General features: G+C 63.6%; 200 protein-coding genes, 1 tRNA gene, 1 rRNA gene, 1 other RNA gene and 2 pseudogenes. 135 read left to right on the top strand and 70 right to left on the bottom strand.

Annotated features, from left to right (window positions below; genetic code table 11):
• Positions 1-95 precede the first annotated feature (95 nt).
• On the top strand, positions 96-791 hold the full coding sequence (locus ACQ4WR_RS07565) for a Crp/Fnr family transcriptional regulator (protein WP_092798371.1): 696 nt from the start codon (positions 96-98) through the stop codon (positions 789-791).
• A 28-nt stretch (positions 792-819) separates the two neighbouring features.
• Here the strand turns inward: ACQ4WR_RS07565 and ACQ4WR_RS07560 are convergent, their stop codons facing one another.
• Positions 820-2,016 (bottom strand): MFS transporter, encoded by a 1,197-nt coding sequence (locus ACQ4WR_RS07560; protein ID WP_436486376.1) that lies wholly within the window; start codon positions 2,014-2,016, stop codon positions 820-822.
• Positions 2,017-2,106: 90 nt separating this feature from the next.
• Between ACQ4WR_RS07560 and ACQ4WR_RS07555 the strand changes: the two genes are divergently transcribed.
• Both ACQ4WR_RS07555 and ACQ4WR_RS07550 read left to right on the top strand, forming a co-directional pair.
• The gene (locus tag ACQ4WR_RS07555) at positions 2,107-2,559 is read left to right on the top strand and encodes a winged helix-turn-helix transcriptional regulator (protein WP_102292880.1); all 453 of its coding nucleotides are present in this window, start codon (positions 2,107-2,109) and stop codon (positions 2,557-2,559) included.
• Complete coding sequence (locus tag ACQ4WR_RS07550; RefSeq protein WP_436486374.1) at positions 2,556-3,764, top strand: D-amino acid dehydrogenase; 1,209 nt, start codon at positions 2,556-2,558, stop codon at positions 3,762-3,764. Before ACQ4WR_RS07555 ends, ACQ4WR_RS07550 begins: the two co-directional genes overlap by 4 nt.
• On the opposite strand, the gene ACQ4WR_RS07545 is transcribed toward ACQ4WR_RS07550, so the two are convergent.
• From ACQ4WR_RS07545 to ACQ4WR_RS07535, 3 genes are all read right to left on the bottom strand, one after another.
• Entirely contained in the window at positions 3,761-4,840 is a 1,080-nt protein-coding gene (locus ACQ4WR_RS07545; protein ID WP_436486372.1) for a hypothetical protein, read from the bottom strand. The two genes, ACQ4WR_RS07550 and ACQ4WR_RS07545, sit on opposite strands and share 4 nt — an antisense overlap.
• A gap of 66 nt (positions 4,841-4,906) precedes the next feature.
• Positions 4,907-5,941, bottom strand: a complete 1,035-nt coding sequence (locus tag ACQ4WR_RS07540) for a MerR family transcriptional regulator (RefSeq protein WP_436486370.1) — start codon at positions 5,939-5,941, stop codon at positions 4,907-4,909.
• Between the two features lie 69 nt (positions 5,942-6,010).
• Positions 6,011-6,925: a LysR family transcriptional regulator gene (locus tag ACQ4WR_RS07535; protein ID WP_436486368.1), complete on the bottom strand. Its 915-nt coding sequence runs from the start codon at positions 6,923-6,925 to the stop codon at positions 6,011-6,013.
• Between the two features lie 96 nt (positions 6,926-7,021).
• Between ACQ4WR_RS07535 and ACQ4WR_RS07530 the strand changes: the two genes are divergently transcribed.
• Positions 7,022-8,089, top strand: coding sequence for an SDR family oxidoreductase (locus ACQ4WR_RS07530; RefSeq protein WP_436486366.1), 1,068 nt, complete (start codon positions 7,022-7,024; stop codon positions 8,087-8,089).
• A 122-nt stretch (positions 8,090-8,211) separates the two neighbouring features.
• Here ACQ4WR_RS07530 and ACQ4WR_RS07525 read toward each other — a convergent pair whose 3' ends face one another.
• The 3 genes from ACQ4WR_RS07525 to ACQ4WR_RS07515 all read right to left on the bottom strand — a co-directional run bounded on the left by ACQ4WR_RS07525 (position 8,212) and on the right by ACQ4WR_RS07515 (position 10,231).
• Positions 8,212-9,156: an SMP-30/gluconolactonase/LRE family protein gene (locus tag ACQ4WR_RS07525; protein ID WP_436486364.1), complete on the bottom strand. Its 945-nt coding sequence runs from the start codon at positions 9,154-9,156 to the stop codon at positions 8,212-8,214.
• Positions 9,157-9,233: 77 nt separating this feature from the next.
• On the bottom strand, positions 9,234-9,476 hold the full coding sequence (locus ACQ4WR_RS07520; RefSeq protein ID WP_436486362.1) for an Imm32 family immunity protein: 243 nt from the start codon (positions 9,474-9,476) through the stop codon (positions 9,234-9,236).
• A gap of 5 nt (positions 9,477-9,481) precedes the next feature.
• Positions 9,482-10,231, bottom strand: a complete 750-nt coding sequence (locus ACQ4WR_RS07515; protein WP_436486360.1) for a hypothetical protein — start codon at positions 10,229-10,231, stop codon at positions 9,482-9,484.
• A 105-nt stretch (positions 10,232-10,336) separates the two neighbouring features.
• Between ACQ4WR_RS07515 and ACQ4WR_RS07510 the strand changes: the two genes are divergently transcribed.
• The 4 genes from ACQ4WR_RS07510 (at position 10,337) to ACQ4WR_RS07495 (ending at position 13,162) form a co-directional block, all read left to right on the top strand.
• On the top strand, positions 10,337-10,996 hold the full coding sequence (locus ACQ4WR_RS07510; protein ID WP_436486358.1) for a DUF8608 domain-containing protein: 660 nt from the start codon (positions 10,337-10,339) through the stop codon (positions 10,994-10,996).
• Between the two features lie 56 nt (positions 10,997-11,052).
• Positions 11,053-11,295: a hypothetical protein gene (locus ACQ4WR_RS07505; protein ID WP_102292889.1), complete on the top strand. Its 243-nt coding sequence runs from the start codon at positions 11,053-11,055 to the stop codon at positions 11,293-11,295.
• A 255-nt stretch (positions 11,296-11,550) separates the two neighbouring features.
• Positions 11,551-12,060 carry a PDC sensor domain-containing protein gene (locus ACQ4WR_RS07500; RefSeq protein ID WP_436486356.1) on the top strand — a complete coding sequence of 170 codons (510 nt, stop codon included), beginning with the start codon at positions 11,551-11,553 and terminating at the stop codon, positions 12,058-12,060.
• A complete protein-coding gene (locus ACQ4WR_RS07495; protein WP_436486355.1) occupies positions 12,017-13,162 on the top strand; it encodes a sensor domain-containing diguanylate cyclase in 1,146 nt (381 codons plus the stop codon). Before ACQ4WR_RS07500 ends, ACQ4WR_RS07495 begins: the two co-directional genes overlap by 44 nt.
• Positions 13,163-13,517: 355 nt before the next feature.
• On the opposite strand, the gene ACQ4WR_RS07490 is transcribed toward ACQ4WR_RS07495, so the two are convergent.
• The 4 genes from ACQ4WR_RS07490 to ACQ4WR_RS07475 form a co-directional block, all read right to left on the bottom strand.
• Positions 13,518-13,712, bottom strand: a complete 195-nt coding sequence (locus ACQ4WR_RS07490; protein ID WP_436486353.1) for a hypothetical protein — start codon at positions 13,710-13,712, stop codon at positions 13,518-13,520.
• The gene (locus tag ACQ4WR_RS07485; RefSeq protein WP_436486351.1) at positions 13,702-14,733 is read right to left on the bottom strand and encodes a hypothetical protein; all 1,032 of its coding nucleotides are present in this window, start codon (positions 14,731-14,733) and stop codon (positions 13,702-13,704) included. Before ACQ4WR_RS07485 ends, ACQ4WR_RS07490 begins: the two co-directional genes overlap by 11 nt.
• A 577-nt stretch (positions 14,734-15,310) precedes the next feature.
• On the bottom strand, positions 15,311-15,439 hold the full coding sequence (locus tag ACQ4WR_RS07480; protein WP_436486350.1) for a hypothetical protein: 129 nt from the start codon (positions 15,437-15,439) through the stop codon (positions 15,311-15,313).
• Positions 15,440-15,466: 27 nt separating this feature from the next.
• Positions 15,467-15,580, bottom strand: coding sequence for a GpE family phage tail protein (locus ACQ4WR_RS07475; RefSeq protein WP_071650284.1), 114 nt, complete (start codon positions 15,578-15,580; stop codon positions 15,467-15,469).
• Positions 15,581-15,814: 234 nt separating this feature from the next.
• Here ACQ4WR_RS07475 and ACQ4WR_RS07470 point away from each other — a divergent pair.
• From ACQ4WR_RS07470 to ACQ4WR_RS07460, 3 genes and pseudogenes are all read left to right on the top strand, one after another.
• Positions 15,815-16,390: pseudogene (locus tag ACQ4WR_RS07470) on the top strand (phage portal protein); the annotation flags it as partial.
• The gene (locus tag ACQ4WR_RS07465; RefSeq protein WP_436486348.1) at positions 16,387-16,602 is read left to right on the top strand and encodes a hypothetical protein; all 216 of its coding nucleotides are present in this window, start codon (positions 16,387-16,389) and stop codon (positions 16,600-16,602) included. The pseudogene ACQ4WR_RS07470 and the gene ACQ4WR_RS07465, both read left to right, overlap by 4 nt.
• Positions 16,603-17,211: 609 nt before the next feature.
• Entirely contained in the window at positions 17,212-17,559 is a 348-nt protein-coding gene (locus ACQ4WR_RS07460; protein WP_436486346.1) for a response regulator, read from the top strand.
• Positions 17,560-17,693: 134 nt separating this feature from the next.
• Here the strand turns inward: ACQ4WR_RS07460 and ssrA are convergent.
• The 5 genes from ssrA to ACQ4WR_RS07435 all read right to left on the bottom strand — a co-directional run bounded on the left by ssrA (position 17,694) and on the right by ACQ4WR_RS07435 (position 21,045).
• Positions 17,694-18,054: a transfer-messenger RNA gene (gene ssrA, locus ACQ4WR_RS07455) on the bottom strand.
• A gap of 119 nt (positions 18,055-18,173) precedes the next feature.
• Positions 18,174-18,878: an HAD family hydrolase gene (locus ACQ4WR_RS07450; protein ID WP_436486344.1), complete on the bottom strand. Its 705-nt coding sequence runs from the start codon at positions 18,876-18,878 to the stop codon at positions 18,174-18,176.
• Positions 18,879-18,944: 66 nt separating this feature from the next.
• Positions 18,945-19,640 (bottom strand): bifunctional 2-polyprenyl-6-hydroxyphenol methylase/3-demethylubiquinol 3-O-methyltransferase UbiG, encoded by a 696-nt coding sequence (ubiG, locus tag ACQ4WR_RS07445; RefSeq protein ID WP_102292892.1) that lies wholly within the window; start codon positions 19,638-19,640, stop codon positions 18,945-18,947.
• A 134-nt stretch (positions 19,641-19,774) separates the two neighbouring features.
• Complete coding sequence (gene ompA, locus ACQ4WR_RS07440) at positions 19,775-20,485, bottom strand: outer membrane protein OmpA (RefSeq protein WP_436486342.1); 711 nt, start codon at positions 20,483-20,485, stop codon at positions 19,775-19,777.
• Between the two features lie 164 nt (positions 20,486-20,649).
• Positions 20,650-21,045, bottom strand: coding sequence for a hypothetical protein (locus ACQ4WR_RS07435; RefSeq protein ID WP_436486340.1), 396 nt, complete (start codon positions 21,043-21,045; stop codon positions 20,650-20,652).
• 51 nt (positions 21,046-21,096) lie between these two features.
• Between ACQ4WR_RS07435 and gyrA the strand changes: the two genes are divergently transcribed.
• The 15 genes from gyrA (at position 21,097) to ACQ4WR_RS07360 (ending at position 38,421) form a co-directional block, all read left to right on the top strand.
• Entirely contained in the window at positions 21,097-23,775 is a 2,679-nt protein-coding gene (gene gyrA / locus ACQ4WR_RS07430; protein WP_102292894.1) for a DNA gyrase subunit A, read from the top strand.
• A gap of 152 nt (positions 23,776-23,927) precedes the next feature.
• Positions 23,928-24,512 carry a DUF2059 domain-containing protein gene (locus ACQ4WR_RS07425; RefSeq protein ID WP_436486338.1) on the top strand — a complete coding sequence of 195 codons (585 nt, stop codon included), beginning with the start codon at positions 23,928-23,930 and terminating at the stop codon, positions 24,510-24,512.
• 26 nt (positions 24,513-24,538) lie between these two features.
• Positions 24,539-25,630, top strand: coding sequence for a 3-phosphoserine/phosphohydroxythreonine transaminase (gene serC / locus ACQ4WR_RS07420; protein ID WP_436486336.1), 1,092 nt, complete (start codon positions 24,539-24,541; stop codon positions 25,628-25,630).
• A 180-nt stretch (positions 25,631-25,810) separates the two neighbouring features.
• Positions 25,811-26,881, top strand: coding sequence for a prephenate dehydratase (gene pheA / locus ACQ4WR_RS07415; RefSeq protein WP_436486334.1), 1,071 nt, complete (start codon positions 25,811-25,813; stop codon positions 26,879-26,881).
• Between the two features lie 143 nt (positions 26,882-27,024).
• On the top strand, positions 27,025-28,131 hold the full coding sequence (hisC, locus tag ACQ4WR_RS07410; RefSeq protein WP_436486333.1) for a histidinol-phosphate transaminase: 1,107 nt from the start codon (positions 27,025-27,027) through the stop codon (positions 28,129-28,131).
• 4 nt (positions 28,132-28,135) lie between these two features.
• The gene (locus ACQ4WR_RS07405; RefSeq protein ID WP_436486331.1) at positions 28,136-29,044 is read left to right on the top strand and encodes a prephenate dehydrogenase; all 909 of its coding nucleotides are present in this window, start codon (positions 28,136-28,138) and stop codon (positions 29,042-29,044) included.
• Positions 29,045-29,062: 18 nt separating this feature from the next.
• Entirely contained in the window at positions 29,063-30,418 is a 1,356-nt protein-coding gene (gene aroA / locus ACQ4WR_RS07400) for a 3-phosphoshikimate 1-carboxyvinyltransferase (protein WP_102292901.1), read from the top strand.
• A gap of 111 nt (positions 30,419-30,529) precedes the next feature.
• Entirely contained in the window at positions 30,530-31,198 is a 669-nt protein-coding gene (gene cmk, locus ACQ4WR_RS07395) for a (d)CMP kinase (RefSeq protein WP_102292902.1), read from the top strand.
• A gap of 119 nt (positions 31,199-31,317) precedes the next feature.
• Positions 31,318-33,030: a 30S ribosomal protein S1 gene (rpsA, locus tag ACQ4WR_RS07390; protein ID WP_071650172.1), complete on the top strand. Its 1,713-nt coding sequence runs from the start codon at positions 31,318-31,320 to the stop codon at positions 33,028-33,030.
• Between the two features lie 17 nt (positions 33,031-33,047).
• Positions 33,048-33,353 carry an integration host factor subunit beta gene (locus tag ACQ4WR_RS07385; RefSeq protein ID WP_008446215.1) on the top strand — a complete coding sequence of 102 codons (306 nt, stop codon included), beginning with the start codon at positions 33,048-33,050 and terminating at the stop codon, positions 33,351-33,353.
• A 234-nt stretch (positions 33,354-33,587) separates the two neighbouring features.
• The gene (locus ACQ4WR_RS07380) at positions 33,588-33,890 is read left to right on the top strand and encodes a LapA family protein (RefSeq protein WP_077400759.1); all 303 of its coding nucleotides are present in this window, start codon (positions 33,588-33,590) and stop codon (positions 33,888-33,890) included.
• 46 nt (positions 33,891-33,936) lie between these two features.
• Complete coding sequence (gene lapB / locus ACQ4WR_RS07375) at positions 33,937-35,112, top strand: lipopolysaccharide assembly protein LapB (RefSeq protein ID WP_436486328.1); 1,176 nt, start codon at positions 33,937-33,939, stop codon at positions 35,110-35,112.
• 78 nt (positions 35,113-35,190) lie between these two features.
• Entirely contained in the window at positions 35,191-36,558 is a 1,368-nt protein-coding gene (locus ACQ4WR_RS07370; RefSeq protein ID WP_102292904.1) for a UDP-glucose dehydrogenase family protein, read from the top strand.
• Entirely contained in the window at positions 36,555-37,508 is a 954-nt protein-coding gene (rfaE1, locus tag ACQ4WR_RS07365) for a D-glycero-beta-D-manno-heptose-7-phosphate kinase (RefSeq protein ID WP_102292905.1), read from the top strand. Before ACQ4WR_RS07370 ends, rfaE1 begins: the two co-directional genes overlap by 4 nt.
• Before the next feature lie 205 nt (positions 37,509-37,713).
• Complete coding sequence (locus tag ACQ4WR_RS07360; protein ID WP_102292906.1) at positions 37,714-38,421, top strand: ComEA family DNA-binding protein; 708 nt, start codon at positions 37,714-37,716, stop codon at positions 38,419-38,421.
• Between the two features lie 105 nt (positions 38,422-38,526).
• Here ACQ4WR_RS07360 and ACQ4WR_RS07355 read toward each other — a convergent pair whose 3' ends face one another.
• The 3 genes from ACQ4WR_RS07355 to ACQ4WR_RS07345 all read right to left on the bottom strand — a co-directional run bounded on the left by ACQ4WR_RS07355 (position 38,527) and on the right by ACQ4WR_RS07345 (position 42,156).
• Positions 38,527-39,399 carry a sterol desaturase family protein gene (locus tag ACQ4WR_RS07355; protein ID WP_436486325.1) on the bottom strand — a complete coding sequence of 291 codons (873 nt, stop codon included), beginning with the start codon at positions 39,397-39,399 and terminating at the stop codon, positions 38,527-38,529.
• Between the two features lie 173 nt (positions 39,400-39,572).
• On the bottom strand, positions 39,573-40,319 hold the full coding sequence (locus ACQ4WR_RS07350) for a PEPxxWA-CTERM sorting domain-containing protein (protein ID WP_258003161.1): 747 nt from the start codon (positions 40,317-40,319) through the stop codon (positions 39,573-39,575).
• A 244-nt stretch (positions 40,320-40,563) separates the two neighbouring features.
• On the bottom strand, positions 40,564-42,156 hold the full coding sequence (locus ACQ4WR_RS07345) for a phospholipase D-like domain-containing protein (protein ID WP_219726877.1): 1,593 nt from the start codon (positions 42,154-42,156) through the stop codon (positions 40,564-40,566).
• A 178-nt stretch (positions 42,157-42,334) separates the two neighbouring features.
• Between ACQ4WR_RS07345 and ACQ4WR_RS07340 the strand changes: the two genes are divergently transcribed.
• Entirely contained in the window at positions 42,335-43,690 is a 1,356-nt protein-coding gene (locus tag ACQ4WR_RS07340) for a M20/M25/M40 family metallo-hydrolase (RefSeq protein ID WP_102298469.1), read from the top strand.
• Here the strand turns inward: ACQ4WR_RS07340 and ACQ4WR_RS07335 are convergent.
• Positions 43,687-45,456 carry an FAD-dependent oxidoreductase gene (locus tag ACQ4WR_RS07335; protein WP_436486323.1) on the bottom strand — a complete coding sequence of 590 codons (1,770 nt, stop codon included), beginning with the start codon at positions 45,454-45,456 and terminating at the stop codon, positions 43,687-43,689. The two genes, ACQ4WR_RS07340 and ACQ4WR_RS07335, sit on opposite strands and share 4 nt — an antisense overlap.
• Positions 45,457-45,705: 249 nt before the next feature.
• Between ACQ4WR_RS07335 and cysM the strand changes: the two genes are divergently transcribed.
• The gene (gene cysM, locus ACQ4WR_RS07330) at positions 45,706-46,608 is read left to right on the top strand and encodes a cysteine synthase CysM (protein WP_099400966.1); all 903 of its coding nucleotides are present in this window, start codon (positions 45,706-45,708) and stop codon (positions 46,606-46,608) included.
• A 252-nt stretch (positions 46,609-46,860) separates the two neighbouring features.
• Here cysM and ACQ4WR_RS07325 read toward each other — a convergent pair whose 3' ends face one another.
• The 5 genes from ACQ4WR_RS07325 to ACQ4WR_RS07305 form a co-directional block, all read right to left on the bottom strand.
• Entirely contained in the window at positions 46,861-47,193 is a 333-nt protein-coding gene (locus ACQ4WR_RS07325) for a hypothetical protein (RefSeq protein WP_034751784.1), read from the bottom strand.
• A 440-nt stretch (positions 47,194-47,633) separates the two neighbouring features.
• Entirely contained in the window at positions 47,634-48,794 is a 1,161-nt protein-coding gene (mltB, locus tag ACQ4WR_RS07320) for a lytic murein transglycosylase B (RefSeq protein WP_436486321.1), read from the bottom strand.
• An 8-nt stretch (positions 48,795-48,802) separates the two neighbouring features.
• On the bottom strand, positions 48,803-50,851 hold the full coding sequence (locus ACQ4WR_RS07315) for a transglutaminase TgpA family protein (RefSeq protein ID WP_436486320.1): 2,049 nt from the start codon (positions 50,849-50,851) through the stop codon (positions 48,803-48,805).
• Positions 50,848-52,200 (bottom strand): DUF58 domain-containing protein, encoded by a 1,353-nt coding sequence (locus tag ACQ4WR_RS07310; protein ID WP_436486318.1) that lies wholly within the window; start codon positions 52,198-52,200, stop codon positions 50,848-50,850. The genes ACQ4WR_RS07315 and ACQ4WR_RS07310 overlap by 4 nt, the downstream gene beginning before the upstream one ends.
• A 65-nt stretch (positions 52,201-52,265) precedes the next feature.
• Positions 52,266-53,174: an AAA family ATPase gene (locus tag ACQ4WR_RS07305; protein WP_436486316.1), complete on the bottom strand. Its 909-nt coding sequence runs from the start codon at positions 53,172-53,174 to the stop codon at positions 52,266-52,268.
• 236 nt (positions 53,175-53,410) lie between these two features.
• Here ACQ4WR_RS07305 and ACQ4WR_RS07300 point away from each other — a divergent pair, with 236 nt between their 5' ends.
• Positions 53,411-54,337, top strand: a complete 927-nt coding sequence (locus ACQ4WR_RS07300) for a histone deacetylase family protein (protein WP_436486314.1) — start codon at positions 53,411-53,413, stop codon at positions 54,335-54,337.
• 14 nt (positions 54,338-54,351) lie between these two features.
• Here the strand turns inward: ACQ4WR_RS07300 and ACQ4WR_RS07295 are convergent, their stop codons facing one another.
• Both ACQ4WR_RS07295 and ACQ4WR_RS07290 read right to left on the bottom strand, forming a co-directional pair.
• The gene (locus ACQ4WR_RS07295) at positions 54,352-54,747 is read right to left on the bottom strand and encodes a hypothetical protein (protein WP_102298539.1); all 396 of its coding nucleotides are present in this window, start codon (positions 54,745-54,747) and stop codon (positions 54,352-54,354) included.
• A gap of 183 nt (positions 54,748-54,930) precedes the next feature.
• Complete coding sequence (locus ACQ4WR_RS07290; RefSeq protein ID WP_436486312.1) at positions 54,931-55,797, bottom strand: hypothetical protein; 867 nt, start codon at positions 55,795-55,797, stop codon at positions 54,931-54,933.
• A gap of 155 nt (positions 55,798-55,952) precedes the next feature.
• Here ACQ4WR_RS07290 and ylqF point away from each other — a divergent pair, with 155 nt between their 5' ends.
• Entirely contained in the window at positions 55,953-56,873 is a 921-nt protein-coding gene (gene ylqF / locus ACQ4WR_RS07285) for a ribosome biogenesis GTPase YlqF (RefSeq protein ID WP_374755278.1), read from the top strand.
• Positions 56,874-56,996: 123 nt separating this feature from the next.
• Here ylqF and ACQ4WR_RS07280 read toward each other — a convergent pair whose 3' ends face one another.
• Positions 56,997-57,800, bottom strand: a complete 804-nt coding sequence (locus ACQ4WR_RS07280) for a DODA-type extradiol aromatic ring-opening family dioxygenase (RefSeq protein WP_436486310.1) — start codon at positions 57,798-57,800, stop codon at positions 56,997-56,999.
• A 114-nt stretch (positions 57,801-57,914) separates the two neighbouring features.
• Between ACQ4WR_RS07280 and ACQ4WR_RS07275 the strand changes: the two genes are divergently transcribed.
• From ACQ4WR_RS07275 to ACQ4WR_RS07255, 5 genes are all read left to right on the top strand, one after another.
• Complete coding sequence (locus tag ACQ4WR_RS07275; RefSeq protein WP_436486308.1) at positions 57,915-58,805, top strand: LysR family transcriptional regulator; 891 nt, start codon at positions 57,915-57,917, stop codon at positions 58,803-58,805.
• Between the two features lie 200 nt (positions 58,806-59,005).
• Complete coding sequence (locus ACQ4WR_RS07270) at positions 59,006-60,610, top strand: TonB-dependent receptor (protein WP_436486307.1); 1,605 nt, start codon at positions 59,006-59,008, stop codon at positions 60,608-60,610.
• A 158-nt stretch (positions 60,611-60,768) separates the two neighbouring features.
• Positions 60,769-61,440, top strand: a complete 672-nt coding sequence (locus ACQ4WR_RS07265) for a thiol:disulfide interchange protein DsbA/DsbL (protein WP_102298529.1) — start codon at positions 60,769-60,771, stop codon at positions 61,438-61,440.
• A gap of 12 nt (positions 61,441-61,452) precedes the next feature.
• Positions 61,453-61,677: a hypothetical protein gene (locus tag ACQ4WR_RS07260; protein ID WP_436486305.1), complete on the top strand. Its 225-nt coding sequence runs from the start codon at positions 61,453-61,455 to the stop codon at positions 61,675-61,677.
• Positions 61,678-61,931: 254 nt separating this feature from the next.
• Positions 61,932-62,678, top strand: coding sequence for an SDR family oxidoreductase (locus tag ACQ4WR_RS07255; protein WP_102298526.1), 747 nt, complete (start codon positions 61,932-61,934; stop codon positions 62,676-62,678).
• Positions 62,679-62,710: 32 nt separating this feature from the next.
• On the opposite strand, the gene ACQ4WR_RS07250 is transcribed toward ACQ4WR_RS07255, so the two are convergent.
• The 6 genes from ACQ4WR_RS07250 to ACQ4WR_RS07225 form a co-directional block, all read right to left on the bottom strand.
• On the bottom strand, positions 62,711-63,601 hold the full coding sequence (locus tag ACQ4WR_RS07250) for an efflux RND transporter periplasmic adaptor subunit (RefSeq protein WP_436486303.1): 891 nt from the start codon (positions 63,599-63,601) through the stop codon (positions 62,711-62,713).
• Between the two features lie 49 nt (positions 63,602-63,650).
• Complete coding sequence (locus ACQ4WR_RS07245) at positions 63,651-63,851, bottom strand: DUF1656 domain-containing protein (protein WP_070224633.1); 201 nt, start codon at positions 63,849-63,851, stop codon at positions 63,651-63,653.
• Positions 63,841-65,985: an FUSC family protein gene (locus ACQ4WR_RS07240; protein ID WP_436486302.1), complete on the bottom strand. Its 2,145-nt coding sequence runs from the start codon at positions 65,983-65,985 to the stop codon at positions 63,841-63,843. The genes ACQ4WR_RS07245 and ACQ4WR_RS07240 overlap by 11 nt, the downstream gene beginning before the upstream one ends.
• A 10-nt stretch (positions 65,986-65,995) precedes the next feature.
• A complete protein-coding gene (locus tag ACQ4WR_RS07235) occupies positions 65,996-66,502 on the bottom strand; it encodes a MarR family winged helix-turn-helix transcriptional regulator (protein ID WP_102299149.1) in 507 nt (168 codons plus the stop codon).
• A gap of 73 nt (positions 66,503-66,575) precedes the next feature.
• Positions 66,576-67,988, bottom strand: coding sequence for an efflux transporter outer membrane subunit (locus tag ACQ4WR_RS07230; protein WP_436486299.1), 1,413 nt, complete (start codon positions 67,986-67,988; stop codon positions 66,576-66,578).
• 146 nt (positions 67,989-68,134) lie between these two features.
• Entirely contained in the window at positions 68,135-68,452 is a 318-nt protein-coding gene (locus tag ACQ4WR_RS07225) for a DUF4148 domain-containing protein (protein ID WP_436486298.1), read from the bottom strand.
• Positions 68,453-68,744: 292 nt separating this feature from the next.
• Here ACQ4WR_RS07225 and ACQ4WR_RS07220 point away from each other — a divergent pair, with 292 nt between their 5' ends.
• The 3 genes from ACQ4WR_RS07220 to ACQ4WR_RS07210 all read left to right on the top strand — a co-directional run bounded on the left by ACQ4WR_RS07220 (position 68,745) and on the right by ACQ4WR_RS07210 (position 70,101).
• On the top strand, positions 68,745-69,071 hold the full coding sequence (locus tag ACQ4WR_RS07220) for a hypothetical protein (RefSeq protein ID WP_436486296.1): 327 nt from the start codon (positions 68,745-68,747) through the stop codon (positions 69,069-69,071).
• 159 nt (positions 69,072-69,230) lie between these two features.
• Positions 69,231-69,536, top strand: coding sequence for a hypothetical protein (locus ACQ4WR_RS07215; protein WP_258003242.1), 306 nt, complete (start codon positions 69,231-69,233; stop codon positions 69,534-69,536).
• A gap of 73 nt (positions 69,537-69,609) precedes the next feature.
• Positions 69,610-70,101 (top strand): DUF2244 domain-containing protein, encoded by a 492-nt coding sequence (locus ACQ4WR_RS07210; protein ID WP_436486294.1) that lies wholly within the window; start codon positions 69,610-69,612, stop codon positions 70,099-70,101.
• On the opposite strand, the gene ACQ4WR_RS07205 is transcribed toward ACQ4WR_RS07210, so the two are convergent.
• The gene (locus ACQ4WR_RS07205; protein ID WP_436486292.1) at positions 70,086-70,574 is read right to left on the bottom strand and encodes a hypothetical protein; all 489 of its coding nucleotides are present in this window, start codon (positions 70,572-70,574) and stop codon (positions 70,086-70,088) included. The two genes, ACQ4WR_RS07210 and ACQ4WR_RS07205, sit on opposite strands and share 16 nt — an antisense overlap.
• Positions 70,575-70,656: 82 nt before the next feature.
• Positions 70,657-71,697 (bottom strand): L-glyceraldehyde 3-phosphate reductase, encoded by a 1,041-nt coding sequence (gene mgrA / locus ACQ4WR_RS07200; RefSeq protein WP_436486290.1) that lies wholly within the window; start codon positions 71,695-71,697, stop codon positions 70,657-70,659.
• A 139-nt stretch (positions 71,698-71,836) separates the two neighbouring features.
• On the opposite strand from mgrA, the gene ACQ4WR_RS07195 reads away from it, so the two are divergent.
• Positions 71,837-73,426, top strand: coding sequence for a CYTH and CHAD domain-containing protein (locus ACQ4WR_RS07195; RefSeq protein ID WP_436486288.1), 1,590 nt, complete (start codon positions 71,837-71,839; stop codon positions 73,424-73,426).
• Positions 73,427-73,740: 314 nt separating this feature from the next.
• On the opposite strand, the gene kdoO is transcribed toward ACQ4WR_RS07195, so the two are convergent.
• The 5 genes from kdoO to ACQ4WR_RS07170 all read right to left on the bottom strand — a co-directional run bounded on the left by kdoO (position 73,741) and on the right by ACQ4WR_RS07170 (position 80,290).
• Entirely contained in the window at positions 73,741-74,607 is an 867-nt protein-coding gene (kdoO, locus tag ACQ4WR_RS07190; protein ID WP_436486286.1) for a Kdo hydroxylase KdoO, read from the bottom strand.
• Positions 74,608-74,856: 249 nt separating this feature from the next.
• On the bottom strand, positions 74,857-75,228 hold the full coding sequence (locus tag ACQ4WR_RS07185) for a lysozyme inhibitor LprI family protein (protein WP_102299570.1): 372 nt from the start codon (positions 75,226-75,228) through the stop codon (positions 74,857-74,859).
• 138 nt (positions 75,229-75,366) lie between these two features.
• On the bottom strand, positions 75,367-78,258 hold the full coding sequence (locus ACQ4WR_RS07180; protein ID WP_436486284.1) for a sensor histidine kinase: 2,892 nt from the start codon (positions 78,256-78,258) through the stop codon (positions 75,367-75,369).
• 248 nt (positions 78,259-78,506) lie between these two features.
• Positions 78,507-79,085, bottom strand: coding sequence for a superoxide dismutase (locus tag ACQ4WR_RS07175; protein WP_070224622.1), 579 nt, complete (start codon positions 79,083-79,085; stop codon positions 78,507-78,509).
• A gap of 185 nt (positions 79,086-79,270) precedes the next feature.
• Positions 79,271-80,290: a LacI family DNA-binding transcriptional regulator gene (locus ACQ4WR_RS07170; RefSeq protein WP_436486281.1), complete on the bottom strand. Its 1,020-nt coding sequence runs from the start codon at positions 80,288-80,290 to the stop codon at positions 79,271-79,273.
• 619 nt (positions 80,291-80,909) lie between these two features.
• Between ACQ4WR_RS07170 and ACQ4WR_RS07165 the strand changes: the two genes are divergently transcribed.
• The 6 genes from ACQ4WR_RS07165 (at position 80,910) to ACQ4WR_RS07140 (ending at position 89,091) form a co-directional block, all read left to right on the top strand.
• Positions 80,910-82,253, top strand: a complete 1,344-nt coding sequence (locus ACQ4WR_RS07165; protein ID WP_436486279.1) for an extracellular solute-binding protein — start codon at positions 80,910-80,912, stop codon at positions 82,251-82,253.
• Positions 82,254-82,260: 7 nt separating this feature from the next.
• Positions 82,261-83,259: a carbohydrate ABC transporter permease gene (locus ACQ4WR_RS07160; RefSeq protein ID WP_258002938.1), complete on the top strand. Its 999-nt coding sequence runs from the start codon at positions 82,261-82,263 to the stop codon at positions 83,257-83,259.
• Positions 83,256-84,074 (top strand): carbohydrate ABC transporter permease, encoded by an 819-nt coding sequence (locus tag ACQ4WR_RS07155; RefSeq protein ID WP_102294302.1) that lies wholly within the window; start codon positions 83,256-83,258, stop codon positions 84,072-84,074. The genes ACQ4WR_RS07160 and ACQ4WR_RS07155 overlap by 4 nt, the downstream gene beginning before the upstream one ends.
• Before the next feature lie 41 nt (positions 84,075-84,115).
• On the top strand, positions 84,116-85,480 hold the full coding sequence (locus tag ACQ4WR_RS07150) for a GH1 family beta-glucosidase (RefSeq protein WP_436486277.1): 1,365 nt from the start codon (positions 84,116-84,118) through the stop codon (positions 85,478-85,480).
• A gap of 1 nt (position 85,481) precedes the next feature.
• A complete protein-coding gene (locus tag ACQ4WR_RS07145) occupies positions 85,482-86,522 on the top strand; it encodes an ABC transporter ATP-binding protein (protein ID WP_102294304.1) in 1,041 nt (346 codons plus the stop codon).
• A 106-nt stretch (positions 86,523-86,628) separates the two neighbouring features.
• Positions 86,629-89,091, top strand: coding sequence for a TonB-dependent receptor (locus tag ACQ4WR_RS07140; protein WP_436486275.1), 2,463 nt, complete (start codon positions 86,629-86,631; stop codon positions 89,089-89,091).
• Positions 89,092-89,206: 115 nt separating this feature from the next.
• Here ACQ4WR_RS07140 and xseA read toward each other — a convergent pair whose 3' ends face one another.
• Entirely contained in the window at positions 89,207-90,568 is a 1,362-nt protein-coding gene (gene xseA, locus ACQ4WR_RS07135) for an exodeoxyribonuclease VII large subunit (protein ID WP_436486274.1), read from the bottom strand.
• Positions 90,569-91,909: 1,341 nt separating this feature from the next.
• On the opposite strand from xseA, the gene ACQ4WR_RS07130 reads away from it, so the two are divergent.
• From ACQ4WR_RS07130 to ACQ4WR_RS07090, 9 genes are all read left to right on the top strand, one after another.
• Positions 91,910-92,515: a MotA/TolQ/ExbB proton channel family protein gene (locus ACQ4WR_RS07130; RefSeq protein ID WP_092798442.1), complete on the top strand. Its 606-nt coding sequence runs from the start codon at positions 91,910-91,912 to the stop codon at positions 92,513-92,515.
• Positions 92,512-92,955, top strand: coding sequence for an ExbD/TolR family protein (locus tag ACQ4WR_RS07125; protein WP_102298973.1), 444 nt, complete (start codon positions 92,512-92,514; stop codon positions 92,953-92,955). The genes ACQ4WR_RS07130 and ACQ4WR_RS07125 overlap by 4 nt, the downstream gene beginning before the upstream one ends.
• 74 nt (positions 92,956-93,029) lie before the next feature.
• Positions 93,030-94,085: a tetraacyldisaccharide 4'-kinase gene (lpxK, locus tag ACQ4WR_RS07120; RefSeq protein WP_436486272.1), complete on the top strand. Its 1,056-nt coding sequence runs from the start codon at positions 93,030-93,032 to the stop codon at positions 94,083-94,085.
• The gene (locus tag ACQ4WR_RS07115; RefSeq protein WP_010395789.1) at positions 94,066-94,242 is read left to right on the top strand and encodes a Trm112 family protein; all 177 of its coding nucleotides are present in this window, start codon (positions 94,066-94,068) and stop codon (positions 94,240-94,242) included. The genes lpxK and ACQ4WR_RS07115 overlap by 20 nt, the downstream gene beginning before the upstream one ends.
• A 2-nt stretch (positions 94,243-94,244) precedes the next feature.
• Positions 94,245-95,003, top strand: coding sequence for a 3-deoxy-manno-octulosonate cytidylyltransferase (gene kdsB / locus ACQ4WR_RS07110; protein ID WP_436486270.1), 759 nt, complete (start codon positions 94,245-94,247; stop codon positions 95,001-95,003).
• Positions 95,004-95,402: 399 nt separating this feature from the next.
• Positions 95,403-96,059: an adenylate kinase gene (gene adk / locus ACQ4WR_RS07105; RefSeq protein WP_102298947.1), complete on the top strand. Its 657-nt coding sequence runs from the start codon at positions 95,403-95,405 to the stop codon at positions 96,057-96,059.
• Positions 96,060-96,237: 178 nt separating this feature from the next.
• Positions 96,238-98,361, top strand: a complete 2,124-nt coding sequence (locus tag ACQ4WR_RS07100) for a sodium-translocating pyrophosphatase (RefSeq protein ID WP_436486268.1) — start codon at positions 96,238-96,240, stop codon at positions 98,359-98,361.
• Positions 98,362-98,552: 191 nt separating this feature from the next.
• Complete coding sequence (locus tag ACQ4WR_RS07095; RefSeq protein WP_436486267.1) at positions 98,553-98,987, top strand: hypothetical protein; 435 nt, start codon at positions 98,553-98,555, stop codon at positions 98,985-98,987.
• Positions 98,988-99,002: 15 nt separating this feature from the next.
• Positions 99,003-99,503, top strand: coding sequence for a glycine zipper family protein (locus ACQ4WR_RS07090; protein WP_436486265.1), 501 nt, complete (start codon positions 99,003-99,005; stop codon positions 99,501-99,503).
• 10 nt (positions 99,504-99,513) lie between these two features.
• Here the strand turns inward: ACQ4WR_RS07090 and ACQ4WR_RS07085 are convergent, their stop codons facing one another.
• Positions 99,514-101,574 (bottom strand): TonB-dependent receptor domain-containing protein, encoded by a 2,061-nt coding sequence (locus ACQ4WR_RS07085; protein ID WP_436486263.1) that lies wholly within the window; start codon positions 101,572-101,574, stop codon positions 99,514-99,516.
• Between the two features lie 308 nt (positions 101,575-101,882).
• Between ACQ4WR_RS07085 and ACQ4WR_RS07080 the strand changes: the two genes are divergently transcribed.
• The 46 genes from ACQ4WR_RS07080 to ACQ4WR_RS06855 all read left to right on the top strand — a co-directional run bounded on the left by ACQ4WR_RS07080 (position 101,883) and on the right by ACQ4WR_RS06855 (position 159,263).
• Positions 101,883-102,329 carry a hypothetical protein gene (locus tag ACQ4WR_RS07080; RefSeq protein WP_436486262.1) on the top strand — a complete coding sequence of 149 codons (447 nt, stop codon included), beginning with the start codon at positions 101,883-101,885 and terminating at the stop codon, positions 102,327-102,329.
• Positions 102,330-102,543: 214 nt separating this feature from the next.
• Positions 102,544-103,791, top strand: coding sequence for a hypothetical protein (locus ACQ4WR_RS07075; RefSeq protein WP_436486260.1), 1,248 nt, complete (start codon positions 102,544-102,546; stop codon positions 103,789-103,791).
• A gap of 2 nt (positions 103,792-103,793) precedes the next feature.
• Positions 103,794-105,227, top strand: a complete 1,434-nt coding sequence (locus tag ACQ4WR_RS07070; RefSeq protein WP_102295818.1) for a UbiA family prenyltransferase — start codon at positions 103,794-103,796, stop codon at positions 105,225-105,227.
• A 33-nt stretch (positions 105,228-105,260) separates the two neighbouring features.
• Positions 105,261-105,608: an SMR family transporter gene (locus ACQ4WR_RS07065; RefSeq protein WP_436486257.1), complete on the top strand. Its 348-nt coding sequence runs from the start codon at positions 105,261-105,263 to the stop codon at positions 105,606-105,608.
• 154 nt (positions 105,609-105,762) lie between these two features.
• On the top strand, positions 105,763-106,521 hold the full coding sequence (locus tag ACQ4WR_RS07060) for a 3-hydroxyacyl-CoA dehydrogenase (RefSeq protein ID WP_436486256.1): 759 nt from the start codon (positions 105,763-105,765) through the stop codon (positions 106,519-106,521).
• 248 nt (positions 106,522-106,769) lie between these two features.
• Positions 106,770-108,554: a gamma-glutamyltransferase gene (ggt, locus tag ACQ4WR_RS07055; RefSeq protein WP_436486254.1), complete on the top strand. Its 1,785-nt coding sequence runs from the start codon at positions 106,770-106,772 to the stop codon at positions 108,552-108,554.
• A gap of 365 nt (positions 108,555-108,919) precedes the next feature.
• The gene (locus ACQ4WR_RS07050) at positions 108,920-110,089 is read left to right on the top strand and encodes a patatin-like phospholipase family protein (RefSeq protein ID WP_092798452.1); all 1,170 of its coding nucleotides are present in this window, start codon (positions 108,920-108,922) and stop codon (positions 110,087-110,089) included.
• An 84-nt stretch (positions 110,090-110,173) separates the two neighbouring features.
• A complete protein-coding gene (locus ACQ4WR_RS07045) occupies positions 110,174-114,391 on the top strand; it encodes a hybrid sensor histidine kinase/response regulator (RefSeq protein ID WP_436486252.1) in 4,218 nt (1,405 codons plus the stop codon).
• Positions 114,392-114,476: 85 nt separating this feature from the next.
• Entirely contained in the window at positions 114,477-115,190 is a 714-nt protein-coding gene (locus ACQ4WR_RS07040) for a response regulator (RefSeq protein WP_102295810.1), read from the top strand.
• A 98-nt stretch (positions 115,191-115,288) separates the two neighbouring features.
• The gene (locus ACQ4WR_RS07035; RefSeq protein ID WP_436486250.1) at positions 115,289-116,908 is read left to right on the top strand and encodes an AMP-binding protein; all 1,620 of its coding nucleotides are present in this window, start codon (positions 115,289-115,291) and stop codon (positions 116,906-116,908) included.
• On the top strand, positions 116,905-119,280 hold the full coding sequence (locus tag ACQ4WR_RS07030) for a bifunctional salicylyl-CoA 5-hydroxylase/oxidoreductase (RefSeq protein WP_436486248.1): 2,376 nt from the start codon (positions 116,905-116,907) through the stop codon (positions 119,278-119,280). The genes ACQ4WR_RS07035 and ACQ4WR_RS07030 overlap by 4 nt, the downstream gene beginning before the upstream one ends.
• 1 nt (position 119,281) lies before the next feature.
• Positions 119,282-120,070: an SDR family NAD(P)-dependent oxidoreductase gene (locus ACQ4WR_RS07025; RefSeq protein WP_436486247.1), complete on the top strand. Its 789-nt coding sequence runs from the start codon at positions 119,282-119,284 to the stop codon at positions 120,068-120,070.
• A 29-nt stretch (positions 120,071-120,099) separates the two neighbouring features.
• The gene (locus ACQ4WR_RS07020) at positions 120,100-120,621 is read left to right on the top strand and encodes a MarR family winged helix-turn-helix transcriptional regulator (protein WP_436486245.1); all 522 of its coding nucleotides are present in this window, start codon (positions 120,100-120,102) and stop codon (positions 120,619-120,621) included.
• A gap of 10 nt (positions 120,622-120,631) precedes the next feature.
• Positions 120,632-121,486 (top strand): enoyl-CoA hydratase family protein, encoded by an 855-nt coding sequence (locus ACQ4WR_RS07015; protein WP_436486243.1) that lies wholly within the window; start codon positions 120,632-120,634, stop codon positions 121,484-121,486.
• A gap of 1 nt (position 121,487) precedes the next feature.
• Positions 121,488-122,639: an acyl-CoA dehydrogenase family protein gene (locus ACQ4WR_RS07010; protein ID WP_436486241.1), complete on the top strand. Its 1,152-nt coding sequence runs from the start codon at positions 121,488-121,490 to the stop codon at positions 122,637-122,639.
• A gap of 26 nt (positions 122,640-122,665) precedes the next feature.
• Entirely contained in the window at positions 122,666-123,058 is a 393-nt protein-coding gene (locus ACQ4WR_RS07005) for a RidA family protein (protein ID WP_436486782.1), read from the top strand.
• A 123-nt stretch (positions 123,059-123,181) separates the two neighbouring features.
• A complete protein-coding gene (locus ACQ4WR_RS07000; RefSeq protein ID WP_436486239.1) occupies positions 123,182-123,910 on the top strand; it encodes a PEP_CTERM-anchored TLD domain-containing protein in 729 nt (242 codons plus the stop codon).
• Positions 123,911-123,987: 77 nt separating this feature from the next.
• A tRNA-Arg gene (locus tag ACQ4WR_RS06995) sits at positions 123,988-124,062 on the top strand.
• A gap of 161 nt (positions 124,063-124,223) precedes the next feature.
• Positions 124,224-126,116, top strand: a complete 1,893-nt coding sequence (locus ACQ4WR_RS06990) for an ATP-binding cassette domain-containing protein (protein WP_102295799.1) — start codon at positions 124,224-124,226, stop codon at positions 126,114-126,116.
• Between the two features lie 176 nt (positions 126,117-126,292).
• On the top strand, positions 126,293-126,955 hold the full coding sequence (locus tag ACQ4WR_RS06985) for a CAAX prenyl protease-related protein (protein WP_102295798.1): 663 nt from the start codon (positions 126,293-126,295) through the stop codon (positions 126,953-126,955).
• Between the two features lie 40 nt (positions 126,956-126,995).
• A complete protein-coding gene (gene epsL / locus ACQ4WR_RS06980) occupies positions 126,996-128,258 on the top strand; it encodes an XrtB/PEP-CTERM-associated polysaccharide biosynthesis outer membrane protein EpsL (RefSeq protein WP_102295796.1) in 1,263 nt (420 codons plus the stop codon).
• 8 nt (positions 128,259-128,266) lie between these two features.
• Positions 128,267-129,649 (top strand): undecaprenyl-phosphate glucose phosphotransferase, encoded by a 1,383-nt coding sequence (locus tag ACQ4WR_RS06975; RefSeq protein ID WP_102295795.1) that lies wholly within the window; start codon positions 128,267-128,269, stop codon positions 129,647-129,649.
• A gap of 674 nt (positions 129,650-130,323) precedes the next feature.
• Entirely contained in the window at positions 130,324-131,337 is a 1,014-nt protein-coding gene (locus tag ACQ4WR_RS06970) for an EpsD family peptidyl-prolyl cis-trans isomerase (RefSeq protein ID WP_436486236.1), read from the top strand.
• 54 nt (positions 131,338-131,391) lie between these two features.
• Positions 131,392-132,180 (top strand): polysaccharide export protein EpsE, encoded by a 789-nt coding sequence (gene epsE, locus ACQ4WR_RS06965; RefSeq protein ID WP_436486234.1) that lies wholly within the window; start codon positions 131,392-131,394, stop codon positions 132,178-132,180.
• Positions 132,181-132,246: 66 nt separating this feature from the next.
• Entirely contained in the window at positions 132,247-133,656 is a 1,410-nt protein-coding gene (gene epsF, locus ACQ4WR_RS06960) for a chain length determinant protein EpsF (protein WP_436486232.1), read from the top strand.
• 15 nt (positions 133,657-133,671) lie between these two features.
• On the top strand, positions 133,672-134,547 hold the full coding sequence (gene epsG / locus ACQ4WR_RS06955; RefSeq protein ID WP_436486230.1) for a chain length determinant protein tyrosine kinase EpsG: 876 nt from the start codon (positions 133,672-133,674) through the stop codon (positions 134,545-134,547).
• A complete protein-coding gene (xrtB, locus tag ACQ4WR_RS06950; protein WP_436486228.1) occupies positions 134,547-135,440 on the top strand; it encodes an exosortase B in 894 nt (297 codons plus the stop codon). Before epsG ends, xrtB begins: the two co-directional genes overlap by 1 nt.
• Positions 135,437-136,123 carry an exosortase-associated protein EpsI, B-type gene (epsI, locus tag ACQ4WR_RS06945; RefSeq protein WP_436486226.1) on the top strand — a complete coding sequence of 229 codons (687 nt, stop codon included), beginning with the start codon at positions 135,437-135,439 and terminating at the stop codon, positions 136,121-136,123. Before xrtB ends, epsI begins: the two co-directional genes overlap by 4 nt.
• Positions 136,124-136,275: 152 nt before the next feature.
• Positions 136,276-136,998, top strand: a complete 723-nt coding sequence (locus ACQ4WR_RS06940; RefSeq protein ID WP_436486224.1) for a glycosyltransferase family 2 protein — start codon at positions 136,276-136,278, stop codon at positions 136,996-136,998.
• Between the two features lie 31 nt (positions 136,999-137,029).
• Positions 137,030-138,142: a DegT/DnrJ/EryC1/StrS family aminotransferase gene (locus ACQ4WR_RS06935; protein WP_436486223.1), complete on the top strand. Its 1,113-nt coding sequence runs from the start codon at positions 137,030-137,032 to the stop codon at positions 138,140-138,142.
• A gap of 84 nt (positions 138,143-138,226) precedes the next feature.
• Positions 138,227-139,291: an acyltransferase family protein gene (locus ACQ4WR_RS06930; protein WP_436486222.1), complete on the top strand. Its 1,065-nt coding sequence runs from the start codon at positions 138,227-138,229 to the stop codon at positions 139,289-139,291.
• Positions 139,288-140,553 carry a lipopolysaccharide biosynthesis protein gene (locus tag ACQ4WR_RS06925; protein WP_436486220.1) on the top strand — a complete coding sequence of 422 codons (1,266 nt, stop codon included), beginning with the start codon at positions 139,288-139,290 and terminating at the stop codon, positions 140,551-140,553. Before ACQ4WR_RS06930 ends, ACQ4WR_RS06925 begins: the two co-directional genes overlap by 4 nt.
• Complete coding sequence (locus ACQ4WR_RS06920; RefSeq protein ID WP_436486218.1) at positions 140,550-142,121, top strand: O-antigen ligase family protein; 1,572 nt, start codon at positions 140,550-140,552, stop codon at positions 142,119-142,121. Before ACQ4WR_RS06925 ends, ACQ4WR_RS06920 begins: the two co-directional genes overlap by 4 nt.
• Positions 142,118-143,140, top strand: a complete 1,023-nt coding sequence (locus ACQ4WR_RS06915; RefSeq protein WP_436486217.1) for a glycosyltransferase family 2 protein — start codon at positions 142,118-142,120, stop codon at positions 143,138-143,140. The genes ACQ4WR_RS06920 and ACQ4WR_RS06915 overlap by 4 nt, the downstream gene beginning before the upstream one ends.
• Positions 143,141-143,147: 7 nt before the next feature.
• Positions 143,148-144,188, top strand: coding sequence for a glycosyltransferase family 2 protein (locus ACQ4WR_RS06910; protein ID WP_436486215.1), 1,041 nt, complete (start codon positions 143,148-143,150; stop codon positions 144,186-144,188).
• A gap of 297 nt (positions 144,189-144,485) precedes the next feature.
• On the top strand, positions 144,486-146,717 hold the full coding sequence (locus ACQ4WR_RS06905) for a heparinase II/III domain-containing protein (protein WP_436486213.1): 2,232 nt from the start codon (positions 144,486-144,488) through the stop codon (positions 146,715-146,717).
• Between the two features lie 247 nt (positions 146,718-146,964).
• Positions 146,965-148,326 (top strand): phenylacetate--CoA ligase family protein, encoded by a 1,362-nt coding sequence (locus ACQ4WR_RS06900; protein ID WP_436486211.1) that lies wholly within the window; start codon positions 146,965-146,967, stop codon positions 148,324-148,326.
• A 10-nt stretch (positions 148,327-148,336) separates the two neighbouring features.
• Positions 148,337-149,407, top strand: a complete 1,071-nt coding sequence (locus ACQ4WR_RS06895) for a glycosyltransferase family 4 protein (RefSeq protein WP_436486209.1) — start codon at positions 148,337-148,339, stop codon at positions 149,405-149,407.
• Positions 149,404-151,437 carry a heparinase II/III family protein gene (locus tag ACQ4WR_RS06890; RefSeq protein ID WP_436486207.1) on the top strand — a complete coding sequence of 678 codons (2,034 nt, stop codon included), beginning with the start codon at positions 149,404-149,406 and terminating at the stop codon, positions 151,435-151,437. Before ACQ4WR_RS06895 ends, ACQ4WR_RS06890 begins: the two co-directional genes overlap by 4 nt.
• Positions 151,438-151,455: 18 nt before the next feature.
• Positions 151,456-152,766 carry a nucleotide sugar dehydrogenase gene (locus ACQ4WR_RS06885; protein ID WP_436486206.1) on the top strand — a complete coding sequence of 437 codons (1,311 nt, stop codon included), beginning with the start codon at positions 151,456-151,458 and terminating at the stop codon, positions 152,764-152,766.
• Complete coding sequence (locus tag ACQ4WR_RS06880; protein ID WP_436486204.1) at positions 152,747-154,033, top strand: glycosyltransferase family 4 protein; 1,287 nt, start codon at positions 152,747-152,749, stop codon at positions 154,031-154,033. Before ACQ4WR_RS06885 ends, ACQ4WR_RS06880 begins: the two co-directional genes overlap by 20 nt.
• A 39-nt stretch (positions 154,034-154,072) precedes the next feature.
• On the top strand, positions 154,073-155,251 hold the full coding sequence (locus ACQ4WR_RS06875; protein ID WP_436486203.1) for a nucleotidyltransferase family protein: 1,179 nt from the start codon (positions 154,073-154,075) through the stop codon (positions 155,249-155,251).
• A complete protein-coding gene (locus tag ACQ4WR_RS06870) occupies positions 155,248-156,702 on the top strand; it encodes a mannose-1-phosphate guanylyltransferase/mannose-6-phosphate isomerase (protein WP_436486201.1) in 1,455 nt (484 codons plus the stop codon). Before ACQ4WR_RS06875 ends, ACQ4WR_RS06870 begins: the two co-directional genes overlap by 4 nt.
• A gap of 181 nt (positions 156,703-156,883) precedes the next feature.
• Positions 156,884-157,441, top strand: coding sequence for an FxDxF family PEP-CTERM protein (locus tag ACQ4WR_RS06865; RefSeq protein WP_436486199.1), 558 nt, complete (start codon positions 156,884-156,886; stop codon positions 157,439-157,441).
• An 81-nt stretch (positions 157,442-157,522) separates the two neighbouring features.
• Positions 157,523-158,101, top strand: a complete 579-nt coding sequence (locus ACQ4WR_RS06860) for an FxDxF family PEP-CTERM protein (RefSeq protein ID WP_102295176.1) — start codon at positions 157,523-157,525, stop codon at positions 158,099-158,101.
• Between the two features lie 139 nt (positions 158,102-158,240).
• Complete coding sequence (locus ACQ4WR_RS06855) at positions 158,241-159,263, top strand: TIGR03790 family protein (protein WP_436486197.1); 1,023 nt, start codon at positions 158,241-158,243, stop codon at positions 159,261-159,263.
• Positions 159,264-159,333: 70 nt separating this feature from the next.
• On the opposite strand, the pseudogene ACQ4WR_RS06850 reads toward ACQ4WR_RS06855, so the two are convergent.
• Positions 159,334-159,426: pseudogene (locus ACQ4WR_RS06850) on the bottom strand (PEP-CTERM sorting domain-containing protein); the annotation flags it as partial.
• A gap of 1,177 nt (positions 159,427-160,603) precedes the next feature.
• Between ACQ4WR_RS06850 and ACQ4WR_RS06845 the strand changes: the two are divergent.
• The 5 genes from ACQ4WR_RS06845 to ACQ4WR_RS06825 all read left to right on the top strand — a co-directional run bounded on the left by ACQ4WR_RS06845 (position 160,604) and on the right by ACQ4WR_RS06825 (position 166,888).
• The gene (locus tag ACQ4WR_RS06845) at positions 160,604-163,600 is read left to right on the top strand and encodes an ExeM/NucH family extracellular endonuclease (RefSeq protein WP_436486196.1); all 2,997 of its coding nucleotides are present in this window, start codon (positions 160,604-160,606) and stop codon (positions 163,598-163,600) included.
• A 10-nt stretch (positions 163,601-163,610) separates the two neighbouring features.
• On the top strand, positions 163,611-164,249 hold the full coding sequence (locus tag ACQ4WR_RS06840; RefSeq protein WP_436486194.1) for an NF038129 family PEP-CTERM protein: 639 nt from the start codon (positions 163,611-163,613) through the stop codon (positions 164,247-164,249).
• Between the two features lie 141 nt (positions 164,250-164,390).
• The gene (locus ACQ4WR_RS06835) at positions 164,391-165,359 is read left to right on the top strand and encodes an IS1595 family transposase (protein ID WP_436486193.1); all 969 of its coding nucleotides are present in this window, start codon (positions 164,391-164,393) and stop codon (positions 165,357-165,359) included.
• Between the two features lie 150 nt (positions 165,360-165,509).
• Positions 165,510-166,214: a winged helix-turn-helix domain-containing protein gene (locus tag ACQ4WR_RS06830; RefSeq protein ID WP_436486191.1), complete on the top strand. Its 705-nt coding sequence runs from the start codon at positions 165,510-165,512 to the stop codon at positions 166,212-166,214.
• Positions 166,211-166,888, top strand: a complete 678-nt coding sequence (locus ACQ4WR_RS06825; protein WP_436486189.1) for a LuxR C-terminal-related transcriptional regulator — start codon at positions 166,211-166,213, stop codon at positions 166,886-166,888. The genes ACQ4WR_RS06830 and ACQ4WR_RS06825 overlap by 4 nt, the downstream gene beginning before the upstream one ends.
• Here the strand turns inward: ACQ4WR_RS06825 and ACQ4WR_RS06820 are convergent.
• The 3 genes from ACQ4WR_RS06820 to ACQ4WR_RS06810 form a co-directional block, all read right to left on the bottom strand.
• Positions 166,879-167,340, bottom strand: coding sequence for a protease inhibitor I9 family protein (locus ACQ4WR_RS06820; protein WP_436486187.1), 462 nt, complete (start codon positions 167,338-167,340; stop codon positions 166,879-166,881). The genes ACQ4WR_RS06825 and ACQ4WR_RS06820 overlap by 10 nt on opposite strands.
• Before the next feature lie 121 nt (positions 167,341-167,461).
• On the bottom strand, positions 167,462-170,614 hold the full coding sequence (locus ACQ4WR_RS06815; protein WP_436486186.1) for a S8 family serine peptidase: 3,153 nt from the start codon (positions 170,612-170,614) through the stop codon (positions 167,462-167,464).
• A 52-nt stretch (positions 170,615-170,666) separates the two neighbouring features.
• The gene (locus ACQ4WR_RS06810) at positions 170,667-171,425 is read right to left on the bottom strand and encodes an NF038120 family PEP-CTERM protein (RefSeq protein WP_102296517.1); all 759 of its coding nucleotides are present in this window, start codon (positions 171,423-171,425) and stop codon (positions 170,667-170,669) included.
• A 463-nt stretch (positions 171,426-171,888) separates the two neighbouring features.
• Here ACQ4WR_RS06810 and gspG point away from each other — a divergent pair, with 463 nt between their 5' ends.
• From gspG to ACQ4WR_RS06750, 12 genes are all read left to right on the top strand, one after another.
• Complete coding sequence (gene gspG, locus ACQ4WR_RS06805; RefSeq protein ID WP_102296519.1) at positions 171,889-172,332, top strand: type II secretion system major pseudopilin GspG; 444 nt, start codon at positions 171,889-171,891, stop codon at positions 172,330-172,332.
• Positions 172,333-172,368: 36 nt separating this feature from the next.
• On the top strand, positions 172,369-173,574 hold the full coding sequence (locus tag ACQ4WR_RS06800) for a type II secretion system F family protein (RefSeq protein WP_102296520.1): 1,206 nt from the start codon (positions 172,369-172,371) through the stop codon (positions 173,572-173,574).
• Positions 173,571-175,265: a GspE/PulE family protein gene (locus ACQ4WR_RS06795; RefSeq protein WP_436486183.1), complete on the top strand. Its 1,695-nt coding sequence runs from the start codon at positions 173,571-173,573 to the stop codon at positions 175,263-175,265. Before ACQ4WR_RS06800 ends, ACQ4WR_RS06795 begins: the two co-directional genes overlap by 4 nt.
• Positions 175,258-176,100, top strand: coding sequence for a hypothetical protein (locus ACQ4WR_RS06790; protein WP_436486181.1), 843 nt, complete (start codon positions 175,258-175,260; stop codon positions 176,098-176,100). Before ACQ4WR_RS06795 ends, ACQ4WR_RS06790 begins: the two co-directional genes overlap by 8 nt.
• Complete coding sequence (locus ACQ4WR_RS06785; RefSeq protein WP_436486179.1) at positions 176,097-176,645, top strand: hypothetical protein; 549 nt, start codon at positions 176,097-176,099, stop codon at positions 176,643-176,645. Before ACQ4WR_RS06790 ends, ACQ4WR_RS06785 begins: the two co-directional genes overlap by 4 nt.
• Complete coding sequence (locus tag ACQ4WR_RS06780; protein ID WP_436486178.1) at positions 176,642-177,205, top strand: hypothetical protein; 564 nt, start codon at positions 176,642-176,644, stop codon at positions 177,203-177,205. The genes ACQ4WR_RS06785 and ACQ4WR_RS06780 overlap by 4 nt, the downstream gene beginning before the upstream one ends.
• Positions 177,202-177,723: a hypothetical protein gene (locus ACQ4WR_RS06775; protein ID WP_436486177.1), complete on the top strand. Its 522-nt coding sequence runs from the start codon at positions 177,202-177,204 to the stop codon at positions 177,721-177,723. The genes ACQ4WR_RS06780 and ACQ4WR_RS06775 overlap by 4 nt, the downstream gene beginning before the upstream one ends.
• Positions 177,723-179,771 (top strand): secretin GspD/PilQ domain-containing protein, encoded by a 2,049-nt coding sequence (locus tag ACQ4WR_RS06770; RefSeq protein WP_436486175.1) that lies wholly within the window; start codon positions 177,723-177,725, stop codon positions 179,769-179,771. The genes ACQ4WR_RS06775 and ACQ4WR_RS06770 overlap by 1 nt, the downstream gene beginning before the upstream one ends.
• Positions 179,768-180,259 (top strand): type II secretion system protein, encoded by a 492-nt coding sequence (locus tag ACQ4WR_RS06765; protein ID WP_436486174.1) that lies wholly within the window; start codon positions 179,768-179,770, stop codon positions 180,257-180,259. The genes ACQ4WR_RS06770 and ACQ4WR_RS06765 overlap by 4 nt, the downstream gene beginning before the upstream one ends.
• 3 nt (positions 180,260-180,262) lie before the next feature.
• Complete coding sequence (locus ACQ4WR_RS06760; protein ID WP_102296743.1) at positions 180,263-180,655, top strand: type II secretion system protein; 393 nt, start codon at positions 180,263-180,265, stop codon at positions 180,653-180,655.
• Positions 180,656-180,659: 4 nt separating this feature from the next.
• The gene (locus tag ACQ4WR_RS06755) at positions 180,660-181,328 is read left to right on the top strand and encodes a type II secretion system protein (RefSeq protein ID WP_436486172.1); all 669 of its coding nucleotides are present in this window, start codon (positions 180,660-180,662) and stop codon (positions 181,326-181,328) included.
• A 241-nt stretch (positions 181,329-181,569) separates the two neighbouring features.
• Complete coding sequence (locus ACQ4WR_RS06750; protein WP_102296748.1) at positions 181,570-182,052, top strand: FxDxF family PEP-CTERM protein; 483 nt, start codon at positions 181,570-181,572, stop codon at positions 182,050-182,052.
• Between the two features lie 470 nt (positions 182,053-182,522).
• On the opposite strand, the gene murJ is transcribed toward ACQ4WR_RS06750, so the two are convergent.
• Positions 182,523-184,070: a murein biosynthesis integral membrane protein MurJ gene (murJ, locus tag ACQ4WR_RS06745; RefSeq protein WP_102296751.1), complete on the bottom strand. Its 1,548-nt coding sequence runs from the start codon at positions 184,068-184,070 to the stop codon at positions 182,523-182,525.
• 297 nt (positions 184,071-184,367) lie between these two features.
• Between murJ and rpsT the strand changes: the two genes are divergently transcribed.
• Complete coding sequence (gene rpsT, locus ACQ4WR_RS06740; RefSeq protein WP_010395935.1) at positions 184,368-184,634, top strand: 30S ribosomal protein S20; 267 nt, start codon at positions 184,368-184,370, stop codon at positions 184,632-184,634.
• A 168-nt stretch (positions 184,635-184,802) separates the two neighbouring features.
• On the opposite strand, the gene ACQ4WR_RS06735 is transcribed toward rpsT, so the two are convergent.
• The 3 genes from ACQ4WR_RS06735 to ACQ4WR_RS06725 all read right to left on the bottom strand — a co-directional run bounded on the left by ACQ4WR_RS06735 (position 184,803) and on the right by ACQ4WR_RS06725 (position 186,410).
• A complete protein-coding gene (locus ACQ4WR_RS06735) occupies positions 184,803-185,261 on the bottom strand; it encodes a DUF192 domain-containing protein (RefSeq protein WP_436486170.1) in 459 nt (152 codons plus the stop codon).
• A gap of 134 nt (positions 185,262-185,395) precedes the next feature.
• Positions 185,396-185,731, bottom strand: coding sequence for a hypothetical protein (locus tag ACQ4WR_RS06730; protein WP_436486168.1), 336 nt, complete (start codon positions 185,729-185,731; stop codon positions 185,396-185,398).
• 115 nt (positions 185,732-185,846) lie between these two features.
• Positions 185,847-186,410, bottom strand: coding sequence for a pseudouridine synthase (locus ACQ4WR_RS06725; RefSeq protein WP_436486166.1), 564 nt, complete (start codon positions 186,408-186,410; stop codon positions 185,847-185,849).
• 334 nt (positions 186,411-186,744) lie between these two features.
• On the opposite strand from ACQ4WR_RS06725, the gene icd reads away from it, so the two are divergent.
• A complete protein-coding gene (gene icd / locus ACQ4WR_RS06720; protein WP_102297669.1) occupies positions 186,745-187,998 on the top strand; it encodes an NADP-dependent isocitrate dehydrogenase in 1,254 nt (417 codons plus the stop codon).
• A gap of 89 nt (positions 187,999-188,087) precedes the next feature.
• Here the strand turns inward: icd and cspE are convergent, their stop codons facing one another.
• On the bottom strand, positions 188,088-188,291 hold the full coding sequence (gene cspE, locus ACQ4WR_RS06715; protein ID WP_010395943.1) for a transcription antiterminator/RNA stability regulator CspE: 204 nt from the start codon (positions 188,289-188,291) through the stop codon (positions 188,088-188,090).
• Positions 188,292-188,612: 321 nt separating this feature from the next.
• Between cspE and clpS the strand changes: the two genes are divergently transcribed.
• The 3 genes from clpS to ACQ4WR_RS06700 all read left to right on the top strand — a co-directional run bounded on the left by clpS (position 188,613) and on the right by ACQ4WR_RS06700 (position 194,811).
• Positions 188,613-188,915: an ATP-dependent Clp protease adapter ClpS gene (gene clpS, locus ACQ4WR_RS06710; RefSeq protein WP_034751577.1), complete on the top strand. Its 303-nt coding sequence runs from the start codon at positions 188,613-188,615 to the stop codon at positions 188,913-188,915.
• Positions 188,912-191,212, top strand: coding sequence for an ATP-dependent Clp protease ATP-binding subunit ClpA (gene clpA / locus ACQ4WR_RS06705; protein ID WP_436486165.1), 2,301 nt, complete (start codon positions 188,912-188,914; stop codon positions 191,210-191,212). The genes clpS and clpA overlap by 4 nt, the downstream gene beginning before the upstream one ends.
• 212 nt (positions 191,213-191,424) lie before the next feature.
• Positions 191,425-194,811, top strand: coding sequence for a S41 family peptidase (locus ACQ4WR_RS06700; RefSeq protein ID WP_436486163.1), 3,387 nt, complete (start codon positions 191,425-191,427; stop codon positions 194,809-194,811).
• An 18-nt stretch (positions 194,812-194,829) separates the two neighbouring features.
• Here the strand turns inward: ACQ4WR_RS06700 and ACQ4WR_RS06695 are convergent, their stop codons facing one another.
• The 5 genes from ACQ4WR_RS06695 to prpR all read right to left on the bottom strand — a co-directional run bounded on the left by ACQ4WR_RS06695 (position 194,830) and on the right by prpR (position 200,149).
• Positions 194,830-195,540: a LytR/AlgR family response regulator transcription factor gene (locus ACQ4WR_RS06695; RefSeq protein WP_436486161.1), complete on the bottom strand. Its 711-nt coding sequence runs from the start codon at positions 195,538-195,540 to the stop codon at positions 194,830-194,832.
• Entirely contained in the window at positions 195,537-196,598 is a 1,062-nt protein-coding gene (locus ACQ4WR_RS06690; RefSeq protein ID WP_436486160.1) for a sensor histidine kinase, read from the bottom strand. The genes ACQ4WR_RS06695 and ACQ4WR_RS06690 overlap by 4 nt, the downstream gene beginning before the upstream one ends.
• A gap of 9 nt (positions 196,599-196,607) precedes the next feature.
• A complete protein-coding gene (locus tag ACQ4WR_RS06685) occupies positions 196,608-197,480 on the bottom strand; it encodes an alpha/beta fold hydrolase (RefSeq protein WP_102299513.1) in 873 nt (290 codons plus the stop codon).
• Between the two features lie 90 nt (positions 197,481-197,570).
• A complete protein-coding gene (locus ACQ4WR_RS06680) occupies positions 197,571-198,491 on the bottom strand; it encodes a phytanoyl-CoA dioxygenase family protein (RefSeq protein ID WP_436486158.1) in 921 nt (306 codons plus the stop codon).
• A gap of 26 nt (positions 198,492-198,517) precedes the next feature.
• Positions 198,518-200,149 carry a propionate catabolism operon regulatory protein PrpR gene (gene prpR, locus ACQ4WR_RS06675; protein ID WP_436486156.1) on the bottom strand — a complete coding sequence of 544 codons (1,632 nt, stop codon included), beginning with the start codon at positions 200,147-200,149 and terminating at the stop codon, positions 198,518-198,520.
• A 214-nt stretch (positions 200,150-200,363) separates the two neighbouring features.
• Between prpR and ACQ4WR_RS06670 the strand changes: the two genes are divergently transcribed.
• Positions 200,364-204,020 (top strand): sensor domain-containing protein, encoded by a 3,657-nt coding sequence (locus ACQ4WR_RS06670; protein ID WP_436486154.1) that lies wholly within the window; start codon positions 200,364-200,366, stop codon positions 204,018-204,020.
• 115 nt (positions 204,021-204,135) lie between these two features.
• Here the strand turns inward: ACQ4WR_RS06670 and xth are convergent, their stop codons facing one another.
• A complete protein-coding gene (gene xth, locus ACQ4WR_RS06665; protein ID WP_102292341.1) occupies positions 204,136-204,900 on the bottom strand; it encodes an exodeoxyribonuclease III in 765 nt (254 codons plus the stop codon).
• A gap of 617 nt (positions 204,901-205,517) precedes the next feature.
• Between xth and ACQ4WR_RS06660 the strand changes: the two genes are divergently transcribed.
• Genes ACQ4WR_RS06660 through ACQ4WR_RS06645 form a run of 4 tightly spaced genes read left to right on the top strand, consistent with a single transcriptional unit; the run spans position 205,518 to position 207,148 of the window.
• Entirely contained in the window at positions 205,518-205,889 is a 372-nt protein-coding gene (locus ACQ4WR_RS06660) for a phiTE_015 family protein (protein WP_102292342.1), read from the top strand.
• Positions 205,890-205,899: 10 nt separating this feature from the next.
• Positions 205,900-206,088, top strand: a complete 189-nt coding sequence (locus tag ACQ4WR_RS06655) for a DUF1653 domain-containing protein (protein WP_034782199.1) — start codon at positions 205,900-205,902, stop codon at positions 206,086-206,088.
• Between the two features lie 35 nt (positions 206,089-206,123).
• A complete protein-coding gene (locus ACQ4WR_RS06650; protein ID WP_436486151.1) occupies positions 206,124-206,594 on the top strand; it encodes a CreA family protein in 471 nt (156 codons plus the stop codon).
• A gap of 11 nt (positions 206,595-206,605) precedes the next feature.
• Positions 206,606-207,148 (top strand): hypothetical protein, encoded by a 543-nt coding sequence (locus ACQ4WR_RS06645; RefSeq protein WP_180979238.1) that lies wholly within the window; start codon positions 206,606-206,608, stop codon positions 207,146-207,148.
• A 101-nt stretch (positions 207,149-207,249) separates the two neighbouring features.
• Here ACQ4WR_RS06645 and ACQ4WR_RS06640 read toward each other — a convergent pair whose 3' ends face one another.
• Positions 207,250-208,743 (bottom strand): leucyl aminopeptidase, encoded by a 1,494-nt coding sequence (locus ACQ4WR_RS06640; protein ID WP_102292343.1) that lies wholly within the window; start codon positions 208,741-208,743, stop codon positions 207,250-207,252.
• 67 nt (positions 208,744-208,810) lie between these two features.
• On the opposite strand from ACQ4WR_RS06640, the gene lptF reads away from it, so the two are divergent.
• Genes lptF through ACQ4WR_RS06620 form a run of 4 tightly spaced genes read left to right on the top strand, consistent with a single transcriptional unit; the run spans position 208,811 to position 212,494 of the window.
• Positions 208,811-209,956 (top strand): LPS export ABC transporter permease LptF, encoded by a 1,146-nt coding sequence (gene lptF / locus ACQ4WR_RS06635; RefSeq protein ID WP_436486149.1) that lies wholly within the window; start codon positions 208,811-208,813, stop codon positions 209,954-209,956.
• A complete protein-coding gene (lptG, locus tag ACQ4WR_RS06630; RefSeq protein ID WP_436486148.1) occupies positions 209,953-211,122 on the top strand; it encodes an LPS export ABC transporter permease LptG in 1,170 nt (389 codons plus the stop codon). Before lptF ends, lptG begins: the two co-directional genes overlap by 4 nt.
• Positions 211,122-211,529 (top strand): sirohydrochlorin chelatase, encoded by a 408-nt coding sequence (locus ACQ4WR_RS06625; RefSeq protein WP_436486147.1) that lies wholly within the window; start codon positions 211,122-211,124, stop codon positions 211,527-211,529. The genes lptG and ACQ4WR_RS06625 overlap by 1 nt, the downstream gene beginning before the upstream one ends.
• A complete protein-coding gene (locus ACQ4WR_RS06620; RefSeq protein ID WP_436486145.1) occupies positions 211,526-212,494 on the top strand; it encodes a Stealth CR1 domain-containing protein in 969 nt (322 codons plus the stop codon). The genes ACQ4WR_RS06625 and ACQ4WR_RS06620 overlap by 4 nt, the downstream gene beginning before the upstream one ends.
• Here the strand turns inward: ACQ4WR_RS06620 and ACQ4WR_RS06615 are convergent.
• From ACQ4WR_RS06615 to ACQ4WR_RS06580, 8 genes are all read right to left on the bottom strand, one after another.
• On the bottom strand, positions 212,491-213,138 hold the full coding sequence (locus ACQ4WR_RS06615; RefSeq protein WP_436486144.1) for a hypothetical protein: 648 nt from the start codon (positions 213,136-213,138) through the stop codon (positions 212,491-212,493). The genes ACQ4WR_RS06620 and ACQ4WR_RS06615 overlap by 4 nt on opposite strands.
• A gap of 246 nt (positions 213,139-213,384) precedes the next feature.
• Positions 213,385-214,149 (bottom strand): uroporphyrinogen-III C-methyltransferase, encoded by a 765-nt coding sequence (gene cobA / locus ACQ4WR_RS06610; protein WP_436486142.1) that lies wholly within the window; start codon positions 214,147-214,149, stop codon positions 213,385-213,387.
• A 14-nt stretch (positions 214,150-214,163) separates the two neighbouring features.
• On the bottom strand, positions 214,164-215,483 hold the full coding sequence (locus tag ACQ4WR_RS06605; protein ID WP_436486141.1) for a sulfate adenylyltransferase subunit 1: 1,320 nt from the start codon (positions 215,481-215,483) through the stop codon (positions 214,164-214,166).
• Entirely contained in the window at positions 215,483-216,394 is a 912-nt protein-coding gene (cysD, locus tag ACQ4WR_RS06600; protein WP_436486139.1) for a sulfate adenylyltransferase subunit CysD, read from the bottom strand. The genes ACQ4WR_RS06605 and cysD overlap by 1 nt, the downstream gene beginning before the upstream one ends.
• Positions 216,395-216,434: 40 nt before the next feature.
• A complete protein-coding gene (locus tag ACQ4WR_RS06595) occupies positions 216,435-217,151 on the bottom strand; it encodes a phosphoadenylyl-sulfate reductase (RefSeq protein ID WP_436486137.1) in 717 nt (238 codons plus the stop codon).
• An 11-nt stretch (positions 217,152-217,162) separates the two neighbouring features.
• Entirely contained in the window at positions 217,163-217,723 is a 561-nt protein-coding gene (locus ACQ4WR_RS06590; protein ID WP_436486135.1) for a DUF934 domain-containing protein, read from the bottom strand.
• Complete coding sequence (locus tag ACQ4WR_RS06585; RefSeq protein WP_102292353.1) at positions 217,716-219,404, bottom strand: nitrite/sulfite reductase; 1,689 nt, start codon at positions 219,402-219,404, stop codon at positions 217,716-217,718. Before ACQ4WR_RS06585 ends, ACQ4WR_RS06590 begins: the two co-directional genes overlap by 8 nt.
• Positions 219,405-219,484: 80 nt before the next feature.
• On the bottom strand, positions 219,485-220,258 hold the full coding sequence (locus tag ACQ4WR_RS06580) for a sulfite exporter TauE/SafE family protein (protein ID WP_102292354.1): 774 nt from the start codon (positions 220,256-220,258) through the stop codon (positions 219,485-219,487).
• A gap of 162 nt (positions 220,259-220,420) precedes the next feature.
• Between ACQ4WR_RS06580 and ACQ4WR_RS06575 the strand changes: the two genes are divergently transcribed.
• The 3 genes from ACQ4WR_RS06575 to ACQ4WR_RS06565 all read left to right on the top strand — a co-directional run bounded on the left by ACQ4WR_RS06575 (position 220,421) and on the right by ACQ4WR_RS06565 (position 223,348).
• Positions 220,421-221,362 (top strand): CysB family HTH-type transcriptional regulator, encoded by a 942-nt coding sequence (locus ACQ4WR_RS06575; protein ID WP_102292355.1) that lies wholly within the window; start codon positions 220,421-220,423, stop codon positions 221,360-221,362.
• Positions 221,363-221,423: 61 nt separating this feature from the next.
• Positions 221,424-222,074 carry a class I SAM-dependent methyltransferase gene (locus ACQ4WR_RS06570; RefSeq protein WP_436486132.1) on the top strand — a complete coding sequence of 217 codons (651 nt, stop codon included), beginning with the start codon at positions 221,424-221,426 and terminating at the stop codon, positions 222,072-222,074.
• 326 nt (positions 222,075-222,400) lie between these two features.
• Positions 222,401-223,348, top strand: coding sequence for a porin (locus tag ACQ4WR_RS06565; protein WP_436486130.1), 948 nt, complete (start codon positions 222,401-222,403; stop codon positions 223,346-223,348).
• A gap of 46 nt (positions 223,349-223,394) precedes the next feature.
• Here the strand turns inward: ACQ4WR_RS06565 and ACQ4WR_RS06560 are convergent, their stop codons facing one another.
• The 3 genes from ACQ4WR_RS06560 to ACQ4WR_RS06550 form a co-directional block, all read right to left on the bottom strand.
• Positions 223,395-224,576: a PAS domain-containing sensor histidine kinase gene (locus ACQ4WR_RS06560; RefSeq protein WP_436486128.1), complete on the bottom strand. Its 1,182-nt coding sequence runs from the start codon at positions 224,574-224,576 to the stop codon at positions 223,395-223,397.
• A 174-nt stretch (positions 224,577-224,750) separates the two neighbouring features.
• Positions 224,751-225,509: a LytR/AlgR family response regulator transcription factor gene (locus ACQ4WR_RS06555; RefSeq protein WP_102292359.1), complete on the bottom strand. Its 759-nt coding sequence runs from the start codon at positions 225,507-225,509 to the stop codon at positions 224,751-224,753.
• A gap of 76 nt (positions 225,510-225,585) precedes the next feature.
• On the bottom strand, positions 225,586-226,878 hold the full coding sequence (locus ACQ4WR_RS06550; protein WP_436486126.1) for a sensor histidine kinase: 1,293 nt from the start codon (positions 226,876-226,878) through the stop codon (positions 225,586-225,588).
• Positions 226,879-227,476: 598 nt separating this feature from the next.
• Here ACQ4WR_RS06550 and ACQ4WR_RS06545 point away from each other — a divergent pair.
• Positions 227,477-228,477: ribosomal RNA gene (locus tag ACQ4WR_RS06545) — 16S ribosomal RNA — on the top strand; the annotation flags it as partial.

Below are 228,477 nucleotides of genomic sequence, written 5' to 3'. Positions count from 1 at the left end.
TCCGGCCTAGACAACCCTAGTTCCTTTGACGTATGGCCTTGACCGTGCGTGCGCATTACACTCTTAGTCATTCGCTAATCTAATAAGAGAGTGTCATGCATAAGGTCAACGTCGATGGCTTGCTATCGAGCCAGGCTCTGTTCCGCCATATTTCCCCTTCGCAATTAGAGCAATTGCGCCAGGATGTGGTGCGCGTCGAAGTGGAAAAAGGCAAAGTGCTGTTCCGCAAGGGTGAAGTGGCGGAAGGCGCCTATGTGGTGGTCTTCGGCCTCGTCAAGCTCAGCGTGTTTTCCATGGAAGGCACGGACAAGGTGCTGGAACTGATCCGTCCGGGTCAGAGTTTCGGCGAAGCCATGATTTTCCTCGATGAACCGTATCCGTTCTGCGCCGAAGCGCTCGAGCACTGTTTGCTGCTGCGCATCCCGCCGCACGCACTGCTGCGCCTGCTTGACCAGTCGCCGCGCATTGCGCGCCAGATGATGAACAGCCTGTCGCACCATCTGATGGGTTTCATCCGCAACGTGGAGCGCTGCTCCGTGCAGAATGCCACCCAGCGCGTGGTCGAGTACCTGTTGCAGGCATCGGACCAGCAGCGTTCGAACGAGGTCAAGCTGGACCTGAAGAAAAGTTTATTGGCATCGTTCCTGAACCTGGCGCCCGCCACCCTGTCGCGCGTGCTGCACCAGCTGACGGACTTGCACCTGATTAAAGTCAGCGGTTCATTGATCCAGATCCAGCCCGATGCCTTGAAGACGTATCGCCATGGCTCCGCCACGGCGCTGTTGAATTAAGCGTTGAATTAAGCGTTGAATTAAGCGTCTAACGTTCAGCTTTTTCAGCCGGCAGGGTCAGCCGCCAGAACAGCAGGGCGAGCAAGCTGACCGCCGCGCCCAGCGCGCACACCCCATGCCAGCCCGCCAGCGCATACACGCTGGTGGCGGCAATCGCACCGAGTCCGCTTCCCACCGCATAAAACAGCATGTAGCACGCCACCAGGCGGCTGTGCGCATCGCTGTCGTCCTTGAAGATCAGGCTCTGGTTCGTCACGTGGATGGCCTGGCCCGCCAGGTCCAGCGCAATAATGCCGACGATTAATGGCCACAGGGCCGTACCGGCAAATCCCAGCGGCAGCCAGGCGGCCAGCAACAGCAGCAGGGCCGCGCCCGTCGTCCACTGCGCGCGGCCCTGGTCGGCCATGGCGCCCGCGCGCGCCGCGCCCAACGCACCGATCACCCCTACCAGGCCGAAGGCGCCGATGGCCGTGTGCGTATAGCCTTGCGCCGTCAGCGGCAGCACCAGCGCGCTCCAGAAAATATTGAAGACGGCAAACATCAGCAGGGCCAGCATGCCGCGTACGCGCAAGACCTTGTTGTGCTTCAGCATGGCCAGCATGGACAGCAGCAGGGCGCCGTACGCGAGCTTTTTTTGCGGCAAAGCCGGGGGCGGCAGCATGCGCCACAGCAGCAACAGCAGGGCGCCAGCGATGCTTGCCGAAACGATATACACGGCGCGCCAGTCGGCCACGTCGGCCACCACGCCGGACAGGGTGCGCGCCAGCAGCAAGCCGATCACCACGCCACCCTGCGCCATGCCGACGACACGCCCCCGCTCATGGCTGGCCGCGGCGCTGGCCGCATAGGCGATCAAGCCCTGCGTCATGGCCGTGCCCAGCAAGCCCACCAGCAGCATGCCGGCCAGCAAGGCAGACGTGGAGCGGGCACCGGCCAGCGCCGCCAGGGCGAGCGCCAGCATGCCCAGCTGGAACAGGGTCAGGCGGCGCCGGTTCAGCATGTCGCCCAGGGGCACCAGCAGCAGCAGGGCCAGTGCGCAGCCGATCTGCGTGGCCGTGATGACCATGCCGCTGGCCGCCTCCGTCATGCCGAACTCGTGTGCGAGAGTGGCGAGCAAAGGCTGGGCGTAATACACATTGGCCACGCTGAGGCCGGCCGCCGTGGCAAACAGCCAGACGAGGGTGGGGGGAAGGGCTGTCGTGATGGCGGGATTTGTATCGCGCATGGATGTGGGTTAAGTGGTTTCAAATTAAAACTAGTTGGAGTCTACGGCGAAGAGTTTTAAAATGCAACCACTTAATCCTGGAGCACGACGATGGCCAAGCGCAAGAGCCTGAAAACCGACCCCTGTCCCGTGGCGCGCGCGCTCGACGTGATCGGCGAGCGCTGGTCGCTGCTGATCGTGCGCGATGCCTTCGACGGCATGCGCCGCTTTGGCGAATTCCAGAAAAGCCTGGGCGTGGCGAAGAACATCCTGGCCGACCGCCTGCATACCCTGGTGGAAGAGGGCATCTTTTCGGTTGCCCCCGCCTCCGATGGCACGGCCTACCAGGAATACGTGCTGACGCCGAAGGGACTGGCGCTGTTCCCCGTCGTGGTCGGCTTGCGCCAGTGGAGCGAGGCGCAGCTGTTCGACGCGGGCGAGGCGCATTCGACCTTGCTGCAACGCGGCTCGAACCTGCCCGTGCGCCGCATGGAGGTGCTGGCGCCCGATGGCCGCGTGCTGCAGGCGGACGACACGGTCGTGCACAAGGTGTTGCCGCAATGAGGCGCGTGGCCGTGCTGGGTGGGGGGATTACGGGCGTGACGACGGCGTATGCGCTGGCCAAGCGGGGCGTGGACGTGACCCTGATCGAGCGCCACCGCTACGCGGCCATGGAAACCTCGTTCGCGAATGGCGGGCAACTGTCGGCTTGCCATGCGGAAGTGTGGAACCACAAGGCAACCATACTGAACGCCCTGAAATGGATGGCGCGGCACGATGCGCCCCTGCTGCTGCATCCATGGCCCAGCTGGCACAAGCTGAGCTGGTTTGCGCAATTTCTCGCCGCCATGCCGCATTACGAACGCAACACCGTCGCCACGGCGCGCATGGCGCTCGCCGCGCGCGAGCATCTGTTTGCCTGGGCGGCAGAAGAGAACATCGCTTTCGACCACCGCCGCGCCGGCATCCTGCATGTGTACCGCGACAAGGCCGGCTTCGAGCGGGCGGCTGGCGTCTCGCGCCTGCTGGCGCAGGGCGGCTTGCAGCGGCGCGCCGTGAACCTGGAGGAAATGCGCGCCATCGAACCGGCCCTGCAAGGGAATTTTTACGGCGGCTACTACACGGACAGCGATTCCACGGGCGACATTCACAAGTTCACCAGCGGCCTGGCCGATGCCTGCGCGCGCCTGGGCGTGGCCTGCCGCTATGGCGCCCAGGTCACGGCACTGGCGCGCGAGCACGGCAAGGTGCGTGTCGCCACGGGCGAGGGCAGCGACCTGTTCGACGCTGTCGTCGTCTGCGCGGGCACGGCCAGCCGCGCCATGGCGGCAAGCCTGGGCGACCATGTCAATGTGTATCCGGTGAAAGGCTATTCGATTACCGTGCAGCTCGATGACGCAGGCAGCCGCGCGGCGGCGCCGGCCGTGAGCCTGCTCGACGATGCGACCAAGCTGGTCAGCAGCCGCCTGGGCGAGGACCGGTTAAGAGTGGCGGGCACGGCCGAATTCAACGGCATCAACCACGACATCCGCGCCGACCGCATCCGCCCGCTGCTGCAGTGGGTGGAACAGTGTTTTCCCGGCGTGCAGACGCGCAAGGTGGTTCCCTGGGCCGGCTTGCGCCCCATGCTGCCAGACATGCTGCCGAAGGTGGGACGCGGCAAGGCGCCGGGCGTGTACTACAACACGGGCCACGGCCACCTGGGCTGGACCCTGGCGGCCGCCACGGCGCAGATGGTGGCTGAGGCGGTGGACAAGGCGGGTGGCTAGTTCTTCGGCAATAAATCGCTGAGCGCGGCGCGCCCCTTGACGGTGAGGAAAGGGCCGACCTTGTTGTAGGGCAGTAAAAAGTCGTTTTCGCAGCCGCTGCCGTTCGGGTCTTCCCAGAAAGACACGCCTTCCGGCTTCAAGGACAGGTGGAAGCGGCCACGGCCGTCGTAATCCGTGCCCTTGCATTCGGCGTCGATGGTCACATTTTTAAAAAGGGCCTGGCGCAGGCGGTCCGGCAATTCGGCCTTGTCGTCGCCATCGCTGGCGCTGGCGCCGAACCAGTTCCACACATCCGTTTCCTGGCCCGTCTTCACGTCCCAGGTGCGGAACTTGATGGAAATGCCGCTGGCGCCATAGCCGGCCGCCCAGCGGTAGAACTTCATCGTCACCCAGCGCGGCGACCAGTAGGTGGGCTCCGCATACACTTCGTCCTCCGTCGCGAAACCGTTGCGGCCCAGGTATTCGCGCCGCGTGGCATAGTAGTCTTCCAGGTCTTTTTTATTCTTCGCCAGCACGCCGCGCAGCTGCGCATTGATTTTCGCGATGCCGTCGCCCTGCGCCAGCAATTCCACGGTGATGGTGTCGCCCACTTGCAGGTTGCGGTATTGCTTGCCTTCAAAGGCAACGGGTTTGCTTACCTTGGTGGCGGGAAAATCTTCCAGTGCCAGGTTGTAGGCATCGCTGGCGCAGGACGGGTGTTCGCGGTCGCCCGCCGCTTCCAACAGGGTCAGGGCCAGCGGCAGGGTCTTGCCGCTTTTCGGCTCCGTCCACGTACCGGCCAGCTTGCCGCCCTGCGGCGCGCCCAGGCTCCATGTGCCCGTCGTATTGCCCTTGGCGTCGAGTTCCTGCCACAGGGTCTTGCCGTTCGGCTTGGCCAGCATGATGGGCGTCTTGTAGCGCGTGTAGTAATAGCTGCCGCTGCGGTCCGACCCTTGCGTGGGACTGGGCTGGTTGAAGCATGCCACGATATTGGCCTTGCCCACGGTGCCCTGCCAGACGCCTTGTACGGGCATGTCGCCGGCCAGGGCGGTATGCAAGGCGGGCAGGGTCAGGCAAGCAAGTAGAAAGCGGCGCATCGGGTTTTCCTGTGGTGGGCGATGGCCGATTCTACATGGCCACGCCCGGGAAATGCCACACGCCAATTATTTCGCTGGCTTTTCCAGCGCCACGATGGCCATCGCCGCGCCCAGGTACCGCAGCATGGCGGCATCGACGAAACTGCCTTCCATCAAACGCGGTTCCTGCTGGTGCGCCTGGCGAAATTTCAGCTGCGTGGCCGGATTCGTGCCCGCGTAGGAGCGGAACAGTTCCAGCCACTGCCGCGCCAGCGCCAGCACGGCTGCATCGGCGGGCGCCGTGCGCGCATCCATGGCGGCGCGCACGGCGGCGATCAGGGCCGGCCATTCGCCCGCACGCTTGCCATAGTTGGCCACCAGGTGCGCGTATTCGTGCTCATCGAGGAAGGGGTGGTACAGCGCCATGCGCGAGGCATTGAAGGCGGCGAGGATGAACTCCATCACGTGAGCATCGATGCTGGTCGTCGCCTGCATGGATGGCTCCTGCGCATGCATGGCGTTCAGGCGCGCGAACAGTCCCGGGTGGGCGCCCGTGTCGCGCACCAGCTTGACCATCCATTCCGTGCCCAGCGCCTGCGCCCGCGCGTCGCCGGGAGCGGCGCCCGTCGCCTGCAGCGCGCGCACCCTGGCGACGAGCGCCTGCCATTCCTGTTCCACGGCCGCATCGGACAGCAGCGGCAATTGCTTCAGTTCTTCGGGGGTAAAGTATTTGTCGTACATGCTCATCAACTCCATGGTGGTGAGCCACTCGGCCAGCGCCGGTTGCTGTCCCTGTGCCAGTTGCGCCTGCAAGGTGCGCAGGCGATCGCGCAAGGTGGATGCCTGCGCGATCTGCTGCTCCAGCATGGCGATCTGCCGCGCCACGATGGATGCCAGGGGCAGCTCGGGGCCGGCGAGGGCGGTGGCGATATCGGCCAGCGACAGCCCGAACCTGCGCAGCGCCATGATCCGGTGCAGCCGGTCCATGTCGCCGTGCTGGTACAGGCGGTAGCCAGCCTGCGTGCGCGCCGAAGGCGAGAGCAGGCCGATGCTGTCGTAGTGGTGCAGGGTGCGGATGGTCAGGCCCGTGAGCCTGGCCAAATCACCGATTTTCAACAGCATCGCATGCTCCTTTTCTGGTACGTGCAAGCAGGATCACGCCTGACGCAACGTCAGGGTCAACAAGTATTTTCATTGTATCGTCAGCCGCTGCCGCAGTTCCTGCAGCAGGGTGCCCGTTTTCGGCGTCAGCTGGCGCGCCAGCGGCCACGCCAGATACAAAGGCAAGCCTGGCGTGGCCAGCTGCGGCAGCACGGCCACGATGGCGCCCGTGGCCAGGTGCTCTTCCACCAGCCAGGTGGCCAGCTGCGCCACGCCCAGTCCCGCCAGCACGGCGGCCGTGCGCGCCTCGGCGTCGCCCACCGTCATGCGCGGCGACGCCAGCCGGTATTCCTGCTGGCCGCCCTTGTCCACGTCCGGGAACAGCCAGGGCATGGGCGAGCCGTCGCCACGGCCGTAGGCGATGCAGTCGTGCTGCTCCAGTTCCCCCAGCGATGTGGGCGTGCCGCGCCGCGCCAGATAGGCGGGCGCCGCGCACAGGATCAGGCGTTCCTGTCCCAGCTGCATCTGCCCCAGCGCGGCGGGCCAGTGCGATGGAGCGCCGATGCGCACGGCGATATCGATGCGCTCCTCGAACAGGTCGACAAAGCGGTCGCTGAAGGCGATCGACGGCTGCAGCTTGGGATACTGCGCGCACAATTCCAGCAGCGCCGGCATCACGCACAGGCGGCCATACGAGGCGGGCACGCCGATGCGCACCTTGCCGGCCAGTTCCGCCGCGTGCTCGCCCAGCACGTCTTCCGCATCCGCCAGCTCCTGCAGCACGCGCTTGCAGGTGGCGTAATAGGCGCGGCCCGCCTCGCTCAGCTTCAGGCGGCGCGTGCTGCGCTCGAACAGCAGCACGCCCAGCCGCTCTTCCAGCCGCGCCACGCTCTTGCTGACGGCCGAGCTGCTCAGGTGCAGGCGCTCGGCCGCGCGGGTAAAACTGCCCGCGTCCGCCGTGGCGAGAAATGGCGTGATGCCCTTTAAATGTTCCGATGAAAACATGATTCGGGAATTTTATTCATGAATAAGGTGAAATAGTATCGCGGATAAGAATTTTGGTCGCGGATATGATGGGGTTTTCTTTGGAGGTACGCTCTCATGCAACGACACGCCCTCATCATCGGCGCCAGCGGCGTCATCGGCAGCAATCTGGCCAGCCATTTGCTGGCGCAAGGCTGGACCGTCACGGGCGTCTCGCGCGGGCGCACGCCCGTGCCTGCCGGCTGCGCCTCCCTGCAGCTCGATGCGACGGATGGCGCGGCCGTCAGCGCCGCCCTGGCGGGCCTCGATGCCAGCCACGTCTTCTTCACGGCCTGGGCGCGCCAGGCAAATGAACAGGAAAACATCCGCGTCAATGGCGCCATGGTGGCCAACGTGCTGGCCGCGCTGGGCCCGGCCGGCCACCTGCGCCACGCGGCGCTGGTGACTGGCCTCAAGCATTACCTGGGGCCGTTCGATGCCTACGGCAAGGGTAGCGTGCCCGTCACGCCATTCCGTGAAGAGCAGGGCCGCCAGGACGTGGAGAATTTTTATTATGAACAGGAAGACCGGCTGTTCGCGGCGGCCGCGCAATATGGTTTTACGTGGAGCGTGCACCGCCCGCACACCATCATCGGCTACGCGCTGGGCAACGCCATGAACATGGGCTTGACCCTGGCCGTGTACGCGAGCCTGTGCAAGGCCAGCGGCCAGCCTTTCGTTTTCCCCGGTTCCTCCGCGCAGTGGCATGGCATCTCCGACGTGACGGACGCAGGCCAGATCGCCCGCCACCTGGCATGGGCGGCGGACAGCCCCGCCGCGCGCAACGAGGACTTCAATATCGTCAACGGCGATGTCTTCCGCTGGAAGTGGCTTTGGCCGCGCCTGGCCGCGTATTTCGGCGTCGAAGCGGCAGACTTGCCCGCGACGATGGCGCCCCTGGCTGGCCGCATGCAGGACGCGCCGGCGCAGTGGCGCGCCATCGCGCAGCAGCACCAGCTGGTGGAAGCGGACATCAGCCGCCTCGCCTCATGGTGGCACACGGATGCCGACCTGGGACGGCCGATGGAAGTCATGACAGACATGGGCAAGAGCCGCAAGGCGGGTTTTCTCGATTACCAGGAGACGCCGGAAGCGTTCTTCAACCTGTTCGAGAAGCTGAAGGCGCAGCGCATCATTCCACGCTGATCCGGTTGTCGGCCAACCATGTTGTCGGCTTACGCCGTTCCGGCTAAGCCGACCTACGCGGCAATCGTCGCAGTTGCGCAGGTCGGCTTGGCGCGCAAGCGCGTAAGCCGACATCCCCACTGCTATTCGGGCTTGCGCCGTTCCTGCGCCCGCTGCCACTCCAGCCCCGGCCGGTCGACGCGAAATTGCAGCAGCCGCCCTTGCACCACTTCCGTCACGTAGGCCGTGCGGCCATCGGGACCGCCGAAGGCGATGTTGCTGGGCTTGGCGCCGGGCACGCTGATCTCGCGCAGGATGCGTCCCTGCGGCGACAGTTTCACCACCGTGCCCTTGCCGTAGCGCGTTACGTACAGGTTGCCGTCGACGTCCACGCGCATGCCGTCCATGCCGAAATCATCGAACCTGATCAGCAGGCGCTTGCCGCTCAGGCTGCCGTCCGCGGCGATGTCATACATCCAGATATTGCGCTGCACGCTTTCATTCACATACAGGATCTTGCCATCGGGGCTCACCTCGATGCCGTTCGCCGTGCCCATGGTGTCGAGCGCCAGCGTGACCGTGCCATCCTGCGCGATGCGCCACACGCGGCCCGTGTTTTCCTTCCAGTTCGGGTCGCTCGCATACAGCACGTCGTCCCGCGTGATGGCGATATCGTTGGGCTGCGTCATGCGCGGTTCGCGCGCGTGGACGGTCAGCGCCCGCGTGGCCGGATCCACCAGATAGATCGTGTGCTCCATGTAGTCGGCCAGGTACATCTGGCCACGGCTGCCGAAGCGGATGCCGTTGGCGATGCTGGTGCCGGGCAAGGTCAGCCACACTTCGCCGCTGCCGTCCGGACGCACCTTGCCGATGGTTTGCTGGCGCGCAAAGTTCACGGCATAGATATTGCCATCCGCATCCACGGCCGGGCCCTCGATGCCCTTGGTGAAGGAATGCGGGGCCGTCAAGGTGGTGGTGAGAAACAGCGCTTCGTGCGCGGGCGGACTGGCGCAGGCTGACAAGGTGGCCAGCGGCATGGCCAGCAAGGCCGCGCGCAGCCACGGCAGGGCGGTTCGGGAATCGGGCATCAAGAGTTCTCTGTAAATCAGCGGTGGCGTATGTTACCCGAGGCGCGCCGGCCGGGGCGCCAGTCTATGCCGCCACCCTAGGCCGCCACGACGACGAGGTCGGGGAAATCGTCCTGCCAGCCATCCCACTCGTCTTGCAGATGCGCGTGCATGCCGGCACGTTCCTGCGCCTGATCAAACGTGTCCGCGCTGGCCAGCAGAAAATGGGCGATGGCGCGCAGGGTGGCCGGATCGGCGTGGATGGTCACGTCGGAGCAGGGCAGCGCCTGCTCGGACCGCGTATCTTGCAAGTAGCAATGCAGGGAAAGGTGTGGGTTCATGGGGATCAATTGTTGATGTACGCGCCGAGCATGGCGTGCGCGTTCAGGGCTGCGCGGGCCGCTTCCAGTTCTTCGGGCGGCACGTGCCAGAAGGTCAGGCCGGCGTGCGCTTCGCAGCGGCCATAGGCGTGCATCGCGTCGCGCAGCGCTTGGCGGCGCCCGTGCGGCAGCGCATCCAGTCTGGCTTGCGTGAAACCATTGATGGGATAGACATCGCGCAGGTGCGCATCTAGCAGACCGCGCCGCTTGATGGCGGCCCAGTTATTTGCGGGGCAAGGAATGCCAAAGGTCATCGGATGGGCGTCATCGAGCTGCCTGTAGCCGAGTGCGTAGCCAGTGCCATAGCCCTGCGTTTCAGCGTAGCAGTACACATACTCGCAATGCTCGAACAGGCCGGGTATGTCCCGCGCAGCGTCGAACAACGGCGCCAGCGCAAGCTTGCTGGCGCGTATGGCCAGTACGAACAACGAGCCCGATGAATACACGACAAGCGCGTCGCAGTTGGTGGTTTCGTCGGCTTCGTCGGGCGGCACGATGCGCGGTGAAAACAGCTCGATGCTGTCGGTCTCTGGCGCAAACAGCATCTTCTCGTAATTTCGCTGTGAGAACTTGACGACCTTGCCGCGCTTGTTGCCGTAGCGCTCGACGGGTTCGCCGATCTGCGCGAACCAGGCGAACAGCTGGACGCTGGCGGCCGCGGGATCAAAGGCGGTATTTTTCTTGAATTCGCCTACCAGGAAGTGATATTGGTCCATGTGCTCAAGATTAAATGTGCAACGCGCATGATGCCACGCGCCTGGCCATACGGCTAGCGTGCGCGTGCGCTGAGGGATAATGCGGTTTTGATGAAAGGTGGATGCATGACGGCCCAGGCCATGGATATTGTGTTTCGCGAAGATGTCGCCCTCGATAGCGCGCCCGCCTGGCCTTGTCCGAACTGCGGTGCGGCGGCGCTGGCGCTGCTGCGCGCATCGTTCCATTGCATGGAAACGGCCCACAGCCTGGCGCAAAGGCGGATGGACGGCTGGACACCCGACTGCGTGCAATACCGTTGCAGCGGCCTGCTGCGCTGCGGCGCCTGCGGCGACGTGGTGGCCATGGGTGGCGATGGCGGGGCGGAAGCCGAGGGCGATGGTGTCACGTATGCCGATTTTTTCAGCCCCCGTTATTTTCATCCCGCACTGCCTTTGACGACGGCCCAGTTCCGTCACGCCGTGCCCGCCGCCGTTCAGCAAGCGCTGCAGCGCGCCTTTGCGCCATTCTGGAGCGATCCGCGCGCCTGCCATGCCGCCATGCAAGCCGCGCTGCAAGCGATGCTGGACGGACAGGGTGCGCGGGATGCACGATTGGCCGGCGCAATGGACGAGTTCAAGCGTATGATGGAAACACAGATGTGGCTGCCGTCAGACGGCGCACCCGGCACGGGTATTGCGCGCCGCAGCGACATCCTGCGCGGCTTCGCGTGGCTCGACGGCTGGCTGAGCGAGCTGTATCCGCCGCTGCATGCGCCGGCGGAGTGACTGATTGTTTTCGTGGTTTTGGCATTCATTGGCAGTAACGACAACGAGGAGACATCATGGAAAAGCCCGAATTCATCTTGGCCGCCAAGGCCATGGAAACCCTGGAGATGTACCAGACCTTCTACGGTCACTCCGCCGAATACCAGGCGCATCAGCAGGAACTGCTGAAGCTGCTGCGCCACAAGGGCGCGTCCCTGCTGGTTTCCGAGCATGGTCCGGCGAAGTTCCTGCTGGCGTTTGCCGATGCGCTGGAGGTGGCGGGGCAGCCGGGGGAATATGTGCCGCTGAGCAGGCGCTAGAGGGTACGCTTCCCATCGCGCAGCGCGGATGGGCCCGGCCCATTTCCTTCGCTGCGATGCCCGTGCCGGAACGGCCCGCGACCTGCGCCGCCGCCAGGCCGGCACTGCGCGTATCTCAGGCATTGCCCGAGATTGCCTTCGTCCTGAAACCGCGTCAAGCCGGCGTGGGCGTTTGCAGCCTCTTGTGACGATGTGTGAGTTTCTGGCTGCGAATTTGGTGCACACTTTGCCGGTCATCCAACCGGGAGCTGCACCATGACCAGGTCACATCGCCTGCCGCAACGCCTGCCAGGCAGCGGCTCCCGGGGTTTTTCGCTGCAGACCCTGGCTATCTCTTTTGTCGTCTTGGTGTGCCTGTCGCTGCTGGCGATCCAGTTATGGATGACCTGGCGCGCACGCGAAGTACAGCTGGACGAAGCCGCCCGGGGAAGTTCCAATCTGGCGCAATCCGTTGCTCAGCATGCTTATGACACCATCAAGGAGGCCGATACCGTATTGGTGGGGTTGGTGGAGCGCATGGAACATGACAGCGTCGACAGCGTTGGCAACGCCGAGCTTGAGCGTCTGCATGACTTACTGGTGCTGCGGGTAGCGGAGTTGCCGCAGCTGCATGGGATTTTTATCTATGACAAAGACGGCAACTGGCTGGCGAACTCCCAGAAGACGCTGCTGAAGAACCTGAATAATGCCGATCGGGAGTATTTCAAATTTCATCAACTGCATGCTGACTGCGGCCCCCCATGTCGGCCCGCCCGTGCGCAGTAAATCCACCGGCGACTGGATCGTGACGGTGTCGCGCCGTATCAATCTGTCCGATGGCAGTTTCGGCGGCGTCGTCCTGGCAACGATCAATATGCAGTATTTCAGGGAGTTTTATGAGCGTTTTGCCATAGGCGAACACGGCGCGATTTTTATTGCCAGCGGTAATGGCATTCTTTTGTTGAGAAGGCCATTCGACGAGAGTTATCTGGGAAGGGATATTTCAAAGCTTCCCGTATTCCATGATTATTTGCCCAAGAGCCCGGTTGGAACCGCCGTCATCAAGTCGGGGGTGGACGGCGTGACCCGTATCAACAGCTATCGCAGAATCAGCGGCTACCCCCTGGTGGTGTCTGCCGCATTTTCGCAGGATGAAGTGCTGGCCGAGTGGCGCCTTGACGCGGTGCTGCAAAATGCGGTGGGCGGGGTTCTGGTATTGCTGATTGCCTTCATCGGCTATCGCGTCGTGCGGCAAATCGATTTGCGGGAAAAGAGCGAAGCGGGACTGCTGGAGGCGCGTAACGAACTGGAATTGATTAATGAAACCCTGGCGCGTCTTGCCAACCAGGATGGATTGACCGGACTGGCGAACCGGCGCCATTTCGACCAGTCGCTCAGCGCCGAATTTAGCCGTGCACAGCGTGAAGATAGCGCGCTTGGACTGGTATTGCTCGATGTCGATTTCTTCAAGCAATACAACGACATCTATGGCCATGTGGCCGGGGATGAATGCCTGAGAAAAATTGGCAAGGTGGTGGCCTACAGCATGCGCCGGCCGGGTGACCTGGCAGCGCGTTATGGCGGCGAGGAAATGGTGGTGTTATTGCCGGGTACGGATCTGGCGGGCGCGCTGGCGGTGGCCGAAGGCGTCCGCCAGGCCGTGCAATCGCTGGGCATCGCGCATAGTGGCAATCTCCTCGGTGTCGTCACCGTGAGCATAGGCGTGGCCTCGTTGACGCCGGTGCATCTGAAAAATGAAGCAGTTGAACTGGTTGAACTTGCCGACAAGGCCTTGTATAAGGCGAAGGATGCAGGACGCAATCAGGTCTGTTCCCAGGCGCCGTCCTGGAGTACAGGACAGGCGGAAAACATGTTTGCTTTTCGATAGGCATTGCTGACGGAGCGGCATCGCCCTAACGGTGATTCTTGAATAATGAAGCGTCCCCCCGAGGGCAGACCTGAGTCCGGGGGAAGGAGCAGGGCGAGGGTCAGGTCCGTTATTCATACACGGCCTGAGCTATTGATATCGTCGTTAGGAAACCGCCTGCGGCGCAAGAGCCAGTCAGAGGAATCGGAGGAGGTTGCGCTTGCAGGCGCAACCCGGTTTTGCGGCGCCGAGCTGCGCTCGCCGAAGGCCCGCAAAACCCCCGCGCCCGTCCCGGACGCGGATGCGACGCCCGCGTTCTGCATGCACTGAATAAATAAAAAGGGCCTCCCCGCCAAAACGGGGAAGCCCTTTTTATTTATTCAGTGGTGGAGACGGCGGGAATCGAACCTACCGTAAACCTATATTTCTTGAGCATTTTGAGGCTTTTGCTGTCAAAATGCAGGCAATCGCCGAAGGTGGTGTCAATGTGATGGAGGAAACCACTTAGCTGATTGATACTCTCCTGCGATACCGAAATTTCATTGCTCAAGCTGTGAAAATCAATCGTCACGCATCTTTTCGTACACATGAAGATGGTAGCCGCAAAGGCCGCCATTCATTTGATCATCTTGATTCAGGGGTTCCTCGCAGACTTTACACTGAGAATAATCAAGAGTCGCATGACACCAACTGCATTCTTGCTCTTGAATTATAAAGGTGGATCGGCCGCATTCGTAACAATCCTCAACGCCAGGCTCACCGCCATCGCGCGGATCGTAGTCATAAGCGTCGTTCAATGCGTCGATCATGAGTGGCGCTATCAGGTCAACGTGACTGCATGCCATGCATTGGTATCTAAATATGTCATCCTGTCGGTCGACACCGTAACCTTCTTCTAAGTCTTCTGGATGAGGACTCAACAACGATGATCCACATTCTTCGCATCGGCACGCGTAAAGCCATGGCTGCATCTGTTCTGGAATATCAGCATTTGCCCAAGCAGCGGCGCATTCAGCGCTAATTTTCACGTAGAAATTGTGGCTCTCTAGCATGGTGGGCCAAGCTGCGCCCAAGAGTTCAGCTGGCTGCTTGTTAAGCTGTATTTGAACGAAATCTCGCAACACGGGAAAAAGTTCAGCAACGAATCCGGCAACTTCGCCCAGCGTATTGGCTGGGTGTAAATGTTCCAGATGGTTTCGACAATCCTGTAATTTATTGATTATTTTCCAATCCACATCGATATTGAAGCCTTTGAAGCGCTTTTGTATTGTGGCGACATCGATCGTTGTTCTCTTAAAATTGCCTGAGGGTTTCCATTCAACGCCTCCATTTCCATCCGAGTGTGGAAGAACTTCTGGTGGATTGAAGATGAGTGAAGATGCATCACTTGGCTCATCAACTGAGATAGCGATTTTGTATTTGAATAATAGTAGTACGCCAGCAAAAAGGTTGCGTACGGCTGACAATGCCCTTGCCGGATCACCTCCTTGATCCAGTGCCACCTGGCTACGTTGAAAGTCCTCTATTCCCAGACGTATAGACGTAAGAGCATTTTCTTGCAGTTTATCGGCATCTAAGTCCAGCGTCGCCATCTTCTACTCCCCTAGTTTTATTTGTAATTAATCAAGTGTTTTCATTGCAATATAGCAGAGCTTTTGCAAAGCAAAGGCAATCTGCCTTAGGGGCTTGAGTTGTCCGTCAGTGCTTCCAAAATCATCCTTTTTTCTCCTGTTGCCGCCGATGCAACTGAAGACGCTCCAGCGCTGCGATGGGGGTTCGAGGCTGAGCGGTAGGGAGAGGGGGCGGAAAGAGTAGGGAAAATGCACTTAATCGTTTAGATCCGCTAATTGACTCAAAAGTCAGAATTATTCTTATAAATATAGCAATTGAATCGCACTCATTCAGCTCGAACCGTTTGTAAGTTCGCAATGGAATATCACAATATTCAGCAAACTTTCGTTGGCTTAGTGATAATTTTTTTCGTTCAAGTCGTACAAGATCCGCAAGGCGGCCCCTCACTACATGGCTCTCAACACCGTTTGGAAAATTGAATCTGTCTTCCATTATTGAATAGTGCCAGATTTGGCACCAAAATTAGCGGGAAGTTTGAATTATCCACAGTTCGTTGTTTCAGGTGCATATAATTCGCCAACCCCTGGCAAATTGTTTTTAGAAAACAACGGCCGAAATGGCTTTAAGGATTTGTATGGTCGCCTTCAAGGCCTTGGCCGTCTCGCTGGACCCGCCCATGATTTTTTTCAGCGGGCCGGTCAGCTTGTCCAGCGCTGCAAACGTCACCTGTAACTTCAAATCCCGACCAGCCATCTATTCCGCTCCGCTTCGCTGCCTGGCGCGTTCGCGCCAGGCCATCAGTTCATCAATCGTAAAGCCGTCCATTGCTGCCGGCGTCCAGTGGAAGACGCCGGCAATGTCGGCCATGGCGTCTTCTACTTCGCCGGGGATACCGAAAGACGATCGGCTTTGCTCGCCAAAAAACCGGCAACCTCGGCGCCCACGGCCAAGCGCCCGCGCTGGCGCGGGCAGGGTGGTGATGGTGATTACGCCGCGATGCGCGAGGCGAAGTCGGCCAGGTAGCGGTCGGTAATGCGCTGCTGGAATTTCAGGTTTTCCAGCGGCGGCACGGGCGTGTACCAGGCCGTGCACGAATTCGACAAGGGCCGCGTGTTTCACCTCATGGAACCGGACGTCAACCAGGAGCTGTACGGCGTGCCGCAGTACTTGAGCGCGCTGCAATCGGCCTGGCTCAACGAGGCGGCCACCCTGTTTCGCCGCAAGTACTACAAGAACGGCTCGCACGCCGGTTTCGTGTTCTACATGACGGACGCCGCGGCCAACACGCAGGACGTGGACAACCTGCGCCAGGCCATGCGCGACAGCAAGGGGCCGGGCAACTTCCGCAACCTGTTCATGTACGCGCCGAACGGCAAGAAGGACGGTATCCAGATTTTGCCGGTGTCGGACGTGGCCGCGAAAGACGAGTTTTTCAACATCAAGAGCGTCACGCGCGACGACCAGCTGGCCGCGCACCGCGTGCCGCCGCAGCTGATGGGCATCTTGCCAAACAATGCCGGCGGCTTCGGCGCCGTCGAACCGGCCGCGCGCGTATTCGCTCGCAATGAGCTGGTGCCCCTGCAGGCGCAGTTCGAAGCGATCAACGAGTGGGCCGGCGTGGAAGTGGTGCGTTTCGCCCCGTATGACCTGGCCACAGGCGGGGAGGGCGCGGCATGAGCGATCATATCGACAACACGGACAAGATCATCTTCGCGGAGGTGGCGCGGGGCCTGGCTGCCGTGCGCCGCCGGCCCGCCCTGGTGGCGCACGGCTGCTGCCACTACTGCGACGAGGCACTGGCGCCCGCGCTACTGTTCTGCGATGTGGACTGCCGCGATGACTACGAGAAGGAACAGGCGGCCAAGGCGCGCGCCGGCCGCGCGGGGTGACCGCCACGCCTCGATAGCTGGCAGGGCAGGGCAGCGACAGTTCCACCGCGCCAGAGCACCCCAGCCACCGCGCAAGCCGCCCATGAGGCGGCTTTTTCACGACCTGACGATTGATGTTGCTATGGATGCAAGAAAAAGCCCCATTTCGGCCCGGCGCGCGCAGTTGTCCCCCCTCCACACCTGCCCGCTATATAGGGCTCTTTTGACTCAAATTTGCGCCATGGCCGAAGGCGCATGAGGACTGGCGCGGCGGGGCGAAGAGGGGGCATGCGATTTGACGCATTTTGACGCACTTTGAGCGACTTTTCGTGCGGGTAGTGCTGCCGCGTAGAAACGGCGTTATTTTTTGCTCTGAGAGCGTGTATGCGCCTGTCGTTCGCCTTCAACTGGAGTGGTCTGTTTGGCGATGTGTCCAGGACATCGTGCTGATGATGCCCCTTAATTGTATGTATAATTGGTATTGAAATACTACAATTGCTCTAGCTACCGCCACCGATGAGCTAAAGTATTGTCCATTAGAGTATGTTTGCCATAGGCATTCTCGTTGTAACTAGTCAATTAAATTCAAGACAGATGGCCATGGTAACCCAACGCTCCCCGCAACGAGTCATGATCGTTGACGATAATCGTGATGCCGCTGATCTGATATCTGAATTCCTTATGATGTTAGGGTATGAAGCGATACCCGTTTATAGTGGAATTGATGCCCTTGAGAGGGCAGAGACATTCGACCCCAATGTTATATTTCTTGATTTGGGTATGCCCAAGATGAATGGTTTGCAAGTGGCCTTCGCTCTAAAGCAGACTTCAAAATTTCGGGATGTCCGGCTCATTGCACTTACGGCATGGGGGGATGAGTCGACGAGGGCTCAAACATTAGCTATCGGATTCGACCATCATCTAGTGAAACCAGCCGACCTGAATGAAATTCTGAAGCTATTGGATTCGTGCGCTTAAAGTAAGCATGGAGACAATCGTTAGGTGAAAAAAAGGCTGTCATTTTGTTGTCATTCCTAGGCTAATACAGCCCAAAAACAACCCAAATAATGACAGCCTTGTTCTTGCTAACTACTTGATTTTAAACAATTCAGTGGTGGAGACGGCGGGAATCGAACCCGCGTCCGCAAGCACTCCACAGACAGTTCTACATACTTAGCACTATCATTTAATTTAACTCAGCCAGCACGGATGTGCACGTTATGGGCAAGCGAGTTACCTATTATTTAGTCGGACGCTAAGTAACCCAGCATACGACGAGTCCCTGTAAATGACTCTAGAGCTTTTGACGGCCCACCCCAGGGACGAGGTGTTCTAGAGCTAACAGCGATTAAGCTGCCAGTGCGTACGAGTTATCGTTTGCAGTTAAGTTTTTTCTGGGTGTATTTACGAGGTAACCAGCCCTCGGTATGCCCTGCGCTGCTTTGCAACCCACGTCGAAACCAGGTCGTCCCCACAGAACCTTCATTGTAGCGCAATCTTCATACTCTTGCATGATGCATTCGCGCCATCGACGTGAGGGGGCTGAACCGACGGATCAGGCTCCGGCTTTCCGCCGTGAAAAGGCATGCGCCTCAAGCTGCCAGTTGCCGCTCCTGCGCCGCCTTCACCACCACGCTCACCAGTTCCAGCAAGGCTTGCGGCGTGTCCAGCAGGTGGTCGGCGTTCCAGTGCTGCGGCTCGACGGGGCCGCAGTAGCCCCAGGCGCAGGCCACCGTGCGCATGCCGGCGGCGCGGCCGGCCTGGATGTCGCGCAGGTCGTCGCCCACGTACCAGCAATCCTGCGGCGCCAGGTCCAGACGGCGGGCCGCTTCCAGCAGGGGGGCGGGGTGGGGTTTCGGGTGCGCCATGGTGTCGCCCGAGATCACGCAGCCGGCCGCGCCCAGGCCGATCTGGCCGACCAGCGGATCGGTGAAGCGGGCCGCCTTGTTGGTGACCACGCCCCAGGCCAGGCCCAAGGCTTGCAGCCCTTCCAGCAGGGCGGGGATGCCGTCGAACAAACGGCTTTCCACCGCCAGGGCCGCTTCGTAGTTGGAAAGAAAAGCGTCTTTCAGGGCTTCGTAGCCGATTTCGCCGGGCGCGATGCCATACGACGCGCCTATCATGCCGCGCGCGCCGGCCGAGGCGGTGGGGCGCAGGATGTCGTACGGGGTCGGCGCCAGGCCGGCGCGCGAACGCAGCAGGTTGATGGCGGCCGCCAGGTCGGGCGCGGTGTCGGCCAGGGTGCCGTCAAGGTCGAACAGGATGGCGCGCGGGGCTGGCAGGAGGTCTGTGGTCATGGCGGCAATTGTGTCAAGTAGGAATGAAAAATGGCGGCCGCAGCCGCCTTGTTTTGTGCGTGATGGTTACACGGGCCGGGTGCAGGCCACCAAATAATTGACGCTGGTGTCGTTATTAAGTGAGTAAATCTTGGTCAAGGGATTGTAGCCCATGCCGCGCATGCTGTTGACGTCCAGGCCGGCGCTGCGCACGTACTGCGACAGTTCCGCCGGGGTGATGAATTTGTCGTAGTCGTGCGTGCCCTTGGGCAGCAGGCGCAGGATATATTCCGCCCCCAGGATGGCGAACAGATAGGCTTTCGGGTTGCGGTTCAGGGTCGACAGGAAGACGTGGCCGCCCGGCTTCACCAGCGTCGCGCAGGCCTTGACGATGGCGGCCGGGTCCGGCACGTGCTCGAGCATTTCCATGCAGGTGACGACGTCGTACTGGCCCGGCTCTTCCTCGGCCATGGCTTCGGCGGCGATCAGCTTGTAGCGCACCTTGGCGCCCGATTCCAGGCTGTGCAGGTCGGCCACTTTCAGGGCCTTGTCGGACAGGTCGATGCCCGTCACGTCGGCACCCTTGCGGGCCATCGATTCGGCCAGGATGCCGCCGCCGCAGCCGATGTCGATCACGCGCTTGCCGGCCAGCGGCACTTTCGCGTTGATCCATTCCAGGCGCAGGGGGTTAATTTCGTGCAGGGGACGAAACTCGGAAGTGGGGTCCCACCAGCGGTGGGCCAGCTCACTGAATTTTTGGATTTCAAGAGGGTCGGCGTTCATAGGTCGAATAATAGCGGCAATTTTACAATTGGGCAGCCACGGACGAAAAAAAACCCCGCCGTAGCGGGGTTTTTTCATGCAGTCCTTGACTTGCGCGGTAACTTGCGGCAAGCGTCCGGTTAGCGGCTCAGCTATTACTTGTTGCGGGTACCGACAACTTCGATTTCCACGCGACGGTTTTTAGCACGGCCTTCAGCGTTAGCGTTGCTAGCGACTGGTTGTTTTTCGCCTTTGCCTTCGGTGTACACGCGGTTGCTTTCAACGCCTTTGGAAACCAGGTAGGCTTTGACAGCATCAGCACGACGTACCGACAGTTTTTGGTTGTAAGCATCGGTGCCGACGGAGTCGGTGTGACCCACAGCGATGATGACTTCCAGGTTGATGCCGCCCAGTTGTGCGGTCAGCTCGTCCAGCTTGGCTTTGCCTTCTGGCTTCAGCGTCGCTTTGTCGAAATCGAAGAATGCATCAGCAGCGAAGCTGACTTTTTCCGAGGTAGGAGCAACGACGACTGGTGCTGGTACCACGACGGCTGGTGCTGGAGCAACGACTGGTGGCGGAGGTGGAGCCACGCATTTGCCGTCTTGCAGAGTTTCTGGCTCTACGCACAGGGGTACGTCGCAACCTGGCACCGCGTCAGCAGGTGTCCAGTAACCGGTACGCCAGCACAGGCCGAATGGGTCACGCACGATAACGCCGCGAGCATCTTGCACGTAAGCGCTTTTTGGGCTTGGTGCTTTGATGTCAGTAGTAACTGGCGCGAACGGTGGGGAGGTTGGGGTTTGGGCCGAAGCCGAGCCAGCAATCACTGCGGATGCAGCGAAAAACAGCGTTACAAATTTATTCATTCTTTTTTCCTTTCGGGGGGTGATATCCGCAGAACAACACTGCGCTACTGGTGCTACGTGCCAAGATTTTATCATGTAGACCATATGCGCTCGTTTCAGATTGCGAAACTAGCAATTAACTTCCCAGTCATTTTGCCACACGCATCAGGGGCACACGACCGTGGTTAAATCAAAGCTTGCCCGATTTTAGACCGCACGTTGTTTTTGCGCAACGGAAATGCCCATTTGTAACGCGTCTGTAACAATTGATCGCTTTTTTTGCCACTTTTAAGGGCAGAAGTGTTGAACTGATATTGCCATTGTGCATTATCGACAAGCAGCCACGCACACTGACGGTGCAAACTGACAATATTGCTGGTCTGGCCAATTTGTACAGTGAGCGGGGCGCGCATGCTAAAATCGTGCGCTTGACTGTTACGATTACCAAACAAAAAGTGCACGGCGGCGCGGCATGGCCTGGACGTACCGACGGTACGGCTGGCGGCTTTGTCCCTGTCCTGTCCATTTTTTGCTTGGCACTCCGCCATAACAGCCACCCAGGATATGCAGTATTGCGTCATACATTGCGTAGCAGATAAGTTAACCACAGCCTGAGAGCAGTCGAACCGCCAATGGATCAATTCGCAAAAGAAACAATTCCAATTTCCCTCGAAGAAGAGATGCGCAAGAGTTACCTCGATTACGCCATGAGCGTGATCGTCGGGCGCGCCTTGCCGGATGCGCGCGATGGCTTGAAGCCAGTGCACCGCCGCGTCTTGTTCGCGATGCATGAAATGAACAACGTGTGGAACCGCCCTTACGTCAAGTGCGCCCGCGTGGTCGGCGAAACCATGGGTAAGTATCACCCCCACGGCGACGCCTCGATCTACGACACCTTGGTGCGCATGGCGCAAGATTTTTCGCTGCGTTACACCCTCGTCGATGGCCAGGGCAACTTCGGTTCCGTTGACGGCGACGCCGCCGCCGCGATGCGCTACACCGAGTGCCGCCTGGACAAGATCGCCGCCGAGCTGCTGGCCGATATCGACAAGGACACCGTCGACTTCCAGCCCAACTATGACGGCAAGGAAAAGGAACCGACGGTCTTGCCGACGAAGATCCCGAACCTGCTGATCAATGGCTCGTCCGGTATCGCGGTCGGCATGGCGACGAACATTCCGCCGCACAACATCACCGAAGTGATCGATGGCGCGCTGCACGTGCTGCGCAATCCGGAATGCACGATCGATGAACTGATCGAGCTCATTCCCGCGCCCGATTTTCCGACCGCCGGCATCATCTACGGCGTGTCCGGCGTGCGCGACGGCTACCGCACGGGCCGTGGCCGCGTGGTCATGCGCGCCAAGACGCACTTTGAAGAATACGGCAAGGATGGCGGCCGCATCGCCATCATCGTTGACGAGCTGCCATTCCAGGTCAACAAGAAATCCTTGCTCGAACGCATCGCCGAAAACGTGCGCGACAAGAAGCTGGACGGCATTTCCGACATCCGCGACGAGTCCGACAAGTCGGGCATGCGCGTAGTGATCGAGCTGAAACGCGGCGAAGTGCCGGAAGTGGTGCTCAACAATCTGTACAAGCAGACCCAGTTGCAAGACACCTTCGGCATGAACATGGTGGCGCTGGTCGATGGCCAGCCGAAGCTGCTGAACCTCAAGCAGATGCTGCAATGCTTCCTGTCGCACCGCCGCGAAGTCGTCACGCGCCGCACCGTGTTCGAACTGCGCAAGGCGCGCGAACGCGGCCACGTGCTCGAAGGCCTGGCCGTTGCCCTGGCCAACATCGATGACTTCATCGCCATCATCAAGGCCGCGCCGACGCCGCCGATCGCCAAGGTCGAGCTGATGGCGCGTCCATGGGATTCGTCCGTCGTGCGCGAAATGCTGGCCCGCACGGGCGACGGCAATACGCCAGGCGGCGTGGATGCCTATCGTCCGGAAAACCTGCCGAAGCACTACGGCATGCAGGCCGATGGCCTGTACAAGCTGTCGGACGACCAGGCGCAGGAAATCCTGCAGATGCGTCTGCAACGCCTGACCGGTCTGGAGCAGGACAAGATCGTCAACGAGTACAAGGACGTGATGGCGCACATCGCCGACTTGCTCGACATCCTGGCCAAGCCGGAGCGCGTCACCGTCATCATCACCGATGAAATGACCCTGGCGAAAAACGAATACGGCGTCGGCAACAAGGACGTGCGCCGCTCGCAGATCGAACTGAACGCGACCGACCTGGAAACGGAAGACCTGATTACGCCGCAGGACATGGTCGTGACCCTGTCGCACACCGGCTACATGAAGGCGCAGCCGATTTCCGAATACCGCGCGCAAAAACGCGGTGGCCGCGGCAAGCAGGCGATGGCGACGAAAGAGGAAGACTGGATCGACCAGCTGTTCATCGCCAATACGCACGACTACATCCTGTGCTTCTCGGATCGTGGCCGCATGTACTGGCTGAAGGTATGGGAAGTGCCGCAAGGCTCGCGCAACTCGCGCGGCAAGCCGATCGTCAACATGTTCCCGCTGCAGGACAACGAAAAGATCACCGTGATCCTGCCGCTGTCGGGCGAGAATCGCACCTTCCCGGAAGACCATTACGTCTTCATGTCGACCAGCCTGGGTACCGTGAAAAAGACGCCGCTGAAGGACTTCAGCAATCCACGCAAGGCCGGCATCATCGCGGTCGACCTGGACGACGGCGACTTCCTGATTGGCGCCGCGCTGACCGATGGCCAGCACGACGTGATGCTGTTCTCCGATTCGGGCAAGGCAGTGCGCTTCGACGAAAACGATGTGCGTCCGATGGGCCGTACGGCGCGCGGCGTGCGCGGCATGAACCTGGAAGAAGGGCAGCACGTGATCGCCCTGCTGGTGGCCGAGAACGAGCAGCAGTCGGTGCTGACGGCCACGGAAAACGGCTACGGCAAGCGTACGCCGATCACCGAGTACACGCGCCATGGCCGTGGCACGAAAGGCATGATCGCCATCCAGACCAGCGAGCGTAACGGTAAAGTGGTTGCCGCGACCCTGGTCGACACCAGCGATGAAATCATGCTGATCACCACCGGTGGCGTGCTGATCCGCACCCGCGTGTCGGAAATCCGCGAGATGGGCCGCGCGACGCAGGGCGTGACCCTGATCGCCGTGGAAGACGGCACCAAGCTGTCCGGCCTGCAGCGCGTGGTGGAGACGGATATCGACGAAGTCGAGCTGACGACGGAGGCGGGCACGGATGCCGCGCCGGCGCCGGCTGAACCAGCCGAACCTGTCGACCCGGCCCAGCCGGAGTAAGATGATTGGGGCTCTTTCGGGAGCCCCAATTGCTATTGGCGCGCCATGTGCGCCGCCAGCAGCGTTTCGTAGGTCGGGTTAGCCCGTCGGGCGTAACCCGACATGCATCGCCGGCACTGTCTATTTACAAGTCACTCAACATCCCGCAAGCCATGAGAAAAATCGTCGCCACCTTCTTCGCCGCGTTTTCGCTGGCCTTCCTTGCGACCCTGCCGGCCCTGGCCCAGAGCGCGCAAGCCACGCCGGCCCGCCAGGCAGCGCCCAGCCCCGCCATGAAAGTGGCCGTGCGGCGCATGCTCGACGCGATGCAGTTCCCGCAACTGACGCGCAATATCTTCGACCAGATGCTGCAATCGGTGCCGGCCATGATCCGCCAGTCGGCGCAGCAGCAAATCAGCATGGATCCGAAGCTCGATGCGCAGCGCAAGGCGCGCGCGCTGGCCAACGCCGAGGAAGAGATCCCCCTGGCCATCGCCACCCTGACGCAGGTGCTGGCCGACCCGACCCTGATCGAGGAACTGGGCGACGAGATGGTGCCGCTGTACGCGCGCTTTTACACGGTGCAGGAAGTCGAGCAGCTGACAGCGTTCTACCAGACACCGCTGGGACGCAAGATGCTCTCCACCATGCCGCAGCTGTCGGCCGAATCGATGGCCATCAGCCAGCGCGTGCTGATTCCGCGCGTGAACGCCGTGCTGGACCAGGTCATGCGGGCGGCCACGCAGTCGCCTCAATAATTCCCATTTTTGCCAAGGACCGTATCGTGAGCCACATCTATAATTTTTCCGCCGGCCCTGCCGTGCTGCCCAAGGAAGTGCTGGCGCAAGCGGCAGCCGAGATGCAGGACTGGCATGGCAGCGGCATGTCGGTGATGGAAATGAGCCACCGTGGTCCCGAGTTCATCTCCATCTACCAACAGGCCGTGGCCGACCTGCGCGAGCTGCTGGCCGTGCCGCAGAACTACAAGATCCTGTTCCTGCAGGGCGGTGGCCTGGGCGAGAACGCCATCATTCCCATGAACCTGGTGGGCCATGGCGCCACCCAGCCGGTGACCGTCGACTTCGTGCACACGGGTTCGTGGTCGGGCAAGTCGATCCAGGAAGCGGCCAAGTATGCCAACGTGAACGTGGCGGCATCGTCCAAGGCCGCCCATTTCACGGGCGTGCCGCCCGTCTCCGAATGGCAGCTGACGCCAGGCGCCGCCTACCTGCACATCTGCACCAATGAGACCATCGATGGCGTGGAATTCCAGCAGGCGCCAGCCGTGCCGGCAGGCACCACCATCGTGGCCGACATGTCTTCGCACATCCTGTCGCGCGTGATCGACGTGTCGCAGTACGGCGTCATCTTCGGCGGCGCGCAAAAAAATATCGGACCGGCCGGCCTGACGGTGGTCATCGTGCGCGAAGACTTGCTGGGCAAGGCGCTGCCGATCTGCCCGTCCGCTTTCGACTGGACCATCGTGGCCGAACATGAGTCGATGTACAACACGCCGCCCACCTACGGCATCTATATCGCCGGCCTGGTTTTCCAGTGGCTCAAACGCCAGGGTGGCGTTGCAGCCATGGAACAGCGTAATATTGAGAAAGCGGCTCTGCTGTACGCGGCGCTCGACGCGGACGACTTCTACCAGAACCGGGTCGCCCCTGAATACCGCTCGCGCATGACCATCCCGTTCTACCTGCGCGATGAAAGTCTGAACGACGCATTCCTGGCCGGCGCCAAGCAGCGCGGCCTGCTGCAACTGAAGGGCCACAAGTCCGTCGGCGGCATGCGTGCATCGATCTATAACGCGATGCCGATCGAGGGCGTGCAAGCCTTAGTGAATTATCTGAACGAGTTTGCCGGACGCTAGAACGCCTGCCAAAAAGTCCAGGGCGCTGTTGCATTGCCTTGCCGTACCTTCGTACTGCCAGCGGCAACGCGCCTAGCCCTGATCATTTTGTCCGGCATTCTCATGAATATGCGCGCCGGCCCGCCGCCGGCGCAGGCCGCGCGGCAATGATTGAAGTACAGCTGACCAAACAAACCAACCATGACCGATAAATTGAAACCGCTGCGCGAACAGATCGATGTGATCGACGCGCAAATCCTCGAGCTGCTGAACCGCCGCGCGCAAATCGCCCAGGAAGTGGGCCATGTGAAGGCCGAGACCCAGGCGCCCGTGTTCCGTCCCGAGCGCGAGGCGCAAGTGCTGCGCGGCGTGGCCGAGCGCAACCCCGGTCCCATGGGCGACCGCGAAGTGCAAACCATCTTCCGCGAAATCATGTCGTCCTGCCGCTCGCTGGAGAAACGGGTTACCGTGGCCTATCTTGGCCCGGCCGGCACCTTCAGCGAGCAGGCCGTGTATCAGCAGTTCGGCAGCGCCGTCGAAGGCTTGCCGTGCGCGTCCATCGATGAAGTATTCCGTTCCGCCGAAGCGGGGACGGCGGACTTCGGCGTCGTGCCGATCGAGAACTCCTCGGAAGGCGCCGTCAACCGCACCCTCGACATGATGCTGCAGACGAGTCTCATCATCAGCGGCGAGGTGGCGATCGCCGTGCACCACAGCCTGATGACGAAGAGCGGCAACATGGATGGCGTCACGTCCATCTGCGCCCATTCGCAGGCGCTGGCGCAGTGCCAGGTGTGGCTGAACCAGAATTACCCGCACATCGAGCGCCGCGCCGTGGCCTCGAACGCCGAGGCGGCGCGCATGGCCGGCGAAGATGGCACGGTGGCCGCCATCGCCAGCGAACTGGCCGGCGCGCAGTACAAGCTGGGCGTGGTGAAAGGGCATATCCAGGACGACCCGCACAACCGCACGCGCTTTGCCGTCGTCGGCACCTTGCAGACGGCGCCGTCCGGCAAGGACCAGACCTCGCTGGTACTGGCCGTGCCGAACAAGGCGGGCGCCGTGTACCAGCTGCTGGCGCCCCTGGCCAGGCACGGCGTGTCGATGACGCGCTTCGAGTCGCGCCCGGCGCGCATGGGCAGCTGGGAGTATTATTTCTATGTCGACGTGGAAGGCCACGTGCACGACGCCGCCGTCGCCCAGGCGCTGGGCGAGCTGCAGAGCAATGCGGCATTTTTCAAGGTGCTGGGGTCGTATCCGGTCAGTCTGTGACTTCGATTGATGCCGGTGGTGGTGTCGGATTACGCTCCGCTAATCCGACCTACCCGACATACGGTAAGCTGTAGGTTGGGTTAGCGCAGCGTAACCCAATAAAAACCACCAGCCTGATCATTCACCAACTTTTAAAGAACACCATGTCTAAAAATATCGGTCCAGAATACGTCCGCGCCATCGCCCCTTACCAGAGCGGCAAGCCGATCGCGGAAGTCGCGCGTGAATTTGGCCTCGACGAGGCAGCCATCGTCAAGCTGGCGTCGAATGAAAACCCGTACGGCATGCCGGCATCGGCCAAGCAGGCGATGATCGCCGCCATCGATGACCTGGGCCGCTACCCGGACGCCAACGGCTTTGACCTGAAGGCCGTGCTGTCGAAGCGCTATGACGTGCCGGCCGACTGGATCACCCTCGGCAACGGCAGCAACGATATCCTGGAAATCGCCGCGCACGCGTTCGTGCAGCATGGCCAGTCCGTCGTGTATTCGCAGTATTCGTTCGCCGTGTATGCGCTGGCCACGCAAGGCCTGGGCGCGCGCCACATCGTCGTGCCGGCGCAAGCCTACGGCCATGACCTCGACGCCATGGCGGCGGCGATTGCCGACGACACGCGCCTGGTCTTCATCGCCAACCCGAACAACCCGACCGGCACCTTCCTGACGGCCGCGCAGCTGGAAGCGTTCCTCAAAAAAGTGCCGACGCACGTCGTCGTCGTGCTGGACGAGGCCTACAACGAATTCCTGTCCGCCGACGACCAGTACGAGTCGACGGCGTGGGTGCGCCAGTATCCGAACCTGGTGGTGTCGCGCACCCTGTCGAAGGCGTACGGCCTGGCCGGTTTGCGCATCGGTTTCGCCATCGCCCAGCCGGCGCTGACGGACCTGATGAACCGCATCCGCCAGCCGTTCAACGTCAACTCGCTGGCGCAGGCGGCCGCGATTGCCGCCCTGAACGACAAGGCCTTCCTGGAGCAGAGCGCGCGCAACAACGCTGCCGGCTACCAGCAGTTCACGGAGGCGTTTGCGCAACTGGGCCTGGAATTCGTGCCGTCGCACGGCAATTTCGTGCTGGTGAAAGTGGGCGACGACGATGAAGCGGGCGCGCGCGTCAACCTCGCGCTGCTCAAGCAGGGCGTGATCGTGCGTCCCGTGGGCAGCTATGGTTTGCCGCAATGGCTGCGCATTTCCATCGGCCTGCCGCAGGAAAACGCCATCTTCATCGCCGCGCTGACGAAAGCGCTGGCCTGACGATATGACGACGCCTGCACTGAACAAGGTAGTTATCTTTGGCGTAGGCCTGATCGGCGGCTCGTTCGCGCGCGCCCTCAAGCACGCGGGCGCGGTCGGCACGGTAGTTGGCATGGGCCGCTCGCCGGCGTCGATGGCGCGCGCGCTCGAACTGGGCATCATCGACGCGATCGGCGGCGACATGGCGCAAGCTTTGCATGGCGCCGACCTGGTGCTGCTGGCTGCGCCCGTGGCGCAGACGGGCGCCATCCTGGCATCCATCGCGCCGCACCTGCAGCCGGGCACCATCGTCACCGATGCGGGCAGCACGAAGAGCGACGTGGTGGCGGCCGCGCGCGCGGCCCTCGGTGGCAAGGTCGGGCAATTCGTGCCCGGCCACCCCATCGCGGGCCGCGAGACGAACGGTCCCGATGCCGCCATCATCGACCTGTATCAAGGCAAGAAAGTGGTGCTCACGCCGCTGGCGGAAAACGCCGCGCTTGATGTGGAGCGGGTGGCGGCCGCATGGCGCGCCTGCGGCGCCATCCTGCACATCTTGAGCCCCGAAGAACATGACAAGGTGTTTGCCGCCGTCAGCCACCTGCCGCATCTGCTGGCCTTTGCGCTGGTCGACGACATCGCCAACAAACCGCACGCGGGCCTGCTGTTTCAATACGCGGCCAGCGGCTTTCGCGACTTTACGCGCATCGCCGGCTCATCGCCGGAAATGTGGCGCGACATCAGCCTGGCCAACCAGCCGGCGCTGCTGCACGAACTGGACGCCTACCTGGCGCAGTTGACGACCTTGCGCGCCCATCTGGCCGCCAACGACGGCGCCGCCATCGAGGGTGTGTACGCGAACGCCCAGCACGCGCGGCAGCAATGGATCGAGGCGATTGAAACGGCGGAAGTTCCAGCCGCGCCCACACGATAAATACTCAAGGATTCCAGCATGACCCAGACCAAGCACTACCCCCACCACATCGATCTGAAACCGGTAATGCACGTCGAAGGCACGGTGCGTCTGCCCGGCTCGAAAAGCATTTCCAACCGCGTGCTGCTGCTGGCCGCGCTGGCCAAGGGCAAGACGAAGATCGTCGACCTGCTGGCATCCGACGACACCTTCGTCATGCTCACGGCACTGACGTCGCTGGGCGTGAAATGGACGCAGGACGAGCTGCAGGGCGACCCGGCCACCGCGCACCAGATCCACCACGTGGAAGGCTGCGGCGGCGTCTTCCCGCACCACGAGGCGGACCTGTTCATGGGCAATGCCGGCACGGCCATCCGTCCGCTGACGGCGGCCCTGGCCGTGATCGGCGGCGACTACACCCTGCACGGCGTGTCGCGCATGCACGAGCGCCCCATCGGCGACCTGGTCGACGCGCTGAACGCCGTCGGCACGCAGATCGAATACACGGGTGAGCAGGGTTTCCCGCCGCTGCGCATCCGCCGCGGCCACATTCATGCGCAGCGCATCGCCGTGCGCGGCAATGTGTCGAGCCAGTTCCTGACGGCCCTCTTGATGGTGGCGCCGCTGATGGCGCGCGACCATGCGGTGACTATCGACGTGACGGGCGAGCTGATCTCGAAGCCCTACATTGAAATCACCCTGAACCTGATGCGCCGTTTCGGTGTGACGGTCGAGCATGACGGCTGGCAGTCGTTCACCGTGCAGCCGGGCCAGCAATACCAGAGCCCTGGCACCATCCACGTCGAAGGCGACGCCTCGTCGGCATCGTACTTCCTGGCGGCCGGCGCCATCGGCGGCGGTCCCGTGCGCGTGGAAGGCGTGGGGCGCGACAGCATCCAGGGCGACGTGCGTTTCGTCGAAGCCTTGCAGCAGATGGGCGCGACCATCACCATGGGCGAGAACTGGATCGAGGCGCGCTCGAACGGCCCCTTGAAAGCCGTCGACATGGATTTCAACCACATTCCCGATGCGGCCATGACGATCGCCGTGGCCGCCCTGTATGCGGACGGCACCTCGACCTTGCGCAACATCGCCAGCTGGCGGGTGAAGGAAACGGACCGCCTGGCCGCCATGGCGACGGAATTGCGCAAGCTGGGCGCGGAAGTGGAAGAGGGCGCCGACTACCTGCGCGTGACGCCGCCGGCTGAAATCCAGGCTGCCACCATCGACACGTATGACGACCACCGCATGGCCATGTGCTTTTCGCTCGCTTCGCTGGACGGTGCCGCCCGCCGCGGCAACGAGATGCGCATCAACGACCCGAAATGCGTGGCCAAGACCTTCCCCGAGTATTTCGCCGCGTTCGCGGGGATTGCCAAGGATAGTCTTATTTAACCGAAATCCGGGGTCAGACCCTCTCCACCAGTAACGCCAGTTCAGGCGTTGACTCGAGTGGGGGTCTGACCCCAGCCCTAACGGGTTTAGTTTTTTTAAAGTGACAAAATAATGCCGACCTCTCACATCCCAGTCATCGCCATCGACGGCCCCACCGCTTCCGGCAAGGGCACGGTGGCGCACCGCGTGGCCGACAAGCTGGGCTTTCATTATCTGGACTCGGGCGCGCTGTACCGCCTGACGGCCCTGTCGGCCCTGCGCCGCGGCACGGACTTGCGCGATGAGCACGCGCTGGCCAAGCTGGCCGAGCACCTGCCATGCCACTTCGCCGGTGGCGAAATCCTGCTGGCCAACGAAAACGTCACCGAGCAGATCCGTGCCGAAGAGGTGGGCAATACGGCGTCGAAAATTGCCGTGTTGCCAACGGTGCGCCATGCGCTCGTCGGTTTGCAGCTGGGCTTTCGCAAGACGCCGGGCCTGGTGGCCGACGGGCGCGACATGGGCACGGTGATCTTTCCGCACGCCCCGCTGAAGGTGTTTCTCACGGCCAGCGTTGAGGCGCGCGCGCAACGGCGCTACAAGCAATTGATAGACAAGGGTTTTTCTGCTAATATGGAAGACCTTCTGATGGATTTGCAGGCGCGGGACGAACGTGATACTCACCGTGCGATTGCGCCGCTGGTTCCCGCGGAAGGGGCGCATGTCCTCGATACCTCGGCAATGACGGCTGATGAAGCCGTTGAAACCGTGTTGAAATGGTATGCGTCAGTTGCAAAATAGTGTGATTACTATGCTATGTGGTGCCCGTTGACGGCTCCTGGCCTGTCCGGGTGTGTCAAAAACCTAACCCAGTTTAAGTCGCATCGTGCGATCTCTGCTGGATAACCTGTGTGAACCCTATGTCTACTGTTACAACTAACGAATCTACCGGTATGGAAAGTTTTGCTGCGCTCTTCGAGGAATCGTTGTCGCGTCAAGATATGCGCTCCGGCGAAGTTATTTCCGCTGAAGTCGTGCGCCTCGACCACAATTTCGTGATCGTGAACGCTGGCCTCAAATCCGAAGCATTCATCCCTGTCGAAGAATTCAAGAACGACCACGGCGAACTGGAAGTCAAAGTTGGTGACTTCGTTTCCGTGGCGATCGAATCGCTGGAAAACGGTTTCGGCGATACCATCCTGTCGCGCGATAAAGCCAAGCGTCTGGCTTCGTGGCTGGCTCTGGAAAAAGCGATGGAATCGGGCGAAATCGTCGTCGGTACCGTCAATGGTAAAGTCAAAGGCGGTCTGACCGTGTTGACCAACGGCATCCGCGCATTCCTGCCGGGCTCGCTGGTTGATACCCGTCCTGTCAAAGACACCACCCCATTCGAAGGCAAAACCCTCGAATTCAAAGTGATCAAGCTGGATCGCAAGCGTAACAACGTGGTTCTGTCCCGCCGCGCCGTCATCGAAGCTTCGATGGGCGAAGAGCGTCAGAAACTGATGGAAACGCTGAAAGAAGGCACGGTCGTGACCGGCGTCGTCAAAAATATCACCGACTACGGCGCGTTCGTGGATCTGGGCGGTATCGATGGCCTGCTGCACATCACCGACCTGGCATGGCGCCGTGTACGTCACCCGTCGGAAGTTCTGACGGTTGGCCAGGAAATTACCGCCAAGGTCCTGAAGTACGATCAAGAGAAAAACCGTGTTTCGCTGGGCGTGAAACAACTGGGCGACGATCCTTGGACCGGTCTGTCCCGTCGTTACCCACAAAGCACCCGTCTGTTCGGTAAAGTAACGAACCTGACCGACTACGGCGCGTTCGTTGAAGTGGAACAGGGTATCGAAGGTCTGGTACACGTTTCCGAAATGGACTGGACGAACAAAAACGTTGCTCCTAACAAAGTTGTCCAACTGGGCGACGAAGTAGAAGTGATGGTTCTGGAAATCGACGAAGAGCGTCGTCGTATTTCGCTGGGCATGAAACAGTGCAAAGCCAATCCATGGGACGACTTCGGTGTTACCCATAAGAAAGGTGACAAAGTCCGCGGCGCGATCAAATCGATCACCGACTTCGGCGTGTTCATCGGCCTGGCCGGCAACATCGACGGTCTGGTGCACCTGTCCGACCTGTCCTGGACCGAAACCGGCGAAGAAGCCGTGCGTCGCTTCAAGAAAGGTGACGAACTGGAAGCCATCGTTCTGGCCATCGACGTTGAGCGCGAGCGCGTTTCCCTGGGCGTCAAGCAACTGGAAGGTGACCCATTCAACAACTTCGCAGCCATGAACGACAAAGGTTCGCTGGTTACCGGTACCGTTAAATCGGTTGAGCCTAAAGGCGCCGTGATCCAACTGTCCGAAGAAGTTGAAGGCTACCTGCGCGCTTCCGAAATCTCGCGCGACCGCGTTGAAGATGCTGGTACGCACCTGAAAGTCGGCGACACCGTTGAAGCAATGGTCCTGAACATCGACCGCAAAGCCCGTGGTATCCAACTGTCGATCAAAGCGAAAGACAACGTTGAAACCCAGGAAGCCATGCAGAAGATGGCAGCTACCGACAACAACGCAGCTTCGGGCACCACCAGCCTGGGCGCCTTGTTGAAAGCTAAGTTCGATAACAAGAACTAAGACTGCGGATACGGCAGATGACAAAGTCCGAGCTGATCAACCGCCTCGCTGAGCGTTATTCTCAGCTGGTGGCGAAAGATGCGGAGTATGCCGTCAAGACCATTCTCGATGCGATGACCAACGCCCTGGCGACTGGTCAGCGCATCGAGATCCGCGGTTTTGGCAGTTTTGCCCTGAACAGCAGGCCCCCGCGCATTGGCCGCAACCCGAAATCCGGCGACAAAGTGATGGTTCCTGAAAAACGGGTGCCCCACTTCAAACCGGGCAAACAGTTGCGCGAGCGGGTGGACGCGATGGTCGGACAACCGATCATCGAGGATTAATCGTCTGCTGGAAGGCGACATAGAAAGCGGCGTCCTTGGATGCCGCTTTTTTTTGTTAATATGCTGAGAATACCTGACATAAGCTACTGCGCGTCGCGCTTTGCGGCCTGCGATGCTCACCGTACTAAAGTACGGTTGCGCTTCTTGGCCACAAATCACTGACGCTCGCTACGCTTCTGCCAGGCATTCCAAGGTTGTGCCGTACGGCATTTTTTGTACTTTCTGGGCGTATCGATGAAAATCATCTCCACCATCGTTGGCTGTGTTCTTTTCGTCCTGTTCTTCAGTTTTGCGCTGAAGAATGCGCAGGTTGTCGACCTGCATGTTTTCCTCAATTATGAAATTCGCGGTCCCCTGGTGCTGATGCTGCTGGGCTTTTTTGTCGCTGGCGCCAGCCTGGGCGTTCTGGCGCTGACGCCGACCGTGTTCCGTCACCGCCGCGAAGCGAGCAAGCAAAAAACCACCATCGCCGCGCTGCAGACCGTGGGCGTGGCCAGCAATGTCCAGCCGCAACCGGACAGCGTGAGCGCGCAGTAAGCGGCGCCGTCGCTCCTATCTCTCTTACACGAATAAAAACAATCGCATGGAATTTGAACTCTGGTGGCTCTTGGGTATCCCCGTGTTTTTCGCGCTGGGCTGGATTGCCGCGCGTGTTGACATTCATCAACTGGTGTCCGAATCGCGCAGCCTGCCGCGCAATTATTTCAAGGGCTTGAACTTCCTGCTCAACGAGCAGCACGACAAGGCCATCGACGCCTTCATCGAAGTGGTCAAGCTGGACCCGGAGTCGGCCGACATGCACTTCGCGCTGGGCAACCTGTTCCGCCGCCGCGGCGAGACGGAGCGCGCCATTCGCGTGCACCAGAACTTGCTGGCGCGTCCCGACCTGCCGCTGGAGCAGCAGGGCCATGCCGCCTACGAGCTGGGCATGGATTACCTGAAGGCCGGCTTGCTGGACCGCGCCGAGGAAACCTTCAACAGCCTGGTCGACACGCAATATGCGGCCCAGGCGCGCCGCGCACTGCTGGAAATCTACCAGCGCGAAAAGGAATGGCCGCGCGCCATCGAAGCGGCCGTCGGTCTGCAGGAATCGGGCGCCGGTGCGCGCCAGAAGGAAATCGCCCAGTTCTATTGCGAACTGGCGCATGACGCGCTGGTGCACATGAAGCCGGACGACGCCATGCCGCTGCTGGAAAAAGCCCTGCAGACGGACCGCAAGAGCGTGCGCGCCACCATCCTCACGGGCGACGTGCTGCTGGCGCGCGGCGACGTGGAAGGCGCGCTGACCACCTGGCGCCGCGTGGAGCAGCAAAGCGTGCCGCACGTGGCCCTGGTGGCGCAGCGCCTGATGGATGGCTACACGAAAGTGGGCCGTGCACAGGAAGGCGTCAACCTGCTGCGCTCTTACCTGGAAGAAGCCTCGTCGATCGACCTGATCGAAGTCGTCTTCAAGGCCGTCATCGAACTCGACGGCGTGGAAGCGGCCAAGCAGCTGGTCAGCGCCGAACTGCGCCGCACGCCGACCTTGCTGGGCCTGGACAAGTTGCTGGAAGCGCGCATGATGGATGCCCCGGCAGCCATCTGGTCGGAGCTGTCGATGGTGAAAAACCTGGTGCACGGCTACACGCAGAAGCTGGCCCGCTACCAGTGCAGCCATTGCGGCTTCAAGGCACGCCAGTTCTACTGGCACTGCCCGGGCTGCAACAAGTGGGAAACGTATCCACCGCGCCGCACCGAAGAACTCAACGTCATGAATTAACCGTACACGCCACCTTGCCCCGCGCAACGTGGCGTGTACTCGTTTGCAACATCTATATTTCAGAAATACGGCACAACCATGAAAATCACCATTATCGGCACGGGCTATGTTGGCCTCGTGACCGGCGCCTGCCTGGCGGAGCTGGGCAATGACGTTTTTTGCCTCGACCTGGATGCACAAAAGGTGGCCCTGCTCAACAGCGGCGGCATCCCCATCCATGAGCCGGGCCTGGAAGAAGTCGTGGCGCGCAACCGCGCCGCCGGCCGCATGACCTTTTCCACGGACGTGGAAGCGGCGGCCGCGCATGGCGTGATGCAATTCATCGCCGTCGGCACGCCGCCCGACGAAGACGGCTCGGCCGACCTGCAATACGTGCTGGCCGCCGCGCGCGGCATCGGCAAATACATGACAGACTTCAAGGTCATCGTCGACAAGTCCACCGTCCCCGTCGGCACGGCTGAAAAAGTGCGCGCCGCCATACAGGGCGAACTTGACGCGCGCGGCGTGGCCGCCACGTTCTCGGTGGCCTCGAACCCGGAATTTCTCAAGGAAGGCGCGGCCGTCGAAGACTTCATGCGCCCGGACCGCATCGTCATCGGCGTCGATGCCACGCCCGAGGGCGAGCGCGCGCGCGACTTGCTGAAAAGCCTGTACGCGCCGTTCAACCGCAACCATGAGCGTACCTACTGGATGGATGTGCGCTCGGCCGAGTTCACGAAATATGCGGCCAATGCCATGCTGGCCACGCGCATCTCGTTCATGAATGAACTGGCCAACCTGGCCGACAAGGTGGGCGTCGACATCGAAGCCGTGCGCCACGGCATCGGTTCCGACCCGCGCATCGGCCACAGCTTCCTGTATGCGGGCTGCGGCTATGGCGGTTCGTGCTTCCCGAAAGACGTGCAGGCGCTCGAGCGCACGGCACGCGGCCACGGCCAGGAATTGCTGATCCTGCGCGCCGTCGAAGCCGTCAACGACAAGCAGAAACACATCCTGGGCGGCAAGGTCGTCAAGCGCTTCGGCGCCGACCTGACGGGCCGGCATTTCGCCGTCTGGGGCCTGGCCTTCAAGCCGAATACGGACGACATGCGCGAAGCGTCGGCGCGCGTGCTGCTGGGCGACTTGCTGGCGCGCGGCGCCACGGTGGCCGTGTATGACCCCGTTGCCATGGCCGAGGCGCGCCGCGTGCTGCAGCTGGACCTGGCGCCGGAACAGTTGGCCCGTGTGCGCTTTGCCGACAGCCCGCAGGATGCGCTGCTGGACGCCGATGCGCTGGCCATCGTGACCGAGTGGAAAGCCTTCCGCAGCCCCGATTTCGAGCAGATCAAGGCACGCCTGAAGGAGGCCGTGATTTTTGACGGCCGCAACCTCTTCGAGCCGGCCGTCATGGCCGAGAATGGCATCGAATACCACGGGATCGGTCGCTCGATCCTGACACGCGCATGAGCGCCCGTGAGGTGGCAGCCTTGACGGCGCCGGCCGCACTGGCCCAGGTGCGCCTGCTGGTGGTGGGCGACGTGATGCTGGACCGCTACTGGTTTGGCGACGTCAGCCGTATCTCGCCGGAAGCGCCCGTCCCCATCGTGCGTATCGAGAAGCGCGAAGAGCGCCTCGGCGGCGCGGCCAACGTGGCGCGCAATGCGGCCGCGCTGGGCGCGAAGACAAGCTTGCTGGGCGTGGTCGGCGACGACGAGGCCGGCAGCCAGGTCGAGCGCCTGCTCGAAGGCGGCGGCATCCACAGCTATCTGCAGCGCGATGCGGCCATTTCCACCATCATCAAGCTGCGCGTGATCGGCCGCCAGCAGCAGATGCTGCGCATCGATTTCGAGGATGCCCCCAGCGATACGGTGCTGCGCGACAAGCTCAAGCAATTCAATGCCCTGTTGCCGCAATACGATGTGGTGATCCTGTCCGACTATGCCAAGGGCAGCCTGGTGAACGTGGCCGAGATGATCAAGGCGGCGCGCGCCGCCGGCAAGATCGTCATGGTCGACCCGAAAGGCGATGATTTCAGCCGCTACACGGGAGCGTCAGTGCTCACTCCGAATAAATCGGAATTGCGCCGCGTAATCGGCAACTGGAGCACGGAAGAGCAGCTCACGGAACGGGCGCAGCAGATGCGCGCGCAGCTGGGCCTGGAAGCCTTGCTGCTGACCCGCTCGGAAGAAGGCATGAGCTTGTATACGGCCAATGAGGTGCTGCACATGCCCACCGACGCGCGCGAAGTGTTCGATGTCTCGGGCGCCGGCGACACGGTGATCGCCACCATGGCGGCCATGCTGGGCGCCGGCATGAGCCTGAGCGACGCCGTGCGTACGGCCAACCGCGCCGGCGGCATCGTCGTCGGCAAGCTGGGCACGGCCACCGTCACGCGCGACGAGCTGTTCCCGCAGTAAGAGCCACACCTTTGAAGCGGTGGCTCTCAGCCGCCGCCTTTTTCGCATTGCGCCTGCGCCCCTTCGTTTGATCTGGCGCAGGCTTTCCCCTCCTGCTGTGCTCCCGTCTTGTCAACCGTATCACGTCCCAGCCGTTAAAGCCGTTAAGGCGCTGTTCCTCCATTGCGTTCGAGTCACCTTGAAACCACATCACGGAGAGATACCCATGTTTAAAAAAATACTGCTGGCCATTGCCACCCTGATAGCGACGATGGGCTTTGCCTTTGCCCAGGTCGACGTCAACAAGGCGGACCAGGCGGCACTCGACAGCGTCAAGGGCATCGGCCCCGTTACCTCGAAAGCCATCATCGACGAGCGTGCCAAGGGCGGCGCCTTCAAGGATTGGGCCGACTTTGAAAGCCGCGTGAAGGGCATCGGCCCGAAAAGCTCCGTGAAGCTGTCGGAAGCGGGCCTGCAGGTGAATGGCCAGGCCAAGTCCGGCGCGCCGGCCGCCCCGGCACCGGTGGCGAAAGCGGCCCCGGCAAAAAAGGACGCTGCTGTGAAGGAAGTTGCAGCGAAAGAAGCCGCACCGAAGCCAGCTGCTGTGACCGACACCGCTGCGGCGCCAGCCAAGACGGCCGCTGAAACGAAGAAGGAAGCTGCTGCTGCGAAGAAAGAAGCCAAGGCCGCCGCTGCCGCCGCGAAGAAAGAAGCGGCCGCCGCCAAGGTGGTTCCTGCCGCCGCTACCGTGCCGGCAGCCGCGGCTGACGCCGCAACCGTGAAACCGGCTGCCGAAACGAAGAAGGAAGCGGCGGCCGCGAAAAAGGCGGCAACGGCGGCGAAAAAAGAAGCCAAGGCTGCGGAAGCGGCCGCGAAGAAGGAAGCCAAGCTGGCTGCGGCCGATGCGAAGAAGGCGGAAGCCGAGAAAAAGTAAGCGTGTTGTTGTGAAGCGTGCCGCGTGGTGGTGCCGCGCAGCATTGCAAGAAAACCCCGCGCGGTACCGGCCGCGCGGGGTTTTTTTATGCCGGAGAGTAAGTGCTCAGTCTGCCGATGCGGGCGGGGCTGCGGGTGCCGCTGCCGGCGTCACGGCGGCAGGCGCGCGGCGCCATGGCGCCAGCAGCTGGCCGCCCAGGCCGACAGGCATGGGCGCTTCGATGCCGCAGCTGGCCGGCCACTCCGGCGGCAGATGGTGGGTGCCGAACAGGCGGTCCAGCACGGGCAAGGTCGAGGCGTAGTTGCGGTTGATGTGCTCGAATTTGCTGTGGTGCCAGTGGTGGAAGGCAGGCGTGGCCACCAGCCATTCGAGCGGGCCGAAGCGCCAGCGCAGGTTGGCGTGGATGAAGAAGCCCCAAACAGTGCCGATCAACAGCAGCAGCACGGGCGCTGCGCTGCCGGCAGCGTTGGGACCGGCCAGGCCCAGCAGGTATAAAGGCGTGAGGCCGAACAGGCGCGTGACCACCATGTCGACGGGATGGGTGCGTGTATTGGCCAGGAAATACAGCTGTTCCGTGCTGTGGTGCACGGCATGGTAGCGCCACAGCCAGGGCACCTCATGGCTGAGCCGATGGCCCCAGTAAGTGCCGACTTCGCCGATCAGCAAGCCCAGCAGCAGCTTGGCCCACAGGGGCAGGGCCGTCATGGCGGCGGGAAGGGCATCGGGCAGCAGGCGCTGTCCCGCAATGGCCACCAGGGCCAGCGGCGCGGCCAGCAGCACGGCCGGCAGCAGGCTGCTGATGAAGTAAAAGCCCAGGTCGCTTCCCAGTTCCGTGCGCGAGCGGCCAGCATGGCGTTCGCCAAAGTAGCGCTCCAGCGGCACGAAGATGATGGCCAGCAGCACTAGCCACAGGCTCAGGCGCAGAACGTCGACGGCCAGTCCGGGCAAGTGTGTCTGCAGGGTTTGTAGCAGGCTCATGAGAGGGGCGTGATTGGGCGTTGAAAAATCCGCTCAGGAAATGCTTGTCCGGATCCGTTCGCACAAAGGCGTAATAAAACCATAGCGAGCGGGTGCGCGGCGTGGCTGAGAAGCGCAGCTGTACTAAAGTACAGCGGGCATCGCAGGGCGCGCCCCGCGCCGCGCAGCAGGTTCTATGAGACTTTGCGGCGGCGCGCCATGAAGCCCAGCAGGCCCAGGCCGCCGAGCAGCATGCCCCAGGTCGACGGTTCCGGCACGGCCGACACCAGCGACACGCCGTCGAGCAGCATGAACGGCGGTGCGCCCGACGGGCTGCCCTTGGCCATGAACGACAGCAATTCGCTGCTGTTCGTGGCGGTGAAGGTCATGCTGGTCTGGTGCCAGCCCGTGAAGCCCTGGCTGACGTTGGCGAGCGAGGCCGTTTGCTGCTTGCTGTTGCCCAGCGCAACGTCCCAGTAGTTGACCAGGTTATCGCCGCGAAAGCCCACTTGCTGGCCGGCGCCATACGAGAAGCTCAGGGTATAGGCCTGGCCGGCCACCAGGCCGCTGACCAGTTGCGTCACGGGACCCGGGAAATAATCCCAGTCGGCCGCCAGCACATTGCCGCCCGTCGGGCTCACGCCCAGGCCATTTTGCGGACCGCGGCCGCTGTAGGAATTTGGACCCCACAAGGCCAGCGCCGTCTTGGCGTTGGTGTCGTCGATGTTGTTGCCGTTCAAGACGAAGTTATAGCCCTTGCTCGACCAGTCCGTCAGGTAGGTGCGGTCGTCGCGGGCATAGTTGCCTTCGTTCAGCTGTTTCGAGGTGCCATTGCTGGTCAGTTCGAAGTCGCCATTCTTGACCAGGTTGGTCGATGCCTGGGCACCGGCGGCGCACAGGGAAGCGGCGGCCAGCGCCAGCATTGCCAATGATTTATGCATGATAAAGCTCCAAAAAGTGACAGGGTATGTTGCAAGTCTGTCGGCGAACTTTTTGGCCAACGGCGGTGGATTTTTCGCGGAAGAGGCAAAAAATATATTTCTATGGCAACGATCACGTATGCCTGCAGCGATTATAGCAGCGTTTGGCAAAAAGCCATCTAACATGTTCTGGAAACAACAAATATTTTTAAATGGTAATCTTGTCACGGTTAAAGTTTTTACATGGCAACGACGCCGCGTGCCGCTACAGTTGCGATTCGATCGGCAGCCAGCGCATCACGGACACCAGCGCGCGGCGCCAGAATCCCGCTTCCGGATCATGCGTCCACACTTTGGCTGGTTCTTCGGTGGCATCGGACCAGCGCAGCGCGCCGTCGGCCAGGAACAATCGGTAGCTGGTATCGCTGGCTGTCGAATGCAGAAACAGCGCGCGCATGTCGGCCGCCAGCGCCGGATCGCTGAACAGCACGCCCATTTCCGTGTTCAGCTGGGCCGAGCGGGGATCGAGGTTGAATGAACCGACAAAGCCCCGTTCGCCATCGACCACGACGGCCTTGGTATGCAGGCTGGCGCGGCTGGAACCCGTCAGGCTCATGCGCTTGCGGTGCAGGGTCTTCAATTCGAACAGCTGCACGCCGCCGTCCAGCAGCACTTGCCGGTAGCGCGCATAGCCCGCATGCACGAGGGCCACGTCGGTGGCGGCCAGCGAGTTGGTCAGCACGCTGACCCGGACGCCGGCGGCCACTTTCTCGCCCAGGGTGGCGCTGAGGGCCGCGCCAGGCACGAAGTAGGGCGAGGTCAGCAGGGCTTCCTGGCGCGCCTGCGTCAGCAGGGGCAGCAGGCTGTGCATCAGCCAGTGCTCGCTGCGCTGCAGGCTGGCCAAGGGCGCGGCTTTTTCCGGCGGGTCCGACAGCACCTGCACCTGCTCGCTCCAGTGCAGGCGCAGGCGGCCATCCAGGTGCGCCTGCAATTGCTGCGTATCGGTCAGCTGCCGCAGATAGGGAGAGGCGGCATAGTCGCCGGCCATGGCGTCGAGGCTGGCACGCACGGCCTGCAGTTCCGGCGCGCCTGCATCCTTGCCCACGTGCAGGGCGCGGATGGGAATGACGGCGCGGCTGTTCCAGAAGCGGTCGAAGATGTCGCTCGTCTGCTGCACGGCAGGTCCCACCAGCAGCAGGTCGGCATCCTGGAAATTGACTTGTTCGGCCGCATCGAAATATTCATCGCCGATATTGCGCCCGCCGACGAGGGCGACCCTGCCATCGACGATCCAGGCCTTGTTGTGCATGCGCCGGTTCAGGCTGACCGCGCGCAATGCCATTTCCACGCCGCGCCGCCAGACGCCATCGCGGTTGCGGCCCGGATTGAAAATGCGCACTTCGATCAGAGGATGGCTGTCGAGCGCCAGGATGGCAGCGTCCTGGCCCCGTGCGTTGATGTCGTCGAGCAGTACGCGTACGCGCACGCCGCGGTCGGCCGCGCGCAGCAATTCGCGCACCAGCAAGCGGCCCGTCACGTCGTTATGCCAGATGTAGTACTGCACATCGATGCTGCGGCCCGCTTCGCGCGCGCTCAGGGCACGCAGGGCGAACGCTTCCAGGTTCTCGTCGATCAGCGCCGTGCCGCTCTGGTTTGGGCGCTGTGCCAGCTGCGGCGCCATGACGCGGTCGAGCATGGTGGCGCCGGCCGCCACGGGCAAGGCCGTGCTTGGCGCGCCCAGCGAACGCTCGGCAAAGCGTCCATAGCTGTACAGGGCCGCGATGCTGAGCAGGGTGAACAGCGTGGCGAACAGCAGCAGTTTGACGAGCATGCGGCGCACCGTCAGCGGATCGCGCACGCGCGGCGGCGGGCGGCAAGGGAAAAAGTCGGGCGCATGCGGAAGTCTTTCGTGATCGGTGCCGGGAGTGGCCGATTGTAGCAGTTTCTATAATGCACGATTTTCATCCTGGAACATCCTTGCCTGCGGTCAAAAATGCGAGAATGCACCTCTACTTATATTCTCGGGAGACGGCGGCATGGTACGGATATTGACGGGAGTGACGGCAGCCTTGCTGTCGGCGGGCGTGGTGGCGGCACCGGCGACGCAGCAGCAAAGCCAGCAGATCCAGCAGATCGTGGCGGACATCTCGCCGCAGCGCATCGAAGCGCATGTGCGCAAGCTGGTCAGCTTCCAGACGCGCCATACCATGTCCGATACCGTCTCCGACACGCAAGGCATCGGCGCGGCGCGGCGCTGGATCAAGGCCGAGCTGGAGCGCTGCGGCGCGCAGGCGGGCGGGCGCCTGCAGGTGGCGTTCGACAGCCACATCGCGCCCGTGTCGAAACGCATTTCGCGGCCGACGGAAATCGTCAACGTGGTGGCCACCTTGCCGGGCAGCCAGCCGCAATCTGCCGAGCGCATTTATGTCGTCAGCGGCCATTATGATTCGCGCGCCACCGACGTGATGGATGCGAAGGGCGACGCGCCGGGCGCCAACGACGATGCCTCGGGCACGGCGGCCGTGATCGAAATGGCCTGCGTGATGGCGCGCCAGCAGTTCGACGCCACCCTGGTCTTCATGACGGTGGCGGCCGAGGAGCAGGGCTTGCTGGGTTCCGGCCACTGGGCGCAGCAGGCGAAACTGAAAAAGCTCAATATCGCCGGCATGCTCAATAACGACATCATCGGCAGCTCGCGCGCCGACGACGGCACGGTCGATGGCGGCCAGGTGCGTTTGTTTGCCGAAGGCATTCCCGCCGTCAAGGAAATGAGCGATGGCGTGCGCGCCCTGGTGGCGACGGGCGGCGAAAATGATTCCATTTCGCGCCAGCTGGCGCGCCACGTGAAGCAGGTGGGCGAGCGCTACGTGCCCGGCTTCCAGGTCAACGTCATCCAGCGCGCCGACCGCTATCTGCGCGGCGGCGACCACATGCCTTTCCTGGCGCAAGGCTATGCGGCCCTGCGCTTCACGGAACCGCATGAGGATTTTGCTCACCAGCACCAGGATGTGCGCGTGGAAAACGGTGTGCAATATGGCGATTTGCCGCAATTCGTCGATTACGGCTACGTGGCGAAAGTGGCGCGCGTGAATGCGGCTGCGCTCGCTTCGCTGGCCCTGGCGCCGGCCGCGCCGTCGCAGGTCCAGGTGCGCACGGCGCAGCTGGAAAACGCCACCACCTTGCAGTGGCAGCCGAACACGGAGCCGGACCTGGCCGGCTACCGCGTCGTCTGGCGCGCCACCACCGCCGATCAATGGCAGGGCGCGCAAGACGTGGGCAATGTCACGGAAGCCCGTTTGAACCTGTCGAAAGACAACTATTTCTTCGGCGTCCAGGCCATCGACAAGGATGGCAACGTCAGCGTGGCAACGTACCCGATGCCGCTGCGCTAGGCGCTGCCGACAGGCAATCTGGCCAGGAAGCCGTGGATCTGCGAGACCACGGCCGCGCCTTCGCCCACGGCGGCGGCCACGCGCTTGGTCGAGCCGGCGCGCACGTCGCCGATGGCGAACACGCCCGGCACGCTCGTTTCCAGCGCGGCCCGCTCCGGCAAGCCGGGCGGCGGGTAAGGTAACTGCGCAGTGTGGCCATGCGCGCGGCATTCGGCGCGCGTGACGTCGAAGCCCGTGCGGATGAAGCCCTGTTCGTCGACGGCGACGGCGCAGTCGCGCAGCCAGTCCGTGTTCGGATCGGCGCCGACAAACAGGAAGACGCGGCGCACCTTGCAATCGCATTTCTCGCCGGTGCGGTTGTTGCGCCAGCGCGCGCCCGTCAAGCCATCTTCGTCGCCTTCGAGGGCGATGATTTCCGTGTGCGTGTGCAAGGTGATGTTGGGCGTGGCCGCGATGCGGTCGATCAGATAGCTCGACATGCTGGCCGCCAGCCCCTCGCCGCGGATCACCATGTGGACCTTGGCTGCGTGGCCGGAGAGAAATACGGCCGCCTGGCCGGCCGAATTGCCGCCGCCCACCAGGATGATCTCTTCTTGCTTGCACAGCTTGGCCTCGATCGGCGAAGCCCAGTAATACACGCCCCGTCCTTCATAGGTTTTCAGGTTCGCCAGCGACGGGCGGCGGTAGCGCGCACCGCACGACAGCACCACCGTGCGGGCGCGCACCTGCGTGCCGTCGCACAAGTTGACGCGCAGCGGCCAGCTGTCGCACAGCAAGTTGGCGGCGCTGGCCGGCGTGGCGATCTCGACGCCGAATTTTTGCGCCTGCACATAGGCGCGTCCCGCCAGCGCGCGGCCGGATATCCCCGTTGGAAATCCCAGGTAGTTTTCGATGCGCGCGCTGGCGCCGGCCTGGCCGCCGTAGGCGCGCTGTTCCAGCGCCAGCACGGATAGCCCTTCCGACGCCGCATACACGGCCGTGGCCAGCCCGGCCGGACCGGCGCCCACCACCAGCACGTCGAAAATCTTGTCGCCGGACAGGTCGGGCAGCATGCCCAGGCAGCGCCCCAGTTCCGCATTGCCGGGATTTTTCATGACCTTGCCATCGGGGCATACCACCAGCGGCCATTCCTGCGGCGCGGGCTGGTAGGTTGCGGCCAGCGCGGCGGCGGCCGCATCCGTAGCCGGGTCGAGCACCGTGTGCGGGTGGCCATTGCTGGCCAAGAAACTTTGCAGCTGGAACAAATTGCCATTGCCGCGTGGCCCCACCAGCACGGGACCGCCCGAGTTGACATTGATCAGTCCGACTCTGCGCAGGATCAGCGCGCGCACGATGCGTTCGCCCAGCTCCGCTTCGGCCACGATCAGCGCGCGCAAGGATTCGGGGCTGATCACCAGCACTTCCACTTCGCCTACGGCCGCGCCGTTCACGAGGGCGGGACGGCCCGACAGCTGCGCCACTTCGGCGATGAACTGGCCCGCCACCAGTTCGCTCATCGGCGACGTCTTGCCCAGGCCTTCGTGGCGGCTGATGGCGACCTTGCCTGAAAGAATGACCAGCATGCCGAAATCGCTGCTGCCGGCCTGGAACATGCTTGCCCCGTCCGCATGCCGGGCGTGGTGGCCGAAGCGCTCCAGGCGGCGCAGTTCGGCCGCGCTGAAGACGGGCCAGATCTGGTGGCGCCGGTTCGCCAGATCCATGGCGGGCGCTTGCACGGCGTCGTCGGTGGTGCTTTCGGGAATGAATTCAGGGGGAGTGCTGGCCATGGGCTAGTCCATTGAATGAATAAGCAAATTACTAAAATAACTAATGTCACGAGTCTAGCGCATGCGCGCGCAGGGCGTGGAAAAAACCCAGGCGCACGCCCTTGCAAGGGTGGAAATCGTGCTGTCATGCGGCATTGCGCCGGGCCGGCCTGCGCGCCTTCCGGCCCTGGCGGGCGCGGGTTTTAGCCATACGCCTGCGGGCATCTCATATTAGAATGGGTCTTTCTTGAAAACACTCAAACAGACACGATGGCTTACAAGACACTGGAAGATACGATAGGCAATACCCCGCTGGTGCAGCTGACGCGCTTGCCGGGCGCCGATGCGCTGGCGCGCAACAATGTCATCCTCGGCAAGCTGGAAGGCAACAACCCGGCCGGTTCCGTGAAAGACCGTGCCGCCATGTCCATGCTCAAGCGCGCGGAAGAGCGCGGCGTCATCAAGCCAGGCGATACCCTGATCGAAGCGACCAGCGGCAACACGGGCATCGCCCTGGCGATGGCCGCCGCCTTGCGCGGCTACAAGATGCTGCTGCTGATGCCCGATAACCTCAGCGTGGAGCGGCGCCAGAGCATGGCCGCCTACGGCGCCGACATCTTGCTCACACCCAAGACGGGCGGCATGGAATATGCGCGCGACCTGGCCGAGCAGATGCAGAAGGATGGCCGCGGCATCATCCTCGACCAGTTCGCCAACGAAGACAATGCGCGCGCCCACTATGAAAGCACGGGGCCGGAAATCTGGCGCGATACGAATGGCCAGGTCACGCATTTTGTCAGCGCCATGGGCACGACGGGCACCATCATGGGCGTGTCGCGCTATCTGAAGGAGCAGAATCCCGCCATCCAGATCATCGGCGCACAGCCCGAGGAAGGCTCGCAGATTCCCGGCATCCGCAAATGGCCGGAAGCGTATCTGCCGAAAATCTATGACAAGAGCCGCGTCGACCAGGTGGAATACGTGAGCCAGGGCGTGGCCGAGCGCATGGCGCGCAGCCTGGCGGCGGAAGAAGGCTTGTTCTGCGGCATCTCGGCGGCCGGCGCCTGCGAGATCGCGCTGCGCATCTCGCAAACGGTGGAAAACGCGACCATCGTGTTTGTCGTGTGCGACCGCGGCGACCGCTATCTGTCCACCGGCGTGTTTCCTGCCTGATAGAGGACGTCCAGCGACACCTGCGGCGCGGCGCGCTGTGCGGCCTGCGATGCGCACCGGCTCGGCGTCCCCGTGCAGAGCTAGGGTGCGCTTCCTGACCACAAATGAATGCCGCTCGCTACGGTTTTGCCGGGCGTCGATACAGCTTGGAGAATAAGGCCTGGTGGAAAATATATCGGCCAGGACGGCCTGAGAACTACTGAAATACCCCCTCCCCGCGGCGGGGAGGGAAAACCTGCGCAACTGGCAGGATCAGCCTTGTGGCGTTTCGCCTTCTTTTGGCTTGAATTGCTTGTCGCTGATGCGGAATTTGTTGCGACGGTCACCCATCAGGTAACGCAGGTCGCGGATGCTCAGGTCGCTGACTTCGTGCATGCGGATCAACAGCGATGCGCCGACCGGCAGGCGGTGGTGACGGATTTTGCTGATGACGGGTGGCGCCACTTCCAGTGCGCGGGACAATGCTGCGTCGTTTTTCAGGCGCAGGTTTTCGATCAGAGTATCGAGCAATCTGTTTGGGTTGTACTGCAGCAGATCGTCGGAGTCCGAATCGCTGTTCATATCAATGCCGACTTGGTTTGTCATGATGTTATTGTTCCTTCTGTAGTTGCACTGCAAAGTAAAAAACACTCGGAGCTCGCTCTTGCTGCGTTCATGTTCATTCTTTACTAAAAGGAACGAATTCACACACGGTACGATCCGGGATACAGTTTTTCATAATATATACACAATTGTACAGCAGGATTCAATTTCAGGCTGGAAAGCACTGCAATCTTGCCTGGCACAGAATACGTGTTGTCTTGTTGCAACACCTATTTATTCTTTAATATGCTCTATGATAGAACAAAAATTGTACTTTGACAAAAGTTAAGTATAAAACCATTTTTGTATCCCGTGCCGCACAACAGGCTGGCGAACGAGGCTGGCGCGATGTTAGCGACTCCACCATAGACCTCTTTGCAGGCCGCTTCAACATCGCTTACGCTTTCTTACAAGTAATATTATAACTTTACACTGACTTTCGGTTAGCGTGCGCGCACTTGCCGGATAGCCTTGCCCAAGTCGATCACCGACATGGCATAAAAATAACTTCTGTTGTACTGAGTTATAGCAAAGAAGTTATTGGTTGCCAAGCTATACTCAGTTGCTTCCGAACCATTTTGTAAATCGATCAAGCCGAACAACATGTTTTGTGGCGGCGGCGAGACGGGGCTGACGCCGGCCGCCTGCAACTCGTCCAGCCGGTACTTGGCCTGCAAGCCCTGGCCGATGAATTTTTCCCATGCGTGGCTGGATGAAACGTTGACCGGGTAGACACTGATGGCCGGATCGTCGCGGCGCCAGCCGTGTTCGACGAGGAAATGCGCCACGCTGCCGATGGCATCCGTGGTCGAATTGCGCAGGTCGATGTGACTATCGCCATCGAAGTCCACCGCATATTTCATGATGCTGCTCGGCATGAACTGGGGCAGGCCGATGGCGCCCGCGTAGGAGCCGAGCAAGGTCAGCGGATCGATGCCATCCTTGCGCGCGAACAGCAGCGCGTTTTCCAGTTCGCCCTTGAAAAATTCCATGCGTGCCGCGCGCGTCGGGCTTTCCGGATAGGAAAATGCCAAGGTGGTCAGCGCGTCGAGCACGCGGAAGCGCCCTGTGTTGCGGCCATACACGGTTTCCACGCCGATGATGCCGACGATAATCTCGGCCGGCACGCCATACTCGCGTTCGGCGCGCTCCAGCGCTTGCGCATTTTCTTCCCAGAATTTCACGCCCGCATTGATGCGCACCGGCTCGATGAAGCGGGCGCTGTAGGCTTGCCAGTTCTTCGGCTTGCCGGGCGGCGCCGGTTTCATCAGCTGCACCGTCGATTCCACATAGCGCACCTTGCCGATCAGCGTGTCGAGCTCGGCACGGTCAAAGCCATGCTTGGCGGACATGTCGTCGAGGAAGGCGCGGACCTCTTTCCAGTTGGCATAGTCGACAAACTCGCCTTCGAAGTCGAACTTCGCCGGCGCTTTCTTTGTGGCAGGTTTGCCGGCAGCGTTCTTCACGGGCTGGGCCTTGGCCGCGCGCACGGCCTTGGCACGGTCGGCGGCCGAAATATTGCTGTTTTCGCCGGCATGCACGTTGGCAAGGCACAGGGGAAGGGAGAGCAGCAGGGACAGGGCGGGGTATTTGATCGGTAACAAGGAGCGTCTCATCGGCATTGGGTTAACAGGCGGCGCAAGCTGCGCCGCGCGCGGAGGTGGTCGTCTGGGCTGGCATTACCATACTTCATCGCGGCATAGATTGCCAGAAAGCGTGCGATGGCGGCGTGCGCCTCGGGCGTGGCCGTGCCCGCCGCCAGCCGGGCAGCATAACCGTGCGGGCCTTCGTGTGGCGCACGGCTGTAGCCGCGCCGTGCCTGCAGGCGGCAAAAGCGGGCATACAGGCGGTCGAGCGGATCGCCGGGCCGGTGCCGGGTCCGGTACACGAGGCCGCCAGCCAGCGCGGCGGCCAGGGCCAGCACGGCACAGGCCAGCGCGATGCTGTTCGCCGGCAGGCTGCGCAAGCCATCGAGCATGGCGCGCTGGCGCTGCGGCGTGGCATCGAGCACCCAGTTGTTCCACGCGTGCTGGGCCTGCTGCCACTGCTGCTGCCAGGCAGCGATGGCGCCGCCGCTGCCGCCGTCGAGTCCCACCAGCGCGCGCCAGGCGGTCAATGGCGACGGCACGGGCGCGGGCGGCAGGGCGGAATCGAGGTTGCGCTGCGTGCGCAAGGGCGCCACGGCGCTGGTGGGGTCGATGCGCACCCAGCCCTGGCCGGCCAGCCACACTTCGCTCCAGGCGTGGGCATCGGACTGGCGCACCGTCAGGCTGGCGCCGTCGCCCGCTGCTGCGGCGCCGCGCGTGCCGCCCTGGTAGCCGGTGACGACGCGCGCGGGAATGCCCATGGCGCGCATCAGCACGACGAAGCTGCCCGCGTAATGCTCGCAAAAGCCCGCCTGCGTGCCAAACAGGAAGGCATCGACGTTATTCTCCTTGTCCAGCAGCGGCGGCTGCAAGGTGTAGCGGAACGGCGCGCGGCGGAAGTGGTCGAGCACGGCGGCGATGGCCGCCTGCGGTGCCAGCGCCTGCGCGCCGCTGCCGCGCAGGGCGCGGGCCCAGGCCACGCTGCGCGGGTTACTGTCGGCGGGCAAGGACAGCCATGGCTGCCGTTGCGCCGGCGACAGACCCGCCTGCAAGCGGTAGCGCGGCATGGAACTGGCGCGGTAACGCACGGTCGAAGTAATAGGCTGCACTGTCAGCACTTCCAGGGCGGGCGAGACGACATACGGGTTGCCGGGCAGGCGTTCGATGCTGCGCGGCACGTCGAGCACGAAGATGCGGCGCTGGCCGCTGGGCTGCAAGGTCACTTCATAATTGCTGGGGCTGCCGTCGAGCGCGATGTCGATCTTGCCGTTGATGGCCCGCTGGCGCTGGCCGGGGGCGGCGCCGCTGCGCGTCCAGGTGCTGCCGTCGTAGTCGCCCAGCACCACGCCGCGCCAATACAGCTGGTCTTGCGGCGGGATCGGCGTGCTGAAGCGGGCTGTAAAGACGGGTTCGCCCGACAGGGCCAGCGAGGCGATGGCGCCCGGCTGCATGCTGTCCGACAAACCCGTGCGCGCCTGCGTGCCATCCTGCGCCTTGCCCCACAAGGGCGCGTCGAGGCGTGGCACGAAGATGAACATCAGGGCGGCCAGAGGCATGGCCAGCGCCAGCATGCGGCCCAGCAAGCGCAGTCTTTGCGCCAGGCGCGGCTGCATGGCGCCGTACTGGGCCGACAGCAGGGCGGCCAGCAGGACGATGACGGTCGCCAGCATCCAGGCGGCGCTGAGGATGCCTTGCGTATGGAAAAAATTGGCCAGCAGGAGGAAAAAACTCAGGAAAACAAATACGAAGACGTCGCGCCGGCCGTGCATTTCCAGCGATTTCAAGGCCAGCAGCAAGACCAGCATGGCGACGCCGGGATCGCGCCCTAACAGGGTGCCGTAGCTGGCGTAAACGCCGGCAATACCCAGCAGCGCCAGCGGCAGGAGCAGGACGAGTCGCGGCTGGCGCTGGCCGCGCACGGTGATGCTGGCGCGCCACAGCAAGGGGGCGGCAGCGGCCATGGACAGCCACCACGGCAGGTGCAGCGCGTGCGGCGCCAGCACCATGGCGGCCGCCAACAGGAGCAGCAGGATGTCGGCCTTGTCACGTGGCAAGTTGCGCAGCCGGCCCATCATGGCGCCGCCTGCGTGGTCTGCGTGGCCTGCGCGGCATGAGTTGTCCGGTTTGTCTGCGCCGCTGGGCTTGGCTGTGCCGCTTGCGCTGGCTCTGCCGACTCTGCCGGCTGAGCTGCCTGGGCTGTTGCCTGCGCCGTTGCCAGTGCTGTTGCCAGTGCTGTTGCCAGTGCAGTTGTCTGCGCTGTTGCCTGCGCCGTTGCCAGTGCCGGTGTCTGCGCTGTTGCCTGCGCCGTTGCCAGTGCCGGTGTCTGCGCTGTTGCCAGTGCTGTTGTCAGTGCAGTTGCCAATGCGGTCCCCATTGCAGTTGTCTGCATGGTGGCTGCTGCCGTCTGCCGTGCCGTCTCATGCGCGCTTGCCTGCGTGCCTGCCTGCTCCTGCGGCAAGCCATGCAGGGCCAGCGCCCGCAGGCAGGCGTCGCGGTGGCTGGCGCCCAGGCCAGGGGCGATGGTCAGCGGGCCCAGGCGCAAGCCATATGGCACGCTGCCGCGTTCCGCTGCCAGCACCCAGGCGGCCAGGCGCGACAAGCGCGCTTCCGGCGCCAGGGCGTGCAGGGTGGCATGGTCGAGCATGACCTGGCCAGGGGTGGCGCCCGTGCGCGCATCGGCGGCAGGCTGGAAATGTTTGCTGAACACGTGTTCGCCGTCATGGCGGGCGATCTGGCGCCAGGCCAGCCGCTGCAGCGGATCGCCGGGCTGGTAGGCGCGCACGCCGGCCAGTTCCAGCGCGCCATCGGCCGCGGCAGGCTGCCGGGCCGGGTGTGCCATGCCGGCGTGTACGTGTACGGGCAGGGGCGGCGCGTCCTGTTCCGGGGGCGGATACACGAGCACGCGCGCTTCCGGTTGCCAATGGCACCAGTCATAAAACAGGCCCAGTGGAAAGCTGCTGGACAGGCGCACGGCTGGCGCGTGCAGCCAGCCCCGCTGCCGCGCCGTCAGGCCGATGGCGACGGTGGTTTCCCCGTGGGCGACGATGTCGGCCAGCTTCGGTGCCGCAGGCGCGCTGGCGGCGGCCGTCGCGCCCAGGTGGATAGCATGGCGCGGGCGGGCGCTGCGGTTAATCAGGCGCAAGTGGAAGAACGCCTGGCTGCCCGCAAACACGGGCTGGCCCGGCGTGGCCGCCAGGGCCAGTCCGGCCAGGTTGCGACTGGCAAACAGCATGTCGGCGATGGCGCAGGCCGCGGCCAAATACGTCAGCGCGTAGCCCAGGCCCAGGTGGTAATTGACGGCGGCGATCCACAGCGCCAGCAGCAGCGCGGCAAAAGCCAGTCCCGCGCGCGAAGGACGGATGTGCACGCGCTGCGCGCCCAGCCACGGGCGCGCCGGCAGCCATGGGCGGCTGCGCGCACGCATGCCGCCGGCATGCTTGCCGCCTGGGTCTTTACCGCCGTGAAGTTTGCCGCCAGGATGCATGCCGTTCACACGGGGATGGTCAGCAGCAGTTGCCGCAGCAGCGTGCGGCTGTCCGTGCTGCCTTGCGCCGCATGCAGGCGGTGGGCGCAGACAGGCAAGAGCACGGCTTGCACATCGTCGGGCGTGACATGGTCGCGGCCTTCGAGGGCGGCCCAGGCGCGCGCCGCCTGCAGCAGGGCCAGCGCGGCGCGGGGGCTGAGGCCGTCGGCAAACACGCCCGGCGCGCGCGTGGCGTGCACCAGCGCCAGTACGTAATCGACCACGGCGGCCGATGCATGGATGCTGCGCAAGCCCGCCTGCGCCCGCAGCAGTTCATCGCCATCCATCACGGCCGGCAAGGTATCGAGCATGGCGCGGCGCTCGGCGCCCAGCAGCAGCGCCCGTTCGGCGGCCGGGTCCGGGTAGCCGAGGGTGACGCACATGAGAAAGCGGTCGAGCTGCGATTCGGGCAGGGGAAAGGTGCCCAGCTGGTGCGCGCAGTTTTGCGTGGCGATGACGAAAAACGGCTGCGGCAGGGCGCGCGTGACGCCGTCGAGCGTCACTTGCCGCTCTTCCATCGCTTCGAGCAAGCCCGATTGCGTCTTCGGCGTGGCGCGGTTGATCTCGTCGGCCAGCAGCACTTGCGTAAACAGGGGGCCGGGGTGGAAGATGAAACTGCCGCTGCCCCGGTCATACACGCTCATGCCGGCCACGTCGGCGGGCAGCAGGTCGCTGGTAAATTGCTGGCGTTTCCATTGCAGGCCCAGCGAGATGGCCAGCGCGTGGGCCAGGGTGGTCTTGCCGACGCCGGGCACATCCTCGATCAGCAGGTGGCCGCCGGCCAGTACGCAGGCCAGGGTCTGGCGGATCTGCAAGTCTTTGCCGACGAGAACTTCGCCGATCTGGTGTGCGGCCTGGTGTATTTTCGAAAACATGCTATTTCTATCACAGTAAGTCGGATTATTTAATTTACAATCGCTTTGGCCAGGTCAAACCGCGCCGCCCGCCCGCATGGCGCACGTGGTAGATTAGGGTGGAAGCAAGGGCGGCACAGACCAGCCAATGATTTTATGCGAGAACGCGCCAGGCAGGCGGGAATGCGATGCGGCATTCCCGTCTGCACACCGTGCGGACAGAGAATGGACAGAGACAGAGGTAACCAGTACAGCGCATGAGCACAGCCATTTATACCCATCCCGATTGCCAGCGCCACGAAATGGGCGACTGGCATCCCGAATCGCCGGCCCGCCTGCAGGCCATCAATGATCAGCTGATCCTCGCGCACATCAGCGACCTGGTCGAGCACCGCGACGGCGTGCGCGCGCAATTGTCCGATATCGAGCGCAACCACAGCGCCACGGCCATCGGCCTGGTGCGCGACAATGTGCCGCCGGTGGGCGACTATTACCCGCTCGACGGCGACACCCTGCTCAACGCGCACAGCTACAACGCGGCGCTGGCGGCGGCCGGCTCGGCCGTGGCCGCCACGGACGCCGTCATCGATGGCGAGATCAGCAACGCCTTCTGCTCGATCCGCCCGCCCGGCCACCATGCGCGGCCCAGCGAACCGATGGGATTCTGCCTGTTCAATAACGTCGCCATCGCCGCCAAGCATGCGCTCGACGTGCGCGGGCTCGAGCGCGTAGCCATCGTCGATTTCGATGTGCATCACGGCAATGGCACGGCCGAATCCGTGGCGCACGATCCGCGCATCCTGATGGTCAGCTTTTTCCAGCACCCGTTTTATCCGTACAGCGATGTGGAATCGTATACGGACACGCGCGTCAACGTGCCCGTGCCGGCCCGCTCGAAAGGCGATGCCGTGCGCCAGCTCGTGCTCGACCACTGGCTGCCCGCGCTGCACCGCCAGCGGCCGCAGATGATCTTCATTTCCGCCGGCTTCGATGCCCACCGTGAAGACGACGTGGGCGGCATGGGCCTGGTGGAGTCCGACTATGCGTGGCTGACGCAGCAGATGATGGCGGTGGCCAATCAGTATGGCAAGGGGCGTATCGTCAGCTGCCTGGAGGGGGGCTACAACCTGTCGTCGCTGGGCCGCAGCGTGGCTGCGCACGTGAAGGCGCTGGCGGAGCTGTAGTCATGGAACGCTGATTACAGCAGGCTCGGGCGGCTGCGCGAATTGGTGTGGCGATGGGTCTGGTAATCGAGCGCGTTGCCGGCCATGAAGCGGCGCCAGGCTTGCGTGTAGACGGCGGCGGATTTTTCCGCGTCGAAACTTTCGAGCTGCAGCATGTCGCGGTGGTGCTTGATTTCATTGACCAGCTGGTCGTACAGCATCTGCAAGCCGTAGCTGTCGGCGCTCTGGCGTTTCAGGCGCTCTTCCAGTTGCGTGATGTGCAGCTGCAATTGCCGGCATTCCTTCTTCAACTGCGGCACGCTGCCACTGCGCGGCGCGCGCTTGGGCCGGGCGCCCTTGCAGCCGCTAGGCCGCAGGCCGGCAGGCTCCGGCCGCACCGCTGGTGCCATGCCAGTCTGTTCCGTCGTCATATCGCACTTTCCCTTGCCTATCTTCCCGGCAAGGCGCTGCCTGCCTGGAAAATAATTGCTTTTCATTTAAGAGGCGATATTAAAGCACATAAAGCACAGCTTTTATTGCTTTAAGTAAATTAAAGAATCCACGCGGAAAGATTTTGTGGTTTTTCCGCGCCACCATGGCGCGGTATTCCTGACTTACTGGGCGTGGGCGGGGGCGGGCGCCGGTGGCGCGGCGTTGGCGAGGGTGCTGCCGTCGGCATAGGTGAGGGTCAGCAGCGTGTCGTTGTCCCAGCTGCCGTCATGCAGGGGCGGCACATAGCGCAGGCGGTCGTCGGTGATGCGGATGTCCGCCGTGCGCCCGCCCGAAGTGGCGCGCACGGCAGCGAGCGCGCGGAAGGTGGGGAAGGGCACGTGGATCAGCGACGAATGGCACGGCCCGCCCGCCATGCGGAACAGGTTGCGGCGGACAAACGACAGCCGGTCCTGTTCCACCGCCCAGCGGATTTCGCATTCCAGGCGCAAATCGCCCAGCCGGCGCACATTGGCTGGCAAGCCCGGCGTATGGATGTCGGCGCGCCAGCGCAGGGTATCGCGCTTCTTGTTGCTGACCAGGTCGGCATTCGCATCGTAGGCCGTTTTGTCGCGCGCCAGCTGGAAGCTGCCGTTCGCCGCCAGCGGGATCGGAATCGACAGATTGTCCGCTTCCAGGTGCAAGGTCACGCCATCGAGCCTGCCCGATGGCGTGGCCGGGATCAGCATGAAGCGCAGCGGCGCGTCGGGCGCCAGGCGCAGGTGGTCGGCATACGCGTCGACGCCCTTGAGCATGGTGCGGTAGGAGCGCAGTTCGGGATCGCGCGTGCTTTGCACATCGACCACCTGGGCAATCTCGTCTTGTGCCGGCTCGCCTGGCGGCGCGGGCTGCTCCTGTGCCAGGGCAGGCGTCAGGCAGGCGGCGAGGGCGGCGGCAAGGGCGATGCGGGACAAATGCATGGGAAGGGCCAGGTAAGCGTTGCAGGGGAAGCGTGCCGTGCAGGAAAACGGATGCCGGATATTATCATTCATGTAACTGCCAAATTATCACCAATTGTCTCGTTCGTGTCGCACGCCAGCCATTGCAGCTAGTAAACGGGACGCTGTGGCGGCAACCACGTAAAATAGCGGATTGACTGAACGATTTTGAAGGCAAGAGCATGGCGATACAATGGTACCCGGGACACATGAACGCGGCCCGCAAGAAAGCGGCCGAGACCATGGAAAACACCGATCTGGTGATTGAAGTGGTGGACGCGCGCCTGCCGGCAGCCAGCTGCAATCCCATGGTGGACGAGCTGCGCCTGTTCCGCCAGCGCCCCTGCCTGAAAATCCTCAACAAGACCGACCTGGCCGACCCGGCCGCCACGGCCGCCTGGGTGGCGTATTTCAATGCCCAGGAAGGCGTGACCGCGTACGCGATGACGACCAAGAAACCGGGCGACGTGGCGCGCATTCCGGAACTGGCCAAGTCGCTGGCGCCGCACCGCGGCGTGCCGACGAAGCCGCTGCGCATCATGATCATGGGCATCCCCAACGTGGGCAAGTCGACCCTGATGAATGCGCTGCTGAAAAAGCGCGTGGCGAAAGTGGGCGACGAGCCGGCCGTGACAAAAATGCAGCAAAAGCTGTACCTGGACAAGAACACCATCCTGGTCGATACGCCCGGCATGCTGTGGCCGAAGATCGCCATCCCCAGCGACGGCCTGATGCTGGCGGCCAGCCACGCCATCGGCTCGAACGCGCTGATCGAAGAAGAAGTGGCCGTGTTCCTGGCCGAGGAATTGCTCAAGCGCTACCCGGACTTGCTGGCTGCCCGCTACGGCACCAAGGTCGATGAAGTCGACGCCATCGGCGTGGTCGAAGGCATCGCCGCCAAGCGCGGTTTCCGCATCAAGGGCGGCGATTACGATTTCGAGAAAGCCTCGCACACCCTGCTGCTCGACTACCGCAGCGGCATCCTGGGACGCATCTCGCTGGAAACGCCGGACACGCGCGCCGCCCTGCTGGCCCAGCACGCGGCCGAGATGGCGGAAAAAGCGGCGAAGGCGGCGGAGATCGCAGCCGAGAAGGCGAAAAATGCGGCGCGCGGCAAGCGCGGCACGTAACTAAAAAAGCCGCTAGTTAGCGGCTTTTTTTAACCCAACAGCGACGACCGGGGTCGGATCCTCAGGGACTCGGTGTCCCCGTCCGACCCCGGCATTTTCGCCGTGGAGGTTTATGTTGCCGCCTTAGCCAAACCTGAAACTCGTCACCGCCAGCGCCCCAAAGAAATCCTCCTCGTGGTACACCACCTGCGCCGCTTCCTGTTCGGCGGCGCCCAGCGCCACCATCAGCGGCAGCAAGTGGTCTTCCTGCGGATGGGCCTGGCGCGCGCCCGGCGCCTGGTCCCAGGCCAGCAATTGCGCCAGCCGTTGCGCCGGCGGCAGGGCCATGGTCTGGCGCAGCCAGGCGTCGAAATGGTGCGAGGCGGCGGCGCCCGCCTGGCCGAACTGGCGCAGATTATGGTACGACAGGCCGCTGCCCAGTATCAGCACGCCCTGGCGGCGCAGGCTGGCCAGCGCGCGGCCCACCTCGACGTGGGCGAGCGGATCGTAGCCGTGTTTCAGCGACAATTGCACCAGCGGCACGTCCGCCTGCGGGTAGATGGGGAACAGGGCGCTGAAGGTGCCGTGGTCGAAGCCCCGCTCATGGTCCAGGCGCGCCGGGTGGCCGGCAGCATCCAGCAACTGTTTCACTTGCGTCGCCAGGTCCGGCGCGCCAGGCGCCGGGTACTGGATTTGATAGGTGTGCGGCGGAAAGCCCGAATAATCGTAGATCATGCCCGGGCGCGGGCTGGCCGAAACGAGAAACTGCGGCCCTTCCCAGTGCGCCGTCACCACCAGCACGGCTTTCGGGCGCGCGCCGATCTGGCGCGGGATATCCTGCAAGGACGCTTCGAGCACGTCGTAGCGGCCGCCGAACTGTTCTTTCATGAACGGCCACGGGCCGCCGCCGTGCGACAGGAAGTAAGTGGGGAAGGTGTGCTCTTGCATGGCGGCTCCTGATGGAATGGCTGTGGATGGAAGCCATGATAGTCATGCGCGATGAGTTGATCAAGATCGCTATTATTGATATATCATTTCCGTTTTGTTGATGATCGGGATGCCATGGATACCTTGCGCAGCATGCGCGTGTTTCGCGCTGTCGTGGAGCTGGACAGTTTCGTGCGCGCCAGCGAGCGCCTGGATCTGTCGCCGGCCATGGTCAGCAAGCATGTGATGCACCTGGAGCGCCACCTGGGCGCGCGTCTGCTGAACCGCAGCAGCCGCCACCTGAGCCTGACGGAAATCGGCAAGGTGTACTTTGAACAGTGCCGCGAGATGCTCGACAATCTCGACGAGGTGGAAGCGACGGTCGGACGCACGACGGTGGTGCCGCGCGGCATGCTGCGCCTGAGTGCGCCCGTCTGGTTCGCCAACGCCATTTTTACGCGCGCCCTGGCGGCCTACCGCGAACGCTTTCCGGAAGTGACGTTTGATATCGACCTCAGCGGGCGGGTCGTCAACCTGGTGGAAGAGGGCTTTGACCTGGCCCTGCGCGTGAGCCAGGCGCCATCGCCGAGCCTGATCGCCCGCCCCATCGGCAGCATCGCTTTTCATCTGGTGGCCGCGCCCGCCTACCTGGCACGCGCCGGGACACCGCAAATGCCGCAGGAACTGGCGCAGCACGCCATGATCAGCTATTCGCTGTTGCTTAATGGCAACGAATTGGTCTTCGACGGCGCGCAGGGGCGCGACACCGTGAAATTCTCGCCAGTGCTGCAATGTAATAACGAAAGCCTGCTGCACGCGGCCGCGCTCGACGGCATGGGCATCGCCCTGCTGCCGTCGTGGCAGACGGATGCGGACCTGGCGGCGGGGCGGCTGGTGCGCCTCTTCGACAGCTTCAAGCTGGCGGGCGGCAGCGTGTACGCCGTGTATACCAGCCGCCGCTACCTGTCGTCGAAAGTGCGCACCTTCATCGACTTCCTGGCCGACGAGGCGCGCCTGGGAAGCTGAGCCGCCAGGCGCCGGGCCAGGCCGGCTGCGCTGGCCCGGCTGCGCGCGTACCAAATGCATAACAATGGTTTTATTTCGATAAGCCCTGTCTTTCCGGCGCTTGCGGCGCGCTGCGCCGTGCGTATAATGATTCGCTTTTGCCATCCTTTCGCCACCCACTCCGCGCACATGCGACGCGGTACCGCACGCCAGCCTTCCCCATGATGCCAGCCCCCCTTGCCCTGACTGTTGCCACGCGCGCCTTGCTGCTGTGCGCGCTGGCCATGCCGGCTTGCGCGCAAGAAAGTTTGCCTGACGCGCTGCCAGAAGCCGGGCTCAGCGCGGGGGCGGACGCCGTGCCGGCTGATGCCGGCGCGGCCGGCGCCACGCATGGCGACCTGTCCGCCGAGCTGGCGCAGGGCGGACAGCACAGCGTGCGCAGTGCCTTGTCATACGCCAAGGACGGCATGTCGCTCGATGCGGCGCTCGACGAGCACCGCAATGGCAATTACCGCGATGGCAGCGTGTTCCGCCAGCGGGGCTTCAGCGGCGGCGCGGAATGGAAGATCCGCCAGGGACGTTTCGGCTTCAGCGCCGACCAGCTGCACCAGGACACGCGCTATCCCGCGCCCGAGGCGCCCTACCTGGCTTTGCTGGCTGCGCGGCCGGAAGACCTGTACCGTTATGAAGTGCGGCGCGGCAGCGCCTTCGTACAGCGCTATGTGGGCAATTTCGAGCTGGGCGTGGAACTGTCGCAGCGCACCAAGCGCGCCCACGCGCTGTATGCGGGCGAAGCGGGCAGCACGCAGTCCGTGTACCGCAGCAATCGCCTGCAGCTGTCGCCGCGCGTGCGCCATTACGGCAAGCTGGGCAGCGTCGGCACGGATACGGAAGTGGGCCTGGACCTGATGCAGTGGGAGCGGCGCTCGGGCAATGCGGTGCGGGGCGGCGACGGCGCCGCGCAGCGCCGCCAGCATTCGCGCGCGCTGCTGCTGCGCGAGGAACTGGCCTTTGGCGGCGTATATGCGCCACGCCTGCTGCTGGGCTTCCGGCATGAGCAGTTCCAGCTCGATCCTGCCGACATGCCGGCCGGTGGCAGCGACTGGGAAAACCAGAATGCCTGGGATGTGCAGGGCAGTTTTTTGCTGCGCTCTCAGCTGAGCGTGTACGCCAAGGCGGCGCGCAGCTACCGCATCGATGACGATGGCTATACCAGCGCCGGCTACCGCCCGCTGGCGGGCCAGCTGCGGCGCGAGACGGAGCTGGGCGCCACCTATGGCGATCACCTGCGCAGCGCCTCCGTGCGCGTGTTCAGCGAGCAGCTGAGCAACCAGATCGTCTTCGACCAGAGCCTGGGCCAGCTGGGTTTTGCGGGCAACCTCGAACCGTCGCGCCGCGACGGCATCGCCATCGAGACGAGCGTGCTCCTGGCGCCCGACTGGCGCCTCGACGCACAGCTGCGGCAAGTGCATGCGCGCTATGACGACTACGCCTACGACGGCCCGGATATCGCGCTGGTACCGAAAACCCTGGCCGCCTTGCGCCTGTACTGGACGGGCCGGCACGGCGCCAGTGCCGACGTCGGCGTGCAGTGGCTGCGGGCGCTGCGCTATGGCCAGGATTTCAGCGGCAGCTGCCTGGCGCAGGTGCCGGCCTTCGCCACTATCGATGGGCGCTATGCGCGCAAGCTGGGCGCCTGGGAGCTGGAACTGTCGGGCAGCAACCTGGCCAACCGCCGCCACTACGGCGATGCGCCGGGCTGCCGTTCCAGCATTTACCAGCATGACAGGCGCCAGCTGCGCCTCTCCGCGCGCTACCATTTCTGAGGCGCGGGCGCGGCGGCGCGCGGGCGGGGCTTAAGCGCGGCTTAATCGGTCGCAAGAAGGACAGGCAAACGCGTTTTTTTTCCGCCAGGGCTGCATGGCCGGGCGCAAAAAGTGGTAATCTCGCCCCGTTCACGACCACTTTATGATGAAGGATTAATATGCGTTTTCTGCGTTTCTTGCGTCCCCTGCTCGCCGCTGTCACCCTGGTAGCCGCCACCGGCGGCGCCATGGCGGCCGATACCGGCTTTACCACGCTTCCTACGCCAGTGCGCACGGACACGGGCAAGAAGGTGGAAGTGGTGGAGTACTTCATGTATTCCTGCCCGCACTGCTACGCGCTCGATCCGCTGATGCACGACTGGGTCAAGAAGCAGGGCGACAAGATCGCCTTCCGCCGCATCCACCTGGCCTTCTCCGGGCCGAAAGATCCGCAGGCGCACGCCTACGCCACCCTGGAAGCGATGGGCCAGCTGGAGCAGTTCCACGACAAGATCTTCCGCGCCATCCACGTTGAACGCAACCGCCTGAACCGCGATGACGCCATTCTCGACCTGCTGGTCAAGAACGGCATCGACAAGGCGAAATACCTGGAGATGTTCAACTCGTTCGGCGTGCAGACCAAGCTCAAACGCAATGAACAGCTGATCACGGCCAGCAAGATCGACAGCGCGCCGACCATCGTCATCGATGGCCGCTTCGTGACGTCGCCGGCGCAGCTGTCGCGTCCCGGCCAGTCCGAGCCGCAAACCCAGGCTGCGACCCTGCGCGTGATGGATGAGCTGGTGGCCCGCGTCCTGAAAGAGCGCGCACCGGCGCCGGCGAAGAAGTAAGCGTAGCTGCTCATGAAACAGCTGCCCTGGACCTTGTGCGCGCTGGCCGTGGCCCTCGTGGCCTGGCTGGCGATTGCCATCGTCAGCGTGGAAAACCAGCGCAATGCGCTGGCCAGCAAGGCGTGCGTCGACCCCGCGTTCAAGAACCAGGTCGACGCGACATGCCTGGCATCCGTGCAGTCGCGCGAGCACTGGTGGCAGCATCTGACTTACGCCATGACGCATTTCAGGTCGTAGAACGCCGGATTAAATCTACTGCGCGCCGCGCTTCTCGGCCACGCATCACTGCCGCCCGCCACGATTTTCTCCGGCGTCGTGACGCTGACGGATGGCTAGGTCAACTGCCCGCTTTGTGCGGGCTTTTTTACGTCTGCGGCTTGCGGGTATCATGAAGCTACAACTATTCAGCGATGGCATGCGGATATTGCTGCCGAACCCCGCAAGCAAAGAGCCGGGCCATCACATCAATTAAATGAAGCGAGGGCGTTACGATGAAGGAAGTAATCCTGATTACCGGCAGCAGCCGCGGCATCGGCGCGGCGACGGCACTGCTGGCCGCGCGCCAGGGCTATGCCGTGTGTGTCAATTATGTGCGCGATGCGCAGGCGGCCGGGGCGCTGTGCGCGCGCATCGTGGCCGACGGGGGCGAGGCCATCGCCGTGCAGGCCGACGCCAGCGATGAAGCGGACGTGGCGCGCCTGTTCGGCGAAATCGACGCGCGCCTGGGGACGCTCACGGCGCTGGTCAACAATGTGGGCGTGCTGGAGCAGAAATGCCGGCTCGTCGACATGTCCGTGCAGCGCTTAGAGCGCGTGCTGCGCACCAACGTGATCAGTTATTTCCTGTGCTGCCAGCAGGCCGTGCGGCGCATGTCGACGGCCCATGGCGGGCAGGGCGGGCGCATCGTGAATGTCTCGTCGGCGGCCGCGCGCATCGGTTCCCCGGACGAATACATCGATTACGCGGCCTCGAAAGGCGCCGTCGACACCCTGACCCTCGGCCTGGCCAAGGAAGTGGCGGCCGAGGGCATCCGCGTCAATGGCGTGCGGCCCGGCATCATCTACACGGAAATCCACGCCTCGGGCGGCGAACCGGGCCGGGTGGCGCGCCTGGCCTCCGGCGTGCCCATGCAGCGCGGCGGCCAGCCCGAGGAAATCGCCGACGCCATCCTGTACCTGCTGGGCCCGGGCGCCAGCTACATCACGGGCAGCATTTTAGATGTGGCGGGCGGGCGCTAGGCGCTTGCAAGGCTTGAAAGGCTAGGCTAGGCTCAGGCTTTGGCGGCCACCGCCTTTGCCGGCGCCGAATGCGGCGTCACCACCACGGTGCAGGTGGTGCCGGCCACCAGCAGCTGGCCCTTCGGCTGCTCGTCGATATGGATGCGCACAGGCACGCGCTGGGCCAGGCGCACCCAGTTGAAGGTGGGATTGACGTCGGCCAGCAGTTCGCGGCCCGTGGCGGCGTCGCGGTCGGTGATGCCGCGCGCGATGCTCTCGATGTGGCCGTGCAGGGTGCCGCCGCTCATCAGGTTCATTTCCGCCTTGTCGTCCTGCGCCAGCATGCCCAGCTTGGTCTCCTCGAAGTAGCCGACCACATAGTACGAGGCGCTGTCGATGACGGCCAGCTTGGCCGCGCCGACGGCGGCAAAATCGCCCTTGTGCACATTCAGATTGGTCACGTAGCCGCTGACGGGCGCGCGCACGGTGGTGCGTTCCAGATTCAGTTGCGCCAGGGCGCGGGCGGCCACGGCGGCCTGCACTTGCGAGGTGGCCGAGGTGGCGGCGAACGCCGCGCTTTCGCGGCTTTCCGTGGAGATGATGCTGGCGTCCAGGTTGGCGCGGCGCTGCGCTTCCTTGCCGCGGCGGCCCTGTTCCGTTTTTTGCGCGGCCAGCACGGCGTCGGCCTGGGCCAGCGCGCTGGCGTAGCGTTCCCTGTCGACGACGAACAGGATATCGCCCTTTTGCACCACCTGGTTGTCGCGCACCAGCACGTCCGTGACGGTGCCGGCCACGTCGGCGCTGATGTTGACGATGTCGGCCTTGATGCGCCCATCACGCGTCCATGGCGATTCCATGTAGCGGTCCCAGACGGTCTTGCCGATCCACAGGGCTGCGGCCAGGAGCAGCAGGGTGATTGCATAGCGGGTCAGTTTGCTTACCATGGCGGCAGCCTTTCCTTGATTGGTTGAACAGTTTTTTTTATTTGCAGCGCTATTTGTAAAGCGATAAAGCCAGCGCGCCGAAGATGGCGATGAAGATGCACAGCCGCGCCAGCGACGGGTGCCACACCATGCGGTACACGCCCAGCCAGCCCAGCACGCGGTCGAGCAGGGTTTGCAGGCCGATGCTGAGGATGAACAGGGGCAGCAGGGTAGGAATCAGAATTCCGAACAGGGCGAATTCACGCGGCATGGTGGTCTCCGGCGCCAGGCGCCATATGGTCGAGCAATGAGGTATAGATCGAGTGCAGGTCGGCCAGCGCCGTCTGCAGGCGCGCGCCGCGTTCCGGCGTCATGCCAGCTTCGGCTTGCGCGGTGCGCACCACGGCGCCTGCCTGCAGGGTGGCCGCCAGGGCCGCCTGCAGTTGCGGGTCGGCGCGCGTGCGCAGCCAGCCGGCGATGTGGTCCACGCACTGCTGCAGCGCGTGGCGCGTGGCGCCCGGCCGGGCGGTGGCGATCAGTTCGCGCAGTTCGATCACCGAGTGGCCGATTTCCAGCAGGGTCAAGGCCTGGCGCACGACGGCGCGCGTGGCCTCGCCCGGCGCCGGTCCCGCCGCCGCGTTGAGCTGGCTGAGCAGGTCGCGCACGCGGTTGTCGAAACGGTGCTTCACCCGCCGCGCTGGCGCCGTGCACGCATGCAGGGCTTCGCGCCACAGGGCCCGGCCGATATGGTCCTTGTGGCCCATGGTGTGCTCGGGCAGCAGCACGGCAAACACCAGGGCGGCCAGCATCAGTCCCACGATCAGCGCCATGCCCGTGTTCAAAAAGGCCGCGCCATCGACATGCATCACATTTGTCGGCGCCATCTGCGTAATGAAGGTCGACACGCCCAGGCCCACGCCCAGCTTGGCCGGGTTGGTCATCAGGTACAGGCCGACGGCGAGGAAGGGCGCAAAGCTGAGCACCAGCATGGGGAAGCCGTCGCCATGCACCAGCACGAAATACACGCAGACGAGCGAGAGCGGCATGGCGATCAGGAAGCCTGCCAGTACCTGGCGGATCATCAGGATGGGACGTGGCGAGGACGAAGCCAGCGCGCAGAACACGGCCGCCATCAGCATGGCCGTGCTGGCGTAGGGCCAGGCGAGGAAATACGCGCCCAGGGCCAGCAGGGCCAGGCTGATGCCGGCGCGCGCGCCGCTGGCGATGACCAGCGCGGGCGGCGTCTTCGGCGCGTAGGCCTGCGGCGTGCTCACTTCCAGCGGCGTATCGTGGGCCAGGCTGAAATACACTTCGTGAAAGCGGCTGATATCGCGCGCGAAGCGCTCCAGCAGTTCGCACACGGTGTCGAAATCGATGCGCTGCGCATGCGTGATGGCGGCGCCATCGATCTGCGCGCGGGCCTGCGCCAGCGCCGTTTGCAGATGCTGCTGCATGGTGTCGAGCGAGTCTTGCGATGGCGTCGTCTGCAGCGCTTCGGCAACGATGGCGTACAGGGGCGCGCACGCTTGCATGACCTGCGTTTCGCCGTCGCGCTGCAAACGGTCGAACAGGCGGTGGAAGGTATAGAAGGTGGTCAGCGCCGTCATGAAGGTGGCGTTGAAGGCGTGCAGCTTGCGGTTTTGCGCGCGCACGTGGCCCACTTTGCTGGTGACTTCAAACAGGGCGGCCGAGCGGCCCAGTTCCAGCGCCGCCACGTCGGCGGCGAACTGCAGGTGCGTCAGTTCGACCTGCGCCGGCGTGAGCTTTTGCTGCAGCACGTCCTGGCAGAAAGTGAGGAACTTGCCGTAGCGCGCCTGCACCGTGCGCATCACCTGCGTGCCCTGGTGGCGCGGCAGCAGCACGCTGGAGACGGCCGCCGAGCAGATGATGCCCAGGCTGACCTCGGCCACGCGCGTGACGGCCAGCGAAAACACCTGCATCGGCTGCTCGATGGCGGGCAGCACGATCATGCAGGCCGTGTAGCCGGCCAGCACGTACACATACGACTGCGCGTTGCGGTGCAGGGCCGAGCCGCTGGTGCACAGGCCGACCCACAGGGCCAGGCCGCCGAACAGCAGCACCGGCTGCTGCGGGAACAGGCCGATCAGGGTCAGCGCGGCCGTGCATCCCAGCAGGGTGCCGCACAGGCGGTAAAAACTTTTTTCCAGCACCATGCCGCTGCTGGGCAGGGCCAGGATGATGGTGGTGGTCATGGCCGTGCTGGGCGAATCGAGTCCCAGGCGGTAGGCCAGCCACAGCGCGCAGAAGGACGCGATGAGGGTCTTGCCGACGTAGATCCAGCGTTCGCCTTCCGTCGTGCGCCAGTCCTGCAGCGCCAGCGCCAGCCAGTGGGCCGCCCGCGACAGGGGGCCGTGTGTATATGTTGTTGCTGTGGCTGGCGTCATCGATAGGCTATCAGTTCTGGTTGTTGAGATTGTTCAGGTTGCGCAGCTGGCGCGCATACAGCTTGTCGAGCACTTGCAGTTCTTCTTCCGTGAAACCTTCGTACAGGGCCGAGGTTTCCTGGTACACGTCGGGCAACGCCGTTTCGATCAGCTTGCGGCCCTTGTCGGTCAGCGAAATCATCACGGAGCGGCGGTCGCCGGGGCGCGTGCCGCGGTGGATCAGCTCACGCGCTTCCAGGTCGTTGCACACGCGCGTCAGGTTGGCCGGTTTTTCATGGCAAGCCATGCCCAGGGTGCAGGCATTCGAGGTTTCATCGTCCGTGCCGTACAGCACGGCCAGCACCATGTAGCTGGCATCGACCAGGTCGTGCTTTTTCAGCGCGGCATTGGTCAGATCCTTCATGCCTTTCTGGATGTGGTACGTCATGCGCAACAAGCGCATCAGTTCCATGGGGAAGCCTGGCATGCGCGTGCGGATGTTTTGCAGCCGCTTGGCGGTAGCGTCAAAAGCGGTCATGTCGTATTCCTTCATGTGTGAATAAAGCTCCGATTGTATCTTGTTGGACTAGCGCCATACCAGGATTGCAAGCTCAGATGCCGCCTCCCAGTGCATTCATCAAGGAAACGTACAGATCCAGTTCGCGTGCCCCGTTTTGCGCCTGCTGCTGTTCTTCCGCCAGCAGCGCCACTTGCGTGTTGAGCATGTTGATGGCGTCGCTCATGCCGGCCTTGTAGGCTTGTTCCACCAGGTCGCGCGCGCGCTGTGCCGTGGCCAGCGCCTGTGCCGTCAGCCGGTGCTGCTTTTCCAGCGACTGCGCCCTGGTGACGGCATTGGCCACGTCCGACATGGCGTTGATGACGGTGGCGTTGTACTGCTCCACGGCGCCGTCGTAGATGGCCGTCTGGCTGCCCAGCTGGGCGCGCAGGCGGGCGCCGGCAAAGATGGGCAGGCTAAGCGCGGGCGAAACGCCGCGGATGTCCGAGTTGGCATCGAGAAAATGGCTGAAGCCAAAGGCCTGGAAGCCGGCGAACGCCACCAGATTCACGTTCGGGTAGAACTCGGCCTTGGCGGCGTCGATGCGCTGCGCCGCCGCTTCCACTCGCCAGCGCTGGGCGGCGATGTCGGGACGGCGGCCGATCAGGTCGGCCGGCAGGGCGGCGGGAATGGCCAGCGGCTGGTCCAGGCGCAGCACGGGACGCGTGAGCGCCGCGCCAGCCGCCGGACCCTTGCCCGCCAGGGCCGCAAGCTGGTTGCGCAGCAGGGCCAGCGATTCGGCCGACTGCTCCAGCTGGCGCCGTCCGGCCGGCAGGGTGGTTTCAATTTGCGCCACGTCGATGTCCGTGCCGATGCCGGCCGCCTTGCGCTGGCGCGTGATGTCGAGGATGCGGGCGCGCTGCGCCAGGCTGCGTTCGATCACGTCCTGCAGCTGGAATTCATACGACAGCTGGATGTAGGTGCGCACCAGCGCCGTTTCCAGCGCCAGGCGGGCCATCTGCGATTCGGCCGACGCCAGCTGCACGTCGCCCAGCGCGGCGGAGAGGGCGGCGCGGTTGCGGCCCCACAGGTCCAGGTCGTACGAAGCCGTGACGGTGGCCTGGTTGCGCCAGGCGTAGTTTCCGGCCAGCGGCGCCGGCGTGCTGCCGTGCAGCGAATACAGTTCGCGGTTGATGGAAACGCTGGCCTCGGCCTGCGGGCGGGTCTTGTCTTCCGCCGCGCCGGCCAGCGCCTCGGCCTGGCGCACGCGCGCCTGGGCGCCGCGCAGGGTGGGGCTGTCGGCCAGCGCCTGCTCCATCAGGCGGTTCAATTGCGGGTCTTGCAGCGCCTGCCACCATTGCGCGCGCGGCCATTGGATGGCGGCGCTGGCGGCGGCATCCATGGCCTTGCTCGCCTGCAGCTTGTTGGCGTCGAGCATGGCCGATTGCGGCGCGATGTGGCCCATGTCGGCGCACGCGCTCAAGGCAAGGATCAGGCTGGCGGCAAGCAGACGGCGGTGCAGGGACATGCAAGACTCCGGAAATCGATGGTGTTGGGGGGGCAGGGAAAAATCACAGCTCGCCGCGGTGAGCGCCGGGAGTGGCCCGGGGTGCTGCGCCGCAACTGAGGTGTATTACAGACATACTGACTTGCTGAAACCGGCTGACTGGTTTCTTATTTCGCGATGTGCTTGGCCGTTTGCGCGACGTCAAAGTCCGCTTCCGTTTGCGGGATCTGGCCAGCCTTGCGGGCGGCGTAGAACTCGGCCATGACTTGCTCGCGCGTCACGTTGCTGGCGGCGATGGCAGGCGTTTTCGGATAGTCCACTTCGCTGGTGGCGATTTCGCCGGCATTGCGGGCACGGATGTATTCGGCCGTGACGTCGGCGCGCGTCAACTGCTGGCTGGCGGCGGCTGGCGCGGTGCTTTGCGCGAAGGCAGCGCTGGCGGTGGTGATGGCGAACAATGCTGCGATCAGTGATTTGGCTTGCATGATAAGACTCCAATATAGACATGATGGCTGGGTGGATGGGCCGGATCGCCACGTACCGGTCGGTTCGCTCCTGCGGCGCGGGTGGGCGCCGCAGGAGCGATCAAGCATTTCTGGATGAGAACTTGCTTACTTGGATTAACTATAGCAATGAATAGTACATTTGTGAAGTAAATTCTGAAAATATTTGTGCGGTGCGACATTTTCTTGACGGAAATGCATTGCAGCCGTGCGCCGTTGGCATGGCGAGGCGGGTACGATGGTTGTTCGAGATTTTTTGTGAAGGGAGTCAGCCATGAGCAGCAGCAGCCTTGATCCGGACAATTTGCCCGTCACCCCCGACCGCGTACTGGGCAGCGGCCACGGCAAGGGGGCGCTCGGCCCCAGCGACAGTTCCGACAGCGGCAGCGACATGCAGGGCGTGCCGGGCCAGGACGCCGAAGCGCTCGACAGCGACAGCGATGCGGCCGGTACTGGCGACCGGGCCGGCGTGGAGCCGCTCAACACGGCGCCCGACGGCGGCGACATCGACGTCGACCACGTGGAAAGCGTGGCGCCTGCGCAGCCGCCAGCCGGTGCCGACAGCGAATCGCCCGCGCCGGCGCCGGCACGGCGTCCCTGAGCCAGCTCAGCCAGCTGAGCCGCCTTCCTGTCCGCGCACGGGCGCCGGAATTACTGCCGCTCTGGCGCCATCAGCGTAAAATGCGGGCAGGGCGGCGCCGGCGCCGCCAAGGCCGACCGGCCCGCACAGGATAGGATGTCACCAGGGATGCACACGCAGATGTCGGAAGACAAAGAAAAAGACTTGATGTCGATGTACCGCGAGACGCGGCCACGTGAATTTTTTGGCGAAAAAAGCACGACCAATCACCTGGCCTGGAGCTTGCTGGTGATCTTGCTGGCGCTGGTCTTCTGGCTGGTCGTGGCCCTGGCGGCGGCGGAAAACCAGCGCTATGCCCTGCAGACCGGGGTCTGCCAGGATCACGTGTTCCCGGCGGAAATCGACATGTCCTGCCTGAAACAGGTCAAGTCGCGCGAACACTGGTGGCAGCATGTGGGCCATGCGCTGCTGAAGATGGGCGCCTGAGCGGCGCAAGCCAATCCTGAAGGGCGCGCCGCGGCAGCGAGCACGCGGCGCCCTTCCTGTTGCGGGAGGCGAGATGCCACGCGATACTGCACGGGAACAGCCGCAATGGCTGTTTACGCGCCACAGTGCCTTGACGGTGCGCCAGCTGCTGCGCGCCTATGCCGTGCTGTGCCTGTTTTCCACCGCCATCGCCCTGGCCTTTGCGCTGCGTGGCTACTGGTATATCCCCGTCTTTTCATTTGCCGAGCTGGCCCTGGTGGCCATCGCCCTGCTGTACTACCTGCGCCATGCCCGCGATTACGAGCATCTGGCCTTGCGCGACGGCGTACTGGTCGTCGAGCAGGTGAGCGCCGGGCGGCGCCAGCGCAGCAGCTTTCGTCCCTGGTGCACGCGCATCGTCGTGCCCGAGGGACCGCGCCAGCTGATACGCATCAGCTGCGGCGGCACGCGCGTCGAGGTGGGCGCCTTTGCCACGCCGGAACGGCGTCGCCAGGTGGCGCAGGAGCTGCTGGCCTGGCTGCCGCCGCTGGACCGTGAAGGATGCGGGGCTTACTTCGGCCCGTAAAACTGGAACGTCTGTACCACCAGCAGGGAGACGGGGAAGCCGGTGAAGGTCTTGAATTCCTTCACGCCCGTGATCTTGTAGGCGCCGGCCTGGAACGGTTCGCCTTCCTCCCAGCTGTGATCCTTCATGGCGAACTGCAGCAGGCGCTTGTCGTTGTAGCGGTAGGTGAAGATGGTGTAGGCGCCGACGCGGCTGGTGACGACGAAGCGTTCATCGCGCTCGTCGGCAATGAGCAGGATGCCAGGATAGCGGCTGATGCCCGCTTCCTCGTTCTGTATCCTGAGGATCACATCCGTAAAGCTGCATTCGGCGTCGCGGATCTTGTCGCGCTTTTGCGCGATCTTCATCACCTCGTCGTAGCTCTTGTTATGGGTGATTGACCATGACGGCGCGTCGCAATAATTGGCGGCGCCGGCTCCGGCGCTGGGCGCGCACAGCAGCAGGCAGACAGTGGCAGCAGGGAAGAACTTCATGGGTCGGGTGGCCGGTGGCGTGTTGTGAAGGCGGCAGTCTAGCGCCAGATTGCCGCTTTCACAAGTACCGGCAAGCGGTCGCTCAGACGGCGCGCGACGGCCCTGCCCACAGATTGATGTTGCCTTCGCGCGCCTGCACGTCGATGGCGGCCAGCTCGTCGGCCGTGAATGCCAGCTGCTGCAGCGCCGCCACGTTTTCGCGGATTTGCGCGCTGCTGCTCGCGCCGATCAGGGTCGAGGTGACGCGCGGGTCGCGCAGCACCCAGGCCAGCGCCATCTGCGCCAGGGTTTGTCCGCGCTGCGCGGCGATCTGGTTCAGGGCGCGCACGCGGGCCAGGTTTTCCGCGCTCAGGTGCTGTTGCATCAGCGAACCGCCGCCGGGGCGGTTGACGCGCGCATCCTGCGGCACGCCGTCCAGGTATTTATCGCTGAGCAAACCCTGCGCCAGCGCCGTGAAGGTGATGCAGCCGATGCCATCTGCCTGCAAGGTATCGAGCAAGCCATCTTCCTCGATCCAGCGGTTGAGCATGTTGTAGGACGGCTGATGGATCAGGCATGGCACTTTCCAGTCTTTCAGCAGGGCTGCCGCTTCTGCCGTTTTCTGCGGCGAATACGAGGACAGGCCCACATACAGCGCCTTGCCCTGCTGTACGGCGGTGGCCAGCGCGCCCATGGTTTCTTCCAGCGGCGTGTCGGCGTCGTAGCGGTGCGAATAGAAGATGTCGACGTAGTCGAGACCCAGGCGCCGCAGGCTCTGGTCGAGGCTGGCCAGCACGTATTTGCGCGAACCGCCGCCCTGGCCGTACGGGCCGGGCCACATGTCCCAGCCTGCCTTGGTGGAAATGATCAGCTCATCGCGGTAGGCCAGGAAATCGTCGCGCAGCAGCTTGCCGAAATTGCTTTCCGCACTGCCGTACGGCGGGCCGTAGTTGTTCGCCAGGTCGAAATGCGTGATGCCCAGGTCAAACGCGGTGCGCAGCATGTCGCGCTGGGATGCCAGGCTGTTGCTGTCGCCAAAGTTGTGCCACAGGCCCAGGGACAGCAGCGGCAGTTTCAGGCCGCTGCGTCCGCACGTGCGGTACTGCATGGTGTCATAGCGGTTCTCGGCGGCGTGGTAGGTCATGGCATCTCCAGAATGTTTTAAGCGCCTATTTTCGCGCAAAATCAAGCGGTGCGTGCATGGCCGCATGCGTGCCGCTTGCGCCAGGCGCGGCGCGTCTTACAATAACTGTTCACGAAAAGGCGACGAGCGAGGAGCGGTCATGGAAATCGAATTGAAATTGCTGGTGGCGCCGCAAGACGTGCCGCGCCTGCGCGCCCATCCGCTGCTGGCGCAATATGCACAGCCTGCGCACGACACGCCGACTGCGCAAAGCGCGCCGGGCGAACCGCAGGTGCTGAACATGCACGATATCTATGTCGATACGCCCGACCTGCAGCTGTGCCGCCACCAGGCGGGCTTGCGCGTGCGCCATGTGGACGGGCACTGGGTGCAGACCCTGAAGGCGGGCGGCAGCGGCAGCGGCGGTTTGCATAGCCGCCACGAATGGGAGGGCGAGGTGGCCGGCCCCGCGCCCGAGCTTGACGCACTCGATGCGGCCATCGGCCGCAAGCAGCCGATCCGCGCGCTGCTGCGCAAGGATGCCATCCGCGATGGCTTGCAGCCCGTGTTCAGCACGCGCATGGAGCGCACGGCATGGCAGCTGCGCACGCCGCAGGGCGACCATATCGAGTGCGTGCTGGACCAGGGCGTGATCGAGCACGGCGTGGACGGCGCCGCGCGCAGCGTGCCCGTCAGCGAAATCGAACTGGAGCTGAAGCAGGGGCAGGCAGCCAGCCTGTTCGAGGTGGCGCTGGCCCTGCTGCAGGACGTGCCGCTGCGCCTGGGCCACATGAGCAAGGCGGAGCGCGGCTACCGTCTCGCGGCATCACAGCCTTTGCGCGCCGTCAAGGCGCAGCCCTTGCGGCTCGATGAGGGCATGACGGTGGAGCAAAGCTTCCAGGCCATCCTCGGCAATTGCCTGGAGCAGGTGAGCGGCAACCAGGATGGCGTGGCGGCGGGCGAGGACGTGGAAAGCCTGCACCAGATGCGCGTGGGACTGCGCCGCCTGCGCTCGGCGCTGGGCATGTTCAACTCCCTGCTGGCGCTGCCGGACGCGCTGAAGACGGAACTCGACTGGCTGGGCGGTTCACTGGGCGAGGCGCGCGACTGGGATGTGCTGGCCGGCCATACCCTCGCGCAGCTCGATGGCCAGGCAAAGGCCGATGCGGCGGCACTGGTGCAGGCGGCGCAGGAGCAGGCGCGCATCAGGCATGCGCAGGCGGCGCAGGCCGTCAACGCCACGCGCTATACGGCCTGGATGCTGGGCCTGCAGCGCTGGCTGCAGGCGCGCGGCTGGCGCGACATGGCCACGGCGCGCCAGCTGCGCCAGCTGGACGCGGGCGTGTCGCCGTTTGCCCGCCGTACCTTGCGCAAGGACCAGCGCCGCCTGATGAAGCGCGGCAAGCGCCTGCTGCACGCCACGCCGCAGCAGCGGCACCGCGTGCGCATCGCCGCCAAGAAGACGCGCTATGCGACGGAATTCTTTGCCTCGCTGTTTGCCGCGCGCGCCGTGAAGCCGTATGTGGGACGCTTGTCGGCGCTGCAGGATGAACTGGGCTGGCTTAACGATGCGCAGGTGGCGGACCGCCTGCTGCAGGCGCTGCCAGATGGCCAGCCGGATCACGCCGAGTTGCGCCTGCACGCAGCCTTCCTGCGCGGCTACCTGGCGGCACGCGCACAGTCGCAGGTGGCCGATGGCAGCATGCGCAAGGCCTGGCGGCGCTTCAAGGCGGCGCGCTTGCCGGCATAGCACGCTCGCCACTACTGGCTGCGCGTCGGCAGCCGTGCACGGTGCTGCGCGCCGCTTGCTGTTGCTGTTGCTGTTGCTGTTGCTTGTGGTTTTGCTGCTGCTGTTGCTGTTGCCGTTGCCGTTGCCGTTGCTGTTGCGGTGTGCCTGGTGCCGGGTGCCTCGTGCCATGGCTACGCCAGGCAGCCGGTCGGCAAGCCAGCGGCGCGGCTTCCTTGCGCGCCACGCCGGCTATTGCCAGGCCCTCCCATGCCTGCCCATGCATTCCCGGGCATCGCCAGGCTTGTGCTGGGCTGACGCAGGTTGGCGTCGTTGCGCTACGCCAGCGCGCGGCCCAGCTGGCGTTCGAGGATGGCCAGCGGCGATTTTTCGGGTGCGGCCATGGCAGTGACGGGCAGCAGCCAGGTTTGCTCCAGTGCATGCTGTCCGCGCAGGGCCGCATGCGAGACGGCATCCGAAAACACGATCCACGTCTGGCCCGGCGCGAATGCGTGGGTGACTTGCTCCGCCTGCGCCTGATAGGCGGGATCGGCCTTCATGGCGTCGTGCAGCTGCAGCATGTAGTGATCGTAGGGCGTGCGCCGGGACTTGGTGACGCGCAGCCACCGCAGCAGGGCCGCCGTGGCGGGCAGGGGACGGGCGGCGCGCGGCAGGAAGCGCTGCGCCACCTGTTCGAATGGCGCACCCAGTTTCCACACGCGCGGCGCGCCTTGCGGGTGGATGTTGCTAAACACGCGCAGGATGCGTTTCCCCTGCGTGGGCGAGGCGGGGAAGCTGTCGACATGCAGGCGCGTGTCGTCCTTGCGCCAGGACGTGACGCGCCCGGCGATTTCTACCGGTCGAAAGCTGGTCTTGCCTTGCTGAAAATGAGGCTGGTAGGCGGGCAGCAGGCTGGCCAGCAAGCGCCGCGTCTGGCCCGCATAGCGCCGCATCAGCGCGGCCAGCAGGGCCGCGTCGCGGGCGTCGCCATGGCCGCGCACGCCGCGCGCCGGGTCCCAGCTGATATTCTTGGCGCCGCCGGCCGCGCCTTGCAGGAGCGGCAATTCGGCAGGCTGCAAGCCAAAGGCCAGCGCCGGCAGGACGACCACCTGGCCATCTTCCAGCGCCTGCCGCGCCGCCACCTGCCAGGCGGGATGACAGGGAGCGTCCCACTGGAGGACGGGAAGATCGATGAGCTTGCTCATGGGCGCCACGCAGGGACGGCATCGGGTCCACCAGTATGCGCGGGCGCCGCCAGTCATCGTTTGCGCCAGCGCAGGCTTGGCGTCTGTCTCGGTAGCGGAATGCATGCGCCGCCCGCGCCCCAGGCAGCGGGCACTGGCCGTCGCGGTATTTACTTCGCCGTCGCGCGGCCCGCCATGTGCATTCCCCCTTGTGCGCGCTGCTGGTGGGCTGCCGGTGGAAGATGCTCGCCAGCGGGACGGGCTCCTGGCTTACAGTTTGCTGTTCTGGCAGCCGGCACTCACGCATTCGCGCACGCGGTCCTGCAGGAATTGCGCGCGTTCGATGGTGGTCTGGGTGGCGCAATCGAGGTTCACGTAGAAGCCCGAGGATTCGCGTTTGGAGCAGTTCTGGTTGCGCGCGGCGATCCACGCCAGCTGGCCCGCCTTGAGTTTTTGCTTGCCGCCGGCATCGAGCTTGGCGGCGAGCGTCTTGTAGTTGGCGTTGAGTTCCTTGTCCGCTTCCTGGTAGACCTTGTTCAGGCAGTACAGGCCGTCGAAGTCGTTGCGCGGCGTGTCGCAGGCCGAGTTGGCGAAGGCGGAACCGGAAGCGAGGACGAGCAAGGCGAGCAGGAATTTTTTCATGGTTTTCTTTCCGAAGGTAAATGAGGAGAACGTTCCGGCGCCGGCCGGCGGCCAGGCAGACGCGGCGCCTCGGCGCTTGCCCATCTTACAACATCCGCTTATCGCCGCGCGTCCTGCTTGCCAGCTGGCGCCATCATGCTAGTAGGCCAGCTTGCCGGGCAGCGTGACCTCGATCGTCGTGCCCTGGCCCGGTTCGCTGGCGATGCGCAGGCTGGCGCCGATGGCGGCGGCGCGTTCGCGCATGCCCGGCAAGCCCCAGTGGCCGGGCCGCTGGCCCGTGCTGGCCAGCGCCTCGTCGAAGCCGCGGCCGTTGTCGCGCACGCGCAGGGTGAATGCCTGCGGCGCGTAGTCGAGTTCCAGTTCGATCAGCGCCGCCTCCGCGTAGCGCGAGGCATTGAACAGCGCTTCGCGGGCGATCGCATAGATTTCATCGTGCACGCGCGGCTGCAGGCGCCGGCAGTTGCCGGTGGTGGTGGCCTGGAACGCATGCGCGCGGTGCTCGGACAAGCCCTTGCCGAACTGCTGCAGTGCCAGTCCCAGTTCATCGGGCGAGGCCACCGTGCGCAGGTCGAGGATCTGGTCGCGGCCTTCGACCAGCAGCTGCTCGGCCAGGTTCAAGGTGCCGTCCAGGCGCGCCCGTTCACGCGTGCCTTTCGGCAGCATGCCCGTGTGCGCGTGGAACGACAGGATCAGCGCCTGCACGCTTTGCAGCAGCGTGTCGTGCAGCGCGCGGGCGATGCGCGAGCGTTCGGCCAGGCGTTCCTGCAGGCGCTCGTGCATGCGCCGCGTCAGGTGGCGGATGCGCAGCACATAGGCGGCATACAGCAGCAGCGCGCCGCCCAGCACCAGCAGCGCCGTGAACCAGCGGCTCTGCACGAAGGTGGGGGCGATATGGATTTCGAGCGCCGCGCCTTCGCGGTTCCACACCTGGTCTTCGTTGGCCGCCATGACTTCGAAGCGGTAGTCGCCGGGCGCCAGGTTGGTGTAATAGGCTTCGCGCCGGCCGGGGGCTTCCTGCCAGTGCTCGTCGACGCCGACAAGGCGGTAGCGCAGGCGCACGCGCTCGGGCATCGACAGGCTCAGCGCCGTGAAGTCGAGCTGCAGGCGCTTGCTGCCCTCGGGCAGGCGCAGCGGCTTGCCCGCAGCGATGGCGTGCGGCGCGCCGTCGGCCAGTACGGCGGTGATCTGCACGGGCGGCGGCAGCGCGTTGCGGGCGATGTGCGCCGGATCGAGCATGGCGATGGTGGCCGAGGTGGCGAACCACAGCTGGCCGTCGGGCGCGTGGATCAGCGACGGCACGGGACGCAGCTGCGAGGCGTGGCCCTGCAGGCCGTCGAGCGCATCGAAGCGTTCGTACTCGAGCGGCGCCGCGCCGCCGTCTTTCAGCCAAGCGGCGATGGCGGCCGCACCCAGGTGGTAGATGCCGTCGGCGCCATGCAGCCACAGGTCGCCGCCGGGCAGGCGCACGATGCCCGACACGCCGCGGAAGGTTTCGCCGCGCGCGCCGCGCAGGGCAATGAAGCGGCCCGCGCGCCAGACGGCCACGCCGCCTTCGCCGCCGGCCCACATCAGGTCCGCGTCGCGGTACAGCTGCAATACCGTGCCCAGCTGCAAGCCGTCGGCCGCGCCCAGCTGCCGCACGGCGCCGCTGCGCTGGCCGTTGGCCACCAGGCTGACGCGGTTGTTGGCGTGGCCCAGCCACACGGTGTCCTGGCCATCGATGGCCATCGCCGTGGTCAGCGCGTCGGGCAAGCCGGCCAGGCCGCCATCACGCGTCCAGCTGGCGCCGTCCAGGCGGAACAGGCCGCCGCCCGAGAACGAGGCCCACAGGGCGCCAGAGCGTTCCTGCTGCAGCGCCTGCGGATCGAGTCCCAGCACGGGCGGCACCACGCGCGTCATGGCGCCGTTGCGCGCGCGGTGGTGCAGCTCCTGCTCGTTGCCCAGCCACAGGGTGCCGTCCGGCGCCCAGTGGCTGGCCGCCAGTGCGCCTTTCAAGACCACTTTTTTCACCCCACCGGCGGTAAAGCTGCGCACGTCGCTGACGTAGTCGCCGATCCACACGTCGCCATCGGGGCCCGGCAGCATGCCGGGATGGTCGAAGGGCGCGGCAACGGCCAGGGTCTTCAGGCGGTTCGGGCGCAGCCGGTCCAGGCCAGTCGAGGTACCGAACCACAGATTGCCCTCGCGGTCCTGGAACGACGTTTGCGGCAGCGGGCCGCTGATGCCGTTCTGGCGCGTCAGGCGCTGGGCCGGCAGGCTGGGGCCGGACGGGTCGAACTTGCGCTCGATGCCATCGGCCTGCATCAGCCACATGGTGCCGGCGCGGTCGAAGCGGATGCTGTTGCCTCTGGCGTCGGGCCGGATGGGCGCATCGCCGCGCGGCGCGCTGGTGCGCACGCGATAGTAATTGCTTTGCGTGTCGACGGCCCAGATGGCGCCATCGGGCGCTTCATCCATGCTGGTGAGCATGGTGCGCGGCCAGGCATGGGAAAAGCGCGTTTCTCCCGGCCTGCGGAAAAATACGCCATGCATGGTGCCCATCCACTGCGTGCCATCGCGGCCGAACAGGATCTGGTACACGCGCTTGTCGGGCAGTCCCACATCGGCGGCCTGCGTCACGAAGCGGTCCGCGCCGGGCGCCAGGCGGGCCGCGCCATCGCGCGTGCCGACCCAGATGGCGCCGTCCGGTGCCGCCTCGATGTGGAACACGGCGCCCGTGGGCAGGCCATCGGCCGGCGTATAAGTGCGCGCGCCGCCGGGGCGGAAGACGCTGACGCCGCCCAGGCGGTAGCCGACCCAGACGGCGCCGTCCGGCGGTGTGGCCAGTCCCAGCACATTGCTCGATGGCAGCCGATGGCCGTAGACCGTGTCCGTGCGCTCGAAGCGCACGCCGTCGTAGCGGTACAAGCCGGTGGCCGTGGCGATCCACAGCCAGCCGTCGCGGCCCTGGGCAAATTTCAGTACATCGACGGGCGCGCCTTGCAGGGCGCCCCAGGCATTGTGCGTGTAATCGGACAGCAGCGGCGCCACGGGCGCGGCTGTGGCTGTGGCTGCGGACGCATGCAGGTGGAGCGCCGCCAGGAGGAGGGCGGGCAGGTGACGCAGCGGGCGAGCGGACATCGGGGAGGGGCGAGGTGGAGAAGTGCTGATTGTAGCGCAGGGGAGCGGCCTTTCGCGGACAAAAAAAAGCCCGCGCAGGCGAGCGCGGGCTTCTTCTTGCGGGGCGTCAGCGCGGCGCGTGCCGCGCGAGCGTCCGTTTCACGTTGACAGGAACGCGCTTACGCGAAGTTCTTGGCAACGAAGTCCCAGTTGACCAGGCCCCAGAACGTTTCCACGTACTTGGCGCGCAGGTTGCGGTAGTCGATGTAGTAGGCGTGTTCCCACACGTCGCAGGTCAGCAGCGGCTTGTCGCCGGTGGTCAGCGGGCAGCCGGCGTTCGAGGTGTTGACGATGTCGACGGAACCGTCGGCTTTTTGCACCAGCCAGGTCCAGCCCGAACCGAAGTTGCCCACACACGACTTGGTGAATTCTTCCTTGAACTTGTCGAACGACGACCATTTCGCGTTGATCGCGTCAGCCACGGCACCGGTAGGTGCGCCGCCGCCGGCCGGCTTCATGCCGTTCCAGTAGAAGGTGTGGTTCCATACTTGCGCCGCGTTGTTGAAGATGCCGCCCGACGATTTCTTGATGATTTCTTCCAGCGACAGGTTCTCGAACTCGGTACCCTTGATCAGGTTGTTCAAGTTGGTCACATACGCCTGGTGATGCTTGGCATAGTGGTATTCCAGGGTTTCTTTCGAAATATGCGGCGCCAGAGCGTCCATTTCATACGGCAGTGGTGGCAGAGTATGTTCCATGTGATGTCCCTTTGTGGTGAGTGTTCGGAGTCTTCCAGCCTGCGGCCGGAGGTTGAGCCATGCGTGCTTGAACCAAGCATTCTTGCTGAACGAGCCACTATTGTAAAGCGGATGCGCCATTGCTGCAGATTCCGCCACGCGTGTTCCGCGCTGTTGCGCGTAGTGATTCTCGTTCAGCGCCAGCCCTAGCGGAAACGCCGCGTGGTCTCGCGCACGATCAGTTCCAGCGGCGGGATCGCCGCCTGCACGGCTTCGCCATTGATCAGTCCCAGCAGCGCTTGCGTGGCGATGCGGCCGATGTCGTACAGGGGTTGGTGGATGGTGGTCAGCGGCGGCGTCGTGTAGGACGAGCCGGGCAAGTCATCGAAGCCCACCAGCGAGATATCGTCGGGCACGCGGATGCCCTTGCGGTACAGGCACAGGCGCACGCCATAGGCGGACAGGTCGTTGGCGGCGAAGACGGCGCTGAACTGCTGATGCGTATCAAACAAATGGTTCATGGCCAGCATCCCGCTTGCTTCATGGAAATCACCTTCCACCATCAGCTTCGGATCGATGGCGATGTCCGCTTCGCGCAGCGCCCGCTGGTAGCCCGTCAGGCGTTCGGCCGCATCCGTGTTGTTGGCGGGACCGGAAACAAAGGCGATGCGCCGGTGCCCCAGTTCCACCAGGTGGCGCACGGCCAGGTAAGCGCCGTATTCGTTGTCGAGCTTGAAGCCGATGGCGCTTTTCGTCGCCAGCAGGCGGCCCGTCGAGACGATGGGCCGCTGCTGCGAAAAGTCGAGCACGCTTTCGTCCGAGATGCGCCCCGACAGCAGGATGATGCCGTCGACTTTCCTCGCCAGCAACAGGCGGATGCGGTCCGCCTCTTCCTGCGCATTCCAGTGGCCGCTGACGATGACGGAGGCGTAGCCCGTATCCTTCAAGCCATCGTCCACGCCGCGCAGGCTTTCGTCGAAGAAGGGGCTGGAAATATCCTGCACCACGATGCCGATGGTCATCGAGCGGCCCTTTTTCAGGCCCTGCGCCATCTGGTTGGGCGCGAACTTCATTTGCGTGATCGCCGCCAGCACGGCGTCGCGCTTGTCGTCCGACACCTTGGCCGTGCCATTCAGGATGCGTGAAACGGTGCTGGGCGACACGCCGGCCTGGCGGGCGACGTCAAGCAGGGTGGAGGGAGGGGGGGCGTGGGCGCTATCGGTCAAGGTGATTTCCGTGTATCAAGATGGCAAGTTTCCAGTGCTCTGAAAACCTTTTCAGTGAAAGATTACCATAAATGGGGTCCGGCGCCGCAGGTGGGCGCAGGTTGGCACAGGTTGTCGTAGGTCGGCTTAGCCCGCAGGGCGTAAGCCGACACAGCACAACCTACGATGCCTGGGAATGCTGCGTGCGCCGCCAACACCGTGTCGGCTTACGCGCTGGCGCGCGAAGCCGACCTACATTCTGCGTCTGAAACGCTTTCACGAAAAACAACAGCTTGCGTAGGTCGGCTTAGCCCGCAGGGCGTAAGCCGACACAGCACAGCCTACGATGCCTGGGAATGCTGCGTGCGCCGCCAACCGCGTGTCGGCTTGCGCGCTGGCGCGCTAAGCCGACCTACGTTCTACGTCTGAAAACGTTTTCACGAAAAACAACAGCGCGTCAACTGGCCGATTTGCGGGGATTTTCATAGGAGAGCACGCGCCGTGGCGTGCGTCTTGTCGTGACTGCATCCATAAAAATGACAACATTTCTGATTGACTTCATTTTCGATGCGGTGTTAAATGAACACATGTTGTGAAAACGTTTTCAAGATAGAAGACGCTAATAATCGGAGATGAATCAATGAAGTCAAGCACCCCTGGCGCAGCCTTGCCTGCCGCGTCCCTGCTGTCCGCGCTAAGCCTGGCCGCTGTGGCCACCTGCCTTGCCAGCGGCATGGCCAGCGCCGCCACCCCTGCCGCCGTGGCCCCTGCCGTTGCGCCTGCCGTGGCCCTGCCCGTGCTGGCCCCCGCCACCATCACGGTGGCCTCGTTTCCCGACCTGGACCGTGCCGTGAAAACGGCCCTGCCGCTGTGGGAAAAGCTGTATCCGCAGGTGAAGGTCAAGCTGGTCAGCCTGCAGATCGACGACCACCATAATTCGATGACGACGGCGCTGGCGGCCGGCGCGCGCCTGCCTGACGTGATGGCCATCGACTTCCGCTATGTCGGCAGCTTCGCCGAATCGAAGGGCATGGACGACTTGCTGCAGGCGCCGTACGGGGCAGGGCAGTACCGCGCCCAGTTCGTGCCCTTCACCTTCGTGCAGGCCACCAGCTCGCGCGGCACCCTGGGCGCCATGCCGGCCGACCTGGGGCCGGGCACCCTGTTCTACCGCAAGGACCTGATGGACAAGGCGGGCATCAAGGAGGCCGACCTGACGCAATCGTGGGAGTCGTATATCGCCGCCGGCAAGAAGCTCAAGGCCGCCACCGGCACCTATCTGCTGGCCGGCGCCAGCGACCTGGCCGACATTGTTATCCGCGCCAATCTGAAAGACGGCGAAGGCATTTATTTTGGCGACAAGGGGCAGGTGCTGGTCGACTCGCCCCGCTTCGTGAAAGCGTTTGAGCTGGCCAAGGCGGCCAGGGTCGCTGGCATCGATGCGCGCACCGTGGCCTGGACGGGCGAATGGGCCGAAGGCTTCAAACGCGACAAGGTGGCCAGCCAGATGATGGGTTCATGGCTCAGCGGCCACCTGGCCAAGTGGCTGGCGCCGGCGTCTGCCGGCCAGTGGCGCGCGGCGAATTTGCCGGCCGGCGCGCTGGCGTCCTACGGCGGCTCCTTTTACGGCATCCCGAAGAAAGCCGCCAACAAGGCGCAGGCGTGGGAATTCATCAAGTTCATGACCGTCAACAAGGATATCCAGCTGCATTCCTTGAAAGAGATCGGCGCCTTCCCGGCCCTCAAGGCCGCGTATGCCGACCCCATGATGGACGAGCCGCAAGCGTATTTCGGCGGCCAGAAGACGCGCGCGCTGGCACGCGACACGGCGGCGAAAATCCCCGTCATCCGCGTTGACAAGTTCGACGCCGTGGCGCGCGATATCGTCAACATGGAACTGGAAAGCGTGCTGGCGCAAAACAAGGATGTCAAGACGGCGCTGGCCGACGCCAAGGCCCTGATCACCCACCGCGCGCGGCGCTAGGAGCAGCATGACTACCTCCATGCCTTGTACCGAGGGCGCGTCCGCCGCCGCTGCAATGCGGCCGGCCAGGAAGCGCTTCAACATGAAGAAGTGGGCGCCGTATATATTCATCAGTCCCTTCTTCATCCTGTTCGCCGTCTTCAGTCTGTTTCCGCTGCTGTTTTCCATCTATCTGTCGTTCAACCAGTGGGAAGCGGCCAGCGGCGTGGAAGCCATGCAGTGGGTGGGACTGGACAACTACAAGTACGCGCTGAGCGACCCGTGGTTCCTGCGTTCGCTGGGCAATACCGTGTGGCTGGCGCTGGCCTCGGGCGTGCCGCAGCACCTGGTGGCCATTCCGCTGGCAGCGTTCATCCACAACAGCTTCAAGCGCTCGCGCAACCTGGTGATCGGCATTTACTTTTTGCCGTTCATCACCTCCAGCGTGGCCATCGCCATGGTCTTCAATACCCTGTTCTCGCGCGACTACGGGCAGATCAATGTGCTGATCGAGTGGTGCGCCAGCCTGCCGCTCGTCGGCGGCCTGTTTCCGGCGGAATCGATCGACTGGCTGGGCAGCTCGCTGTTCATCAAGCCGGCCGTCGCCTTCGTGATTTTCTGGCGCTATCTTGGCTGGAACCTGGTGCTGTACCTGTCCGCGCTGCAGGTGATACCGAAGGATTTGTACGAGGCGGCCACCATCGACGGCGCGTCGACGCGCCAGCAGTTCTGGTACATCACCCTGCCGCAGCTGCGCCCGATGATCTACCTGGCCGTGACCCTCACCATCATGGGCAACCTGCAGCTGTTCGAGGAGCCGTTCGTGCTGGTGGCCGAATCGAGCGGCGTGAGCCAGTCCGTGATGACGACGGCCATCTTCGTCTACAAGACGGCGTTTTCCTCGGGCGACTTCGGCACGGCGTCGGCCATTTCCTGGCTGCTGTTCCTCATCATCGCCAGCACCACCTGGGTGAACAACCGCATCTTCAGCCGCAACGAACGCACAGAACGCAAGGAGGCCAAATGAACACGACCCGCTGGACGGCCTACGCCATGGTGGCCATCGGCGCCCTGATCATGGTCGCGCCGTTCTACTTCATGTTCGTCTTCGCCACGCACACGAGCGCCGAGATCTACAGCATGCCGCCGCCGCGCTGGTTCGGCACGGCCCTGCTGAACAACCTGGCACTGCTGCAGGAGCGCCTGCCGTTCTGGCGCAATATCGGCATCAGCCTGTACGTGGCCCTGATGACGACGGCGCTGACCCTGTTCTTTTGCTCGCTGGGCGGCTATGCCTTCGCCATGTACGAGTTCCGCTTCAAGCGGCCCTTGTTTACCCTGGTGATGGCGTCGATGATCATCCCGTCCTTCATGAACATGATTCCGACGTTCATGCTGATGGATTTTCTCGGATGGCTGGACCAGCCACGCGCCCTGTACGTGCCGGGAGCGGCTGGCGCGCTGGGCATCTTCCTGATGCGCCAGTACATCGGCACGGCCATTCCGAAGGACCTGATCGAGGCGGCGCGCATCGACGGCTGCGGCGAATTCGCCATCTACTGGCGAGTCGTGCTGCCGCTGATCGGTCCCGCCATGGGTACCCTGGGCCTGATCACCTTCATCAACTCGTGGAACAATTTCATTACGCCACTGGTGGTCATGCGCTCGGTCGAGAACTACACGATCCCTCTGGCGCTGCGCAGCATGCAGGCGCCGAACAACACGGAGTGGGGCGCGCTGATGACGGGCGCCGCCATCGCCGTGCTGCCGCTCCTGCTGATGTTTTTTGTCGCCTCCAAGCGCTTAATTGAAGGCTTGACCCAGGGCGCCGTCAAAGGCTGATGCACGCATTTATTTCAACCCCTCACACTGATACCACCACCATGCATAACGACGATACCGACAACAACTTTCCCGCCACCTTCACCTGGGGCGTGGCCACCAGCGCCTACCAGATCGAGGGCGCCGCGGCCATCGATGGCCGCGGCCCATCCATCTGGGATACCTTCAGCCACACGGAAGGCAAGATCATCGATGGCAGCAATGGCGACGTGGCCTGCGACCACTACCACCGCTATGCCGAGGACGTGGAACTGATCGCCAGCCTGGGCGTCAATGCCTACCGCTTTTCCATGTCCTGGTCGCGCGTGCAGCCCACCGGTTCCGGCGCCTGGAACGAGGCGGGCTTCGATTTCTATGCGCGCCTGCTCGACGCCCTGGCCGCCAGGGGCCTCGACGCGCACCTGACCCTGTACCACTGGGATTTGCCGCAAGCCTTGCAGGACGAGGGCGGCTGGCTCAACCGCGCCACCTGCTATCACTTCGCCGCCTACGCTGCCGAGGTGGCACGCCGCTTCGGCCAGCGTGTCGCCAGCATCGCCACGCACAATGAACCGTGGTGCACGGCCGTGCTGGGCCACGGCACGGGCCAGTTCGCGCCCGGCATGGCCGACCCTGCCGCCGCCGTGCAGGTGTCGCACCACCTGCTGCTGTCGCACGGCCTGGCCATGCAAGCCATGCGCACGGTGAACGCACCGGCGAAGCTGGGCATCGTGCTCAATCAGTGGACGGCCACCCCGGCCACCGACAGCGCCCAGGACAAGGCGCTGGCCGAACTCGAATATGCGCGCTCGGTGCAGTGGTATATGGACGCCATCTTCAAGGGCCGCTACCCGGCGCTGGCCCTGAAACACATCGACGCTTCCGCTTTATGCATATTTGAAAACGATTTCATGGATATCAGGCAGCCCATCGATTTCCTCGGCGTGAACTACTACACGCGCGCTTTCATGAGCGCCGAGACGCCGCCGCGCAAGCCCGAATGCAAGCTCGGCGTCAACGACATGGGCTGGGAAACCTATCCGCAGGGCTTGACGGAACTGCTGGTGGGCCTGCACCGCGAATACCGGCTGCCGCCCGTCTACATCACGGAAAACGGCATGGCCGTGGCCGACAAGCCCGTCGACGGCAGGATCCACGACGCGCCGCGCATCGAGTACGTGCAGCTGCACCTGGACGCCTTGCGCGCCGTGATCGCCCAGGGCATCGACGTGCGCGGCTATTTCTACTGGAGCCTGATGGACAACTTCGAGTGGAACTCCGGCTACGCCAAGCGCTTCGGCATGCTGTACGTCGACTACGCCACGCAGCAGCGCAGCTTCAAGGACAGCGCGCTGTGGTACCGCGATTTCATTGCCGCGCAGCGGGCCGCGCATGCGGATGCGCCGGTGTTGGCAGGGGAGCACTGACATGGCCGCCATCTCCCTGCGCGGCATCCGCAAGACTTACGGCGACGGCCCGGAAATCGTCAAGGGCCTGGACCTCGATATTCATGATGGCGAGTTCATGGTCTTTGTCGGACCGTCAGGCTGCGGCAAGTCGACCCTGCTGCGCATGATCGCGGGCCTGGAAGACATCAGCGCGGGCCAGCTGCGCATCGGCGACCTGCTGGCCAACGACGTGGCGCCGGCCGAGCGGGGCATCGCCATGGTCTTCCAGAGCTATGCGCTGTACCCGCACATGACGGCGCGCGAGAACATGGGTTTTGCCCTCAAATTGGCCGGCAAGGGGGAAGCCGAGGTGCGCGCCGCCGTGGGCAAGGTGGCCGAGATCTTGCAGATCACGCACCTGCTCGAACGCAAGCCCAAGGCCCTGTCGGGCGGCGAGCGCCAGCGCGTGGCGATCGGCCGCTCCATCGTGCGCCAGCCCAAGGTGTTTTTGTTCGATGAACCCTTGTCCAACCTCGACGCCTCGCTGCGCGTGCAGACGCGCATCGAGCTGGCCAAGCTGCACCAGGAACTGGGCACGACGATGATCTACGTCACGCACGACCAGGTCGAGGCCATGACGCTCGGTGACAGGGTCGCCGTCTTCCACGGCGGCCACCTGGAGCAGGTTGGCGCGCCCCTGGACCTGTACCGCCATCCTGCCAGCCAGTTCGTGGCCGGCTTCATCGGCGCCCTGCGCATGAATTTTTTGCCGTGCGCCGCCGTGCCGGCGCTGGCCAGCCAGCTCGGTGGCGAGGCGGGCATGCTGGTTGGCATCCGTCCCGAACACCTGCGCCTGGTGCCGCGCGGGGAGGGGTACGCCGCCACCGTCAGCCTGATCGAGCAGCTGGGCGACGCGCAGATCATCCATGCCACGCTCGATGGCAGCGCGCATGCGGTGGCCATCAAGCTGCATGGCGAAGCGCGCCATGCGCTGGCGCAGGGCAGCAGCATCGGCTTCGCGCCGGAAGAAGGCCATGCCTTTTTGTTCGACACGGGCGGGCGCGCCGTGGCCACCCATTGACCCGCACGGAGGCCCCATGAACCGAGCTTGACACCCAAAAAATGTGCAGCAGTAGCCATAGAGCTATGTGATCATCATTCAACCAGTGGTAGAGGAGACAATAACAATGAAGCCGTTCAAGAGAAACACCATTGCATTCAGCCTGGCGCATGCGACGTTCGCCCAATTCATCCTGCTGGGCAGCGGCGCCGCCCTGGCGCAAGATGCCGACAAGGCCACGGCGGCCGCCAATACGGCGCAGCCGGCGGCCGAGCAAATGGACCGCATCGTCGTCACGGCCACGCGCCGCAATACTTTCGTGCAGGAGACGCCGCTGGCCGTCACCGCCTTCAACCAGGACACGCTGCAAAACAACCAGGTCAAGGACCTGGCCTCGCTGGCCACCATGGTGCCCAGCCTGGTCGTCGAACAGCATGGCGACTCGGGCGGCGTGCACGTCTACATGCGCGGCGTCGGTTCGGCCAACCACACGGAGCTGGGCGACCCGGCCGTCGCCTTTTATGTCGACGGCGTGTATTCGCCGCGTCCGCAGGGCGCCACGGCGCTGATGTACGACCTGTCCCACGTCGAGGTGGCGCGCGGACCGCAGGGTACCTTAAATGGTCGCAATTCGACGGCCGGCGCCGTCAACCTGGTGTCGGCCGCGCCGAACACGTCGAAGTTCATGGGTTCGGCCGGCATCACGGTGGGCGACTACCGCCACCTGCAGACGCAGGGCATGCTCAACATCCCGTTCTCCGACGATGTGGCGCTGCGCATCGCCGCCATCAAGGATAGCCACGACGGCACGGTGGACTTCCGCCGCGGCTCGAACGTCATGCCCGGCACGGCCAAGTATGGCGCCGGCGACCAGATGGGCGTGCGCGCCTCGCTGCTGTGGAAATTCACGCCGCAGCTGCGCGGCACCTTCATCGCCGACTACTTCCTCGACCAGGGCGCCGGCAATGTCTTCCTGGCGGCCGAACCGGCACCGGGAACGAAGCTGCGCTCGGCCCTGATCGATACGCCAGGCACCCTGGACCAGTCTATTTTGACCTACAAGGGCAAGCTCAATTACAAGCCGACGGATGCGCTTGACTTCACTTACCTGGGCAGCTGGAGCCGCTACAAGCGCCAGAACAGCAACGACGCGGACGCCGGCCTGTTCCCCGGCTTCAAGTCGGAAAACCGCACGGACTGGGCGCAGTTCGACAGCTATTCGCACGAGCTGCAGGCGCGCTCGGACGACGATGCGCCATTCCAGTGGGTGGCCGGCCTGTTCCTCTTCAATGAAAAGAACAAGGTGCGCTTCGATATCGACCGCAGCCAGATTTCGCAGGCGGCCGTGCAGCAGGATATCGCCAACGGCGCCGTGATCTTCGTGCAGCCGACCGTGGGCCAGTATGCGTCGTCGATGTCCTTCATCCAGGGCGACCGCCAGCTGAAATCGAAAGCCGTGTTCGGCCAGGTCAGCCAGCAAGTCACCGATCAGATCAAGCTGACGGCCGGCGCGCGCTATACGAAAGACCATAAATTCGATATCGGCGGCCAGAACTGGGCATGCCCGAACTGGCCCGCCAACACGCCGCTGGGCACCACCGTGCTCACGCCAGAGCAGATGGCGCAGCTGGTCACGCCGGGCACGGGCCTGGCCAATACGCACAATATCGGACCGGGCGGCGCCATCACGGCCGCCACCTGCGGCAACACGCCGGGCGACAACACGGCGGACCTGAAATATGGCCAGGCCACCTGGCTGGGCCGCATCGAGTACAAGCTGCGCCCGGACATTTTGCTATTTGGCTCCGTGACGACGGGTTTCCACTCGCCCGCCATGGGTGACGGCGGCGCCACCACCAAGCCGGAAAAGCTGACCAGCTATGAAATCGGTTTCAAATCCGACTTGCTGAACCGCGAACTGACCCTGAACCTCGACGCCTTCCTGATGAAGTACAAGGACAAGCTCGAATCGCAGGTGGTCAACAGCGTGCTGGCCAACTTCAACGCGGCCGGCGCCACCGTCAAGGGACTGGAAGCGGAATGGGTCTGGCGTCCGACCAAATCGGACCGGCTGACCGGCAACGCCACCTGGTTGAAAGCCGTGTACGACGATTTCATGTCGTGCGACGTGGATGCGGCGCGCGCGAATGGCCAGGCTTGCGGCTCGACGGCGCCGCTGGTGAACGTGGGCGGCAGCACCATGAAGCATGCGCCGAAGTTTTCCACGACCGTGCAGTACGAGCATGACTTCGCGGTCGGCGGCGGGCAGCTGACGCCGCGCGCCTCCGTGCACTACGAAACCATGTCGTACGTCGGCGCGGGCGCGTTCAACGGCGACGTACCGGGCCATGCCGGCGTCAAGCGCCAGGAAGCCTACACTACCCTGGACTTGAGCCTGCGCTTCCAGCCGGCGAACAAGGCGTACACGGTGGAGGCGTTCGTGCAGAACGCCACCGACAAGGCCGTGAAGCTCGACGTGCTGGAACTGTGCACGGACGTGGGCATGCCATGCCAGCCGACGCAGCAGATCTACGGCGCCTTCTACAACGCGCCGCGCACCTTTGGCGCGCGCGTGTCGATGAAGTTCTGATGGCGTAGGGGGAAAGAGCAGTCGCAGTTGCAGTCCACTCAGTAGGGCAGGTGTTGGGCCGGGGAGCTTTCCCCGGCCTTTTTTATTCCGCTTGTTCCAGCGCTTATTCCAGCGCTTATTCCAGGCTCGCCTGCACGCTGGCGATGCCGACTTGCGCGCTGCCTTTGGCCAGGCGCACGTTGACGTTCTGGCGCGCCTGCAGCTGCGCCGGCGAGCGCACGATGGCCCCTTTCTCGTCGCGCAGGATCGCGTAGCCGCGCTCCAGGGTGCGCTGGGGATTCAACAGTTCCAGCTGCGCCGCCAGGCCGTCGAGGCGGTGGCGCCGCTGCGTCAGCAGCTGCGCCATGGCCGCGCCGCCGCGGCGCTGGGCTTCGGCCAGGCGCGCGCGCGGCACCGTGGCGTCGGGCCGCAAGGCCGCCCAGCGCGAACGCAGGCGTTCCAGCGCATGCTGCGACTGGATCACGGGCGCGCGCGCCGCATGCGTCATGGCCGTCGACAGGGCCAGCAGCTGCAGGCGCTGCTGCTGCAACTGGGCTGTCGGGTTGAGCAGGCGGCGGTTGTGGCGGTCCAGCGTTTGCGCCGCGTCGTCGAGGCGGCGGCGCATGGCGCGGCGCAGGTCCGTGGCGTCCGCGCGCAGGGAGGCCAGCCAGTCGGCGCGCGGCGTGGCCGCCAGTTCGGCCGCCGCCGTCGGCGTGGCTGCGCGCAAGTCGGCCGCGAAGTCGGCGATGGTGAAATCCGTCTCGTGGCCCACGCCGCTGATCACCGGCATCGAACAGTCGGCGATCGCATGCGCGACGGCTTCATCGTTGAATGACCACAGGTCCTCGATGCTGCCGCCGCCACGGCACACCAGCAGCACGTCGCACTCGGCCCTTGCTGATGCCGTGCGGATGGCGTGGGCGATCTTCTCCGGCGCCTGCTGGCCCTGCACGGGTGTCGGATACAGGATGATGGCCACGTGCGGCGCGCGGCGCTGCAAGGCGGTCAGCACGTCGCGCAGGGCGGCCGCCTGCGGGCTGGTGACGATGCCGATGCTGCGCGCGAACATGGGGATGGCGCGCTTGCGCTCCTGGTCGAACAGGCCCTGCGCGGCCAGCTTTTCCTTCAGGCGCTGGAACGCTTCATACAGGGCGCCCACGCCGGCGCGGCGGATGGCTTCCACATTGATCTGGTAATCGCCGCGCGCGCCGTACAGCGTGACGAGGGCGCGCACTTCCACCTTGTCGCCTTCGCGCGGCGTGAAGCCCGCATACTGGGCGCGGCCGCGGAACATCACGGCGCGCACCTGGGCGCCATCGTCCTTCAAGGTGAAATACCAGTGACCGGAAGCGGCGCGCGTGAAGTTGGAAATCTCGCCGGCGATCCAGGTCAGGGGGAACGAGCGTTCGAGCAGGCGCGCGACGGCCTGGTTCAGGGCGCTGACGGTCAGCACGGGCGGGGCGGCAAAGCCGCTGTCAGTTGGAGTATCGGTCATCATCTGGTGCTATGGGGGAGGGAACTGTCCACATATTATCGGCGAGGTCATGCTTATGTCATATATCGTGCAAAACAACAAGTTCTATTTCTAAGTATTTGATTTCATGATGAATTTCTCTGTGCCTGATTTGCATGCACGAGGAAAAAGTCCTTTAATATCAAGCACATCAGTGACGGCGCCGCCACTTACGCACAAAGTTATCCACAGAAAGTGTGCGGAACTTTTTGTCCTGCACAAGGCCGCTGGATTTCCCCGCCGTGGTGGCCAAAAAATGCCCTGCTACATTTTTACGCATGGAAATAAACCCAATTGAAATCAAGGGCTTAGTATCGCATGGCTGGCCTTGCGCACAATCTTATCCACAAAAAATGTGCAGAACTCCGCTCTGCCCGCGCATTTATCTACCGCCAGGTCCATTGAGCGGCTTGCCTTGTTTTTGCGCAGTGAAAAAAGTACTATATAAATCAATGGCATAGCGTAGGATCTGGCGCCTTGCTCACAATCTTATCCACAGAATGTGTGTAAAACCGCATAAATCGTTTCGCCAATTTCCCGGGTTTTTCACCGACGCGCGATGCCATGCGGCTGCCTCATTTTTCAGCATCAAAAAAAAGGCCTTTAAAATCAAGGGTCTTGCACGGAGTCAATCCGCTTGCTCACAATCTTATCCACACTTTATGTGCGGAACTGCCGGCATGCGGGAAAAGCGCCGCTTACGCGGCCAATCCGGCCTGAAAAATACCGTTTTGTCGCGTCTGCCACATTTTTGTGCGGAGCGATAAAAACGATATAAATCAATGTACTTAGCGCTTACCTTTGCGCTTGCGCACAATCTTGTCCACAGATTGTGTGCAGAACTTTGCGCACCCGTTTGGCCATGCTGCGCGGCACACTGCCACTTTTTTGCTCAGCGAACTATTGTCCTTATAAATCAAGGACTTGACTGTTTTTTGCCACCTTGCGCACAATCTTGTCCACAGTAAATGTGCAGAACTTTTATTTTGTTGATTTTCTATCATTGACTACCTGCGATTAGCTGCTATGCCTGTATTTTGCGCAGTCCCGTATTCTTCATGTAAATCAATGACTTGCATGTTGGACTTCATGCTTGCTCACAATCTTATCCACATAAAATGTGCAAAACCCGCCGCTTGCCAGCCACTGCCGCTGCACCATGTGGACAAGCGCGCGGCGCATTGGCCACGCAGGCGCCACTTGCCGCCGGCGTGGCAACGCGCTACATTGCGCCATTCCGCCGCCGATGCGCAATCGCTTGCCGGCGCTCGGTACAATACGGCTTGTCCGGGCGGACCACCGCCTTCCCTTTACCAGGAGTTTCTTTTGCTCGCTATTTTCCAGGCCGCTGGCTGGCCCATCTGGCTGTTACTGATCGCTTCCATCGTGGCCCTGGCCCTGATCATCGAGCGCCTGCTGTATTTGCGCCGCGCCAAGATCCTGCCGCGCAAACTGTTCGATGAGGTGGTGCAGGTGTATCGCAACGGCAAGATCACGCCGGACACGGTGGCCAAGCTGGAAGACAATTCGCCGCTGGGCGTAGTGCTGGCCGCCGCGCTGCGCAATGTCGACGCGCCGCGCGAGGTGATGAAGGAATCGATCGAAGAGGCGGGCAGCGGCGTAGCCCACGTGCTGGAGCGCTACCTGACCACCCTGGGCACCATCGCCACCCTGGCTCCATTGATGGGCCTGTTTGGCACGGTGGTGGGCATGATCGAGATCTTCGGTTCGCAAAACGCCAGCGGCTCCAATCCCGCCCAATTGGCGCATGGCATTTCCGTGGCCCTGTACAACACGGGCTTCGGCCTGGCCATCGCCATGCCGACCCTGGTTTTCTACCGCCACTTCCGCGCCCTCGTCGACAGCTTCGTCATTGACATGGAGCAGCAAGCGGTCAAGTTCGTCGACATCGTCCACAGTGGCCGCAAATGAATTTCCGCAAAGGCAAGGGTCGTGAAGACCCCGAAATCAACCTGATCCCGTTCATTGACGTGCTGCTGGTGATCCTGATCTTCCTGATGGTCAGCACCACTTACAGCAAGTTTACGGAACTGCAGATCACCTTGCCGACGGCCGACGCCGAGCAGGCCAAGGACAAGCCGCAGCAGATCGACGTCACCATCGACGCCAAGGGCAATTACACGGTGAACCGCGAGCCGGTGTCGTTCCGCGACGTGGCCGGCCTGGCCGATGCACTGCAGGCGGCGGCGAAAGCGGCCAACGGCGGCAAGGCGCCCGCGCAGACGCCGGTAGTGGTGGTCAACGCCGACCAGTTCGCCATGCACCAGATGGTCATCCACGTCATGGAAGCGGCCCGCGTGGCCGGCTATGAAAAGCTGACGTTCGCGGCGCAGGCGGGCGGCAGCAAGTAGCGTTCGCAGCACGGGGTCAGACCCGCCGGGTCTGACCCCAGCCTTCCTTTGCGCTCCCCTTTCATGAATACCCCATGCCCACATCCTCCCCCGCCAAGCTTGAAACCACTCTTACCCGCGCCTGGCTGTCGCGCGGGCCGCTGGCGTGCGCGCTGTGGCCCGTTTCCCTGCTGTTCGGCGGCTTGAGCGCCGTGCGGCGCGGCCTGTACCGCGCCAATCTGCTGAAATCTCAGCGCCTGCCCGTGCCCGTCGTCGTCGTCGGCAACATCTTTATTGGCGGCACCGGCAAGACGCCGCTGACGATCTGGCTGGTGCAAGCCTTGCGCGACGCCGGCATGCGCCCGGGCGTGATTTCGCGCGGCCACGGCAGCGCCGACCGCGCGCCGCGCGCCGTCAGCGCCAGCTCCACGCCGCAGCAGGTGGGCGACGAGCCGCTGCTGATCTTCCAGCGCGGCGGCTGCCCCGTGATGGTGGGGCGCGACCGCGCGCAAGCGGGCAGGGCGCTGCTGGCCGCGCATCCCGACGTCGACGTGCTGGTGACGGACGACGGCTTGCAGCATTACGCCCTGCGGCGCGACGTGGAAATCGTGCTGTTCGACGGCCGCGGTGCCGGCAACGGCTGGCTGCTGCCGGCGGGGCCGCTGCGCGAATCGCCGCGCCGCCGCCGCGACGTGACGGTGATCAATGCGCCCGAACTGGCGCCGGCGCTGGTGGCGCAGGTGGCGCCGGCAGGTTCGCTTGTCGTGCAGATGACGCTCGATGGCGGCGTGGCCGAACGGATGGTGGCGCGCGGCGAACGCCTGCCGTTGGCAACCCTGGCGGCCAGCGGCCAGCGCATCGTGGCGGCGGCCGGCATCGGCAATCCGCAGCGTTTCTTTGCCATGCTGCGCGGCGCGGGATTGGATTTCACGGAACTGCCCTTGCCCGACCATCACGACTTCCTCGACCAGCCATTTGCCGCGCTCGACACGGATGTGATCTTGATCACCGAGAAGGATGCAGTAAAATGTGCGCAAATTGAACATCTCAAAGATGACCCGAGACTGTGGGTCGTCCCGGTCAGTGCGCGCATCGATAGCGCGCTGGCCCAACAAATTGTGGAGAAATGTCGTGGACGCTCGACTGCTTGATATCCTGGTCTGCCCTGTTTGCAAGGGCCCGCTTGAACACGATAAGAAGGCGCAGGAACTGATTTGCCGCGCCGACCGCCTGGCCTACCCGATCCGCGATGGCATCCCCATCATGTGGGCGGACGAGGCGCGCACCCTGCAAGACGCAGTGGAATAACGATGGCGTTTATCGTCATCATCCCGGCCCGCCTGGCGTCGACGCGCCTGCCCAACAAGCCGCTGGCTGACCTGGGCGGCAAGCCCATGGTGGTGCGCGTGGCCGAGCAGGCTGTCCTGTCGGGCGCCGCGCGCGTCATCGTCGCCACCGACCACGAAGATATCCGCGCCGCCTGCGCCGCGCATGGCGTGGAGGTGTGCATGACGCGCGCCGACCACCCGTCGGGCACGGACCGCATCGCCGAAGTGGCGCGCACCCTGGATTTGCCGCCGGACGCCGTCGTCGTCAACCTGCAGGGCGACGAACCGCTGATCGACCCGGCCTTGCTGGCCGCCTGCGCCGCGCAGATCAGCAGCACCGTGCCCATGGCCACGTGCGCCCACCCGCTGCACGCGGTGGCTGACGCTTTCAATCCGAACGTCGTCAAGGTCGTGCTGGACAAGAACAGCCGCGCCCTGTACTTCTCGCGCGCCACCATCCCGTGGCACCGCGACGGCTTCGCGCAGTCGAAAGACAGCCTGCCGGCAGATTATGTGCCGCTGCGGCATATCGGCCTGTATGCGTACAGCAATGCCTTCCTGCAAACGTATCCTGGCCTTTCCGCGTCGCCGCTGGAAGCCATCGAGGCGCTGGAGCAGTTGCGCGTGCTGTGGCATGGCTATGCCATCGCCGTGCATGTCACGGACTCGGCCCCGGCCGCCGGCGTGGACACGCCGGAAGATCTGGCAAGAGTGCAGGCGCACTACCGTCACGCCACCTGAGAAAACGTCCATGGCTGCGTTGTCCCGCCTTGCCGTACATTTAGTACTGCCTGTGGCGTGGCACCGTGTCCTGAACGTTGAAAAACGTCCATGGCTGCGTTGTCCCGCCTTGCCGTACATTCGTACTGCCTGCGGCGGGGCGCCTTGCCCTGAACGTTTTTCAGGCGCCGTGCGTGCGCAAGAAAACTTTATGCGGGGCCTGCCACAAAAAACCACATTTTGAAACGTCCGCTTCGCTAATTGCTGGCTTTGATCAATCAGGGCATGGCAAATCGACAGCAAACTGGCGTTTCGGGGATTTTTTGTGGTAAGTTTCGTAGGGAAAGATAGCCATAGCAACATCATCTAAAAAAAATTACACATACCACCATCCAAAATCTGTTTTTTAGGAACTTTTCAATGCGTCTGATACTTTTAGGAGCACCCGGTGCCGGCAAGGGCACCCAAGCTAACTTCATCAAAGAAAAATACAATATTCCGCAAATCTCCACGGGCGACATGCTGCGCGCGGCGATCAAGGAAGGCACGGAACTGGGCCTGGCAGCGAAAAAAGTCATGGATGCGGGCGGCCTCGTGTCGGACGACATCATGATCGGCCTGGTCAAGAATCGCCTGCAGGAAGCCGATTGCGCCAATGGCTACCTGTTTGACGGTTTCCCGCGCACCATCGCGCAAGCGGACGCCATGAAAGACGCCGGCATCAATGTCGACTACGTGCTGGAAATCGACGTGCCCGATGAGTCGATCATCGAGCGCATGGATGGCCGCCGCAGCCACCCGGGTTCGGGCCGCGTCTACCACGTCAAATTCAATCCGCCCAAGGTCGAAGGCGTCGATGACATCACCGGCGAGCCGCTGATCCAGCGCGACGACGACAAGGCCGAAACGGTGAAAAAACGCCTGGACGTGTACCACAACCAGACCAAGGTCTTGCTCGGCTACTACAATGACTGGGCCAAGTCCGGCCTGCCAGGCGCGCCGAAATACCGCCGCATCGCCGGCGTCGGTCCGGTCGAGCAAATCCGCGACAGCGCATTTGCCGCCCTGGCGGAATAAGCAGTATTGAAAAGCGGACCTGAGTGTCCGCTTTTTTTGTGCCCGCGTTTGAGCCGGGTGCCGTAGCGTTTTCGTGGTTCAGTTTTTTTGCAGGTCGTGTTTTCCTGGCTGCGCGTGCCTACCCGGTGCGGTCTGCAGCTGTTGGCAATGACGTCGGATAAAAACAGAAGGGGACGATATGGCAGCCAGTCTGTGGTTTGCGGTAGCCTGCGGCGTGGTCGCCGTGGTGTATGGTTTGGTGTCGCGTAGCTGGATCCTGCGCCAGGATCCCGGCAACGCGCGCATGCAGGAAATCGCCCTGGCCATCCAGCAGGGCGCGGCCGCCTACCTGGCGCGCCAGTACCGCACCATCGCCATCGTCGGCGTGGTGCTCTTGATCGCCATCTACGTGCTGCTTGGCCTGCACACGGCGCTGGGCTTCCTGATCGGCGCCGTGCTGTCCGGCGCCTGCGGCTTCATCGGCATGAATGTCTCCGTGCGCGCCAATGTGCGCACGGCGCAGGCGGCCACGCACGGCATCAACCAGGCGCTGAACGTGGCCTTTAAGGGCGGGGCGATCACCGGCATGCTGGTGGTCGGACTGGGCCTGCTGGGCGTGACCCTGTTCTACTGGCTGCTGGTGACGACGGGCGCGCCCGGCCTGACGCAGCATGATTTGATCAAGCCGCTCATCGGCCTGGCCTTCGGCGCCTCGCTCATTTCCATCTTCGCGCGGCTCGGCGGCGGCATCTTCACCAAGGGCGCCGACGTGGGCGCGGACCTGGTCGGCAAGGTCGAGGCGGGCATTCCCGAAGACGACCCGCGCAACCCGGCCGTCATCGCCGACAACGTGGGCGACAACGTGGGCGACTGCGCCGGCATGGCGGCCGACCTGTTTGAAACCTATGTGGTGACCCTGATCGCCACCATGCTGCTGGGCGCCTTGCTGATGGCTGAAGCGAGCAGCGTGGCCATCATCTACCCGCTGCTGCTGGGCGCCGTCTCCATTCTCGCCTCCATCGTCGGCTGCTCGATGGTGAAGACCAAGCCGGGCGCGAAAATCATGTCGGCCCTGTACACGGGCCTGTGGTGGGCCGCCGGCCTGTCGCTGGTCGGCTTCGCCGTGGTGACGTGGCTGCTGTGGCCCGACGACGCCATGCGCTACAAGATGCTGGGCGCCACCGTCGTCGGCATCGTCCTCACGGGCCTGATGGTCTACATCACGGAATACTACACGGGCACGGATTTCAAGCCCGTGCGCCACATCGCCGAAGCATCGACGACGGGCCACGGCACCAACATCATCGCCGGCCTGGGCGTGTCGATGAAGTCCACGGCCTACCCGGTGCTGGCCGTCTGCGTCGCCATTCTCGTCTCGTATCAATTGGCGGGCCTGTACGGCATCGCCATCGCGGCCACTGCCATGCTGTCGATGGCCGGCATCATCGTCGCGCTCGACGCGTATGGCCCCATCACGGACAACGCGGGCGGCATCGCCGAGATGTCGGGCCTGCCCGACTCCGTGCGCGCCATCACGGATCCGCTGGACGCCGTCGGCAATACCACCAAGGCCGTCACCAAGGGCTATGCCATCGGCTCGGCGGGCCTGGCCGCGCTGGTGCTGTTCGCCGACTACACGCACGCGCTTGAATCCGTGGGCCAGCACATCACGTTCGACCTGTCGAACCCGATGGTCATTGTCGGCCTGTTCATCGGCGGCCTGATTCCCTACCTGTTCGGCGCCATGGCGATGGAAGCCGTGGGCCGCGCGGCCGGCGCCGTGGTGGTCGAGGTGCGGCGCCAGTTCCGCGACATCAAGGGCATCATGGAAGGCACGGCGCGGCCCGAATACGACAAGGCCGTCGACATGCTGACGGCGTCGGCGATCCGCGAAATGATCGTGCCTTCGCTGCTGCCGGTGGTGGTGCCCATCGTTGTCGGCATGCTGCTGGGGCCTGCGGCCCTGGGCGGCCTGTTGATGGGGACCATCGTGACGGGCCTGTTCGTGGCCATTTCCATGACCACGGGCGGCGGCGCCTGGGACAATGCCAAGAAATACATCGAGGACGGGCATTTCGGTGGCAAGGGTTCCGAGGCGCACAAGGCGGCCGTCACGGGCGACACGGTGGGCGACCCGTACAAGGACACGGCCGGCCCGGCCGTCAATCCCTTGATCAAGATCATCAATATCGTCGCCCTGCTGCTGGTGCCGCTGCTGCCGGCCACGGGCTGGCTGGCCGTGGCCGCCCCGGCGCCCATCCACGCGCCGCTGCCGCCCATCCTGGCGCCGGCCGCGCCGCCGCAGGTCTTGCCGGCCCAGTAAGGCAGCGCACCGGCCCACGCCACAGCCCCGCAGCCAGCGGGGCTGTTTTTGTTTGCACACGCGAAAATTTCCTGGAGTCCATATCCCGCGCGTATCAACGGTGAGTAATTGTTACCGCACCTTTGACTTCCGCGCGCAGCGGCCAATAATGGGTAATCGGCACCGTTGACGGTGGATGGCGGGAGAATGGCATGGACAGCAAATACACGAGACGTGGCGTGGGGCTGGTGGTGCTGCTGGCGGGACTGGCGCTCAGCGGCGCCGCGGCGGCCGCGCCGGGCGGGCATGGCGGCCACCATGGCCACGGCGGCTTTCATCGGGGGCATGGCGGTTTTCACGGCGGCCACGGCCACTTTCACGGCCGCCCGCACGTGGGCGTCTGGGTGGGATCGGCCTGGCGCTACGGTGATGGGCCGGGCTGGCATGGCGACCCGTGGTATGGCACTCCCTACGGCTACCCGTACGGGCGCACGGTCATCGTGCAGCAGCCTCCCGTGTATATCGAACAGGGCGGCGAGCCGACGGCGCAGATGTGGTACTACTGCGCGCGGCCGCAGGGCTATTACCCGTACGTGAAAAACTGCGGCACGGCCTGGCGTGCCGTGCTGCCTGACAGCGTGCGTTGAAGCCGGGGAGGAGACATGAACACGACAGTGTTGTTCAGGCGCGCCGGCGTACTGGCGCCTTTGCTGCTGGCCGCCTGCACGGTGATGCCGGACGGGCCGTCGGCCATGGTCTTGCCTGGCACGGGCAAGAGTTTCGCGCAGTTCCGCAGCGACGACCTGCAATGCCGCGGCTATGCGCAAGGCCAGCTCGGTGGCAGTTCGCCGCAGCAGGCCGGTATCGACAGCGGCGTGCGCAGCGCGGCCCTGGGTACGGTCCTCGGTGCGGCAGCGGGCGCCGCCATCGATGGCGGCCATGGCGCCGGCGTGGGTGCCGGCACGGGCTTGCTGTTTGGCGCGCTGGCGGGCACGGGCGCGGCGGACAGTTCCGCGTACGGCATGCAGCGCCGCTACGACTATGCCTACCAGCAATGCATGTATGCGAGCGGCCACAAGGTGCCCGTGGCGGGGCAGATGCTGAGTGGCGTGCCGGCGAACGCCGCCACGCCGCCGCCGAATACGCCGCCGCCCCGCGACTAGGCTTTACGCTTTAAAAGCGCGACGTCACACCGACAAACATGCGGCGTCCCGGCACGTAATAGTCGACCAGGCCATCGTTCCTGGGACCCTTCTTGAACAGGTTTTCCAGGCCGCCGCGCACGGTCCAGTTTGGCGTGATCTTGTATGACACGATGGCATCGACGATGGTGTAGGCCTTGTTGGCCAGCTTGCCGGCATCGAGTTCCTTGCCCGTGTACTGGGCCGACACTTCTCCGAACAGCTGGTCGCTGACTTGCCAGCCCAGCGCCGAGTACCACGACAGCTTGGGCGTGGACAGCAGGTTGGCGCCCGTCGTCAGGTTTTTCGCCTCGCGCATATACGTCATGTTGTTGCGCCAGTTCAGGTTTTTTGTCAGGGGGATGGTCGCCGTCGCTTCCAGGCCGCTGGTGCGCGCCTTCTGGATATTCGTCATCCTGGTCCACCAGATGCCCTGGAACTTGCCCAGCGGCGCGTAGTCGATCTTGTTCTTGAAATCCGTGTGGAACCAGGTCACGCCGACATCCCAGCCATTTTGCTCCCAGGCTACGCCGATCTCGCCGGCCGTGCTGGTTTCCGGTTTCAAGTCCGCATTGCCTGCCATGTAGCAGGTGCCGCTCACATAGCCCAGGGGCCGCAGGCTGGTGCAGCCGCGGCCGCCCGAATTGGTGGCCGCCGACGGCGAGTTTTCCTTCAGGCTAGGCGCGCGGAAGCCTTGCGAGACGCCGCCCTTGATGGTCCAGGCAGGGGCCGGGTGGTACACCAGGTACAGGCGCGGGCTGTAGTGGTTGCCGAACTTGCTGTGGTGATCGAGGCGCAGGCCGGCCGTGGCCGTCAAGTCTTCGCGCAAAAACAGCTGGTCTTCCGCGAACAGGGCCGAGGTGGTGCCTGACAGGGTCGCGCCGCTGACGGGATTGCCCAGGTAATCGGTGGGAATCGTGCCGATCGTGTCCGTATTCGTCAGTTCCTGGTGCTTCCATTGGCCGCCCACCACCAGCAATTGCTCGATGCCCCAGCCCAGGCGTTTTTCCAGGGTGGCGTCGAGGGTGCTGTCCTTGGCTTTCGCTACCGAGCCGGCAACCTGGTTGTCATAGTCATTGTGGTACAGATTGACTCTGGCCTTGCCGAAGTCCAGCTTGCCTTCGTAGCCAAGGCTGGCGCTCTTGCGTATCAGCTTGCTGGCACCCCAGGCGTAGAACAGCGGCTCGCCGTCCGCGTCCAGCGCGGGCGAATCGCTCGCTTCCTGGCGCCCGTAGCTGGCGTCCAGCGACAGGCTGTGCTGCTTGTTCAGGGCCCAGTTCAACTGGCCCGTGATGCTCTGGTTGCGTTCGCCGCCGATGCCGCCCGCATTCTTGATGATTTTCTCATCGGCATTCTGTTTCGATTGGGCTACGCCGATGCGCATGCCGACCGATTCCGACAGCGGGCCGGCCAGGTTCACGCCCAGCTGGTGCGCCGCGCCGCGGCCGCTGTCCTGCGGTTCCGTATAGTTGGCCGTGGCCGAGCCGTTCCACTTGCCCGGCACCTTGCGCGTGATGATGTTGATCACGCCACCCATGGCGTCCGAACCGTACAGCGAAGACATGGGGCCGCGCACCACTTCGATGCGCTCGATCATCTCGGGCGAGATCCAGTTCAAGTCTTGGCGCCCCAGGTCGGGACGGTAGGCCGTGTCGGCCGAGCTGCCCATGCGCTTGCCGTCGACGAGGATCAGCGTGTACTTGTCGGGCAGGCCGCGCAGCTTGATCTTCGATTCCTCGCCCACGGGGCTGGTGCCGCCCGTCACCCCGGGGATGCGGCGCAGCAGGGTATTCAAGTCATACACGGGCTGGCGCTCGATTTCCTCGCGCGTGATGACGCTGATGCTGGCCGGCGCATCCTTGATGTCGATGGCCGTGCCTGAAGCGGTGACGACAACGGTGTTCATGGTCGGATCGGCGGCGGCATTGCCTTCGGCCCAGGCGCTGCCGACGGCCAGCGACAGCAGGCAGGGCAGGAGCAGGGTGGCGCGGCGTGGGGCAGTGGCGGGGCGGATGACAAGCGGTGCGGCGAAGACAGGACTGCGGTTGGACATGGTGAACTTTCCCGAATGTTGTTATTTCCTGGCTGCCTTTCGGGTGGCTTGGGTATGAAGTAAATAAAAGCAAGAAAAATACGGTGTGTTTTGCGAATGAGAATAAGAATCGTTCTTATTGTAATGCCTTCCTGGCAAGAAGGAAAGTGCTAGAGGGAAATAAAAACAGTGTTCCCCGGCGCCAGGCATGGCGTTTTCCGCCGTCCAGGTGTGAGAAATTGTGACGCCATCTGGCATCTGGCGCGGCATGTGCACATAATGTAGGCAGCATGCGCATTGCATGTTCAGCTCACTTTCACGGAGGCGTCATGGATAGCCTGACCGTAGTGCAGCGGCGCATGGTCGCCGCCCTGGCGCTGGCCTGCCTGCTGGGCGTGGCCGCGGGATTGCCTGCCCGCGCAGAGGAACAGGCCGCCGCCGAGGCATTGCCCGTCTGCCGCCTCGATCCGCACGACAGCAGCAAGCTGGCCGTCGAACCGTGCCGCCCGGCGCCGCCCGTGCAGCCGCGCCGTTCCGTGGCGCAGGTGATCGGCCGCATGCCGGCGCCGCCCGCCGCGCCGCCCGCCGCGGCCATGCCACCCCTGCCAGCCAGCCCCGCCGTTCCCATGCCCGGCCTGCCGCGGCCGGTCGGCTCCTGCGACCTGGGCGGTTGCCGCGACGCGGCAGGCGCGCGCTACAACGGCGCCGGCAATGCCACCCTGGACGCCAATGGCCGCATCTGCCACCGCAACGGCGCCTTTATCCAATGTTTCTGATCCACGTCTAACGCCAGCCGGCGTTTCTCCGTCAAGGTAGGGCACAAGCCGGCGTGCAGCCAGGCTTGCGTGACGGCGCGCGCCCGGCCGCGCCGGCAACAGGAGGGTGCCGCGCTTGGCCATCGTTTATTTAATTGTTTATTTATATAGATCATGAGACAATAAAAATGCCTATTTTATAATTCTTGCTCCAAGTCCCTTCCCGATACCTGAAATGAACCTTGCCCGTCTTCGTCTGCTGCTCGCACTGTTGTCCTGCTGTGCTCTTGCCTTGTTTGCCTGGGGTTTCCTGGCCGGTGATGCGTTGGTGACGCAGGCCTACCAGGGCCGTTCGTGGTCGCCGCTGAACCAGCTGCTGGCGCATGCGGACCGGCATCCGCTGGGCTTTTATATCGCCAAGCTGCAGGCGCTCCTCAGCCTGTGCCTGATCCTGTGGGCCAGTTTTACCCTGACGGCCGCGCTGGTGCTGTACCGCTTGCGCCGTCCGGTGGCCGAGCGCAGCGACTGGCTCGACCATGCGATGTTCGTCCTGTACGCGGCCGTGTTCGGCTACATCCTCATGCATTTCGGTGTGCAGCGCAGCTGGTACGTGATCGACAAGATCATGGCTTACCAGGGTACGCCGCCGTTCCAGCACCGCGTGATGTTCATTTTTCCGGCGCAAGTGCTGCAATACGCGATGCCGCAGCTGGGCGCCATCCAGAGTTTCCTGTGGTCGCAGGTGCTGGCCGTGGTGCTGATGCTGTGGTCGGTTCGCCGCTTTGCCACCCTGTTCATCCGCCGCGACCTGGCCTTCATCGGGCAGTTCATCGTGCTGTGCATGTGGGCGCCCACCCTCAACTACTACACCTTCTACGATATCGGCATCATCTTCGTGTATTCCTTCTGCCTGTATCACCTGATGCGCCGCGAGCTGGTGCCCTACCTGGCGATGCTGGTGGCGGGCACGTTCAACCATGAAATCACCCTGTTCCTGATCGTCGCCAGCGCCGTGGTGTTTCTCGGCCGCATGAGCTTGCGCTCGCTGGCCGCCTTCCTGCTGCTGCAAATGGCCTTGTACGCCATGGTGCGCATGCTGATGTTTTCGCTGCTGCCCGCCCACCAGGCGTGGGAGGGCGGCAAGCTGGCCTTCAATTTGAATTTGCTGCTGCACGATACGCGCGGCCTGGTGTACAGCCTGGCGCCATTGCTGCTGTGGTATGCGCTGGCCGCGACCGGCTGGCGCCACGCGCCGTCCTCCCTGCGCCGCTGCGCCCTGATCCTGCCATGCCTGGTCGCCATGACGGCGCTGGTGGGGCAGTTCAACGAGGCGCGCCAGTTCGATGCCTTCATTCCAGTGGCCATGGCACTGATGCTGTGCTCCCTCAGCGCCCGCATGGGCGCGCTGGCCGCCCCCGTGCCGGCCAACGAGGATAGCGTCTGGATTTCCCACCGTTTCCTGAAAATGTCGCCCGAAAGGTAAGCATGGCTGAATACATGATGCGCGAGCCGGCGGCCGTGCCGCTGGTGGTGGACCTCGACGGCACCCTGATCCATTCGGATCTGCTGTGGGAATCGATATTGATCTTCATCAAGGTGCGCTTTTTGCAGCTGTGGCGCCTGCCATTCTGGCTGTTGCGCGGCAAGGCGGGCTTCAAGGAAAAAATCGCCTCCATGGTCGAGCTCGATCCAGCCGCCTTGCCATACGATAAGATCTTGCTGGCCGAACTGATGCTGCAGCGCGCGCAGGGCCGGCTGATCGTGCTGGCGACGGGCTCGCAGCGCCGTTTCGCCGACCTCGTCGCCGGCCACCTGGGCTTGTTTGGCAAGGTGCTGGCGACGGAAGGCGGCATCAACCTGACGTCGCACAACAAGGCGGCGCAGCTGAAAGATGCGTTTGGCAACAAGGGCTTTGACTACATCGGCAACGCCAGCGTCGATATCGCCGTCTGGAATGCCAGCAATGACGCGTTTTCCGTCACGCGCAAGCCTTTCCGCCTGGCCGGCGGCCTCATTACGCAGTCGGCCGGCACCCCGCGCACGGGCTGGTGGGCGCCCCTGCTCAAGGCGATGCGGCCCCGTCAATGGCTGAAAAACCTGCTGGTCTTCGTGCCCATGCTGGCCGGCCACGCGCTGAACCTGGACGCATTCGTGCAGGCACTGGTGGCGTTTGCCGCTTTTTCCCTGTGCGCATCGAGCGCCTACCTGCTCAACGACGCGCTCGACGCGGCCGACGACCGCCGCCATCCCGTCAAGTGCCACCGGCCGATCGCCTCGGGCAAGCTGCCGCTGCCCGTCGCCATGCTGGCCAGTCCGCTGCTGGCCCTCGCGGCGCTGGCCCTGTGCGCCGTGTTCGACCCCTTGCTGCTGCTGGTCGTGGTCGTGTATTTCATCACCACGCTGGCCTATTCGATCCAGCTCAAGCGCATGCTGATGGTCGACATCGTCACCCTGGCCATGCTGTACACCTTGCGCATCCTGGGCGGCAGCGCGGCCACGCATATCGAGCCGTCGTTCTGGCTGCTGGCGTTTTCCTTTTTCATTTTCCTCAGCCTCGCCTTGCTCAAGCGCTACAGCGAACTGTTCAATCTTGAACGGCAGGGCAAGGAAAAGACCAACGGGCGCAACTACACGACGGCGGACAAGGCGCCGATCGGCATCATGGGCGTCAACAGCGGTTTCATTTCGCTGCTGGTGTTCATGCTGTACTTCAATTCCGAAAACGTGCTGGTGCTGTACACGCGTCCGTATTTCTTGCTGGGCATCGTGCCGCTGCTGGTGTTCTGGCTGGGACGGCTGTGGACCTTGTCGTTCCGCGGCGAAGTCAATGAAGATCCGGTGTTGTATGTCAGCAAAGATGCCGTCAGTTTATGCATCATTGCCGCCAGCATGCTGCTGGCCGTCGGCGCCAGCCTGTAGACGGGCGCTCCCTTACCCGAATCGAGACAGCGTATGAATTCAGTGCACGCAGGCTATCTGTGGTGCGCGCTGGCCGCCGTCGCCAGCGCCGCCGCCACATTCCTGATCAAAATGTCCAGCCAGTATGGTAGCGGTCTGAGCCTGGTGCGCCTGCTGTGGCTGGGCGGCGCCGGCGGCGCGTATGCGCTGGGCTTTGTCTGCTATGCGGTGGCGCTGGAAAAATTGCAGATGAGCCTGGCTTACCCCGTGATGACAGCCATCACCATGCTGCTGGTGACGCTGCTCGGCTGCCTCGCCCTGCAAGAAGGCCTGAGCCTGTCCAAGATCGCCGGCATCGTGCTGATCACGGCCGGCGCCTTTGTCCTGTCGCGCCCGGCCTGAGCGGTCCGCGCCCCAGCTTTTGATCTGCCCGGCAAAAGTGGCTACAATGGGGGCAGAGGCTATCTTTACGTTTACGTAAACGTAAAGATAGCTGTCGTGTCATGCGGCATCCATTTCGGGCCGTTTTCACGGCCATCATCACTCAGGAGATTTCATGCAGATTCAGGACAATGTATTCATCATCACGGGCGGCGCATCGGGCCTGGGCGCGGCCACGGCGCGCATGCTGACGGCGGCGGGCGGCAAGGTCGTGCTGGCTGACGTGCAGACCGAGGCGGGCCAGGCGCTGGCGGCCGAGCTCAATGGCGTGTTCGTCCAGTGCGACGTGACGTCCGAGGAAGATGGTCTGGCCGTGGTCGCTGCAGCGACGAAACTGGGCACCCTGCGCGGCCTGGTGAACTGCGCCGGCGTGGCGCCTGCCGTGAAAACCGTGGGCAAGGATGGCGCACATCCGCTGGCGCTGTTCCAGAAAGTCGTCAACATCAACCTGGTGGGCACTTTTAACATGTGCCGCCTGGCGGCCGACGCCATGGCCAAGCAGGACGCAACGGCCGAAGGCGAGCGCGGCATCATCGTCAACACGGCCTCCGTGGCCGCATATGACGGCCAGATCGGCCAGGCCGCGTATGCCTCGTCGAAGGCGGCCGTGGTGGGCCTGACCCTGCCGATGGCGCGCGACCTGTCGCGCAACGGCATCCGCGTGATGACCGTGGCGCCCGGTATTTTCGAAACCCCGATGCTGCTGGGCATGCCGGCTGAAGTACAGGATGCGCTGGGCAAGATGGTGCCGTTCCCGTCGCGCCTGGGCAAGCCCGGCGAATACGCGCAACTGGTGAAAGCCATCGTCGAAAACGTCATGCTCAATGGCGAGACCATCCGCCTGGACGGCGCCATCCGCATGCAGCCGAAGTAAGCGCGCAAAATAAGCTGGCTTGACCCGAAAGCAGACCCCGGCACTTTTGCTGCGGGGGGGGGGGGAAGGCAGGACCCCGGACTTGCCAGATCTCGTGCCATTCGCACTGTCTTTGGCCACGCGCCTGGCCCTTACATTGCCAGGCACGCTTATGGCGGCAGCGCCGTTTCGGGCATTTGATGTAGGATACCCCCGTATGGGGCGTACGGCCTTGCTCGGCTGTGCGCCCTTTTTTTATCGGAGAATCCATGATCACATTGAAGCCGCTGGCGCTGAGCCTGACCTTGCTGGGAGCCCTGGCTGCCATTCCCGCCACCTTCGCCTTTGCCGAAGTGCCGCAAAAGGCGCCGGAAATCGCCACCGCGTATGCGGAAAAAACGGGCTGGGCGGCGCACAAATTCATGGTTGCCGCCGCCAATCCGCTGGCCGCCGATGCCGGCTACCAGATGCTGAAAAAGGGCGGCAGCGCTATCGACGCGGCCATCGCCACGCAGCTGGTGCTGACCCTGGTCGAGCCGCAATCGTCGGGCATCGGCGGCGGCGCCTTCTTGCTGTACTCCACCGCCAAGGGCGTGCAGGCGTTCGACGGACGCGAAACGGCGCCGGCCGCCGCCGACGAACACCTGTTCCAGAATGCCGACGGCAGCCCCGTCTCGCGCGCCACGGGCGTGGTGGGCGGGCGCTCCGTGGGCGCGCCGGGCGTGCTGCGCATGCTTGAACTGGCGCACAAGGAACACGGCAAGCTGCCGTGGGCGACTTTGTTCGGCCCCGCCATCAAGCTGGCGCACGGCGGCTTTCCCGTCAGCCAGCGCCTCAATGGCCTGCTGAACTGGGACCAGGCCCTGAAGCGCGACCCTGTCGCCGCCGCGTATTTCTATGACAAGGAAGGCAAGGCCTGGCCCGTCGGCCACGTGCTGAAAAACCCGCAGCTGGCGCGCACCCTGCGCGAAATCTCCCGTGGCGGCGCCGATGCCTTTTACAACGGCCGCATCGCGCGCGACATCGCCGCCAAGGTGGCTGCGCATCCGAGCAATCCGGGCAAGCTGACGGCGCAGGATATCGCCGGCTACAAGGCCAAGGTGCGCGTACCCGTGTGCAGCGACTACAAGGCCTGGACCGTGTGTGGCATGCCGCCGCCATCGTCGGGCGGCATCGCCATCGCGCAGATGCTGGGCATCCTGGAAGTGAAGGATATCGGCCCGTACGCGCCCGTCGACGGCGTGCTCGATGCGCAGGCGATTCACCTGTTCTCGGAAGCGGGGCGCCTGGCCTATGCGGACCGCAACCGCTACGTGGCCGACACGGACTTCGTGCCGCTGCCCGGCAATGGCGTCGCCTCCCTGCTCGATAAAACCTATCTGGCGCAGCGCGCTTCCCTGATCGGCGACAAATCCATGGGCCGCGCCCTGCCCGGCACGCCGCCCGGCATGCAGGTGGCGTGGGGCATGGACAACGCGCTGCAGCGCCCGTCGACGTCGCACCTGGTAGCGGTGGACGCCTTTGGTGGCGGCCTGTCGATGACCACCAGCGTGGAAGACGCGTTCGGTTCGCGCCAGATGGTCGACGGCTTCCTGCTGAATAACCAGCTGACGGATTTCTCGTTCGATTCGCGCGATGCCGATGGCCCGATCGCCAACCGGGTCGAGGCGGGCAAGCGTCCGCGCAGCGCCATGTCGCCCACTCTGGTATTTGAAAAGGGCACGCACAAGCTGGTGCTGGCGACGGGATCGCCAGGCGGCTCGTCCATCATCAATTATGTCGCCAAGGTGCTGGTCGGCACCATGGACTGGGGCTTGAACGTGCAGCAGGCCATCAGCCTGCCGAACTTCGGCAGCCGCAATGGTCCGACGGAACTGGAAAAGGGCCGCGCGCCGGCCGCCCAGGTCGAGGCGCTGCAAGCCATGGGCCATGAAGTGCGCGTCATCGAGCAGAACTCGGGCTTGCAGGGCATCATGCGCCTGAACGCGCATGGCCAGGATTTCTGGTTCGGGGGCGCGGATCCACGGCGTGAGGGCATGGTCAGGGGTGATTAGGGGTACCGGACCAAACCTGCTGCGCGTCGGTACAGGCGGCCTGCGATGCTCACCGTACTGGAGTACGGTTGCGCTTCCTGGCCACCTCTCCCTGCCGCTCGCTACGGTTTTGTCCGGCGCCGTGCTGACAACAATAGACCTGCAGGAACTGGCCTCTACCTTTCAAAATTTTCCACAAAGCATGTAAGTAATCCTTAATAAATTTTTATTATTTCCAGCTTCCATAAGCGGCGCGCTGCGGCGTTGCTCACCGCTAGCAGTGCTTGCACTGCGTCGCGGCGGGCGCCTTGTATCACATGCGCTTCTGTTTGCTATAAATTAGTAAAAATTTCCCAAGGGTTACTTGACCCTGCTAATCTGCCGGCATGGGAATGCAAAATAAAACAGGCTTGATACTCACGGGAGGGGGCGCCCGGGCCGCCTACCAGGTGGGCGTGCTGCAGGCGATTTCGGCGATTCTGTGGGAAGCGGGCTGGGCGCCGGCGCGCAATCCCTTCGACATCATCTGCGGTACCTCGGCCGGCGCCATCAACGCCACGGCGCTGGCCTGCCGTGCCGACAACTTCGGCGAAGGCGTGCAAAAACTGCTCGACGTATGGCAGCACATCGAAGTCGAGCAAGTCTACCGCGCCGATTCGCTGGGCGTGCTGCGCTCGGGCGCGCGCTGGCTGTCCTTGCTGTCGTTCGGCTGGCTGCTGCGCCAGTGGCACGCGTCGCCGCCCAACTCCCTGCTCGACAATACCCCGCTGGTCAGCCTGCTGCACCGCATGCTCGACCTGCCGCGCCTGGACGCGGCGCTGGCCGACGGCCTGCTGCATGCGCTGGCTGTCACGGCATCCTCGTATTCGGGCAGCCGTCACATGACGTTTTACCAGACGGCCGAGGACATCGCGCCGTGGGTGCGTACGCAGCGCCTGGCCTTGCCGGACCAGATCGGCGTCGAGCACTTGCTGGCATCGGCGGCCATTCCCTTCATTTTCCCAGCCGTGCCCCTGTACGTGGGCGGCCAGCGCGAATACTGCGGCGACGGCTCGATGCGCCAGCTGGCGCCGATTTCACCGGCCATCCACCTGGGCGCGAACAAGGTGCTGGTGGTGGGCGCCGGCCGCATGACGGAACCGGCGCCGGGCGCGGCCGAATCGGCGCGCTACCCGAGCCTGGCGCAGATCGCCGGCCATGCGCTGTCGTCGATCTTCCTCGACGGACTGGCCGTCGATATCGAACGCCTGAACCGCATTAACCTGACCCTGTCGATGCTGCCGCCCGAATTGCTGGGCAAGACGGCCCTGCGTCCGGTGGAGCTGCTGGTCATCGCGCCGTCCGAGCGGCTCGACGCCATCGCCAGCCGGCATATCGGCAGTTTGCCCCGTCCCATCCGCACCATGTTGTCGGGTATCGGCGCGGCCGAAGCGCGCGGCGCGGCGCTGGCATCGTATTTATTGTTTGAATCGACGTATACTAACGAGCTGATCCGTCTTGGACAGCGCGATACGCAGGCCCGCAAGGACGATGTACTGGCGTTTTTTGGTTCTTGAGACGGCCCCCGGACGCTTTGCCGGGAAATTTCGCGTTTTTTTGACAGGACGATTGTGCTGGTATTCCGACGTGCTTGCGATGTGGTGTTGTTATTCAGTCTGCTATTCAGTGGCTGGGCATGGGCGGCGCCTGCGCCCACCCTGCGTTTCGACCAGCTCAGCGTCGAGCACGGACTGGCGCAGGAATCCGTGCTGGCCATCGCCCAGGACCGGCAAGGCTATATGTGGTTCGGCAGCCAGTCCGGCCTGAGCCGCTACGACGGCTACCGCATGGTCGTCTACAAGAATATCGAAGGCGACAAGACCAGCCTGGCCGACAACTGGGTCGGCGAACTGCACGTCGATAGCCAGGGCCGGCTGTGGATCGGCACCGACAATGGCCTCGACCGTTTCGACGCCGCCACCCAGACTTTCATTCACTATGCGCCAGCCGAAAAGAGCAAGCGCGGCAATGGCAACCGGCATATCCATGCCATCCTTGACGATGGCGCGCGCGGTTTCTGGATCGCCACCTCGGACGGCTTGCAGCATTTCGATCCCGCCACGGGCCTCTTCCGCACCTGGCACCATGAAGAGGGCAATCCGCACAGCCTGGGCGACAACGAGATCAAGGCGCTGGCGCTGGACGCGCAAAAACGCCTGTGGATCGGCACCGTGACGGGGCTGGACATGCTGGCGCCTGGCAGCGAGCGTTTCGAGCACTACGCCGTCGACGCGGTGCCCGGCTCGAAGTACAACGTCATCCAGTCGCTGCTGGTCGACCGCCAGCAAAACCTGTGGATCGGCACCATGGCCGGCGCCGAGCGCTGGCGCCTGGGCGAGGCCGGCAAGCCGCCGCAGTCGCGCCTGCGCCTCAGCGAGCAGCAGGGCTTTGCCGCCATCCGCGTGGCCAGCCTGTACCAGGATGTCGACGCCACGGTCTGGCTGGGCAGCAATGCGGACGGCCTGTTCCGCTGGGTGCCCGAGACGGACACCTTCCGCCAGTACCGCCACCAGACGGGCGACAAGTACAGCGTCGCCGACAACCAGCTGTCGTCGCTGTACCGCGACCGCGCCGGCACCTTCTGGGTCGGCTCCTGGTACAACGGCGTGAGCCGGGTCGACCTGGGCAGCGGCGGCTTTTCGCGCATGGTGCGCGCGCCCGGCGACGTAGGCGCGCTGGCCGACAAGAAAGTGCGCGCCGTGGCCGACGCGGGCAACGGCAAGCTGTGGCTGGCCACCAAGGGCGGCCTGAAACTGTATGACACGCGCGACGGCAGCTCGCGGCTGTTCGATTTGCGCAGCGCGCCCGGCATGTCGCGCGACGAGCAGGTCACCACCCTGTACAAGGCGCCGGACGGCGTGCTGTGGGTGGGCGGCTCCACGGGACTGCACCGCTTCGATCCGGCGCTGGGGCGCTTCTTTACCATGCATTTCGCCGCCGGCGATCCGAACAGCGACACCATCCGCAACATCGTGAGCGACCGCAGCGGCATGCTGTGGGTCTCGACGCGCGGCGGCGTGCACCGCTACGACCCCGTGAGCAAGCGCTTCACCACGTTCCGCCACGACCCGGCCGACCCGAACAGCCTGTCCGACAACATGGTGCGGCCCGTGCTGGAAGACCGCAAGGGCCAGCTGTGGATCGGTTCCTTCCATGGGCTGGATTTGCTCGACCGCGCCAGCGGCCAGTTCCGCCATTACCGCCACGATCCGCAAAACCCCCATAGCCTCAGCCACGACGAGGTGCATTTCCTGCATGAAGACCAGCGCGGCGTGCTGTGGGTGGGCACGGCGAATGGCTTGAACCGCATGGATGTCGATGCGAAGGGCGAGATCCGCTTCCGCCGCTACCTGCGCAAGGACGGCATGGCCGACGACGCCGTTGCCAGCATCCTGGGCGACGACAACGAACAGCTGTGGCTGAGCACCAACAGCGGCATCACGCGCCTGGACATGCGCAGCGGCTTGTTCCGCAACTACGACAGCGCCGACGGCACGGTGGAAGGCTCCTACTTCGATGGCGCGGCCCTGCGCGCGGCCGACGGCACCATGTATTTCGGCGGCTTCAACGGCATGACGGCGTTCGTGCCGCAGGATATCCACGACAACCGCGTGCCGCCGCTGGTGGCCGTGACGGAACTGCAGATCTTCAACAAGCCGGTGGCCATCGGCCGCGGCGAGTTCGCGCAAGTGCTCAAGACGGCCATCGACCACACGCGCAACCTGACCCTGACCAGCCGCGAAAGCGTGTTTTCGCTGGAATTCGCGGCGCTGCACTTCGCCGCGCCGCAGCGCAACGTCTTCGCCTACCGGCTCGAAGGCTTCGACCAGGACTGGGTCATGACGGATGCGGGGCGGCGCTTTGCCACCTATACCAATCTCGATCCCGGCAACTATGTGTTCCGCGTGAAGGCGGCCAACAAGGACGGCGTGTGGAATGAAAGCGGCACCACGCTGGCCATCACCATCCTGCCGCCGTTCTGGAAAACCTGGTGGTTCCGCACCCTGATGGCGGCGCTGCTGCTGGGCGCCGGCTATGGCATCTACCGCCAGCGCATGCGCATCGTGCGGCAGCAGCAGGCCAAGCTGGAAAAGCAGGTCAGCGAACGCACGGCCGAGGTGTCGCAAAAGAACGCCCAGCTGCAGATCAAGGAAATCGAGGTGCTGGCGCAGTCCGATGAACTGGCGCGCGCCAACAGCAGCCTGAAGAAAAACGAGGAAAGCCTGCGCCAGGCCAAGCGCAAGGCCGAGGATGCGACGCGGCAGAAATCGGAATTCCTCGCCAACATGAGCCACGAAATGCGCACGCCGCTGGCCGGCGTGATCGGCATGCTGGGCTTTGCCCTGCGCGACGAACAGCTGCACGACGCCACGCGCGAGCAGATCCTGCGCGGCCAGGCCAATGCCCAGTCGCTGCTGGTGATCATCAACGACTTGCTGGATTTTTCCAAGATCGAGGCGGGCAAGCTGAGTATTGAAAACATCGACTTCGCGCTCGGCGTGACGATGGAAAACGTGGTCAGCCTGTTCGAGGAGCAGGCGGCCGCGCGCAGCATCGACTTTGCCATCGACTTCGCGCCCGACTTGCCGCCTTTCGTCGTGGGCGACCCGACGCGCCTGCGCCAGGTGCTGGTCAACCTGGTCGGCAATGCCTTCAAGTTCACCCAGCGCGGCAGCGTCAGCGTCAGCGTGGAACGGGCCGGCCTTGCCGCCGGCGGCGGGCGCCAGGTCAACCTGATCCGCTTTACCGTCAGCGACAGCGGCATCGGCATCGACGCCGATGCGATGGCGCGCCTGTTCCAGAAATTCGAGCAGGCCGACGCCAGCACCACGCGGCGCTACGGCGGCACGGGCCTGGGCCTGGCCATCTGCCGCCAGCTGGTCGAGCTGATGCATGGCGAGATCGAGGTGGCCAGCACGCCGGGGCAGGGCAGCATCTTCACCTTTACCCTGCCGCTGGCCGACGGCGTGGCGCCGCCGCTGGTGCCGCAGGTGGCGCTGGCGCCGCACAGCCACCAGCTGCGCGTGCTGTGCGCGGAAGACTTCCCGACCAACCAGATCATCATCCGCGTCATGCTGGAGGACCTGGGCCACCGGGTCGACGTGGTGGCCAATGGCATGCTGGCCGTGGCGGCCTGCGTGCACACGCGTTATGACCTGATCCTGATGGATGGACGCATGCCGGAGATGGACGGCGCCACGGCGACGCGATTGATCCGCGTGGGCGGCTGGCCGGATCAGCCCGTGCGCGACCAGGAACTGATGATCGTGGCCCTGACGGCGAATGCCAGCGAAGAAGATCGCAGCCGCTACCTGGGCGTGGGCATGGATGATTTCCTCAGCAAGCCGGTGGACGAGGCGGCGCTGCATGGCTTGCTGGCGCGCGCCATCGAGCGCCAGCTGCAGCGCGGCTTCATGCTGCCGCGCATGCCGTCCAGCGTGCCGCGCAAGGTCTCGCGCGGCCAGGCCGAACTCGATGCCCTGTTCGGTATCGCGCCAGCCGAGCCGACGCCGGCGGCAGCCCACGCCGGGCGTGGCGGCGATCTGCAGCGGCGTATCCGCGCCGCCTTCGTGGCCGACCTGGAAGGCCGGCTGCAGGAACTCGATGCCGCGCTGGCGGCGCAGGACCAGGACGGCGCCGGGCGTTTGCTGCATGGCCTGAAGGGCAGCGCCGCCTATCTGGACGAGACGGAACTGCACCTGCTGTGCACGGAAATGGAGGAGGCGGCGGATGGCGGGCGCTGGACACAGGTGGCCCTGCACTTGCCGCGCCTGTGCGCCTTGCTGGCGCAAATCGCCGTTTCGGGCACGGAAATGTAAAATATGCAATTTCGCCAGGGGGCAACGCGGCGAAACTGGGTAGAATACGTGCAGGCACCCGATAGTGCCGGCAATGGAGACTGGAATGAAAGTACTGGTGGTTGACGATGATGTCGTTTCGCGCATGGTATTGATGCACCTGATCGACAGCTGCGGCGTACACGATATCGTGGAAGCCGAGGATGGCGCGGCTGCCTGGGAACAGCTCGAAGGCGGGCTGCGTCCGGCGCTGTGCTTCTGCGACTTGCGCATGCCGCGCCTGTCGGGCATGGAACTGCTGCAAAAAATCCGCTCCGACAGCGCGCTCGATGCCATGCCGCTGGTGCTGGTGTCGTCGGCCAACGACCAGGACACCGTGCGCGACGCCGTGCAGGCGGGCGCCGCCGGCTACATCGTCAAGCCTTTCCAGCCGGAGCAGGTGCGCCAGCATATCGATGCCTGTTTCGATACGGATGTCCTGCCAGCCGAGGCGCCGCTGGCGACGGTGCAGCGCCTGGCCATCGACCATGAACGCCTGCTGGCCTACCTGACCGGCTTCCAGGGCCAGATCGGCGCCGCCGGCGCGCAGGTGGAGGCCTTGCTGGCAAGCGGCGAACCGGTACAGGCGCGCCAGCAGCTCGAACGCCTGCACCTGGGCTGCCGCACCCTGGGCTTGCATGGGGCGGCCGAAGCGATGGCGGCCCTGCTGCAGGCGGCGGTGCTCGATGGCGCGCAGCTGCCGCTGGTCCTGGCGCTGCTGGCGCGCAGCGCCGCGCAGCAGGCGCACTTGCTGCGCCAGCAGGATGGCGCCGCCGGCTAGCGCATCCCCGCGTTTTCTGCTTGCCGGAAAAATACTTTAGGTTTAAAGTATCTGCTTCCGGGGGCATTGCCATGCGCCCGCCACCAGCCAGGATGAGCATGAGCAGCGACCCTTCGCCTACCACCGCCACGCCCCAGGACGACTTTGCGCGCGCCCACCTGCCGCCACGCGCGCTGTGGCCAGAGCTGTGTTTTGACTTGCCGCAGCTGCGCTATCCGCCGCGCCTGAACTGCGTCGCCGCGCTGCTCGATGCGGCCGTCGCCGGCGATGGCGGCGCGCGCATCGCCATCCACGCGGACGGCCAGCGCTGGAGCTACGCCCGGCTGCAGCAGCAGGTGGACCGCATCGCCCATGTGCTGCGGGCCGACCTGGGCCTGATCCCCGGCAATCGCGTGCTGCTGCGCGGCGCGAACACGCCGATGATGGCCGCCTGCCTGCTGGCCGTGCTGAAGGCCGGCTGCATCGCCGTGCCCACCATGCCGCTGCTGCGCGCGCGCGAACTGTCCACCATCCTGGCCAAGGCCGAAGTGAACGCCGTGCTGTGCGCGCAGGGCTTGCGCGGCGAACTCGATGCCGTGCCTGGCCTGCCGCCCATGCTGTGTTTTGGCGGCGACGGCGCGGAACTGGAGCGGCGCATGGCGGCCCATGCCGCGCCATTCACGGCGCACGACACGGCGGCCGACGACGTCTGCCTGATCAGTTTTACGTCGGGCACGACGGGCGTTCCCAAAGGCACCATGCACATGCACCGCGACCTGCTGGCCATCTGCGACTGTTTTCCCCGTTCCATGCTGCAGGTGCGCCCCAACGATATCTTCATCGGCACGCCGCCGCTGGCGTTTACCTTCGGCCTGGGCGGCTTGCTGCTGTTCCCCTTGCGCTTCGGCGCGTCCGCCGTGCTGCTGGAAAAGCTCACGCCGGAAAGCCTGCTGCGCGCCATCGATACCTACGCCGCCAGCATCTGCTTCACGGCGCCGACCTTTTACCGCCAGATGGCGCCGCTGGCCGCGCAGCACGATTTGCGCAGCCTGCGCCTGTCCGTGTCGGCCGGCGAAGCGCTGCCGCTGGCCACGCGCGACGCCTGGCAGGCGGCCACCGGCCTGGCCATGACAGACGGCATCGGCGCTACCGAAATGCTGCACATTTTCATTGCCGCCACGGGCGAGGGCATCCGCCGCGGCGCCATCGGCAAGGCCATACCCGGCTACCAGGCCTGCATCGTCGATGACGCGGGCGAACCGCAGCGGCCCGGCGTGACGGGCCGCCTGGCCGTGAAAGGCCCCACCGGCTGCCGCTACCTGGCCGACCCGCGCCAGGGCGATTACGTCGTCAATGGCTGGAATCTGACGGGCGACACCTTCGAGATGGATGCCGACGGCTATTTCTATTACCGCTCGCGCAGCGACGACATGATCGTCTCGGCCGGCTACAACATCGCCGGCCCGGAAGTGGAAGAGGCGCTGCTGCGCCATCCGGCCGTGGCCGAATGCGGCGTGGTCGGGCGCGCCGATGCGGAGCGCGGCCAGATCGTCGAGGCGCACGTGGTGCTCAAGGATGGCCAGACGGCCAGCGACGCGCTGGCGGCCGAACTGCAGGACTTCGTGCGCCAGCAGATCGCACCCTACAAATATCCGCGCGCCATCCGCTTCCTGCCGGCCCTGCCGCGCACGGAGACGGGCAAGCTGCAGCGTTTCAAACTTCGCACGGACACCCCATGAATATAGTCTGCATCGGCGGCGGTCCCGCCGGCCTGTATTTCAGCCTGCTCATGAAAAAGCAGCACCCGGATCACCGCATCACCGTCATCGAACGCAACCGCCCCTACGACACATTTGGCTGGGGCGTGGTGTTTTCCGACCAGACCCTGGGCAACCTGGCGAATGCCGACGAGCCGACGGCGCGCGCCATCCTGCAGGCGTTCAACCACTGGGACGATATCGAGATCCGCTTCAAGGGCCAGACCGTGCGCTCTGGCGGCCATGGTTTTTGCGGCATCGGCCGCAAGCGCCTGCTCAACATCCTGCAGGCGCGCTGCGAGGAACTTGGCGTGGAACTCGTCTTCGAGACGGAAGTGCAGGACGACCAGGCCATCGCGCGCCAGTACGGCGCCGACCTGGTGATCGCCAGCGATGGCTTGAACAGCCGTATCCGCACGCGCTATGCGGCCAGCTACCAGCCCGAGGTCGAGCAGCGCCATTGCCGCTTCGTCTGGCTGGGCACGCGCAAGAAATTCGAGGCGTTTACGTTTGCCTTCCGCCAGACGCCATTCGGCTGGTTCCAGGCGCATATCTACCAGTATGACGGCGACACTTCGACCTTCATCGTCGAAACGCCCGAACACGTGTGGCGCGCGGCGGGGCTGGACGCCATGAGCCAGGAAGAGGGCATCGCCTTTTGCGAGGCGCTGTTCGCCGAGGAACTCGAGGGCCAGGGTTTGCTGAGCAATTCGCCGCACTTGCGCGGCTCGGCCCAGTGGATCACCTTTCCGCGCATCGTCTGCCGCCAGTGGGTGCATGTGCACGACGGCGTGCCTGTCGTGCTGATGGGCGACGCGGCGCACACGGCGCACTACTCGATCGGCTCGGGCACCAAGCTGGCGCTGGAAGACGCGATCGAACTGGCGCGCTGTTTCGGCCAGCATGCGGCGGTTGGTGCGGCGCTGGCCGCCTACCAGCAGGCGCGCGCCGTCGAGGTGCTGAAAATCCAGAGCGCGGCGCGCAATTCCATGGAATGGTTTGAAAACGTCGAGCGCTACAGCGCCATGGAAGCGCCGCAGTTTGCCTATTCCATGCTCACGCGCAGCCAGCGCATCTCGCATGAAAACCTGCGCCTGCGCGACCCTGCCTATGTGGCCGACTATGAGAACTGGCTGGCGCGGCGCGCCGCCGAACAGGCTGGCGTGGCAGTGCCGGACGGTCCCTTGCCGCCCATGTTCACGCCGTTCAAATTACGCGGCGTGCTGCTGAAGAACCGCATCGCCGTCTCGCCGATGGCGCAGTACAGCGCCGTCGATGGCGTGGCCGGCGACTACCATTTGATGCACCTGGGCGCCCGCGCCATGGGCGGCGCGGGCCTGGTGTTTGCCGAAATGACGTGCGTGTCGGCCGAGGCGCGCATCACGCCCGCCTGCCCCGGCATGTACAGCGAGGCGCACACGCAGGCATGGCGACGCATCGTCGATTTCGTGCATGCCAACAGCGACGCGAAGATCGCCCTGCAGCTGGGCCACGCGGGGGCGAAAGGCTCGACGCGCCCGATGTGGGACGGCATCGACCTGCCTTTGAAGGAAGGCAACTGGCCGCTGGTCTCGGCCTCGGAGCAGCAGTATTTGCCGGGCGTGTCGCAAACCGCGCGCGCGGCGACCGACAGCGACCTGGCGCGCATCGAGCAGGACTTCGTGCGCGCCACCCTGGCCGCCGCCGTCGCCGGTTTCGACTGGCTGGAACTGCATTGCGCACACGGCTATCTGCTGTCGAGTTTTATCTCGCCGCTGACCAACCGCCGCACCGACGAATTCGGCGGCAGCCTGGAAAACCGCTGCCGTTATCCGCTGCGCGTGTTGCGCGCCATGCGCGCGGCCTGGCCGCAGGATAAACCCATGAGCGTGCGCATCTCGGCGCATGACTGGGTCGACGGCGGCATCACGCCCGACGACGCCGTCGTCATCGCGCGCCTGTTCAAGCAGGCCGGCGCGGACCTGATCGACTGCTCCTCGGGCCAGGTCAGCAAGCTGGAACAACCCGTGTACGGACGCATGTTCCAGGCGCCGTTCGCCGACCGCGTGCGCAACGAGGCGGGCATCGCCAGCATGGCTGTCGGTTCCATTTTCGAGGCCGACCACGCCAACAGCATCATCGCCGCCGGGCGCGCCGACCTGTGCGCCGTGGGCCGGCCGCACCTGGCCAACCCGGCCTGGACCCTGACGGAAGCGGCGCGCATCGGCTATGCCGGCGCTGGCGCGGCCTGGCCGAAGCAGTACCGGCCTGGCCAGCAGCAGCTCGAGCGCAATCTGCAGCGTGAACGCCAGCTGGCCGCCGCCAGCACGGGACTGACCCCGCAACAGGTGGCCGCGCGGCTGCTGGAAGGATGAGATGAAGACGCAAGAATTAATCGACAGGCATGCGCTGGTGACGGGCGCCGGCAGCGGCATCGGCCTGGCCTGCGCGCGCACCTTGCTGGGCGCTGGCGCCCGGGTCACCCTGGCCGGGCGCGATGCTGCGCGCCTGGCGCGCACGTGTATCGCCCTGGAAGAGGCGGGCCACGCGGGCAGGGTCGCCATCTGCGTGCTCGACGTGGCCGTGGAAGCGTCCGTGCAGGCCGGTTTCGCGCAGGCCGCCGCGCATTTCGGCCGCATCGATATTCTCGTCAATAACGCGGGACAGGCGCATGCGGCGCCGTTCGGCAAGACGGATGCGGCCATCTGGCAGCAGATGCTGGGCGTGAACCTGACGGGGGTGTTCCACTGCTGCCAGGCGGCCATGCCGGGCATGCTGGAAGCAGGCTGGGGGCGCATCGTCAACGTGGCCTCGACGGCCGGCTTGAAAGGCTACCGCTATGTCAGCGCGTATGTCGCCGCCAAGCATGGCGTGATCGGCCTGACGCGCGCATTGGCGCTGGAAGTGGCGCCGCGCGGCGTCACCGTCAACGCCGTCTGCCCCGGCTATACGGAAACGGAAATGGTGGCGCAGGCCGTGCAGAATATCGTGCGCAAGACGGGGCGCGGCGAAGACGCGGCGCGCGCGGAACTGGCCGCCGCCAATCCGCAGCAGCGGCTGGTGCAGCCGCAGGAAGTGGCCGATGCGGTGGCGTGGCTCTGCCTGCCCGCGTCGGCCGCCATGAATGGACAATCGATCGCCGTCGCCGGCGGCGAAGTCATGTAGCTAACTGAATCAGGTAACGACGGAAAATCATGGATAAAGACAGCGCGAATGCGCAGGAAGAACCGGTGCTGGACCTGGCCAGCCGGCTCACGCAAGACCATCACCAGTCGCTCAAGCTGTGGCTGCGCATGCTTTCGTGCACCGTCAAAATTGAAAACGAGGTGCGCACGCGCCTGCGCGCCAGCTTTGGCATCACCTTGCCGCGCTTCGATCTGATGGCGCAGCTCGAGCGCTTTCCCGACGGCTTGCGCATGGGCGAACTGTCCCGCCGCATGATGGTCACGGGCGGCAATATCACGGGCATCACCGACCAGCTGGAGCAGGAAAAGCTGGTGGTGCGCGTGGTCGACCCGAAGGACCGCCGCTCGTACAGCGTCAAGCTGACCGCGGCCGGGCGGCGCGCGTTCGACGAGATGGCCAAGGTGCACGAAGGCTGGATCGCGGAACTGCTGCAAGGCGTGACGCCGGACGACAAGACGCAATTGATCGAGCTGCTGTCGCAGATGAAACAGCACTTGAATGAACACGATCGTGACACCATCGATAAATAAAGGAAGCACCATGCGCCATCTCCCCGGCCAGCCGCAAGACCTGCCTGGCAACCGCGCCAGCTTGGGTCATTACGCGGCGCGGCATTTCCAGTTTTCCGTCGACGCAGGCGTCGCCACATTGACCTTGCACCGGCCCGAGCGCAAGAATCCGCTGACCTTTGATTCGTATGCGGAATTGCGCGACCTGTTCCGCGCGCTGGCGCATGCGGACGATGTCAAGGCGCTCGTCATCACCGGCAGCGGCGGCAATTTCTGCTCGGGCGGCGACGTGCACGAGATCATCGGACCGCTGACGCAGCTCGACATGCCCGGACTGCTGGCCTTTACGCGCATGACGGGCGACGTGGTGAAAGCCATGCGCGCCTGCCCGCAGCCGATCATCGCCGCCATCGACGGCATTTGCGCGGGGGCCGGCGCCATGCTGGCGCTGGCCTCCGACATCCGCATCGGCACGCCGCGCAGCAAGACGGCCTTTTTGTTTACCCGCGTGGGCCTGGCCGGCTGCGACATGGGCGCCTGCGCCCTGCTGCCGCGCGTGATCGGCCAGGGCCGCGCCGCCGAACTGCTGTACACGGGCCGTTCGCTGGGCGGACCGGAAGCCGAACGCTGGGGCTTTCTGAATCGCCTGGTCGAGCCGGAAGAACTGGCCGAAGCGGCGGCAACCTTCGCCGCCGGCCTGGCCTGCGGCCCCACGTTCGCGCACGGCATGACCAAGAAAATGCTGCAGCAGGAGTGGAACATGGGCGTCGACGAAGCCATCGAGGCGGAAGCCCAGGCGCAGGCCATCTGCATGGCCACCAATGATTTTCATCGCGCCTACCACGCCTTTGTGGCGAAAGACACACCACAGTTCGAGGGCAACTAGCATGCGTGATACCAGCTATCTGGACTGGCCGTTTTTCGACGCGCGGCACGCGCAGCTTGAGTCCGCATTCGATGCCTGGGCGACGCGGCACCTGGACGGCGCGCACGGCAGCGATGTCGATGCGGCTTGCCGCGCGCTGGTGGCGCTGCTGGGGCAGGGTGGCTGGCTGGCGCATGCCGCCAGCGCCGATGGCCGGATCGACACGCGCGCCATTTGCCTGATCCGCGAAACCCTGGCGCGCCACGACGGCCTGGCCGATTTCGCCTTCGCCATGCAGGGCCTGGGCTCGGGCGCCATCGGCCTGTTCGGCAGCGCGGAGAACAAGGCGCGCTACCTGCCGGACGTGGCCAGCGGCAGGCGCATCGCCGCCTTCGCCCTGTCCGAGCCGCAGGCCGGCTCCGACGTGGCGGCCATGCAGTGCGCGGCGCGCCTGGACGGCGACGCGTATGTGCTCGATGGCGAAAAGACGTGGATATCGAACGGCGGCATCGCCGACTTTTACGTGGTCTTCGCGCGCACGGGCGAGGCGCCGGGCGCGCGCGGCATCAGCGCCTTCATCGTCGACGCCGACAATCCCGGCCTGGAGATCGCCGAGCGCATCGCCGTCATCGCGCCGCATCCGCTGGCGCGCCTGCGTTTCAATCACTGCCGCGTGCCCGTCACGCAGCGCCTGGGCGAGGCGGGGCAGGGCTTCAAGGTGGCGATGGCGACCCTGGACGTGTTCCGCACCTCGGTGGCTGCCGCCGCCCTGGGCTTCGCGCGCCGCGCGTTTGACGAGGCGCTGCGCCACGCCACGGCGCGCCAGATGTTTGGCCAGACCCTGGCCGATTTTCAATTGACGCAGGCCAAACTGGCGCAGATGGCCACCGGCATCGATGCCTGCGCGCTGCTCACCTACCGCGCCGCCTGGCAGCGCGACCAGGGCCGCAAGGTGACGAAGGAAGCGGCCATGGCCAAGCTGACGGCGACGGAAACGGCGCAGCAGGTGATCGACGCGGCCGTGCAGCTGTTCGGCGGCATGGGCGTGGTCAGCGACCACCCGGTCGAACGCCTGTACCGGGAAATCCGCGCCTTGCGCATCTATGAAGGCGCCAGCGAGGTGCAGCAGCTGATCATCGCGCGCGAAGTGCTGCGCGAGGCGGGCCACGCATGAACCGCATGAACAACGAGGAGAACACGATGCAAGTGCTGCAACCAGCGGGATGGGCGCGGCCGCGCGGCTATGCGAACGGTGTGGCCGCCAGCGGGCGCACGGTCTATGTCAGCGGCATGATCGGCTGGGATGCGCAGGGCGAGTTTCATACGGACGACTTCGCGGGGCAGGTGCGCCAGGCGCTGCTGAACATTGTTGCCGTGCTGGCCGAGGCGGGCGCCTTGCCCGAGCACATCGTGCGCATGACCTGGTACGTGCTGGACAAGAAAGAGTATGTGGCGGCGTATCCACAAATCGGCCTGGCGTACAAGGAAATCATCGGCAAGCACTACCCGTCCATGACGGCGGTGCAGGTGGCCGGGCTGATCGAGGACAGAGCAAGAGTGGAGATCGAAGTGACTGCTGTATTGCCGGATTGAATTCTTTTTTATCAATATTGCACTTTTTGCGATAAAATAAGGAATGTAAAAACATTATCTGTTATGTTATATTTAGCAACCGGAAAATACACCGGTTCCAAATACTGACAGTCGAGGTAGCAGATGCAAAACAAATTCAGAACGGCAAGTGTCTTCCTGCTGGCGGTGGCTGGCGCGGGTTTCTGCTTGAGTGCACAGGCCGCCTCCGGGCCATCGCTGCTGTCTCCTGCCTACCAGGGACAGCTGGAATCCTGGCTGGGCGAGGGGAGCTTGAAGCTCGATGCGATCTATACCAAGTCGGCAGGCGATACGTCGCTTGATTTTCACAAGGCATCCGACGGCAAGGGCCGTACATTTTCCGTCATGGAAGCGAGCAATGCGGCGGGGCAGACCTGGCTGGTCGGCGGCTACAATCCGCAAAGCTGGAGTTCCACCGATGGCATGCACGTGACCATGGCGGACAGCGACCGCACGGCCTTCCTGTTCAATCTGACCAGCGGCTTCATGCTGCCGCAATTGAAGCAGTATTTCAGCGGCGACGGTGTGGGCAAGGACCAGACCTTCAACAGCGCCAATGCTGGCCCGACCTTTGGCGTCGGCCATGACCTTTACGTCCCCGAGGACCTGACCAACGGCGGTTCTTCCTACCTGTATACCTATAACCGCTACGGCCAGCCGGCGACGGGCTACAGCCTGCTGGACGGTTCTGTCTGGCAAGGCGCCAACATCACCTACGGCGCCATCCAGGTATTCAGCATCAGCGCCATCCCCGAACCGGCCACCTATGCGCTGCTGCTGGCGGGATTGGGCGTGCTGGGCGTGGCCCGCCGCCGCAAGCGCGCGCTGGCCTGACGCATTGCCGCCTGGCACGCGCTTCGCTTGCCACGCTGTCAATGGCGTGCGCTTGTCTGTATAATGCCGCTGCGCGTGTCGCCATCGTACAATGGATAGTACAAGGTCCTCCTAAGACTTAAATGCAGGTTCGATTCCTGCTGGCGACACCACATTCCCACGCAACGCGCGCCGGTGGCCTGAGTTCATGCTGGCCGCAATGTACTGGTGGTGCCGAGTTGTCGGTACAATGCGTGCTTCATTCATCCAATCGGCAGCTGTTTGGCGCACCACGCGGTGTGCAGGGAACGGCGCCCGAACACCTTTACTCATTATGGCTGTCATTTCTCTTTCATCGGCGCAACTTGCGTTCGGTCACGTCGCGCTGCTCGATCACGCGGAATTTTCACTGGAAACCTCGGAGCGGGTCGGCTTGATCGGCCGCAACGGCACGGGTAAATCCTCCTTGCTGAAAGTCATTTCGGGCAAGTTCAAGCTCGACGATGGCTTGCTGGTCATGCAGCAAGGCATCAAGATCGCCTACGTGGAGCAGGAGCCGCAATTCGACCCGGAAATGTCCGTGTTCGATGCCGTCGCCTCCGGCATGGGCGAATCGCAGGCGTGGCTGAAGGAATACGATGCGCTGACGGGCCAGTTTGGCCAGGGCAATGACGACGAACTGATGGAACGCATGCACGACATCCAGGTCAAACTGGACGCGGCCGATGCGTGGAGCTTGCCGAACAAGGTTGAAACCGTACTCGACCGCTTGAACCTGACGGGCGACATGGCCATGAAAACCCTGTCCGGCGGTATGCAAAAGCGCGTGGCGTTGGCGCGCGCGCTGGTCTCGGCGCCTGACGTGCTGCTGCTCGATGAGCCGACCAACCATCTGGACTTCAGCTCCATCCTGTGGCTGGAAGGCTTGTTGCGCGACTTCAAGGGTAGCGTACTGTTCATTACCCATGACCGCTCCTTCCTCGACAATGTTGCCACGCGCATCATCGAACTGGACCGTGGCCGCCTGCTGTCGTATCCGGGCAACTTCACGGCCTACCAGGTGCGCAAGGCCGAACAGCTGGAAATCGAGGAAGTGGAAAACGCCAAGTTCGACAAATTCCTGGCGCAGGAAGAAGTGTGGATACGCAAGGGCGTCAAGGCCCGCCGCGTGCGCGACGAAGGCCGCGTGCGCCGCCTGGAAGCGCTGCGCCTGACGCGCAATGCGCGCCGCGAGCAGCAGGGGCAGGTCAAGCTCGATGTGTCGGCCGGCGAACGCTCGGGCAAGATCGTGGCGGACCTGGAAAACGTCTCGAAGATCTACGGCGACAAAGTCATCGTCAAGGACTTCAGCGCCACCATCCTGCGCGGCGACAAGGTCGGCCTGATCGGCGCCAACGGCGCCGGCAAGACCACCTTGCTGAAAATGATCCTCGGCGAAGAGCAGTCGGACACGGGCACCATCCGCCTGGGCACGAAATTGCAGGTGGCGTACTTCGACCAGATGCGCACGCAGCTGAACGAAGAAGCGAACCTGATGGAAACCATCGCGCCGGGCAGCGACTGGGTCGAGATCAACGGCCAGCGCCGTCACGTGATGACCTACCTGAACGACTTCCTGTTCGCGCCGGAACGCGCGCGTTCGCCCGTCAAGTCGCTGTCCGGTGGCGAGCGCAACCGTTTGCTGCTGGCGCGCCTGTTCGCCAAGCCGGCCAACGTGCTGGTGCTCGATGAGCCGACCAATGACTTGGATATCGATACCCTGGAACTGCTGGAAGAGTTGCTGGAAGAGTACACCGGCACCGTGTTCCTCGTCAGCCATGACCGTACCTTCCTCGACAACGTCGTCACGCAAGTGATCGTCGCCGAAGGCGAGGGCAAGTGGCGCGAATTCGTCGGCGGCTACACGGACTGGGAGCGCGTGCGCACCTTGCCGATCGCCACGGCGCCGGCCAGCAAGCCGGCCGTCAAGGTCGAAGCGGCCGCCCCTGTTGCCAAGCAGAAAAAGCTCAGCTACAAGGAACAGCGCGAACTGGAAGAGTTGCCGAAACTGATCGCCAAGCTGGAAGACGAGCAGTCGGTGCTGGCGGCCGAACTGTCGCATCCGGACTTCTACAAGAAGACGCCGGCCGAAGGCAAGCGCCTGAACGCCCGCGTGGCCGAGATCGAAGGCGAGCTGCTGGAAGCGCTGGAAAAGTGGGAACAGATCGAGGCGCGCGCGAACGCTTGATAGTTTTCCCCCTCTCCTGTTGTAATTAAGTTAGGATTACTTGCCACGGCAACGGTCCGGCTTGATATAATTATATAATTATATTTTTTACATCGGGGGATGCATGTTTGTTATGAAAAACACGCGATCCGGGCCTGTGCGTCCGGCGCGTAGGCCTGTCCCGGGCGCGCCGCACGATGTTTGACCGCGCCGCCTTGCCCCGGGTAGCGCCATTCCTGGCCTACCTCTCCTTCATTTTTATTGCCGACATGCTGGGCCGCGCCGGCTTTGCCGCGCAGGAACTGCGCTGGCTGTACGCCGTCAAGATCGGCGTCGTGCTGGCCATGCTGTTGTATTGGCGCCGCAGTTATACGGAATTGCGCTGGACCCCGATGGGTGCGCGCACCCTGGCCGTGGCGCTGATCACGGGGATTGTTGTTTTTTTGCTGTGGATCAACCTCAGCGCCGGCTGGATGACGATCGGCAGCGCCGACGGCTTCGACCCGCGCAATGATGGCCAGATCGAATGGAGCCTGGTGCTGCTGCGCATCGCCGGCGCGGCGCTGGTGGTGCCCGTGATGGAAGAGCTGTTCTGGCGCTCCTTCCTGCTGCGCTGGATCGATGCGCCCAATTTCCTCGCCTTCCAGCCGCGCCTGGCCAGTGCCAAGGCGCTGGTCATCAGCGTGGTGCTGTTTGGCTTTGAGCACAATCTGTGGCTCGCCGGCATCGTTGCAGGGGCCGCCTATAGCCTGCTGTACATGCGTAGCCAGAACCTGTGGTCGCCCATCCTCGCGCATGGCGTGACGAATGGCGTGCTGGGCATCTGGATTGTTTCCGGTGGACACTGGACTTACTGGTAATATTGCCAATCAACTGTTTGCTCTCTCAAAGACAATGCCCATGTTGAATTTTTCGCGTAAGAATACCCCCGCCGTAGCCCTCGCCCGCGCGCGCCGCGCCAGCCTGCGCCTGCGGCACCTGCCCGCCGCGCTGCTGTTGCTCGGTGGGGCGGCGGCCAGCCAGTCCGCCTTCGCCGCCTTCAACGACACGATTTCACCGTTCATCGCCACCTCGTATTCGTATGACGACAACCTGTTCCGTCTCGATGACAACGCACCCGGCTTCCAGGGCCAGCGCTCGGATACGTCGCGGCAGGTGCAGGCCGGTTTCCTGTTCAACCGTCCCATCGGGCGGCAGATCCTGACGGGGCAGGCGAAATGGTCGCGCGTGTATTTCGACCATTTCGACGAACTCGATTACAGCGGCAAGGATTACCTGGCCGACCTGGAATGGCATATCGCCAACCACCTGGAAGGCCACGTGGGCGCCAGCTATTCGCAAACCCTGACGCCGTTCAGCGACGTGCGCAGCACCGACCGCAATCTGCGCGTGCTGCACCGCGAGTATGCGAATGGCGGCTGGCGCTTCCACCCCAGCTGGCGCGTGCGCGGCGGTTTCACGCGCGAGCGCTATACCTATGATTCCGTGGCCCTGCGCTACGCCGACCGCACGGAAAATGCCACCGAGCTGGGACTCGACTATCTGCCATCGACGGACAGCCGCATCGGCCTGCAGCTGCGCCACCTGAAAGGCAGCTATCCCTACCGCAACAATATCGCCGGCCTGGGGCTGGACACGGGCTATGAGCAGGACGAGGTGAAGGCGAATATCTACTGGCGCTTCAGCGGCATCACCCAGGTGCAGCTGCTGGGCGGCTGGGTCAAGCGCAAGAACCAGCTGTTCGCGGGCCGCGATTCGAGCGGCGCGAATGGCCGTTTGACGGTGTACTGGGCGCCGCTGGGCAAGGTGCGTTTCACGGGCAGCGTCTGGCATGAATTTGCCGCCGTGGAAAGTTCGCTGATTACCAGCAGCCTGAACAATGGCGCCAGTCTGGGCGCCACCTGGGATGCCACCGCGAAAATCCGCGTCGATGCGCTGCTGCGCCGCGAAAAGCGCGACTTCTCGGAAGTGAGCGGGCTCAACCTGCCGGGCGACGTCAGCGACACGACGCGCACCGCCTCGCTGGGCCTCACCTATAATATCCGGCCGAACATCCAGCTGGGCCTGAGCGCCTTCCGCGATTCGCGTACGGGTGCGCCCATTATCAATACAGGCAGCTACCGGGCCAAAGGTGTTTCATTCAATGCCAGTGCGCAGTTCTGAAGAGTCCCATGACGGTTAATGATATTCCCCTGATTTCCTTTTTCCAGCGTGTCCTCGATCCGCTCATCATCATGGGCACGCTGTACCTGCTGTCGGTGCTGGGCGGCACGCCCTTTACCGGCTATTCGCTGGTGCTGATGATACTGGCGTTCTTCATCTCGTCGTCCGTGTTCCAGTATGTCGACCCCTACCGTACCTGGCGCAGCGGGCGCATGCTCGCGTATGCGCGCGACGTGCTCGTTGGCTGGACGGTGACGGTGCTGATCCTGGTCTTCCTGGGCTCGGCGACGGGCCTGGCTTTTCATTTTGACCGCGACCTGGTGCTGGGCTGGTTCCTGCTGACGCCGTTCGTGCTGCTGGCCAGCCACCTGGCGGCACGCCGCCTGATCGCCGATCCTGGGCGCGGCAGCGAGGTGCGTTCGGTGGTGATCATCGGCGCCAATGACGCCAGCCTGAAGTTCGCCGCCACGGTGGAGCGCAATCCCAACCTGTTCATGCAGGTGTGCGGCTTCTTCGATGACCGCACCGATGACCGCTGGCCGGAAAAAATGCGCGAACCCATGCTGGGACGCATGGCCGATATTGCCGCCTATGTGCGCACCCACAATATCAAGATGATATTCATCAGCCAGCCCATTTCCGCGCAGCCGCGCATCCGCAAGATGCTCGACGAATTGCAGGATACGACGGCTTCCGTGTATTTCTTGCCAGATATTTACATCTTTGACCTGATGCAGGCGCGCTTCGACAGCGTGGGCGGCATGCCCGTGATCGCCATCCGCGAGTCGCCATTTACGGGCTTTAACAGCATGGTCAAGCGGGGCAGCGATATCGTGCTGGGCTTGCTGATCCAGATCATGCTGCTGCCCGTGATGCTGGTCATCGCCATCGCCGTCAAGGCCACCTCCAAGGGGCCGGTGATTTTCCGCCAGCGCCGCTACGGCTTGTATGGCGAGGAAATCATCGTCTATAAATTCCGCTCGATGACTGTCAGCGAGGATGGCGCCGTGGTGACGCAGGCCACCAAGAACGACCAGCGCGTCACGCGCATCGGCGGCTTCCTGCGCCGCAGTTCGCTCGATGAATTGCCGCAGTTTATCAACGTGCTGCAAGGGCGCATGAGCATTGTCGGACCACGCCCGCATGCCGTGGCGCACAATGAGCAGTACCGCAAGCTGATCAAGGGTTACATGCTGCGCCACAAGGTCAAGCCGGGCATCACGGGATGGGCGCAGGTGAATGGCTTGCGCGGCGAAACGGAAACCCTCGACAAGATGGAGGCGCGCATCCATTTCGACCTCGATTACCTGCGCAACTGGTCGCTCTGGCTGGATTTGTGGATCATCTTGCGTACAGTCAAGGTCGTGCTGAAACGCGACAATGCACACTAGGCGCCACACTCGCAACACTCGGGTGAATGTTTTACTTGTCGGCCAGAGATAAGCGATAAAATGAGGCATGCCGGGCGCGCCCCGCGAATCGCCGCAAGGCTGCGCGCAGGCAGTGTGCCCGTCATCCAGACAACATGACAATAGCGACGCCTGGCAAAGCCGGCGCGGGCGGATGTGCGTTGTGCCGGGGAAGCGCTGCTGTGTTTGTGCACGGCGAGCATCGCCGGGCGCAAAGCGCCACGCGCGGCAGGTTTTGAGCGGTGTTTCAAATGCTTGCTTGCCGCCCTGCGGCCTATTGCTTCGATAGTCACACGGCAAGAGCCGGCCGCCGGCGCCATGCCGCGGCAGTTGGCAGTTCCAGAGAAAACAGCGGGGAAAAACAGCGTTGGCCAGCGTGCGGCAACAGTCGTTTTTTCCGTGTAATATGTTTTTTTTGAAACAATTTTCCTCTGGGAATAGTTGTATTTATGGATATTTAATGATATTTTAAGCAAATATTTCTGTTAGTACTATGCATCCAGCGGTAGTTTATTTATAATATTGCAATGATGTTGTCATTTTACGCAGTGAAACGCCGCCGGATTGGTGGCCTTTCACTGTGCTGGTGGCGGAATGGCATGGCCTCCGTCTGGCAATTTCCCAATCCCCAAGGAGTAATTTTGAAGCATTTCGATATGGCAAGACTGACGGTCCCTCAACTTGGCGTGCCCAGGCGCGTGCTGTGGGCCAGTGCCTTTCTCGTCATTGCAGCTGGCATGTCGGCATGCGGCGGGAGCAAGGAAAAGAAAGCCGGCCAGACCCTGGCCAGCGTGAATGGCGAAGAAATCACGGTGCTGCAGCTCAATGAAGAGCTGCAGCGCGCCAACGTGCAGGCCAGTCAGCAAGAGGCTGCCAGCAAGCAGTTGCTCGAATCGCTGATCGACCGCCAGCTGCTGCAAAGCGAAGCGGCGAAAGAAAAGCTCGACCGCGAGCCGAAGGTGGTGCAAGCCATCGAACGGGCCAAGTCGCTGATCATCGCCCAGGCCTACATGCAAAAGCGCGTCGGCACGATCGCCCGCCCGACCAAGGCCGAAGTGGAAAAATACTTCACCAGCAACCCGCAATTTTTCTCGCAGCGCAAGCAATTCGACATGCGCGAACTGATCATTGCCACGGCCGACATGAATGACGAGCTGAAGGCGGCCATGGACAGCGCCAAGTCGCTCGAAGACGTGGCGGCATGGCTGGACGCGCACAAGGTCAAGTTTGGCCGTGCCCAGCTGTCGCGCACCAGCGCCGACCTGGCGCCCGAACTGACGGGCAAACTGCTGAGCATGCCGAAAGGCCAGTTGTTCATTATCCGCGAAGGCGACCGCACCTTGCTGATCTCGCTGGCCGACGTCAAGGACAGCCCTGTCACCCTGGAAGTGGCGGCGCCGCAGATTGAACAGTTCTTGTACAACAAGAAGAGCAAGGAGGCGGCCGATGCGGAACTGGCGCGCCTGCGTGCGGCAGCCAAAATCGAGTACCTGAACAAGAGCGTCACGGGCAAGGATGCCAGCGCCGCCGCCTCGGCCTCCGCTGCCGCGCCAGCGCCTGCCGCTGCCGTGACGCCGGTCGCGCCAGTGGTGGTCGCGCCAGCCGTGCCTGCCTCGGCGCCGACGACCTCAAGCGAAGCCAATGACCGCGGCGTTGCCGGTCTGAAGTAAAGCGTGGGCAAGACCATTTTCAACTGAAGCATATCAATAGAATTGGGTACTAACATGAAACGACTCGCTCTCTGGATCATGGCCGCTGTCCTGGCTTGCAGTGCTGGCTTCGCGTCCGCCGCTGATGTCTTGCTGGGGCCCGGCGACGTGCTGAAATTGTCCGTCTACGGCAGTCCCGACCTGGGACTGGAAACGCGCGTCAGCGAGGCCGGTGAAATCACCTTCCCCCTGATCGGCGCGGTGGCCGTGGGCGGCCTGTCCGTGGCCGCGGCGGAAAAGAAGATCGGCGGCCTGCTGGAAGGCGGCGGTTTCATCCGCAAAGCCCAGGTCAACATCATCGTGTCCGCGCTGCAAAGCCAGCAGGTCTCGGTACTGGGCCAGGTCAACCGTCCCGGACGCTATCCGCTGGAAGGGCGCCGCAGCATGCTTGACGTGCTGGCCATGGCGGGCGGCCTGAGCGCCGATGGCGGCGACAGCGTGAGCCTGATCCGCAAGCGCAACGGCAAGACCACCAAGGAAAGCGTCGATATCGTCGACATGGTGCGTAGCGCCGACCTGAACCGCGACTATGACATGGCCGGCAACGACGTCATCTATGTCGAACGCGCGCCGCGCTTTTATATCTACGGCGAAGTGCAGCGTCCGGGCGCCTTCCGCCTCGAGCGCTCCATGACGGTGCTGCAAGCGCTGTCCGTGGGCGGCGGTCTGACGCAGCGCGGCACCGAACGCGGCGTGCGCATCAAGCGCCGCGACGAGGCGGGCAAGCTGGAAATCATTTCGGCCAAGCACGACGACCTGCTGCAAGTGGACGACGTCGTGTATGTGCAGGAAAGCCTGTTCTAACACCATGGCCAGCGGCATTCACCGGCTAGCCAGTATTTCTTTTTTTTACGGCATGGGAATCAATTCATGAGCTTTTCACAATTTTTATTGATCCTACGGGCGCGCCGCTGGATTTTGCTGCTGACCTTGCTGGTCACCGTCTCGGTGACCGTGGTCGTCAGCCTGTTGCTGCCCAAGACCTACAAGGCCACCAGCTCGCTGCTGCTCAACTACAAGGGCGTCGATCCGGTGACGGGGCTGACGATGCCGGGGCAGCTGTTGCCTGGCTACATGGCCACGCAGATCGATATCATCAGCAGCAAGAACGTGGCCCTGCATGTGGTTGATTCACTGCGCCTGGCCGACAGTCCTGCCGTCGTGGCGCAGTTCAACGAAGCGACGGAAGGCAAGGGCACCGTGCGCGACTGGCTGGCCGACCTGCTGCTGGCCAAGCTGGAAATCGTGCCATCGCGCGAAAGCAGCGTGGTCGACATCAGCTTCAAGGGTGCCGATCCGCAATTCGTGGCGGCCGTGGCGAATGCCTTCGCCGACGAATACCAGAAAATCAATATCCAGCTGAAGGTCGATCCCATGAAGAAGGCATCCGCCTACTTCAGCGACCAGATCAAGCTGCTGCGCGACAACGTGGAAGTGGCGCAAAGCCGCCTCTCCAAGTACCAGCAGGAGCACGGCATCGTCAGCATCGACAACCGCCTCGACGTGGAATCGAACCGCCTGAACGACCTGTCGGCGCAGCTGGTGGGCGCGCAGGGACAGGCGATGGAAGCGACATCGCGCCAGCGCATGGCACAGGGCAGCAATGCCACCGAGTCGCCTGACGTGGCGGCCAATCCCCTGATCCAGAGCCTGAAAGTGAACCTGGGCAGCGCGGAATCGAAGTTTGCCGAAGTGTCGCAGCGCCTGAGCGTGAACCATCCGCAATACCAGAGCGCCAAGGCCGAAGTCGACAAGCTGCGCGCCGATCTGCAGGCACAGCTGCGCATCGCCTCTAACAGCGTGGGCAACAATGCGCAGATCATGCAGCAGCGCGAAGGCGCGATCCGCGCCGCGCTGGCCGAGCAAAAGACCAAGGTGCTGGAACTGAACCGCACGCGCGATGAAATGGGCGTGCTGGCGAAGGACGTGGAAAGCGCGCAGCGCGCCTTCGACGTGGCCTCGCAGCGTTTCTCGCAAACCAAGATCGAAGGACAGTCGGACCAGTCGGACATCTCCGTATTGAACCCTGCCGTGCCGCCGATCAAGCCGGCCGGCCCGCGCATCATGGTCAATACCGTGCTGGCTATCTTCCTGGGCGGCATGCTGGGCCTGGCCTTCAGCGTGCTGGCCGAGATGCTGAACCGCCGCGTGCGTTCCGAAGGCGACTTGCAGGATGTGCTGCAAGTGCCGGTGCTGGGCGTGATCAACTGGAATCCGCCGGCGAAAAAACGCAGCAGCTTCCTGAATGCACTGACTTTCCGCCGTTTGCGGGCCAACTAATCGATGGATACTCCCATGAACCACCCAGCGCTGAGCAATACCATACGTCCACAGGCCCGCGGCGGCGATTCCAGCATCGGTGGCTTGCTGTTGGAATCGGGCAAGATCACCCCTGAAAATGCCGAGCGCGTGCTGCGCATGCAAAAGGAACTGGGCATCCGCTTCGGCGAAGCGGCTCAGCGCCTGGGCCTGATCACGGAAGCGGACATCCAGCAAGTGCTGGCGCGCCAGTTCGACTATCCGTATCTGCAGCAGGGGCAGGGCAAGTATTCGCCGCGCCTGCTGGCTGCCTACCAGCCTTTCAGCCCGCAAGTCGAAGTGCTGCGCGCCATCCGCAGCCAGCTGATGCTGCGCTGGTTCGCGCGCGGCCGCAAATCCCTGGTGATCATGGGCGTCGACAGCGGCGACGGCGCCAGCCTGTTCGCGGCCAACCTGGCCGTGGTGTTTTCGCAATTGGGCGAGCACACCCTGCTCGTCGATGCGAACCTGCGCGCGCCCACGCAGCACCAGGTCTTCGACCTGAAGAACAAGCAGGGCCTGTCCGATGTGCTGGCCGGACGCGCCGACCTCGACGCCATCGCCAAGCTCGATGAATTTGTCGACCTGCATATCCTGGAAGCGGGCACCTTGCCGCCGAATCCGCAGGAGTTGCTCAGCCGTTCAGCGTTTACGGAATTGAATGCGCGCCTGGAAAGCCATTTCGACGTGGTGCTGTACGACGTGGCCTCGTTTACCACCGGTTCCGATGCCATGGCCATCGCCGCGCGCGCCGGCGGCGTGCTGCTCGTCACGCGCCGCAACGCGACGCTGGTGGGCGACCTCAATGCCGCCAGCGAACAACTGGCGCAGGTGGGTGCCGAAGTCGTCGGTTCCGTCATGGTCGAATTCTGATGACTGGCCTGACTGCCTCTGCGGCGTTACCGCGCATCAAGGCGCTGGCGCCCGAATGGCTGCCGCTGGCCATCGGTTTCCTGTGCATGTACGCGCCGACGTTCTATGGCCTGTTTCATGGCGCGTGGGCAACCGAAGAGCAGGCCCATGGTCCCATCATCCTGGTACTGTCCCTGTGGCTGGCTGCGCGCCGCTGGAAGGAATTGCCACCGGCTGCCGGCAGTGCCATGGGCTGGCCCGTCTTCATCGTCTCGCTGCTGCTGTACATTCTGGGCCGCTCGCAGCAGATCGTGTCGTTCGAGATCCTGGCGTTCATCCTGACCCTGGCCGCCTTGCTGCTGCTCAAGCGCGGCCCTGGCGCCCTGCGCACGCTGTGGTTTCCCTTCTTTTTCATGTTGTTCATGGTGCCGCTGCCCGGTTCCGTCGTCAGTGCCCTGACGATGCCGATGAAGCAGGCCGTGTCCTACGTCACGGAACACGTGCTGTACTGGGCCGGCTATCCGATCGCGCGTACCGGCGTCATCCTGCAGATCGGCCAGTACCAGCTGCTGGTGGCCGATGCCTGCGCCGGCCTGCAGACCCTGCTGACGCTTGAATCGCTGGGCCTGTTTTACCTCAACGTGGTACGCCATACCTCGGCCTTCCGCAATGTCGGCCTGGCCCTGCTGATCGTGCCGATTTCCTTCACGGCCAACGTCATCCGCGTGTGCGTGCTGTCGCTCATCACCTATTATTATGGCGACGCGGCGGGGCAGGGCTTCCTGCATGGCTTTGCCGGCATGGTGTTGTTTATCAGCGCGCTGATACTGATTATCGGCGTCGATTCGCTGCTGCAATGGCTGTCTGGCATGCGCCAGCGCAGGGCGGCAAAGACGCAGGGAGCAGGCGCATGAAACGAGCAATACTGAGCAGCATCATCCTGGGCGTGCTGATGGCGGCCTCGGCAGGGACGGCGAAATTGCTCACGCCGACGCATTTCCTGGCCGACAAGCGCCCGCCGGTCGAGCTGAAGGCGCTGGTGCCGACGCAGTTCGGTGCCTGGCGCGAAGAGACGCAAGGCCACGCGAACGTGATCAATCCCAGCACGGAAGACGCGCTCAAGGCGATTTACACGCAGACCCTGTCGCGCACCTATATCAATAACGAAGGCTACCGGGTGATGCTGTCGATCGCCTACGGCGCCAACCAGAGCGACGGCATGCAGCTGCACTATCCGGAAGTGTGTTATCCGGCGCAGGGCTTCGAGCTGACGGGCAAGCAGGATGGCGTGCTGGCCACGCCGCAGGGCGATATCAAGGTCAAGCGCCTGCAGACGAATCTGTCGCGCGAACGCTACGAGCCGGTGACCTACTGGAGCACCGTGGGCGACGTGGTGGTGCGCAGCGGGAATGAAAAGAAAATGGCGGAGATGCGCTATCGCCTGGCCGGCGACATTCCGGACGGCTTGCTGTTCCGCGTGTCGTCGCTCGACACCGATACGCAGCGCTCGTTTGCCATGCAGGAAGATTTTGTCAATGCCATGGTGAAGGCGCTGCCGGAAAATAGCCGGCGCCGCTTGATGGGCTTTGCCAATTAAGCGTGGCACTTGGGGCGCCGTTGCCGGCGCCGGTGGAGCTGCTTTGCCAGCGTGTAGTCAGGGAGGAATGGTTGTCGAATATTACGGGTTTACGGCGGTTGGCAGATAAAGGCAGGAAAATTTGGTCGCGGCTCAGGGAGCCGGTGCGCTCCATGCGCGACCTGGGCCTGGGCGCCCGGGCCGGTTTTCGCGGCGCCCGCAAGAGTGCAGCCTATCAGGCCGCTTACGAGATGCCGCAGCCGTTGGTGACCATCTGCGTGGCCACCTATAACCGCGGCGTGCTGCTGACGCAGCGCTGCCTGCCGTCGCTGCTGGCGCAGGATTATCCGCACCTGCAGATCGTGGTGGTGGGCGATTGCTGCACCGATGACACGGCCGAACGCGTGGCGGCGCTGAACGATCCGCGCATCGAGTTCGTCAACCTGACCGAGCGGGGCGTGTATCCGACGGAGCCGCGCCAGCGCTGGATGGTGGCCGGCACCCTGGCCCTGAACCATGCCTTGTCGCTGGCGCGCGGCCAGTTCGTCACGCACCTCGACGACGATGACGAGCACGCGCCGGAGCGCATCAGCAAACTGCTGGCGCTGGCGCGCAGCACGCGCGCCGACATCATCTGGCATCCCTTCGATTATGAACGGGTGCCCGATGAGTGGCACGTGAACCAGGCGCCGCATTTTGCGGTGAACAATGTATCGACCTCGTCCGTGTTCTACCACCGCTGGCTGGCCTCGATACCCTGGGATATCACGGCCTGGCGCTATGCGGAGCCGGGCGACTGGAACCGTTTTCGCAAGATCCGCTACCTCGGCGTGCGCGCCGTGCGTGCGCCCGACCGCTTGCTGAAACATTATCGCGAGCGCAACCAGAAGGCCTAGCCACCGTACGCCCTATATAATTGTTGCCATTATGAAAAAAATCTTCGTTACCGAACCGTCCCTGCCGCCGCTTGATGAATTCATGCCCTATCTGCAAAAGATCTGGGACAGCAAATGGCTGACCAATGCCGGCCCCTTCCACCAGGAACTGGAGCGTGAACTGGCCGAGTACCTGGGCGTCAAGCACCTGGCCCTGTTTACCAATGCGACCATCGCGCTGGTGACGGCGCTGCAGGCGCTGCGCATTTCAGGCGAGGTCATCACCACGCCATACTCGTTCGTGGCCACCGCCCATTCCCTGCTGTGGAATGGCATCAAGCCCGTGTTTGTCGACATCGATCCGCATTCCTTCAACCTGGACGCGGCGAAGATCGAGGCGGCCATCACGCCGCAGACGACGGCGATTTTCCCCGTGCACGTGTATGGCACGCCATGCAACGTGGAAGAGATCGAGCGCATCGCCGACACCTATGGCCTGAAGGTCATTTATGACGCTGCGCATGCGTTCGGTGTGCGCCACAAGGGCACCAGCGTGCTCAATTACGGCGACTTGTCGGTGCTGAGTTTCCATGCCACCAAGGTCTTCAATACCTTCGAGGGCGGCGCCATCATCTGTCCCGATGCCAAGACCAAGCAGCGCATCGACCACCTGAAAAACTTTGGCATCGTCGATGAAACGACCGTCGTCGCGCCCGGCATCAATGGCAAGATGAATGAAGTGCAGGCGGCATTCGGCCTGCTGCAGCTCAAGCACGTTGACCAGGCGCTGGCGCGCCGCGCGCAGATCGCCGCCCGCTACCGCGACAACCTGGCCACGGTGCCCGGCATTACGGTACCGGCCGTGAACGATCCCGCGCAGCTGAACAACTCCTACTTCCCCGTCTTCGTGGAAGCGGATTTCCCGCTGCAGCGCGATGCCCTGTATGCCTATCTGCAGACGCAAAACATCATGACGCGCCGCTATTTCTATCCACTGATCAGCGAATTCCCCATGTACCGCGGCTTGCCGTCGGCTGGCCGGCATTTGCTGCCGGTGGCCCACCATGTGGCGGACCGGGTGCTGTGCCTGCCGATCTACCCGGATTTGCCGCTGGAGCAAGTGGACCGTATCTGCGATATTTTGCGTAATTTGCCCGTGCAGTAAATCGCGCCAGCGGAAACGGTATGTTTTCCTTGACTGGAACCGTGTTTGACTGGAACCGCGCAGCTGTCCGCCAGGACCAAGAGCATGACGCCGTCAGCCAATAATTTTACGTTACTGCGCCTGCTGGCGGCCTGGCTGGTGCTGTTTTCGCATAGTTATCATCTGAGCGGGCAGGGCGCACGGGAGCCGCTGATGCAGCTGACGGATGGGCGCATGACCCTGGGCACCGTTGCCGTTGGCGTGTTCTTTACCATCAGCGGCTACTTGATCACGGGCAGCGCGTATGCGCGCCCCGAGCTGCGCTCTTTTTTGATGGCGCGCGTGCGGCGCATCTTCCCCGCCCTGATGCTGGTGGTGCTGCTGACGGCTTTGGTGCTGGGGCCGTTGGTCACGACGCTGGCGCCAGCTGACTACTACCGCGATGGAGAGACATGGAGCTACATCGCGCGCAACATCACCATGTGGCGCCTGCAGTACGTTTTGCCTGGCGTGTTCACGGCCAATCCACATGCGACCGCCGTCAACGGTGCGCTGTGGACCTTGCCCATCGAATTTTCGCTGTATCTGGCCGTGGGTGGCAGCGTGTGGGGATTGCGGCGCACGGTGCGCCAGGCCAATGTGGCCCTGCCCCTGTGCGCGCTCGCTGCCGCATGTGTGCTGTGCTGGTGGAAGGTGCTCGAAGGCAATGTTTCCGGGACGCTGCTGCTGGCGCCCTATTTTTTGCTGGGTGCCGGCTATCGTCTGTTGCGCCGTCGCCTGCCCATGCGTGGGACGATAGCCGCCTTGTTGCTGGCCGGGTGGGGCGCCAGCGTGCTGGTGCCGGGGCCGTTACTGTATGTGCAGGGGTGCGTGGCGATCAGCTATGCGACCTTGTGGCTGGGCCGCCATCCCGCGTGGGTGCTGCCTTTTAACTTGGAAAAGATTGGTGACTTGTCGTATGGTATTTATTTGTTTGCCTTTCCCGTGCAGCAAACCGTGCTGATGCATGGCTGGGCGAAGACGCCGGCTGGCGTGTGCCTGCTGGCCAGCGCCATCGTCTTGCCCTTGGCGTGGTGTTGCTGGCACGCCGTCGAGCGCCATTTCGTGGTCATGCGCACGGCGGCGACGCCGCTGACCGACGCTGATGCCAGCCTGCGGGTACGACCTTGAGCGATATCAAGCGCATTATCGGCATGAGCGTGGCGCGCGGCTATGGCATGGCCTTGTCGCTGGGAACCTTGTTTGTCTCGGCGCGCCTGCTGGGGCCGGACGGGCGCGGCGAATTTGCCGCCGCCATGGCCTGGGCCGCTCTGTTTGCCACCCTGTTCCACCTGAGCCTGGGGCAGGCGCTGCAGCACAGGCTGCAGTCGGCCGCCACCACGCCGACCCTGGGGGAGCAAATGGGCACCCTGGGCGGCCTGGCGCTGGCGCTGGCGCTGCTGGCCCTGGCCGTGGCCGCTGGCTTGTATGCGGTAACGGGCGGGGCGCTGTTCAAGGGGCTTTCGCCATTGCCGCTGTGCATAGCCATGGCCGGCGTGCCCTTGCTGATATGGGAGCAATACGCATCGAACATGCTGGCGGCCAGCGCCCAGACGGGCTTGCTCAACCGGGCGCAGTACTGGGGCCGCAGCATCGGCTTCCTGGTGTTTTTCCTGCTGGTGATGTACCTGGGCTGGGGCGTGCCGGGCGCGCTGGCCTCGCAGCTGCTGGGCCAGTTTCTCGTCGCCGTGCTCGTCGCGCTGCCCTTGTGGCAGCTGGCGGGGCGCTCGCTGCGCTGGCTGCGCAGCGAGGTGCGGCCCTTGATGACGTCGGGCGCCGTCATCCACATGACAACGGTGAGCGCCTTCCTGCTGGACCAGGTGAGTATCCTGCTGATCAACCATGACCTGGGCAAGCGCGAGGTGGGCTTCTACCAGCTGGCGCAGCAGATGGTGACCTTGCTGCTGATCGTGCCGCAGAGCGCGCTGATGGTGATTTATGGCGGCCTGGCGCGCGCCACGCCCGACGCCTTCTGGCCACAGCAGCGGCGCCTGGCGAAAAAAGTGCTGGCGGCGGTGGCGGGCGTCTGCCTGCTCGCGTATGTGCTGGCGCCGATGATGATTTCGCTGGTGGCGGGGCATGCGTTTGACGCCAGCGCCGCCATGTTCCGCGCCCTGCTGCCGACGGTGCTGGGCATCAGCCTGGCCTTGCTGATGACGCCGCAGTGGATCGGACGCGGTTTGTTGAAATTAAATACGCTCATGACGATCGCCACCAGCGTCGTCGTCGTGGCGTGCAGTTACTGGGCCATTCCGCGCTACGGCGTGGATGGCGCCATCGGGGTCCGGCTGGCCGCTTACGCGGTCTGGATTCCCTTGGCACAAGGGGTATTTTGGTGGTGGTGCAATCGTCGCGCGCGGATGGCCGCAGCGGGCAAGGGAGCGGAAGCATGAAACGACACAAACGCGGCACGTTCAACGGCAGTTATTTACTCACGGGGATGCTAGGCCTGGGCCTGCTGTTTGCCTGCCTGCTGGCCGGCCTGATGGCGGCCGTGCTGCCGCCAGGCGCCTTGCTGAAGATCACGGCCATCCCCATCGCCCTGTGCGGCTTGCTGCTGCTGTGGGTCATGCCCAAGCGCAAAAGCGCGCCCGATGGCGCCCTCAATCTTCTCTTGCTGCTACTCGTGGCGCTGATCAATATCTGGCCCACCTACATCATCTACCGCTTTGGCGGCTTGCCGTCGATTAGTCCGACCAAGCTGGCCTGGCTGGCTTTCCTGGTGGGCGGCAGCCTCTGCATGCTGTCATGCAAGGAGCCGATGGAGCGCTTCGTCGCGCGCTGCAAGGCGCATCCGGTGATCGTGTCGGGCATCGTTGCCCTCATGACCTGGCGCGTGCTCAGTTCGCTGGCGGGGGAAGAGCCAATTTCCCAGGTGTTCGGCCTCGGTGGCGAACTGATCAGTTTTTACCTGGTGTTTTTTCTCGCGCTGGGCGTCCTGCGCGACAAGCGCGACGTCTTCCGCCTGCTGGCCGTGCTGACCGTGGTGGGCTTGCTGCAAGCGGGCCTGGCCGGCTATGAGTCGGTCGTCAAGCGCACCTTGTTCGGGCGTTTCATCACCGTCAGTGCCGATGATGCGCTGACCTTGCAGTCCGTGCTGATGGAAAAGCTGCGCGAAGGGCGGTATCGCGCGCAGGGCACGTTCGAGCATCCGATGGTACTGGCCGAATTCATGGCCATGATGGTGCCGATCGCGGCGGCCGTCTTCCTCACGCACAAAACGGTACTGCTGCGCTGGGCCAGCATGGCTTTCGTGCCCGTCGCCGTTGCCATGATCGTTGCCTCGCGCAGCCGCAGCGGCATCGCGGTACTGCTGGCGGCGCTGATACTCGTGGGTATCTTGTTGATGTTGCCACGCGGCGATAACCGCAAGCGCCAGAAGGCCGACCTGATGCTGCTGGCCTCCGTGCTGCTGCTGCCGCTGGTGATCCTGGGCGGCTATTTTGCCGCGCAGGAAGTGTTTAGCCTGATTGCCGGGCGCAGCCAGAACGAGGCGAGCAGCACCATGGCGCGCGTGCTGATGCTTGAACGCGGCATCCCCCTGATCTCCAGCAGCCCGCTGTTTGGCTACGGCAATGGCCTGGGGGCGGTCAAGCTGGGCTTTTTCGATGGCGTGCGCTACAACATCGATAACTATTGGCTGGGCCTGGCGCTGGATGCGGGCATACCAGGCCTGTTGGCCTTCCTCGTCAGCTTTATCAGCGCCATCCTGCTTGGCGTACACACTTACCGGCGCCGCACCGATAGCGTAGGCACGGCCGCAGGCCTGATCGCCATCTCGCTAGTGATGCTCCTGGGTACCAAGACCGTGCTGTCGATTTCTTCCGGTTTCTCGCTGGCCTATATCCTGATCGCCGCACTGATCGTGCTGGCCGATGCGCCAGCGGAAAGCGCAGAGGAAACCGCGCCGGTGCCGCTTAAGGGCCAGCGTCCCGTCGCCAAACGCGGGCTGTTCCGATGAGCGGGCAGCCAAGGGTCTGGATCGTGCTGGTCAACTGGAACGGCTGGCGCGATACCATCGAATGCCTGGAAAGCGTGCTGCGCATGCCTTACGCGAACATGGGCGTGATCGTTTGCGATAACGCCTCGTCGGACGGCTCGCTTGAACAATTGACGGCCTGGGCCAGCGGCGCCAACGCTTACCAGGCGCCAGCGGGCAAGCTGGCCGCCCTGACCACGCCGTCGCTGCCCAAGCCGCTCGCTTGCCAGGTGCTGGAAGTGGGGCAGGGCTTGCCGGACGCACTGCCAGCCTTGCCGCTGTTGTTCGTCAAGACTGGCGGCAACCTTGGTTTTGCGGGCGGCAATAATGTCGGCATCCGCCTGGCCCTCGCCGATCCGCACTGCGCCTTTGTCTGGCTGCTCAACAACGATACCGTGGTGGAAACCGCTTGCCTGCAACACCTGGTGAACGCGGCATCGGCCGACCCGGGCATCGGCATTACCGGCTCCGTGAATTATTTCTACGGCCAGCCCGAGACGGTGCAGGCGCTGGGCGGCGGCAGTTTTGCGCGGCGCCGCGTGTTTAGCGACCTGCTGGGCCACCGCTTGCGGAAAAACGATATCACCCCGGCCATCGTGGCGCAGGCGCAGGCCAGCCTCGACTGGGTCAGCGGCGCCTCGATGCTCGTATCGCGCCGCTTCCTGGAGCAAACGGGCTTGATGGAAGAGGCGTATTTCCTGTATTACGAGGAAATAGACTGGGCCCTGCGCTCGGAGCGGCATTTCCGCAACGCACTGGCGCCGCAGGCCGTCCTGTACCACAAGTCGGGCGGCGCCACGGGGGAAAAGACCGATGGCACGTTTGCCGTCTATACGCGCTGCCGCTCGCGCTTCAAGCTGTACCGCAAGCTGCTGCCCGCCTGGCTGCCCGCCTGCTACCTGCGCACGGGGCGCGACTGCCTGGTCGAAGCCGTGCGCGGACGGCGCGCAAACGCGCAGGCGATCCTGCGCGCCGGCATCGACGACCTCTTACAACGCTGAGAACACCATGCCGACATTGTCTGGAGCCGCCGCGCAAGATGGCATCGTACTGAGTATCCTCGTCAAGGCCCTCAATGAGGAACGCCATATCGCCGCCTGCCTGCGCTCGGCGCTGGAGGAAGCGGCCGGCTGGCCGTGCGAGGTGATCCTTGTCGATTCCCTGTCCGACGACAGGACCGTCGAGATCGCCGAGCAGTTTCAAGTGGGCATCGTGCAGTTTGCCGCGCGTAGCGACCGCGGCTGTGGCGCCGCCTTGCAGCTGGGCTATCAGTATGCGCGCGGACGCTACCTGTATGTGCTCGATGGCGACATGACGCTGGAACCAGGTTTCCTGGGGCAGGCCATCGCCTACCTGGAGGCGCACGCGCAGGTGGCGGGCGTGGGCGGACGCCTGCGCGACACGGCTTTGCACAGCGCCGCCGACAAGCGGCGCGCCATGCACTATGCCACGGTGCATGGCGAACAGGCCGTCGCTTCGCTTGGCGGTGGCGGCCTGTACCGCCGCAGCGCCGTTGACGCGACAGGCTATCTGGCGAACCGCTGGCTGCCGGCCTGCGAAGAGGCCGAACTGGGTGCGCGCCTGCGGGCGCAGGGCTGGAATCTGGTGCGCCTGGGCGTGCCGGCCGTGGCGCATACGGGGCACCAGGAAAGTTCCTGGAACATGCTCAAGCGCCTGTGGCGCAATGGCCGCATGCGTGCCTATGGCATGCTGCTGCGCGGCGCCGTGGGCCAGCCATGGTTTGCCGCCACGCTGCGCGCCTGCTGGCATGTGCTGATTGCCCCGGCCGCTTACGCCACAGCCTTGCTGCTGGCACTGCTGGGAACCCTGATGGGCTTGTCATTTGCTTCTTTATTGGTCGGATTGCTGGCAGGCGGGTGGGGTGCGGCCTTCCTTTTGTTGTACTGGCGCAAAAGAGACGCAGGTGAGGCGTTGTTTTCCATCATCGCCTGGCATTGGTACGCGGTTGCTGCCGTGTCCGGTTTCGCGCGGCCGCTGCGCGACCCGCTGGAACCGATTCCCGCTCTGGTGGTGCGTCCGCCGCCTTGATGAGTGGTCAATTCCCCGCCTATATAATCTATTGGTGTTTATATATTGATATCGCCAAAATAGGTTTTAAAAAAAGCTAACATTAATATTTTTACCTGTCAAGTTTTTGGATTTGATTCTCTGTGGCAAGCTATAATGGCCCATCGGTCGCGCATTTCTGTTGCATGGCGGTTGACTGGCGTTATTGACGTTCCCGTTCCCCGGCAAATTTGCGTGTCGTAGTCATCGCACTGCCCGCAGCGCTTCGCGCAGGCGTGCGACCGATTTATCCACTTATTTTTTCCCTTGGGGGCTCGTATGAATTTCGGAATTGCACCATTTCCGCGCTATGGTTTGTTATTGGTGGCTTGCCTCGTCAGCGGCGCCAGTCGCGCTGACTGGGTGCAGTCCGTCGATCCGCTGGTGGTGCGCCCCCTGCCGGCCGAAGGTGCGCTGCAGGTGCAAAATCCGCCCAGTTTTTCATGGGCGCGGCATCCCTCCAACCCTGCCTCGTATGTACTGGAAATCCAGGGCGCCACGACGCAGTCCTTTACCGTCGCCCGCAACTGGTATCTGCCCAGCAGCATGCTGGCGCCGGGCCGATATACGTGGCGCGTGCGTCCGTCCACTACCCAGGAGTGGTCCAGCCCGCGTCCCTTCGTCATCGAGGCGGTGGCATCGAAATCGTTCCTGATTCCGGAAGGCGTGGCCTTGAAGGCGCGCGTGACGCAGCGTGCGCGGCCGCGTCAACTGACGACCGAGCTGGGACCGCAAAAGAACTGGAGCGCCGCCATGAATGCCGAGCGTGGCCCGGTGATGACGCGCTTGCGCTACGAGGTCGACCGCAAGATCATCAGCATCCCCGTCTACAAGGACAGCGACTGGACGCTGGTGGCCAGCGGCACCGCCCTGACCGCGGCGCTCGATGCGCAAAACGTGGCGATCCGCTGGGCCATCAATGACCTGGGCCGGCAAACCGAGGCCGCTTCCCTGTTGTGGCGCTACACCGGCGAGCAGCGCTATCTGACCGAGGCGCTGACGCGCGGCAACCAGATGGCCGCCCTCAGCCCCAGTGGTCCCACCAGCTATGCCAGTCAGGATCAGGGCACGCGCCAGATCGCCATGTCGCTGATCAAGTCCATCGATTTGCTCGCTGGCGACCTCGACAGCGGCACCAAAAAACGCTGGCTTACGTCCGTGACGGCGCGCACCAACGACATCTACAAGAGCCTGACCGCGAACAGCGGCGTGCTTGACCAGTACCCCTTCGATTCGCATGGCGGCACCAACCTGGGCTACCTGGCGCTGATCGCCACGCTGGGACTCGGGGATATTCCGGAAGCGTCCGATTGGTTCGATTTCTCGTTCCGCTCCTACAGCAATTCCATCTATGCGTGGAGCGGCAGCGAGGGCGGCTTTGCCAACGGCACGGCTTACGCGCAATATACGGCTGACTATGCGCTGCAGATCTGGCAGCCGCTGACGGCGGCAACCGGCATCAACCTGTTCGACAAGCCCTGGTCCGTAGGGTTCCTGCGCTTCCTCATGCATTTCGTACCGCCTGGCGCTCCCTTGCATGCGTTCGGCGACCAGCATGAAGTGGTGCCGGAACAGCGCGTCATGAAAGCGTTCGCCTCGCGCTTTGCCTTGCCCGAAGCGGCCTGGTACGTGAAAAACCTGACGGGCGAGGAAGATTCGATCAGCACCCTGACGGCGCCCTGGCCCATGCCGGTGAGCACCGTCGCCGTGCCGAAGCCGCCCGCCAACTCGGCGCTGTATCCGAGTATCGGCTGGGTTGCCATGCATAACGACATCAGCGACCGCAGCCGCACGTCGGTGTTCTTCAAATCCAGCCCCTACGGCTCGTTCAATCACAGCCATGGCGACCAGAACAGCCTGCTCATCAGCAGCGGCGGCCGGCCATTGCTGATCGAGGCCGGCTACATGGACTGGTACGGCTCGCCGTTGTGGAACACCTGGTACCGCCAGTCCAAGTCGCATAATGCCATCACCTACGATGGCGGCATCGGCCAGCGCGTGGATGGCTATGGCGAAACCCTGGCGCGCAACGGCAAGATCACCAGCTTTGCTGCGATTCCAGGCCTCGATTTTGCGCAAGGCAATGCCACGGCCGCCTATGGCGGCGCCTTGACCCAGGCCATGCGCCAGATCTGGTATTTGCGCAATCTGGATGTGCTGGTGGTGCAGGACAAGCTGGAAGCGCCGCTGCCGCATGTGTTTGAATGGAATCTGCATGCGCCAAGCAATATCATCGTCGAGGCGGGCAATGCCGTGCGCATCACGAATGCGGAACGCAGCCTGTGCATCAAGCCGATATCGACCGACATCCGCTTTGTCAAACGCACGGGGCCGCCACCGAAGAGCGGCACCATTGAGGATCATGGCGCTTTCGTGAGTGTGTCGGGCAAGACCGCAGAATTCGTGCTGGTGCTCGATATCGGCTGCAAAAATACGCCTGTCGAACTGCAGACCACGACCACGGGGCGCACCCTGCGCGTCGGCAACATGTCGGTCGGCCTGTCCAAGTAAGTCTTCTCCCTGCCGGTCCGCCTTGCGGCGGACCGGTGTGCAAGGCGCGCCCCGCGCCGCTTCCGTACCTCATGCGGCGTTTTCCCCTGCCGCGATGTTGCTGCGCACAATACATCATATTCCACGCAAATCATTGATATAATAGCATTCTAATTGCAATATTATCAGTCTTGCCAGCGCTGCCGCCGCCGTCCTTCACCGGGACGCGGTGGCTAGGCGCGGCAGGGAAAGGGCGGTGGGGATGACGATGTTTTGGAAGAATGAACTGCGTGCCGGCACGCGCTTCGTGCTGCGCGAGAATCCGCTGGCGCGCCGTCTGCTGGCGGACTTGCGCGCAAATGAGGCGCTGAGCGCGCCAGCGCTGCAGGAATTTTCCTTGCGTCACTTGCAGCGCAGCATGCGCCATGCCATCGCCCATGTGCCCGCATATGCGCATATCGATCCCGCCTTTCCGCTCGAACACACGCTAGCCGTGCTGCAGCAGCAGTTTCCCATCATCGACAAACTGGCATTGCTGCAGCAGCGCGCGCAGTTTTATCCGCGTGGCGGCGCACGCCGTCCCTGGGAGGCGGTGGGCAAGACGAGCGGCACCACGGGCACGCCGCTGAGCGTGTGGCGCAGTGCCCGTTCGGTGCTGATGGAAAATGCTTTCCTGCACCGCCATTGGGCCTGGAGCGGCTACCGGCACGGCATGACGCGCGCCAGCCTGCGCGGCGACATGGTGGTGCCGCTGGCGCGCCGCAATCCGCCGTACTGGTTCTGGAACCGCTATGACCGCCAATTGATGCTGTCGTCGCGGCATTTGACCGAAGCCTGCGCCGACGCCATGATCGATGCGCTGGAGCAGCATGCGCCGGTGCTGTTGCAGGCGTACCCGTCGACGGCGTATGCGCTGGCCGGCTTCCTCGCGCGGCGCGGGCGCTTCCTGCGCATTCCTTATGTCTACACGGCCTCGGAGCCGCTGTATCCGCACCAGCGCGCACTGATACTCGAGCGTCTCGGTGGCAGCGTGATGGACATGTACGGCATGGCCGAGCGGGTGGCGTTCGCCACCGAATGCGAATTTGGCGCCATGCACATCAATCCTGATTATTCCCATGTAGAAATTGTCGACGAGCACGGCCAGCCCACCAGCGGCTACGGCAGCGTCGTCGGCACCACCTTCCACAACCTGGCGCAGCCGCTGCTGCGCTACCGCCTGAGCGACCAGACGCGCTGGAAACCCGGGCATTGCCCGTGCGGCCGGCATTTCCCCATGATCGAAGGCGTCACGGGCAAGCTTGAAGACAGCATCAGCGGCGGCGACGGCACGCCCGTCAGCCCGTCCGTGCTGACGTTCGCCTTCAAGGGCGTGGAAAACATCCTCAAGTCGCAGGTGGCGCAGGTGGCGCCGGGACGCTGGGAAATCCGCCTCGTGCCGGCGCCGGCCTTTTGCGACGCCGACAGTCAGCGGCTGGTTCAGAATGTGCACGAGCTGGTCGATGCCAGCGTGCATATCGAGGTGGTGCTCAAGCAGGAATTACCGAATACGGCGGCGGGGAAATTCCGTTGGGTGGTCAATGAAATGCGCCCCGCCAGCAGCGCTGCGCCTGGCGGATCGGCAAACTAGCATATACACGATGAAAAAAATTCTGATGGTTGGTACCAGCCTGGGCACCAAGGGCGGCATTTCCTCGGTCGTGCGCGTGTATGCGGACGCCGGCCTGTTCAAGCGCTACCGCGTGCATTACCTGGCCACGCACTGCGACGGCGGCGCCATCGCCAAGCTCGGCGCCATGCTGGGCGCCTACGCGCGCTTCGTCGCCATGCTGCTGACAGGGCAGGTCGGCCTGCTGCACGTGCATGTGGCCTCGCGTGCCAGTTTCTGGCGCAAGTCGGGCTTTTTCCTGCTCGCCTTCCTGTTCCGCATTCCCACCATCCTGCACCTGCACGGTGGCGGCTTTGCCGTCTTTTTCGAGCAGGAATGCGGTCCGCTGCGGCGCGCCTATATCCGCTATATCTTCAACCGCGCTGCGCGCGTGCTGGTGCTGTCGAGCGGCTGGCTGGCGTGGGTGCGCAGCATCAGCAGCAACGAGCGCATCGCCACCATGTTCAATCCCGTGCTGCTGCCGCCTGCGCTGCCCGCGTGGGAGGCGCGCGCGCCGGGCAGCGTGTTGTTCCTTGGTAAGTTGGGCCAGGCCAAGGGCGTGTACGATCTGCTGCAGGCCTGTTCCATGCTCAGGCAGCGCTGCCCCATGCTGCGCCTGGCCATGGGCGGCGATGGCGATCTGGCTGGCGTGCAGGAGAAAATCGATGCGCTGGGCGTGACGGCGCAGGTTGAATTGCTGGGCTGGGTGCAGGGCGAGCAGAAACTCGGCCTTCTCGACAGTTGCCGCATCTATGTGCTGCCATCGTATATGGAAGGCTTGCCGATGAGCATACTCGAGGCCATGGCCCATGGCGTGCCGGTCATCGCCACGGCCATCGGCGGCATCCCGGACGCCATCGAGGACGGCGTCGAAGGCTATTTGCTGGCGCCCGGCGACGCGGCGGGCCTGGCCGAGCGCATCGAGCGCCTGCTCAACGACGCGGCGCTGGCGCACCGCATGGGCGCGGCGGGCCGGCGCAAGGTCGAGCGGCAGTTCTCGGCGGCAGCGGTCATGCCGCAGCTGGAAACCATGTATGCAGAGCTGGGAATGAAGGCCGTATGACGACATTAGCGTGGAAACTCAATCGCCTTAAATTGATGGGTGCGCCTGAACTGGTGTGGCGCGTGCAGCAATTGCTGCAAAAGAAGGCCAGCAAGTTTGGCGTTGGCCTGGTGCGCCGCGTGCCCGCGCCGCAGCTGGAGCGCATGGGCCGGCCCTTCCTGTCCGGCGGCGGCGGCGACACGGATGTCGCTGCCTTGCGCGCCGCCGCCGATGCCGTGCTGGCGGGGCGCTGGAATGTGTTTGCGCTGCAGGGCGCGGACCTGGGTTTCCCGCCCCAATGGAACCGCGATCCGAAGACGGGCACCGTGGCGCCGCTGACCCTGGGCAAGCAGATCGATTACCGCAGCGAAAAAGTGGTGGGCGATATCAAATACCTGTGGGAACCGAACCGCCACCTGGAACTGGTGGCGCTGGCGCAGGCCTGGAAGGTCACGGGCGAGCGGCGCTACGCCGACGGCGCGCGACTGCTGCTGGAATCGTGGTTCGCGCAATGTCCGTATCCCATGGGCGTGAATTGGACCAGTTCGCTTGAACTGGCGCTGCGCCTGCTGAACTGGGCTTGCGCCTGGGAATTGCTGGGCGGCCTGGCGTCGCCGCTGTTCCAGGGTGAGGCGGGACTGCGCTTCCAGCGCCAGTGGCTCGACGCCATCTACCAGCACAGCCACTTCATCGCCGGGTATTTTTCGCGCCACTCGTCGGCGAATAACCACCTGTTCGGCGAATACATGGGGCTGTTTGTCGCCAGCGTCGTCTGGCCCTGCTGGCCCGACAGCCGCAAATGGCAGGCGCTGGCCCGCAAGGGTCTGGAAGAAGAGGCGCTCAAGCAGAATACGCCCGATGGCGTGAACCGCGAGCAAGCCGTGTATTACCAGCATGAAGTGATGGACATGATGCTGCTGTGCCAGCTGATCGGGCGCGCCAATGGCGCCGGTTTTTCCGCCGCCTACCTGGAACGCCTGGAACGCCTGGCCGACTTTATCGCTTCCCTCATGGATGTGGCAGGCAATGTGCCGATGACGGGCGATGCCGACGATGCGCAGATGGTGCGCCTCGCGCATGACGCCGGCTGGCACCGCTACCGTTCGCTGCTGGCCAGTTGCGCCGTGCTGTCGGGGCGCGCCGATTTCAAGCGCAAGGCCGGCCATTTTGACGACAAGAACCGCTGGCTGTTCGGTGTCGCGGGCATGCAACAGTGGCAGGCGCTCGACGCCGGCGCATCCGAAACACCGGTGCTGGCGTTTCCTGAAGGCGGTTATTTCCTGCTTGGCAGCGATTTCGGCACGCCCGACGAGGTGCGCATGGTGATCGACTGTGCACCGCTTGGCTACCTGTCCATTGCCGCGCATGGGCATGCCGACGCCCTGGCGTTCACCCTGTCGGCGGCGGGCGAGGAATTGCTGGTGGACCCAGGCACCTATGCCTACCACACGCAAAAGAAATGGCGCGACCATTTTCGCGCCACGGCGGCGCACAACACGGTCGGCGTCGACGGCCTGGACCAGTCCGAGATCGGCGGCAATTTCATGTGGCTGAAAAAAGCCAATGCGCGCATGATTGCACATGAAACTGGTTCTGATAAGCAAGTGCAAGTATTTGAGGGCGAGCACGACGGTTATACGCGCCTGGCCGACCCCGTGCTGCACCGGCGCCGTATCACGTACGACTTTAATAAAAAACGCATTGTTGTAAAAGACATATTACAATGTACAAATGTACATGATATCGCCGTGCACTGGCAGTTTGGCGAGGGTTGCCAGGCAGCCATCGTCGAGGGGCAGTTGCACGTGCGGGGACAGCGCAGGGGTTTGCACATGGCATGCACGCACGGCACTCCCGAATTGTTGCGCGGCAACGACACGCCGCCTGGCGGCTGGATTGCGCGCCGCTTCGATGAGAAGACGCCCATCGACAGCGTGGCCTGGCGCGTGCGCGTGCATGGCACGACGGAAATTGTGACGCACATCGATCTGATGCCGCTGGCGTCGCCGGCGGCATCGCCAGCCGCGGCACCAGCGGCATCGCCAGTTTAATTATTAGGGGAACATATCTTGAAAATCAGTATTTTTGGCCTCGGCTACGTGGGTGCGGTATCGGCAGGTTGCCTGGCAACGGATGGCCATGAAGTGATCGGCGTCGATCCGAACAAGACCAAGGTCGACCTGATCAACCAGGGCACCACGCCCATCATCGAAAAAGATATCGGCGAGATGATCGCCGCCACCGTGAAAAGCGGCCACCTGCGCGCTACGGCGGACGTGCGCGACGCCGTCTTCGGCTCGGACATGTCGCTGATCTGCGTGGGCACGCCGTCGCAGCTGAACGGCAACCTGGACCTGAGCCATGTGCGCAAGGTGTGCCAGGAAATCGGCGCCGCCATCGCTGAAAAGGACAGCTTCCACGTCGTCGTGGCGCGCTCGACCATGCTGCCCGGCTCCATGCGCTCGCTGGTGATCCCGACCCTGGAAGCGGCTTCCGGCAAGGTGGCCGGCGTCGACTTTGGCGTGTGCAACAACCCGGAATTCCTGCGCGAAGGCACGGCCGTCTACGATTACTACAATCCGCCCAAGACCGTCATCGGCGAGTCCGACGAAAAGGCGGGCGCGCTGCTGGTGCAGCTGTATGCCAAGATGGATGCGCCGCTGGTGCGCACGGACGTGGAAACGGCCGAGATGGTCAAGTACACGGACAATACCTGGCACGCCGTGAAAGTGGCCTTCGCCAACGAGATCGGCAATATCTGCAAGGCGGTCGGCATCGATGGCCACAAGGTGATGGAGATTTTCTGCCAGGATACCAAGCTCAATCTGTCGCCGTACTACATGAAGCCGGGCTTCGCCTTTGGCGGCTCCTGCCTGCCGAAGGACGTGCGCGCGCTGACCTACAAGGCGCGCAGCCTGGACCTCGATTTGCCGCTGCTCAATTCCATCCTGCCATCGAACCAGCGCCAGGTGGAGAAGGGCGTCAAGATGATCGTCGACAAGGGCGCGCGCAAGGTAGGCATCCTGGGCTTTTCCTTCAAGGCCGGCACGGATGACCTGCGCGAGTCGCCGCTGGTCGATGTCATCGAGTATCTGCTGGGCAAAGGCTACGAATTGAAGCTGTACGACAAGAACGTCAACCTGGCCGCCTTGACGGGCGCCAACCAGGATTACATCCTCAACCATATTCCGCACATTTCCAAGCTGATGGTCACCAGCATGCAGGACGTGCTGGACTTTGCCGACACCATCGTCATCGGCAACGGCGCCGCCGAATTCAAGAGCGTGCCGGGCAGCCTGAAGCCGCACCAGCACATCGTCGACCTGGTGCGTATCAGCAAGGAACAAAGTGGAGAGCAATATGACGGCATCTGCTGGTAAGACAGTGGCGGGCGCGCCGCGCCGCGTGCTGATTTTGGTGGAAAACCTGCCGTCGCCGTTCGACCGGCGCGTGTGGCAGGAAGCCACAACCCTGCATGCGAACGGCTATGAGGTATCGATCATCTGCCCCACGGGCAAGGGCTACGAGTCGCGCTACGAAGCCATCGACGGCATCCATATCCACCGCTACCACCTGCCGCTGGAAGCGGAAGGGGCGAAGGGCTACCTGGTGGAGTATTCGCTGGCGCTGTTCCACACTTTCCGCCTGGCGTGGAAAGTGCATTTCGCGCGCGGCTTCGATGTCATCCATGCCTGCAATCCGCCCGATTTGCTGTTTCTCATCGGCGGCTTCTTCAAGCTGACGATGGGCAAGCGTTTCCTGTTCGACCACCACGATATCAATCCGGAACTGTACGAAGCCAAGTTCGGCCGCCGCGATTTCTTTTATAAACTGATGGTGCTGTTCGAACGCTGGTCGTTCCAGAGCGCCGACGTGTCGATCGCCACCAACGAATCGTATAAAAAGATTGCCATCGAGCGCGGCGGCATGAAGCCCGAGGATGTCTACGTGGTGCGCAGCGGTCCCAAGCTGGACCGCCTGCGCGTGCTGCCGCCCGTGCCGGCACTCAAGAAGGGCCGCACTTATCTGGTCGGCTATGTGGGCGTGATGGGTGCGCAGGAAGGCATCGACCTGCTGCTGCAGGCGGCGCAATATATCGTGCAGACCCTGGGGCGCCAGGATGTGCAGTTCGGCCTGGTCGGCGGCGGCACGTCGCTGGAGCAGATGAAGCAGATGGCGCAGGACATGGGCATTGCCGACTACGTCACCTTCACGGGGCGCGTGCCGGACCAGCAACTGCTGGAAATGCTCAATACGGCCGATGTGTGCGTCAATCCGGACGTGGCCAACGACATGAACGACAAGTCGACCATGAACAAGATCATGGAATACATGGCGCTGGGCAAGCCGATCGTGCAGTTTGATCTGGTCGAAGGCAAGGTGTCGGCACAGCAGGCATCCTTGTATGCATTGAAGAACGATCCCATCGACATGGCGCGCAAGATCGTTGAATTGCTCGACGACCCGGCCCGCCGCGAGCAGATGGGAGCGTTCGGCCGCCACCGCGTGATCAATGAACTGGAATGGGAGTACGAGGCGCCGAAGCTGCTGGCCGCCTACGCGCGCCTGTTCCCGGACACGGCGCCGGCCAGGGCTGCCAGCGTTCCTCCCGTTACCTTGCGCAAGGACGGCCAGCAGGAACACTGACGGCATATCCATCGCCTATCCTGACGGAGGGAGTCCTACATGAAAGCAATGATACTGGCGGCAGGCAAGGGCACGCGGGTGCGGCCCCTGACCTATGATTTACCGAAACCGATGATTCCCATCCTGGGCAAGCCCGTCATGGCTTACCTGGTGGAACATCTGGCCCGCTATGGCGTGACCGAAATCATGGTCAACGTCAGCTACCTGCATGAAAAGATCGAAGAGTATTTCGGCGAGGGCCACCAGTTCGGCGTGCAGATCGGCTACTCCTTCGAAGGGTACACGAATGATGCGGGCGAAGTCGTGCCGCAGCCGCTCGGTTCGGCTGGCGGCATGAAGAAAATCCAGGAGTTCGGCGGTTTTTTCGATGAGACGACCATCGTCCTGTGCGGCGACGCCCTGATCGACCTCGATCTCAAGTCGGCCCTGTTCGAGCACCGCCGCCGTGGCGCGCTCGCTTCCGTCATCACGCTTGAAGTGCCGTGGGACAAGGTGTCGAACTATGGCGTGGTGGTCAGCGATGCCGATGGCCGCATCCGCGCCTTCCAGGAAAAACCGGCGCAGGGCGAAGCCTTGTCCAATTGCGTGAGCACGGGCATCTATCTGTTTGAACCGGAAGTGCTGGACCTGATTCCGCGCGACCGTCCGTTCGATATCGGCTCGGAACTGTTTCCCTTGCTGGTGGAGCAGGGCTTGCCCTTCTACGCGCAACAGCGCCAGTACAACTGGATCGACATCGGCAGCGTCAAGGATTACTGGGAAGTGCTGCAAAGCGTGCTGATGGGCGAAGTGGCCCAGCTGCACGTGCCGGGCATTCAGATCGATGACGGTTTGTGGGTGGGCTTGAATACCAGCATCGACTGGAGTGGCGGCACGCGCATCGAAGGTCCCGTGTATATCGGCTCGGGCAGCCGTATCGAAGCGGGCGCCACCATTATCGGTCCCGCCTGGATCGGGCATGGCAGCCAGGTTTGTTCCGGCGCCGAAGTGGTGCGCAGCGTGCTGTTCGAATACACGCGCGTGCTGCCCGGCGTGCAGCTCGATGAAATGATAGTGTTCAAGGACTACAGCGTCGACCGGGCCGGCAACATGCGCCATGTGTCGGACTACGAACGTGATGCCTGGGGCAACGCGCGCGACCGGCGCAGCCAGCGTCGCGCCGAGCCGCCGCCTGACGCATATGCACCCAATAACCCAGTCTGTGAAATGAATCCATGAAAATTTATCCCGTCATACTCTCCGGTGGTTCCGGTACCCGCCTGTGGCCGCTGTCGCGCGCCGTGCTGCCCAAGCAGTTGCTGCCGCTGGTCAGCGACCACACCATGCTGCAGGAAACGGCGCTGCGCGTGCACAGCCTGTCCAACCGCCGCGCCGGCGACACGGTGCCGGGCGCGTTCGAGGTCATGCCGCCGCTGGTGGTATGCGGCAACGAGCATCGCTTCATGGTGGCCGAGCAGCTGCGCGAGATCGGCCTGGCGCCACTCGGCATCCTGCTTGAACCGGTGGGGCGCAATACGGCGCCGGCCGTGGCGGTGGCGGCGCAATACCTGCTGGCGATCGATCCGCAGGCCCTGATGCTGGTCTTGCCAGCCGACCATGTCATCACCGATGTCGCCGCGTTCCACCTGGCGATCGCCGAGGCGGCGGCGCTGGCCGGCGATGGCGCGCTGGCCACCTTCGGCATCGTGCCGACGGCGCCGGAAACGGGCTATGGCTACATCCGCAGCGGTGAGCCTGTCGGCGCCGCGGGAGCCGGTTATCGCGTCGCGCGTTTCGTGGAAAAGCCGGACTTGCCCACGGCGCAGTCGTTCCTTGCGGCGGGAAACTATTTCTGGAACAGCGGCATGTTCATGTTCCGCGCCGAACGTTACCTGGGCGAGCTGGGGCAATTCCAGCCGGCCATGCTGGCCGCCTGCGTGGCAGCCGTGCGCGACGGCTACCGTGACCTCGATTTCTGCCGCCTGGAAGAAAAGGCCTTTGCCGCCTGTCCGTCGGAGTCGATCGACTACGCCGTCATGGAGCATACGGCCCACGCCGTGGTGCTGCCGGCCGCCATCGGCTGGAGCGATGTCGGTTCCTGGTCGGCCCTGTGGGAAGTGCAGCAGCGTGATGCCAGCGGCAACGTGGTGCGCGGCGATGTGTATCTCGATGACGTGCGCAATTGCCTGGTGCGTGCGGAAAGCCGCATGGTCGCCGTGCTGGGCGTGCAGGACCTGGTGGTGGTGGAGACGGATGACGCGGTGCTGATCGCGCACAAGGACCAGGTGCAGCGCGTCAAGCAGGTGGTGGAGCATTTGAAGCAGCAGGGACGCAGCGAATACCAGCAGCACCGCAAGGTCTACCGGCCATGGGGCAGTTATGAAGGCATCGACATCGGCGAGCGTTTCCAGGTCAAGCGCATCACCGTCAATCCGGGCGGCAAGCTGTCCTTGCAGATGCACCATCACCGGGCCGAACACTGGGTAGTGGTCAGCGGCACGGCCAGTGTCACTTGCGGTGACAGGGTGACCTTGCTGACGGAAAACGAATCGACCTATATTCCCATCGGCATGACGCACCGGCTGGAAAACCCGGGCAAGCTGCCCCTGCACCTGATCGAAGTGCAGTCCGGCAGCTACCTTGGCGAGGACGACATCGTGCGGCTGGAAGATGTATACCAGCGCGTCTGATGGCATGCCGGCCGAGATCCAAGAGTATAGAAACTATTGGCTCTAAGAATGATGCTATAAAGTAACTTTCCATTGGAGAATAGTTAACACATTTGATTGCTTTATGCTATGATTCTGCCTGGTTTGATTAAATAACTCATGCGGATGCAAGCGCGTCCGCACTCACGCTCGGTGGAATCGCATGACGAAAAATACGTATTCGGTGCTGGCGGCGCTGGCCTTTGCCGGTTCAGCCTTGTTCTCGCAGGCGGCAATGGCTGCGCCGGTCGACATCAGCTCCGTTCCTGGCGCCGTCAACCTGGCCGCCGGCGGCTCGCTGACCTTTGGCGACAAATTCAAGAACAATCAAAAAAGCAATTTTTTCAATGACTTGTTCACTTTCAACGTGACGCAGGCCAGCGATTTGAGCGTGATTCTGAGCGCGCGCAGCAGCAGCGCCTCGAATGGCCTGAACCTGACGGGTTTTGGCTTGTACAGCAGCGTCGGCAACACCTTGCTGCTGGGCGGCAACCAGTTGTTGACTGGTATCGATGACAAGTGGAGCTTGTCGTATGCCAACCTGGCCGCCGGCGCCTATTACCTGAAAGTCAGCGGCAACGTGGTCTCGAACACGGGCGCCGCCTTCAGCGCGAATGGCAGCCTGGTGTCGGCCGTGCCCGAGCCGGGCACGTATGCGATGTTGCTGGCAGGCCTGGGCTTGCTGGGCTTCGTGGCGCGCCGCCGCCAGAAGGCAGCCTGAGCGTTCTTCGCCGTTCCTGATCCCTTTCGCATCTTATCCCGCGGCCAGTGCGTACTGGCCGCAGCACTCTTGGTGAAAAGTATGAAAAAATTCCTGCAATCCCTGTTTGTGGCCGCCATGTTTGCCGGCAGCAGCCTGGCCGCCCACGCGGCGCCTGTTGACCTCAGCCACGCGGCCGTGGACCTGACGCAAGACCTGCTCGACTATTCGAGCAGCGAACTGCTGGGCTCGTTTGCTCTGGCACCGGGCCAGCTGGCCGGCGCGGGCAACAACTTTTTCAGCGACAAATTTACCTTCAGCGTGACGGGTTTGAACGACCTGAGCGCATTGGCGACGTCGCTCAAGCCCAGCATCAATTCGGGCCTGACCCTGACCGGCTTTAGCCTGGGCAATGCCAGCGGCATCCTGTTCCAAGGCGCGCTGGACCTGGTCAACTACACGGCGCAGGACCAGGCCTGGAGCCTGGCGTCCGGCGCCACGCCGCTGGCCGCCGGCAACTATTTCCTGCAGATTGACGGCTATGTGGCCGCGCCGACAGGTGGCAGCTACAGCGGCATCCTGGCCGTCACGCCAGTGCCGGAACCGGAAACCTACGGCATGCTGCTGGCCGGCTTGGCTGTGCTCGGTTTCATGGCGCGCCGCCGCAAGCCGCAGGCTTGAAACGCATAGGCGACAAATAAAGACGGAGGCTGCGGCCTCCGTTTTTTTTGGTGCGTGGCGACATGGCGCTATAATCGGCAGGCACAGCTGGCCGCTGCCGGCTGGCTGCCTCGATCGACTTACCTTCCGATACCGACCCTTGCATAAACTTCTCTCTATTTCGCTGCTGCTGGCCACCGGCATGGCCCGCGCCGATGCGCCCGCCGTCGCGCCGGGCCTGCAGCCGTCGCAACTGGCCATCGTCATCAATGATGCGGAACCGAACAGCGTAGAAGTGGGCGAGTATTACCGCCAGGCGCATGCCATTCCCGCCGCCAACGTGGTGCACGTGTCGATCCCGAACCGCCCCAAAAAGCTCAGCGTCGACCAGTTCGCGCAGCTCAAATCGCGCATCGACGCCCAGCTCAAGCCGGAAATCCAGGCCGTGCTGATGGTGTGGAGCGCGCCGTACGCCGTCGAATGCAATTCCATCACCTCCGCCTTTACGCTGGGATATGATGGCGGCCAGTGCGTCAAGACCTGCGACGCGGGCAAGCCCAGCACGTATTTCAACAGCAATGTGGCCCAGCCGTTCGCCCAGATGGGGCTGCGCCTGTCCATGCTCCTGCCCGTCGATTACGTGGAAGAAGCCAAGGCGGTGGTCGACCGTGGCACGGCCAGCGGCTTTTCCATTCCCGCCGCCGGCGCGTACTATCTGACGACCAGCGACGGCGCGCGCAACAGCCGTGCCAGCTTCTTTCCGCCGGCCGGTGTGGTGCGCCAGCGCAAGCTGACGATCCGCAACCTGAAGACCGACACGCTGGAAGGCGCGCAGGACGTGATGGTCTACCAGACGGGCCTGGCCAGGGTGCCCAAGCTCGACACCTTGCGCTTCCTGCCCGGCGCCCTGGCGGACCACCTGACCTCGTTTGGCGGCGACTTGCAGGGCACGGCGCAAATGAGCAGCCAGCGCTGGCTTGAAGCGGGCGCGACCGCCAGTTACGGCACCGTCAGCGAACCGTGCAACCACTGGCAGAAATTTCCGAATCCCACCGTCCTGCTGCGCCGCTACCTGACGGGGATGACGGCGCTGGAAGCCTACTGGGGCAGCGTCGCATGGCCGGCCCAGGGGCTCTTCATCGGCGATCCGCTGGCGGCGCCGTATGCGGCGTTCCGGCGCTGAGGCAGGCGGGCATACGGATGCGTGGACGAAAAAAAAGGCTCTTGCGAGCCTTTTTTGAGATGGTTGCCGCTTATGCCCTGGCCTGGCGCTTGCGGCGCGCGGCAAATGCCACGAGGCCCAGGCCGGCCAATACCATGGCATAGGTGTGGGGTTCCGGAATGGCCGGCAGTTCCGTGACGGTATCCTGGCGTCCCTGCAGGCCGCCGGCCGCACCGCCGCCGCCAATGCCGCCGCCGTTGCCGACGGCGCCGGGCAGGCTGGCGCCGCGCGTCAGCAGGCTGGTGTCGTCCGGCGTGGCCATGGCCATGCGGCCATAGGCGGGCGCCTGCGCGCCACCCCAGCCCAGCAGGCTGTTGTTTTGCGGCTGTGCAAATTCGTCCGTGCCGCCCAGCGAGGTGTCCTGCGTCACGCGGGGCATGCCGCCGCCGCCCGTGCGGCCGTTGCCGGACAGGCCGCCGCCGTTGCGCAGCGCATGCGTGCCGTCGTCTTCATTCCAGCGGTTGAAGCTCTGGTCTTCCTTCTTGCGGCCAAACGCCTGGTCGTCGCTGCTGCCATCGTTGGTCATGCTGTCCCTGCCGATGTCGCCGTTAATCAGGCGGCAATTGCTGCTCATGGCGTTCATGTCGCCATCCTTGGCGCGCGCTTGCTGGCCGGATGAAGCATCGGTTGCCGCGCAGCGCTTTTCACTGTTCTGTGCCTGTGCCTTGCCTTGTGCCTGTGCCGCAGGGATGAATGCGAATATGGCGCTGGCAAGTATGGCTAAATGGTACATAGGGTTGATTTTCATCGTAAGGCTCTCATAGGTCGCTTGTTCGCTGTCGCCGCACAGGCTTGCAGATACTGCCACAGCCTGCGGTGCGTGCTCTTGCTTGGCTAATTGCCAGTTTACTACTTGCGGAAATTTACTTTCCGGCATTTTCATGGCGGGAGTCGTACTCGGCCGGACGAGGCGTGATTTGGGCCTCGTGGGGAACTGATATGGCTTGCCGCACACACATCTGGAATGCGCCGAGCGCCAGGGCTGCACCGCATGGTGGGCATGCACGGCTCTCGTTTTCTGTTGCTGTGGAACTTTAATTGAATGTTGGAAATATACCATAAATGGCGTAACAGCTGGGAAAAACGGTGTTTTTTTGTTGCGTAAAAGACATAGGCTCATGTTTTCAAGCTATCGTTTTGCTCCGTTCGGATGAATGCCATGTCATTAAGCTGTCATGGCAAAATGTTAATGTAGGTGCATCAGTGACGACACTGTTCTTGCCCTGGCGGCGGCTGCGTTTGCCCGCACCTTCCGCCAGCACTTTTTGCCAGCATCCTTATTCATCGAACAGGATCTTTTCATGTCCCCATCATTCCATGCGTGCACGCCACCCGGGCGCCTGACCATCCTGGCCGCCTTGCTGGCCAGCCTGTCCGTGCCGGCCCTGGCCGCTTCCGACCTCGTCATCAGCCAGGTGTATGGCGGCGGCGGCAATTCCGGGGCGCTGTACACCCACGATTTCATCGAAATTTTCAACCGCGGCGCCAGCCCGGTAAATGTGAATAACTGGAGCGTGCAGTACGCCTCCGCCGCCGGTACGACCTGGGCCGTCACGGCCTTGCCGGCTGTCGATTTGCAACCCGGCCAGTATTTGCTGGTCCAGCAAGCCAAGGGCGCGGGCGGTACGGCAGCGCTGCCGACGCCGGATGCGACGGGCGGCGCGGCCATGTCGGGCACGGCGGGCAAGGTGCTGCTGAGCAATGGCAAGACGGCGCAATCGGGCACCAGCCCCACGGGGGCGGCCGTCATCGACCTGGTGGGCTTTGGCACGGCCAACGGCTTCGAAGGCAATGCGGCGCCCGCGCCATCGAATACCTTGTCTATTCTTCGCGCGAATGGCGGCTGCGGCGACACGGACGACAATGGCGCCGACTTTGCCACCGGCAGCGTGACGCCGCGCAACACGGCGTCCGAGCGCCACGTCTGCGGTGGTCCCGTCGTGCACCAGATCATCACCAGCTGCCCCGCCAGCCTCGCCTTGGCCGCGGGCAATGGCGGCAACGCCGTGCTGCGCGCCGCCGACGTTGACGGCGTGGTGAATGCGGCCAGTGTGACTTCGCCCGCCGTGGCCGGCATCAGCCTGGCCAATTTCAGCGCCGCCGGCGTGGCTGGCGAGAGCGCCACGGTCAGCCTGGTGGTGGCCGCTGGCGTGCCGGTAGGCAATTACCCCGTCACCGTGAGTTTCAGCAACGACCAGCAGCAGAGCGCCAGCTGCAAGATCGATGTGGCCGTGCAAGGCCTGGCCGCCATCAGCCACACGATTCCGCAAATCCAGGGGAGCGGCGCGGCCAGCCCGTATGCCAATTCCGTGCAGACGACGCAAGGCGTGGTGACCTTGAAAGTGGGCACCGGCTTCTTCCTCCAGGATGCGGCAGGCGACGGCGATCCGTCGACCTCGGACGGCATCTTTGTCTACACGGGTGCGACGGCCACCACCGTGCAGCCGGGCGAACTGGTGCGCGTGACGGGCACGGTGTTCGAGTACACGCCGTCGGGCGCAAGCAAGTCCTACACGGAGTTCAAGGATGTGACGGCCATCCTCACGCAAAGCGCGGGCCACAGCATCGTGCCGGCAAACGTGGCCTTGCCAAATGACAACCTGGGCGCCGTCGAAGGCATGCTCGTACGCTTCACGCAGCCACTGACCGTGTCGCAAAACGCCTACCTGGGCGCGCGTGGCGAACTGAGCCTGTCGGCCGGACGGCGCGAAGTGCCGACCAACCGCTATCCGGCCGGCTCCGCCGAGGCGCAAGCCTTGATCGCCGCCAACGCGAACAACCTGATCGTGCTCGATGACGGCATCTTTGTCGCGCCAGCGGCGATACCGTACATCGGCCAGGATAACACCGTGCGCAGCGGCGATACGGTGGCCGACCTGACGGGCGTGGTGGACTTTGGCGCCATCGGCGGTGGCGGCGCCGCCTACAAATTGCAGCCGACGCAGCCGCCGCAATTTTCGCGCGACAATCCGCGCACGGCCAGCCCGGAACTACCTGCGGGCAACGTCAAGGTGGCCAGCGCCAATGTGCTGAATTTCTTTACGACCTTTACGAATGGCAATAACGTGTTTGGCCAGACGGGGCAGGGCTGCACCGTGGGTTCGTCGACCAGCAAGAGCAATTGCCGCGGCGCCGACAACCTGGCCGAATTCGTGCGCCAGCGCGACAAGATCGTGGCCGAGCTGCAAGCCATCGATGCCGACGTGGTGGGCCTGATGGAAATCCAGAACAATGGCGAAACGGCCGTCACGTATCTGGTCGAGCAATTGAACGCGGCCATCGGCGGCGTCACGTATGCCGTGGTGCCGAAGCCGGCCGCCACTGGCACGGATGCCATCCGCGTGGCGATGATCTACAAGCCAGCCAAGCTGGGCCTGGTGGGCGGCGCCTTGTCGGATGCCAATGCCATCAACAACCGTCCGCCGATGGCGCAAACCTTCAGGGCCGCGAATGGCGAGAAATTCTCGCTGATCGTCAACCACCTGAAATCGAAGGGCAGCTGCCCTTCGGGCGGCGGTGCCGATGCGGATAACAACGACAGCCAGAGCTGCTGGAACGCCACCCGCGTGCAGCAGGCGCAGCGCCTGGTGGGCAGCTTCGTGCCGCAAGTGGCGGCCGCCGCCGGCGACGCCGACGTGCTGGTCATCGGCGACCTGAATTCGTATGGCGCGGAAGACCCGATCCAGGTCATCACGGGCGCCGGCTTCGTCAATGAACTCGAGCGTTTCGTGCGTCCTTCGGGCATGCCGTACTCGTATGTGTTCGGCGGCCAAAGTGGCTACCTCGACCATGCGCTGGCCAGCGCCTCGCTGAGCCCGCAAGTGGCCGGCGTGGCCGAGTGGCATGTGAATGCGGACGAGCCGGAAGTGATCGACTACAACATCGATTCGGCCAAGCCGCAAGACCTGTACAACGCCTTGCCCTACCGCGCTTCGGACCATGATCCCGTCGTCATCAGCCTGGACTTGCAGCCCGCTTACCGCGACATCACGGCCAACGTCTCGACGGCCAGTTCCGGCCTGGCGTTCAATCGCGCGACGCAGAAATACACGGGCACCTTTGCCTTCACCAACACGGGCACTACGGCCATCAGCGGCCCGTTCCAGGTGGTGTTCGGCGGCTTGCCGGCCGGCGTGACCCTGGCGAACGCCACGGGCAGCCATGCGGGAGCGGCTTTTGTGACGGTCAACGCGGCCAGCCTGGCACCGGGCGCGACCGCCTCGTTCGCCGTCAGTTTCACCAATCCGTCGAAAGTGACGATCAATTACTCGGCCAGCATTTTTGCCGGCAACTTCTAAGGACACCATCATGTTGACAACGACATTCAACCTCACCCTGCGCCGCGCCGTGCTGGCCGCCGTGCTGGCCGCCAGCTCCAGCCTGGCGCTGGCGGACCCGCTCGGCTACCACGTGGAAATCGACACCAGCACCTTTTCCGGCGCCGGCTTCCTCGACTTCGCCTTTATCGCCGGCAATAGCCCGGCACCGGGCGCCAGCGCCACCCTGAGCAACTTCTCGGGCGCCTTTGGCGCACTCGAATCGCTGGAAGGCAACGTCAGCGGCAGCTTGCCCGGTACCTTGACCTTTGGCAACAGCGGCGCCTACAACGACTGGTTCCACAACGTGACGCTGGGCGGCAAGTTTGCCTTCAACATTGTCTTTGGCGGCGACTTCCTGACCACGGCCGGCAACGCGGGCACGACCTTTGGTGTTGGCTTGCTCGACGCCAGCGGCATGAGCTACCTGGGCAACGTCAACGGCAATCTGCTGCAGTTCGAGCTGACGCCGGTGTATGGCGGCGCGCCGGCCAGCATCGCCGGCAGCACCTATGCAAGCATCGCCTCGATCTCGGCCGTGCCGGAAGCGTCGGAATGGATGATGCTGACGGGCGGCCTGGCATTGATCGGCCTGGCACTGCGCCGGCGCCAGCCTGTCATGCCTGTTTAATTCGCCGGTTTCCAGCCAGGACACAGCGTGCTGCGGTGCGCTGTGTTTTTTGGCTCTGTCATCGGCAAGTGGAGGGAAGGCCGGAATCTTTCCGTGGCCGCGTGGTCTGACTCTGCATATTCACCATGCACGGAGCAGATCATGTTGTCAGCCGAATGGACGATCTTTATCGCGCAGTTTTCCTGCCTGAGCGCACGCCAGCGCCAGGCCGGCATTACCCTGCTGCGCGGCAACGCGCCGCAGCAGGCAGCCATCGCCCTGATCGAGGACGTGGCGCGCCAGCGCCTGGCCTGCCCAGCCTGCCATTCGGCGCATGTGCACCGGCATGGCCATGCGCACGGCCTGCAGCGCTACCGCTGCGTGCCCTGCGGCCGTACCTTCAATGCCTTAACGGGCACGCCGCTGGCGCGCCTGCGCCACAAGGCGCAATGGCTCGAATATGCCGACTGCCTGCTCGACTCCGTTTCGGTGCGCCGCGCGGCCAGCCGACTGGGCCTGCACCGCAACACCACGTTTCGCTGGCGCCACCGGTTTTTAAGCCTGGCAAAAACGGACCGGCCGCACTGCCTGCATGGCATTGCCGAGGCCGACGAACTGTATGTGCTGGAATCGCAAAAGGGCGCGCGCACGATGACGCGTCCGGCACGCCGCCGCGGAGGCCACGCGACCTTGCGCGGCATGTCGCATGAGCAAGTCTGCATCCTGGTAGCGCGCGACCGTACGGGACAAACCCTCGATTTCGTCACCGGCATGGGGGCATTGACGAAGGCGCAGCTGCATCGCTGTTTGCCGCCCGTCATGGACCAGGATGTGCTGCTGGTTACGGATGGCCATGCGGCCTATGCCGCTTTTGCCCGGGAAGCGGGCATCAGCCATCAGGCCGTCAATCTGCGTGCCGGCATGCGTGTGCGGGGCGCGGCCCACGTGCAGAACGTCAACGCCTATCACAGCCGTCTCAGGCAATGGCTGCGTCCGTTTCACGGCGTGGCGACGCGCTACCTGCACCATTACCTCGGCTGGCGCTGGATACTCGATGCCAGGCGCATCCGCTCCCCGGAATCATTGCTGAAAGCCACGCTCGGTGATTTCCCACACTTGACGAGGACATAGCTTTTTTTTTCGCCTATTTATTTGCAATAGCTATAAATCAGGAAACTAAATTGTATTAGTCAGCGTTTTACGCTTGATGCATAGTCAAAAACTTGTCGAGCCGTCTAGTTTCTCGGGGCTGGCCGCCAACTTTTTCGGGAGGATGCGTCGATGCGCCATCATATTCTGCTGCTGGACCCTGCGCCCGCCATGCAAGCCTTGCTGGTGCATAACCTGGAAGGCGCCGGCCATCGGGTCAGCTGCGCTCTGGACGCGCGCGGCGCGCTGGCGCTGATGGCGGCGCACGCGCCCGACTTGCTGCTGCTGGAATGGGAATTGCCGGACCTTTCCGGCATCGCGCTGCTGCGCCAGCTGCGCCAGGATGGCGCGCTGTGCGACTTGCCCATCATCATGGCCAGCGTGCGCGACAGCGAACAGGACAAGGTGCTGGCGCTGGAGAGCGGCGCCGACGATTACCTGTGCAAGCCCTTCGGTCCGCGCGAGATGCTGGCCAGGGTCCACGCGCTGCTGCGCCGTCGCGCGCGCACGCTGCCGCGCGACGGCAGCAATCAGGCGGCATTGCGCCTCGATCCGCACACCTTGCGCGTAACGGCCGGCAGCGTGCCCATCAATCTTGGGCGCGTTGAATTCAAGCTGCTGCATTTCCTGATGGACCATCCGGGCCGCGTGCATAGCCGGGCCCAGCTGCTCGACCAGGTGTGGGGCCACGCCGCCTACCTTGATGAACGCACGGTCGACGCCCATGTGGGGCGCTTGCGCCACGCCTTGCAGCCGGGCGGCTGCGGCCACCATATCGAAACCGTGCGCGGCAGCGGCTACCGCTACCAGGCGGCCGGCGCCGGTGTCTGCGCATGATGCCGCTGACGGCCAGGGAACAGGAATATGTGCTGCACGCCATTGTTGGCGCGCATGGCATCGCGGCGCGCAGCGATTTCTTTTTGTGGAGCCAGGGCCCGCTGCAGGCGCTGCTGCCGCACGCCGTCCTCGTCTGCGCGCAGCTGGGTGCCGATGGCGCCGTGCTGCGCAGCGAGGCCTGGCATAGCGCGGTGCTGGATGCGGCGCAGGTGCGCAGTTACCAGGAGCAGGCGGCGCACCTGGCGCCGGCCTGGCGCGCGGCGGGCCGGCAGGCGCGGGTCATCGACGGGGTTTTAGTACATGCCAACATGGCGGCGGGCGGCGGCAGCCTGTTCGCGCTGTTCTCCGCGCCGGCACCGCAGGCGGACGCGGCGCGCCAGGCGTATCTGCTGGAATTGCTGCTGCCCTACCTGCACCTGCACTGGCTGGCCCTGCCGGACTATCTGCATGGGGTTACGGCCGGCGCGGCGCGCGCGGCCAGCGCCCGCGAGCTGGAAGTATTGCGCTGGGTGAGCATCGGCAAAAGCAATGAGGAAGTGGGGCAGATCCTCGGCATCAGCGGCTGGACCGTGAAGAGCCATTTGCAGCGCATCTATAAATTGCTGGGAGTTAGCAACCGCACGCAAGCCGTCACGCGCGGCATGGCGCTGCGGCTGATCGGACATCAGCGCTGATTGTCGGGCGGCAGCTGCCGCTGTCCGCCAGCGCCATTGCCGTCATTCACCTGTTCCATCGTGCTGGGCGACACTTGCGTCACCTCCGGGTGCGCCTTCAGGCGCGCCACTTCCGCCGGCGTCAGCATGGCGGCAAACCCATTGAGTGTCACCGTATAGCGATATTGCACGGGCGCCCCGGCCACCAGTGCCAGCACGGCGCCTTGCCGTTCTTCCAGGTAGGCCGTGTAGCGGCGCGCCGCTTCGCTGCGCGTATCGAGGCGCTGGCCCTGGGCGGCGGTCGGCGCCAGGCCAGGCACGCCGCCCGTGTACGTGGCCAGCGGCGCGGCGGCCAGCTGCACGATATAGGCGCGCCGCGTCTGCGCGTCAGGCGCCTGCTCAGCAGTCTGCACGGCGCCAGCCAGGCTGCTGACGCCGGCGATCGAAGCGAGTATCCAGTGTGTCGAGGGCATGGCAAGCTTTCCAGGCGATTCATGACGCCTGCCGTGCCGATTGTACGCCGGAAGCGGCCGCGCATGAAAAACGCGCCCCGCAGGGCGCGTTGTGGTGTGGCGTCAGGTCAGAACGATGCCATTACAGCTTGGCGTCCAGCCTGACCTTGCGCTGGCTGGGTGCGGCCAGTGGCAGCGGGCTGTTGGTTTCCACCGACAGCACGGTGGTGGACGCGGCCGCGTTGTTGCCATCAAGGAAGACCACGCCACCGAGGTAGCGCTTGCCCGTTTCCAGGCCCGCCCAGCTGACGCCGGCCGTGGCGCTGCCGCCCACATACACCTTGGTTGGCAGCGTGGCTTTCAGGTTGCCGCCCTTGTCGGCTGTCGTGACGACGGCCGACGACAGGCCGAAGCCGGTCGAGACGCCATTTGCCAGCTCATAGCCGATCACGCACACCTTGTAATTGCCTGCAGCGGGCGTGGTCACCGTGATGGCCTCGTTCGAGCCGGCCGTGGCCGACAGGGCGACGGCCGTGCCTGCGCCATTGAGCAGCATCAGGTCCAGGTCATTGCCCGTGCCTTCGGTGGTGTCGCGGTCGAAGATTTCAAAGCGTGCCACCACGGCGCTGGCGGGAATGCTGACATTGACAGTGCGCACGCCGCTGCCGCCGGCCTTGCACGCGGCCGTCATCTGCGCCACGGTTTCCATGCTGCCTGGCGCCGACTGGTTGATGGTCTGCTCGCTGCGGGCCACTTCCTTCAGGCCGCCCGTTGCCGCGCCGACCTTGCCGGCAAAGCCGGTGGCCAGGGGCAGCGCGCGCAAGCCGCTGACCTTGTCCGCCTGCACCAGCGCCGGCGACTGTACCGCGCGGCCCGAGCGTGCCGTGACGGGGCTGCGTACCGCGTGCACGCCGTCGCTCCACACGAGGGCGCCGTACTGCCAGGCATTGTCCGGCGCCGTGGTGCGCGTCAACGTCACGGTGAAGGACTTGGTTTCCCCCGGCGCCAGCACCAGGCTGGATGGTGTCACCGCCATGCTGTAGCCGCTGATCGAGGCGCTGGCCGTGTAGGTGGCGCTGCTGCTGCCCACGTTGGTGACGCGGCGCGTGACCGTTTGCGTGCCCAGCACGTTGGCGATGGTGATCGACGGCACGTTCAGGTTATAGCCGGCAATGGTGCCGCCCGCGCATTCTGCCGACATGCCGACGCCGCACATGTATTTCTTGTAGTCGGCCAGGCTGGCGTCGTACACGAGGCCCGGATCGGCGGCCTTGTTCGGCGTCACGTGGCCGGCGCCCTGGCCCCATGGCAGGATGCCGCGCGCGTCGCCGGTCTGGATGTCGGGCAGGGTGGTGCTGCCGGTGGTCATCAGGGCCGACTTGATGGCGGCCGGGCTCCACGTCGGATGCTGCTGGCGCAGCAGGGCGGCCAGGCCGGCCACATGCGGGCTGGCCATCGAGGTGCCTTGCAGGAAGATGTAGGCTTGCGCCGGCACCAGGCTGCCATCCTGCACGGCATCGCGCTGGGCGCGCGACAGGGCAGGCGTGCCGCCGGCCAGGATGTCCACGCCAGGCGCGGTGACATCGGGCTTGAGCAGGTTGGCGTCATACAGGTTCGGGCCGCGCGACGAGAAATCGGCCACCACGGGCGCGGCAGGGCCGTTGCCGTTGGTGACGAAGCGCGAGATGGCCGCCGTGGCCGCGCCCGTTTGCGCCTGGGCGTTGATCAGCGCGCCATCGGCAGCGCTCACGTGTACGGCCGGCAGCACGTGCGGATCGGACACCAGGCCGATGCCCGTGTAGACCAGCACCATGCCGGCGCCGCCCGCTTCCAGCACGGCGACGCCCTTGTCGGTGCGCGCCGTGGTGCCGCGCAGGCAGCTGACGACCTTGCCTGCAACCTTGGCCGGATCCAGCAGCGCCACGCCGCCGTTGTCGCCGGCGCGGTAGCACAGGGCCAGTTTTTGCGCGTCGGCGCCGGGCAGGCCCGCATCCTGGGCGCGGATCAGGGTGGTCGCCGGCAGCGGGTCGTAGTTGAGCGATGCGCCCGTGTAGCTGGCGCCGTTGCTCAAGGTCACGTTGGCCTGGTTGGCGCGGTTATGCGTCGAGGCGGCCACGGTGGTGATCCAGGGGCTGACGTGGGCCACGGTGTTGGCCGGTCCCGAGTTGCCGGCGGAGGCCGCAACGAACACGCCCGCATTCGAGGCATGCAAAAAGGCTTGTTCGACGGGATCGTTGACGGTACCGCCGCCGCTGATCGAATAGTTGATCACGTGCACGCCATCCTGCACGGCTTTTTCGATCGCCGCCACGCTGTCGCCGCCATAGCAGCCGTTCTTCGCGCCCGTCGGCTGGGTGGCCAGGTTGTACGACCAGCAGACCTTGTAGACGGACAGGCGGGCACGTGGCGCCACGCCGGCAATCGCGCCCAGGCGCGCGCCGTTCGCCGTCACGGGCACGCCCGCATTGCCGCCCGCAGTGGACGAGGTGTGCGTGCCGTGGCCGCCTTCGCCGCTCGGGTCGCCCACGGAATCGCGCGGCGAGGTGAATTCGCTCCAGTGCTGGATCTTGTCCGTCTCGGTCAGGCGCACGGCATTGAAGTATTGTGCGCCCAGCAGCTTGTTGTTGCAGTGGTCGGAGGTAAAGCCTTCGCCCGTCTGGCAGATGCCTTTCCAGGCGGCCGGCGGCGCGCCATAGGCCAGGCTGGCGTTCGGATCGAAGGTGGGGGTGCCGTTGGCGTCGACCCTGTCCGCATACGACAGGTTTTCCGGCCACACGCCGCCATCGACGATGCCGATGATGATGTCTTCGCCCGCGTGCTGCTTGCCGCCCAGCTGGCTCCACAGCCCGCCCGGCTGGTCCAGGCCCAGGAAGGTTGGCGTGTAGTTCGTTTGCAGGGTGCGCGGCTCGTCGGGAGCGATGCTGGCCACGTCGCCGCTGGCCTGCAGCTGGCGCACTTCGGCGTCGGTCAGCAGGGCGGAAAAGCCATTGAGGACGATCTTGTACTGGTATTGCACCGGGGCGGCGGCGACCAGGGCTTGGACCCGGGCTTGCTTTTGTTCGAGGTAGTCGCCGTACAGCTGCACTTCCGCGCTGGCCAGGTCGAGGCGGCCGCCGGCGGCCGGCTGGGTGGCGCCCAGGCCTTCCACCGAGCCGGCGTAGGAAGCGATTGGTTTATCGGTCAGCTGCACGATGTAGGGGCGGCGCAGGTCATCGGCGTGGGCCTGGATGCTCAGGCTGGCAAACAGGCTCAGCACGGCTAGCGAAATGGGACGCAAAGCGGGACGGAATGTCATGGAATTTCCTGGTAAACGGGTAGAGGTACGGGTGCGGGAGGCGAACGGCGGATCAGGCTTGACGGCGGCGGCGCGCCACGAAGCCGATGCCTGCCAGGCCCAGCAGCATCATCGCGTAGGTCGATGGCTCCGGTACCGAGGCAACGATATTGTCGAGCGCAAACTGGCCCTTGTTGCTGTTGAAGGCGTTGCAGCTGCCGGCCGTGTTGCAAGTGAAACCAAAGAAGGCCAGCGAGGCGAACTGCTGGCTGCCGAAACTGGCGCTGGTGTTGTAGCGCTGGAACTGGAAGTCGCCGCCCAGCGGGCCGCCTAGCTGGTATGTTTCATACAGGGAAGAGCCATCGGCATAGAAGCCTTGCACGCGCAGCAGGCCGGCCACGGCCGGGTAGCTGGCGCCCTGGGCGTAGCCGATGAAGCTGGCGTCGAAACCCTGCAGACTGACGCTGCCGCCCGCGCGCAGCGGGTCGAGGTAGACGATGCCATCGTTGAGGGCCGCGTAGTAATTGCTCGTATTGTTGGTCGGGCAAGCCATGCCGCAGGCGGCAGGGTCCGTGCCGTCCAGCACCGCGCCCACCAGGTCGCCATAGGCGGCGCCGGCCGCATTGGAAGCGCCCGTCAGCACGAAGTTGCCAAGTTCAAAGGCATCGCCATGGCCGACAAACTGGTTATCGACATTATTAAAGTTGATCACGTCCGCGATAGCGGCGGGGGCGCAGGCGGCGGACAGGGCCAGGATGGCGGCACCAGTCAGCTGCTTGGCGGAGAAAGGGCCAGCTTTGGCAGCGGCCTTCGAATGCACAATACGAGTCATGAATTTTCCCTTGGTGATTATGTCGGATGCAATATGTTTTGCGTCTTGGATGCTCTTTTCTGCGCAGCTGGGCAAGACCAATGCGTAGAAAATTGATTTTTACTATAGCAAAAGAGGCAATTACATTGTTTGAAATTATTTCAAATTTAATTTGAAAGTTACAAATAATGAATGAATAAAATTCATCAATCACTATGGGGTAGTAACCAATAGTAGTTAGTTTCCGCACTGAAAATAGTTGAAAAATACATCAGGTTGTTCAGAACGGCGCCGTGTGGCGGTTTCGCCCGTCGCTGATGGTTTCCCCGGGAATTTGTTGTTCACAGTACAAAGAAAAGATTGTATTAACCATAATCGGCATGGTAGGCTGACATGCATCGGGCAAGCGCGTGCCGTCAGTGCGTGGCCATCAGCGGCGTACAGCGGCGCAATGAATTAAAGGTAGGCAATAAGGAGTTACCGGATGCATGCAGCACACAGGCAGGACTTGGCGGCAACGCGCAAGGCGCGTGGCTTTACATTGCTTGAATTGCTGGTGGTCATCGTGATCATCGGCTTGCTGGCCGCCTACGTGGGGCCGAAGTATTTCGCCCAGTTGGGCAAGTCGGAAGTGACGGTGGCCAAGGCGCAGATCGAGGCGTTTGAAAAATCGCTCGACACCTACCGTCTCGACGTGGGCCGCTACCCGACCACGGAAGAGGGCCTGGCCGCGCTGCTGGTCGCGCCGCCCACCGCCGGCACGCGCTGGAACGGTCCCTACCTGAAAAAGGCCGTGCCGCTCGACCCATGGGGCCATGCCTACCAATACCGCGCCCCCGGCAGCAAGGGCGAGTACGACATCGTCTCGATGGGCAAGGATGGCCAGCCGGGCGGCAGCGGCGAGAACGCCGACATCAGCTCGCAATAGCGCCAGCGCCTATTTTCTCCAGACGGATACGCCATCATGCAGTTTGAAGTACGCGCGCTCTCCACGGACCAGGCCGTTGCTACCCTGACGACGTGCGTGATCGATGGCCGCGACGAAGCCGACGCGCGCCGCCAGGCCGAGGCGCGCGGCCTGTTCGTCAGCGCCATCCGGCCGCTGCGGGCCACGCCCTTCAGTGCCGCCGGACGCCAGCGCGCGCGCGCCTTGCCCCTGCTGCTGTTCAGTCAGGAACTGCTGGCCTTGCTGCACGCGGGCCTGGGCATTGTCGAGGCGCTCGAAGCGCTGCTGGAAAAGGAAGCGTCGCCCGCCACGCGCAGCGTGCTCACGCGCCTGCTGGAAGGCTTGCGCGAAGGCAAACGCTTTTCCAGCGTGCTCGGCGAACAGGCCGAACTGTTTCCCCCTTTGTATATCGGCATCGTCAAGGCGGCCGAGGGCACCAGCGACCTGCCGCGCGCCCTGTCGCGCTATATCGACTACCAGCAGCGCATCGACACGGTGCGCGCCAAGATCGTCAGCGCCGCCATCTATCCCGCCATCCTGCTGGCCGTGGGCGGCGGCGTCAGCGCCTTCCTGATCAGCTACGTGGTGCCGCGCTTCGCCGAGGTCTACCAGGGTGCCGGGCGCAACCTGCCATGGATGTCGCAAGTCATGCTCACTTGGGGCCAGTTCGTCACCGAACACGGCCTGCTGCTGTTGCTGGGTCTGCTTATCGCCGGCAGTATCGTGGTGACGGCCGTGCGCCGCGTGCTGCGCAATGGCGGCGTGGCGCGCCTGCTGGCGGCACTGCCCGGCATCGGCGAGCGCGTGCGCATCTATGAACTGTCGCGCCTGTACCTGACCCTGGGCATGCTGTCCGAAGGAGGCATCACCATCGTGCAGGCCATTTCCACCGTGCAGGCGATGGTCTCGCCGCGCATGCAGGCGTCCTTGCAGCAGGCGCGCGCGGCCATCGAGGCGGGCCAGCCCCTGTCGTCCGCGTTTGAACAGCATCAATTGACGACGCCGATTTCCCTGCGCATGCTGCGCGTGGGCGAGCGCACGGGCGACATGGGACCCATGCTGACGCAGTCGGCGGCCTTTTATGACGGCGAAATCAGCCGCTGGATCGACCGTTTCACGCGCACCTTCGAACCCTTGCTGATGGCCGCCATCGGCCTGATCGTGGGCGCCATCGTGATCCTGCTGTACATGCCCATCTTTGATCTTGCCGGCGATATTTCATGAACCAGACTGCCTCCGTTCCCATCGCCATCGACCCCGCGCTGATGCAGCGCGCGCGCGCCCTGTGCCTGCAATCGAAGCGCAGCCTGGTCGAGGAATTGCAGCAACTGAGCGGCATCGAGGCGCGCGCCGTGGTGCAGGAGCTGGCGCGCCCGTTCGGCCTTGCCGTGCTGGAAACGGCCGACATGCTGGCGTTTTCTCCCGCCTTCGACCTGCTGCCCTTGTCGCTGGCGCTGGCGCGCCACAGCGTACTGCTGCGCGCCGCCGATGGCCAGCTGGTGGGCGTGATCGCCGACCCGTTCGACCTCGACCTGCAAACCTGGCTGGGCGCGCGCGCGGGGCGCAGCGGCCTGGGCATCCGCCTGGCGCTGCAGGCCGACATCGGCGCCTACCTGTCGAAGCAGGAGGAGTCGGCGCGCGCCGTCGACAACCTGCTGCCCGGCGCGGCGAACGATGCGCGGCGCGACGGCAAGACGGCCGCCGTGCTGTCGTTTGCCAGCGTCTCGGAAGCGGCCAGCCCGGCGGTCAAGCTGGTCAACTCGACCCTGTACGACGCCCTGAAGGCGGGCGCCTCGGACATCCACCTGGAAAGCACGGCCGGCGGCCTGGCCGTCAAGTACCGGGTCGACGGGGTGCTCGATCACGCCACGTCCGTCAACGGCATCGAAGTGGCCGAGCACATCATCTCGCGCCTGAAAGTGCTGGCCGAACTCGATATCGCCGAGCGCCGCGTGCCGCAGGACGGCAGCTTCCGCGTCGAGGCGGGCGGGCGCGAAATCGATTTGCGCGTCTCCATCATGCCCAGCATCCATGGCGAGGACGCCGTCATCCGTATCCTCGACAAGCGCGCCATGATCGAGGCCTACGGCGCCCTGACGCTTGAGGCACTGGGCTTTGATTCGCCTTCGCTGGTCGCCTTGCGCGCGCTGGCGCAGGAGGCCTACGGCATGCTGCTCGTCACCGGCCCCACCGGCTCGGGCAAGACCACGACCCTGTACGCGGCGCTGACGGAAATCCATAACGGGCGCGAAAAGATCATCACCATCGAAGACCCGGTCGAATACCAGCTGCCCGGCATCTTGCAGATACCGGTGAATGAAAAGAAGGGGCTGACGTTTGCCAAGGGCTTGCGTTCCATCCTGCGCCACGACCCGGACAAAATCATGGTGGGCGAGATCCGCGACCGCGAGACGGCGGAAATCGCCGTGCAGTCGGCGCTTACGGGCCATCTGGTGCTGACCACCGTGCACGCGAACAATGTGTTCGACGTCTTCGGCCGTTTTACGCACATGGGCATCGACCCGTATGCGTTCGTTTCGGCCCTGAACGGCATCTGGGCGCAGCGCCTGATCCGCACCAACTGCCCCCATTGCGCCACCGACTACACGCCCGACGATGCGGAGCTGGCCAGCGTGGGCCTGGCGCGCGCCGACGTGGCGGGCTTCCAGTTCAAGCAGGGCAAGGGTTGCGGCGACTGCCGCGGCACGGGCTACAAGGGACGGCGTTCGATCGCCGAGATCCTCGTGCTGACGGATGAAATCCGCGAACTCATCGTCGACAAGAAACCGATCCGCCAGATCAAGGCGGCCGCGTATGCGAACGGCACGCGCAGCCTGCGCGTGGCGGCGCTGGAACTGGTCAGGCGGGGCGCCACCACCATCACGGAAATCAAGAGGGTCACCCTGCATGCGTAGAGGTATCGGAAAGTTCAGCCTGGGACAGGGCTTGCGGCTGGGCGTGGCGCCGGATGGCTTGAGCCTGTGGCGCGCCAGCCGCTGGCGCGCGCCTGCCTGGACCTTGCTGGGCGAGGCGGCGTATGCGCCAGACCTCGGTCAGCACGGCGATTTTGCCGCGCTGGGGCAGGCGCTGGAACAGCTATTGCCGGCGGGCGAACATGCGGGCTGGCCCTTGTCCGTGGTGCTTGACGATGCGCTCGTGCGCCTGTGGCAGGTGGACCTGCCGCACGGCGCCACGCGCCTGGCCGATATCGAGGCGGCCGCCGCGCTGCGTTTCCACGCCCTGTATGGCGATGCGCCGGGACTGTGGCACAGCAGCCGCGCCTGGGAAGCGCGCGCGCCGTTCTTTTGCGCCGTGCCGCGCGCGCTGCTGGCGCAGCTGACGCGCGTGGCCGCGCAGCGCAAGCTGCCGCTGCTCTTTATCACGCCGCAGTTCGTGCGCCACTGGAACCGCTGGCAAGGCGCGCTCAGGCCGGGCGCCTGGCTGGGGCAGTTGCAGGACTCTACCCTGACCCTGGGCGTGGTGCATGCCGGCAGCCTGCTTGCCGTGCGCGCGCGGCCCGTGCCGTCGGGCGCGGATCACGGCTGGCTGGCGCAGGCCGTGGCGCGCGAGGCGCTGCTGCAGGGCGTGGCAACGCCGGCGCTGCTGCAGCTGTGCGGCTTGCCGCCGCCCGCGTGGCTGGCGCCGCGCACCGCTGATGTTGTTGCTTGCCAGTTGCTGGCGCAGCCCGTGGCCGATGACGCGCCGCTGTCGCCGGCCGCCCGGCTGGCCCACAGCGGAGGCCTGGCATGACGCGCATGGACATCGATTTCGCGCCGCCCGGCTGGCGGCGCAGCCTGTATCGCGTGCCCGCCTGGGCCTGGGCTGCCGCTGCGCTGGGCGTGCTGCTGCTCGCCACGGCGGCGTGGGCGGGCGGCGCCGCGCTGCAGCGCCAGCACCTGCGCGAGGCGCAATTGCAGCGCGCGCAGCAGCGCGTCGCGCACGCCACGCAGGGCCCGGCGCCGCAGGCGCAAACCGCCATCGCACCGGCGCAGGCGGCGGCCGTGAATGCGGCCATCCTGCAGTTGAACCTGCCGTGGCGCGATGTGCAGGATGCGCTGGCCACGGCCACGCCGCCCGATATCGCGCTGCTGGCGCTGGAGCCGGATGCGCGCAAGCGCGTGCTGAAGATCACGGCCGAAACGAAGAGCAGCGACGCCATGGTGGCCTACGTCGCGCTCCTGAAGCAGCAGGAGCTGTTTGGTACGCGCGTGCAGTTGCTGCGCCATGAAATCAACGAGCTCGATCCGAACAAGCCCCTGCGTTTCCAGCTTGAAGCGCGTTGGAGCGCGCCATGATGGCCGCCGACATGAACGTGCTGCGCCTGCGCGCGCAACTGCTGCTGCGCCGCGCGGGCGCGCCTGCCTGCTGTGCCGTGGCCTTGCTGGTGCTGGGCGCGGGCGCGTGGGTCTGGGCCTGGCAGCAGCGCGCCGTGGCGGCGCAGCTGGAAGCGCGGCCCTTGCCGCTGCCGCCGCTGGCGGTGGTCGCCGCGGCGCCGCCGGCCACTTCAAGCGAAAACCTGGCGCGCTTCTATGCGGCGCTGGGACAGCAGCGCCACGCGGAGCAGCAAGTCAAGCTGCTGTTCGACCTGGCGGCAAAGAATGGCCTGGTGCTGGCGCAGGGCGAGTACAAGAGCGGCTATGACAAGGCCGGCAGGATCGCCACCTACCAGGTGAGCCTGCCGCTGAAGGGCAGTTACGCGGCCGTGTGGCAGTTCGCGCTGCAGGCGCTGCGCGCCATGCCGTTTGCCTCGCTCGATGAACTGAGTTTTCGCCGCGAACAGATCGCCGACCCCACGCTGGAAGCGCGCGTGCGCCTGACCTTGTATCTGAGTGATGCCGCGGGAGTGGCGCCATGACCCCGCGCCATTATCTGCTGCTGGCCGGCGTGCTGGGCGCGGGCGCCTTGCTGCTGTTTGGCGAGCGCCAGCCCGTGGCCGAGGTGGCGGAAGCCGTGGAGCGGGCCGTCGCGCCCGCGCGCCACAGCGCCGCCAGGCCCGAAGCGGCTCAGCCGGCCATCCTGGCGCTGCTGCCGCGCAGCGAAGTGGCGGGCGAGGATGGCGACACCTTTGGCGGCGCCGACGGCGTCTTCCAGAGCCAGAACTGGACCCCGCCGCCGCCGAAGATGGTCGCCGTGGCCGCACCCCCGCCACCGCCGCCGATGGCGCCGCCGCTGCCCTTCGTCTATCTGGGCAAGGCGGCCGCCGACGGCGCCTGGGAAGTCTTCCTGTCACGCGCCGACAAGACGTATATCGTGCGCACGAACACCGTCATCGATGGCGCCTACAAGGTCGTGGCCATCGCGCCGCCCATGATGACGATCAACTACCTGCCGTTGAACCAGGTTCAGCAGCTCAACATTGGAGTACTCGAGTGATGTCCCGTTCCCTTTCATCGGCGCCCTTGCTGGCACTGCTGGTGTTGCTGGCCGGCTGCGCCGGGCAGCAAGCCTACCGCGACGGACGCGAGCTGATCGCGCAAGACCAGGTACCGGCCGGCCTGCAAAAACTGCAGGAAGCGTTGCAGCAGGATCCCGGCAATGCGCAATACCGCAGCGCCTACCTGCAGGCGCGCGAGCGGGCCACCGGCAGCCGCTTGCAGCAGGCCGAGCGCCAAGCGCAGGCGGGGCAGGGCGAGCTGGCGCGCGCTTCTTTCCTGAGCGTGCTGGAAATCGATGCGCAGAACGAGCGCGCCAACAGCGGCCTGCGCGCGCTCGAACGCGAGCAGCGCCAGGGCAAGCTGCTGGCCGAAGCGCAGAAGGATATCGAGGCCAAGCGCTACGATCCGGCGCGCCAGCGCCTGAACGCCATCCTCACCGAGCAGCCGAGTCACGCCGGCGCGCGCGCGCTGCTGCGCGAGGTCGATGACAAGACGGCGCCGCCCGTGGTGGAATCGGGCCTGGCCAAATCATACAAGCAGCCGATCACCATCGAATTTCGCGACGCGCCGTTAAAACAGGTGTTCGAGCTGATCGCGCGCCGCTCCGGCCTCAATTTCGTCTTCGACAAGGACGTCAAGGCCGACGCGAAAACCTCGATCTTTTTGAAAAACAGCACGGTGGAATCGGCCGTCTACTTCCTGCTGGTGACGAACCAGCTGGAGCAGCAGGTGATGGATGCGAACACCATCCTGATCTACCCGAACGTGGCGGCGAAGCTGAAGGAGTACCAGGAAGTGCTGGTGAAGACCTTCTTTCTGGCGAACGCCGACGCCAAGCAGGTGGCCAATACGCTCAAGACCATTCTGAAGACGCGCGACGTGGTGGCCGATGAAAAGCTCAACCTGGTCATCGTGCGCGACACGCCCGAGGCGATCCGCCTGGCCGAGCGCCTGATCGCGCTGCAGGACGTGCCGGAAGCGGAAGTGGTGCTGGAGCTGGAAATCCTCGAAGTCAAGCGCAGCCGCCTGCTGGAACTGGGCGTGGCCTGGCCGACCAGCCTGACCCTGTCGCCTTTGAGCACTTCGGGTGGCGCCGGCCTGACCATCAATGACCTGAATAATCTGAACCAGCGCACCATCGGCGTGAGCGACCTGTCGGTGACGGCGAACGCCAAGAAAACCGATGGCGACGCGAACATCCTGGCCAATCCGCGCATCCGCGTGCGCAACCGTGAAAAGGCGAAATTCGTCATCGGCGACAAGGTGCCCGTGATTACCACCACCATTTCGCCGGGCACGGGCGGCTTCGCTTCCGAGTCCATCAGCTACCTGGACGTGGGCCTGACGGTGAACGCCGAGCCGACCATTTATCTGAACAACGAGGTGGGCATCCGCATCTCGCTCGAGGTGAGCAACCTGGGTGCGGCCACCATCACCAAGAGCGGCTCGACCCTGTACCAGATCGGCACGCGCCAGGCCTCGACCATGCTGCAATTGAAGGATGGCGAAAACCAGGTGCTGGCGGGCCTGATCAACAATGAAGAGCGCAGCGCCGGCAACAAGGTGCCGGGCCTGGGGGACATTCCCGTGCTGGGACGCCTGTTCGGCAGCAGCAAGGATGACAGCCAGAAGACGGAAATCGTGCTGTCGATCACGCCGCACCTGGTGCGCACGGTGCAGCGCCCGGAAGCGAAGGAATCGGAATTTTCGGCCGGCACGGAAGGCAGCTTCCGCCGCCGTCCCGACATGGCGGCCAAGGCGGCCACGCAGATGCCGGGCACGGTGATCGTGCGTTCCGGCCCGTCCGCCGTCGGCATGCAGCCGGCGCCGCCGCAGCCGATGATGGTGCCGGGCCAGCTGCCGCAGGCGCTGCCGGCGGCCTCGCCGCAGCCGCAGACGGTGCCTGCGCCGGAAGTGGCGCCGTCGCCCGAGCCGGCCGCGTCGCCTTTGCCGATATCGTCCGGCCAGCCCGTGCCGCTGCAGACGGCGCCATTGCCGCTGTCGTCCGGCCAGCCCGTGCCGGTGGCGCCGCCGCCCGCCAAATGAGACTGGTGCATGCACAGCGGGCGCAGGGTGGCTTCACCCTGATCGAGCTGCTGGTGACCCTGGCCATTCTCGGCGTGCTGGGCACCCTGGTGGTACCCGTCACGCAGGTGGCCATGCAGCGGCGCCAGGAGCAGGATTTGCGGCGCGCGCTGCGCGACATCCGCCAGGGACTCGACGCCTACAAGCGCGCCGGCGACGAGGGCCGCATCGTGCGCTCGCCCGACGCCAGCGGCTACCCGAAAAGCCTGGAGCTGCTGGTCGAGGGCGTGCCGGACCAGCGCAATCCCAAGCGCAGCAAGCTGTTCTTCCTGCGCCGCGTGCCGCGCGACCCGTTCAATGCGGACGCCAGCCTGAGCGATGCGCAGACCTGGGGCAAACGCAGCTACGCCAGCGAGGCGGGCGAGCCGCGCGAGGGCGATGATGTGTACGATGTGTACTCGACTTCCAACAAGACGGGCCTGAATAACGTGCCCTACCGTTTATGGTGAACCATGGCTGCCCATGACCGCGCCGCGCGGGCGCGCGGCTTTACCCTGATCGAGCTGCTGGTGGTGCTCGGCATCGTGGCCTTGCTGCTGACCCTGGCCGTGCCGCGCTATTTCCCCAGCCTGGACAAGGCCAAGGAAACCGTGCTGGCGGACAACCTGCGCAATTTGCGCACCACCATCGACCAGTTCCATGGCGATACGGGGCGCTATCCAGAGACCCTGGAGCAGCTGGTGGAAAAGAAATACCTGCGCGCCATGCCCATCGACCCCATCACGGATAGCGATGCCAGCTGGGTCATCGTGCCGCCGCCCGATGATACGCCGGGCCAGGTGTATGACGTGAAGAGCGGCGCGCCCGGCAAGGACCGCAGCGGCACGCCGTTTGCCGACTGGTAGCGCCATGCGCCGCCCGCCAGCCAACGTCCCGGCGCGCCGCCAGCGCGGCTTTACCTATCTGGGACTGATCATTCTGGTGGCCATCCTGGGCCTGGTGGGGGCGGCCGGACTGAAGATGGGCTCGCTGTTGCAGCGCCAGGCTGCCGAGCAGGAACTGCTCGACATCGGCGCGCAATTTTCCGACGCCCTCTACAGCTATGCCGTGGCCACGCCCGCGGGCCAGCCGCAGCAGCCCTCCAGCCTGGCGGACTTGCTGCGCGACCCCCGCAGCCCGCAGGTGCGGCGCCACCTGCGCAAGCTGTTTGTCGATCCCGTCACGGGACGCGCCGAGTGGGGCTTGCTGTTCCAGCCGGGCAGCCATGGCATCATCGGCGTGCACAGCCTGTCGCAGGCGGCGCCCTTGAAAGTCGGAAACTTCGAAGCCCGGTTTACGGGGTTTGAAGGCAAGGCGCATTTGTCTGACTGGCAATTCATGATGCCGACCCAGCTGGCGCCGCCTGCCGCAGCTGCGGCCGATCCCGGACCGGCAGGCGCGCCGGGCACTGATGGCACGCCCGCTGCGCCAGACGTGCCGTCACCACCGTTGTTTTCTCGCCCTATTTCCCCTACGCAAGAAACCGAGCCTGCACAGGTGCCAGATGAGGTCGAATTGCCCCCTCCCCCTGCCGAATAGCCGCTTGCAGCGGAAAAATGCCGTAAAAAACGATCAGTGCCGTGTGAACTATTTTTACGCGGAAAGTGCTCGATGTAGGCAACTATTGCGCCTGAAAAATAGTTATCTCGCTAGAAACTAAGATAAAATATTTATAAGTAATTCGATGTATTTATGCTACCATCCTGCTCAGTACTTTCGGTACTACATCGATTGGTGGTCTGCGCATTGCAGCCATAAATTACTTTTTAAGGGATTAACTATGAAATTGAAATTTATCGTTGCAGGCATCATGGCAGCAGCGTCGTTCAGCGCGTTTGCTGGCGACCAAGTCCTCGACATCACGGCTGACGGCAACGTCCACACCTTCAACGCCGTCGTCGGCGATGGCATCCTGTCGGGTGGCCTGGATGAAATCATCCTGAACGGCCTGGGCGCTGGTAGCTACAACATCGGCTTGTCGATCACTGGCCAGAAGCTGACGTTCAATGCATTGACGTCGAATCTGAACAACCAGTTGGGCGAAGCCTTCTCGGCTGGCGGCCTGAAGTTCTTCGGCGTTGAATACAGCGGCGTTGGCCCGTTCAAGCTGCAACTGTTCGGTAACGCACTGGCTGGCGCGAACTACACCGGCACCTACACCGTGTCGGCCGTGCCAGAACCAGCAACCTACGGCATGCTGCTGGGTGGCCTGGGCCTGTTGGGCTTCATGGCTCGCCGCCGCGCCGCAAAAAAAGCAGCCTGATATTGCTGCTTGATGATGTCGCCAAACCCGCCCAGGCGGGTTTTTTTTCGTCCCGACAAGCCGCGCAGGGCGTTGTTGCCTGCGTCTCGCCGTACTAGCGTACTGTCTTCGACTTGGCGCCTGGCCCTGCGCAGCTTGTCGAAAGGCTCAGGGTCTTGTTTGCGGTATCCCGTGGTAGCCGGCCACTGCCCCCGGCCTGGCGCCTGGCCCTGCGCAGCTTGTCGGCAGGCTCAGGGTCTTGTTTGCGGTATCTCATGGTAGCCGGCCGCTGCCGCCGGCCTGGCGCCTGGCCCTGCGCAGCTTGCCGGCAGGCTCAGGGCCTTGTTTGCGGTATCTCGTGGTAGCCGGCCGCTGCCACCGACCTGGCGCCTGGCCCTGCGCAGCTTGCCGGCAGACTCATGGCCTTGTTTGCGGTATCTCGTGGTAGCCGGCCGCTGCCGCCGACCTGGCGCCTGGCCCTGCGCAGCTGGTCAGGCGCTGCGCTTGAAGTCGCGGAAGCGGAAGCCGACTGCAAATAGCGTGGCAAAGTAGGTTATGCCGCACGCGGCCACCACCAGGGCCAGGGCGCCGGCCCGCAGCAGCGGATGGGCTTGCATGGCGATCCAGTCGATGCGCATGGCGCCGGCATACGCCACGCCGCCCATGACCAGCAGGGCCGGCAGCAGGCGCAGGAAGAACTTGGCCCAGCCCGGCTTTGGCTGGTAGATGCCGCGCTTGCGCAAGCCCCAGTACAGGAAGCTGGCGTTCAGGCAGGCGCCCAGGCCGATCGACAGGGCCAGGCCGGCCACGGCGATGTAGGGCACGAACAGCAAGTTCATCAGCTGGGTGGCAATCAGTACGCCGATGGCGATTTTCACGGGGGTGCGGATGTCCTGGCGCGCATAGAAGGCGGGCGCCAGGGTTTTCACCAGGATGATGCCGATCAGGCCCAGGCTGTACGCCACCAGCGGCTGCGTCGACATGCTGACGGATTCGGCCGTGAACTTGCCGTAATGGAAGAGGGTGGCGATCAGCGGCGTGGCCAGGGTTGCCATGCCGACGGCGGCGGGCAGGGCCAGCAGGAAGGTCAGGCGCAGGCCCCAGTCCAGCAAGGCCGAATATTCCGTCTTGTCGCCATCCACGTTCGCCTTCGACAGGCTGGGCAGCAAGATGGTGCCCAGGGCCACGCCCAGCATGGCGGTGGGAAATTCCATCAGGCGGTCCGCATACGACAGCCAGGAAATGCTGCCTTCGGCCAGGCGCGAAGCGATGCTGGTGTTGATCATCAGGCTGATCTGCGCGGCCGAGACGGCAAACACGGCCGGTCCCATCTTCTTCAGCACGCGGCGCACGCCGCCGTCGGACAGGCCGATGGCGGGGTTGATCGACAGGCGCGGCAGCATGCCGATCTTCATCAGCGCGGGGATCTGGATGGCTACCTGCAGCAGGCCGCCGACGAACACGGCAATCGCCATGGCGTAGATCGGCTGCTTCAAGTAGGGCGCGAGGAATAGCGAGGCGGCGATGAACGACAGATTCAGCAGCACGGGCGTGAACGCGGGAATCTTGAATTCGCGCCAGGTATTCAAAATGCCGCCGGCCAGGGCCACGAACGACATACAAGTAATATAAGGGAACATCAACCGCGTCATCCACACGGCCGCGTCAAAGGCGCCCGGATCCTTGTTCAGACCGGTGGCGATCACATACACGAACCACGGTGCGCCCAGGATGCCGATGACCGACACCAGCAGGGTGGCCCAGACCAGGGTCGTGGCCACATGGTCGGCCAACTGCTTGCTGGCCTCCTGGCCATGCTGATTCTTGTATTCCGACAAGATCGGCACGAACGCTTGCGAGAACGCGCCTTCGGCGAACAAGCGCCGCAACAGGTTGGGAATGCGGAAGGCAACAATGAAGGCGTCCGTGTAGGCGCCGGCGCCAAAGGCGCGCGCGAACAGGCTTTCACGCAATAAACCGGTTACACGGGACAGCATGGTCATGCTGGAGATGGCGGCGAGGGTTTTAAGCAAGTTCATGGGGGCAGATTATAGCCGGGTGCGGTACCGGGAAACGGTTAAAATATGGTAACAATTGGCGCTGATTCGCCCGTGCCAGCCCCGTTTTTAGCTGTTTTGGGGACGATATCCGGTTTTTTGATTTGCCCCCGCTTGAAAATATCGCTATAATCGAAGGCTGTACAGAATTCTGTTACGCAGACACTAATGTTTGACAGGCACTGGTTTGGCACACATGGTTCGGCAGACGCACAGAACGCACCGGTTGGCAAACACTAATGTTTGCAAACGCACTTTGACCCTGTTTTAGGAAATTCCATGGCAAATACCGCACAAGCGCGCAAACGCGCTCGTCAAGCAGTTAAGCAAAACGCACACAATTCGTCCCAACGTTCGACCTTGCGCACGGCTATCAAAGCTGCTCGCAAAGCGATCCAGGGCGGCGACAAGGCAGCTGCTGCTGCAATCTTCCAAGCATCCGTGTCGACCATCGACCGTATCGCTGACAAGAAGATCATCCACAAAAACAAGGCAGCTCGCCATAAGAGCCGTCTGGCAGCTGCTTTGAAAGCACTGTCCGCTTAATATTCGCCAGCGGGCAAGCCACCACGGTGGACTTGCCTGTGCCGGTACGCTGGCACTGGTTGAAAAGCAAAAACCCGCAGATTCGTTCTGGCGGGTTTTTTCGCGTTCTTGAATATGTTTGTGCTGACATTTTATGTTCGCGCGCGTGGCCGGCCGCCGGCCGTGCCCTCAGCGCGGCGCCGGCAAGTTGCCGATACTCATGCCCGGTTTGATGTTGCGCTGCGTGAACCAGCCCAGGTGCATTTCCAGCGCATAGCGCACGGGAATGGTTTTGCTTGAACAATGGCTGTCGAGCGTGTGCGGCCGCATGTCCTCGATATTGACGATCTTGCCGCCGGCATCGATAAACGCCACGGACAGCGGTAGCGGCGTATTCTTCATCCACATGCATTGCGTGGCGGGTGCGCCGAACACAAACAGCATGCCCGCGTTCGCCGGCATCTTTTCGCGGTTCATCAAACCCTGTTCACGCTGCGCTTCCGTGGCGGCCACTTCCGCCTGGATCAGATGCATGCCCGCCGACAATTGCAGGCTTCTGCCTGGCTGCGCCTGGGCTGGCGCATGGCTGATGGCGGCGCCAGCGAGCAGGACGAATGACAAGCGCAGACTGCTAAGGGGATTTTTCATGGGCGCGGCAGTGGCTATCGAAGCGGCGATTAAGCCATGCAGGTGCGCGCCAGGTCAAGCATGCCGCCGTGCCGCAGGGGAAGCGTGGGGCCGCAGCAACAGCGATGTCGCGGCGGCCCCAGGGAAGCACGTGCTTACTGCGCCGGCTTGGCTTGCTCGGCCGCCGGCTTCGCCTTGCGCGCTTGGGGAATCAGGCGCTGCGGTGCATCGGTGGCGGCCGAGGCCTTGGTCGATGCGCCCGAACGCGCGGCGTCCGTCGCGGCGGACGCTGCGCTCGTCGCCGAGGCCGGTGGCGGCGCCGGCTTGCTGGCGTCGGTCGCTGCCGATGCGTGGCTGGCGGCCGATGCGGGCGGCGGCGTCGGCTTGCTGGCATCGGTAGCGGCCGAAGCGTGCACCTGGGCGCCGGACTGTGCGAATGCGGCGCCGGCCAGCAGGGTAGCGGCCACGGCGAGAATTGCTTTCGTCATCATCTTTCCTTTTCATTGTGTGAAGGTGGGATGATTTTAATGCATTATCTAAAAATAAATAGTGCTTATTGGCAAAAGTCAGCGGCGAACGCGTTTTTTCCCGTTTTTCTTGATCCGCTCACGCCTTGCCGATGCTGTCGGCCGGCACTTCGCACCATTCGCCGGGCATCAAGGGGTGGGTGGCCAGCGAAAACGGGCCGATGGCGCTGCGCACCAGGCGCAGGGTGGGCAGGCCGACGGCCGCCGTCATGCGCCGTACCTGGCGGTTTTTGCCCTCTTTCAAGGTGATGGCCAGCCAGGACGTGGGTTTGTCGGCGCGCGCGCGGATGGGCGGGTTGCGCGGCCACAGCCAGTCCGGCTCGGCGATGCGCACGGCCTTGCACGGCTTGGTGGTGAAGTCGCCCAGGTCCAGCGGCGCCTGCAGGCGCGCCAGGCTGGCCGCATCGGGCACGCCATCGACTTGCACCAGATAGGTTTTCGCTTCCTTGCGGTCGGGATGGCTGATGTCGTGCTGCAGGCGGCCGTCATCGGTGAGCAGCAGCAAGCCTTCGCTGTCGGCATCGAGCCGGCCGGCCGGATAAATGCCGGGAATGGTCAAATGGTCGGCCAGGGTGGCGCGGCCTTCCTGCGGTGAAAACTGGCACAGCACCTGGAATGGTTTATTGAAGAGGATAAGTGGCATGCGTCTGGATGGTCAGTGAAGCAAAGAATGATGGTGAAATGATGTCCGCTTGGGCGGCGCCGCAAAAGCGTGGCGCCCTGTAGGATACTGGTGCATAATGTGAAATGTGTGTCTTATATCTTATAGAAGACTCATTGCAAGCTTAGGCGGCGCGGCGCTCAGGTTTTTTGTCGCTGCGCCCGGCGTTGCGATGCGCATGGCCTGGGTCTTCTTTCCCTGCTAAAGTGCGTTGTTGCCGCCATGTTCGGACTTGTTTTTGTCAACTCTGCAAACGCAGAGCGCACCGCCGGCCCTGAAGCGCCTGCCTGCGGTGTGTCCCACTTCGGAGATCACGATGTATCAACATATCACTGTACCTGCTGACGGCCAAAAAATCACCGTCAACGCCGATTTTTCGCTGAATGTACCAGATAATCCCGTCATTCCCTTCATCGAAGGCGACGGCACGGGCATCGATATCAGTCCGGTCATGATCAAGGTGATCGATGCCGCCGTGGCCAAGGCCTACGGCGGCGCGCGCAAGATCAGCTGGATGGAAATCTACGCAGGCGAAAAATCGACGACAGTGTACGGTCCCGATGTGTGGCTGCCGGAAGAAACGCTGGACGTGCTGAAAGACTACGTCGTCTCCATCAAGGGGCCGCTGACCACGCCCGTCGGAGGCGGCATCCGTTCGCTGAACGTGGCCCTGCGCCAGCAGCTGGACCTGTACGTCTGTCTGCGCCCGGTGCGCTACTTCACTGGCGTGCCGTCGCCCGTGAAAGAGCCGGAAAAGACCGACATGGTGATTTTCCGCGAAAACTCGGAAGACATCTACGCGGGCATCGAATACCAGCAAGGCTCCGAAGGGGCGAAAAAGCTGATCGACTTCCTCGTCAAGGAAATGGGCGTGAGCAAGATCCGCTTCCCGGCCACGTCCGGCATCGGCATCAAGCCCGTGTCGATCGAAGGCACGGAGCGCCTGGTGCGCAAGGCCCTGCAGTATGCGATCGACAATGACAAGCCGTCCGTGACAATCGTGCACAAAGGCAACATCATGAAGTACACGGAAGGCGGTTTCCGCGACTGGGCGTATGCGCTGGCGCAAAAGGAATTCGGCGCCGAGCTGATCGATGGCGGCCCCTGGTGCAAGTTCAAGAATCCGAAGACGGGCCGCGACATCATCGTCAAGGATTCCATCGCTGACGCGTTCCTGCAACAGATTTTGCTGCGTCCGGCCGAATACAGCGTCATCGCCACTCTTAACTTGAACGGTGACTACATTTCCGACGCGCTGGCCGCGCAAGTGGGTGGCATCGGCATCGCGCCGGGCGCCAACCTGTCCGATTCCGTCGCCATGTTCGAAGCCACGCACGGCACGGCGCCCAAGTACGCGGGCAAGGATTACGTCAATCCCGGTTCCTTGATCCTGTCGGCGGAAATGATGCTGCGCCACATGGGCTGGCTGGAAGCGGCCGACCTGGTGATTTCCGCCATGCAGAAGTCGATCGCCTCGAAGCGCGTCACCTACGATTTTGCCCGCCTGATGGAAGGCGCCACGCAAGTGTCGTGCTCCGGCTTCGGCGAGGTGATGATCGAGCACATGTAATAAAGGAGCAGGGCGCGGCGCGCCCTGCGGACGAAAAAAAACCCCGCTTCGTGGAAACGGGGTTTTTCACATCTGAGGGCCGGCGATGCTTAGGCTGCTTGGATGTTGGAAGCTTGCTTGCCTTTAGGGCCTTGCGTGACTTCGAATTGAACTTTTTGACCTTCTTTGAGGGTCTTGAAACCGTTCATGTTGATTGCGGAGAAGTGAGCAAACAAATCTTCGCCGCCGTCATCTGGAGTGATGAAGCCAAAACCTTTGGAATCATTGAACCACTTAACTGTACCTGTTGCCATAAAAAGAACTTTCAAAATTAAAACAAATCACACGAGCCATAAAAGCAAGAAGCTTCTTGCCCCCTCCTCGACGTCTCACTTCTTATCAAGCTGTACATTACTGCAACAGTCGATACAGCATTGTTGGCGGAATAAATAATGAAGTCAAGCGCTTTTCCACCGATATTGCCAAATTCTTCACGACGACCAAAAAAGCAACTCTTGATTTTGGCCGCAAGGTCGCCATCTGCGCAGTATTAAGAAAACGCGTAAGATTGAAAACAATTGGAAAGGCGTAGATATTGCGCATGACAACCACTGTGAAAGCATTAGAATAAGCGTATGGCAACCAAGCACGACACAGAAACCCTGCTGGAGCGGCAAGTGCTGAAGCCGCCACCGCTCTACCAGGTGGCCTTGCTCAATGACGACTACACCCCGATGGAATTCGTGGTGGCCATCATTCAGGAGTATTTCAACAAGGACCGTGAAACGGCGACGCAAATCATGCTCAGTGTTCATCGCTACGGCAAAGGAGTGTGCGGCGTGTTCTCTAAAGATATAGCGTGTACCAAAGTGGAGTTCGTTTTAACGCATGCGCGCAAGGCGGGGCACCCCCTGCAGTGCGTGATGGAGGAAGTATGATTGCGCAGGAATTAGAAGTAAGTTTGCACATGGCGTTTGTCGAAGCTCGGCAGGCACGGCACGAATTCATTACGGTTGAGCATTTATTGCTGGCACTGCTGGACAATCCCTCCGCTGCCGAGGTATTGCGTGCCTGCGCGGTCAATATTGAAGACCTGCGCAAGACCCTCACCAATTTCATCGGCGATAACACGCCGACCGTGCCTGGCACGGGCGAAGTCGACACCCAGCCGACGCTTGGTTTCCAGCGCGTGATTCAGCGCGCCATCATGCATGTCCAGTCCGCCTCGAATGGCAAGAAGGAAGTCACCGGCGCCAATGTGCTGGTGGCCATCTTCGGCGAGAAAGATTCGCACGCTGTTTACTACCTGCACCAGCAGGGCGTGACGCGCCTGGACGTGGTCAATTTCATTTCGCACGGCGTGCGCAAGGATCAATCGACGGAAAGCGCGAAAGCCTCCGAAGGCGTGGAAGAAGCGCCGGTCGACGGCCAGCCGAAGGAAAGTCCGCTCGACCAGTTCACGCAAAACCTGAACAAGGCCGCCGCCGAAGGCAAGATCGACCCGCTGATCGGCCGCGAGGACGAAGTCGACCGCGTGATCCAGATCCTGTGCCGCCGCCGCAAGAACAATCCGCTGCTCGTCGGCGAGGCGGGCGTGGGCAAGACGGCCATCGCCGAAGGCCTGGCCTACCGCATCACGCAAAGCGATGTGCCGGAAATCCTGCAGAATGCCGTCGTGTATTCGCTGGACATGGGCGCCTTGCTGGCCGGTACCAAATACCGCGGCGACTTCGAGCAACGCCTGAAAGCGGTGCTGAAGCAACTGAAGGACAATCCGAACGGCATCCTGTTCATTGACGAGATCCACACCATCATCGGTGCGGGCTCGGCCTCGGGCGGCACCTTGGATGCGTCCAACCTGCTGAAGCCGGCGCTGGCGAACGGCCAGCTGAAGTGCATCGGCGCGACCACCTACACGGAATTCCGTGGCGTGTTCGAAAAAGACCATGCGCTGTCGCGCCGTTTCCAGAAAGTCGATGTCAACGAGCCGACCGTCGAGCAGACCGTGCAGATCCTGCGCGGCTTGAAATCGCGCTTCGAAGAGCACCATGGCGTGAAATACTCGGCTTCGGCCCTGTCGACGGCGGCCGAACTGGCGGCGCGCTTCATCAACGACCGCCACTTGCCCGACAAGGCGATCGACGTCATCGATGAAGCGGGCGCGGCGCAGCGCATCCTGCCGAAGTCGAAGCAAAAGAAAACCATCGGCAAGGCCGAGATCGAGGACATCATCGCCAAGATCGCGCGCATTCCGCCGCAAACGGTCAATCAGGACGACCGCAGCAAGCTGCAAACCATCGACCGCGACTTGCGCAACGTGGTGTTCGGGCAAGATCCTGCCATCGACGCGCTGGCTTCGGCCATCAAGATGGCACGTGCCGGCCTGGGCAAGACGGACAAGCCGATCGGCTCCTTCCTCTTCTCCGGTCCGACCGGCGTGGGCAAGACCGAAGTGGCGAAACAGCTGGCCTTCATCCTCGGTATCGAACTGATCCGTTTCGACATGTCGGAATACATGGAACGCCACGCCGTCAGCCGCCTGATCGGCGCGCCGCCGGGCTATGTCGGTTTCGACCAGGGTGGTTTGCTGACGGAAGCGATCACCAAGAAGCCGCACGCGGTCCTGCTGCTCGATGAGATTGAAAAAGCCCATCCGGACATTTTCAATATCCTGCTGCAAGTGATGGATCATGGCACCTTGACGGACAACAATGGCCGCAAAGCCGATTTCCGCAACGTCATCATCATCATGACGACGAATGCGGGCGCGGAAAGCTTGCAAAAGACGTCGATCGGCTTCACCAACTCGAAGCAGGCCGGCGACGAGATGGCCGACATCAAGCGCATGTTCACGCCGGAGTTCCGCAACCGTATCGATGCGACCATCAGCTTCCGCGCGCTGGACCAGGAAATCATCCTGCGCGTGGTCGACAAGTTCCTGATGCAGCTGGAAGAGCAGTTGCACGAGAAAAAGGTCGAAGCGGTCTTCACGGAAAAGCTGCGCACCTTCCTCGGCAAGAAAGGCTTCGATCCGCTGATGGGCGCGCGTCCGATGGCACGTTTGATCCAGGACATGATCCGCAAGGCGCTGGCCGACGAACTGCTGTTCGGCCGCCTGGTCTCCGGCGGCAAGGTCACCGTCGACCTGGACGACAAGGAGCAAGTGTTGCTGGAGTTCCCGGAACCGCCAGACGCGGCGCCGACGGCCGCACCGGAAACGGTGGAAGTGGAGTAATCGCGCCGGCCGCCACGCCTCAAGCAGAAAACCCGCCCACGCAAGTGGCGCGGGTTTTTTTACGTCCAGGACGGGCGCCATGGAAACTGTTGTGGAAATCGTCTTGTTTAAAAATAGGTATTGCTTTTGCATAAGCTATGCAAGAATCAGGTTCGCGATGTCGGCCACGCTCCACATCGTTCCGTTTCCATGACCGCTTATAGATTGCTCACATGAAAATTTCCCGTACTCTTGCCCTCCTGTTGTGTTCCGCCGGCCTGCTGGGCAGCGCCGCCGCAGTCGCCGCCACCGCCACTGCCGCCTCCGCCGCCAGCAGCTATTTCCGCTACCCCGCCGTGCGCGGCGATACCGTGGTGTTTACCGCCGAAGGCGACCTGTGGAAAAGCAGCGTGCGCGGCGGCGCCGCGCAGCGCCTGACCACGCATCCCGGCTATGAAACGAACGCGGCAATTTCGCGCGATGGCCAGTGGCTGGCCTTTTCCGCTTCGTATGAGGGGGCGCAGGAAGCGTATGTGATGCCGCTGGCGGGCGGCTTGCCGCGCCGCATTTCGTTTGACAATGGCGGCGTGCAGGTGCTGGGCTGGACGGCGCAGGGCGAGGTGCTGGTCAGCACGCAGAACACGGACGGTCCCGCTTCGCGCCGCATCGTCGCCGCCATCGATCCGGTCAAGCTGGCGCGGCGCGTGTTTCCCGTCGCCGACGCGAATGACGCCGTGCTCGACGATGCAGGCACCACCCTGTATTTCACGCGTTTCGGCCTGGCCGTGACGAATGACAATGTGCGCAACTACCGGGGCGGCGCGCATGCCACCCTGTGGCGCTACGACCTGGGCGGCAAGGCTGAAGCCCTGCCCATGCACAAGGATGCCGCCGTCTTGGCCGGCAACAACAAGCGCCCCATGTGGTGGCAGGGCCGCGTGTATTACATCAGCGATGAAGGCGGCAGCGACAATCTGTGGAGCATGCTGCCTGACGGTTCCGACCGCCGCGCCCTGACCGCCCACACGCAGTGGGACGTGCGCAATGCGCAGCTGGGCGACGGCAAGATCGTGTATCAACTGGGCGCGGATTTGCATGTGCTCGACCTGGCCGCGCCAGGCGTCAGCCAGTCGCAGGCGCTGGCCATCAGCCTCGTGTCGGACTTCGACCAGCAGCGCGCGCGCCAGATCCGCTCGCCGCTTGACACCCTCTCCAACGTGCAGCTGTCGGGCAAGGATGAGCGCATCATCCTGACGGCGCGGGGGCGTGTCAGCATCGCCGGCACGGGCAGCCAGCGCCGCGTCGATATCGCCATTCCCGAAGGGGCGCGGGCGCGCGACGCCGTCTTTTCCAGCGACGAGAAATCCGTCTTCGCCATCGTCGACACGAGCGGTGAAAATGAGATCTGGAAATATGCCGCCGATGGCTCGGGCAAGGGCGAGCAGCTGACGACGCAGGGCAATAACCACCGCTGGAAACTGTACCCGTCGCCGGACGGGCGCTGGCTGGCGCACACGGACAAGAAGGGCCGTTTCTGGCTGCTGGACCTGGCGACCAAGGGCAATCAACTGATCGACGACGCGGGCAAGGCGGGCGTCGACAAGCACGATGAAGTGCAATGGTCGCCCGACAGCCGCAACCTGGCCATCGTGCGCGTGGCCAGCAACGAGCAGCGTGAACAGATCGGCTTGTACAACCTCGCATCGAAACAGCTGCAGTTCGTCACCAGCGACCGCTATACCTCCGGTTCACCCGTGTTTTCGCCGGACGGCAAGTGGCTGTATTTCATGTCGGCGCGCAATTTCCAGCTGGCCAATGGTTCACCGTGGGGCGACCGCAACATGGGACCCGTGTTCGACAAGCGCATCGGCGTGTATGCGCTGGCACTGCAGCCGGGCAACCGTTTTCCGTTCCAGCCCGACGATGAGCTGAGTCGTCCTGGCGTCAAGCCGCCCGAAACGGACGATGAAAAGGCCGCCGAACTGGCGGCGGAAAAGGCCCTGGAAAAGGCGGGCGGCAAGGGCGCCGTCAAGAAAGCGCCGGCCAGCCTGCCGGACATCGTCCTCAAGGGCCTGGCCGAGCGCCTGTATGAAGTGCCGCTGGCGCCGGGCAACTACAACGCGCTGGCCGTCGATGGCAAGCGCCTGTACTTCCTGGAACGGGAAGGCGCCGAGCGCAAGTCCAGCCTGAAGACCTTGGCGATCGGCAATGCCGGCTCGAAACCGGAACTGCTGGTGGCCAATGTGCGCGAATTCGACCTGGCGACGGACAAGAAACACCTGTACTACCGGACCGCAACCGGCGCGGCCGAGACCGGCCCTGGCGAGATGCTGGTGATCGAGGCGGGCGCCAAGCTGCCGTCCGACCTGTCGAAGGCCAAGGTGAAGGTCGACGACTGGAGCTTCGTGTCGAATCCGCGATTGGAATGGAAGCAGATGTTCAACGATGCGTGGCGCTTGCACCGCGACTTCCTGTACGACGCGAAGATGCGCGGCGTGGACTGGAAGGCGGCGCGCGACAAGTATGCGCCGCTGGTCGAGCGGGTCACGGACCGCGCCGAGCTCAATGATGTACTGGGCATGATGGTGGCCGAAGTGGGCGCCCTGCATTCGCAGATCCGTCCCGGCGAATTGCGCCGCACGGAGCAGGAAGGCGCGCCGGCGGGCCTGGGTGCCGTGCTGGCACGTACCGGCGATGGCTACAAGGTCGAGCATATCTACCGCAGCGAAGCGGAACTGCCATCGGCGCGCGCACCGCTGTCGCATCCCGACGTGGACGTGAAGGAAGGCGATGTGATCACGGCCGTCAATGGCAAGGATGTGCTGCAGGCGCGCGACATCAGCGATTTGCTGCTGAACCAGGCGGACAAGCAGGTGCTGCTGCAGGTCAGGCGCGGTACGGGCACTGGCGCGCAGCGCGCCGTCATCGTCAAGCCCGTCAACATGGTAAAACAGACGGCGCTGCGCTATGGCGACTGGGAACTGAGCCGCGCCGAGCAGGTGGCGGCCGCCTCGCAAGGGCGCATCGGCTACCTGCATTTGCGCGCCATGGGGCCGGCCGACATTGCCTCGTTCGCGCGCGACTTCTACGCCAACATCAACCGCGAAGGCCTGATCATCGACGTGCGGCGCAATAACGGCGGCAATATCGACAGCTGGATCATCGAGAAACTGCTGCGCAAGGCCTGGGCCTACTGGGCGCCGCCGGGCGTGCAGCCGTCGTCGAACATGCAGAACACCTTCCGTGGCCACCTGGTGGTGCTGGTCGACGAGCTGACGTATTCGGATGGCGAGACCTTCGCCGCCGGCATCAAGGCATTGAAACTGGCACCGCTGGTGGGCAAGCGCACGGCCGGCGCCGGCGTCTGGCTCAGCGACAATACGCGCCTGTCGGACAACGGCATGGCGCGCGTGGCGGAAAACGGCCAGTTCGGCATCGATGGCCAGTGGCTGATCGAAGGCGTGGGCGTGGTGCCGGACGTGGAGGTGGAGAACCCGCCGCACGCCACCTTCAACGGCGCCGACCGTCAACTGGAAGTGGCGCTGGACATGCTGGCGAAAAAACTCAAGGAGCAGCCGCGTCCCGCCTTCCAGCCACAGGCGATACCGGCGCTGAAGTGATGCGCAGGGCGCACGCGGCTACAGGCCGGCGACGGCCTTGAACTGCTGCGTGCGGCGGCGTGACACTTCCACCACGCCGCCGTCCAGCAGGCGCAGGTCGAGGCCATCGGCCGCATTCGGCGCCACGTGCTCCACCTGCGCCAGGTTGACGATCTGGCGCCGGTTGGCGCGGAAAAACTGCGCGGGATCGAGGCGCTCTTCCAATTGGTTCAATGAGCGCAGCATCAGCGGCCGCTGCGCCGCGAAATGCACGCGCGTGTAGTTGCCTTCCGATTCCAGCAGGCGGATGTCGTCAAACGCGACAAACCAGCAGCGCTCCCCATCCTTGATGAAGACCTTGGGCGGTGCCGGCGACGGCGCCGCCCGCACCCGCGCGCCGGCTCGCGCCAGCGCCGTCGCCAGGCGCGCCGCCCGCACGGGTTTTTGCAGGTAGTCGAGGGCGCTCACTTCGAACGCCTGCAGCGCGTACTGGTCGAAGGCCGTGCAAAAGATCACGTCGGGCGCATCGTCCAGGGCCGCCAGCAAATCGAAGCCGGAGGCACCCGGCATCTGCACGTCGAGCAGCAGCAGGTCGGGCCGCAGCCGGCCGATCTGCGACATCGCTTCCGCCGCGCTGGCCGCTTCGCCGACGATTTCCACCTGCGGATGCGCGGCCAGCAGGCGCCGCAGCTCGGCGCGCGCCAGGCGCTCGTCGTCCACCAGCAGCACGGTGAGGGGGCACGCGCTCATGGCAGCTCCGGAAACCGCATCGTGGCATGCACCCAGCCAGCCTGTTCGCGCAGTTCCAGGTTGGCGCTGTCGCCGCCCAGCAGCCGCAAACGCTGGCGCGCGTTGCGCAGGCCGATGCAGGTCGAGCCGGCAGCGCTGCGCAAGGCACCCGTATTGGCGACATCGATGTGCAGCATGGCCGCGCCGCCATCTTGCACCTGCTGCTCCCGTTGCACGGTGATGCGGATATCGCTGCCGTCGGCATGTGCTTCGGCGCCATACTTGACGGCGTTTTCCACCAGCGTCTGCAAGGCCATGGGCGGCACGCGCAGCTGGTCCAGGCCGGGGGCGATAGCGTAGGTGACGCGCAGGCGCTCCTCGAAGCGGCTCTGTTCGATGGACAGGTAGGCGCGCACGGCATCGAGTTCGGCCGCCAGCGGCACCGTCGCGTGCGTGCCCGCCTGCAGCGCGTGGCGCATCAGTTCCGCCAGCTGGTCGATCATGTGCGCGGCCGCTTCGCGGTCTTCGTAGATCAGCGCGCGCACGCTATTGAGGCTGTTGAAGAAAAAATGCGGATTGACCTGCGCCTGCAAGGCGCGCAGCTGGGCATCCTTGGCGAGCACTTCCAGGCGCAGCGCTTCCGCTTCGAAGCGGTTGGCGCGGCGCAGCGACTGCACCATCGCGTACAGCACGGTCCAGACGAGGAAGATGCCGGTCCACGAAGCCAGCGCCGAGGGCAGCCAGTCGACGCCGCGCATGCTGCCAAAGGGCCGCAGCACAAAATAGCCGAGCGCCACGAGGGCCGATTGCAGCGCGCCCAGTGCCAGCACGCCAGGGATGATGCGCTTCCAGTCGGCCTGCCGGCCCACCCAGCCGTGGCGGCGCAGCCAGCGCCGCCACGCGATGGACAGTGCCAGGCCGCTGGCGGCGCCCCAGAAACTGGTGCCGGCGATGGCCCAGCTCATGCCGTTGAAGCTGAGGCTTTGCAAGGTCAGCAGGCCGATCGCGCTCCAGCCGGCCAGCTGGAAGGTCCAGTACCAGTGGATTCTTGCCAGCAGGGGCGGACGTTCGGGCGGCATGGACATGGCCTAGCGCAGGAACTGTTCGATGCGCCCGAACATCCAGTCGGGCTGGTCGTACATGATGAAGTGGCGCGCCGTGTCGGCCATTTCCACGCGCGCGCCCGGCAGTTGCGCATACTGGCTGCGGAAGGTCTGTTCGATGGCCGCGCGCGGCGCGAAATCCTTGTAGGCGATCCAGGTGCCCAGTACCAGGGTGGGCGAGGCGATGCGCGCCACGTCCTGGCGCAGGTCGCTGGCCATCAGGGTGCCCATGGCATTGATCACGGTATCCTTGTCGGAGCGCTGGCCCCAGCCGATGATGCGCTCCACGTCGGCTGGCGCGGTGGCCATGCCGGCCACGCTGCGGCGCTGGCTGGCGCTGGCCGTCGCCGCGTCCTGCGCCCGCATGGCCGTTTGCATCTGCTGCGACATGGCTTGCAGCTGTTCTTTGGTGATGCTCGGCAGCTGCGTCGCGCCCAGCGCCGGCAGCGCGTCGACGATCACCAGCTTGCCCGTATGTTCAGGATGGTCGATGGCCATTTTCAGGGCCAGGAAGCCGCCCAGGCTATGCCCGATGATGGCCGGCTGGCGCAGTTTTTGCGCCGCGATGTAGCCGGCCAACTGTGCTTCGGCTTGCGCCAGCATGTCGCCATCGACGGGGGCCACGCCGGCAAAGCCGGCGAGCGTCAGCACATGGCACTGGCGGCCGGCCTGCGGCCCGCACAGGCGCGCCACCGTCGATTGCCAGACTGCGCCCGACGATGCCAGGCCGGGGATCAGGATGACGGGGCTGCCCTGGCCCGTCACCTCGACCGTGAATGCCGTCGGCGCGGCGGCCTGGCTGGCGCCTGCCAGCAGCAGGGCGGTAAATAGGCTGAATGTGTGCAATGTGCGTTTCATGGGTGTTTCCTCCTTGACCACCATGCTAGCGGCGGCGCCGGCACGCCGCCAGCGCCACGGGATGAACGGCGGCAGGAAAGGATGAGCGGCTCAGAAAAACTCCGCGTGGTCCGGGCACAGCTCGGGCAGGTAAGTCAGGTACTGCACCATGCGCGGCGCCGGGCCATGGTTGGGCGTGGCGCAGTGGGGCAGGGCCTGGTGCCAGATGATGAAGTCGCCCGCCTGGCCTTCGACGGGCACGGCCTGCAGCTGCGCGGTGGCCCATGCGCGCGGCGGCTGGTCCTGCGGCACGCCCCGCAGCCAGTCGGCCATGCGGTGCTGGAAGCCTGGCACGCAGTGGAAGGCGCCGTGCCGCGCCGGGCAGTCGCTCAGGTACAGCATGCCCTGCAGCTTGAACGGGATCGGCTGTTTCAGGCTGACGTCCCAGTGCAGGGCGCTGCCGGCGAAACCGTGCTGCGGCGTTTGCGGCGGATTGAAGCTGACCTTGTCGATGCTGGGATAGATGCGCGTGCCGTGGCCATACAGCTGCTGGTAGGCGTGGCGGATGGTCGCGCAGTGGCGGTTTTCCTCGAGCGCCGGATGGTCGGAAAACTGCAGCATCAAGCCCCGCTTGCCCGGGTGCGGCTGGTACCACGAGGCCGGCGCGTCGGCGCTGGCGCCCAGGTAGTCCCAGATGGCTTGCCGGGCCGCCGCGCATTGCGCGCGCGGCACCACGCCGCGCAGCACCAGGTAGCCATTGTCGTCCCAGAAGCACAGGTCGGCCTCGCTCAGCACATCCTCGTGCGGGGTGGCGGCATGCGGCGGGCGGGGGCGCGTGCGCGCGGCGATCCAGGCGATAAAAGCGTCCAGTGTCGGCCGCTGCTGGTACAGGAAATGCAGCGCGTCTTCCATCGAGATGCCGCGCGCGTACAGCGCCTGGATATCGCGGTTGTCGCGCGACAGGCCGCTGGCCGCCGTGCCGGCTTGCGTGCAGCGCTGCCACAGCTGGTGCAAATGAAACGTATCGTCCATGATGTTCATCGCAAGGGTGGAAAAAGTCAGCCGCTGCGCAGGCGGCGCCACAAGGTCGTGCGGCTGATGCCCAGGTAGCTGGCGGCCGCATCGCGGCGCCCGCCGAAGCGCGCCAGCACGGCGCTGGCGCTTTCTGCCTCGCGCGGCAGGGGAAGGACGGCGGCCGGCGGCGGCAAGGCCGTGGTCGTGGCCGGGATGGCGCCCTGCGCCAGCTCCGGCGCCACGCCCAGCACGAAGGCGGGAGTCAGCGCCTGCAGCGGTTCGGCCGCCAGGAACAGCGCCAGGCGCTCGGCCAGGTTGCGCAGTTCGCGCACGTTGCCGGGCCAGCCGTGGCGGCGCAGCAGCCCTGCGCAAGCCTGGACTTCCGCATGCAGGTTCGGGTGCGGCCGTGCGCCCAGGGCGGCCAGCGCGTTTTTCAGCGACCATTCGGCCAGGGCCGGAATGTCGGCGGCCCGTTCGCGCAGCGGCGGCAAGTGCAGGCGCAGCACGGCCAGGCGGTAGAACAGGTCGGCGCGGAAGCGCCCTTCGCGGATGCGCTGTTCCAGGTCGCAGTGGGTGGCGCTGATGATGCGCACATTGATGGCGATGGGCCGTGTGCCGCCCACGCGCACCACTTCGCGCTCTTCCAGCACGCGCAGCAGCCGCGTTTGCAGGGCCAGCGGCATTTCGCCGATTTCATCGAGGAACAGGGTGCCATGGTTGGCCGCCTCGAACAGGCCCGCATGGCCGCCCCGGCGCGCGCCCGTGAAGGCGCCATCTTCGTGGCCGAACAATTCCGACTCCAGCAGGGATTCGGCGATGGCGCCGCAATTGATGGCCAGGAAGGGGCGGTTGGCGCCCAGGCTGCGCGGGCTTTCACGGTGGATCGCCTGCGCCGCCAGTTCCTTGCCGCTGCCCGTTTCGCCCTGAATCAGCACGGTCGCCGGCGAGCGGGCAAACAGCACCACCGACTGGCGCACGGCCTCCATCGCCTCGGACTCGCCGCGCAGGTCGTGCAAGCCGTGCTTGGCCCGCAGGGTGTCGGCCACCGCCGTGCGGCGCCCGCGGTTCGATTCGAGCTGGGTCAGGCGCGCCAGTTCCAGCGCGTCGTCGAAGGCGCGCCGGATGGCTGTGGCGGAATACACGAAGACGGCGTCCAGGCCCGCTTCTTCCGCCAGGTCGGTGACCAGCCCGGCGCCGACGACGGCCTTGACGCCGGCCGCCTTGAGTTCATTGATCTGCGCGCGCGCGTCTTCTTCCGTGGCGTAGGTGCGCTGCGCGATCTGGAAGCCGAAGGTGGCGGCAAATTCCGCCAGTTCCGGCATCGGGTCCTGGTAGGTGACGACGCCGATGTGCGGCGAGATGCGCCGCGCGCGCGCCAGCGCCTGCATCACGTCGTAGCCGCTGGCCCTGGCGATGATGACGGGGACCGACAGGCGGCCCTTCAGGTAGGCGCCGTTCGAGCCGGCCGCGATGACGGCGTCGCAGCGTTCGGTGGCCATGCGTTCGCGGATGTGGCGCACGGCGTCGTCGAAACCCAGGTTGATCGGCTCGATCGTCGCCAGGTCGTCGTATTCGAGCGTGATGTCGCGGAACAGGTCGAACAGGCGCGAGACGGAAACGGTCCAGATGACGGGTTTGTCGCGGTGGTCGAGCGGAGGATGGGAAGGGCGGCGCATGCTTTTATTCTAAACGATTTGTTTCATTTTCCTGCCATGCAACAGCATTGCAACACGGGTGTTGCACCCGCTCTGTGGCGTTTGCGATATTGCCAGCAAGGAATATGAAAAAACCCCGGGAAACTGGTTTATGATCTAGCAGCACCACGATGCTTGGCGGAATATATTACCTAGTTGCATGTTTGTTCAGTCCTTAACCGTCCCATGGGTGTCCATGAAGCGCGTCCCGACCAGTCCCGAATTTATTGCAGATGCGTTGAACCTCATCGCCTTGCCAGCGTGCGCCTGCGATGCCTGCGGCATGGTGGTGGCGGCGAATGGCGCGCTGGTGGACTTGCTGGGCGTCGATGTGTCGGGGCGGCTGCTGGCCGACTGTTTCAGCGACGCCTACCGCGCATCGAGCACCAGCATGCTGCGCGGCGCGCTGGGCCCGGCCGGCCGCGCGCGCCAGTGGGATAGCAGCCTGCAGGGCAGCGACGGCGCCATCGGCGTGCAGGTCTGGGCCAAGCCGCTGCAGGTGGAGGCCGGCTTGCCGGGCGCCACCCTGGTGTTTGCCGATATCCGCGTGCAGCAGCGCGACCAGCAAGCGATGCGCAAGACCTTGCTGGAGCAGCAGGCCATCCTGGAAAACGCGGCTGTCGGTATCGTCTTTTCCAAGGGCGGCTTCATCGAGGAGTGCAATATCCGCGCCGCCGAAATGCTCGGCTATGCGCGCCACCAGCTGACGGGCATGCCCGGCGCGGTGCTGTACCGCTCGGCCGAGCACTGCCGTTTGCTGGGGCTGGAAGCGGCGCCGCTGCTGTCGAAGGGCAAGCCCTACCGCACGGAGCTGGAACTGCGGCGCCAGGATGGCAGCCTGTTCTGGAGCCGCCTGCACGGGCGCGCCGTCGATCCGCTCAACACGCATGACGGCACGGTGTGGATCATCGAGGATATCAGCGACCACCGGCGCGACGAAGACCAGCTGCGCCGCGCCATGCTGGAAATTCAGGCCGTGATGGACAACGCGCCGCTGGCCATCGGCTTCCAGCGCGACACGGGCGTGCTGCGCTACAACCGGCGCTTTGCCGAATGCTTCGGCTTTGACGGCGACAGCGGCGTGGGCCTGTCCGTGGCCGACCTGTATCCGTCGCGCGCCGCCTATGAAAACGTGGTGCGGCAGGCGGCGCCCCTGCTGCGGCGCGGCCTGCCGTTCCAGGGCGAAATGGAGATGCGCCGGCGCGACGGTTCGACCTTCTGGGCGCTCGCGTATGGCTATGTGATCAATCCGGAACATCAGGCCGAGCGCGCGCTGCGCGATACGATCTGGCTGTTCGATGACCGCAGCGCGCAAAAGGCGGCCGAGGAGGCGACGCGCCAGCTGATGCTGGAGCAGCAGGCGATCCTCGACAACGCCTCCGTCGGCATCCTGTTTTCCCGTTCGCGCCTGGTCCTGCGCTGCAATCCCCGCTTCGCCGAGATGTTCGGCTATGCGCAGGAAGAGATGACGGGCCTGCCCGCCGCCGCGCTGTTTCCCTCGCCCGCAGCGTACGAGGAATTCGGCGTGCAGGCGACGCCGCTGCTGGGCCAGGGCCTGCCCTATGAGCAGGATGAATCGCTGTTCCGCCGGCGCGACGGCAGTCTGTTCTGGTGCCGCATCCGCGCCAAGGCCGTCGACCAGGCGCATAGCGAGCAGGGCGCCATCTGGATACTTGAAGACGTCACGGCCAGCCGCCAGACGCAGATGGAGGTGGCGGCCATCATGACGAATGCCTCGGTGAGCATCCTGTTTACCAAGAACCGCCAGATCACGCGCTACAACCTGGGCTTTGCCGCCATGTTCGGCTACCGCGGCGACGAGGCGCTGGGCCTGCTCGGACGCGCGCTGTATGTATCGCAGCAGTCCTATGATTTGCTGGGCGCGGCGGCATTCCCCTTCCTGTCTGTCGGCAAGCCGTTCCAGACGGAAGTGGAGATGATGCGCCGCGACGGCAGCACCCTGTGGGCGCAGCTGATCGCCTATGTCGTCAACCCCGACGATCCGGCCGCCGGCACCATCTGGATCATCGAGGACCGCACGGAAGCCAAGCGCGCCGAAGAATCCCTGCGCAATGCGCTGCTGGAAAACCAGGCCATCCTCGACAGCGCCGTGCTGGGCATCTCGGTGGTGGAGGGCGGCTTCAATTTGCGCAGCAACAGCAAGATGGAAGAGCTGTTCGGTTACGGGCCGGGCGAGATCAATGGCCTGTCCGTGCAGGCGCTCTACCCGGACGTGGCGGCATGGAAGGCGGCGCGCGGCGAGACGGCGCGCGATTTCCAGGCGGGCAGGGTGCACATGTCGGAATACCAGCTGGTGCGCAAGGATGGCAGCCGTTTCTGGGCACGCCTGTCCGGGCGGCCGTTTGACCTGGCGCACGCGCATGGCCGCTCCGTGTGGCTGGTCGACGATGTGACGGCGCGCCGCGAGGCGGCCGAGGCGGTGCGCCGCGCGCGCGACGAACTGGAGCTGCGCGTGCATGAACGCACGGCCGAACTGGCGGGCGCCAATTTGCTGCTGCAAGGCGAAATCGTCGAACGGCGCCAGGCCGAGGCCAGAGTGCACCACATGGCCTACCACGACAACCTGACGGGCTTGCCGAACCGCGCGCTGCTGTCGGACCGCCTGGAGCGGGCCATGCTGGCATCGCAGCGTTCCGGGCGCAAGCTGGCCGTGATGTTCATCGACCTGGACCGCTTTAAAACCATCAACGATTCGCTTGGCCACATGACGGGCGACCTGCTGCTCAAGGACGTGGCGGCGCGGCTGTGCCGCGCGGTGCGCGCCAGCGACACGGTGGCACGCCTGGGCGGCGATGAATTCGTCGTGCTGGTGCCAGGCATCCGCGGCGCCGACGAGGCGGCGCGCGTGGCCGAGAAAGTCATCGAGGCGCTGACGCCGGCCTTTCCGCTCGACGGCCACGTGCTGCATGTGACGCCGTCGATCGGCATCTGCCTGTATCCGGACGATGGCGGTGACGTCGACGCCCTGATGCGCCATGCCGACGCGGCCATGTACCACGCCAAGGGCAATGGCCGGAATAACTACCAGTTCTTCACGCAGACGATGAACCAGGCGGCGGCCCTGCATTTTGACCTGGAAAGCAGTTTGCGCACGGCGCTGGCGCTGGACCAGTTCGAGCTGTTTTACCAGCCTGTCATCGATATCGCCACGCGGCGCCTGCATGGCATGGAAGTGCTGCTGCGCTGGCGGCGTCCCGGCCACGGCATGGTGCTGCCGGACCGCTTCATCCCCATCATGGAGGAAAACGGCTTGATCGTGCCGGTCGGCGAATGGGTGATGCGCCAGGCTTGCGCGCAAAGCATGGCCTGGCAGCGCCAGGGCCTGCAGCCGGTGCCGCTGGCGGTGAACCTGTCGCCGCGCCAGTTCATGCACAAGGGCCTGGTGTCGGCCATCGGCGCCATCGTGCAGGAAAGCGGCATCGATCCGGCGCTGCTGGAGTTTGAAATCACGGAAACGGCGCTGATGCAGCACGGCGAGCATACCTTGGAAATTCTGCGCCAGATCAATGGCATGGGCCTGCGCCTGTCGATCGACGATTTCGGCACCGGCTATTCCAGCCTGGCCTATTTGAAGCGCTTCCCCGTGAAGAAGGTCAAGATCGACCGCGCCTTCATCAAGGATCTGGAGCATAGCGGCGAAGACCGCGCCATCGTCGCCGCCATCATCGCGCTGGCTGACAGCCTGCAATTGTCGGCCGTGGCTGAAGGCGTGGAGACGGAGGAGCAGTTCGCCCTGCTGCAGGCAAACGGCTGCCGCTATGCGCAGGGCTATCTGTTTTCGGCGCCGGTGCCAGCGGTGAATGCGCAGGCCCTGCTGGAACGCGTGACATGAACTGCCGCGCGTCGGCACAGGGGCCCTGCGATGCACACTGTGCTCAGGCGCAGTTCCGCTTCCCGGCCGCCTCTGCCTTCCGCCCGCTGCGCTTCTGTCAGGCGTTCCTGAGCGCTTAGTCGATGGTGGCCACGACAGGCGCGTGGTCGGACGGCTGCTCCCACTTGCGGGGGACTCGGTCAATGATGCAGGCCTTGCAGCGCGCGGCCAGGGCGGGCGAGAGCAGGATATGGTCGATGCGCAGGCCCTTGTTGAGGCGGAAGCCCAGCTGGCGGTAATCCCACCAGCTGAACGATTTTTCCGCCTGCTCGAACAGGCGGAAGGCATCCGTCAGGCCGATGTCGAGCAGGCGCTGCAGGGCGGCGCGTTCCTTGTCCGAGACCAGGACCTGGCCTTCCCAGGCGACCGGGTCGTGCACGTCGCGGTCGTCGGGGGCGATATTGTAGTCGCCGACGACGGCCAGCTGCGGATGCTGCTGCGCCTCTTCCGCCAGCCAGTCGTGCAGGGCCGCCAGCCAGCCCAGCTTGTATTCATACTTGTCCGAATCGACGCTCTGGCCGTTGGGCACGTAGGCGCAGACGACGCGCACGCCGCCAATGGTGGCAGCCAGGATGCGCTGCTGCGCATCTTCGTAGCGGGGGTTGTTCTTGACCACATCGGTGATCGGCAGTTTCGACAGGATGGCCACGCCGTTGTAGGTTTTCTGGCCGCTGAAAACGACCTGGTAGCCGGCCGCCTCGATTTCAGCGACGGGGAACTTGTCGTCCGTTAGCTTGGTCTCTTGTAAACACAGTATGTCGACGGGGTTGTCCGCCAGCCACTGCAATACTTGGGGCAGGCGCACTTTGAGCGAGTTGACGTTCCAGGTGGCGAGTTTCATGGGCAAAATCCTTGCGTAAATAAGTGCTGACAGCAGTGGTGCCTGCGTCAGTAACTGCGGTGACGCTTGCGCGTCGATAGGCGCGAATCTTACCGCATGCGTGTCGCCAGTGCCGTGGCGGGCTTGCCTGACGCCTGTTTTGTTTGCTCTGGAGGAAAATGAATGTGGAAAAAGTATTTATTTTTAACCAATCGTGGCGCATGAATATTATGTTTTTGTGTATGATTGATCAACCCCTGTGTTTGATTTGGCATCAGTGGCTGGCGCGGTGCGCCGAGCAAGGCGTTTTAACGCGATAAAGGTGTAAAGTTTCTCGCTAAAACGCGATAAAAACTACTAAAATGGCAGAATGTAACAACTGTGTCACACGGCTTTGTTACAGCCAAGTTAGCAACCAGGCAGGAAGCAGTTGTAATTAGTTGTAATTGCTATTCCGACTTACATGACCACTGTGCCCGGGGCGGAGCAATCATTCCGTTCCTGGCGCCGCCAGACTTGTTATATAAATTGCAGTACTATATCTATGAGACTGTTTTGCGACATCAATAGATGGTACTATTTTGAAATGTTGCAGTTTTAATAGTGAGACTTGCGCGTAGCATTTGCAAAGGAAGAAAATGCGAACTGCATTTGAAGCGTGGGCGCAGCGTGACGGCCACATTGTGCGGCGAAGAGAAGACAAACCGGACGAGTACCTGATTTTCGAAACCCAGCGCCGCTGGGTTATCTGGCAGGCAGCTCTGACGCATGGCAAGACGGCAGCCAAGCCGCGGGTCAGCGCCGCCGAAAAGGCCGCTAAGGCCCAGCGCGCGCTGGAAATGTCGTCCGACGAGGCGACCGTGCGCAACAAGGTGCTCAATGAAGTGCTCGATGCCTTCACTGGCGCCGATGGCGCCGCCGGCATGGAAGGCATTTTGAAAGTGATCCAGGGCCTGAAGATGAAGCAGAAGGCACTGGCCGACGACAAGAGCGAAGATTCCACGGCTTGAGGAGACGGCAATGCGCTATCGGCACTACAAGGGCGGCATTTACGAACTGGTGTGCGAAGCCACGCTGGAAGCGGATCTGACGCCAATGATCGTCTATCGCGCTGCTGACGGTTCGATCTGGACCCGGCCGAAAGACGTGTTCTTTCAGCTGATCGAGGTCGAAGGCGTCATGGTGCAGCGATTTGCCCCCATCAACTGATGGCCGTGTTCGCACGTGCCCGGGATACTATCTCCATGCATAAATTGCTGGCTGCAGCATGGCTGCTGGGCGCTGCGTGCGCCACGGCGCAGGCCGAAACCATCGGTTCCGTCGATACTGTCTTCAAGCTGATCGGCCCTGACCACAAGATCGTCGTGGAAGCCTACGACGATCCCCGCGTCGCTGGCGTCAGCTGCTACCTGTCGCGCGCCAAGACGGGCGGCATCAAGGGCGCCGTCGGCCTGGCCGAAGACAAGGCCGATGCGGCCGTGGCCTGCCGCCAGGTGGGGCCGCTGCAATTCAAGGGCAAGCTGCCGCGCCAGGAAGAGGTGTTTACCGAGCGCGCCTCGATCTTCTTCAAGCATGTGCGCGTGGTGCGCATGGTCGACAGCAAGCGCAATGCGCTGGTCTACCTGGTCTATTCCGACCGCCTGATCGAGGGCAGTCCGAAAAACAGCGTCACTGCCGTCGCCGTGCCCGGCGACCAGCCGATCCCCGTCCGTTAAGCGAGTTTCCCATGCGTGGACCATCGTCTGCCGCTCTTGCCGCCAAGGCGCTGCTGTTGCTGGGGCTGGGCGGCTGCGCCACCCTGACGGGCAATACCGAGCAGATGGTGCTGGTGCAAACCATCCAGGATAACCGCGAACTGACTGGCGCCGGCTGCATCCTCAGCAACGACGTCGGCAAGTGGTTCGTCACCACGCCGGGCCGCATCACCATCCGCAAGAGCCAGGAACCGCTGAAGGTCGATTGCCGCAAGCACGGCTCGCCCGCCGTCGCCACCGATGGCAGCATCGATCCCAAGCTCAATGGCAGCGTCTGGGGCAATGTCATCCTGACCCTGGGCGTCGGCTATTTCGTCGACCGCAACACGGGCGCCGGCTTCGACTATCCCTCGGTGCTGACCATCGTCATGCAGGACCCGGCGCGCCTGGCGCCACCGCCGCCACCCGCCAGGATCGCCGCGCCGGCTCCTGCCGCTGCCGGCGAAGCGACGCCGCACAGCGTGGTGCAGCCGAAAGTGGCGCCGCAGCCGATTCCCGATCCCGTCGTCTATTAGGTCAATACGCCGCACGTGAAAAAGCCGCCAGGGTCACACGGACCAGGGCGGCTTTTTTGCAGTGCAATGCCGGCGGCAAGGCGCCGCCGGCAGGCGTCAACTTATACTCTGTTGATCAGGAACGTCGTCAGCAAAGGCACCGGACGGCCGGTGGCGCCTTTTGCGCCGCCCGATTTCCAGGCCGTGCCGGCGATGTCCAGATGCGCCCAGGTGTACTTCTTGGTGAAGTTTTCCAGGAAGGCCGCTGCCGTCACCGCGCCGCCGCCTGGCGTGCCGATGTTGGCCAGGTCGGCGAAGTTCGATTTCAGCTGCTCGTTGTACGCTTCTTCGATCGGCATGCGCCATGCCGTGTCGCTCGCCTGCTTGCCCGCTGCCAGCAGTTCATTGGCCAGCTGGTCATGCGCCGCATCGCTGCGTGTAAACAGGCCGCTGTTGTGGTGGCCCAGGGCCACGACGCAAGCGCCCGTCAGGGTGGCGATATCGACCACGGCTGCCGGCTTGAAGCGTTCGGCGTAGGTCAGCGCATCGCACAGCACCAGACGGCCTTCGGCGTCCGTGTTCAGCACTTCGATGGTCAGGCCATTCATCGAGGTGACGACGTCGCCCGGCTTGGTGGCGCGGCCCGACGGCATGTTTTCGCACGCGGCGATGATGCCGATGACGTTCAGCTTCAGGTTCATCTCGCCGATGGCGCGGAAGGTGCCCAGCACCGATGCGGCGCCGCCCATGTCGTATTTCATCTCGTCCATGCCAGGACCGGCCTTGAGCGAGATGCCGCCCGTGTCAAAGGTGATGCCCTTGCCGACCAGGACGACTGGCGCGTCCTTGGCCTTGCCGCCCATGTGCTTCAGGACGATGAACTTCGGCGGCTGTTCGCTGCCGTTGGTGACGGACAGGAAGCTGCCCATTTTCAGCGCTTCGAGTTGTTTGCGGTCCAGCACTTCGACTTCGAACTTGAAATCCTTGGCCAGCTGCTTGGCCGTGCTGGCCAGGTAGGTCGGGTTGGCGATGTTCGCTGGCAGGTCGCCCAGGTTGCGCGTCAGGTCGGAGCCGTTGGCGATGGCGATGGCTTGCGCCAGCGCGCCGCGCGTGGCGGCCGTTGCCGGTGCCGACAGGACGATCTTGCGCACGCCCGCCGGTGCCGGATCTTTCTTGCTTTTTTGCGAGTCGCAGCGGTATTCGCTGTCGTGTGCAGCCTGCACCACACAACGGATTGCCCAATTTACGTCGCGCTCTTTCACATCTGTCAGTGGTAATGCGATAATGGCGTCCGCAGCGCCCAGGGAGCCGAAGGCTTTCAGCGCCGCTTGTACACCGGTAGCGAAGCTTTTCTCGCTGACGCTTTCATCGCTGCCCATGCCGACGAGCAGAACGCGTTCGGCGGTGACGCCATCGACCGCACGCAGCAGCAATGTGCTGCCAGGCTTGCCGCTGATGTCGCCGGACTTCAGCGCAGCCGAAATTGCACCCTTGCTGTCCAGCGATTTTGCCGCTGGCGACAGTTTTTTGTTTTCGAATACCGCAACCGCGATGCATCCGCTTTTGGCCGTGCCGAGGGTGCTCTTGGTATCGAATGCTTTTATGCTAAAGTCCATTTGGTTCTCCGTTTTCATTTACTAGTAACGTGTTACTCAACTAACCGATCCGAATTATAAACTCCGAATGATCTTTCAACGCGCCCTTCGACGTGAATTGGCTAGTGCCGCCGGGGCCACCTTCACTGTTTTGTTCAGCATCCTGCTCACCTGGATGTTGATTGGTATTCTCGGCAAGGCTGCGGGCGGCAAGATCGCGTCCTCGGACGTCATGTCGCTGATGGTTTTTTCCGCCCTGATGCAGCTGCCTACCATCATCATCCTCACCGGATTCATCTCGGTGCTGATGGTGGTCACGCGCAGCTACAAGGAGTCGGAGATGGTGGTCTGGTTCGCCTCGGGCATGAGCCTGTCGCGCTGGATCTGGCCGGTGCTGAGCTTTGGCCTGCCGCTGGTGCTGGCCACCGGCATCCTGAGCCTGTATGCCACACCGTGGGCGCAAAAGAAAAGCGACGAATACGTGGCGCGCTTTGAAAAGCGCGAAGACCTGCAAAAAGTCACGCCGGGCCAGTTCCGCGAATCGGCCGGCAGCAACCGCATCTTCTTCGTCGAAGGTGGCGGCGGCGAGAAAAACGTGGTGCACAATGTGTTCGTCAATACCGTCGATGCCAAGGGCAGCGCCGTGGTTGTCGTCGCCAGGGAAGGCGTGATCAATACGGATGCCCGTGGCGAACGCTTCCTGGTGCTCAAGAGCGGCCGCCGCTACCAGGGCACGCCGACGCAGGCCGACTTCCAGACCATGGAATTCGAGCAGTACATCATGCGCATCGAGAGCAAGCAGCAGGAGCTGGGCGCGGACCTGGGCGTGCGCGCCATGAGCACCATGGCGCTGATTGCCGAGCCGAATCAATTCACCAGGGCCGAATTGTTATGGCGCGTGAGCGCGCCGCTGATCGGCCTGATGCTTATCCTGCTGGCCATTCCGCTGGGCTTTGTCAATCCGCGCGCCGGCAGTTCGGCCAACCTGATCATCGCCCTGCTGATTTTCTTCACCTACAGTAACCTGATCAAGGTCATCGAGGCGAGCGTGAAGCAGGGGCGTTTGACGTTCGGCATGGGCTGGTGGCCGCTGCATCTGCTGGCGGCGCTGGCTGTCGTGGCGCTGTTTGCCTGGCGCCTGAATGTGAACCACCGCTATCATCCGCTGGTCCTGCTGGCGTCCTTCAAGCGCGCGCGCCGCGCCGGCAAAACAAGTAAAGCGGCATCGAAATGAAGATTTTACAGCGCTATTTTGCGGTCTCGATTTTCCAGGCGGTGCTGTTCGTGCTGCTCGCCTTTTTGGCGCTGCAGGCGTTCATCGACCTGACCGGCGAGTTGCCCAAGGTGGGCAAGAACGGCTACAGCATCCAGTACGCGTTCTTGTATGTGCTGGTGCTGGTGCCGGGCCATGTGTATGAAGTGATGCCCATCGCGGCCCTGATCGGCACGATCTATACGATGGCGCAGTTTGCCGCCAGTTCGGAATTTACCATCATGCGTGCGTCGAGCATGTCGACGGCGATGGCGGCAGGCTTCCTGTTCCGCATCGGTATCGTCTTCGTCGTGATCACCTTCATCTTCGGCGAGTTGATCACCCCGCGCACGGAAACCCTGGCCGAACGCCTCAAGCTGACGTCGCGCGGCGCGGCCGTATCGAGCGAATTCCGTTCCGGCCTGTGGACCAAGGACATGGTCAAGAGCGATGGACTGACGGGCACCGTCACCGGTTCGCGCTTTTTCAACGTGGGCGAGGCGCGGCCGGATGGCCTCCTGAAAAACGTCAAGCTGTATGAGTTCGACACCGACATGCGCCTGCGCACCCTGACCGTGGCCCAGGGCGCAACCTATCAGGGCAATAATATCTGGCGCCTGACCGGCGTGACGGAGACGACGTTTTCGAATAGCGCCACCACGTCGCCCGGTTTCGAGCCGAAGCTGGAAAACTACTTTGGCCAGGAAACGAGCCTGGTGCGCACGGTGCAAAGCGCCACCAAGGACATGGTTTCCGAGGTGACGCCGAAGATCCTGACGGTATCGGCCTCCGATCCTGAACGCATGTCGGCCAGCGAACTGGCCGTGTACACGCGCCACCTGGCCGAAAACAAGCAGGAGACCGAGCGTTTCCGCATCGCCTTCTGGAAAAAGCTGATCGATCCACTGGCGATCTTCGTGCTGATGGCGCTGGCGCTGCCGTTCGCCTACATGCATACGCGCAGCGGCGGCATCAGCCTGAAGATCTTCATCGGCATCATGATCGGCGTGAGCTTCATGCTGGTCAACACCCTGTTCTCGCACCTTGGCTTGCTGAGCACCTGGCCGGCCTTCCTGACCGCCGTGGCGCCGAGCGCACTATACCTGCTGCTGGCGCTGGGCGCCCTGTGGTGGGTGGAGCGGCACTGATGGAGACGCACGTGAAACAGGCATTGATTCTGTTTGCCCATGGCGCGCGCGCCGCATCGTGGGCCGCGCCCTTCGAACGCCTGCGCGATCTGACCCAGGCGCGCATGCCTGCTACCGGTGTGCACCTGGCGTTCCTGGAGCTGATGACGCCGCGCCTGCCCGAACTGCTGGAGACCCTGCTGGCCGAGCTGCCCGCCGGCGCCATCCTCGACGTCACCGTGGTACCCGTGTTCCTGGGGCAGGGCGGCCATGTGCTGCGCGACTTGCCCCTGCTGGTGGAAGAATTGCGCCAGCGGCATCCGGCATTGCGCCTGAAGGTGGTGGAAGCGGTGGGCGAAAACGCCAGCGTACTGGCGGCCATCGCCGATTACTGCGTGGCGGCGCCAGGCTCCAGCCCTCTCCCTTGAGCGGCATCGACATCGTCTACCTGTGGGTTGACGGCGCCGATCCCGCGTGGCGTGCGCGCCGGCAGCAGGCGTATGCGGCCTGGGCGCAGACCCATCCCGGCCAGCTGGCCCTGCACGGCAACGTGGCGGGGCGCTACCGCGACAACGGCGAACTGCGCTACAACCTGCGCGCGCTGGAACGCTTCTTCCCGGGCCACGGCCATGTCTATCTGCTGACGGACAGGCAAGTGCCGCAATGGCTGCGCACCTCACCGCGCCTCACCGTGATCGACCATGCCAGCCTGATGCCCGGCGCCGCGCTGCCGGTGTTCGACTCGGGCCATATCGAATCGTATCTGCACCATATTCCCGGCCTGTCCGAACGCTTTTTATACCTGAATGACGACGTCTTTCTGGGCGCGCCATTCGAGCCGGCATTCTGGTTTGGCGAGGGGGAAGACCGGCGCCTGAGCGTTTTCACCGAGAGCGCGCCGCAAGTAGTGCAGCAAGGCTTGCGCGATGACGTGGCGGCGCCCGTCAATTGCGCCACCTTGTCCAGGCAATGGCTGTCGGCGCAGTATGCTGGTTACCGGCATGCGCCGCATTTGTATGCGCATGCGCCGCGGCCCATGCTGAAAAGCGCGCTGCATGCGCTGGAAGCACTGGCGCCGGGCATGTTTGCGGGAGTGCGTGCCACGGTGTTCCGTTCCTGGCGGGTGCCGGCATTGCTGCCTGACCTGGTGCCGCGCTGGATGGTGCATCAGGGATTCGCGCGCGACAAGGTACTCGACCCGCTGCATATCGCCAGCGGCGATGCGCATGCGCCGCGGCAGCTCGCCGAGCTGGCGGCGCGCTTCGGCAGCCTGCCGTTTTTCTGTATTAACGATACCTGTGACGAGGCGCAGGACGACGATCCGCGCCTGTTGCGCGTGGCGGCTGCCTTGCAGCGGCTGCTGCCGCTGCCATCGTCATTTGAAGCAGCTTAGCGCTTGCCCTTGGGGGCCAGGCTGATGCGGGCGGCCGCCGAACTGTCGCACAGCGAGGAGAGGAACAGCAGCAGATAGGCACCCAGTTCGAACACTTCTTCGCCCAGCAGCGCATACGCGTCCGGCATGCCATGGAAGACCTTCTTGTCGAACGGCCAGCCAGCCACCATCAGCAAGCCGCCGATGGCCGTCAGGATGGTGATGCGCATGCTGAAAATCAGGCCGGCATGGGCGAAGACCTTGCGCGCGCGCGGCGCGAAGAAGATCAGCAAGCGTATCAGGATCAGCAATTCCAGCACGCGCAGGGCCTTTTCAGCCTGTGCCCAGGCGGGTGCCGTGCCGAACTGGTCGATGTCGAGCTCGCGCAGCAGGAAGCCGAACAGCAGGGCGCACAAGCCGGCATGCATGAGGAAACGCAGCGACTGGCGGTCAGGTTCCTGCCAGGCGCGCACGCCGTGCACGGTGCAGGCCAGGGCCAGGAACAGCGCCTGCAGCCATTCCAGCAAATGGTTCTCGTCGTCGATATTGGGGAAGACCGTCCACAGGGCGATGGAGGCGAGCATGCTCAGGATGACGGCACTGGCGACGCCGGCATTGCTGCGGCTGAGCGAAGTCAGGGCTTCGCGCATGGAGGTGAAATTCATGTGTGGTCGTAAGGCTAAAGTTGCGCGGCGCGGTATTGCAGCCTGCGGGCGCAGCTTTTTTCGGGGAGATTGGGGCGCGGTTCCCTTGGCGGGGAGGCCGCGCAACAAGCGCTATGCGGGGTGAAGCGTGAGTTTCATTGCTATCACGCAATAACTTCTCGAGAAAAGATGCGTGGGCATCGTATCATGTTTTCCCGCAGGACGTCAGTTACTGACTTTAAAGTCGGTAAAATACGCTGTGTTTATTCATGCATGGCGCGCCAGAGTGGCGCCCGTTTTGTCGATGGCCTGATGCGCGCGTGCCGCCATGGCCTGGCCCAGCATCACCAGCACGGGGCCATGGGCGCCGCCCAGGCCATGCGCCAGCGCGCTCAGCGGCAAGCGCACGATGCGCTGGTCGGCGCGGCTGCAGTTTTCAATCACCACCACGGGCGTATCGGCAGGACGGCCTTGCGCCAGCAGGCGCTGCGCCGTGACGATGGCTTCGCGGCCCCCCATGTATTGCACCAGGGTGTCGCAGTCGGGAATGCGCGTCTGGTCTGGCTCGCCGGGTGCCGTGCTGGAGGTAAAGAAGGCGACGCTGCGCGAGACGCCCCGCTTGGTCAGCGGCTGCTGCGTGGCGGCGGCGGCCGCCAGCGCCGTGGTAATGCCCGGCACCACTTCCACTGCGATGCCGGCTTCTTCCAGCGCGCGCAATTCCTCGTCGGCGCGGCCGAACAGCATGGGGTCGCCCCCTTTCAGGCGCACCACGACGGCATGCTTGCGGGCATTGTCAACCAGTTGCTTGTTGATGAAGGCCTGTGCCGTGGAGAGCTGGCCGCAGCGCTTGCCGACCAGGATCTTCCGCGCCTGCGGGCACAGCTCCAGCATCTCCGCGGTGACGAGCGCGTCGTGCAGCACGACATCAGCCTGCGCCAGCAGGCGCGCGCCGCGCAAGGTCATCAAGTCTTGCGCGCCAGGTCCGGCGCCGATCAGGTAGACCTTGCCTGGGAGAGATGTGGAGTGGTTCATGCTGCTTGCCTTCCTTAGCTGACGCGGATCATGCCTGCGGCGACCGTTTGGTGGGTGACTTCATCGATCAGGATAAACGCGCCCGTGGCACGGATATCGTCATACGCATCGGCAGCCAGCGGCTGCTGCACATTCAGGCTGATGCGGGCGATGTCGTTCAGCTTCAGCCCTTCCGCCGGATGGCGCTGCTGCGTGTTGATATCGAGGATGGAATCGATCGCCGTCACCTTGGCGGCCGTCTGCTTCGTGCCATGCTTGATCCAGTACTTGCGGCGCAGGTCCAGCGCGTCTTCCGACAGCCAGCAGACGTCGGCCACCACGGTTTTCAGCAGGGTCGCAGGGCGCTCGCTGCTGGCCAGCAAGTCGCCGCGCGAAATATCCAGGTATTCATTCAGCAGCAAGGTCACGGACTGGCCCACCACGGCGGTGCTCAGCGAGCCGTCCAGCGTAACGATATCTTTCACTGTTGCCGTCTGGCCCGATGGCTGCACCACCAGGGTGTCGCCGACGCTGACCTTGCCTGCCTCGATGCGGCCCATGTAGCCGCGGAAGTCGTTGGCTTCGTGGCCATTGTGGCGCGCCACCAGCTGCACCGGGAAGCGGAACGGCGCGTCGTGCGATTCGTCGTAGACGGACAGCGATTCGAGCAGCTCGATCAGGGTCGGGCCCGTGTACCAGCCCAGCTTGTCGCCGCGTTCGACGACGTTGTCACCCGTCAAGGCGGACAGCGGGATCGGCGTGATGTCCTTCAAGCCCAGCGACTGGGCGAATTCGCGGTAGGCCGCGACGATGCGCTTATACACCGTTTCATCGTAGTCGACCAGGTCCATCTTGTTGACGGCGACGACCACGTGTTCGATCTGCAGCAAGTGGGCGATGGTCGAGTGGCGCTTGGTCTGGATCAGCAGTTCCACGCTGCCGTCGTCGCCCAGTTTGACTTTAGACACGTCGATCAGGATGATGACGGCGTCGGCGGTCGAGGCGCCCGTGACCATGTTGCGCGTGTATTGCTCGTGGCCTGGCGTGTCGGCGATGATGAATTTGCGCTTCGGCGTGGCAAAGTAGCGGTAGGCCACGTCGATGGTAATGCCTTGCTCGCGCTCGGCTTCCAGGCCGTCCGTCAGCAAGGACAGGTCGACCGTGTCGCCTACCGTGCGCTTGTGCTTGGAGCGCGACATGGCGTCGAGCTGGTCGGCGAAGATGCCCTTGCTGTCGAACAGCAAACGGCCGATCAGGGTGCTCTTGCCGTCATCGACGGAACCGGCCGTGATGAAGCGCAGCATGCCGCGCTCCAGGGTATCGGTCAAATTGGTGTTCTGGATTGCTGCGTTCATTAGAAATACCCTGCTTTCTTGCGTTTTTCCATCGAGGCTTCGGAAGTCTGGTCGTCCATGCGGGTGGCGCCGCGTTCCGTGATTTGCGTGATTGCCGTTTCGGCGATGATGGCGTCCACCGTTGCCGCATCGGACGAGACGGGGCAGGTGCACGAGATATCGCCGACCGTGCGGAAGCGCACGACTTGCGTTTCTACCGTTTCGCCGTCGCGCGGCGGCGTCAGATCCGTCAGCGGCACGAGCAGGCCGTTGCGCGGGATCACCTGGCGCTCGTGCGCGAAGTAGATCGGCGGCAGTTCCAGCTTTTCGCGGGCGATGTATTGCCACACGTCCAGTTCCGTCCAGTTAGAGATGGGGAACACACGCATGTTTTCACCAGGATGCACGCGGGTGTTATACAGGTCCCACAGTTCCGGACGCTGGGCTTTCGGGTCCCAGGCGCCGAATTCGTCGCGGAACGAGAAGATGCGTTCTTTGGCGCGGGCTTTTTCTTCATCGCGGCGCGCGCCGCCGATGCAGGCGTCAAAGCCGTGTTTGGAGATGGTTTCCAGCAAGGTCACGGCTTGCGCCGCGTTGCGTGAATCCGTGGCCGGGTTGCGCAGGCGCACGGTGCCGCGCTGGATCGAGTCCTCGACGGAGCCGACGATCAGGCGCTCGCCCAGTTGCGCCACCTTCTTGTCACGGAAGGTGATGACTTCCGGGAAGTTGTGGCCCGTGTCGATGTGCACGAGGGGAAATGGGAATTTGCCTGGGCGGAAGGCTTTCTCTGCCAGCCGCAGCAGGACGACGGAATCCTTGCCGCCCGAGAACAGCAGGGCGGGGTTGGCCGATTCGGCCGCCACTTCGCGCAGGATGTGGATGGCTTCCGACTCAAGGCTGTCGAGGTGGCGCTGGTTCAAAATATTGCTCATATTGGATGCTTTCTTGTTCTGCTGCGTCTGTTATGTCGGATCAGGCTGCCACGGATTTGATGCGGATCAACTTGCCATCCACCATGTGCAGGCCGCATTCCTTGGAATCCGGGTTTTCCCACCACCAGCGTCCGGCGCGCACATCTTCGCCCGGCTGCACGGCCCGCGTACATGGTTCGCAGCCGATCGACGGGTAGCCCTGGTCGTGCAGCGCATTGTAGGGCACGTCATTGGCGCGGATGTAGGCCCACACGTCTTCTTCCGACCAGTCCGCCAGTGGATTGAATTTCGTCATGGCGTGCGCTGCGTCGTCTTCCTGCACGTGCAGCTCGGCGCGCGTGGTGGATTGGGCGCGGCGCTGGCCCGTGACCCAGGCCTTGTTGCCGGCCAGGGCGCGGCCCAGCGGCTCGACCTTGCGGATACGGCAGCACTCGCGGCGCATCTCGACGCTATTGTAAAAAGCGTTGAGACCGTTCTGTTCCACGTAGGCGGCCACGGCATCGGGCTGCGGGCGGTACAGGGTGATGTCGTGGTCGTAGCGGGTTTTCACCTTGTCGAGCACGGCCAGAGTTTCCTGGTGCAGTCGGCCTGTTTCCAGGGAAAAGATGCCGATTGGCAGCTTTGCCTTGAGTATCATGTCGGTCAGCACCATGTCTTCGGCTGCCAGGCTGGACGCAAACACGGCCGGCGAAAAGTCCGCGGCGATGCGTGTCAGCGTTTGCTCGGTGGCGTCAATTAAAGTAGAGAGGTCGCTCATGGCCCGCTTTCTCAGATGCCGGCCGCGTTGTCGAGGTCAGGATTCTGGCCTTCGCGCTGGTGGCGGCGGAACAGCGGCGACTTCTGGTCCCACGATGCCTGGTAGGTTTCCGAAAAGACGGACAAACCTTTCAGGGCGTCATGGATGCTGCGATCTGGGCGCGTGGCATAAGCGTCAAAGCCGACCCGGTGCATGGAAAACAGCTGGTCGCGCAAGACGTCGCCAATGGCCCGCAATTCACCCTGGAAACCCAGGCGTGCGCGCAGGTTGAAGGCGATGGAATAGCCGCGGCCATCCGTGAACTTCGGGAAGTCCACGCCGATGACGGGCAGTTGCGAAACGTCGGCCGCCAGTTCTTCCGGACGCTCGTCGCTGGCCAGCCAGACGCCGATGTCGGGCAGGCGGGCGGCCAGGGTCTCGCGCTGGGCTTGCCATACGAGCAGGGGGACGATGACCTTGCCTTCTGGCACGACCACCGTTTCCGGCGTCTCGTTTTCATCGAGGCGCAGCAAGCCCCAGCTGTTCGGCACCACGGCGGCGTTCTTGATGATTTCTTCGCGTACTTCAAACATATTCGTCTTCTCCCACCAGGTTGCCGACCGTGATCGGCGTTGCATATACGTGTTCCTTGAACGGCGCCAGGCCCAGGCGCTGGGCCGTGTCGACGAAGCGCTCGCCTTCATGGCGGTCGCGCACGTAGACGTGCAGCAGGCGGCCGATGACTTCAGGCATCTGCAGGGAAGAGAACGATGGTCCGATGATCTTGCCGATGGCCGCGTTGTTGCCTTGCGCGCCGCCAATCGACACTTGATACCATTCGCTGCCATCCTTGTCGACGCCGAGAATGCCGATGCTGCCCACGTGATGGTGGCCGCAGGCATTGATGCAGCCGGAAATGTTCAGTTCGATCTCGCCGATGTCGTGCTGGAAGTCGATGCTGTCGAAGCGTTCCGCGATGGCGGCCGCGATCGGCAGCGACTTGGCGTTGGCCAGCGAGCAGAAGTCGCCGCCGGGGCAGCAGATCATGTCGGTCAGCAAGCCGATGTTTGGCGTGGCCAGGCCGTGCGCCTTGGCTTCCTGCCACAGCTTGAACAGTTTCGACTGTTCCACGTCGGCCAGCACCAGGTTTTGTTCATGCGTCACGCGCAGTTCGCCAAAGCTGTAGCGGTCGGCCAGGTCGGCCACGAAGTCGATCTGCTCGGCCGTCGCGTCGCCTGGCGGCACGCCCGTTTTCTTCAAGGACAGCACCACGGCCACGTAGCCAGGGCGCTGGTGCGGCTTGACGTTGCGCGCCAGCCAGTTCACATACGCCTTGTTGTCCGCGTGTTCCGTCTTGTAGTCGAGTTCCGGCAGGGCCAGGTAGGCGGGCGGATTGAAGAAGTCCGCCACGCGCTGCATTTCTTCCTGCGTCAGGGTTTCCGGACCGTCTTTCAGGTCGACCCATTCCGCTTCCACCTGGCGCGTGAATTCTTCCACGCCGATGGCTTTCAGCAGGATCTTGATGCGCGCCTTGTATTTGTTGTCGCGGCGGCCGTGCAAGTTGTACACGCGCATGATGGCCTGGATGTAGGTCAGCAAGTGCTGCCATGGCAGGAAGTCGCGCACGACGCTGCCCAAAATCGGCGTGCGGCCCATGCCGCCACCAGCCATCACCTTGAAGCCCACTTCGCCGGCCGCGTTGCGCACGGCTGTCAGGCCGATGTCGTGCACGGCGATGGCGGCGCGGTCTTCCTCGGCGCCATTGATGGCGACCTTGAATTTACGGGGAAGGGCGATGAACTCGGGGTGGAAGGTGCTCCACTGGCGCAGCACTTCCGCGTACGGACGCGGATCGATGATTTCATCGGCGGCAACGCCGGCGAACGGGTCCGACGTTGTATTACGGATACAGTTGCCAGACGTCTGGATCGCGTGCATTTCCACGGAGGCCAGGTCGGTCAGGATATCGGGTGTCTGTTCCAGCTCGATCCAGTTGAACTGGATGTTCTGGCGCGTGGTGAAGTGGCCATAGCCTCGGTCGTACTTGCGCGCGATGTGCGCGAACATGCGCATCTGCGTCGACGACAGCAAGCCGTATGGCACGGCGATGCGCAGCATGTAGGCGTGGCGCTGCATGTACAGGCCGTTTTGCAGGCGCAGCGGAATGAATTCCTCTTCCGTCAGCTCATTGGCGATACGGCGCGCAACCTGGTCTCGGTACTGGGCGATACGTTCTTTGATGATGAGGTGGTCGTACTGATCGTAATGGTACATATCAATTCCTAAAAAAGCCGGGGTGCTGGAAGATTGCCTGGGATTATGTTCTTGATACTGCTCTTGCCGCTCGTTCGGTATTAATAGATTAGCTTTACTGCCACGCCGGTCAAGGTCATCGCCAGCAGCACTCTTAAAAACTTTTCCGGCACGGAGCGGGCCACCCAGGAACCGAGGGTGATGCCGGGCAGGGAGCCGACCAGCAAGGAGGCCAGCAATTCCCAATGGATGGAGCCGAGCCACCAGTGGCCCAGCGCCGCGATGGCCGTCAGGGGCACGGCGTAAGCGATGTCGGTGCCCGCCACTTCGGCTGAGCTCATGCGTGGGTACAGCATCACCAGCAAGGTGGCGCCGATGGCGCCGGCGCCGATCGACGAAACCGTCACCAGCACGCCCAGTACGGCGCCGGAAATAATGGTCGCTGCGGCAAGCTTGTTGCCTTGCAATTGTTTTTCGGGATGGGCATTGATCCAGGCCAGCATGCGGCCCTTGAAGATCAGCGCCACCACCGTCAGCAGCACGGAGCCGGCGATCGAGTAACGGATGATCTGGCCGATTTCCGGCGACAGGGTGCCGAATGATTTCAGCGCCAGGGTCGAAATGACGGCGGCGGGCAGGGCGCCGATGCACAAACGCTTGACGATATCCCAGCGGATCGTGCCGCGCAGGCGGTGCGTCAGGGTGCCAGCGCTCTTGGTGATCGAGGCGAAGGCCAGGTCGGTACCCACGGCCACGGAAGGCGGCACGCCAAACAGCAGGGTTAACAGCGGCGTCATCAGCGAACCGCCGCCCACGCCGGTCATTCCTACGAGTAATCCTACGGCAAATCCTGAGACTATATAAGACAAAGTCATGCTTGCACCCCCAAAGTACCCGCAATAGTAATAAACTTAAGGTTTAATCCAAACTACTTAGTACGCATTTGCTTATATGCGATATGCGTATATGCATGAGCGTAAAATCATGGGTGGGGCGGAAACCTCGGCACATCACGGCAATCTAGGGCAAAACCAGCAATGAATCTCCATCAACTGCGCTTCGTGCGCGAAGCGGTCCGGCAGAATTACAACCTGACGGACGCCGCCAAAGCCTTGTTTACGTCGCAACCGGGCGTGTCGAAAGCCATCATTGAGCTGGAGGAAGAACTGGGTGTGGATATTTTTACACGCCATGGCAAGCGCATCCGTGGCTTGACGGAGCCGGGCCGCCTGGTGCTGGAGTCGGTCGAGCTGATTATGCAGGAAATCGACAGCATGAAGCGCATCGGCAAGGAATTCGCCGCGCAGGACAGCGGCAGCTTTACCATTGCCACCACGCATACGCAGGCGCGCTACACTTTGCCGAAAGTCGTACAAGCGTTCATGATCAAGTTCCCGAAAGTACGCTTGTCTTTGCTGCAAGGTAATCCGCGCCAGATCGCCGAGATGGTGCAGCGCGACCAGGCCGACCTGGCCATTGCCACGGAATCGATCGCCGCCATCGATGGCCTGATCACCTTGCCTTGCTATCAGTGGGAGCATGTGGTGGTGGTGCCGGTCGACCATCCGCTGCTGAAATCGAAGTCCGTCACCCTGGAAGAGATCGCCGCATTTCCCCTGATTACCTATGACAGCGCGTTTGCCGGACGCAACAAGATCGACCACGCTTTCGTGCTGCGCGGCCTGAAGCCTGACATCTTGCTGGAGGCCATCGACGCGGACGTGATCAAGACTTATGTCGAGTTGGGCATGGGGATTGGTATCATAGCGGGTATGGCCTTCGATGCCGAGCGCGACAAAGGCTTGCGCGCCATCCCTGTCGGGCACCTGTTCGGCATGAATGTGTCGCGCGTGGCCGTCAAGCAGGGTGCGTATTTGCGCAGCTATATTTATACCTTTATCGAGTTGCTGACACCGACCCTGAACCGCAAGCTCATCGAGCAGGCGATGAGCGGTGATAAAGAGCACTACGAACTATAACAATGCAGGAAGCCGGCCGGGCGGGTTGCCTGGCCAGGATTATTTACGAAGAGAAGAAACAATGATTACCGATCAGCTTGCCAAATATTACGCCACCATCGCGCAGCAGTACGAGCGCGTCTATGACAAGCCCGAACGCCAGGAAGACCTGGAAGTATTGCGCGACAAGGTCGCCGACGTGCTGGAAGGCCACACCGTGCTGGAACTGGCTTGCGGCACCGGTTATTGGACGGAAGTGGTCGCCGAATCGGCCGAGTCCGTATTGGCCACCGATATCAACGATGAAATGCTGGCGCTGGCCCAGGCGCGCGGCTTGCCGGACAACGTCACTTTCGCCAAGCTCGACGCCTTTAACTTGCCGGACGACTTGCTGGGCAAGTTCACAGCCGTGTTCGCCGGTTTCTGGTGGTCGCACGTCAAGCGCGAAGACCAGGATAAATACCTGAAGCAATTGCGCACCAAGCTGGGCAAGGACATCCTGCTGGTGCTGATCGACAACTCCTATGTCGATGGCAGCAGTACCGTGATCGCGCGTACCGACCTGGAAGGCAACACCCACCAGTTCCGCACGACGGAAGCGGGCGAGCGCTATGAAGTGCTGAAGAATTTTCCTTCGGATAGCCACCTGCGCAAGAAGTTTGCCCACTCGGCCCGCGAAATCCGCATGAAGCGCCTGGAATACTACTGGCTGCTGAGCTGCCGCTTGAAATAAGGCTGCTCTGTCTATATGGTAGCTCGGATTAGCGGCGCAGCCGCGTAATCCGACACCGCCGCCTTGCCAACAATGTTGTCGGATTACGCGTGGCCTTGCCCCGCTATTCCGGCCTACGGTAAATAGGCCGGCCATGCCGCCGCACAAACCGCCCTCGGGCGGTTTTTTTTCGCCTGTTGTTTTTATCTGACACGACGTTGTGCCAAAAAGCAACATCTTGTCGTTGTCATATTGTTGAAGCATTTGATGGGCATGATTCGGTTCAGCAGCTAAGCAGCTACCTACGCAGCCGCACAACTTGTCCAACCTAATGTAGAGAATCTCAAGTGAAAAAAATTACTCTGGCAGCATTGATCATCGGCACCTTCGCAGCAGCTACGGCGCAAGCACAATCGAACGTGACCGTGTACGGCCTGGTTGACCTCGGTATTGCCAAGACCACTGGCCAGGCGACGGTACAGCGCGAAAACAATGCGTCGCGTCTCGGTTTCAAGGGTACGGAAGATCTGGGTGGCGGCCTGTCCGCAATTTTCAACCTGGAAAGTGAATTCCTGGCCGATACCGGCGCGCAAAAAGGCGTGTTGTTCGACCGTCAAGCCTATGTGGGCTTGAAAGGCGCTTTCGGTACCGCCATCCTGGGCCGCACGAAAAACCTGGTCGATGGCACCATTGCCCGCGTCGACCCATTCAACACCTACGGCGTCGTCGGCAAGAACAATGAAACCTTGCTGCGTTCGGGCGTCGGTTCGTCGCGCGTCAACAACGCTGTGACCTACAACAGCCCGAGCTTTGACGGTTTCGTGGGCAGCCTGCAATACGTGCTGAGCGAAGTCAACAGCGCTGACGCTGGCGTGATCGGCCTGGCAACTTACGACAATGGCCCGATCAGCCTGCACGCCGGCTACGAAAAAGCCGTGCAAGCAACGGCAACGGCTGCCAAGCCGGACCTGTGGTCCATCGGTGGCGGCTATAAATTCGGCCCGGCCAAGATCACGGCTGCCTACTCGAAAGGCGATACCAAAGTTGCGGCAAATGGCGAGTTCAAGTCCTACCTGATCGGCCTGAACTACACGGTTGGCGGCGGCGATGCCAAAGTGTCTTATGGCAAGCAAGAGCAGAGCAACAACAAGGTCAAGGATCAGGACACCATCAAGGAATTCGGCGTCGGCTACGACTACCACTTGTCGAAGCGTACCGACTTGTACGCTTACGCTGGCCGCGAGCGCGTCAAGTCGCTGACGTCGTACCAGGTCGGCATCGCACACAAGTTCTAAGCATCGCTGGATGTGAGGGAATGGAAGGCGCCTGCGGGCGCCTTTTTTATTGCAGGGCGGATTCGTGTTCCTCCGCATGCATCGGCACGGTAATCTCGATGCGTGTGCCACCCAGTTCGTTGTCGGCGCCGATATGGATGCTGCCACTCAAGCCCCAGACGCGCTCGCGCATGCCCAGCAAGCCCAGGGCCGTGGATTTTTCCAGGTCGTGCTCGGCGATGCCCCGGCCGTCATCCTGGATGGTGATCGCCAGCGAAGAGTCGATGCGGTGCAGGGCGATGGTGATATGGCTGGCTTCCGCGTGGCGGGCGATATTCGTCAGCGCCTCTTGCACGATGCGGTAGATGGCTGTGCTGCGCGCATCGTCGAGTACCAGGTCGGCCTCGTCGGCCAGCAAGTCGAAATGCACGGTGCGGCGCAGCAGGAAGTCGTGGCGCAATTTTTGCAGGGCGAAATACAAGCCGCCTTCATCGAGCGCGCGGGGGCGCAGATTGCTGGCGATGCGGCGCAGCGAGGTGATGGCCGTCACCAGCAAGCCATCCATGCTCTGCAGCAATGCCTGCAGGGACAAGGTCGTGTCCGTATGCTGACGCACGAGGGTCAGATCGACGCGCAAGGTGGCCAACAATTGCCCCAGGTCGTCGTGCAATTCGCGCGCGATGTGCTTGCGCTCTTCCTCGCGTATGGTTTGCAGCGCGCTCGACAATTCACGCAGTTGCGAGAAGGAGCGCGCCAGCTGTTCATGGACTTGCTTGCGCGCGCTGATGTCGCGCACGATGATGGTGGATACGATGCGCCCGCCTTCCTGCATGGCCGAGAGCGAACCTTCGAGGGGGAACATGGCACCATCGCTGCTCCTGCCCGTCAAGGTGTAGTCGGTGGCGCGCCGGCCCGTCAGCCGCAATTCCTGGCCGATGTCATCAAACTGGGGCTCGCCGTCATGTTTGCTCAGGCTGCGCAAGTCGCGCAGGATGTAATGGCCCAGGCGCATGCCGCGCATGCCGTCCTGCGTGTCGCCGAACAGCCGGGCGGCGGCGGCGTTCGCATGCAGGATGGTGTGATGGCTGTCGATGCTGATGATGGCGTCGCTGGCGCTGTCGATAATGGCCTGGCCCCGTGCCTGCCGTTGCCTGCTGGCCTTGAGTGGCGGAAATAAACATAGCAGTAGCGCCGCCGCCATGCCCAGGGACAGGAGGCGCAGCAATCCGGTGGTGCCTTGGTAGGGCATGTGATCTCCTTGCGAACGTGGCAACGACAGCAGGCAGGTGGGGGAGCACTGGCAGCACAGTTTCAGCCTAGGCCTGTTGGCGCGGCATGGCTTGATGTGGCGCAGGAAGGCGCCAGGGAGTGATCAATGGACGGCGATGCGCCGCGCCGGCAAGGCCGGACGGCGGCAGGGGATTTACATTTGTTTGAACAGGTGCAAGAAGCTGCGGCTGACTTCCAGCTTGTCGGGCTTGCCCTTGATCAGTACCAGGTGGCGGCCACGGATGTCGCGCGTGACGCCTTCGATGGCGTTTACGTTGACGAGGGTGGCGCGGTGGATTTGCCAGAACAGCGAAGGGTCGAGCTCTTCGGCCAGGTCACGCACGGGTTTGCGGATCAGCGCCTCATACTTGGCCGTCTGTACGCACGTGTATTTCTCGTCTGAACGGAAGAACAGGATTTCTTCCACGGGTATCATGCGCAAGTCCTGGCCGATGCTGGCCTGTATCCATTGCAGATAGGTGGGCTTGGCCGTGATTTTTTCCGCCAGTTGCGACAGCATGGCCGTGACGCTGCTGTTGACGTCCAGCGCCGGCTTGTTCAGATGGGTTTTCAGGCGTTCCACCGTGACCAGCAAGCGCTCATGCTCGGGCGGCTTGAGCACGTAGTCGACGGCACCCCGCTCGAAGGCTTCGACGGCGTGGGTGTCATAGGCGGTGACGAAGACGATATGCGTCTTGCCGCCAATCACCTGCGCTGCTTCCATGCCTGTCTTGCCGGGCATGCGGATATCGAGGAAGGCAAAGTCCGGCTTGAGTTGCTCCACCAGGTCGATCGCTTCATCGCCATTCTTGGCTTCGCCGATGATTTCCAGTTCGGGCCAGGCCTGGCCCAGGCGCAAGCGCAGCTGGTCGCGCATCAGTCTTTCGTCGTCGGCAATAATAGCGGTAGGCATAGGTCTCAAGTGTGAACAGGCGAAGATTGATTATTCAATGATTTAGCGTTTTTATCAACTGTCTTATAGATACACGTTATTTGGACAATTGATACGGCACTTCGATCACGGCGCACACGCCACTTGGCTGATTTGGCGTAATGGTCAGGCTTCCCTGATCGCCATGCAACAGTTTCAGGCGCTCACGGATGGTGGGCAAGCCCAGGCCTGTGCCGTCGCTGGGAACTACGCCAAAGCCGAGGCCGTCATCGGTGACTGTCACGCGCAGCTTGTTGTGCGCCACTTCTGCCACGATGCGCAGGGTGCCGCCTTCCGGCTTGACTTCCAGGCCGTGCTTGATGGCGTTTTCCACCATCGACTGCAGCATCATGGGCGGGAAGGCTGCGCTGCGCAGGCCGTCGGGAATCTGGAAGTCGACGGTGAGGCGCTCTTCCATGCGCATTTTGAGCAAGTTCAGATACGCTTGCACCATGTCCGCTTCACGGCCCAGGTTGGTAATCAGGGCGTTGTCGCGCATTTGCGGCAGCACGGCGCGCAGGTACTGGATCAGGCTGCGCTGCATCTTGGCCGCGCGTGGCGGATCGACCTGGATCAGGTGTTCAACGGAGGCGAGCGTGTTGAACAGGAAGTGCGGTTCCACTTGCGCCTGCATCATCTGCATCTTCGCTTCGCTGAGCTGGCGCTGCATGGATTCGCGCTCGGCCGCCTCGTTCGCCGTGACTGTTTCCGCTTCGGCACGCTTCTTGCCGCCGACCAAGGCCTTCATGGCAAACAGGGCCAATACCAGTAAGGACACAAAGCTCTTGAACCAGGTGGATGCTTGCTGGTGGTAGCGCGATACTTTTTGCTCTGCCGCATCATCGACGGCTTCTTCGATGGCATTCGACAGCTCTTCACCGATCTGTGGCGGCAATTCGATATGCACTTCTTCGCCCGAAGCATTGGTCGTGACCGGGTAGTTGGGCTTGGCAGGCGCCGCTGGCGGCTCAGGTGGTTCGGGCGGTACTGCATTTGCGTGCTCGTCCGCTTCGGCGGCATCGGCCGCATCAGTGGCGGAGTCGGCCGTGCTGCTGCGCCGGTTCTTGCTATTGCGAGGATTGAAATGGATGCCCGTATCGTCGATCAGGATATTCGTTTCGCCCGTGCCCTTGCTGGCCCGTTTATGCGACTTGATGACGACTTCTTCATTCGGACTGGACGAGAACAGCTCATCCTGCAAAATCGAGCCGGCGATCAGGGCCAGTGCGGCAAACAGAAAGAATTTCCACCAAGACAGTTGCGTGACCCACGTCGTGGTCGCGTCGAATCCCCGTTGCAACCAGGCTAGTATGGTTTTCAACAGTTGCGGCAGGTTGGAAATCGGGAGCATGTGGACGCTTTCAAAATGCGGGATACAAGAGTTAATGACGTGGCGGGCAAGTGTAACCTGTTGCCGGGCCACGTCAGAGTCTGATGTTGCCACTGTGCCCAAAGTCAGGGAGGCGCGCCAGCCTATTGCGACAGGCTGCAAAAAAACGTGCTTGAAGTGAAGGGCAGGCTTGCTGGGCGGTGAGCGGGCTGCTTGGTGCTTGAGAAATAGCCCTTGCGGGACGCGTGGGGCTTGGCTATAATTCGCCCCCTCGCTGAACGACGCATGCAAATGCAGAGTAAAGCAGGGTGAAAAAAGAAGGTTGACGAAATGCTGCAAACGCTTCATACTCTTCCTTCTTCGCAGCTGACAAACACAACGCTTTGTCAATAGCGCAAAAGCAGTAACCGAATACAGTTCTTTAACAATTAACAGTCGATAAGTGTGGGCATTTGATGTAGTGCAGCGATGATCTCCGGATTGTCGTAATACTTAAAATATCAAATGTTCACAAGAAATAATGAAATAGGATACTTCTTCGGAAGTAGCCTGTCAGTTTTTTGAGTGAGCGACCCGTCAGCAATGACGGTGCCAATAAAATGGCAAAGTAACAGAGATTAAACTGAAGAGTTTGATCCTGGCTCAGATTGAACGCTGGCGGCATGCCTTACACATGCAAGTCGAACGGCAGCACGGAGCTTGCTCTGGTGGCGAGTGGCGAACGGGTGAGTAATATATCGGAACGTACCCTGGAGTGGGGGATAACGTAGCGAAAGTTACGCTAATACCGCATACGATCTAAGGATGAAAGTGGGGGATCGCAAGACCTCATGCTCGTGGAGCGGCCGATATCTGATTAGCTAGTTGGTAGGGTAAAAGCCTACCAAGGCATCGATCAGTAGCTGGTCTGAGAGGACGACCAGCCACACTGGAACTGAGACACGGTCCAGACTCCTACGGGAGGCAGCAGTGGGGAATTTTGGACAATGGGCGAAAGCCTGATCCAGCAATGCCGCGTGAGTGAAGAAGGCCTTCGGGTTGTAAAGCTCTTTTGTCAGGGAAGAAACGGTGAGAGCTAATATCTCTTGCTAATGACGGTACCTGAAGAATAAGCACCGGCTAACTACGTGCCAGCAGCCGCGGTAATACGTAGGGTGCAAGCGTTAATCGGAATTACTGGGCGTAAAGCGTGCGCAGGCGGTTTTGTAAGTCTGATGTGAAATCCCCGGGCTCAACCTGGGAATTGCATTGGAGACTGCAAGGCTAGAATCTGGCAGAGGGGGGTAGAATTCCACGTGTAGCAGTGAAATGCGTAGATATGTGGAGGAACACCGATGGCGAAGGCAGCCCCCTGGGTCAAGATTGACGCTCATGCACGAAAGCGTGGGGAGCAAACAGGATTAGATACCCTGGTAGTCCACGCCCTAAACGATGTCTACTAGTTGTCGGGTCTTAATTGACTTGGTAACGCAGCTAACGCGTGAAGTAGACCGCCTGGGGAGTACGGTCGCAAGATTAAAACTCAAAGGAATTGACGGGGACCCGCACAAGCGGTGGATGATGTGGATTAATTCGATGCAACGCGAAAAACCTTACCTACCCTTGACATGGCTGGAATCC

This window comes from Janthinobacterium amylolyticum, assembly GCF_051380655.1.
GTDB lineage: Bacteria > Pseudomonadota > Gammaproteobacteria > Burkholderiales > Burkholderiaceae_D > Janthinobacterium.
This window is presented reverse-complemented; position numbering and strand designations above follow the sequence as displayed.

Bases quoted from the DNA above. Each gene is read 5' to 3' on its own strand.
- ACQ4WR_RS07565 (WP_092798371.1), top strand. From the start codon at position 96: ATGCATAAGGTCAACGTCGATGGCTTGCTATCGAGCCAGGCTCTGTTC.
- ACQ4WR_RS07560 (WP_436486376.1), bottom strand. From the start codon at position 2,016: ATGCGCGATACAAATCCCGCCATCACGACAGCCCTTCCCCCCACCCTC.
- ACQ4WR_RS07555 (WP_102292880.1), top strand. From the start codon at position 2,107: ATGGCCAAGCGCAAGAGCCTGAAAACCGACCCCTGTCCCGTGGCGCGC.
- ACQ4WR_RS07550 (WP_436486374.1), top strand. From the start codon at position 2,556: ATGAGGCGCGTGGCCGTGCTGGGTGGGGGGATTACGGGCGTGACGACG.
- ACQ4WR_RS07545 (WP_436486372.1), bottom strand. From the start codon at position 4,840: ATGCGCCGCTTTCTACTTGCTTGCCTGACCCTGCCCGCCTTGCATACC.
- ACQ4WR_RS07540 (WP_436486370.1), bottom strand. From the start codon at position 5,941: ATGCTGTTGAAAATCGGTGATTTGGCCAGGCTCACGGGCCTGACCATC.
- ACQ4WR_RS07535 (WP_436486368.1), bottom strand. From the start codon at position 6,925: ATGTTTTCATCGGAACATTTAAAGGGCATCACGCCATTTCTCGCCACG.
- ACQ4WR_RS07530 (WP_436486366.1), top strand. From the start codon at position 7,022: ATGCAACGACACGCCCTCATCATCGGCGCCAGCGGCGTCATCGGCAGC.
- ACQ4WR_RS07525 (WP_436486364.1), bottom strand. From the start codon at position 9,156: ATGCCCGATTCCCGAACCGCCCTGCCGTGGCTGCGCGCGGCCTTGCTG.
- ACQ4WR_RS07520 (WP_436486362.1), bottom strand. From the start codon at position 9,476: ATGAACCCACACCTTTCCCTGCATTGCTACTTGCAAGATACGCGGTCC.
- ACQ4WR_RS07515 (WP_436486360.1), bottom strand. From the start codon at position 10,231: ATGGACCAATATCACTTCCTGGTAGGCGAATTCAAGAAAAATACCGCC.
- ACQ4WR_RS07510 (WP_436486358.1), top strand. From the start codon at position 10,337: ATGACGGCCCAGGCCATGGATATTGTGTTTCGCGAAGATGTCGCCCTC.
- ACQ4WR_RS07505 (WP_102292889.1), top strand. From the start codon at position 11,053: ATGGAAAAGCCCGAATTCATCTTGGCCGCCAAGGCCATGGAAACCCTG.
- ACQ4WR_RS07500 (WP_436486356.1), top strand. From the start codon at position 11,551: ATGACCAGGTCACATCGCCTGCCGCAACGCCTGCCAGGCAGCGGCTCC.
- ACQ4WR_RS07495 (WP_436486355.1), top strand. From the start codon at position 12,017: ATGCTGACTGCGGCCCCCCATGTCGGCCCGCCCGTGCGCAGTAAATCC.
- ACQ4WR_RS07485 (WP_436486351.1), bottom strand. From the start codon at position 14,733: ATGGCGACGCTGGACTTAGATGCCGATAAACTGCAAGAAAATGCTCTT.
- ACQ4WR_RS07475 (WP_071650284.1), bottom strand. From the start codon at position 15,580: ATGGCCGACATTGCCGGCGTCTTCCACTGGACGCCGGCAGCAATGGAC.
- ACQ4WR_RS07465 (WP_436486348.1), top strand. From the start codon at position 16,387: ATGAGCGATCATATCGACAACACGGACAAGATCATCTTCGCGGAGGTG.
- ACQ4WR_RS07460 (WP_436486346.1), top strand. From the start codon at position 17,212: ATGATCGTTGACGATAATCGTGATGCCGCTGATCTGATATCTGAATTC.
- ACQ4WR_RS07450 (WP_436486344.1), bottom strand. From the start codon at position 18,878: ATGACCACAGACCTCCTGCCAGCCCCGCGCGCCATCCTGTTCGACCTT.
- ubiG (WP_102292892.1), bottom strand. From the start codon at position 19,640: ATGAACGCCGACCCTCTTGAAATCCAAAAATTCAGTGAGCTGGCCCAC.
- ompA (WP_436486342.1), bottom strand. From the start codon at position 20,485: ATGAATAAATTTGTAACGCTGTTTTTCGCTGCATCCGCAGTGATTGCT.
- ACQ4WR_RS07435 (WP_436486340.1), bottom strand. From the start codon at position 21,045: ATGACGCAATACTGCATATCCTGGGTGGCTGTTATGGCGGAGTGCCAA.
- gyrA (WP_102292894.1), top strand. From the start codon at position 21,097: ATGGATCAATTCGCAAAAGAAACAATTCCAATTTCCCTCGAAGAAGAG.
- ACQ4WR_RS07425 (WP_436486338.1), top strand. From the start codon at position 23,928: ATGAGAAAAATCGTCGCCACCTTCTTCGCCGCGTTTTCGCTGGCCTTC.
- pheA (WP_436486334.1), top strand. From the start codon at position 25,811: ATGACCGATAAATTGAAACCGCTGCGCGAACAGATCGATGTGATCGAC.
- hisC (WP_436486333.1), top strand. From the start codon at position 27,025: ATGTCTAAAAATATCGGTCCAGAATACGTCCGCGCCATCGCCCCTTAC.
- ACQ4WR_RS07405 (WP_436486331.1), top strand. From the start codon at position 28,136: ATGACGACGCCTGCACTGAACAAGGTAGTTATCTTTGGCGTAGGCCTG.
- aroA (WP_102292901.1), top strand. From the start codon at position 29,063: ATGACCCAGACCAAGCACTACCCCCACCACATCGATCTGAAACCGGTA.
- cmk (WP_102292902.1), top strand. From the start codon at position 30,530: ATGCCGACCTCTCACATCCCAGTCATCGCCATCGACGGCCCCACCGCT.
- rpsA (WP_071650172.1), top strand. From the start codon at position 31,318: ATGTCTACTGTTACAACTAACGAATCTACCGGTATGGAAAGTTTTGCT.
- ACQ4WR_RS07385 (WP_008446215.1), top strand. From the start codon at position 33,048: ATGACAAAGTCCGAGCTGATCAACCGCCTCGCTGAGCGTTATTCTCAG.
- ACQ4WR_RS07380 (WP_077400759.1), top strand. From the start codon at position 33,588: ATGAAAATCATCTCCACCATCGTTGGCTGTGTTCTTTTCGTCCTGTTC.
- lapB (WP_436486328.1), top strand. From the start codon at position 33,937: ATGGAATTTGAACTCTGGTGGCTCTTGGGTATCCCCGTGTTTTTCGCG.
- ACQ4WR_RS07370 (WP_102292904.1), top strand. From the start codon at position 35,191: ATGAAAATCACCATTATCGGCACGGGCTATGTTGGCCTCGTGACCGGC.
- rfaE1 (WP_102292905.1), top strand. From the start codon at position 36,555: ATGAGCGCCCGTGAGGTGGCAGCCTTGACGGCGCCGGCCGCACTGGCC.
- ACQ4WR_RS07360 (WP_102292906.1), top strand. From the start codon at position 37,714: ATGTTTAAAAAAATACTGCTGGCCATTGCCACCCTGATAGCGACGATG.
- ACQ4WR_RS07355 (WP_436486325.1), bottom strand. From the start codon at position 39,399: ATGAGCCTGCTACAAACCCTGCAGACACACTTGCCCGGACTGGCCGTC.
- ACQ4WR_RS07350 (WP_258003161.1), bottom strand. From the start codon at position 40,319: ATGCATAAATCATTGGCAATGCTGGCGCTGGCCGCCGCTTCCCTGTGC.
- ACQ4WR_RS07340 (WP_102298469.1), top strand. From the start codon at position 42,335: ATGGTACGGATATTGACGGGAGTGACGGCAGCCTTGCTGTCGGCGGGC.
- ACQ4WR_RS07335 (WP_436486323.1), bottom strand. From the start codon at position 45,456: ATGGCCAGCACTCCCCCTGAATTCATTCCCGAAAGCACCACCGACGAC.
- cysM (WP_099400966.1), top strand. From the start codon at position 45,706: ATGGCTTACAAGACACTGGAAGATACGATAGGCAATACCCCGCTGGTG.
- ACQ4WR_RS07325 (WP_034751784.1), bottom strand. From the start codon at position 47,193: ATGACAAACCAAGTCGGCATTGATATGAACAGCGATTCGGACTCCGAC.
- ACQ4WR_RS07315 (WP_436486320.1), bottom strand. From the start codon at position 50,851: ATGATGGGCCGGCTGCGCAACTTGCCACGTGACAAGGCCGACATCCTG.
- ACQ4WR_RS07310 (WP_436486318.1), bottom strand. From the start codon at position 52,200: ATGCGTGCGCGCAGCCGCCCATGGCTGCCGGCGCGCCCGTGGCTGGGC.
- ACQ4WR_RS07305 (WP_436486316.1), bottom strand. From the start codon at position 53,174: ATGTTTTCGAAAATACACCAGGCCGCACACCAGATCGGCGAAGTTCTC.
- ACQ4WR_RS07300 (WP_436486314.1), top strand. From the start codon at position 53,411: ATGAGCACAGCCATTTATACCCATCCCGATTGCCAGCGCCACGAAATG.
- ACQ4WR_RS07295 (WP_102298539.1), bottom strand. From the start codon at position 54,747: ATGACGACGGAACAGACTGGCATGGCACCAGCGGTGCGGCCGGAGCCT.
- ACQ4WR_RS07290 (WP_436486312.1), bottom strand. From the start codon at position 55,797: ATGAATGATAATATCCGGCATCCGTTTTCCTGCACGGCACGCTTCCCC.
- ylqF (WP_374755278.1), top strand. From the start codon at position 55,953: ATGAACGCGGCCCGCAAGAAAGCGGCCGAGACCATGGAAAACACCGAT.
- ACQ4WR_RS07280 (WP_436486310.1), bottom strand. From the start codon at position 57,800: ATGCAAGAGCACACCTTCCCCACTTACTTCCTGTCGCACGGCGGCGGC.
- ACQ4WR_RS07275 (WP_436486308.1), top strand. From the start codon at position 57,915: ATGGATACCTTGCGCAGCATGCGCGTGTTTCGCGCTGTCGTGGAGCTG.
- ACQ4WR_RS07270 (WP_436486307.1), top strand. From the start codon at position 59,006: ATGATGCCAGCCCCCCTTGCCCTGACTGTTGCCACGCGCGCCTTGCTG.
- ACQ4WR_RS07265 (WP_102298529.1), top strand. From the start codon at position 60,769: ATGCGTTTTCTGCGTTTCTTGCGTCCCCTGCTCGCCGCTGTCACCCTG.
- ACQ4WR_RS07260 (WP_436486305.1), top strand. From the start codon at position 61,453: ATGAAACAGCTGCCCTGGACCTTGTGCGCGCTGGCCGTGGCCCTCGTG.
- ACQ4WR_RS07255 (WP_102298526.1), top strand. From the start codon at position 61,932: ATGAAGGAAGTAATCCTGATTACCGGCAGCAGCCGCGGCATCGGCGCG.
- ACQ4WR_RS07250 (WP_436486303.1), bottom strand. From the start codon at position 63,601: ATGGTAAGCAAACTGACCCGCTATGCAATCACCCTGCTGCTCCTGGCC.
- ACQ4WR_RS07245 (WP_070224633.1), bottom strand. From the start codon at position 63,851: ATGCCGCGTGAATTCGCCCTGTTCGGAATTCTGATTCCTACCCTGCTG.
- ACQ4WR_RS07240 (WP_436486302.1), bottom strand. From the start codon at position 65,985: ATGACGCCAGCCACAGCAACAACATATACACACGGCCCCCTGTCGCGG.
- ACQ4WR_RS07235 (WP_102299149.1), bottom strand. From the start codon at position 66,502: ATGACCGCTTTTGACGCTACCGCCAAGCGGCTGCAAAACATCCGCACG.
- ACQ4WR_RS07230 (WP_436486299.1), bottom strand. From the start codon at position 67,988: ATGTCCCTGCACCGCCGTCTGCTTGCCGCCAGCCTGATCCTTGCCTTG.
- ACQ4WR_RS07225 (WP_436486298.1), bottom strand. From the start codon at position 68,452: ATGCAAGCCAAATCACTGATCGCAGCATTGTTCGCCATCACCACCGCC.
- ACQ4WR_RS07220 (WP_436486296.1), top strand. From the start codon at position 68,745: ATGAGCAGCAGCAGCCTTGATCCGGACAATTTGCCCGTCACCCCCGAC.
- ACQ4WR_RS07215 (WP_258003242.1), top strand. From the start codon at position 69,231: ATGTCGGAAGACAAAGAAAAAGACTTGATGTCGATGTACCGCGAGACG.
- ACQ4WR_RS07210 (WP_436486294.1), top strand. From the start codon at position 69,610: ATGCCACGCGATACTGCACGGGAACAGCCGCAATGGCTGTTTACGCGC.
- ACQ4WR_RS07205 (WP_436486292.1), bottom strand. From the start codon at position 70,574: ATGAAGTTCTTCCCTGCTGCCACTGTCTGCCTGCTGCTGTGCGCGCCC.
- mgrA (WP_436486290.1), bottom strand. From the start codon at position 71,697: ATGACCTACCACGCCGCCGAGAACCGCTATGACACCATGCAGTACCGC.
- ACQ4WR_RS07195 (WP_436486288.1), top strand. From the start codon at position 71,837: ATGGAAATCGAATTGAAATTGCTGGTGGCGCCGCAAGACGTGCCGCGC.
- kdoO (WP_436486286.1), bottom strand. From the start codon at position 74,607: ATGAGCAAGCTCATCGATCTTCCCGTCCTCCAGTGGGACGCTCCCTGT.
- ACQ4WR_RS07185 (WP_102299570.1), bottom strand. From the start codon at position 75,228: ATGAAAAAATTCCTGCTCGCCTTGCTCGTCCTCGCTTCCGGTTCCGCC.
- ACQ4WR_RS07175 (WP_070224622.1), bottom strand. From the start codon at position 79,085: ATGGAACATACTCTGCCACCACTGCCGTATGAAATGGACGCTCTGGCG.
- ACQ4WR_RS07165 (WP_436486279.1), top strand. From the start codon at position 80,910: ATGAAGTCAAGCACCCCTGGCGCAGCCTTGCCTGCCGCGTCCCTGCTG.
- ACQ4WR_RS07160 (WP_258002938.1), top strand. From the start codon at position 82,261: ATGACTACCTCCATGCCTTGTACCGAGGGCGCGTCCGCCGCCGCTGCA.
- ACQ4WR_RS07155 (WP_102294302.1), top strand. From the start codon at position 83,256: ATGAACACGACCCGCTGGACGGCCTACGCCATGGTGGCCATCGGCGCC.
- ACQ4WR_RS07150 (WP_436486277.1), top strand. From the start codon at position 84,116: ATGCATAACGACGATACCGACAACAACTTTCCCGCCACCTTCACCTGG.
- ACQ4WR_RS07145 (WP_102294304.1), top strand. From the start codon at position 85,482: ATGGCCGCCATCTCCCTGCGCGGCATCCGCAAGACTTACGGCGACGGC.
- ACQ4WR_RS07140 (WP_436486275.1), top strand. From the start codon at position 86,629: ATGAAGCCGTTCAAGAGAAACACCATTGCATTCAGCCTGGCGCATGCG.
- xseA (WP_436486274.1), bottom strand. From the start codon at position 90,568: ATGATGACCGATACTCCAACTGACAGCGGCTTTGCCGCCCCGCCCGTG.
- ACQ4WR_RS07125 (WP_102298973.1), top strand. From the start codon at position 92,512: ATGAATTTCCGCAAAGGCAAGGGTCGTGAAGACCCCGAAATCAACCTG.
- lpxK (WP_436486272.1), top strand. From the start codon at position 93,030: ATGCCCACATCCTCCCCCGCCAAGCTTGAAACCACTCTTACCCGCGCC.
- kdsB (WP_436486270.1), top strand. From the start codon at position 94,245: ATGGCGTTTATCGTCATCATCCCGGCCCGCCTGGCGTCGACGCGCCTG.
- adk (WP_102298947.1), top strand. From the start codon at position 95,403: ATGCGTCTGATACTTTTAGGAGCACCCGGTGCCGGCAAGGGCACCCAA.
- ACQ4WR_RS07100 (WP_436486268.1), top strand. From the start codon at position 96,238: ATGGCAGCCAGTCTGTGGTTTGCGGTAGCCTGCGGCGTGGTCGCCGTG.
- ACQ4WR_RS07095 (WP_436486267.1), top strand. From the start codon at position 98,553: ATGGACAGCAAATACACGAGACGTGGCGTGGGGCTGGTGGTGCTGCTG.
- ACQ4WR_RS07090 (WP_436486265.1), top strand. From the start codon at position 99,003: ATGAACACGACAGTGTTGTTCAGGCGCGCCGGCGTACTGGCGCCTTTG.
- ACQ4WR_RS07085 (WP_436486263.1), bottom strand. From the start codon at position 101,574: ATGTCCAACCGCAGTCCTGTCTTCGCCGCACCGCTTGTCATCCGCCCC.
- ACQ4WR_RS07080 (WP_436486262.1), top strand. From the start codon at position 101,883: ATGGATAGCCTGACCGTAGTGCAGCGGCGCATGGTCGCCGCCCTGGCG.
- ACQ4WR_RS07075 (WP_436486260.1), top strand. From the start codon at position 102,544: ATGAACCTTGCCCGTCTTCGTCTGCTGCTCGCACTGTTGTCCTGCTGT.
- ACQ4WR_RS07070 (WP_102295818.1), top strand. From the start codon at position 103,794: ATGGCTGAATACATGATGCGCGAGCCGGCGGCCGTGCCGCTGGTGGTG.
- ACQ4WR_RS07065 (WP_436486257.1), top strand. From the start codon at position 105,261: ATGAATTCAGTGCACGCAGGCTATCTGTGGTGCGCGCTGGCCGCCGTC.
- ACQ4WR_RS07060 (WP_436486256.1), top strand. From the start codon at position 105,763: ATGCAGATTCAGGACAATGTATTCATCATCACGGGCGGCGCATCGGGC.
- ggt (WP_436486254.1), top strand. From the start codon at position 106,770: ATGATCACATTGAAGCCGCTGGCGCTGAGCCTGACCTTGCTGGGAGCC.
- ACQ4WR_RS07050 (WP_092798452.1), top strand. From the start codon at position 108,920: ATGGGAATGCAAAATAAAACAGGCTTGATACTCACGGGAGGGGGCGCC.
- ACQ4WR_RS07040 (WP_102295810.1), top strand. From the start codon at position 114,477: ATGAAAGTACTGGTGGTTGACGATGATGTCGTTTCGCGCATGGTATTG.
- ACQ4WR_RS07035 (WP_436486250.1), top strand. From the start codon at position 115,289: ATGAGCAGCGACCCTTCGCCTACCACCGCCACGCCCCAGGACGACTTT.
- ACQ4WR_RS07030 (WP_436486248.1), top strand. From the start codon at position 116,905: ATGAATATAGTCTGCATCGGCGGCGGTCCCGCCGGCCTGTATTTCAGC.
- ACQ4WR_RS07025 (WP_436486247.1), top strand. From the start codon at position 119,282: ATGAAGACGCAAGAATTAATCGACAGGCATGCGCTGGTGACGGGCGCC.
- ACQ4WR_RS07020 (WP_436486245.1), top strand. From the start codon at position 120,100: ATGGATAAAGACAGCGCGAATGCGCAGGAAGAACCGGTGCTGGACCTG.
- ACQ4WR_RS07015 (WP_436486243.1), top strand. From the start codon at position 120,632: ATGCGCCATCTCCCCGGCCAGCCGCAAGACCTGCCTGGCAACCGCGCC.
- ACQ4WR_RS07010 (WP_436486241.1), top strand. From the start codon at position 121,488: ATGCGTGATACCAGCTATCTGGACTGGCCGTTTTTCGACGCGCGGCAC.
- ACQ4WR_RS07005 (WP_436486782.1), top strand. From the start codon at position 122,666: ATGCAAGTGCTGCAACCAGCGGGATGGGCGCGGCCGCGCGGCTATGCG.
- ACQ4WR_RS07000 (WP_436486239.1), top strand. From the start codon at position 123,182: ATGCAAAACAAATTCAGAACGGCAAGTGTCTTCCTGCTGGCGGTGGCT.
- ACQ4WR_RS06990 (WP_102295799.1), top strand. From the start codon at position 124,224: ATGGCTGTCATTTCTCTTTCATCGGCGCAACTTGCGTTCGGTCACGTC.
- ACQ4WR_RS06985 (WP_102295798.1), top strand. From the start codon at position 126,293: ATGTTTGACCGCGCCGCCTTGCCCCGGGTAGCGCCATTCCTGGCCTAC.
- epsL (WP_102295796.1), top strand. From the start codon at position 126,996: ATGTTGAATTTTTCGCGTAAGAATACCCCCGCCGTAGCCCTCGCCCGC.
- ACQ4WR_RS06975 (WP_102295795.1), top strand. From the start codon at position 128,267: ATGACGGTTAATGATATTCCCCTGATTTCCTTTTTCCAGCGTGTCCTC.
- ACQ4WR_RS06970 (WP_436486236.1), top strand. From the start codon at position 130,324: ATGGCAAGACTGACGGTCCCTCAACTTGGCGTGCCCAGGCGCGTGCTG.
- epsE (WP_436486234.1), top strand. From the start codon at position 131,392: ATGAAACGACTCGCTCTCTGGATCATGGCCGCTGTCCTGGCTTGCAGT.
- epsF (WP_436486232.1), top strand. From the start codon at position 132,247: ATGAGCTTTTCACAATTTTTATTGATCCTACGGGCGCGCCGCTGGATT.
- epsG (WP_436486230.1), top strand. From the start codon at position 133,672: ATGAACCACCCAGCGCTGAGCAATACCATACGTCCACAGGCCCGCGGC.
- xrtB (WP_436486228.1), top strand. From the start codon at position 134,547: ATGACTGGCCTGACTGCCTCTGCGGCGTTACCGCGCATCAAGGCGCTG.
- epsI (WP_436486226.1), top strand. From the start codon at position 135,437: ATGAAACGAGCAATACTGAGCAGCATCATCCTGGGCGTGCTGATGGCG.
- ACQ4WR_RS06940 (WP_436486224.1), top strand. From the start codon at position 136,276: ATGCGCGACCTGGGCCTGGGCGCCCGGGCCGGTTTTCGCGGCGCCCGC.
- ACQ4WR_RS06935 (WP_436486223.1), top strand. From the start codon at position 137,030: ATGAAAAAAATCTTCGTTACCGAACCGTCCCTGCCGCCGCTTGATGAA.
- ACQ4WR_RS06930 (WP_436486222.1), top strand. From the start codon at position 138,227: ATGACGCCGTCAGCCAATAATTTTACGTTACTGCGCCTGCTGGCGGCC.
- ACQ4WR_RS06920 (WP_436486218.1), top strand. From the start codon at position 140,550: ATGAAACGACACAAACGCGGCACGTTCAACGGCAGTTATTTACTCACG.
- ACQ4WR_RS06915 (WP_436486217.1), top strand. From the start codon at position 142,118: ATGAGCGGGCAGCCAAGGGTCTGGATCGTGCTGGTCAACTGGAACGGC.
- ACQ4WR_RS06910 (WP_436486215.1), top strand. From the start codon at position 143,148: ATGCCGACATTGTCTGGAGCCGCCGCGCAAGATGGCATCGTACTGAGT.
- ACQ4WR_RS06905 (WP_436486213.1), top strand. From the start codon at position 144,486: ATGAATTTCGGAATTGCACCATTTCCGCGCTATGGTTTGTTATTGGTG.
- ACQ4WR_RS06900 (WP_436486211.1), top strand. From the start codon at position 146,965: ATGTTTTGGAAGAATGAACTGCGTGCCGGCACGCGCTTCGTGCTGCGC.
- ACQ4WR_RS06895 (WP_436486209.1), top strand. From the start codon at position 148,337: ATGAAAAAAATTCTGATGGTTGGTACCAGCCTGGGCACCAAGGGCGGC.
- ACQ4WR_RS06890 (WP_436486207.1), top strand. From the start codon at position 149,404: ATGACGACATTAGCGTGGAAACTCAATCGCCTTAAATTGATGGGTGCG.
- ACQ4WR_RS06880 (WP_436486204.1), top strand. From the start codon at position 152,747: ATGACGGCATCTGCTGGTAAGACAGTGGCGGGCGCGCCGCGCCGCGTG.
- ACQ4WR_RS06875 (WP_436486203.1), top strand. From the start codon at position 154,073: ATGAAAGCAATGATACTGGCGGCAGGCAAGGGCACGCGGGTGCGGCCC.
- ACQ4WR_RS06870 (WP_436486201.1), top strand. From the start codon at position 155,248: ATGAAAATTTATCCCGTCATACTCTCCGGTGGTTCCGGTACCCGCCTG.
- ACQ4WR_RS06865 (WP_436486199.1), top strand. From the start codon at position 156,884: ATGACGAAAAATACGTATTCGGTGCTGGCGGCGCTGGCCTTTGCCGGT.
- ACQ4WR_RS06860 (WP_102295176.1), top strand. From the start codon at position 157,523: ATGAAAAAATTCCTGCAATCCCTGTTTGTGGCCGCCATGTTTGCCGGC.
- ACQ4WR_RS06845 (WP_436486196.1), top strand. From the start codon at position 160,604: ATGTCCCCATCATTCCATGCGTGCACGCCACCCGGGCGCCTGACCATC.
- ACQ4WR_RS06840 (WP_436486194.1), top strand. From the start codon at position 163,611: ATGTTGACAACGACATTCAACCTCACCCTGCGCCGCGCCGTGCTGGCC.
- ACQ4WR_RS06835 (WP_436486193.1), top strand. From the start codon at position 164,391: ATGTTGTCAGCCGAATGGACGATCTTTATCGCGCAGTTTTCCTGCCTG.
- ACQ4WR_RS06830 (WP_436486191.1), top strand. From the start codon at position 165,510: ATGCGCCATCATATTCTGCTGCTGGACCCTGCGCCCGCCATGCAAGCC.
- ACQ4WR_RS06825 (WP_436486189.1), top strand. From the start codon at position 166,211: ATGATGCCGCTGACGGCCAGGGAACAGGAATATGTGCTGCACGCCATT.
- ACQ4WR_RS06820 (WP_436486187.1), bottom strand. From the start codon at position 167,340: ATGCCCTCGACACACTGGATACTCGCTTCGATCGCCGGCGTCAGCAGC.
- ACQ4WR_RS06815 (WP_436486186.1), bottom strand. From the start codon at position 170,614: ATGACATTCCGTCCCGCTTTGCGTCCCATTTCGCTAGCCGTGCTGAGC.
- ACQ4WR_RS06810 (WP_102296517.1), bottom strand. From the start codon at position 171,425: ATGACTCGTATTGTGCATTCGAAGGCCGCTGCCAAAGCTGGCCCTTTC.
- gspG (WP_102296519.1), top strand. From the start codon at position 171,889: ATGCATGCAGCACACAGGCAGGACTTGGCGGCAACGCGCAAGGCGCGT.
- ACQ4WR_RS06800 (WP_102296520.1), top strand. From the start codon at position 172,369: ATGCAGTTTGAAGTACGCGCGCTCTCCACGGACCAGGCCGTTGCTACC.
- ACQ4WR_RS06795 (WP_436486183.1), top strand. From the start codon at position 173,571: ATGAACCAGACTGCCTCCGTTCCCATCGCCATCGACCCCGCGCTGATG.
- ACQ4WR_RS06790 (WP_436486181.1), top strand. From the start codon at position 175,258: ATGCGTAGAGGTATCGGAAAGTTCAGCCTGGGACAGGGCTTGCGGCTG.
- ACQ4WR_RS06785 (WP_436486179.1), top strand. From the start codon at position 176,097: ATGACGCGCATGGACATCGATTTCGCGCCGCCCGGCTGGCGGCGCAGC.
- ACQ4WR_RS06780 (WP_436486178.1), top strand. From the start codon at position 176,642: ATGATGGCCGCCGACATGAACGTGCTGCGCCTGCGCGCGCAACTGCTG.
- ACQ4WR_RS06775 (WP_436486177.1), top strand. From the start codon at position 177,202: ATGACCCCGCGCCATTATCTGCTGCTGGCCGGCGTGCTGGGCGCGGGC.
- ACQ4WR_RS06770 (WP_436486175.1), top strand. From the start codon at position 177,723: ATGTCCCGTTCCCTTTCATCGGCGCCCTTGCTGGCACTGCTGGTGTTG.
- ACQ4WR_RS06765 (WP_436486174.1), top strand. From the start codon at position 179,768: ATGAGACTGGTGCATGCACAGCGGGCGCAGGGTGGCTTCACCCTGATC.
- ACQ4WR_RS06760 (WP_102296743.1), top strand. From the start codon at position 180,263: ATGGCTGCCCATGACCGCGCCGCGCGGGCGCGCGGCTTTACCCTGATC.
- ACQ4WR_RS06755 (WP_436486172.1), top strand. From the start codon at position 180,660: ATGCGCCGCCCGCCAGCCAACGTCCCGGCGCGCCGCCAGCGCGGCTTT.
- ACQ4WR_RS06750 (WP_102296748.1), top strand. From the start codon at position 181,570: ATGAAATTGAAATTTATCGTTGCAGGCATCATGGCAGCAGCGTCGTTC.
- murJ (WP_102296751.1), bottom strand. From the start codon at position 184,070: ATGAACTTGCTTAAAACCCTCGCCGCCATCTCCAGCATGACCATGCTG.
- rpsT (WP_010395935.1), top strand. From the start codon at position 184,368: ATGGCAAATACCGCACAAGCGCGCAAACGCGCTCGTCAAGCAGTTAAG.
- ACQ4WR_RS06735 (WP_436486170.1), bottom strand. From the start codon at position 185,261: ATGAAAAATCCCCTTAGCAGTCTGCGCTTGTCATTCGTCCTGCTCGCT.
- ACQ4WR_RS06730 (WP_436486168.1), bottom strand. From the start codon at position 185,731: ATGATGACGAAAGCAATTCTCGCCGTGGCCGCTACCCTGCTGGCCGGC.
- ACQ4WR_RS06725 (WP_436486166.1), bottom strand. From the start codon at position 186,410: ATGCCACTTATCCTCTTCAATAAACCATTCCAGGTGCTGTGCCAGTTT.
- icd (WP_102297669.1), top strand. From the start codon at position 186,745: ATGTATCAACATATCACTGTACCTGCTGACGGCCAAAAAATCACCGTC.
- cspE (WP_010395943.1), bottom strand. From the start codon at position 188,291: ATGGCAACAGGTACAGTTAAGTGGTTCAATGATTCCAAAGGTTTTGGC.
- clpS (WP_034751577.1), top strand. From the start codon at position 188,613: ATGGCAACCAAGCACGACACAGAAACCCTGCTGGAGCGGCAAGTGCTG.
- clpA (WP_436486165.1), top strand. From the start codon at position 188,912: ATGATTGCGCAGGAATTAGAAGTAAGTTTGCACATGGCGTTTGTCGAA.
- ACQ4WR_RS06700 (WP_436486163.1), top strand. From the start codon at position 191,425: ATGAAAATTTCCCGTACTCTTGCCCTCCTGTTGTGTTCCGCCGGCCTG.
- ACQ4WR_RS06695 (WP_436486161.1), bottom strand. From the start codon at position 195,540: ATGAGCGCGTGCCCCCTCACCGTGCTGCTGGTGGACGACGAGCGCCTG.
- ACQ4WR_RS06690 (WP_436486160.1), bottom strand. From the start codon at position 196,598: ATGCCGCCCGAACGTCCGCCCCTGCTGGCAAGAATCCACTGGTACTGG.
- ACQ4WR_RS06685 (WP_102299513.1), bottom strand. From the start codon at position 197,480: ATGAAACGCACATTGCACACATTCAGCCTATTTACCGCCCTGCTGCTG.
- ACQ4WR_RS06680 (WP_436486158.1), bottom strand. From the start codon at position 198,491: ATGGACGATACGTTTCATTTGCACCAGCTGTGGCAGCGCTGCACGCAA.
- prpR (WP_436486156.1), bottom strand. From the start codon at position 200,149: ATGCGCCGCCCTTCCCATCCTCCGCTCGACCACCGCGACAAACCCGTC.
- ACQ4WR_RS06670 (WP_436486154.1), top strand. From the start codon at position 200,364: ATGAAGCGCGTCCCGACCAGTCCCGAATTTATTGCAGATGCGTTGAAC.
- xth (WP_102292341.1), bottom strand. From the start codon at position 204,900: ATGAAACTCGCCACCTGGAACGTCAACTCGCTCAAAGTGCGCCTGCCC.
- ACQ4WR_RS06660 (WP_102292342.1), top strand. From the start codon at position 205,518: ATGCGAACTGCATTTGAAGCGTGGGCGCAGCGTGACGGCCACATTGTG.
- ACQ4WR_RS06655 (WP_034782199.1), top strand. From the start codon at position 205,900: ATGCGCTATCGGCACTACAAGGGCGGCATTTACGAACTGGTGTGCGAA.
- ACQ4WR_RS06650 (WP_436486151.1), top strand. From the start codon at position 206,124: ATGCATAAATTGCTGGCTGCAGCATGGCTGCTGGGCGCTGCGTGCGCC.
- ACQ4WR_RS06645 (WP_180979238.1), top strand. From the start codon at position 206,606: ATGCGTGGACCATCGTCTGCCGCTCTTGCCGCCAAGGCGCTGCTGTTG.
- ACQ4WR_RS06640 (WP_102292343.1), bottom strand. From the start codon at position 208,743: ATGGACTTTAGCATAAAAGCATTCGATACCAAGAGCACCCTCGGCACG.
- lptF (WP_436486149.1), top strand. From the start codon at position 208,811: ATGATCTTTCAACGCGCCCTTCGACGTGAATTGGCTAGTGCCGCCGGG.
- lptG (WP_436486148.1), top strand. From the start codon at position 209,953: ATGAAGATTTTACAGCGCTATTTTGCGGTCTCGATTTTCCAGGCGGTG.
- ACQ4WR_RS06625 (WP_436486147.1), top strand. From the start codon at position 211,122: ATGGAGACGCACGTGAAACAGGCATTGATTCTGTTTGCCCATGGCGCG.
- ACQ4WR_RS06615 (WP_436486144.1), bottom strand. From the start codon at position 213,138: ATGAATTTCACCTCCATGCGCGAAGCCCTGACTTCGCTCAGCCGCAGC.
- cobA (WP_436486142.1), bottom strand. From the start codon at position 214,149: ATGAACCACTCCACATCTCTCCCAGGCAAGGTCTACCTGATCGGCGCC.
- ACQ4WR_RS06605 (WP_436486141.1), bottom strand. From the start codon at position 215,483: ATGAACGCAGCAATCCAGAACACCAATTTGACCGATACCCTGGAGCGC.
- cysD (WP_436486139.1), bottom strand. From the start codon at position 216,394: ATGAGCAATATTTTGAACCAGCGCCACCTCGACAGCCTTGAGTCGGAA.
- ACQ4WR_RS06595 (WP_436486137.1), bottom strand. From the start codon at position 217,151: ATGAGCGACCTCTCTACTTTAATTGACGCCACCGAGCAAACGCTGACA.
- ACQ4WR_RS06590 (WP_436486135.1), bottom strand. From the start codon at position 217,723: ATGTTTGAAGTACGCGAAGAAATCATCAAGAACGCCGCCGTGGTGCCG.
- ACQ4WR_RS06585 (WP_102292353.1), bottom strand. From the start codon at position 219,404: ATGTACCATTACGATCAGTACGACCACCTCATCATCAAAGAACGTATC.
- ACQ4WR_RS06580 (WP_102292354.1), bottom strand. From the start codon at position 220,258: ATGACTTTGTCTTATATAGTCTCAGGATTTGCCGTAGGATTACTCGTA.
- ACQ4WR_RS06575 (WP_102292355.1), top strand. From the start codon at position 220,421: ATGAATCTCCATCAACTGCGCTTCGTGCGCGAAGCGGTCCGGCAGAAT.
- ACQ4WR_RS06570 (WP_436486132.1), top strand. From the start codon at position 221,424: ATGATTACCGATCAGCTTGCCAAATATTACGCCACCATCGCGCAGCAG.
- ACQ4WR_RS06560 (WP_436486128.1), bottom strand. From the start codon at position 224,576: ATGCCCTACCAAGGCACCACCGGATTGCTGCGCCTCCTGTCCCTGGGC.
- ACQ4WR_RS06555 (WP_102292359.1), bottom strand. From the start codon at position 225,509: ATGCCTACCGCTATTATTGCCGACGACGAAAGACTGATGCGCGACCAG.
- ACQ4WR_RS06550 (WP_436486126.1), bottom strand. From the start codon at position 226,878: ATGCTCCCGATTTCCAACCTGCCGCAACTGTTGAAAACCATACTAGCC.